The organism is Yoonia sp., from assembly GCF_017854565.1.
GTDB lineage: Bacteria > Pseudomonadota > Alphaproteobacteria > Rhodobacterales > Rhodobacteraceae > Yoonia.
Genome location: NZ_JAFMHJ010000002.1, coordinates 1 through 204,779, shown reverse-complemented (window position 1 = coordinate 204,779; position 204,779 = coordinate 1). Strand labels below are relative to the sequence as shown.

Genomic DNA, 204,779 nt, shown 5'->3' with positions numbered 1-204,779 from the left:
ATCTGGATGTGCTGTTCAACAATGCCGGCATGTTCGGGCCGCAAACGACGATTGATAAAATCGCCGTTGCAGACTGGAAGCAGGTCGTCGATGTGAACCTGACGGGGATGTTTCTGTGTGCCCGCGCGGCGTTTCGGCAAATGCGCCATCAGTCGCCGCGCGGCGGGCGGATTATCAACAACGGATCAATCTCGGCGCATACGCCACGCGAAGGGTCGGTGTGCTATACCACGACAAAACACGCCGTGACCGGGCTGACCAAGACGATCACGCTGGATGGGCGGGCCTTTGATATTGCCTGCGGGCAGATTGATATCGGCAATGCGCGGACCGATCTGGTGCAGGGCCTGGAAAAGACGCGCGCGGCGCAGGGGCTTGACCCGCTGCCGACGATGGCCGTCACGGATGTGGCCAAATCCGTGTATCACATGGCATCATTGCCGCCCGAGGCGAACGTCCAATTCATGATGGTGATGGCGACCAAGATGCCGCATATCGGGCGCGGTTAACGCCGCAGCAGACCAAATGCGGCTGAGGCGCCCCAGCCAGCCGCAATCGCGATTGCCAGCGACATCAGACCATAAAGCAGGGCGTTTTCATGGGCGAGGCTGTAAAGCCACTGTTCCAGGCCGACTTTTTGCACAGGGATGATCGTTACATATTCGTCGATGACTTGACCATCGCGGGTCAAGAAAATGCGCGCGGCATAATCGCCTTCGGTCAGGTTTGAGGGTAGGCTTATCGAGGTTCTGAACAGCGTCTCCTGCTCAAGGTCCACGGCACCTTCGAGAACCTGATACAGACCTTCGCCAGCCCTGATCCGCACCAAAGCCTGACTGAACAAGGGGCTGTCGTCGATCGCGGCACCGACAGAGCGGATCACCCGTGGGATCGTGACGCGGTGACGCAGGTCTTCGACATCGCGCAATACGTCCTTCATCGGGCCAGATGTGGCAACGGCATAGAACGATGGGGCGGCGTCCACCTCTACGGCGTCGGTGTTGATCCAGATACCTAGACGCCGGTCCTTGCGGCGCACGGTGACGGGGGTATCGGGGCCAGCCACGGATATGATCACGCCCAGCGTTTCAGCCTCGGGGATGGGTGTTTCGCGTTTGACTGCGCCAAAAATCAGAATTTCAGAGCCGTTGAATGTTGCCGTGATGGATACCTGATCTTGGCTTAGGCCAAGCACGATCTTTTCGGCCTGCGCGGGCAAAGCCAGCACCAGAAATAAGACGAGCAAGCGGATCATGAGGCACCAATGGAGTAAAGCTCTGTTGGTCTGACCAGCAGATCAATGGCCAGTTTGCCGCAGACCAGCAGCACCAGCAAGGCCAACAGAATACGCAGCTGTTCTGCCTTCATCTTGACCCCCATCCGCGTCCCGAATTGCGCACCGATGACCCCGCCGACCAGCAGCATGACTGCCAGCACGATATCTACGGTTTGGTTCGTCACCGCATGCAGCATCGTGGTGAACGCCGTCACAAAACTGATCTGAAACAGCGATGTGCCGATCACGACCTTGGTCGGCATTCCCAGCAGATAGATCATCGCGGGGACCATGATAAAGCCACCGCCGACGCCCATGATCGCCGCCAGAACACCAACCGCAACGCCGACCATCACTGGTGGAATGACCGATATGTATAGCCCGGACACCCGGAACTTCATCTTGAATGGCAGGTTGTGAACCCAGTGATGCTTGCGCCGCTGCGGACGGGCGCCGCCCGGTCTGCGGGATTTCCGGATCGCGTTCAGGCTTTCGACGAACATCAACGCGCCGATCACCCCCAGAAAGATGACATAGCAAAGCTGCACCAGCAGATCGACCTGGCCCAGCGACCGCAGATAGTTGAATACCACAATGCCAAGCGCCGAGCCGATCAGGCCCCCGATCAGCAGGACAGTGCCCATCACCATATCAACGGTCTTGCGTTTGAGATGCGCAAACAACGCGGAAACGGAAGACGCAACGATTTGGTTTGTGCTGGTGGCGACGGCGACGGCGGGTGGAATGCCGATGAAGAACAACAGGGGCGTGATCAGGAACCCGCCACCGACACCGAACAGGCCCGACAAGATGCCCACAATGCCACCAATGCCCAAAAGCAGAAAGGCGTTCACCGAAACCTCGGCGATGGGAAGGTAAATTTGCATGAACGTGTCCGGGCGTTTGTGCCGCTGGGGCAACAGAAACCTTTTTGTCACCGTTAGTCAAATGCTGTGCCGGAAATAATGCCGTCAATGCACCATATTGATCACTTTGCGCGACCTGAGGCCGCCCAAAAACTGGCGCAGCACCTTTTCAAGCTTGGCCGCGCCGATGGGGGCCGTCGCTTTGGTGTGTTCGTGGCTGATGGCTTCGTCGCTGAGACCGGCAGCCATATTGGTGATCGTTGATATGGCCGCGGCCTTGAGACCGAGAAACCGCGCGAGGATGACTTCGGGGACAGTGGACATGCCCACCGCGTCCGCGCCCAGCATCGCGATTGCGCGAATTTCAGCGGGTGTTTCGAACGACGGGCCAGAATACCACGCATAGATGCCATCGGCCATTACAACCGCTGTCTCGTCCGCCGCTGCGCGCAGCGCGCGGCGCAGGTCGGGGTCATAGGCGTCTTTCATGGGGACGAACCGGGCGTCCGTGGGTTCGCCGATCAGCGGGTTCAGGCCCGAGAAATTGATATGGTCCGACAGGCACATGATCGACCCGGTCGGCATATCGGCCCGCATGGACCCGGCGGCGTTGGTCGCGATCATGGTATCGGCACCCAGCGCGCGCAGCACCTCTAGTGGCAGGCGCATTGCGTCGGCGCGCCCATTTTCATAGTAATGCGCCCGGCCACCAAAGACCGCGACGCGCACGCCTTCCAGATCGCCAATGACAAGGTTCGGGTTATGCCCGGACACGCCTGCATGGGGAAACCCCGGCAGATCGGCATAGGGAATTGCCACGCCATCCACAGCATCCGCGATATGGCCAAGGCCAGAGCCCAATATCATGCCAATGCGCACAGGTGCGTCGCCTGCGATCGCTTTGATCTGCGCTGCGAGGGCGCTAGCGTTCTTTGACATAGGGTTCGCCTCCTGCTTTTGGGGCGGTCGCTTTTCCGACGAAACCGGTCAGCAAAACCACAAGGATAAAGGGCAGCACATCCAGAAACTGGCCATTCAGGCTAAAGCCGAGGACCCGTTCAACGACGTCAGACCGCAGCACCATCGCTTGCAGGAAGCCAAACAGCAGGCAGGCGTAAAGCGCATGCCAAGGGCGCCATTTGGCAAAGATGAGCGCGGCGAGGGCGATGTAGCCACGACCGGCGCTCATGTCTTTGGTGAACCCGGCCTGCAGTGCGGTGGCCAGATATGCGCCCGCGATACCGCATAGCACACCGCAAATTCCAACGGCAGCATAGCGGAGGAAAACGACCGAAACACCTGCCGTATCCACGGCTGCGGGGTTTTCGCCCACAGCACGCAGTCGCAAGCCAAAGCGCGTGCGGTACAGCACCCACCATGTCACCGGGACCATGAAAAACGCAAAATAAACCAATGGCGTGTGACCGGATATCAGTTCGTAGTAGATCGGCCCTAATATAGGCACGTCGCGCAGGGTTTCTGCAAAGGGCAGTGTTACTGACGAAAACCGCCCATCGCCGGACAGCTGCGGTGTCCGCCCACCTTGGGCGAACCAGCTTTGGGCGATGACCACGGTAAGACCTGCGGCTAAAAAGTTGATCGCCACCCCCGAAATCAGCTGATTGCCACGGAACGTGATCGACGCAAGGCCGTGAATGATCGACAGCAGCAGCGACGCGCCGATGCCAGCCATAAGACCCAGCCAGACATTTCCCGTGACCGATGCAATCGCCGCCGACAAGAACGCGGCGGCCAGCATTTTCCCCTCTAGCCCGATATCAAAGATACCGGCCCGCTCTGAATAGAGACCGGCCAGACAAGCCAGCAAAAGCGGGGTCGCCAGACGCACGGTTGCGTCCAGCATTTGCAGAAGGGTCGCAAAGTCCATTAGGCCACTTTTTCCTTGATGAACGGAAACAGCGCGCAAAAACGCTCCACGACTTCTGGATGCTGGCGCAGGGCTGTCTCGGCCTCTGCTTCGGTCATGTCGCCCATGCCGGCGTGTTCGGGACGCACAAGGCGGCTCATCGCCATCATCGCGTCGAACCTGTCATCCGTGATGAACGGATCGTGGGGCAGACGGCGCATCACGGCCTCGTTCGGGCGGAATACGTTGGCCCGGTTTTTGACCGCCAGCAGGGCGACCAAATGCGGTGGTACGTCGCCGCCGGGGGTTTGTTCGATCACGTGATGGATCCACATATGCAGTTCCTCCATCGTGATCATGCCAAGTGCCAAACAGCTGAGCACGAAGCCCAGGTCGGCGCCGGTGTCATCGTCGACACCAATTTTGAAAGGTCCTGCCATCATTTTTTATGCTCTCCTCATTGCCAAGAATAGCCGCTCGAGCGGCATGCGCACCATATTATCTAGTGCACCCGTAAAGAGGATCACCAATGCCTGTATTACGATGATCAACTCACGGGGGATCGACGTCCATAGGGCGAGTTCTGCGCCGCCTTGATATAGAAAGCCGAAAAGAAGGGCCGCCAGAAATACCCCGAAAGGATGACTGCGACCCATGAGTGCGACGGCGATGCCAATAAAACCAGCGCCCTCGACTGCGTTCAGGACCAGCCGTTCGGCCTCGCCCTGGACATTGTTGATGGCCATCATGCCGGCAAGACCGCCTGAGATAAGCATGGAAACCATGATGATTTTGGTCGGGCTGATGCCCGCGTATTTTGCGGCCGATTCCGAATGGCCGAATGATCGGATTTCATAGCCCAGCCGGGTACGCCAGATCAGCGCCCAAACCGCGACGCAGGCCGCAATCGCGACAAAGAAAGTCACATTGGCAGGTGCGCCACGGAACATGGTCGTGTCGCCCCAGTTGAACATATCCTGGAACGATGGCAGATGCGCCGCCTGCGGGAATTTGGCAGTGGCTGGCTCCATCGAGCCGGGCACCTTGAGCGCGCCGATCAGCAGATAATTCAGCAAGGCGGCGGCGATGAAGTTGAACATGATCGTTGTGATCACGATGTGGCTGCCGCGTTTGGCCTGCAAAAATGCAGGGATCGCGGCCCAAGCGGCCCCAAACAGTGCAGCCGCCAGCGTCGCGCCAAGCAGTGCGACCGACCAATGCGGCCACGGCACATAAAGACAGGCCAGCGCGACACCCAAACCGCCCAGCACCGCCTGACCTTCGCCGCCGATGTTGAACATACGGGCGTGAAATGCGACAGAAACCGCAAGGCCGGTGAAGATAAAGTTGGTGGCGTAATAAAGGGTGTAGCCCCAGCCATAGGTCGATCCCAGCGCGCCATCGACCATCAGTTTCAGCGCGGCCCATGGGTTTTCGCCAATTGCCAAGATGACCATGGCAGACAGGATCGCCGCCAGCAGGATCGAAATCAGGGGGATCAGGATGACGTCAGCCCACTTTGGCATGTCAGGTTTCCTTGCTCGGGTCGCCGCTGGCGTGGGCAAGGTTCGCCTCGACAGCTTTGTGCAACGGGCCGCGGGGCGACGTTGTCATACCCGCCATCAGCAGGCCAAGCTCTTTTTCATCAGTGTCCTGTGGCATCCGCTCGCCCATTATTTTTCCGTCAAACATAACAGCGATACGGTCGGACAGCGACAGAATTTCCTCTAACTCTACGGAAACCAACAAGATTGCCTTGCCCTGATCCCTAAGTGCAACAATTTGCTGGTGGATAAATTCGATCGCGCCGATATCCACGCCGCGTGTGGGTTGCCCGATCAGCAACAAGTCTGGGTTGCGTTCGATTTCGCGGGCAAGCACCATTTTCTGCTGATTGCCGCCGGAAAAGTTCTTGGCGGCCAATTTCGGATCAGGCGGACGCACATCGAAACGGGCCATTTTACCTTCGGTATCGTGTTTGATCGCGGCATTATCCATGAGTAACCAGGATTTTTGATACCGCGCATCGTGGTGATAGCCAAAGACGGTGTTTTCCCATGCATGGAAATCCATGATCAGACCTTCGCGTTGCCGGTCCTCGGGCACATGGGAAATGCCGCGCGCGCGACGGCTTTGACCATCAGACTTGGCACCTGTCAGGTCGATCTCTTCACCATTGACCCGCACAGAGCCTGTCGCCTTTTGATAGCCGCCCAGCACCTCGAGCAGTTCTGACTGGCCGTTTCCGGCAACACCCGCGATGCCCAGAATTTCGCCGGCATGGACATCGAAGCTGACGCCCTTAAGGCGATGCACGCCCTTGGTGTCGGTGACGTTCAGGTCGCGGACCTCCAAAATTTTGCGCCCGATTTGCGCAGGCGCTTTGTCGACCCGCAACAATACCTTGCGGCCCACCATCAGTTCGGCCAGTTCCGGCGGGCTGGTTTCAGACGTTTTGACCGTCGCGGTCATTTCGCCCCGGCGCATCACGCTGACGGTATCGGTGATTTCCATGATTTCGCGCAGTTTGTGGGTTATCAGGATGATCGTCTTGCCTTCACGCTTGAGGTTTTCAAGGATGCGGAACAAATGATCGGCCTCGGCGGGGGTCAGCACGCCGGTGGGTTCGTCCAGAATCAGAATGTCGGCTTTGCGATACAGCGCCTTGAGGATTTCGACACGCTGTTGCATCCCCACGCCCACGTCCTGAATAACCGCATCGGGGTCGACGTTCAGCTCGTATTCATCAGCGAGGCTTTTGAGTTCGCGCCGTGCCCGCGCAAGAGATGGGCGCAACAGGGCGCTGTCTTCGGCCCCAAGCACGACGTTTTCAAGCACGGTGAAATTCTCGACCAGTTTGAAGTGCTGGAACACCATTCCGATGCCCGCAGCGATGGCCGCCTGACTGTCCGGAATTGTCGTTTTGCGACCGGAAATCCAGATTTCGCCCGCGTCTGCCTTGTAAAAACCATACAAAATCGACATCAGCGTCGATTTTCCCGCGCCGTTTTCCCCGATGATCCCATGGATCGTGCCGGGCATGACGCGGATCGAAATATCCTTGTTCGCCTGCACCGGGCCAAACGCCTTGGAGATGCCTTTCAGCTCGATGGCGGGGGCTAGATCGGTCATGGGGCACCTGTCTGATATGCAAAGGGCCGCGCGGATAAATCTGCGCGGCCCTGATTTTACGTGGCCTGTCCAGTCTGCCTTAGAAGTCCAACGCAGGGCAGCTTTCGTCGGATGTGTAGTCGTGGACTTCCAGATCTCCTGCTGCGATTTTGTCGGCCGCTGCATAGGCCGCAGCAAGCACGCCGTAATCGACAAGGTTTTCGTTGTTGGCGTCCATGGCGAAACCAACGCCGCGGTTAGCGACGCCCATCACGTTGAACCCGGTTTCCAGTGCTTCACCGGCGGTGAAAGCGTCATAAACAGCAAGGTCGACGCGCTTTAGCATGGATGTCAGAACCTGACCGGGGTGCAGATAGTTTTGATTGGCGTCAACGCCGATGGACAGGATACCCTCGTCGGCTGCGGTTTGCAGTACGCCCACGCCAGTGCCGCCTGCGGCCGCGAATACAACGTCGGACCCTTGGCTGATCTGTGCCAGTGTCAGTTCGGACCCTTTGACAGGGTCATTCCATGCGGCGGGTGTTGTGCCGGTCATGTTGGCAATGACGGTGACGTCGGGATTTGCCGCTTTGGCGCCCTGGGCATAGCCACAGGCGAATTTGCGGATCAGCGGGATGTCCATGCCGCCGATGAACGACACTGTGCCGGTCTCGGATGACAGTGCCGCCATCATACCAACAAGGTACGAGCCTTCGTGTTCGTTGAAGACAACCGAACGGACGTTTGGCGCATCGACGACCATGTCGATGATCGTGAACTTGGTGTCAGGATAGTCTGACGCGACTTCTGCCAGTGGGGTGGCCCAGGAAAAGCCCGCCATGACGATCGGGTTCGCGCCGGATTCGGCGAAGCGGCGGATCGCCTGTTCGCGCTGTGCGTCTGATTGAATCTCGACCTCGGCGTAGGACCCACCGGTTTCGTCCGCCCAACGTTGCGCACCGTTGTAGGCGCTTTCGTTGAAGGATTTGTCGAACTTGCCGCCAAGGTCAAAAAGAATGGCGGGATCAGCGGCAGCAGCGCCAGCCGTCAGGGCCAGGGCAGCAGTGGCGCCGAGAAATTTTTGCATAAGGGTCATTTTAGTCTCCCAGGTCGTTACGCGAGGTTTGCGGGCGATGATACGCCCACCTCCGGTGAAAGCCGAGCCGATCTGCGTCGGTCATCAACAGATAAGGCATTGCCCCGACCGGAAGATCAACAGGTTTTTATGGTATTTTGCAGGAACTTGCGCGCAATGGGGTGGTTATCATGCAGGTGACGCTGGGTTAGGCAAGGTTGAGTTGTTTGCGTAAAACCAGTGCGGCGACGGGTCCGCCGTCTTTGGGCAGGTAGTATCCGGGGCGGCGCCCGACCTGCACATATCCCGCATGGGCATAAAGCGCGCGCGCCGCTGTGTTGTCTTCTGCGACTTCCAGAAACACTTGCGTGGCACCGGCGTGCTTTGCCGCACGCTCGCCCATTGTCAGGGCTGCACGCGCCAAGCCGTGGCGGCGGTGGGCGGGATCGGTGGCCAGTGTCAAGACTTCTGCTTCATCCAATGTGACGCGCATCATGATGAATGCGCGGTCATCACCCATTGCCAGCGTACCGGGTTGGGCCAGAAGCGCGGCCATTTCAACAGCCGTCCATGCGCGGGTTGTGCTGAATGCCTTGGCATGGACAGCGGCAAGGACATCGGGCGTCATGGTAAAATGACGGGCGCCGGATCGCGGGGCGGCGCCGCGTCAGCGCTGCGAATATATAGCGGCGTGGGGCGCGGTGCGGTTTGGCCGATGCGACGCGCGGCAATTTCGGCGATAGCCGTGATCAGCGCATCAGCGGATTTCTCAGCGGGGCGGGCTGCAGGCAATTCCGTTGCGGTCATGAGGCGCGGGTCCCACACCTGCCCGGCTTGGCCAAATTCCTGCACATAGAATTGGTCGCGCGGCGCAGGAATGATCGCGGTGAGGGGGCGCGGTGCACCGTGGGCACGTGTTTCGAACCCGTTTACGCCGATTGCGGGCTTGCCAAGACCCAATGCGAGACCCCGTGCCGCGGCCACCGCAATGCGGATGCCGGTAAAGTTGCCGGGCCCGACACCGACACCAATCGCATCCAGATCGCGCCACCCAAGGCCCTGATCCGCGAGCATTTCTGCCAGCATGGGCATGAGGTGTTCGGCCTGTCCTTTGGCCATTGCGTCAACACGGGTCACAATCCGGTCGCCCAACAGCAAAGCGGCGGCGCAATGCGCCGCCGCTGTGTCAAAGGCAATCAGCGTGGGCTTAGGCGGCAACCGGGCGCACCTCGACCACTTCGGGGATATAGTGGCGCAGCAGGTTTTCGATCCCCATCTTCAGGGTCAACGTCGAGGATGGGCAACCGGCGCAGGCACCTTGCATATGCAGATAGACAATGCCGCGATCGAACCCGTGGAACGTGATGTCGCCGCCGTCTTGGGCGACGGCCGGGCGGACGCGGGTATCAAGCAGTTCTTTGATCTGGCCCACAATCTCAGCATCGTCGCCGGTGTGTTCGGCATGGCCGCCGGTTGGCTTGTGATCGTCGGCCATCACGGGCTGGCCGGATTGATAATGTTCCATGATCGCACCCAGAATGCTGGGTTTGATGTGGTCCCATTCAACGCCGTCCGCCTTGGTCACGGTCACGAAGTCGATGCCAAAGAACACACCCGTCACATCGCCGGATGCAAAAATACGTTTGGCCAGCGGCGAATTTTCAGCGGCGTCGATGGTCGGAAAGTCAGCGGTGCCAACCTCAAGCACATTCTGGCCGGGCAAGAATTTCAGCGTCGCGGGATTTGGCGTGGATTCAGTCTGGATAAACATAGGACCAACCTTTTTTGTCAGGCTTCAGATATGCGCCTTAGGTGGCGTGAAGTCAAGGTTTGGAACGATTCTAAACGCTGCGCGCTAGGTGATCGCCTCAAGCCGTTCCTTGGACAGATCGCCGGGAACGATCGTGATCGGGATGGGCAGGCTGCCGGACTGGCGCGCGAGATGCGACACAAGCGGGCCGGGCCCTTTGCTGTCGGTGCCCGCGCCAAGAACCAAAACGCCGATGTCGGGGTCTTCTTTGATTTGGTTCATAATCTCGATCAGCGGTTCACCTTCGCGGATGATCAGTTCGGGATGCACGTTTTGCTTATCGCGCATCCATTTGGCGAAAACTTCGTAGTGTGCTTCGATCCGCTCGCGGGCTTCGGCGCGCATAATCTCTCCGACACCGATCCAGTGGTTGAATTCATCGGGTGGAATGATTGAAAGGATGGCGACGCCACCGCCGGAATGCGCGGCCCGCATCGCGGCAAACCGCATCGCATTCAGACATTCGCGGCTATCGTCCAGAACGACCAGAAACTTGCGCATGACATTCTCCCTTTTATCGGGGGATATTGGCGTATCGCTGCGATACTGGCAACGGCTGTCAAACGCAGTTGTTTTTTGACCCTGCGGCGGTCATGGGGCCGATGCCGCCCAATCCCAGTACATGTCGCGGACGCGGCGTGTGACCGGACCAACCTGATACTGCTGATCCTCGAATCCGGTGACGGGGGTCACCTTGGACATGTTGCCCGACAAGAACACCTCGTCGGCGCTGCTGAAGTCATCAAAGGTCAGCACGGTTTCGTGGACTTCCATGCTGTCGGCCCGCATGTTGGCAATGTGACGGGCACGCGTGATGCCGGACAGAAATGTGCCGTTGGCGACGGGGGTGAATACCACGCCGTCTTTGACCATAAAGACATTGGCGGTGGCACTTTCTGCGACATTGCCGATGGCATCAGCTACCAGCGCATTGCCAAACCCACGGGCGCGGACCTCGGCCAGCATGCGGGCGTTGTTGGGGTAAAGGCACCCCGCCTTGGCGTTTACGACGCTGTCTTCCATGACGGGGCGGCGAAAACGGGTACGGCCCAGTCTGGTTGATGCGGTGGGTGGTGCCATGGGGATTTCTTCGAGACAAATCGCGAATCCGGTGGCGTCGGGGCTGGGTACAATCGCCGTGAGGTCGCCATCAATCCCCCAATACATCGGACGGATATAGACGGCTGCCGATTTTGGATAGGTGGCCAACCCGTCGCGGATCATGGCGATCATATCGTCGGTGCTGACTGTGGGTGTGATCATCAGCGCAGTTGCTGATCGGTTCACACGGGCGCAATGCAGATCCAGATCAGGGGCACGGCCATCGACATAGCGCGCGCCGTCGAACACGGTCGAGCCGAGCCAGGCGCCATGATCCGCAGCCCGCATGATGGGTGCGTCGCCGTCGTGCCATTGTCCGTCGAAATAAGTGCGGATATTGGTGCCAGTTGCCATGAACGACCCCCCTTTTGGCGGACATTAGGCCGAGGCCGGGGCAAGGTAAAGCAGATGGGCGCCCGGTGCCGGGGAACACCGGGCGCGTCGTCTGGCCCGGGTGGCGGCGGACAGGAACGCGCACCAAGGTCACGCCAGGCAGAGCGAATCATTGCTGTGCGATACCTGATCGTCACGCGGCGGGGTTTCAGTTTTGTGACGGCAGGTCTGCCGCCAGCGCCGCCAATGCAGCCACAACCAGCGGGGCATTGACCATTTGCAGTTGCCCGTTGGCATCGTGGGGCCATGCAGCGACGGGTTTGTCGGTATAAAGGTCGACCCCGTTTTGATCGGGGTCCCGCAGATAGACCGCCTCGCTTACGCCGTGGTCAGCGGCGCCTTCCAGAGGGATATCGGCGGCCTGCGCCTGCGCGATCACGGCCCCAAGCGACGCGCGGTCGGGATATCGGAACGCTGTGTGGTAAAGCCCGGTATGCCCCGCCGGTGGCGGTGTGGCACCAAGGCTCTCCCAGGTGTTCAGGCCGATATGGTGATGGTAATCGCCTGCCGCCAGAAAAGCGGCCCCTTTGCCAAAGCGCTGGGCGACGCGAAATCCGATAATATCGCGGTAAACCGTAATCGCGCGATCAAGATCAGAGACGCGCAGGTGGACATGGCCGATGCGGTTTGTGGCGGGTGCTGACATTTGGTGGCTCTGGTGTGGTGCGATGCCCCAATGATATAGCCGCATCTGCCGCGCCGCAAAAGACTGACTGGCGAACCGGCGGTGTGCATTCTTGCGAGGTGGGGTGGGTCAAGACCCACCTTACGACGGGGCGTCTGACGTGTCCGTTATGACCGCAGCAGACCCACGATCTCGTAGGTTTTTTTCAGGATCGGCTCTGCGATCGCGCGCGCTTTTTCAGAGCCTTTGCCGAGTATCCTGTCAATCTCGGCGGGGTCGTTCATAAGCCGGGCCATTTCATCAGAAATCGGGGCAAGTTTCGCGACCGCCAAATCGGCCAGCGCCGGTTTGAATGTGCCCCAGCCCGCGCCGGGGTATTGTGCGATCACCGCTTCTGGGGTGGTGTCTTCAAGGGCTGCGTAAATCTCGACCAGATTACGCGCTTCGGGGCGTGTGGCCAGCCCTTCGACGGTTTCGGGCAGCGGTGCAGGGTCGGTCTTGGCCTTTTTGAACTTTTTGGCAATTGTCGTGGCATCATCGGTCATGTTGATGCGTTCCATGTCGCTTTCGCCCGATTTTGACATCTTTTTAGTCCCGTCGCGCAAGTTCATCACGCGGGTTGCCGGGCCGTCGATTACGGGTTCTGTGATCGGGAAGAAATCAGTCTTGAAGTCATGATTGAATTTGGCCGCGATATCGCGCGTCAGCTCTACATGCTGCTTTTGGTCTTCGCCCACGGGGACTTGGGTGGCATGATAAAGCAGGATGTCAGCCGCCATCAGCGACGGGTAAGCGTAAAGGCCAAGCGAAACTTTTTCAGCGTTGCTGCCTGCTTTGTCCTTGAATTGGGTCATCCGGTTCATCCAGCCGACGCGCGCCACGCAGTTGAATATCCAACCCAGCTCGGCGTGGCCGGACACCTGGCTTTGGTTGAACAGGATCGACTGTGTCGGATCGAGGCCGGCGGCAAGATAACCTGCGGCCACCTCGCGGGTCATATTGGCCAGTTGGGCGGGGTCCTGCCAGACCGTGATGGCGTGTAGATCAACGACGCAATAGATCGTCTCAACCTTGCCCTGCATACCGACAAAGCGCTTGATCGCCCCCAGATAGTTCCCGAGGGTCAGCCCGCCAGAGGGTTTGATCCCTGAAAAAACGCGGGGAGTGAAGGTGCTTTCAGTCATTGTGCAAATGTCCGGGCTGGATTTCAGGGCAGGCGTCGCATACCCATGCCAGACAGACCCGTCAACTTCAACAGCCTGCAAAGGTCCATGCGATGAAGCCTGAAAGTCCAGTGAATACGATCCCGCCGGTGGTGATTGCCCTGACGTTGCTGATTGTCGGCATCGAATGTGTGTTTCAACTGGCCAATCAAGGCATCATCGGCGGTCCGCGTGGTGTGGGCTGGCGGCTGGTGGCGGTGCAGGATTATGGATTTTCGGCGGCCGTGTTCGACCGGGTGTTGGAACGGCGTGACTATTCCTTTGACATGCTCAAACGCTTTGTCACCTATCCGTTTGTGAATGCCGAACTGACTCAAGTCGCGTTTTGCGCGGCACTGACGTTGGCGCTGGGCAAGTTCACTGCGGAATATTACGGCGGCCTGAAAGTGCTGTTGCTATATGTCTTTTCCAGCGTCATTGGCGCCCTTGCGTTCGGTGTTTTCGTCAGCAGCAATTACCCGCTTTATGGTGGCTTTGCGCCGGTTTACGGCCTGATCGGGGCCTATACCTATGCGCTTTGGTTGCAGCAGGCGCAGGCGGGCGAAAGCCAATTGCTGGCGTTTCGTCTGATCGGGTTCCTGCTGGGTATCCAGCTTGCCTTCGGATTGATCTTTGGCAGCGCGCCCACATGGATCGCCGAGCTTGCGGGATTTTTTGCGGGCTTCGGGCTGTCGCTGCTGCTGGCGCCGGGGGGATGGGCGTCGTTCCTGAGCCGGATGCGGCAGCGGTCCTAGCGGCGCATCGCCCGACGGAATTCCCCCAACCGGAACGCGCCGACCACGTGGCCAATGCCAAAGTAGCTGACGATCCCGATCATTACCAAGACGGCCAGCGCGGCATAGCGTATCGTGGGTACGCCAAAGAATGGCTTCAGGGTCGTCGCCACAATGACAAGGACGACACCCATACCCAGCGCGGCAAGGATGATCCGCCACAGGCGGCGCATGAACCGTGCATCAAATTGCGCGGCATTTCCCATATTGCGCGATCCACGCCACAGCAGCGCCACAGTTGCCCAGCCGGTGAGGGTCGTGCCCACGGCTGCGGCGATAAACCCGATCACCGGCGATAATCCGATGGCCAGTGCGGCATTCAGGGCCAGTGCGACCAGAGCGTAGTAAAAGGGCCGCTTGGTATCTTCGCGCGCGAAAAACAGTGGTTGCAGGGTCTTTTGCAGCACAAATGCAGGCAGGCCGAGGCCATAAATCGCGACTGCCATTGCCGTTGCTGCAGTGTCGTCTCTGGTGAAGGCGCCACGCTCGTACAGGACGCTGACCAAGGGCAATGGGATGATCATCAGCGCCACTGCCGCGGGTATCGTCAATGCGAGGCTGATTTCACACGCGCGGTTAAAGGCGTCTTTGCCGCCTTCGTCATCGCCAGCACGCAGGCGCCGGGACAGATCGGGCAGCAGGACGACGCCGATCGCAATGCCGACAACGCCCAGAGGCAATTGATACAAGCGGTCCGCGTAGTTCAGCCATGCAACCGCCCCGTCAAAGAAGCTGGCGACTTGCCGGCCGACCAGCAGATTGATTTGCACGACGCCACCGGCAAGTGCGGCGGGGGCCGCGATCATGGCGAGACGTTTGAGTTCTGGCGTCATTTTTGGCCAGCCAAGGCGCAACGGATAGCCTGCGCGTTTGGCGGCGACCCAGACCAGCATCATCTGGACCAACCCGGCAACCGGGACAGCATAGGCAAGGCTTGCGCCGATGCCAACCGGTTCTTGCGCGCCGAAAACGGCACCGATCAGCAATGCGGCAATAAACACCACGTTCAACAAAACCGGTGCCGCCGCCGCCGCCGTAAAGCGCCCAATGGCATTCAAAACGCCCGACAGCAGTGCGGATAGCGAAATGAACAGAATATAGGGGAACGCGATACGTCCGTAATAGACGGCCAGATCGAACCGTTCCGATCCCAGAAAACCGCTGGCCATCATCGTCACCAGTGCGGGCATGAAAAGAACGCCGAACACCGTAAAAATTGTCAGTATCCCCGCCAGCCCGACAAACGCGTCCTGCGCAAAGCGCTGGGCGTCTTCGTCGCCTTCCAGCTTTTTTGAGAACATCGGCACGAAGGCCATGTTGAACGCCCCTTCGGCAAAGAAGCGGCGGAAAAGGTTGGGCAGTGAAAACGCGACCAAAAACGCCTCGGCCACGGGGCCTGTGCCGAGATAGGCCGCGATCATGATGTCGCGGACAAACCCCATGATGCGGCTGAGCAATGTCCAGATGCCCACCGTAAAGAAGCCTGACATCAGGCGGATGGGTTTCACGATTGGGCTCTTTCGACGCCTTGGGAAATCGCTTCGCGCAGTTTGCGTTCCAGCGACGCGCGTTTGGCATCCGAATGGTATTTCAGGCCGACCATGTCCTTGACGTAGAAGGTATCGACGACCTGTTCACCGTAGGTCGCGATGACCGCCGATGCGATATAGACGTTGTTATTGGCCAATGTCCGGGTCAAATCGTACAGCAGGCCGGGACGGTCGCGGGTGTCCACCTCGATGATGGTGTAGATTTCCGAGCCGTCGTTGTCGAATGTGATATTCGTCGGCACCCGGAAGGCGCGTTCGCGTTTCTTGATCTTATCTTTATCTTTGAGGGCTTCACGCGCCACGACTTCGCCCCTTAGTATGCGGCTGATCATCTGGCGCAGGCGCGGCAGGCGTGCTTCTTCGTAGGGGTTGCCGTCGTTGTCCTGAACCCAGAACACCGCCGTGGCATAGCCATCCTTTGAGGTATAGGTGCGGGCATCGACCACATTGGCACCGACCAGCGCCAGTGCGCCGGTCATGCGGCTGAAAAGGCCGGGATGATCGACCATTGCGAAACAGGCGCGTGTCGCATCCCGGTCGTCATCCAGCATCAGGTCAATGCGGATTTCGTCCGTGGGCAAATCGCGCAGAAGTCCCGCAAAGATGATATGTGTGGAAAGCGGCAGACCCTGCCAATACGGCCCGTAGTGGCGGCCCATTTCAGTGCGCAGCGCCTTGCCGTCCCAATCGGCAAGGGCTGCACGCAGGGCGCGCTTTGCCTCGGCTTCGCGGGTTTCGCGGTTCAGGTCCTCAAGGCCGGTTTCCAGCGCGTCTTTGGTCGCTTTGTACAGGTTGCGGATCAGCACGGCCTTCCAGTTGTTCCATGTGCCCGGGCCAACGCCGCGGATGTCGCAGACGGTCAGCACGGTCAGTAGGTCAAGCCGTTCGACCGACTTCATCGCCTTGGCAAAGCCCCGCACAGTACGGGGTTCGGAAATATCGCGTTTCTGGGCCGTGTCGGACATCAGAAGGTGATTGCGGATCAGCCATTCGACCGTTTCGCATTCCTTTTTGTTCAGGCCCAGACGCGGTGCAACCTTGCGGGCAATTTGCGCGCCCAGGATCGAGTGGTCTTCGTCGCGCCCTTTGCCGATGTCATGCAGCAGCAGGGCCACATAAAGTACCTTGCGATTGACGCCCCGTTTCAGGATGCCAGAGGCCACGGGCAGTTCTTCGATCAGTTCATTGCGTTCGATTTGGGCAAGATGGCTGATACATTGGATCGTGTGTTCGTCCACGGTATAGTGGTGATACATGTTGAACTGCATCATGGCGACAATCGGCGCAAATTCGGGGATAAATGCGGCCAATACGTCGAGTTCGTTCATCCGCCGCAGGCCCCGTTCGGGGTTGCCGTGTTTCAGCAGTAGATCAAGAAATATGCGCGTCGCCTCGCGGTTTTGGCGCATGTCTTCGTCGATCAGGTCAAGGTTTGCGGCCAGCAGGCGCATGGCATCAGGGTGCAGCAGTGTGCCGGTGCGCAGGGCCTCTTCGAATATCCGCAGCATGTTCAGCTTGTCGGCAAAGAACGCTTTTTCATCCGCCACGGTCAGCCGATTTTGCTTGATCGCGTAGGGCGGTTTGGCCTTTTTACGCCGGGTCAGAAGGCGTGCCAGCATGGGTTCGGATTTGGTATGCGTCGCCTCCAGCGCGGTCAGGAAAATCCGGGTCAGCTCGCCTACGCGGTTGGCCTGACGGAAATAGGCCTGCATGAAGTGTTCGACGCCGCGTCTGCCGCCGTGGTCCGTATAGCCCATCGCAGAGGCCACTTCGACCTGCATGTCAAAGGTCAACTGGTCCACGGCGCGGCCTGAAATCAGGTGCAGGTGGCAGCGCACGGCCCAGAGAAAATCTTCGGCTGTGACAAAGGTTTCGAATTCATCGGCGGTGAACACGCCAAGCCCGACCAGTTCCGCTGCGTCCTTGACGCCGTTGACGTATTTGCTGATCCAGAACAGGGATTGCAGGTCGCGCAGCCCGCCTTTGCCCTCTTTTACATTGGGTTCGACGACATAGCGCTGGCCACCTTGTTTGCGGTGGCGTTCGGCGCGTTCGTCCAGTTTGGCTTCGATGAATTCGCTGGCGGTCGATTTGAAAAGATCATTCCAGAGCCGCTTGCCCAGTTCTTTGGCCAGTGCGGCATCACCCGCAAGATAGCGGTATTCGACCAGCGATGTGCGAATCGTGTAATCTTCGCGCGCCAGACGCACGCAGTCTTTCACGGTGCGGCTGGCATGGCCCACCTTCAGTTTCAGATCCCACAGCATATACAGCATGGATTCAATCACGCTTTCTGCCCAAGGGGTTATTTTATACGGCGTCAGAAACAGCAGGTCGATGTCTGAGTAGGGGGCCATTTCACCACGCCCATAGCCGCCGACGGCAATCAGCGACAGTCTTTCACCCTCGGTCGGGTTGGGCAGCGGATGCAGGGTGTTGATCGCAACATCCAGCACCAGACTGACCACTTGATCGGTCAGCCAGCTATAGGCGTGGGTCGTGGGGCGGGCCGAAAATGGCTGTGCACGAAAGGCGTCGGCAATCGCGGCCATACCCGCACCACGGGCTGCGGCCAAAATGCCGACAGTGGCGCTGCGCACCTCTTTTTCGTTTTCCGCGTCTGCGACGGCGTCCGCGATCCGAGTGGCGACAGCGTGTCTGTTGAAAATAATAGACGCCGGACAGATTAAACCGTCCGGCGCGTCAACGTGGGGTGCAGCGGCAGGTTTAGAACCCGACTGCGCCAAAGCTTCTTGGGGCTTGTTCAAGGACGACCACCTGATTGTTTTGAATTGTTGCGATGGCCAAGGCGCGTTCGTTCAGGCCGTTTGGCAGCAGGCGGAACACACCTGATGTGCCTTTGAACCCCTGCGGAGCTGTCAGGGCCGCCTTGGTCAGTGCGTCATCGTTGCCAGCGGCCAGCAGAGCACCTATTGCGGCAATACCATCATAGGCAAGACCCGCCAACGGGTGCGGTGCCTCGCCATAGGTGGCCGCATAGCGGTTCACGAAAAGCGTTGCGGTCGACTGATCCGGCATCGCAAACAGCCCGCCTTGCAGGCCCGGCAGCGCCATCGCCTGCGGTACGGAATCCCACCGTGTCAGCCCGATCAGACGGGTTGTTTCGGTGTCGATCCCCGCGTCTGGCAGTGCCGTGGCAAGAATAGGAAGGTCCGCATTCACCCCCGCTGTCATAAAGATCGCCTGCGCCGCCGATCCGCGAGCCGTTGATACGATGCGTCTGGTGGCGCTCAGGATGCCTTGCTGCGACAATGGATAGCTTTCAACGCCGACGACCTGTGCGCCATTGCGCTGCACCGCGTTTGAGATCGCAGCGCGCCCGGTCTGGCCGGATATGTCATCGCCGTGCAGGACCATATAGCGGCTGATCCCCTGTCGTGTGGCATATTGCACCAAGCGGTTTGCGGTGCTGTCAAAGGTCGGCCCAAGGATAAACACGTTGCCGCCAGCGATGGCGGGGTTGTTTGAGAACGCCAGCACATTCACGTTGCGGCCTGCCACGGCAACGCCAACGGCATTGGCGGCTTCGGCAAATAAGGGGCCCAGAATGATCTTGGCGCCATCATTCACGGCCGTACGGGCCGCATCTGCTGCTTGGGCCGGGCTGCCGCCGGTGTTGTAGACCCGCAACGCGATTTGTGCGCCATTCAGATCGGCGATGGCCAACCGCGCCGCATTTTCAAAGTTCTGTGCGAGAAACGCATCACTACTCTCGCTCGATCCGCCGGGCACCAAAAGCGCGACCTGCACCGGGGCATCGGCGTTGACCTGCGGTCCGACATTGGCATTCGGCGCCAGAACCGTGGTACAGGCCGTGATCCAGATCAGCGACAGCGATGCAAAAAAGCGTGCTATCGGCTTGCGGGCGGTGGTGAAACGGGCAAACATGGATGATATCCCTCCTGGATGGCGCGACTTTGGCGTGGGCTGGTGCCCGACCCGTAGCCGCCATTTGAGGACCATCATAATACAGGGGGCACGCGGGTCCAGCCATGAATCATATCATCAAGCCACTCTCTGCCGGATTGTACTTTGTCGCGACCCCAATCGGGTCCGCGCGCGATATCACATTGCGCGCCCTTGACGTTTTGGCGTCCGCAGATTTGATTGCCGCCGAGGATACCAGAACAGCGCGTAAACTGATGGAAATTCATGGTGTTGCGTTGAACGGGCGCAAGATTGTCGCGTTCCATGACCACAGCGGAGAAGGGGCCGTGGCGCGCCTTGTCGCCGATATCGCAGGTGGCAAATCGGTGGCTTACGTGTCCGAGGCGGGCACGCCATTGGTCGCCGATCCGGGGTACGAACTGGGCTGTGCCGCGATTGCGGCGGGGCTGCCGGTGACATCGGCGCCGGGGGCGTCCGCAGTGCTGGCGGCGCTGACCGTGTCGGGGCTGCCCACGGACCGCTTTGCATTCGTCGGCTTTTTGTCGGCATCCAAACAGCAGCGCGAGACCGAAATCGCGGCGCTGCGCGATGTGCCGTTCACGCTGGTTTTCTACGAAAGCCCGAAACGTGTTGGTGAAATGTTAGGGAATTTGCGGAACATTCTGGGCGAGGGACGACAGGCGGTTGTCTGTCGTGAACTGACAAAACGATTCGAAGAGATCACGCGCGGTGCGTTGGGCGATGTGGCCGCAGCATTCGCTGATCGCAACGTAAAGGGCGAATTGGTGGTTTTGGTCGGGCGCGCCGGGGCGACGGACGTGGCTGAATTGGATGTGACGGACGCACTGCGCGATGCGATGAAGACGATGCGGATCAAAGATGCGGCGACGCTTGTGGCGGGTGCGTTGGGTCTGCCGCGCCGGCAAGTTTACCAAATCGCCCTGGGCATGGGAGAAGACGAATGATAGGATCAGTCGGGTATCACGCGGGCTTGGTGGCCGAGGATATTGTGGCCGCTGACTATACCCGTAGGGATCATCGCCTTGCGGCGCGTCGCTGGCGCGGGCAGGCTGGTGAAATCGACCTGATCATGCGCGATGGTGACACCGTTGTTTTCATCGAAGTCAAGAAAAGCAAAACATTCGGCGGCGCCGCATTGCGGCTTGGGCGTCGGCAGATGGACCGCATTTGCACCGCTGCAACCGAGTTTTTGGCCAATGAACCACGGGGGCAACTGACCGACGTCCGCTTTGACTTGGCGATGGTTGACGGGCAGGGGGCGGTGTCGGTGATCGAAAATGCCTTTGCCGAAGCCTGACGCGCCCATTGCACAAGGTCGGCAGCTGCGCCATGTAATGCGGCAGCATCGTTGAAAATGAGGTCGCCTTATGTCGCTGAAAATTGCATTCCAGATGGACCCGATCGGTCCCATTAACATTGATGCCGACAGCACCTTTCGCATCGCAGAGGAAGCGCAGGCGCGCGGGCACAGCCTGTTTTATTACACCCCCGACAAATTGGCCTATGATCAGGGCCGCGTCACGGCCCGCGGTTGGCCACTGACGGTGCAGCGCGTAAAGGGCGACCACTTTCGACTGGGGGAAGAAACCGTTGTCGCGCTGGCTGATTTCGATGTGGTTTGGCTGCGTCAGGACCCGCCGTTTGACATGGGGTATATCACCACGACGCATATTCTCGATATGATTCACCCCGGCACATTGGTGGTGAATGATCCGTTTTGGGTACGTAATTATCCGGAAAAGTTGCTGGTTCTGAAATTTCCTGATCTGACGCCGCCGACAATGATCGCCCGTGATCTTGCGACATTGAAGGCGTTCCGCCACGAGCATGGCGATGTGATTCTCAAACCGCTTTATGGCAATGGTGGCGCGGGCGTCTTTAAACTTGCGCATGCCGATAGCAACCTTGCATCGCTGCACGAACTTTTTGTAGGCATCAATCGTGAACCGCTGATCATTCAAAAGTTTTTGCCTGCCGTATCCAAAGGTGACAAGCGCGTTATTTTGATCGACGGAGAAGCTGTTGGTGCGATCAATCGCGTGCCAGCCGAAGGTGAGACCCGGTCGAATATGCATGTAGGCGGCCGCCCTGAAAAAGTTGATCTGACGGACCGCGATCGCGAGATTTGTGCGCGTATCGGTCCGCTTTTGCGTGAGAAAGGCCAGATTTTTGTCGGGATTGATGTCATTGGCGATTGGCTGACCGAAATCAACGTAACGTCACCCACGGGCATTCAGGAATTGGAACGCTTTGACGGTGTGAATATTGGCGCGAAAATCTGGGAAGCAATCGAAGGGCGCCGGGCGGCCTAGGATGCGCTTGCGTATTTTGAATCTTTGGCTGCGCTACTGTGTGCGGCCGATTTTGCAAGTTGGCCATTCGCCCAAATTGGCGGCGGCTGCATTTGATGCGGCGGCACCGTGGCTGTTTCGCGGCCCGCCGCATATCTGCCATCGGACCGAATCTGTCGATGACCTGACGTTGCACTGGATCAGCGTTGGACCGGTCGAACCCCGCCGCGTCATCCTTTATTTCCATGGCGGTGCCTATCTTGCCGGAAGCGGGACGGCCTATCGCGGGCTTTTGGGCCGGATGTCCAAGCTGACAGGCTTGCGGGTTTGTGCGCCTGATTATCGGTTGCTGCAACAGGCCCCATTTCCAGCCGCCTTTGATGATGCGCTGCGTGCCTGGGCATCTTTGATGGCCAAGGGTTATCGCCCTGCGGATGTCGTTTTGGGTGGTGACAGCGCAGGCGCCGGGTTGATGCTGGCGCTGTTATCGCATCTGACGCACGCGGGCCAACGCCCGCGCGCTGCATTCGCAATGTCACCTTGGACCGATCTTACCCTGCAGGGGGCCAGCTTGCAGTCAACGGCTGAGGTCGTGCTGCCCGTCGACCGCATGAACGATGTCGTAGCCCGATATTTGTGCGGTGCCGCACCGGATGATCCGCGCGCGTCGCCGTTGTTTGCGCAGTTTGACGAACCGCCGCCGGTGCTTATTCAGGTCGGCAGTGGCGAGGCGTTGCGCGACGATGCGGTGCGTATGGCGCAGCGTCTGGGGCCGATGGCGCAGCTGCGCATATGGCCGAGTGTGCCGCATGTCTGGCAGATGTTCGATGGTTACGTCCCGCAGGCGCGCGCGGCGCTGTGCGAAATCGCGGATTTCGTTCATACCTCTTTCGCCATGGCGAGCCGATAGCTGACGGCTTCGGCGACGTGCGGTCTGCGCACGTCGTCGCACCCCTCTAAGTCCGCAATGGTCCGCGCGACCCGCAGGACGCGGTGGTAACCTCTTGCCGACAATCCAAAGCGTTCGGCCACTTTGACCAGCAACGCGCGCCCTTCTGTATCTGGCGTCGCGATTTGTTCCAACAGGTGTCCTTCGGCGTCGGCGTTCACGCGGGCTGTCTTATGTCCTTGAAACCGCTGGGTCTGCCGATCCCGTGCCGCAGCGACACGTGCCGCCACAATGGCAGAGCTTTCACCGTTTTGGGGCAGGTCCAGGTCGGTAAAGGCGACGGGCGGCACTTCGATGCGCAGATCAAACCGGTCCATCAGCGGGCCAGAAATACGGCCCATATAATCCTCGCCACACAGGGGCACCCGCGCGCAGGCCCGTGCCGGGTCGGCAAGATAGCCGCATTTGCAGGGGTTGGCGGCGGCGACCAGCATGAACCGACACGGATAGCGGACATGCGCGTTGGCGCGGGCTATCACGACTTCGCCGGTTTCAATGGGCTGGCGCAGGGTCTCCAGCACGGCGCGGGTGAATTCGGGGAATTCGTCCATGAACAAGACCCCATTGTGGGCGAGGCTGATTTCGCCGGGTTTGGCGGTGCGTCCGCCGCCGACGATGGCAGCCATAGAGGCGGTGTGATGCGGTTCGCGGAACGGTCTTTCGCGGTTAATGCCGCCTTCATCCAACAGGCCGAACAGTGAATGGATCATCGAGGTTTCCAGTGCTTCGACCGGCGTCAGCGGCGGTAAAATGCCGGGAATGCGCGCGGCGAGCATTGATTTTCCGGACCCGGGAGAGCCGACGAGCATCAGGTGATGCCGCCCGGCTGCTGCAATTTCAAGGGCGCGTTTGGCGCGCTCCTGGCCTTTGACCTCTGACAGATCGCGGGTTGAAGTGGCGCGGTGCACCTCGCCGGGTTCTGACGGTGACAGGACCGATTGGCCGGTGTAGTGGCGCACGACGTCGGCAAGCGTGCGCGGTGCGATCACATTGGCCGCGCCGACCCACGCGGCCTCGGCACCGCAGGCGTAGGGGCAAAGCAGGGTGCGTTCGTCCTGTGCGGCGGCCATGGCTGCGGGCAGGGCGCCGACCACCGGCACCAATGTCCCGTCCAGCGATAATTCCCCCAAGGCCACTGTGCGTTCGGCGTCTTCCTGCGGGATGATTTCAAGTGCAGCCAGCAGCGCCAAGGCGATTGGCAGGTCGAAATGCGAGCCTTCCTTTGGCAGGTCTGCGGGCGACAGGTTTACCGTGATCCGCTTTGATGGCAGGGCGATCGCCATCGCGCTGAGGGCCGCGCGCACCCGTTCGCGCGCTTCGGAGACTGCCTTGTCCGGCAGTCCCACGATCGCGAACGCGGGTATGCCCGGTGTGATGGCGCATTGTACTTCGACAAGACGTGCCTCGATCCCTTCGAATGCGACTGTATAGGCCAGTGCTACCATGCTCAAACTCCCCGCTCTTGGTTAACGGGTAGTTGGGCGTGGTTTAGGATTGGTTAACGCTTGGCCATGGCAGACGTTTCAGGTCCATTGGATAAGGCCAGGGGGCAACATTTTCCAACTGCGCCGCAGCACGCCATTGCAGAAACGCCGGATCGGCAAGATGCTGATTGACATAGGCCTGTGCGGCGGAGCTGACAGGCAGACCATACGCGGTGATGCGCAGCGCCACGGGCGCATAGAACACATCAGCCAAAGAGTATGCGCCGAACAGCCATGGCCCGTCGTGTCCGTGCCGGGAACGGGCCAGCGCCCAAAGGTCTTGGGCGCGTTGGATGTCCGCGATCACTGTCTGGGACGGGACAAAGCCGTCCCAGACATGGCTGATCATGTTGGGGCAATCATTGCGCAGTGCCATGAAACCGCTATGCATTTCCGCGACCATGGATCGGGCCAGTGCGCGGGCGCCGGGGTCGCGCGGATACAGGTCCACTGCGGGGTGATTTTCGACCAGCGTTTCCGCCATGGCAATGCTGTCTGTCAGCACATGTCCGGCGCCTGTTTGCATCACCGGGACAGAGCGCGCAGGTGCCAGATGGGCAAGGTCCTGCGCCATCGTTCCGGCATAAAGCCCGACCATGTGGGTGTTGTAAGGCAGCCCGAATTTTTCGAGCATGAGCCAGCCGCGCAAGGACCAGCTGCTGAAGGTGCGGTCACCGATGTAGAGTTGATATGTCATGAATGGAAGCCTAGCGGCGCATCGGCCCGCAGCCTAACGATGAAATTTGATGTGACACATCACGCGGTGTGATTGATCTTGCCAACGGTCCATGCACCGTGTGCAAACGCTAGGTCTGTCACCGACAGGTTGTCGATCTTGTGACCGAACGCGGCGTAGGCTTCGATGCCAAGGGCGCGCTGCACCTGCGTCAGGATCATGCCAAAGTGGCCGACGACGATCAGGTTTTCGTGGTCCAAGGCCAGAAGGCCATTGATCGCGGCATCCACGCGCCGACGCACCGCGTTCCAGCATTCACCGTTCGGGGGGGCGACATCGCCGGGGGTTTCCCAATAGGCGCGGATTGTGGCCGGCGCCTCGGCTTCGATCTGGGCAAAGGTGCGCAGTTCCCATGCGCCAAAGTTGATTTCGCGCAGGGCGGGATCATGGGGCAGTCTATCCCGAGGGCGCAGGGCATCTGCCGTGGCGCTGGCACGGATCAGATCGGACGAGACGACAGGGGCGGCGGGCAAATAGGCGCGCAAACGGGCAATGGCGGCGGTATCCGATAGATCTGCCGGCAGATCGGACCAGCCAACCATGGATTTCGCATGGGTGGGGCCGTGGCGTACCAACCATAGCCGGGTCACGGCAGCGTCCCTTTGAGGGCCAGCGGCAAGCCTGCCATCACAGCCACGACCAGACCCGCATCGGCCGCGATGACCTGATTGAGCGTGCCTTGCGCGTTGCGAAAGTTGCGTGACAGGGCGTTGTCGGGCACGATCCCCTGACCTACCTCGTTCGAGACAATGACAACGGGGCACGAACAGCGGCGCAGTGCCGTGCGCAGCCCTGCGGTTTCGCCCGCAAGATCATGTTGGTTGAGCATGATATTGGTCAGCCACAAGGTGGCGCAATCAATCAGGACAGCTTGGTCTGGCTGGCATTTCTCCAGCGCACCTGCGACGTTGATCGGCTCTTCTATTGTGGTCCAGCCATCGCCGCGCAGATCGCGGTGACGTGATACCTTTGCGGCCATTTCATCATCGAAAACCTGCGCCGTCGCAATATAAACGGGGTCAGATGTGCCCTGCAAAACAAGGCGTTCCGCATAGGCGGATTTGCCAGAGGCGGCGCCGCCTAGCACCAATGTCAGGTTTGGCAATGTCATTGAGGCAACTTTGTTTGATCCAACTCATTTGTTGCTGCGTAACAAGTACAAGCAAGAAAGTTAATGCACCGTCTGCAATCAAGGAGAAATTACATGGGTGTTGCCGGTTTTTCTGATCAAACCTTGTCACGGACTGCCATGAAGGCAGAGCTGCTGGACGCGGATACCGAACTTGCATTGGCCTATGCGTGGCGCGATCAGCGCGACGAACAAGCATTGCATCGTTTGATCACGGCCTACATGCGGCTTGCCATTTCGATGGCGTCGAAATTCAAACGCTACGGCGCGCCGATGAATGACCTTATTCAGGAAGCCTCTGTTGGGTTGATGAAGGCCGCAGACAAGTTTGACCCTGACCGCGGTGTGCGCTTTTCCACTTATGCCGTCTGGTGGATCAAGGCGTCCATTCAGGATTATGTGATGCGGAACTGGTCAATGGTGCGTACAGGTTCGACATCATCGCAAAAGTCATTGTTTTTCAATTTGCGCCGTGTGCAGGCCCGGCTTGAGAGGGAAGCGGCGGCAGAAGGCCGGACATTGGACCGTCACGACATGCGCGAAATGATTGCGATTGAAATCGGCGTGCCGCTGCATGACGTCGAGATGATGGAGGGGCGTCTTTCGGGCTCCGACTTTTCGCTGAACGCGACCCAATCGGCCGAGGATGAAGGCCGTGAATGGATTGACGCGCTTGAGGATGGCGGCCCGCAGGCGGCGGAAACAGTGCAGAACAACCACGATAACGACACGTTGCGCCACTGGTTGGTCACGGCGTTGTCCGATCTGAATGATCGCGAACAGTTCATTGTCCGCGAACGTAAACTGCGCGAAGATCCGCGTACGCTGGAAAGCATCGGCACGGAACTTGGTCTGTCCAAGGAACGTGTGCGCCAGTTGGAAGCCGCTGCCTTCGGCAAGATGCGCAAGAGCCTTGAGCAACAAAGTACCGAGGTCCATGCGTTTCTTGCATGACCGCCTGTCATTGTGTTTCCGGTATCATCTGACCTAGTGTCAGCCAAAGTGATACCGGAGACAGCAAATGCTGGCTGACAAACATATTCTTTTGATTGTGGGCGGCGGGATTGCCGCGTTCAAGACGCTCGACCTTGTGCGGCGTTTGCGCGACAGGGGGGCGCGGGTGACGCCGGTTCTGACCCAGGCCGGGGCGGCGTTTGTCACACCGCTGAGCCTGTCTGCTTTGTCGGCTGCAAAGGTTTATCAGGATCTTTTTGATCTCACAGATGAGGCCGAAATGGGCCACATTGAATTGTCGCGCGCCGCAGATTTGATTGTTGTGGCACCCGCCACGGCGGATTTGATGGCCAAGATGGCGGCGGGACTGGCAAATGATTTGGCCACGACGCTGTTGCTGGCCACAGATACACAGGTTCTGGTCGCACCGTCGATGAATGTGCGCATGTGGGATCACCCGGCCACCCAGCGTAATATCGCTGCGTTAAAGGGCGATGGTGTGCTGTTTGTCGGCCCCAACGAGGGCGAGATGGCCTGTGGTGAATACGGGCCGGGCCGGTTGGCCGACGTGTCCGAGATTGTCACGGCGGTCGATGCGGCCCTGTCTGATGGTCCGTTGAAAGGCCGGCATGTGCTGGTCACGTCTGGCCCCACGCACGAGCCGATCGACCCGGTGCGGTACATCGCGAACCGGTCATCGGGCGCGCAGGGCACCGCGATTGCGCGGGCTTTGGCGGCGCTTGGGGCGGATGTGACGTTTATCACGGGCCCCGCCGATGTGCCGCCGCCTCTGGGCGTGCGGGTGGTCAAAATCCAAACCGCGCGCGAGATGTTGGCCGCTGTGCAGGCTGCGCCTTTGGCCGTTGTGGCGGTGTTTGCGGCGGCTGTGGCGGACTGGCATGTGGCTAATGCAGGTCAGAGCAAGATCAAGAAAGACGGCGCGGGCCTGCCGACGCTGGAATTTGCCGAAAACCCCGATATTCTGGCCACGATTTCGCAGCTGGCACAGGGGCGTCCGCAACTGGTCATTGGGTTCGCGGCGGAAACGGATGATGTGATCGCCCATGCCACGGCCAAGCGCAAGCGCAAGGGCTGTGACTGGATTATTGCCAACGATGTGTCGCCTGCCACGGGGATCATGGGCGGGACGGAAAACGCGGTGACGTTGATCACGGACGATGGTGCCGAAGAATGGCCGCGGATGAGCAAGGATGCGGTGGCAGCCGCGCTGGCAAAACGGATTGCAGGGGCGATCGCGTGAGGCCGGAGGTTCTGTTTCAATGGGATGATGCGGCGGATCGTGGCCTTGGCCTGCCGGCGTACGAAACCGCAGGCGCAGCGGGTGCGGACCTGCGCGCCAACCTTGCCGAGCAACGCGCTGTGCGCTTGCTGCCGGGCCATCGGGCATTGATCCCGACGGGATTGCGCATGGCTGCGCCCGAAGGGTTCGAGGTGCAGATCAGGCCTCGCTCGGGGCTGGCCCTGAAACATGGCGTGACTTTGGTGAATGCGCCCGGCACCATCGACAGCGACTATCGTGGGCCTGTCGGGGTGATCATGATCAATCTGGGATCAGATGAATTTACGGTGACGCACGGCATGCGCATTGCACAGATGGTTGTCGCGCCGGTTGCGCAGGCGACATTCGCGCTGGTGGCTGTTCTGGATGCGACCGTGCGCGGACCGGGCGGTTTTGGGTCCACCGGGCTATGATTATGGTCGGCGCCATGGCCGCCGTCCTGTGGGGGATTGGCGTTGCGATGAACACGCCGCGTCAGGCGCGCTGGACGATGATTGCGATCCTGCTGGCGGCGGCGATGCTGGTGCAGTTCACCTTGCCTGCCGGGCATCCGTTGCGGCAGGCCACCGGTGGGGATGCGGGGCTTTGGGGACTGATAATTGCCTTTGGCGCGATTGTCTGGGGCTATCGGCGGTTGCTGCGCGGGTTGCGTGCGCGGGTCGCTGCGAATGAGGTGCCGCGTGTGAAATCAGGTGCCTTTTCCGACACCGAACTTGATCGCTATGCCCGGCATATCATCCTGCGTGAAGTCGGCGGGCCGGGGCAGAAGGCCTTGCGCGATGCCAAGGTGCTGGTTGTGGGCGCGGGGGGGCTTGGGTCTCCGGCGCTACAATATCTGGCGGCGGCGGGCGTCGGCACGATTGGGGTGATTGACGATGATCTGGTTGAAAACGCCAATTTACAGCGACAGATCATTCACCGCGACGCCAACATCGGCATGGCCAAGGTTCATTCCGCAGCCGAGGCGATGGTTGCCCAAAACCCCTTTGTGAGCGTGCGCCCCTATCATCGGCGCCTGACCGACGAGATCGCAGGGGACTTGTTTGCCGACTACGATCTGGTCCTTGACGGGACGGACAATTTCAACACGCGCTATCTGGTGAACCGCACAGCCGTCATGCAGCAGAAACCGTTGATCGCGGCTGCGTTGACGCAATGGGAGGGACAGATCAGCGTTTATGATCCCGCCCGCGGAACACCTTGTTATGAATGCATTTTCCCGGTCGTGCCTGACGCGTCTCTTGTGCCCAGTTGCGCCGAAGCGGGCGTGATTGGTCCGCTGCCCGGGGTCATTGGTGCAATGATGGCGGTTGAGGCGTTGAAGGTGATTACCGGCGCAGGCACCGATTTGGGTGGTCGGTTGCTGATCTATGACGCGCTTTATGCGCAGACGCGCACGATTGGGGTCAAACCACGTGCGGACTGTGCCGTTTGTGGCGGCAAAGGCATGCGTCACGCGGGGCGGTGATGACGCGGGCGCAGGCAGTGAACCTGACAAGAGATTGCGCCCCGTTGATACCCGCCGTGCCCTGTCACGTTGGCCAAGGGCGTTGTTTTGCGCAGTTTTTGGCGCGACTGTCTTGGTATTTTGCGAAACGGAAGCCGCAGCGCTAGCATGTTCGCGGCACGCGCCCTATTTTGACAGGGAAGGAGATATGCCATGACAAACCCGCTGCTTGCCGACTGGAACACGCCCTTTGGGTTGCCCCCGTTTGATCTGATTACGGACGATGATTATGCCCCCGCTGTCAATGCCGCATTGGCCGAGGCGCGTGCAAATATCGCGGATATTACGGATAACCCCGCTGAGCCGACCTTTGCCAATACGGTAGAACCTCTTGAATTGGCAGAAGAAAAACTGGGCAGGATTTTGGGCGCGTTTTACGGCGTTGCCGGTGCTGACAGTAATCCGGCGCGCGAGGCGTTACAGCGTGACTTTGCCCCCAAGCTAAGCGCGTATGGGTCCGAGATATCTGAGAACAAGGCATTGTTCGCGCGGGTCGAGGCGATTTGGGACGCGCGTGAAACGCTTGACCTGACAGATGAACAGCAGCGCGTGCTGATGTTGACCCGGCGTGGATTTGTACGGTCGGGCGCGCGCCTGGAGGGCGACGCCGCCGCGCAGTTGCGTGCGGCAAAATCGCGGCTTTCGGTGCTGGGAACAGAGTTCACCCAGAACCTGTTAGCAGATGAACGTGAATGGATCATGAAGCTGGGGCCCGATGATCTGGATGGCCTGCCGGAGTTCACGATTGTGACCGCAAAAGCCGCAGGTGCAGAGAAGGATGCGGGCGGCCCGGTGGTGACCCTGTCGCGGTCACTGATCGTGCCGTTCTTGCAGTTTTCGGAGCGGCGGGATCTGCGGCAGAAAGCCTATGAGGCGTGGGTTGCGCGGGGCGCGAATGGCGGCAAGACAGACAACCGCGCAATTGCGGCGGAAACGCTGAATCTGCGGGCGCAGCGGGCCGGTTTGTTGGGCTATGGCACCTTTGCGGATTACAAGCTTGAGACCGAAATGGCCGGCTCTCCGGATGCTGTGCGCGACCTGTTGATGCAGGTCTGGAAGCCTGCAAAAGCGGCGGCTGAGGCGGATGCAGAGGTGCTGACGCGGATGCTGCATGCGGATGGCTGGGACGGGCCGTTGGAGCCGTGGGATTGGCGGTTTTATGCGCAGAAACGCCGCAAGGTTCTGCATGATTTGGATGAGGCCGAGCTGAAGCCGTATCTGCAACTGGACCGGATGATCGCAGCGGCGTTTTCCTGTGCCAATCGGCTGTTTGGGCTGACGTTCAAAGAGATCGAGGGGCCAGTCTATCATGCTGATGTGCGGCTTTGGGAAGTGACGCGAAATGGCACGCATACCGCTGTTTTTATTGGTGATTATTTTGCCCGTGGGTCAAAGAGGTCAGGCGCGTGGTGTTCGGCAATGCGGTCCCAGCAGCGATTGTCAGGTGATGTGCGGCCACATGTGGTGAATGTGTGTAATTTCGCCAAACCAGAGACCGGAAAGCCCGCGCTTTTGTCATATGACGATGCCCGCACATTGTTTCACGAATTCGGACATGCGCTGCATCAGATGCTGTCGGACGTGACATATGAAAGCATCTCGGGGACGTCGGTGGCGCGCGATTTCGTGGAGCTTCCGAGCCAGCTTTATGAGCATTGGCTGGAGGTGCCGGAGGTGTTGGCAGAGTTCGCGACGCATGCCGAGACCGGCAAGCCGATGCCCGAGGATTTGCTGAACCGGATGCTGGGTGCGGCGACCTACGATATGGGGTTCCAGACGGTGGAATATGTGGCGTCGGCCCTTGTGGATCTGGCGTTTCATGACGGGCCTGCGCCCGCTGATCCGATGCAGAAACAGGCGGAAATTCTGGAAGGTCTGGGGATGCCGCACGCCATCGGGATGCGCCACGCGACGCCGCATTTTGCGCATGTTTTTGCGGGCGACGGGTATTCCAGCGGCTACTACAGCTACATGTGGTCCGAGGTGATGGATGCCGATGCGTTCGCGGCGTTCGAAGAGGCCGGTGATCCGTTCGACACGGACGTGGCAAAGCGGTTGGAGGAGACGGTTTTGTCGTCGGGTGGGTCTGTCGATGCGGCGGCACTTTATACCGCGTTCCGGGGGCGTTTGCCGGGCGTCGCGGCGTTGCTCAAGGGGCGAGGACTGGACCGCGCGGCGTAAGGTGACGCAACGCGCGGTGGGGGGGTGCGGCCTGTGCATCGGCGGCCCCCCCCAAAGCACCTGTTAACGCTCGTTTTTGCTGGTGAAATCGGCGTAAAGGCGGCGTGCAGAACCCGTAAATACCGCGTGCGTACGTTTTACACGCAACACGTGGGTTAACGTGGCGGTCGGTTCAAATGTGAACGAGATGTTAAGGTTAGGCGGGGAAATCCCCGCCCTACGGTCGGGTGTCGTCGGGGTGGCGTGCGACGCCGACGGGGTCCTTGTGGATCAGCACATCGGCGCGGGGGTAGGCGGCGATGATCGCGCGGCGAAGGGCGGCACCAATCGCATGCGCCTGTTCCAGTGTCTGCGACCCGTCCAGTTCGATATGCAGGTTGACGAAAACCCGGCTGCCGGCGACGCGGGTCTTGAGATCGTGGAAACCATGAACGCCGTCGAAGCTGCCTGCGATCTTGCCGATCTCGGCGATCATCGTGGGGTCGGCCTGTCGGTCCATCAGCGCGTCCCATGCGCCTTTGCCGATGCGCAGGGCACCGACCGCAAGCAGGGCCGCTGCGCCAAGGGCCACGACGCTGTCTATTTGACCAAGCCCAAAGCGGGCCGAAGCCCAAAGTGCGATGAAGGCGCCAACATTCGGGATCAGGTCGCCGAGATAGTGCAGGCTGTCTGCTTTGACTACGCGGTTGCCGGTTTGGCGGGCGACGTGCCGTTGCCACAGCACCAGACCCAGCGTGACGACAATGGAAAAGACCATGACGATCATGCCCTGACCTTCGCGTTCGGGCAGGGTCACGGTGTCATCGAGCAGGCGCAGTATCGCGGCAACCGCGATGACGCAGGCCGAAATCAGGATGAACAGGGATTGCCCCAACGCGGCGAGGTCCTCGGCGGAGGTATGGCCGAAGTTGTGATCATCGTCGGCCGGTTTTGCAGCATAGGCGATGGCGGCCAGCCCGCCCAGCGACATCATCAGATCCATCGCGCTATCGGCCAGTGTGGCGGCCACGGCAAGCGACCCGGTTTGCCCCAGCGCCCAGAGTTTGACCAGCACAAGCACCAGCGCCACCGCGACGGAAAGCACGCCGGCGGACAAGTTCAGGCGGGTGTCGTGGCGGTGGGTCATTCAGGCCTGTCGCAGTTGTTTGGGCCGTTCTAACATTATCGTGGGCGATTGTCAGAGCAAAGGGCACTTTGTGATTGTATTATTGGCTGGGCATTGGGGGTGCGTTATGCCTAAAATTTAGGCGAAATACCATTGGCGCACGGTTTTTGTGCAAAGTCGTTGCGCATTTGCGGGCAGTCTTTAGGGTGGACTGATGAATGAGAGCCCCGCGTACTTTGATGAAATGCTGCAACCCGATGGCGGTCCACGTGGCCCCTATGCGCAGTATTACGACTGGCTCCGCAAGGAAGAGCCGGGCCGATTGTTGGAGAAATCGGCAGAAGCCGAGGCGCTTTTCCGGCTGACCGGCATTACTTTTAACGTCTATGGCGACCCCAGCGAAGCCGAGCGGCTGATCCCGTTCGACGTCATTCCGCGGATCATTGCGGGGCGCGAATGGGTCAAGGTGACAAAGGGGATCGAGCAACGTGTGCGGGCGCTGAATGCGTTCTTGCATGACATTTACCACCGGCAGGAAATTGTCCGCGCGGGCCGTGTCCCGGCGCATATGATTGCGCGCAACGCCGCGTTTTTGCCGCAGATGATCGGGGTGACGCCGCCGGGTGGGATTTATACCCATATCGTCGGCACCGATCTGGTGCGCACCGGACCGGATGAATTTTTCGTCCTTGAGGATAATGCGCGCACGCCGTCGGGGGTTTCCTATATGTTGGAAAACCGCGAGACGATGCTGCACATGTTCCCGGAGCTGTTTTCGAAGGTGAAGGTGCAAAGCGTGTCGCAGTACCCAAGGTCGCTGCGCCGGTCGCTGAGTGCCTGTGCGCCGCAGGCCTGCGAGGGCCGGCCGACGGTGGCCGTCTTGACGCCGGGGATATATAATTCCGCCTATTACGAACATGCATTTTTGGCCGATCAGATGGGTGCGGAACTGGTCGAGGGGCACGATCTGCGGGTGGTCAATGGCCGGGTCGCGATGCGGACCACCGAAGGGTACAAGCCGATTGACGTGCTGTATCGCCGGATTGACGATGATTATATTGATCCGCTGAACTTTAACCCCGATTCCATGTTGGGTGTGCCGGGGATCATGGATGTGTACCGCGCGGGCGGTATCACATTGGCCAATGCGCCGGGCACCGGGATTGCCGACGACAAGGCGATCTATTCCTATATGCCCGAGATTATTGAATTTTATACAGGCGAAAAGGCGATTTTGAACAATGTGCCGACGCATCGTTGTTCCGAACCCGAGGCGCTGAAATATGTGCTGGATAACCTTGCCGATCTGGTCGTCAAGGAGGTCCACGGATCGGGGGGCTATGGTATGTTGGTCGGGCCTGCGGCCAGCAAGGCCGAACTGGCGACGTTCCGCGCCAAGTTAGCGGCGAACCCGGATCATTATATCGCGCAGCCGACGCTGGCCCTGTCGACCGTGCCGATCCTGACGGACGCGGGGCTGGCACCGCGCCATGTGGACTTGCGGCCCTATGTTCTGGTGTCCCCCGACCGGATCGAGATTACCCCCGGTGGGCTGACCCGCGTCGCGCTGACCGAGGGGTCGTTGGTGGTGAATTCGTCCCAAGGGGGCGGCACCAAGGACACTTGGGTGCTGGAGGAGTAGCGGCAATGCTGGGCAAAACCGCAGGGGGCTTGTTTTGGATGTTCCGGTATCTGGAGCGGTCGGAAAATACCGCCCGGATGATTGACGCCGGTCTGCGCATTTCGCTGACCCGGTCGAGTGCGGCGGAATCGGAGTGGACGTCGATCCTGCATGCGACGGGGCTGCAGGCGGGGTATTTGCAGCGCTACAGCACGTATACCGGCGATCAGGTGATTGATTATCTGCTGCGCGACGAAACCAATCCGGGCAGTGTCCGCGCCGTCGTGGAAGCCGCGCGCAATGATGCCCGTTTGGTGCGCACCGCCCTGACCCGCGAGGTCTGGGAGGCGGTCAACGAATGCTACATGGTTCTGAAGGACGCGCTGGCGCACCCGATCAGCGACCGTGACTTGCCGCGTATCTTGCAGATGATCCGGCAGCGCAGCGCCTTTGTGCGCGGCGCCTTGCACGGCACGATGCTGCGCAATGAGATGTATGACTTTGCCCGGATCGGGACGTTTTTTGAACGCGCGGACAACACGGCGCGGATTTTGGATGTGAAATATTACATCCTGCTGCCGTCGGTCATGCATGTGGGCACGCCCACTGACAACGTGCAGTGGGAAACGATCCTGCGGGCGACGTCCGCGGTGCGCGCCTATCAGACGCTGCACGACGGTGAGGTGGACCCAAAGAGCATCGCCAAGTTTTTGATGCTGGACCGGCGCCTGCCGCGCAGCCTTGCGTTTTGCTATGGGAAAATACAGGACAATCTGGGTTATCTGGAAACGGATTATGGTGTCCGTCACCCCTGTCATGATCTGGCCGCGCGGATATGCAAACGGTTTGCGACCTATGATGTGGATGCTATTTTCGACTATGGCCTGCATGAATTTATCAGCGATTTCCTGAAGGACAGCGCCGCGTTGGGGCAGCAGATCGAAATCGACTATCGGTTTATAGAGTGAGCCCATGCGCCTGAAAATCCACCACCAGACCACGTATCATTATGACAGCCCTGTCCCCTACGGTTTGCAGCAACTGCGGTTGCGTCCCAAATCGCGCGAGGGGCAGGAGGTGTTGCATTGGGACATCGCGGTCGCGGGTGGCAAGCTTGAGGTGTGTTACGAGGATGAGCACGCCAATACTGTCGATCTGGTCAGTTTTGATCCCGGCCAGACCGAGATCAGCATCACCTGTTCGGGCGAGGTCGAGGTGACGGATAATCACGGGGTGGTTGGGCGTCAAAAGGGTTTTGTGCCGCTGTGGCTGTACGAGCGCAGTACCGCGCTGACCCAGGCCGGCGATGGCATCAAGGCGTTGGTTGCCGGACTGACGCGGGGAGAAACCGATCTTGCCACGCTGCACGCCCTGTCCGCCCATATTCTGGCGATGGTGCCCTATTCGACGGATCAGGCGGCGTCCGATCTGACGGTCGAGCAGGCAATTGCCGCAGGCCATGCCGTGTGTCAGGATCACGCGCATATCTTTATCAGTGCCGCCCGGCAGATGGGTTTCCCGGCGCGTTACGTGTCGGGGTATCTGATGATGGACGACCGCGTGATGCAGGATGCCAGCCATGCCTGGGCCGAGGCGCATGTCCCCGGACTTGGCTGGGTGGGGTTTGACGTGTCCAACGGTATTTCACCCGACGCCCGCTATGTCCGGGTCGCGACGGCCCTTGATTACCGCGGCGCAGCCCCGATTTCGGGGATGCGGTTTGGCAAGGGGGCGGAAAGCATGAATGTGTCCTTGCAGGTGCAGCAGCAATAGGTACATGATATGTTGCTTGAAACGGCTCTTGTACGGGGTCGCGCTGCATATATCGGGACGGTGTGACAAATGACCTATTGCGTTGGGATGCTGCTGGATCGTGGGCTGATCTTTATGGCGGATACCCGGACGAGTGCCGGTGTCGATAACATCTCGGTTGCGAAAAAGCTGCACAGTTGGGACGTGCCGGGTGAACGTGTGATCACGTTGATGACGGCGGGCAATCTGGCGACGACGCAATCGGTGATCAGTTTGCTGGATGAACGCGCCAAGGCCCCGCAGGATCGCAGCCCGTCCATCCTTGAGGCGCCGTCGATGTTTCAGATCGCACGCGAGGTCGGCACGACCCTCAAGGAAGTCATTCAGGCCAATGCGACGACGGGCCAGACCGCTGATTCTGCCTTTGGTGCGACGATCATTTTGGGCGGTCAGATCAAGGGTGCCCCGCCGCGTCTGTTCATGATCTACCCGGAGGGGAATTTCATCGAAGCGTCGGACGACAACCCGTTTTTCCAGATTGGCGAGGCGAAATACGGCAAGCCGATTTTGGTCCGCGCCTATCATCGGGACATGCAGTTTGAAGCCGCGCTGAAGCTGTTGATGGTCAGCTTTGATTCGACGATCAAGTCGAACCTGTCGGTGGGGCTGCCGCTGGATTACATGACGTATGACACCGATACGTTCACGCCGGGCCATGTGGGCCGGATTGCGCCTGACAACGACTATTATAACGCGGTGTCAAACGGCTGGGGCGAGGCGCTGAATGCCGCGTTTGATCAGTTGCCTGCGTTTACGTTCTAATCCCGGATTTCCGCAGGGTTGACGCCCCAAAGAACCGCCTTTGGCGCCCAGCCCCGGTAGCCGCCCGCAGTCAACTGGCACCAGTCGGCGGTACATTCGCCAAGGCGTGCAATGACGCCCGGTTCCAGTATCGCGTTTTCCAGCGATGTATCGTCAGGCCGTGCGCGCAGCGGTGTGGTTTGCCCGTCGATCAGCACGGTGCGCGCCCCCGACAGCATTGAGTAGTGGACCCAGCCCCCCTGGCCGTCACGGTCGATGACCCGGCGCCAGTGCCCGTATTCGGCGACAACCTGCAGCGGCATATTGCGCCGGGTGAAAACCCAGTCGATCCGGTGCGACAGCGATGGCCCGCGCCGCACATTGGATTCGCCCGCTTTCAACGACACGTAGCGTGGCAGCGGCAGGTTGGTTTCCGGCCCAAGGGTTGGGGCCTGACTGGTGGTTTGCGCCTGCGCCATGCTTGCGCAGACAAGAAGCGCGCAAATTCCCATTTGCACAACACGGAACCAATGCACCCATGCAATCATTGTCTGCCCTTAACTGCCATAATCTGGCGCGCGGTTCTTGTGCTGCGCGTCCCTTTGGCGCAACCTGACACGGCAGGGATGATTTGAAAACCCAGGGAGAGAGCCACATGCCGGGTAAGCATTTAAGTGTTGTCGTTACGCGACGGTTGCCCGAGGTGGTCGAAACCCGGATGAAAGAGCTGTTCGACGTCACCTTGCGCGAGAATGATGCGCCGATGACAGCTGATGAGCTGGTCGCGGCGATGCAGAACGCGGATGTTGTGGTGTCTACGATTACCGATCAGATCGACGCCAAGCTGTTGGGGCGCGCCGGTGACAGGCTGAAGCTGATCGCGAACTATGGCGCCGGTGTGGACAATATCGACGTCGCCACCGCGCGCCAGCGGGGCATCCACGTGTCCAACACGCCCGGCGTTGTGACAGACGATACCGCCGATATGGTCTTGGCGTTGATACTGGCCGTGACCCGGCGAATGGCCGAGGGGATGCTGTTGGCACAGTCGGATAATTGGGCCGGATGGTCGCCCACGGCGATGCTGGGGGGCCGGATCGCGGGCCGCCGTTTGGGTATTCTGGGAATGGGGCGGATTGGGCAGGCCGTTGCGAAACGTGCTGCCGCATTCGGGATGCAGGTGCATTACCATAACCGCAAGCGTCTGCGCCCCGAAGTGGAAGACGCGCTGGACGCGACCTATTGGGAAAGTCTTGATCAGATGGTCGCCCGGATGGATATCTTGTCGATCAACTGTCCACATACGCCATCGACGTTTCATCTGATGAACGCGCGCCGGTTGAAATTGATGAAGCCGACGGCGGTGATCGTGAACACATCGCGCGGCGAGGTGATCGACGAAAATGCCCTGACCCGGATGCTGCGCGCGGGTGAGATCGCGGGTGCCGGTCTGGACGTGTTCGAGCGTGGTCATGAAATTAACCCGCGTCTGAAAGAACTGCCCAATGCGATTCTGCTGCCGCATATGGGATCGGCCACCATCGAAGGCCGGATCGAGATGGGCGAGAAGGTGATTGTGAACATCAAGACCTTTGCCGATGGTCACAGACCGCCTGATCTCGTTGTCCCAAGTATGCTGTAATACGGCAGCGACTGTATTTTATTGATGCGCAGGCAGCGCGGTGCAAAGGGTAGTCTAAATGCGGATATTGCTTCCGGTACTGGGTGTTTTCATTGTCATTTTGGCCGCGGCTGGGCTGTATCTTTTCAAGCTGGGGCTGGATGATTACATGGCATCGCAAAGCATCGCATCGGTTCCCGTTGCGGCACCCGCCGGATGGGCCGCACAGCCATATGACACCGCTCAGGGCGAGGTGATCACCGGCACTGTCCTGATGCCATCAGCCGTTGGTGGCAGCACCACGAATGACATTTTGCTGGCATTTGAAAGCGCTGTTGCGGGTGATGACGATGGCGTCGTCCATGCGTTTGCGCGCGGTGACGAACGGATCGTGTTGCGGATGCGGGTGGCACCCCTGATCAAACAGCGGCTGTCGTTGAAGCAGCGTATGGGGATTGAAGAGGTGACGGAGCAAGAGGCGTTGGGCACGGTTCTTGGGGCGGTTGATGGCGTGTCATTTGTGATCATGCCGCAGGTGTCAGCGGTGATGGGGCAGCCGTTGCCGGTTCCGGTGGATTACCGCCACATCACGGCAAGCATTGGTGATCCCAAGGTTGCAGAGACGATTGAAGTCGCCGTGCTGACCAATAGCAGTGATGCCGCAATTGCCGCTGTGATTGGCGGTCTGGATATTGCGGCGCTGAATGAAAAGCTGCCGACGCCAAGCGATGCGATCACGCCTCAGGCGGGGTTTGTCGCGGCGCGCCAGCAACCGCTTTCCGACGTGCCGCCACCGCCGAGCGCGCCCTACCGGGCGCATCGTATGTTAGAGACCGCGTCGTTCGATACGCTGAATGCGGATATTCTTGGCCTGATCCGCGCCGGGGATATCGTGACGATGGCCGATCTGCAGGTCGTTTATCCCAAGCTGGATGGGATCTTGCTTGAGGTGCTGCAACTGCTTGATGGCGGGGGACCCGAAAACTTTGCACGGTATTATGCGACGGTATTAAGCAAGAGTGGGCGGAGCTGGAACAATTACGAATATTATGTGCTGTCCGAGATTGCCAAGGCGGGCACGTCGCAGGCCAGTCTGGCGGACTATCTGAGCAATGGATACGACATCGCGCCCGAGGTGATGGCGCTGGTACAGCGATTGCCGGAAACGTCGCCCGAGGGGCCGGGGCAGGTGCCGGAGGCCGAGGCCGCCACAACGCCTGTCGTCACGCCAAACGGCCAAAACCGGATTGGGACCGGCGGTTGCACGCTGCAAGCCGGTGTGCGCCGTTGCGTGGTCGGTAGCGACTGAGTTCTTGGCGGGCCTGATGGGGCAAGACCCGGTCGTACGGTGCTGATCTGTTGCGCGCTGTCGCAATCGTGCGCTGAGATGTCGGCTGGTTCTTTCGTTGGCGCGCCGTTTGGCGCAGATTGTGCCGAAGGTATGCCAAGGGAGTCGCCTATATGAAAACGCAAGTCAAAGCATTGGTTGTGGGCGGCGGTGCTGTTGGCACGTCGATCGCCTATCATCTGGCCCGCGCGGGGTGGGATGATGTGATGCTGTTGGAGCGAGATGAGCTGACATCGGGATCGACATGGCATGCGGCGGGGCTGCTGCCGTTGTTCAATATGTCGTTTGCGACGACGCACATCCACAAATACTCGGTCGAGTTCTACAAATCTCTTGAGGCCGAAACCGGTTTGAACGCGGGGTTTGCCGTGGTTGGCAACCTGCGCATGGCCCAGACGCAGGCGCGGATGGACGAGTATATGCTTTATGCCTCGACCGCCGAGACCTGCGAGGTGCCATATGTCTGGATGACCCCCGATGAGATCAAGGCCAAATGGCCGCTGATCCGCACAGAGGATTTGAAGGGCGCACTTTATCACAATACCGACGGGTATATTAACCCCGCCGATGTCACCCAAGCGATGGCCAAAGGTGCGCGTCAGCGCGGCGTCGCGATCGAGCGGAAGTGGCAGGCGGATGCGTTTCACTGGACTGGCACCTCATGGGAGGTGACCTGCACCAAGATGGTCGAGAAAGGCGGCAACCTTGTGCCGTCCGACGAACAGGTCGTGATCACCGCAGAACATGTGGTGACGGCCAGCGGCAACCACGCCCAGACCACGGCCAAGAAGCTGGGCATCAAGATACCCGCGATCCCGGTCGAGCATCAGTTTATCGTCATGGATCAGGACCCCGCGCTGGTAAAGTACCGCGCCGCAGGCAACCCCGAACACCCGGTCGTTCGCGATGCCGATGCCCAGTCGTATGTGCGTGAAGAGCGTGGCGGCTGGATTTTGGGTGTCTACGAAAAGGGCGCACCTGCGGTCTTTGAATACGGTGTGCCGGACAGTTTCCGCGCTGATCTTTTCCCGCTCGATCTGGAGCGGATAGAGGATCAGTATATGGCGATGATCCACCGGATACCTTCGTGCGAGGAAAGCGGTCTGAAGGATGATTTCAACGGGCCGATCTGCTATACACCCGACGGTAACCCGCTGGTCGGACCCGCGCCGGGTCTGCGCAATATGTGGCTGGCGGAAGGGTTTTCGTTCGGGATTACGGCGGCCGGCGGCACCGGGTATTATCTGGCGCAGTTGATGGTTGATGGTGAGGCCGAGATCGACATGGCGTCGCTTGACCCCAAGCGTTACGGCGATTGGATGACGACCGAGTTTGCGGCGCGCAAGAACGAGGAATGTTATGACCATGTTTATGTCTTGCACCATCCCGATGAGGAACGCCCCGCCTGTCGGCCTTTGCGCACGTCACCGGCGTATGACCGCCAAGCGGTACGGGGCGCGCAGTTTGGGTTTGTGAACGGCTGGGAGCGGCCAAATTATTTTGCGCCGATGGGGTTCAACGATCACGATGCGCGGTCGTTCCGCCGGGGTGGCTGGTGGCAATATGCGGTGGCCGAAGCCAAGGCAATCCGCGAGGGCGTGGGCCTGATCGACGCCACGGCATTCACCAAACATATTGTCAAAGGGCCGGGGGCGACGGCGTTTCTGGATTGGTTCACGACCAACAAGTTGCCACGCGTGGGGCGGATTAATCTGACCTATGCGCTGACGGATCATGGCACGACGCGCACGGAATATACGATCGTGCGGTTGTCCGAGGATGAATATTATCTGGTGAGCGCAGGGGCATGGACCGCGTATGACGCGGATTTCCTGCGGAAGGCGGTCGAAGATATGGAGCCGCAGTTCGGCCGGATCGAGGTGCAGAACGTCACCACGCAATGGGGCGTGTTTGCGATTGCCGGACCCAAGGCGCGGGATGTGTTGTGCGCGGTGATCAAGGACGCAGACCCCGCGACGGCGCTGTCCAACAAGCGGTTTCCGTGGCTGAGCGCCCAGCGGATTGAGCTGGGAATGTGTCCGGTGAATGCGATCCGGGTGGCCTATACCGGCGAGCTGGGATGGGAGCTGCATCATCCGATCGAGATGCAGAATTACCTGTTTGATCTGCTGGAAAAGGCGGGCGAGCCGTATGGTATGAAGCTGGTGGGTGCGCGGGCACAGAACTGGTTGCGGCAAGAAAAGAGCTATCGGGCGTTTGGCAATGAATTGGGCCGTGATGCGACCCCGCTCGAGGCGGACTTGCCGCGCTTCGTGGACCTGTCAAAGGATTTCCACGGCAAATCCGCTATGCAGGCCAAAGGCATCCGGTCGAAATGTGTGACCCTGCTGATTGATGGGCCCGCAGATGCAGACCCATGGGGCCGCGAGGCGCTGTATGATCTTGACGGTGTCCGGGTTGGCCGGCTGACATCGGGCGGCTATTCGGTGGCGTTCGAGAAATCAATTGGACTGGGGTATGTGCGCCCTGAACTGGCCGTTGTGGGGACCAAGTTGCAGGTCAAGATGCTGGACCGGTTGTGGGACGCGCAGATTGTCGAAGACAGCCCGTATGATCCCGCCAATGCCACGATCAGGGCTGACGTGTAGGGTGGGTCAAGACCCACCTTACGGTCTTGCGGCGGACATGCTGCGGTGTGGCGACTGCACGTTATTGGCGCAGGTCGTCCAACCGTTGCTTTTGCTGGCCGTTCGCGTCGAAGTTAGCGGGTGATAGCCATGCCTCGAAGCCTTTTTTGAGGCGGGGCCAGTCCTTGTCGAGAACGGAAAACCACGCGGTGTCGCGGTTGCGTGCTTTGTAGATTGTCGCCTGTCGGAATAATCCGTCATAGCTGAAACCCAACCGTCTCGCGGCGTGTTGCGAGGCGGCATTCAGCGCGTCGCATTTCCATTCGTAACGCCGGTATCCCAGATCGTCGCAGGCGTGGCGCATCAGCAGATACATGGATTCCGTTGCCGCCGGGGTGCGTTGCAGGGCCGGGGCGAAGGCGATGAAACCGACTTCGATCACGCCGGAGTTGGGTTGAATCCGCAGGTAGCTGGCGATGCCGGTCGGTTTGCGCGTCGCCTTGTCGATGATGGCAAAGAACAGCGGATCGCGGCTGTCGATTGCGACAGCCAGCCAATTGGAAAAGCCGGTGATGTCATGGAAAGGGCCGATGGGCATATAGGTCCAGAGCGCGCCGGTGGTATCTGCGCTGTAGGCGTCGAAAAGAGCGGGACCATGTGCCATTGCAAGTGGCGTTAGATCGCAGAATTGGCCGTGCAGGGTCGTGCCTTGGGGGGGCCGCGCACCCGTCCAGTCGGGGAGCGGGGCGCCGATGGGCTGACCCTGCGCGTTGGTGTGCCCGGTCATGTGAAGCGCGCAGGTGCGAGGGCTGCGACCATGTCGGCGGGCAAGGGCGAGGGGCGTCCGGCGATGATGTCGCACAAAAGCTGGCTCGCGGCGGGTGCGGATTGCATGCCATAGCCGCCTTGCCCGGCGCACCAGATGAAACGGGCGTCTGCGGCGTCCGGGCCAAGGACCAGCGTGCGGTCGGGGGCAAAGGTGCGCATGCCGGCCCATGATGTCAGCAGCCGGGTGACGGGTTCGGTCACATGGGCCTCATAGCGGGCCAGCCCCTGGGCCAGTGTCATGTCATCGGCAAAGACGTCGTGGGGTGTGACCGGATCTTCGTCGGCGGGCGACACGATCAGCGCGCCTGCATCGGGTTTGGCGTACCAGTTTTCGCCCGGACCGAACAGCATCGGCCAGCGGCTGACGTCGTGCCCGCCGGGGGCGGGTATGCGGGCCATGGAACGGCGCAATGGGGTGAAGCCCAGCGGCGCGATCCCGGCCATCTGTGCGATGACATCCACCCATCCGCCTGCGGCGTTGATCAGGGTTTTCGCCGTATAGGTGGCGTTTGTTGTTGTCACGTCCCAGCCGAATCGGGTGCGGGTGATTGCCGTGACGTCGGACCGTGTCATGATTTGTGCGCCATTTGCGCGGGCCGTGCGGGCGAAGGTCTGTATCAGCTTGTCCGTGTCGATATCCCATGCATCGGCGTGATAGGCGGCGCGGTCGATCGCTTTGGCGTCAAGGATCGGGATCATCGCCTGCGCCTCGGGCAGGGTGATCGGATCGAGCTGCATTTGCTTTTGGTCTGCGGTAAAGGCGTCTGCGGTATCGGCGGTGCCGATCAGCAAAAGCCCGCGCGGGCTAAGGACGTCGGCCTGCACGTGGTCGTCATGGCTGGCGGCATTCAGCGCGATGGTGGCAGGTTCGCCGTAGTTTCCCTCGAACAAGGCGGCGGAGCGGCCCGAGGCGTGATAGGCAAGCGCGCCTTCGCGTTCGAGCAGGGTCACGCTGCCCAAGTGCGACAGCCGCGCGGCGGTTGATATGCCTGCAATGCCGCCGCCGATGATCAAGAAGTCTGTCACGCTTCTTCGAGCCGGTCCGTGGCCGGGGCCGGGCTGAGGCTGAGTGCTGTGATCCTGTCGTAAAGTTCGGGTGTCATGACGAAGGCTTCGGCATCCAGCGAGGGGTGCAATTGCGCGACCGAGCGGGCGGAAATGATGGGGGACGGTCGTGCCCGGTGGGCCGCGACCCACGCGACGGCAAGGGTTGCGGGGGCCACGCCAAGGTCAACGCCCAGCGCGCCCAGCGTCGCGGCGGTGGCGTGCATCCAGTCCAGACCATAGCGCGCTTTGTAGCGGTGATCGTCGGTCAGGCGCCCGGTTGCGCCCTGGGCGTATTTCCCGGTCAGCAACCCACCGCCGAGGGGGGAGTAGGGGGTGATCTGGATGGTCTGATCCTGGGCCATCGGAAAGATTTCGACCTCGGCTTGCCGTTTGACGAGGCTGTACATGGGTTGGATCACGTCGATCCGCGTACCCAGCGATTTCGCGACGCTCTGGGCTTTCATCACTTGCCAGGCGGCGTAGTTGGACACGCCGATGTGGCGGATCGCGCCGGTCGATTGCAGTTCGGCGAGCGTGCTGAAGGTTTCCTCGAGCGGGGTGTCGGGGTCGAACCTGTGCATATAAAGCAGGTCGACGGCGTCCTGATTGAGCTGCTTGCGGCAGGTGTCGAAATGGGTGGTGATATTGGCGCGGCTGGCGCCGCCGCGGTAGCCCACTTTGGTTGCGACATACAGGTCGTCGCGGGCATCGCGGATAAAACCGCCCAGCAGAGTTTCGGACGCGCCATCGGTATAGCCGACGGCGGTGTCAAAATGACTGATCCCGGCGTCGCGGGCAGCGTCAAACATGGCGCGGCTTTCATGCGCATCGGCGGTGCCGCCGAATTGCATGGTGCCGAAGGTGAGGCGGGAAACGGGCGTGCCGTTGCGGGTTGTCAGCTGTGTCATAGGCGGCAGATTGGCACGGCTTTGGCACAATGAAAAGCGGTCTGGTGGCGGTGGGTTAAAACCCACCTTACGGTCTGGTTTCTGCCGGCCCCGCCCTGTCGGCTGGGGTCTTTGGTTGACAAGTGTCAGGCCGCATGGTCGCGTAGGTCACGCCTGTCAACAAGGAGATGTGACATGACCTATGTGCCTGCCGGGGATCGTTATGACCGGATGGTTTACCGCCGTTGCGGTGCGTCAGGTGTCAAGCTGCCGGCGGTGTCATTGGGGCTTTGGCACAACTTTGGCCATGACACCCCCCATGAGACAAAGCGCGCGATTTGCCGGACTGCGTTTGATCATGGGATTACGCATTTCGATCTGGCCAACAACTATGGCCCGCCGCCGGGGGCTGCGGAGCATGCGTTTGGGGCGATACTGGCCGATGATTTCAAGGGCTATCGCGATGAGATGATCATCAGTTCCAAAGCCGGGTATGACATGTGGCCCGGCCCCTATGGCGAATGGGGCAGCCGCAAATACATGGTGGCGTCGTGTGATCAATCGCTCAGGCGGATGGGGCTGGATTATGTCGATATCTTTTATTCGCACCGCTTTGATCCCGAGACCCCGTTGGAGGAAACCATGGGAGCGCTGGATTATATCGTGCGGTCGGGGCGCGCGCTTTATGCTGGGATTTCGTCGTATAATTCCGAGCGGACGCGCGCGGCCGTGGCGATCTTGAAGGATCTGGGCACGCCCTGTCTGATCCATCAGCCAGCGTATAATATGCTGAACCGGTGGGTCGAGCGGGATGGGTTGAAAGACACGTTGACCGAGCTGGGCGTGGGGTCGATTGCGTTTACCCCGCTGGCGCAGGGGATGCTGACCCAGAAGTATTTGGGCGGTGTGCCCGATGGCAGCCGCGCGGCGCAGGGCAAGTCGCTGTTCCCCGCCATGCTGACGGATCGTGCGATCGCCAATATTCGCAAGCTTGATGAGGTCGCGCAGGGCCGTGGCCAGACGCTGGCGCAGATGGCGATTGCGTGGGTGCTGCGCGACGGTGGGATCACCACGGCGCTGATTGGGGCATCCAAGCCGTCGCAGGTCGTTGACTGCGCGGGGGCGGTTGGGAATTTGGCGTTTTCCACCGAAGAGTTGGCGCTGATTGATGCATATGCTGATGAAGAGCAGATCAATTTATGGGCGCAGTCGGCGGAGCAGCAGGAGGGTGCGGCCGCGCGCAAGAAGACCTGAGCGATGCCGCATCGGGTGGGTTGAAACCCACCTTACGGTCGTGCATCCGGCGTGCGCGGTTGGCCTTGCCGTGCTTTGCATCGGGGAGAAAGGGGTTTACATTTGCCCGCCCTCTGGGCCTTTTGCATGAGGGCGAGACAAGGAGTTTGCGTGCGTGGTTTCCCGGTAGCGAAGGCGGGCCAAGTTATTGGCCTTTTGGGCGGGTCGTTTGATCCGCCGCACGAAGGGCATGTGCATATCACCAAGGCCGCGTTGCAGTGGTTCGGGCTGGATCATTTGTGGTGGCTGGTCACACCGGGGAACCCGTTGAAGGCCAATGGCCCGGCGCCGTTGGCCGGGCGGTTGCAGGCGGCGCGGCATTTGATGCGGCACCCACGCGTGACCGTCACGGATATCGAGGCGCGTTTGGGCACAAGGTACACCGCACAGACCCTGCGGGCGTTGCGCCGCCGCTATCCGGGGGTGCGGTTCGTATGGCTGATGGGCGCCGATAATCTGGCGCAGTTTCATCGCTGGCAGGACTGGCGCGGGATCATGGAGGCGGTGCCTGTGGGCGTGATGGCCCGACCGGGTGACCGGATTGCCGCACGTTTATCCAAGGCCGCACGGGTTTATGCCCAAGCCCGGCTGCCGGGGCGTGCAAGCCATGTTTTGGGACATCATGCGGCACCGGCGTGGTGTTTTGTGAATGTCCCGCTGTCGGATCAATCATCGACGGCCATTCGGGCGCGGGGCGGCTGGCGATGACGCTGTCGCGGCGCATGATGTTGGCGGGCATGATTGCATCTGCGGCGACCAGCGATGCCCTGGCCGAAGCGCCGCTGCTATCCAGACGCCCGGTTGCCCGCAGCGTTGGCCCCGACGTTGCCCGGCAGATGATTGTGCGGGCTGGATTGTCGGGCGCCGTGGGGCTTGTGATTGCCGATGTCGCGACGGGCGCGGTCTTGGAGAGTGTCCATGCCGATCTGCCGCAACCCCCGGCCAGCGTCAGCAAGGCGGTGACGGCCTGTTATGCGATAGAAGCCTTGGGCGCGCAGTATCAGTTTGAAACACGCCTATTTGCCGATGGGCCGATCAGGGACGGCATTTTAGATGGCAATTTGATCTTGGCCGGGGGCGGTGATCCGAACTTACTGACCGATGATCTGGCAGATCTGGCGGCCCTGCTGAAGGCTGCGGGCCTGACAGAGGTCAGGGGGGATTTTCTGGTGTGGGGCAATGCGCTGCCCAATGTGGACCAGATTGATGGCACGCAGCTGGCGCATCTGGGCTATAATCCGACGGTGGCCGGGCTGAACCTTAATTTCAATCGGGTGCATTTCGCATGGCAGCGGGCAGGGAATGATTTTACCACGGTACTGGATGCGCGCAGCGACAAATATCGCCCGTCGGTGACATCTGCGCGGATGCAGATTGTGGATCGTGGCGCGCCGGTGTTCACCTACCACGCAGGCGATGGTGTGGATGAATGGACCGTGGCGCGGCAGGCGCTGAATGCCGCGGGGTCGCGGTGGTTGCCGGTGCGCCATCCCGCGCTTTATGCAGGCGAGGTTTTTGCCATTTTTGCCCGCGCGCAGGGCATCGTGCTGAAACCCGCGCGCGCGGTTGCGGCGTTGCCTGCGGGGCGGGTGCTGGCCCGCAATCAAAGCGCGCCATTGGTCGAGATGATGCGCGGGATGCTGCGCTATTCCACCAATATCACGGCTGAGGCGGCGGGTCTTTCGGCGACGATGGCGGTGACGGGCCAGCGGCGGGGATTGCAGACCTCGGCGCTTGGCATGGCGCGGTGGGCGCAGCGGCGGGCAGGTGTCGCGCCGTATTTCGTGGATCATTCAGGGCTGGCGGATACATCGCGGATCACGGCCAGTGATATGGTGCGTCTGCTGACGGCGGATGGGACGCAGGCGCTGCTGCATCCGTTGCTAAAGGAGATACCGCTGGTGGATCGGGGTGGCCGCGCGATTGCCGGGTCTGAGGGCGCTCTGCATGCCAAGACCGGCACATTGAATTTCGTATCATGCCTTGCCGGTTATCTGCGCACCGCAGGAGGCCGCGATCTAGCGTTTGGGTTCTTTGCTGCTGATCTGGAGGCGCGTGCGCAGGGCAAGCTGCTGGGCGATGAAAAGCCGCGCGGTGCCGGGCCGTGGAATGCCAAGGCCAAGCGGTTGCAGCAGCAGATTTTGCAGCATTGGGCGGCCAGCGGCGCGTAGTTGCCGGCCTAAAGCGTCATGTGCCGGGCGCGGGCACCACGTTCGATCGCGGCGGCATGCAGCCGGTCCAGATTCAGCTCATCGCGGATTTCTTCCAGCATCCGGGCCTCGGAGCCAACGATCGTGCCGTCCGCAGCGGCGACATCGCAGGACAGGGCATAGGCGGTTTCATAGAGCCGTTCAGGAAGCGCGTCGCGGATCAGGCCAAAAAGCGCCTCGAGTCCGTCTTCTTGTTCGAGCAGGTCAAAGACCATTTGCGACATCCGTGGCAGGCGTTCTGCGTCGTAATCGGCAAAGATTGGCAGGTGGTTGATGGCCGTGCTCATCTTGACCAGTTCGGGTGTGCTGATCCTTTCGTCCGACGCCGACACGGCGATCATGAGCGCGGCAAGCGCATCCGGGGCGGTCATGGGGGCGTCTTCGAGCATTGCATATCCTTTGGTTACACCACCCGTTTATTGACGCCTTGCCGTTCAAGCAATAGGAAGTGCGCGGTATGGGCGCTATTGGGGCGCTCCATGACGAGCGAGAGACATGATGAGCAATTTGCGCGACGCTGCGATGACGTCCAAGGCCTGGCCTTTTGAAGAGGCGCGCCGATTGCTGAAACGGTATGAAAAAAAGGCACCTGAAAAGGGCTATGTGCTGTTCGAAACGGGCTATGGCCCGTCCGGCCTGCCGCATATCGGTACATTCGGAGAGGTCAGCCGCACAACAATGGTGCGGCGCGCGTTCGAGGTGATTTCGGATATCCCGACCCGTCTACTTTGCTTTTCGGATGATATGGATGGGATGCGCAAGATTCCCGGCAATGTGCCTGACCCTGAAAAGCTGAAACCATTCATGCAGCGCCCGCTGACATCGGTGCCTGATCCGTTTGGCACGCATGGCAGTTTTGGCGACCATATGAATGCGCGGCTGAACAACTTTCTGGATACCTTTGGGTTCGAGTATGAGTTTGCGTCGTCGACGGAATATTATCAGTCCGGCAAAATGGATGCGATTCTGCTGCGGGCGGCGGAAAAATATGATGAGATCATGGCGATCATGCTCAAGTCATTGCGCGAGGAACGTCAGGCGACCTATTCGTGTTTTCTGCCGATCAGCCCCAGCACTGGCCGGGTGCTGTATGTGCCAATGAAGAACGTCAGCAAGGACGGCATGATCACCTTTGATGATGAAGACGGCACCGAAGTCACCGTTTCCGTCACCGGCGGCAATTGCAAGTTGCAGTGGAAGCCGGATTTCGGCGCGCGCTGGGCCGCGCTGGATGTCGATTTTGAGATGTACGGCAAGGACCACGCCACGAACACGCCGATCTATGATGGGATTTGCCGGGTGCTGGGTGGCCGTCCGCCCGAGCATTTCACCTATGAGCTGTTTCTGGATGCCGAAGGGCGCAAGATTTCCAAGACCTCGGGCAACGGTCTGACGATTGACGAATGGCTGACCTATGCCTCGACCGAGAGTCTGACGTATTTCATGTATCTCAAGCCCAAGACGGCCAAGCGGATGCATTTTGATGTGATCCCCAAGGCGGTGGACGAATACCATCAGCAACTGCGCGCGTATCCCGATCAGGATGATGCGGCGCGGCTGAACAACCCGGTGTTCCATATTCATGGCCATAACGTGCCTGCGTCCGATATGGTGGTGCCGTTTGCGATGCTGCTGAATTTGGCGTCCGTGTCGGGGGCCAAGGACAAGCAAACCCTCTGGGGCTTTATTCAGCGGTATGCACCGGATGCATCAGCGATGAACAATCCGCAGATGGATCAGGCGGCGGGTTTTGCCGTGCGGTATTACAATGATTTCGTGAAGCCGACAAAGGTCTATCGTGCGCCCACCGACAAGGAGCGTGCAGCGTTGCTGGATTTGGTGGCGCGGCTGAAGGTCTGGGATGGTGGGCTGGACGCCGAGGCGTTGCAGTCGATGGTATTCGCTGTCGGCAAGGAACATGGCTTCGAGCCGCTGCGCGACTGGTTTACCGCGCTTTACGAAGTGTTGTTGGGCGCGTCGCAGGGGCCACGATTTGGCGGGTTCATCGCCCTTTACGGTGTGGATGAGACGGTTGCATTGATCGAAGGGCAACTGGCCGATTAGGATGATTGTCCACATGAAATGAAACTATTTGGCGGTTTGTCCCGTATCTATTGTAGATAGGTAGAAGCGGAGACAGACATGCCACGTATTTTTGCAGCGGTTTTAGGGCTTTGGATGGCGGCGACAGCGGCCTTTGCGCAGGATGCGGGGGCCATTGCGGATGTGATCGGCAGCCAACTGCAGGCGTTCAACGAACGCGATGTCGATGGCGCGTGGTCCCATGCCAGTCCGATGATCCAAGGACTGTTCGGGAACCCCGAAAACTTTGGCATGATGGTGCAGCGCGGCTATCCCATGGTGTGGGATAATGCGGAAGTGCGGTTTCTAGAGCTGCGCGAGATCGCGGGTGAGCAGTGGCAAAAGATCATGATCCGCGATGCATCCGGTGGGCTGCATATGCTGGATTATCAAATGATCGAAACCGCTGACGGATGGCAGATCAATGGCGTGCAATTACTGCGTGCGCCCGATGTCGGTGCCTGATTATCGGAGTTGATCAGGCCGTTGCGCGGCGCACCGTGACGGTGCTGTCAGGCCGCATTTATCCCGCGAAGGTACTTTTTTGTCAGCGGTCCGGCAATCTGTCGGGCTTTTGCGGGTTTGGCAGGCAAAAAGGGTACATCAATGAACAAAGCGATAACTGACGGGATTGTGTTTATGCCACTGCCCTTTGCGGCGGGGCTTGGGGTTTGGTCAAGCGGGGATGGCACGCCGGGGTCAGATACCTATGCGGTCAGCGGATCGGGCGTGTTTGTGGCGGCTGATCAGGACTTTGCAGGCTGCCTTGAGGTGCTCAAGGTCGATACCTTGGCGCGGGTGCGGTACATGGGCGAAACGCCGATTTTGCCGGGCTGCTATTTGCGGATCACGGCAAGGGTCAAGGCCGTCGCAGGCCCGTTGCCCGCTGTGCGGGTGTCGGGCTGGGCCGGGCTTGCCGGGGGTGGTGCTGCGGCAGGTTTGCCGCAGACCGGGCCGTCGGTGCAGCTGACGACCTATGGCGCGGTTGTCGAGGTCAGCGCGATTGTCGGCACTGGTGATCGCACCGGCGTTGACCTGCTGTGGACCGGGGCCAACTATGGCCACTTCGGCATTGACCTGACCGGGCCGAATGGTGGCTTGGTTCGGGTGGACGACATCTTGATCGAGGACGTGACGTCTGTGTTTACGCGCGATCTGCTGGCGCTGGTCGATGTGCGTGACTTTGGCGCCAAGGGTGATGGTGTCACCAATGACGCCGCCGCGTTCGAGGCGGCCGATGCCGCCGCGAATGGCCGTACGGTGATGGTGTCGGCGGGCACCTATCTGCTGGCTGGCAGTGTGACGATGGAAAATAAGGTAAAGTTCGAGGGCACGGTCGTGCAGGCGCCCGAGTATCGGTTCATCCTGCAACGCGACTATAACTATGAAACCTACCTTGAGGCATTCGAGGACGAAGAGGTTGCCTTTAAAAAGGCATTTCAGGCCCTCATAAATTTTTCGGACCATGAATCGCTGGATCTGATGGGGCGACGAATATCGCTGACGGGTCCGGTGGATATGCAGGCCTGTGATCCGTCCAAAGACCGCTACGAGATCCGGCGCGTCATCCGCAATGGCCAGTTTCAGCCGGTCGACGGCGCCGCTTGGGACACCACCGAGGTGACATCGCAGGCGACCTATAGCGCGTCAGATGAAACCCGGCTGATCAATGTTGTCAATATCGCCAATATTCCGGTGGGGTCGCTGGTGCAGGGCAATGGCGTAGGCCGCGAGATTTACGTGCGTTCGGTCAATGTCGGCAGTCAGACGCTGGAACTGAGCCGCCCGTTGTTCGATGCCGAAGGCACGCAGATATTTACCTTTACCCGGTTCAAGTACCTGCTGGATTTTTCGGGCTATGAAAAGTTCAGCCAGTTCGTGCTGGATGATATTGAATTTCAGGGCAGCGGCATCGCCAGTGGCGTGATGATGGCGCCGGATGGCCTCACGTTTCATATCCGCGATTGTTTCATCAACAAACCCAAGGATCGCGGCATCACATCGCCGGGGAACGGCTGTCAGGGGATGATGATTGACCGCTGTCAGTTGATCTCGGGGGAGCAGGAGGTGCCGGTGTCAGGCCGGGTCAGCATCGGGTTCAACGCCAACGCCAATGACGTGAAAATTCGTGACAATCGCACCAGCAAGTTCAAGCATTTCTGTGTGCTGGCCGGGTCCGGTTCGTTGATTTCGGGCAATCACTGGTTCCATGGCGATGATGAGGTCAACGGCGTACGCAAAGGTGGCATTGTGATCACCCTGCCGAACCCGAAAACCGTGTTTACCGGCAATTACTGCGACAACAATTTCATCGAGTGGACCAATGAACATTCCAGCGAACCCGCGCTGGGCGTGCAGTTTTCGTTTGGTGGCCTGACGATCACCGGGAATATCTTTACCACCAATGACGTCGCCGATTGGTTCAATTTCATTGTGATCAAACCTTATGGGCCGAACCATTATATCAACGGCTTTGCGGTGGTCAGTAATGTGTTCCGGTCGCTGAATGGCAAAATTGACCGGGTCGAGCATGTCGATACGACCTTTGCCGATCTGGATTTCAGCCGGACCCGCGGGCTGAATTTCTCGGGCAATGTGTTCCATAATGTCAGCGAACCAGTGCAGAACCCGGCCAATCTGACCCATATTCAGGCGACTGCGGCGACGACATGGACGATGGATACCGGTACGTATCTGCCGTTTGGTGGCCGCGCCCGGTTTGTGGATGCGGTGATGCCGCAGGGTGCGATAACCGATGCCGGCGACGTCCGAACCCATGATTTTCCGTGGGCCGAGGGCGAGCAGGGTGCGAATTTGCGGTCGGTTCATCTGAATTGGCGGGTGCCGGTCAAGGGGACGGTGCGGTATCAGGTGCGGATGGACGAGACCGCAGACTGATCACACCGGGATTCGTTGGAATGGGGCGCCTACGGGCGCCCTTTTGCTTTTTATAGTGCGTTTGCCTTAAAATTGTGCGCATGCTGGGCTGGTTGGCGAAAGATCGGTGGGAATACGCTGCCGGCACTGGTCAAGCTGTCGGTTTCCTTGGCACGGTTTCAAGAGTTCTTTTGATAGCCGAGCCATTATCATCACCTATGCCGCCCCAATCCCCACCGCCTATGCGGTACCAGCCGCCCCGCGGGCCGAGGGCGCGATGCGTCTGGTGGCCAAGCGCCGGGGCGTGGCGTCTGTGATAGCGGATTTACGGCAGCAAGGATCGCTGAAGGCGCTGTTCCCGCGCGCGCAGGGTGATGCGCTTGACGTGGTGTTTCTGAATACGGCGGGTGGTTTGACGGGCGGCGACCGCATGCGCATTGATCTGGTCGCGAGGGCGGGGGTCAGTGTTCATGTGTCGTCGCAGGCGGCTGAGCGTGCGTATCGGGCGCATCCGGGGCAGGTGGCCCGCGTCGATGTCGGTCTGGAGGTGGCCGCGGGCGCGCGTGTGCATTGGCTGCCGCAAGAGACGATCCTTTTTGAAGGTGCCGCTCTTGACCGGCGTCTGTCGGTGCAGTTGGTCGGCGATGCGACCGCGCTGATTGTCGAGCCAGTGATTTTTGGCCGTGCCGCAATGGGTGAAGTGGTCCGCGATTTGCAGTTTATGGATCATTGGCGGATTTGGCGCGACGGTACGTTGGTTTTTGCCGATACGGTGCGGATCATGGGCAATGCGGATGCGCTGTTGCAGCGCAATGCGGTTGCCGGGGGCGCCGGGGCGATGGCCACCGTCTTGCTGGCGGGGCCAACGGCTGCGGCGCTGGCCGGTCTTGATCTGCCGCAGGATGCGGGTGCCAGTCTGATTGCCGATGATCTGTTGCTGGTCCGCCTGCTGGCGCGGGACGGTTTTGATCTGCGCCGCGCCCTGATACCCGTGATTGAGGCGCTTTCTGCGGCCCCGCTTCCCCGCGTTTGGAGACTTTGAGAAATGCAATTGACCCCCCGTGAAAAAGACAAGCTGCTGATCAGCATGGCCGCCGAGGTCGCGCGCAAGCGGCTGGCCCGCGGTGTCAGGCTGAACTACCCCGAAGCGATCGCGCTGATCACCGATGCGGTTGTCGAAGGCGCGCGCGACGGGCGGTCGGTCGCTGATATGATGCAGGCCGGTGCGCAGGTGATTACCCGTGATCAGGTGATGGATGGCATCGCGGAGATGATCCATCAGGTACAAGTCGAGGCGACGTTTCCCGATGGCACCAAACTGGTGACGGTCCACGATCCGATCCGGTGATTTTTGAGTATTTGGGGACATAAGAAATTGGGAGACATGCAATGAAACCCGGCGAGATCATGGTAGCGGGCGGCGATATTACGTTGAATGCGGGGGCGGCGGTTCTGGTGCTGGAAGTCGCCAACACCGGGGATCGTCCGGTGCAGGTGGGGTCGCATTTTCATTTTGCCGAGGTGAATGCCGCGTTGGATTTTGACCGTGGCGCGGCACATGGAATGCGGCTTGATATTACCGCCGGGACCGCCGTGCGGTTTGAGCCGGGGCAGCGACGCGAGGTCACGCTGATCCCGCTGTCGGGCGCGCGGCGGGTGTTTGGGTTTAATCAGGCTGTGATGGGGGATCTTTGATGTCCTCATTTTTTGGGTCACTTTCGGATCAACCAGTCAATCGCGCGACTGATCGTGGACTTGATGATCTCGTGCGCGGCTCTTGGCAAAAAATCGCTTGGTTCCATCGGTTGGCGCCTTTTCTAGAAACGAATTACCTTCGTTTCCTGGCAACCCCTCTAATAGGGCCAGTTCGCGGTTGCAGTTCAGGAGACTTTCGGATGCCACTGCACCAACACATGAAAGGTTCGTAGCCCATGCCAGCGACAATCAACCGCCGCGACTATGCCGCGATGTTTGGCCCCACGGTGGGTGACAAGGTGCGCCTTGCCGACACCGAACTGTTCATCGAGGTCGAGCAGGATTTTACCATCTACGGCGAAGAGGTGAAATTCGGCGGCGGCAAGGTGATCCGCGACGGGATGGGGCAATCGCAGGTGACGCGGGCGGCGGGGGCTGTCGATACGGTGATCACCAATGCGCTGATCGTGGATTGGACCGGGATCATCAAGGCGGATGTCGGCCTCAGGGGCGGGCGGATCGTCAAGATCGGCAAGGCGGGCAATCCCGACACGCAGCCGGGGGTGAATATCATTGTGGGACCCGGAACCGAGGCGATTGCCGGTGAGGGGCGCATTTTGACGGCGGGTGGCATCGACAGCCATATCCACTTTATCTGCCCACAGCAGATCGAAGATGCGCTGCATTCGGGGCTGACGACGATGATTGGTGGCGGCACCGGGCCGGCGCATGGCACGCTGGCCACGACCTGCACGCCGGGGCCCTGGCATTTGGGCCGGATGTTGCAGGCCGCCGATGCGTTTCCGATGAACCTTGCGTTTGCGGGCAAGGGAAATGCCAGCCTGCCAGCCGCGTTGGAAGAACAGGTTTTGGCGGGCGCGTCGTGCCTGAAGCTGCATGAGGATTGGGGCACTACCCCGGCGACGATTGATTGCTGCTTGGCTGTCGCCGATGCCTGGGATGTGCAGGTGATGATCCACACCGATACGCTGAACGAAAGCGGTTTCGTCGAAAATACGGTTGCGGCCCTGAAGGGGCGCACGATCCATGCCTTTCATACCGAGGGTGCGGGTGGTGGCCATGCGCCGGATATCATCAAGATTTGCGGTCTGCCCAACGTCATCCCGTCGTCCACCAATCCGACCCGGCCTTTCACCGTGAATACGGTGGACGAGCATTTGGACATGCTGATGGTCTGTCATCATCTGGATAAATCCATCCCCGAAGATGTCGCCTTTGCCGAAAGCCGTATCCGCCGCGAAACCATTGCCGCCGAAGATATCCTGCATGATATGGGCGCGTTTTCGATCATCGCGTCTGACAGTCAGGCCATGGGCCGCGTCGGCGAGGTGATTATCCGCACTTGGCAGACCGCGCATAAAATGAAGGTGCAACGCGGTGCCTTGCCCGGTGAAAAGGGCGGCAACGATAACCTGCGGGTGCGGCGGTATATTGCGAAATACACGATCAATCCGGCGATTGCGCATGGGATTTCGGCGCATGTCGGGTCCGTCGAGGAAGGCAAGCGCGCCGATCTGGTGCTGTGGGACCCTGCGTTTTTCGGGGTAAAGCCCGAGATGATCCTGATGGGGGGCACGATTGTGGCAGCACAGATGGGTGACCCGAATGCGTCGATCCCGACACCGCAGCCGGTCTATACGCGACCGATGTTCGGGGCCTATGGCCGGTCGGTGGAAAACTCTGCCGTTATCTTTGTAAGCGGTGCGGCGCAGGATGCGGATATGCGCACGACCCTTGGGTTGGCCAAGCAGACGCTTGCGGTGCAAGACACCCGCAATATCGGCAAAAAGGATCTCAAACTGAACGATGCGATGCCCCATGTGGAGGTGAACCCCGAAACCTACGAAGTCCGCGCGGATGGCGAGCTGCTGACCTGTGAGCCGGCGGAAACCCTGCCGATGGCGCAGCGGTATTTTCTGTTTTGAAGGAAGATACCTGCCACGCCGCTCTGGGTTGGCGCATTTGTCGAGAGAGAGCGAAACCTTGGGCGCTGTGGAAACGTTTGATGTCGGTCAAGAACAGTGGCGACCGCAAGAATACGCCGTCATGCCTGGCGGTACGCCGGGCCGCCCTTAATGCGGTGACCTCATGTTGACCGCCCAAACCTATCACCCCCATAGCCACGGCACGCCTGCGGACCATATTGCGCTGACCTATGCGGATCGCCTGTTGCGTCGCAAGGTGCTGACGCTGGCCTCCGGCACCAAGTTGCTGGTGGATCTGCCGCAGGCGACCTCGCTGGATCATCATGGGGTGCTGGTAACGACGGGGGGGGCTGAAATCCGGATCGTCGCCGCCGATGAACCGCTTATGCGCGTCACGGGCGATTTGGCGCGGCTGGCGTGGCATGTGGGCAATCGGCATGCGCCTTGTGCGGTGGAGCCCGGTGCTTTGGTCGTGCAGCGCGAAAAGGTGATGCGCACGATGTTGGCGCAGTTGGGCGCGACTGTGGTGGATTTTGACGGGCCGTTTACGCCCGAGGGTGGGGCCTATGGTCATGGGCGCACGATGGGCCACGACCATAGCCATGCGCATGAACACTGAGCATCTGATGACGCTGACGCAGTGGCTGTCGCCTGCCTATCCGGTGGGGGCGTTTGCATGGTCGCATGGGTTGGAACGGGCGGTGGGGCGGGGAGACGTGACCGATGCGGATGGGCTGTTGGATTGGCTGACCTGTGTGCTGGAACATGGGGCCGGGCGATCGGACGCGATATTGCTGTGTGCCGCGCATGGGGCCGATGATGTCGCGCCGGTCGCTGCCTTGGCGGCGGCTTTGGCCCCATCGCGCGAACGCCGGATGGAAACCTTGCAACAGGGCGCCGCCTTTGCTGCGACAACGCGCGCGGTTTGGGGGCTGGACCTGCCCGATATGGCCTATCCGGTGGCCGTGGGCCGGGCGGCGGGATTGCTGGGTGTGCCGATGGTGCCGACAGCGCAGGTCTGGCTGCAAAGCTTTGCCAGCAATCTGGTGCAGGCGGCGCAACGGCTGATGCCGTTGGGCCAGACGGCGGGACAGCGCGTGCTGTCTGGGTTGTCGCCGATCTGTGCGCGCATCGGTGTGATGGCCGCCGAGGCAACGCTGGACGACATCGGTGCGGCGACTTTTGCAGTCGACATCGCATCAATGCAGCATCCCGCGCAATATTCGCGTATCTTTCGGTCATGACGATTCTTATCACCATCATATTGCTGTTGATCGCGGCGACACATGCACTGTGGGGCCTTGGCATCTGGTTTCCGGTCCGCACGGAAGAATCGCTTGCCCATGCTGTTGTCGGCGCCAAAGGGGTCAGCCGCATGCCGGGGCCGATCCCTTGTTTTCTGGTGGTGGCGGCGCTTGGCATTGTGATCGCCGCGCTTTGGATGCCGCCATGGGCCATCCGTTCTGCCATCTTGTGGATTGCCGTTGTGATGTTTTTCCTGCGCGGCTTGATCCCCTATCTCAAGATATGGCGGCGGCTGGCATCCGAAGAACCTTTTGCCAGCTATGATCGCAAATACTATGGTCCCTTGTGTCTTGCGCTGGGTGCCGGGCTGGCCTTTGTCACGTTGGGAGTTGCCTGAATGTCACCGCATGGCCCTTTGCGCGTCGGGATCGGCGGCCCGGTGGGCGCGGGCAAGACGACCCTGACGGCGGCGCTGGCGCGTGCGCTGAAGGATCAGATCAGCCTGGGCGTGATCACCAACGACATCTATACTCAGGAAGACGCCGAAGCGCTGATGCGCATGCAAATCCTGCCCGCTGATCGGGTGATGGGGGTTGAAACCGGTGGCTGCCCCCATACAGCGATCCGCGAGGATGCGTCGATCAATCTGGCAGCCATTGCGGAAATGCGCGCCCGGCACGCCGATCTTGAACTGATCTTGATCGAAAGCGGCGGTGACAATCTGTCGGCCACCTTCAGCCCCGAATTGGCGGATGTCACGATTTACGTGATCGACGTGGCCGCAGGCGAAGAAATCCCGCGCAAAGGCGGCCCTGCGATCACGCGGTCAGATATTCTGGTGATCAACAAGACCGATCTGGCGCCCTATGTCGGTGCCTCGCTAGATGTGATGGCCCGCGATGCCGCCCGCATGCGGGGCGATTTGCCGGTGGTTTTTGCCAGCCTGCGGCACGGCAAGGGCGTGGATGACGTGATTGGCCTGCTGCGCGCGATAGGCGGGCTTTAGTAGGTGGTCCAAAGGTCGATTTTCAGCGCCCCGCCTTCGTCGCCGGTCAGCGCCTTGATCGCGCCGACGCTTAGCCGGTAGCGGTCGTTGAAGCCAAAGCTGATCGCAGGGTTGATCTTGGCGTAATAGTCGTTGTCGAACCCCTGACCGGTCTGCAATTGCACGCTGGCGGTCCAGCGGTCGCTGATGTTGTAGCCCCATGTCATATCCACCTTGGGCCGAAAAATCGCGTCGTTCGTGCCGAAGGTGGCAGTCGCATCGACGGCCAGCCAGCCCGTGTTCAGTCCGCGCCCCCATGACAGCCCGCCGCGCAGCAGTTTTTCAGCCGGATGCAGCGGATCGGCCCGCGCCCCAAACGCCAGATTTGCCGCGAAACGGTCGCGCCCCGTGGTGTCGCCCAGCGGAAAGCTGGCAAAGACGAGCCCGGTATTGATCCGGCCCCGGTCGGCGGTGTGATAATCCAGCCCGATCGTCACCAACTGCGTCAGCCCATATTCGGCATAGAACGTGGGGTCGTAGTTCACCGGCAGTTCAGCCCCGTCCGACAGCAGGAAATTGCCGCCCGACGCGACGAACCACTGCCCCTTTTCGCGCGACCACGCCCCACTGACCGCAGGTCCGGCAATGACGAAAAAGCATAAAAACGCAGCGACAATACGCATGACAACACCCAGGAAACCCCGCGCAGCTTGCCCTGCCGATGGTTAACGCGCAGTTAAGACTGATTAATCGACATTGCGCAGGAGAGGTGTAAATAATTTGACGCCTCTACTGCGGCAAAGGTGTTAAGATTGACAAAACGCACGGCGGATTGCGCCAACCGCTTGGATTCCCGGCCAATCTGACCATGATGTGCGGCGGAGGACGCGCGGGCAAAGGTTCGTGCGACAACGACATCACCAAGGGGGGACACGCCATGACCGACCAACCAGCCGGAACCTATCCGCCATCTGCCGAAATGATCGCAGGGGCCCATGCCGACAAGGCCAAATACGAGGCGATGTATCAGGCCTCGATCACGGATCCCGATGCGTTTTGGGCCGAACATGGCAAGCGCGTTGACTGGATCAAGCCGTTTACCAAGGTCAAGAACACCAGCTTTGCCCCCGGCAATGTCGCTATCAAATGGTTCGAGGACGGCACGCTGAACGTCAGCGCCAATTGCATCGACCGGCATCTGGCCGACCGTGCCGATCAAACCGCGATCATCTGGGAACCCGATAGCCCAGACGAGGCGGCGCTGCATATCACCTATGCCCAGCTGCATGAAAATACCTGCCGCATGGCCAACAGCCTCAAGGAACTGGGCGTCGGCAAGGGCGACCGCGTCGTGCTTTATATGCCGATGATCCCCGAAGCCGCCTATGCGATGCTGGCGTGCGCCCGGATCGGTGCGATCCATTCGATTGTCTTTGCAGGATTTTCCGCCGACGCGCTTGCCGCGCGGATCAGCGGATCACAGGCCAAGGTCGTGATCACCGCCGATGGCGCGCCACGCGGTGGCCGTGTCACCAAGCTCAAGGATAGCGTCAATCAGGCGCTGATCAATGTCATGCACGACTGTAAATGCCTGTGCGTGCGCCGCACCGGTCAGCAGATCGCATGGCGTCCAGAGGGCGATTACTGGTTCCACGAAATGGCCGAAAAGGTCAGCGCCGATTGCCCGCCCGAGGAAATGAACGCCGAAGATACGCTGTTCATCCTGTACACCTCCGGCTCGACCGGGATGCCAAAGGGCGTTGTCCATTCCACGGGCGGTTATCTGGTCTATGCCGCGATGACGCATGAATATACGTTCGATTATCATCAGGGCGACGTGTTTTGGTGTACCGCCGATGTGGGCTGGGTCACGGGGCACAGCTATATCGTTTATGGCCCGCTGGCCAATGGCGCCACGACGCTGATGTTCGAAGGTGTGCCGACCTTCCCCGATGCGGGTCGGTTCTGGCAGGTGTGCGAAAAGCACAAGGTGAACCAGTTCTACACCGCCCCCACCGCCATTCGTGCGCTGATGGCCCATGGTACGGCACCCGTCGAAAAATACGACCTGTCTGATCTCAAGGTGCTGGGCACGGTCGGTGAACCGATCAACCCCGAAGCGTGGAATTGGTACAATACCGTCGTCGGCAAAGGCAAGGTGCCGATCGTTGACACATGGTGGCAGACCGAAACCGGTGGCCATCTTCTGACGCCGCTGCCGGGTGCGACGGCAACCAAACCGGGGTCCGCGACGCTGCCGTTCTTTGGTGTGCGACCCGCGATCCTGGAGCCGACAACAGGCGAAGAGATCACAACGACCCAAGCCGAAGGCGTGCTGTGCATCAAAGATAGCTGGCCCGCACAGATGCGCACCGTCTGGGGCGACCACGAGAGGTTCGAAAAGACGTATTTCTCAGACTACAAGAACTACTACTTCACCGGCGATGGCTGCCGCCGTGACGCGGATGGCTATTACTGGATCACGGGCCGTGTCGATGACGTCATCAATGTATCCGGTCACCGGATGGGCACCGCCGAAGTCGAAAGCGCGTTGGTCGCCCACGCCTCTGTCGCCGAGGCCGCGGTCGTCGGCTATCCCCATGATATCAAAGGTCAGGGCATCTATGCTTATGTCACGTTGATGAACGGAGAAGAGCCTTCGGACGCGCTGCGCCAAGAGCTGGAAAAATGGGTCCGCACCGAGATCGGCCCGATTGCCAAGCCGGACCTGATCCAATGGGCGCCGGGCCTGCCCAAAACGCGGTCAGGCAAGATTATGCGCCGCATCCTGCGCAAGATCGCCGAAAATGACTTTGGCGCGCTGGGCGACACATCAACCCTGGCCGACCCGTCGGTGGTGGATGACCTGATCGAAAACCGGATGAACCGCGCCTGAGGCAAGGGTTTGAAGTTATAGTGCTTTAAGGCGAGTTTTTTTTCAGCCTCGCTACTTGGAGTTTTATATTTTGTTCATATCTGTAATTAGGATGTTGTTACGGCGTCCCACTTATTGTTGAATTTTATCAGGAGAAAAATTATGAGCAAAAACACCCCAGAAAATGGACCAAGCAAAACTGGCAAAGAGTCTGGTGTAGGCCGAGGCAATAATCCACCGGGTGGCGGCAAGGGCAAGTAAGCTCACGGTGCAATCTCTCATCATACGATTTTCGTAGCCTTGGCCGATCGACCGCTGGTCGATAGCACTACGAACCGGGGCTGAGGCCGCGTTCTGTGATGAAAAGAAGGGCCGCGCAGTATTATGTGCGGCCCTTTTCTTTGACCCGCTCCGTTATGTCGCGTGACGCCGGATTTATCAAACGACTGCGGTGCAGCGCCTTATTTGGGAATTCGTGCGAATCTCTGGACCTGCGGGGTGATACGGGGCGTAATGCGCGTATGAATGCATTTTTTCAGGATCGTCTCAAGGCCGCGCTGATGGTGATCGCGTTGGTTGGGCTTGTGGTGGGGCTGGGGCTTTGGGGGGCCGGGTTGCCCGATGCGGCAGCGCTGGTTTGGTCTGCTGGCACCCTGCCGGTGCTGGCGTCGCTGATCTTTGACATCATGCGCAGCCTGCGCGCGGGCGAAATCGGGATTGATATCGTGGCGGTGCTGTCGATGTCGGCGGCGCTTTTCTTTGGTGAAACGCTGGCCGCAGCGGTCGTGGCGGTGATGTACGCCAGCGGCACCTTGCTCGAAAGCTTTGCCGAGGGGCGCGCCCGCCGCGAGATGAGCGATCTTTTGTCGCGCGTCCCGCGCACCGCGACGCGCCACCGCGACGGCGCCTTGGATGAGGTGCCGTTGGACGCCATTGAACCCGGTGACCTGCTGCTGATCCGGCAGGGCGATGTGGCGCCCGTGGACGGCACGTTGGTCAGCCAGAGCGCGCTGCTGGATCAGTCCGCCCTGACCGGCGAGGCGATGCCCGTGCGGCTGGACCACGACCAGGACGTGATGAGCGGGGCGACCAACGCAGGCGACGCCTTTGACCTGCGGGTGACCCGGCGCGCGGCGGATAGCACCTATGCCGGGATCGTCCGGCTGGTCGAGGCGGCCGAGAAATCAAAGGCGCCGATGGCCCGGCTGGCGGATCGGTATTCGTTGGTTTTCCTTGGGGTCACGGTGGCGCTGGCCACCGCCGTTTGGTGGTTTACCGGCGATCCGATCCGCGCGGTCGCCGTGCTGGTCATCGCGACGCCGTGCCCGCTGATCCTTGCCGTGCCGGTGGCGCTGGTGGCTGGGTTGTCACGGGCGGCGCATTTCGGGGTGCTGATCAAAGGCGCCAAACCGCTCGAGGCGCTGGCGCGTATTCAGACGCTGATCCTGGATAAAACCGGCACGCTGACCGATGGCCGCCCGCAGATCGTCTTGATCGAGACATGTGGCGCGCAGACCCAGGACGAGGTGCTGTATTTCGCCGCCGCCTTGGATCAGGCCTCCAAACACCCGATTGCGCGGGCGATTGTCGCGGCGGCACAGGCGCGCGACGTGGCCTTGCCGGCCCCGACCCACGTCGTGGAAACGCCGGGTGATGGCGTTGTGGGCATGGTCGATGGCCGCAAGATTGTGGTGGGCGGCGTCGGTTTCGTGACAGCGCAGCTTGCCACGACCCAAGCCCCCGAAATCATGCACGAACCCGGTGCCGTGACGGTGGCCGTCGCGGTAGACGGACAACTGGCGGGGCATCTGGTGATGGCCGATGCGCTGCGGTCGGGCACGGCCGCGCTGCTGTCGGGGCTGCGCGGTGCCGGGATCGGGCGGATATTGCTGGCAACCGGCGACAGGCGCGCGGTGGCAGACGCGGTCACGGATGGGTTGGGGCTTGACGGGGTGCGGGCCGATCTGACGCCAGATCAAAAGGTGCTGCTGGTCCTGACGGAACGCAAGAACGGCCCGGTGATGATGGTTGGCGATGGCGTCAACGACGCCCCCGCGCTGGCTGCTGCCGACATCGGCGTGGCGATGGGCGCGCGTGGCGCTGCCGCCTCGGCAGAGGCCGCCGACGTCGTGTTGCTGGTTGATCAGCTTGACCGCCTGCTGCCGGGATTGCAGATCGCCCGTGGCGCGCGCCGGATCGCGATGCAAAGCGTCGTTGCCGGGATCGGCCTGTCGGTGGCCGGGATGATCGCCGCCGCGTTGGGCCATCTGACGCCGGTAGAGGGCGCCATTCTGCAAGAGGCGATTGATGTCGCCGTGATCTTGAATGCGCTGCGCGCGCTGCGGATCCGCCCGACCACGCTGTCCTAGCTGTCTTTTGCCGGCGCGGCGTCGCCTTTCAGCAGCTTCACCTCGCGCTGGGGGAACGGGATGGATATGCCATTTTCGGCAAAGGCATCCCAAAGCGCCAGAAACACATTGCCGCGGATATTGGTCAACCCGCCGGTGGGGTCCGTGATCCAGAACCGCAGGATATAATCCACCGAGCTGTCGCCAAAGCCGACGATATGGCAAACGGTGGGCCGCGATTTCAGCACGCGGTCCACGCTTTGGGCCGCCGCAATCGCGATGCGCCGCACGTCGTGGGGATTATCGCCGTAGGACGTGCCAAAGTTGATATCAAGCCGCACAAAATCGTTGGAATGCGACCAGTTCACCACTTGGCCGGTGATCAGGTCTTCGTTCGGGATCAGGTATTCTTTGCCGTCGCGCGTCACGACCGAGACATAGCGCGCACCCAGCGAATTGATCCAACCAAAGGTTTCGCCAAGGCTGATGACGTCACCGGGCTTGATTGATTTGTCCAGCAGGATGATCACACCGGACACAAGGTTCGACACGACCTTTTGCAGACCGAAACCAAGGCCGACACCGATGGCACCGGACAGCACCGCAAGCCCCGTCAGGTCAATCCCAAGCGACCGCACCCCAATGAAAAATGCAGCACCGTAAAACGCGATCTGCGCACCTTTGACGATCAGCACCTGCATTGAGGGGCTGATGTCTTCGTTGCTGCGCACACGGGCTGCCGTGGTATTGGTAAAGAACCGTGCCGCCGTGATCAGCACGCCAAGAACGACCAGCGACTGGATCAGCAACAGCAGCGAAAAACGGATATCGCCCATGGTGAAACCGGCACTGTCAAGCAGCCGTTCGGCCGGATCCAGCAGGCCAAGGATGCGCAGGGTCACATAGGTCCAGGCACCGTACCGCACAAATTTGCGCAAGCTGGGGCTTTTGATCAGCCGGGTCAGGAAAACGACGCTGAGCCACGCAAAGGCCAGCGTGCCGATCAGGCTGAGCAGGTAACTGCGGCTGGGCCATGTCACCTCGCGCATGATATAGATTGCGGTCCAGATCAGAATGACGAAAAAGATCGCGCGCAGCCGTTGGTGGACGACCACAAGGATACGCATCCGCCATTTCGGCCAGTTTTCCCGCGACGCCATCCAGCCTCTGATCCGGGGGCCAAGCACCACACGCAGGATATGCGCCAGCCCCAGCAGCCCGATGGCAATCGCAATCTGATAAAGGTTCCACGTTCGGAACATCGTCGAAAGAAAAATCTGCGCCTGATCAATCAGGGCGGTGCCGATGCTGATCACATGATCCAGCTGCGGATCTTGCGCGGTTTGTCCGATGGCATCTTCAGGGACGGTCATAGTCGTATGGCGTGCCATTTGGGTCCTTGCTATACAAGTCTGGCATCTAGTGTTGCATGGGCCGGGTTGCGCAGGCAAGTCCGCCCGCCGGGTCGGTCATCCCGACCCCGCCGCGCCGTGGTATTTGCCGACACCAGTCCGCCCATGCGATGCAGGGCCTTGCGAGACTCGATTGGCGCGTGTATCTGACGCTGCATGAAACAGGTTTTCGACATGGATGATCGCGCGCGGCTGCCTTGGCGGTTCTTTGGCGCGACTTGCACGATACTTGCACGGGGCTGACGCCCCCCCGTTTCCGCACGCCTACCACCCACTGAAATCTGATACGGGAGTGGACCAATGTCCCCCAAAACACTCTATGATAAAATCTGGGATGCGCATGTCGCGCATGAAGCCGAAGACGGTACCTGCCTTTTGTATATCGACCGCCATCTGGTCCACGAAGTGACCAGCCCGCAGGCGTTTGAGGGGCTGCGCATGGCAGGCCGTACCGTCCGCGCGCCTGACAAGACAATCGCCGTGCCCGACCACAATGTGCCCACGACGCTGGACCGCGCGAACGCGGCGACCATGACCGAAGACAGCCGCATTCAGGTCGAAGCGCTGGATACCAACGCCAAGGAATTCGGGCTGCACTACTACCCGGTCTCCGACGTCCGTCAGGGCATCGTGCATATCGTCGGTCCCGAACAGGGCTGGACCCTGCCCGGCATGACCGTCGTGTGCGGTGACAGCCACACCGCGACGCACGGCGCATTCGGCGCATTGGCCCACGGTATCGGCACATCCGAGGTCGAACATGTGCTGGCGACGCAAACGCTGATCCAGAAGAAATCGAAAAACATGAAGGTCGAAATCACGGGCAAACTGCGCCCCGGTGTGACGGCCAAGGATATCACCATGTCCGTGATCGGCACCACCGGCACCGCGGGCGGCACCGGCTATGTCATCGAATATTGCGGCGAAGCGATCCGCGATCTGAGCATGGAAGGCCGTATGACCGTCTGCAACATGGCGATCGAAGGCGGCGCGCGTGCAGGCATCATTGCGCCTGACGAAACGACCTATGAATACTGCTTGGGCCGCCCGCATGCGCCCAAGGGCGCGCAGTGGGAAGCCGCGCTGACATGGTGGAAGACCCTGTTCACCGATGAAAACGCCCATTTCGACAAGGTCATCACCCTGAAAGCCGAAGACATCGCGCCGGTCGTCACATGGGGCACGTCGCCCGAAGACGTGCTGCCGATCACCGCCGTGGTGCCCGCCGCCGACAGCTTTACCGGCGGCAAGGTCGGTGCGGCGCAACGTTCGCTTGACTATATGGCCCTGACGCCGGGCACCCCATTGACCGACATCATAATCGACACGGTCTTTATCGGGTCCTGCACCAATGGCCGGATCGAAGATCTGCGCGCCGCCGCCGCGATCCTGAAGGGCAAAAAGAAAAAGGACGGGCTGCGTGCGATGGTCGTGCCCGGTTCGGGCCTTGTGCGTGCGCAAGCCGAAGAAGAAGGACTGGCGCAGATTTTCATCGACGCCGGTTTCGAATGGCGTCTTGCGGGCTGTTCCATGTGCCTGGCAATGAACCCTGATCAGTTGGCACCGGGCGAACGCTGCGCGGCCACATCCAACCGTAACTTCGAAGGGCGGCAGGGCCGGGGTGGACGCACCCACCTGATGTCACCCGCGATGGCCGCCGCTGCGGCAATCACAGGCAAACTGACCGACGTACGGGAAATGATGTAATGCAAAAATTCAACAAACTCAGCGGCATTGCCGCGCCGATGCCACTGGTCAATATCGACACCGATATGATCATCCCCAAGCAGTTTTTGAAAACCATCAAACGCTCGGGCCTTGGCGTGAACTTGTTTGACGAAATGCGGTACGATGACGACCGCAACGAAATCCCTGATTTCGTCCTGAACAAACCACAGTACCGCGAGGCGCAGATTTTGGTCGCTGGCGAAAACTTTGGCTGTGGATCGTCGCGCGAACACGCCCCTTGGGCGATCGCGGATTTCGGGATCACTTGCGTCATCGCGCCGTCCTATGCCGATATTTTCTATAGCAACTGCTTTAAGAACGGCATCCTGCCGATTGCCCTGCCGCAAGAACAGGTCGATGTGCTGATGATGGACGCCGAAAAAGGCGCCAATGCCCGGATCGAAGTGGATCTTGAGGCGCAGACAATCACGTCATCCGACGGCGAGGTTTTCACCTTTGACATAGATCAGTTCAAAAAGCATTGCCTGATGAACGGCCTTGATGACATCGGGTTGTCGATGGAAAAAGTGAAATCAATCGACAGTTTCGAAGCACAGGCCGGGGCCGAGCGTCCCTGGGTCTAAGCGTCTGAAAATAAATGTATCTGGCGGGTCGGTCGTGTCCTGCCAGACACAAGCTGACAATATTTCCACCTAAACTTGCATTACTCCGGACGGCTTGCAATCATCAAGACGTTCCTTGCCGCTCTGCGGCGAACCTGTTGCGAAAAAGCGCGTATTGGCTGTAGCGATGTGGTGGGCGTCCGATCCGAATATGGTTGCATTCGCGCACCACTCGGGGCGCAAACCATTGGACAAGTTGCACCGGCATCCTACGATAGTTGAATGGTTGCGATAAATTAGGCATTTCTTGCAATCAAGGGCTGCGGGGCAGCTGTTGGGCATTGCACGACGGGGTATCGGGCACACGGCATTCGGCGTGGCCTTGGATGAGGATAAATTCGGGTGTTGTTTCGACTGCCAGGGGCGATCGCGCGCGCGGTGCTTGTCGTGATGTTGATCATCATGCCATCCGTGCTTTTGCCGGGCCAGACGGACGATGGCACACAGGTCGTTGCGCTTGTGTCGATCTTTGCCGCGTTGTTCGCCATTGTCGAATACAGTGCCAACAGCCCCAGTCTGGTCGAATTCCGCGATGCGCCGCCGTTCAACCGGGTGCGATTTTCCGCATTGTTCGCGACTGTTCTCAGCCTTTCCATGATCTTTCGCAGCAGCGTCGCCCCGTCGGACATAACCACCTTTTTCCAGCAAAGCAGCGAACAAATCGGTCGGGCGATTGATTTCCCGTATTCTCCGGTGCGGCTGATGGTCTTGATGCTGCCCGACAATGCCAACCCCCGGATTGTCGAACAATTACGTGACGCCGCAGGGCTAAGTTATCTGATCTCGCTCTTGTCGATCATGTGGTTTGTGATCTTGTTGCGGCTTCAGCAATGGCCACGGCGCGGGGGCGCCTTCAACGTGTGGATCAACCTGCCCACGTTTGACCCGACCGCGGGCGGTGACGTTGTCAAACGCCTCAACCGGGATGGACGTATTAACGTTATATTAGGGGTTCTGCTGCCATTCCTGATCCCGGCGGTCATCAAACTGGCGTCGCTGATCGGTAGCCCGATCCGGCTGGATGACCCACAAACGCTGATCTGGACGGTAACAGCATGGGCCTTCTTGCCAGCAAGTATTCTGATGCGCGGCGTGGCCCTGACCCGCGTCGCCCAGATGATTTTTGTGCAGCGTCAAAAAGCATACGCCAAAGCCGGGGCCGATGGTGCGTATCTGGACTGATCCTGTCCTGCCTGCCGTTATGCGCGGCGGCCGATACCTACCGCATTGCCACTTTCGCAGCCGCGCTCAGCCGTGATGGACCCGGCCTGCTGTTGCGCGATGTGATCAAAGGGGACGATCCGCAAATTGCAGCGGTCGTGGCCATTGTCACGCAGGTGGCCCCGGATGTGCTGCTGCTGACCGAATTCGACTATGATCTCGATGGCTTGGCGCTGGCTGCATTTGCCGATCAGTTCGGTGATCTTTACCCCTATCGTTTCGCGCTGCAACCCAACACGGGGCGCGCCACGGGGCTGGATATGGACCGGAACGGGCGCTTGGGCGAAGCCCGCGATGCGCAGGGCTATGGTCGGTTTGTCGGGGATGGCGGTATGGCGCTGCTGTCACGCTTTCCCGTCGATGGCGGGGCCGTCACCGATCTGTCCGACGTCTTGTGGCGCGATCTGCCGGGGGCCGTCCTGCCGCAGGTGGATGGGCAGCCGTTCTTGCCCGATGATGTCTTGTCAGTGCAAAGGCTGTCCACCACGGGGCATTGGATTGTCCCTATCATCCCGCCGGGCCAGCCACCCTTTGCACTGCTTGCCTTTGCCGCAACCCCGCCGGTTTTTGATGGGCCGGAGGACCGCAACGGCCTGCGCAACCGCGATGAACTCCACCTGTGGGAGGTGGTACTCGATGGTGGCTTTGGCGCGGCCCCCGATCCGTTTGTAATCGTTGGCAACGCCAATCTTGATCCACTGGATGGCGCGGGCGACAGTGCCGCGATGGCCGCATTTCTTGGACGTCCGCAGCTACAAGACCCCTTGCCGGGCCGCGATACCGCAGATTGGCCCCAAGACGGGCCGGGAAACTTGCGGGTCAGCTATGTCCTGCCATCGGCGACATGGCAGATCACCGATGCGGCGGTCGTCCGGCCTCTGCCCGATGTGGCCGCCGGGCCGCATCACCTTGTCTGGGTGGACATCCGTCGCTAGGCGCGCATACCTGCGGTTTCACGCATCGCGCCAGCCGTCGGGTGGGCGGGGGATATCCTTGGTATCTTGAACCTTTTGCCCTGAACCGCTAGGCCGTGGGGAACCAATTCAACCAAGGACGCACAGCATGTCAAACCCCTCCCTTTTGATCCTCGCCGGTGACGGCATCGGCCCCGAAGTCATGGATGAGGTGAAGCGGATCATCACGTGGTTCGGTGACAACCGCGATCTGGCCTTTGACGTCTCCGAGGATCTGGTCGGCGGTGTCGCTTATGACAAGCACGGCACGCCACTGACCGATGAAACGATGGCCAAGGCGCAGGCGGTAGATGCGGTGCTGCTGGGCGCGGTGGGTGGCCCGAAATACGACGCGCTTGATTTCAGCGTCAAACCCGAACGTGGCCTGCTGCGCCTGCGCAAGGAAATGGACCTGTTCGCCAACCTGCGCCCGGCGCAGTGTTTTGACGCGCTTGCCGACTTTTCCAGCCTGAAGAAGGACATCGTTGCCGGTCTCGACATCATGATCGTGCGCGAACTGACATCGGGCGTGTATTTCGGCGAACCGCGCGGCATCCACATGGAAAACAACATGCGCGTGGGGATCAACACCCAGCGCTACACCGAAGCCGAGATCGAACGTGTGGCCCGTGCCGCCTTTGATCTGGCGCGCAAACGCAGCAAGAAACTATGTTCGATGGAAAAGGCCAACGTCATGGAAAGCGGTATCTTGTGGCGCGACGTCGTGACCGAAGTGCACGAGGCCGATTATCAGGACATCGCACTGTCCCATATGTACGCCGACAACGGCGCGATGCAGCTGGTGCGCGCGCCCAAGCAGTTTGACGTCATCCTGACCGACAACCTGTTTGGCGATATCCTGTCGGATTGCGCCGCCATGCTGACCGGATCGCTGGGCATGCTGCCTTCTGCGTCGTTGGGGGTGCCGATGGCCAATGGGCGGCCCAAGGCGATGTACGAACCTGTGCACGGCTCCGCCCCCGATATCGCCGGTCAGGGCAAGGCGAACCCGATCGCGTGCATCCTGTCGTTCGCCATGGCGCTGCGCTATTCCTTTGATCAGGGCGCCGAGGCAGACCGTCTGGAGGCCGCGATTGAAAAAGTGCTGGCCGATGGCGCCCGTACCGCTGACCTGATGGGCCCAGAAGACGGCACGCCGCTGTCTACCGTGCAGATGGGCGACGTGATTTTGGCCGCGCTCGACGCGTCACTTTGATGTATTGACGACAGTGGGCGCGCATGGTGGCGCCCACCGTTTACTGATCTGCGTGACCAGACTACCGCCCGCCGGCTGTCTGGGCCAGCCAAGGACTTGCGAATTGCTGCGTTGCAGCATACATCATTCGACATCACCCCGCAGCGGGTTTTCATCTGGGGGTGTGCCCACCTGAAAGGTCTATTCCTCATGTCACCTAACGTAAAAGGCGCTGTCTTTTCTTTGATTGCTTTTGCGATCTTTGCGACCCATGACGTGGTCGTAAAGGTGTTGGGTGGCATCTACTCTCCGATCCAGATTGTGTTTTTCAGTGTCCTGCTCAGCTTTCCGCTGGCGACTGTCATGTTGATGCGCGACTCCACCCCCGGCACACTGGTCCCGGTGCATCCGTGGTGGATGGCGTTGCGCACGGGTGCGGCGGTGATCGCCGGGGTGTCGGCGTTCTATGCGTTTTCGGCGCTGCCGCTGGCGCAGACCTATGCAATCCTGTTCGCCACGCCGTTGCTGATCACGGTGCTGGCGATCCCGGTGTTGGGGGAAAAGGTGCGCGTGCGGCGCTGGCTGGCCGTTATCGTAGGGTTGATCGGTGTGCTGGTTGTCCTGCGTCCGGGGGAGACGGACCTGTCCTCCGGTCATCTTGCGGCGCTGCTGGCGGCGATCTGCGGGTCGATTGCCTCAATCATCGTCCGCAAGATCGGCACGGATGAACGCCCCGTGGTGCTGTTGCTTTATCCGATGGTGATCAACTTTGTGATCATGGCCTGCCTGCTGCCGTTCGTGTATCAGCCGATGCCGATCGAACATCTGGGCATGCTGGGCTTTATCGCGGTCTTTGCATGGGTTGCCAGCCGTCTGATCATTGCAGCCTACCAGTCAGGCGAGGCGGCAATCATCGCGCCGATGCAATACAGTCAGATCATCTGGGCCACGGGTTTCGGCCTGCTGTTTTTCGATGAAGCGATTGATCGGGGAACCGCGATCGGGGCCGGCATCATCATCGCAAGCGGCTTGTATATCGTACTGCGCGAAAGCCGCACGGGCGCGTCGGAAAATACGCCGGTGCTGCGCAACCGTTCGCGCACCGAAACGGGGACAACGCCCCGTGTCAGCCTGTTCATGCGCATGGCGGGCAAGGTGCCGCCGGATCACTGAATAATCACGTCCGGTCTTCGGGTGGGGCAAAACTATGCGCATTGGCACGTCCCCAGCGTGCCTTGTAGCCATGGTCTGCCGCCATCGGGTCCAGCAAGAACCCCAGCGGCAAATCGGGATAGACATCCGCCGCTTCGGTCATCTGACCGTCCGCCTTGCGTGCCATAAAGTGATAAGGCCGGAAACCACAGGGATCATCCAGACCGGCCGCACCTGCCATTTCACCCAATGCTTTCAGCGTATTGGCATGGAACCGCGCAACCCGCTGGCTTTTGTCGACGACATTCAGCGCGCGCTGGCGCAACGGGTCCTGGGTGGCCACGCCCACCGGGCAATGGTTGGTATGACAGGCCTGCGCCTGAATACAGCCAATCGCGAACATATAACCGCGCGCCGAATTGCACCAATCTGCCCCCAGTGACAGCGCCCGCGCGATATCAAAGGCGCTGACCAGTTTGCCCGCCGCGCCGATCTTGATTTGGTCCCGGATGCCTGCACCGCGCAGGGTGTTGTGCACAAACGTCAACCCTTCGACCATTGGCATGCCGACATGGTTGGCAAATTCCAGCGGAGCCGCACCCGTGCCGCCTTCGGTGCCATCCACCACGATGAAATCGGGAACAATCCCGGTTTCCAGCATCGCCTTGACCATGCACATGAATTCACGCCGGTGCCCGATACAAAGCTTGATACCCACCGGTTTGCCCAGCGACAGATCGCGCAACTGGCCCAGAAACCGCATCATTTCCATCGGCCCCCTGAATGCGGGATGTGCGGCTGGTGACACGCAGTCGATGCCCATCGGGACGCCGCGCGCCTCGGCGATTTCTTTGGAAATCTTGGACGCGGGCAGCATTCCGCCATGGCCCGGCTTGGCGCCCTGGCTGAGTTTCAGTTCGATCATCTTGACCTGATCGCTGGCGGCCTGCTTGGCGAACTTATCGGGCGCGAAACTGCCGTCGTCGTTGCGGCATCCGAAATAGCCCGACCCGACCTCGTAAATCAGATCGCCCCCCGGTTCGCGGTGGTAGCGACTGATCCCGCCTTCGCCGGTGTCATGCGCGAAACCGCCAATCTTGGCACCTGTATTCAACGCCAAAATCGCATTGGCGGACAACGCGCCAAAGCTCATCGCCGAGATGTTGTAAAGCGATGCGTTATAAGGCTGTTTGCAGTCCGGCCCACCGATCATGACCCGGAAATCGGTGTTGTCAAAATGCACCGGCTGCACCGAATGAGTCAGCCAGCTATAGCCCGCCTGATACACGTTTTCCTGCGTGCCAAAGGGCCGCTTGTCCTCGACGCCTTTGGCGCGCTGATACACCAGCGACCGCTGTTCACGGCTGAACGGCTGTTCGTCCTGATCGCTTTCGATCAGATATTGCCGGATCTCGGGGCGGATACCTTCGAACAGGAACCGCATGTGGCCGATCACGGGATAGTTGCGCAGGATCGAATGTTTGTCTTGCCGCAGGTCATGGACGCCAAGCGCGGTAAGCCCGCCAAAGACGACAAAAACGACCAGCAACCACGGCAGCCAAACCGCCGCGATCAGGCTGCCAACCGTCATCACAGCCACAAAAACAAGCGTGCTATAACGCTCCAACGTCCAAATATCCCGCACGATGTCCCTTTCGATTTTCAGCGACATTAGGGTGCCGCCGCGTGAAGCGAAAGGTCAGAAGTTTGGCGTCACGCCGGGCAAATCCAGCGCACGGATCAGATCGCGCAATTCGTGCCGTGCCGCGACGTTGGAAATGTTCATGCCCTTCACGCCGATATCGCGCAGGTCAAGCAGGGTCAGACCACGCGGGAACAGCTCGCGAAAGATCACCCGTTCGTTGAATCCGGGGGCGGTGCGGAACCCGATCCGCTTGGCCAGCTTGTTAATCGCGCGTTCCATCTTTTCTTTGTTCACCATCGCCTGCGCGCCGACCCGGTTGCGCACGACGACCCAGTCAATCGGCTTCAGCCCGGCTTGGGCGCGCAGCTGCCGCGCGTTCCAGACCATTTCCGAATAGACCGACGGCCCGGTGATTTCTTCGCCATCGCTGTCGACATGGGCCAGCAGATCAAAGTCAATAAAACTGTCGTTCAGCGGCGTAATCAGCGTATCGGCAAGGCTATGCGCCACTTGGCTAAGCCGTGTGTGTGATCCGGGGCAGTCGATCAGAATGAAATCGCTGTCCGCTTCCATCCGCGCGACCGCCATCGACAGCCGGTGATCAAAGGCGTTTTCGCCCGGCTTCAGGTCACCCTGCGCAATCTCGGGCAGTTCATGATAGGCAGGGGTCGGCAGATCAAGACCCTTCTGGTCCAGAAACGCCCGCCGGTTGGTCACATAGCGCCCCAGTGTCTTTTGCCGCAAATCAAGGTCAAGGGTGCTAACCTTGTGCCCCATCCGCGACAGCGCAGTGGCCACATGCATGGATACGGTGGATTTTCCGGCTCCACCCTTTTCATTGCCGACTACGATGATATGCGCCACGTGGCCATCCCCAACACTTTATGCTTTGTGATACCATATATTGTGGTCCGGCCAAGGGAAAGCGGCAGGTGCATGACCGCACGCAATTAATCTCGGCACTTGACACAGCGGCAACAAACCATCATGTGCCAGTCAACCGATGCATGCTGCCGCGTGAGCAGAGCGGGACCCTCAGGGTCAATCGCAAGGCATCGTTTAATTTCAGGTTCCCAGATCACGCAGGGGTCCCGCGCCACATCGGCGCCCGGACAATGCGGTCTTGGCTGTCAGCATATGGCGCAACCTTGCACGGGCTCTTCAGCATTCCGCTGGGGGCCAAATCATATGCGCGGGCCGATGGTCCGCAAGAAAGACAGGATATCCTTCATGGATTTTGACATGTTGGGCCTCGCGCCCCGCCTTATCGCAATTTTGAAAGAACAAGGGATCACCGATCCCACCCCGATCCAGACCCAAGCGATCCCGCACGCCATGAATGGCCGCGATGTGATGGGTCTTGCCCAGACCGGCACCGGTAAAACTGCTGCCTTCGGTCTGCCAATGATCAACGCCCTGATGAAGGCCGGCGTAAAGCCGAACCCGAAATCCGTGCGCGGTCTGGTCCTTGCGCCGACACGCGAATTGGCCAAACAGATCGCCGACAACCTGACCGCCTACACCAAAGGCAGCCACCTGAAGGTCGCCTTGGTTGTCGGTGGCGCGGGCATTTCCGCCCAGATGAAACGCCTTGCGGGCGGTGTTGACCTGTTGGTCGCGACACCGGGCCGTTTGATCGACCTGCTGGACCGCCGTGCGGTGCGGTTGGACGAAACGATTTATCTGGTGCTGGATGAAGCCGACCAGATGCTCGACATGGGCTTTATCCATGCGCTGCGCCGGATTGCACCACTCTTGGCCAAAGACCGCCAGACCATGATGTTCTCGGCGACGATGCCGAAACTGATGGCCGAACTGGCCGACACCTATCTGACCGACGCGGTGCGCGTGCAGGTGAACCCTCCGGGGCAGGCCGTCGCCAAGATCGAACAATCGGTGCATTTCGTGGCCCAAGCCGCAAAAACCGACCTGCTGGTCGAACTGCTGGATGCCCACCGCGATGAATTGGCGCTGGTCTTTGGCCGCACCAAACATGGCTGTGAGAAACTGTATAAGACCCTTGAAAACAAGGGGTTTGCCGCAGCATCCATCCACGGCAACAAATCCCAGGGTCAGCGCGAACGCGCGATCGAGGCGTTCAAATCCGGCAAGGTCCGGGTACTGGTCGCGACCGACGTGGCTGCCCGTGGTATCGACATCCCCGGCGTGCGCCACGTCTATAACTACGACCTGCCGAACGTCGCGGAAAACTATGTCCACCGGATTGGCCGGACGGCCCGTGCCGGTGCCGAAGGTGCGGCCATCGCATTGGTTGCCCCTGACGAGATGATCGAACTGCGCGATATCGAAAAAGCGATGAAGGACACCATTCCTGTCGCATCCGGCCGCCCATGGGAAATTCAGCCGGGTCAGAAAAAGCGGCCCAACGGCGGCGGCGGCGGTGGCGGTGGGCGTCGTGGTGCCGGCGGTGGCGGTGGCGGTGGCGGTGGCCAGCGCGCGGGTGGCAAGCCCGGCGGCGGCGCGGGTAAGCCTGCGGGCGGACGTCGCAACAGCGGCGGCGGCGGCGGTGGAAACCGGTCGCGCGGCGCAAACGCTGCGTAAATCAAACTCTTAAGGCGGGCCTCGGTCCGCCTTATCCTTTGAGGGGGTAGCGGTCCGGCTCTTCAAAGATGTCGATCGCCTTTGTCCCGGCGGTGACAGATACCGCATGGATCACACCGGATGGGATCGTATAACTGTCGCCCGGCATGTACTTTGTTTCCACCTCATCAATCGTGATACGTACCTCGCCCGCGATGACGGTGCCCCATTGTGCCTTGTGACTATGGGCGGGCAGGCTGAAATCCTGATGAAATTCGAAAATCACCATCAACCCGCGATCTGACCGGATGGCAGAGGTGGTGACGGTCTCGTCTCTGAACGGGACATCAAGTGATGGAAGCGCTTTGATGAATGCGGGAAGCTGCATGGTGTGACCACTCCTTATGATGGCACGTATGCTAGCAGAATTTCAGGCCACGGCCAGACGCAGAAAAATCGCCCCCCAAACGCAAAACGCCGCCCGGATATGGGCGGCGTTTGGGTTGTCATGGCAGGTTGGTTTAGAAACCAAGACCGGCGTATTTGTTCTTGAACTTCGACACGCGACCACCGGCGTCCATCAGGCGCGACGAACCGCCTGTCCATGCCGGGTGCACTGTGGGGTCGATGTCCAGCGACATGGTGTCGCCTTCTTTGCCCCAAGTGGATTTCATCAGCAGCATCGTGCCGTCGGTCATCTTGACGTTGATCTGGTGATACTGGGGATGGATATCTTTTCTCATGACAGCAATCCTTACGCTTCGGCGCCCTTAGGCGCCTTGTAGTTTGTGACTTCGGAGATACGTGCGGATTTGCCACGACGCTCGCGTAGGTAATACAGCTTGGCGCGGCGGACCTTACCACGACGTATCACTTCGATGGTGTCGATGTTGGTGGAATGCAGGGGGAACACACGTTCCACGCCTTCACCAAAGGAAATCTTGCGAACTGTGAACGACCCGGCGATGCCTTTGCCGTTCTTGCGGGCGATGCAGACGCCTTCGTAGTTCTGCACGCGTGTCCGTGTGCCTTCGGTCACTTTGTAACCGACGCGGATGGTGTCACCCGCTCTGAAATCGGGGATCGTCTTCCCCAGCGCAGCAACTTGCTCCGCTTCGATCTGTGCAATCAGATTCATCTGATGCTCCTTTAATTGCTTACGGTTTTCCGCAATGTTTGTTTCGTGCCGTAGAGCTCTGTATCGTTATCGGGTCCGGTCATGCCGCCCGCCAGAGATGCGTCATCATTCGTTTCTTGTGGCTGTCCGGCCTGTCTGGTGAGTGTTGCACCAACGAAGGTACGCTCAGGCTCCAGTGGTTCCATAAACCAATACCCTGGAATCAGCGAGCCGACCCCTCGGGTTCGCACCGTATAGGCGCAAGGCGGCAGGCGATCAAGGGGCTTGCAAGGCCGCCGCTATCCGGGTTGTTTATAGTCGGCCCACAGATCGGGCCGCCGCTCTTTTGTGATCCGTTCGCCTTCGGCTTTACGCCATTCGGCGATCTTGGCATGGTTGCCCGACAGCAGCACGTCAGGAATGGTATGGCCCTGCCATTCAGCGGGTTTGGTGTACTGCGGATGCTCCAGCAGCCCGGCCGAAAATGATTCCTCAACCGCACTATCTGCGTTGCCCAACACGCCGGGCAACAGCCGCACGGTGGCGTCGATCATGGCTTGCGCGGCAATTTCACCGCCGGTCAGCACGAAATCCCCCAGCGACACCTCTTGAATGCCGAAATGGTCCAGCACCCGTTCATCGACTCCTTCGAAACGGCCACACAGCAACGTCACCCCATCGGTGCCCGCCCATGTCTGCGCCATCTTTTGATCAAACCGGGGTCCGCGCGGCGACAGGTAGATCAGCGGCATGACCCCGCGTGCAGCCCGGCGCGCGTCCACAATCGCCGCCTCAAGCACATCGGCGCGCAACACCATGCCCGCGCCGCCACCGGCGGGGGTATCATCGACGTTGCGATGTTTGCCGATGCCATAGTCGCGCAGGTCATAGGTCTGTAATTGCCAGCGCCCGTCTTGCAGGGCCTTGCCCGTCAGGCTTTCGCCCAACACGCCCGGAAACGCCTGCGGGAACAGCGTGATGATCTGCGCGGTCCATGCCCCCGCCAGATCCGGCGTATCCGTGATCAGTTCGCGTGGTTTCAATGTTGGGCGGGCGCTGATGCGGCCGTGGGATTTGGGGGCGATGGTCATGGGCGGGTCCTGCGATAGTCAGCGATCAAGGCGCGCTTGCGGGTAACAATCGCGCCGGTGTCCAACGCGCTTTGGTTCAATTCGTGCAATGCGTCAAGGATATCATAGGGCAGCGAACGTTTCCCAGGCGCCACAGGCCGCATTGCGGCCCGAACGGTTTGCACTAGTTCCATCAGGTCCAGCAATCGCGGTCGCAAGCGCGCAGTGTGTCACGGGAATGTCGGGCAGTTGGCGGGCGACATCACCAAAGGCGGTCAGATTGGCGGCGCTGCTGGCATGGGCCTAGGTCAGCGCGGCCTGACACATCCGGGGCATGTCGGTCTTGAGGATGATGCGATAATCGCACAAGGTCGGCCTGTTAAGGGACAGCGCCCGTTGCACGTGGTCGTGCCAGTCTTTTGGAACCCGGCGTGGATGATAACCCGCTGGCGGTCAGCCGCTGGCATCGGGGAACAGCCCCTCGGGCGGGTCGGCGATGATGCGGCCACTGGCAAGGTCCACGGTGGGAATGGCGGCATTGGTAAAGGGTAAAAGCACGGTTTCGGCCTGTGTCGGCACAATGATTTCCAGCAGGTCGCCCGCGCCGTGATCCATGACGTTCTTAACCGTGCCCAATGTGGCGCCACCGGTGTCCAGCACCGTCAGACCGATCAGATCGGCGTAATAATACTCGTCATCGGGCAGCGACGGCATGACCGCGCGTTCGGCATACAGGCTGGTATTGCGCAGGGCGTCGGCGTCTTCCTTGGTGACGACCCCATCAAGCCGGGCGGTAAACCCGTTCTTGAGCTGGCCGGTCAGTACGATTTGACCAAAGGCGTGGCCGTCTTCGGTATAAAGCGGGGTGTAGTCGGCAATGGCTGCCGGGTCGGCGCAGAATGATTTCAGGCGCACTTCGCCCTGCACACCAAAAGAGCCGCCAATGGCCCCAACGATCACGCGGTCAGTCATTGGTGATGTCCAATCCTACACATATGTTTGAAATCCAAAGTCCGGTGCCCGTCTCGCAGTTTTCGCGGGCATTGCTGCGCTCAAACATCATACCGGCGACAAAAGCCAGCATCGTCAAGATCATCAGGCGCAATAGGCGGAACATGGTCCCTCATGGAAATGGGGTGGCGTTGCCCGCGGTATCGCGGGCAACGCGCCTTGTCGCTTACTCGGCAGCAGCTTCTTCTGCCGGAGCCGCAGCAGCGGCAGCCGCCGCATCTGCCGCAGCCGTTGCTTTTGCTGCTTTCTCTTCAACGCGGGCTTTCGCCGCTTTGCCCGGCTCGCCTTTTTTCAGGTTTGCACGGTCTTTCTTGGGGATGATGCCTGCCGCTTCGAGCATGCGGGCAACACGGTCCGTTGGCTGCGCGCCCTGGCTCAGCCAGTACTGGACGCGCTCGATGTTCATCTTCACGCGGTCTTCGCTGTCTTTTGGCAGCATGGGTGCATATGTGCCCAGCTTTTCGATGAAGCGGCCGTCACGTGGCATGCGCGCGTCGGACGCGACGATTGCATAATGAGGGCGCTTTTTCGAGCCGCCACGGGCGAGCCGGATTTTCATAGCCATTTGGTATTCTCCTTTAAGATGGCAGGGGTCGGTGGATTGAAATCCACCCTACGATTGGTGTTGTTTGTGGTGTTGGATGACTTCCTGAATGATGAAGTTCAGGAATTTCTTGGCAAATTCCGGGTCAAGATTGGCCTGGTTTGCAAGATCGGTGAGCCGGGCAATCTGCGCCGCTTCGCGGTTCGGATCGGACGGGGGAAGGTCATGTTCGGCCTTGAGCTTGCCGACGGCCTGCGTGTGCTTGAACCGCTCGCCCAGCGTATAGACCAGAATTGCGTCAAGCCGGTCGATGCTTTCGCGGTGGTCACGCAGGATATCTGCGGCGCGGCTGATGGCGTCGGTCATGGTTCAATCCTTTCTGCGGGGCGGGCGGTTGGCAGGCGCATGGTCACATCTCGGGGATTTCTGGGCGCGGGTAACGGTAGGCCAGCGTGCCGTCATGATCCGCAGAAGGGTCAGGTGCCGCACCCAGCCGTTCGGCCAGCCGGATCGCGCGGGTATTGCCCGGCTCGATATAGCTGATCAGCTTTTCCCAGCTCAGCGCGTTCCACGCATTATTGCGCGCCGCACGGGCCGCCTCGAAGGCATAGCCCTGACCTTCGGCCTCGGCGGTGAAGAAAAAGCTGAGTTCCGGTTCGGGATCACCGGTTTCATGACCCAGCAGCACAAAGCCAAGCACAGATTTGTCGATCTGCGCTTCGACCGTCCAAAGGCCCGCGCCGCGCAAAATCCAGCTGGCGGTGAGTTGCAGGAAATCATCCCAAGCACCCGCGCGTGTGCGTTGCCCGCTGACGTGTGCGCCACGGTCTGACATCACGATACCGGCGTAAATATCGAAATCCTCGATATAGGGGCCGCGCATGATCGTGCGGTCCGTCGCGATCCGCGGCAATGATTGCGCGATCCGTTCGATGGCCACAGCGGCCTGACCTGTCGGCTGTGCTTCCCACGGGTGGATGGTCATGATGATCCCTTTGATCTGATGTGTTGCAGCGCACGAAAGCCGACGCGGGGGCGCGTGTGCCCTGTCTCGGTGCGCGCGGTGCGGTGTTGTCCCAGACCCATCATGCGGCTGCGCCCGGATTGGCATGGCGATAGACCAGCGTGTTGGTGGTCGGGGCCTTGGCGGTTTCATCCAGCACGGCGCCCAGCTTGACTGCCAGCCGGATCGACCGGGTGTTGCCCGGCCCGATATAGCTCACCGCTGTGTGCCAGCCCAGCACGTCAAACGCATGGGTCAATGCGGCCTGCGCAGCCTCGGTGGCGATGCCGGACCCTTCGACGTTATCGGCAAGGATCATCCAGCCAATTTCGGTTTCCGGCCAGTCGGGCGGCGTCCAGGGGCCGACAAGGCCCAGAACGATGTGATCTTCGCAGTGCCGGGTGACGGCCCACATGCCGTAGCCGAAAATGGCCCAATGTCCCAGCTCAGACGCAAAGGCGCGCCAGGCCCGGCCCAGATCGCCGTGGCCACCAAACACCGCAGACCGGTCCGACATCATGAAGTCGCGAAACGCGGGCCAGTCGTCAGCGGTGGGGCGACGCAGGGTCAGGCGCGCCGTTGTCAGCATTGTATCAGCGTTCATCATGTCACCTGCCTGCTGCCCTGCGACGACGACGCAACCGGGCTGATCAAATTTCCAGAAATTTGATGCGCGCCGCGCGGGGGATATTTATGCTCGGAAGAATTCATTTCTTCTTCCCAAAACCAGAGAGGCCGGGGGGCAGTTGCAGACCGCCGCCCAGACCGCCGGGCATCTTGCCTTGCAGCGCTTTGGCGGCGTCTTCCATCGCCTTGGGGTCGCCCATGTCAGGCATCCCGCCTGGCATTCCGCCGCTTTTGCCGAACATGCCCTTCATGGCCTGTTTCAGCATCCCGCCCTTGCCCATCTTCTTCATCATGTCGGCCATTTGTCGGTGCTGTTTTATCAGCTTGTTCAACTCGGACACTTCCAGCCCGGCCCCCTTCGCGATCCGCTTCTTGCGGCTGGCGGCAAGCAGGTCAGGGTTGGCGCGCTCTTTTTTGGTCATCGAATTGATCAGGGCGATCTGGCGTTTCAGGATACTGTCGTCCAGCCCCGCCTTGTCCATCTGGCCCTTCATCTTGCCCATGCCGGGCATCATTCCCATCATGCCTTCCATGCCGCCCATCTTCATCATCTGCTCAAGCTGCATCTTCAGGTCGTTCATGTTGAAGCGGCCCTTTTGGAACCGCTTCATCATCCGTTCGGCCTGTGCGGCCTCGATGGTTTCCTGGGCCCTTTCGACAAGCGCTACGATATCGCCCATGCCAAGGATGCGGCCTGCGATACGGGCCGGTTCAAATGTTTCAATCGCGTCGAGCTTTTCGCCGACGCCGACAAACCGGATCGGCTTGCCGGTGATTGCGCGCATCGACAGTGCCGCACCACCGCGCCCGTCGCCGTCCATCCGCGTCAGGACCACGCCGGTCACGCCGATCTTGTCGTCGAATTCCTGCGCGACGTTCACCGCGTCCTGACCGGTCAGACCGTCCACCACCAGCAGCGTTTCACGCGGGTTGGCCACGTCGCGCACGGCGGCGGCCTGCGCGATCAGCTCGGCGTCGATATGCAGACGCCCCGCCGTGTCGAGCATGTAGACGTCATAACCACCAAGGCTGGCCTGGATCTTGGCGCGCTTGGCGATCTGCACCGGGTTTTCGCCGGGCACGATGGGCAGCGTATCAACGCCGATCTGCATGCCCAAGATCGCCAGCTGTTCCATCGCCGCCGGGCGGTTGGTGTCAAGCGAGGCCATCAGCACCCGCTTGCCTTCGCGTTCTTTCAAACGCTTCGCCAGTTTCGCGGTTGTCGTGGTCTTGCCCGACCCCTGCAGACCTACCATCAGGATCGGCGCCGGCGGGTTGTCAATCTTCAGCGCGCCGGGGTCTTCGTCGCCGGTCAGCACATGCTGCAGCTCGTCATGGACGATCTTGATGACCTGCTGGCCGGGTGTGATTGATTTGGTGACGGCCTGCCCGGTGGCTTTGTCCTGCACGGCCTTGATGAAATCGCGCACCACCGGCAACGACACATCCGCCTCGAGCAGGGCAACGCGGACTTCGCGCAGTGCGGTCTTGACGTCATCGTCGCTCAGCGCACCTTGCTTGGTCAGCTTGTCGAAAACACCAGACAGGCGTTCGGATAGATTTTCAAACATCGGCCAAGGCCCTCGTGTCATTTCGGTTGCCCGGCTCATATAGGAAGCCGGACCATAAAGCAGTAGCGCCCCCGTGGGCGCAACGCGCTGACGGGGGGCGATCCCCGGTAAATCGGGGACCGGAAAGCTGGCGCTATCCGGGTGTTGGGAGGCGTTTAGCCCCACGCCACGCCCGAGTCAACGTCTGCGCGGTGATCATCGGTCCATGGCCTGCGTGAAATACCAAAGGTACACTTGCATCCACCCTTGCGGTTGCGCACGAAATGACCGAAATTCATTGGCGTATGTTTGTCAGCGCACAGGGCGGATCATGGATAACTGGGACGAAATCCGCACGGCCTATCAGGTGGCCCGCAACGGCACCGTCAGTGGCGCAGCCGAGGTGCTGGGCGTGCATCATGCCACCGTGATCCGACATATTGATGCGCTTGAGGCGCGGTTGGGCGTGAAACTGTTCCAGCGCCACGCGCGCGGCTATACCGCGACCGAAGCCGGGATGGACCTGCTGCAGGTGGCAAAGGCCACCGACGACCAGTTCACCCAACTGGCCGGTCGGATCAAAGGGCAGGGCGAAGGGGTGTCAGGCGATCTGGTGATCACATCGCTGGGGCAGGTGTCGCACATGCTCACCCCGATCCTTGTTGCGTTTCAGATCGCGCACCCGGAGGTGCGAATCCGCTACCGAACCGGCGACCGGGTGTTTCGGCTGGAATACGGCGAGGCCCATGTCGCGATACGCGCAGGTGCCATGCCCGAGGAACCTGATAATGTCGTGCAGCCCTTTATGCGGCAGGACATGGCGCTGGTCGCCGCTGACAGCTATATCGCGCGGCATGGCATGCCGAACGGGGTTGATGACCTCAAGAACCACTTTTTCGTCGCCCATGACGATGACAGCAACCGCGCGCCGTTCACGCGCTGGCTGCATGGCGTGGTCGGCGATGACCGGCTGACCTATCGCAGCACCGACGACCGCAATATGCTGGATGCGATCCTTGCCGGTGCAGGCATCGGGTTCGTAACGGCGCATGTACTGCCACAGTACCGCCAGTTGCGCCCGGTACTGCCCAGCCGTGATGAATGGTCGGCCCCGTTGTGGCTGGTGACCCATGTGGACCTGCATCGCACCACCAAGGTGCAGACGTTCCTGCGGTTTCTCAAGGATCATGTCAAAAACATGGATTATTAATGGCGCCGACCCGTGCCGGCCATTTGGCGATGCTTGCGTTTTCCGTGCTGGTGGCTGGGTCTTTTGCATTGGGGGCGCTGTCGGCCAATGCAATCGCGCCGATTGCGCTGAATGCTGTGCGGTTCTGGATTGCGGTGCTGATCATCGGCGGGGCCGCATTGGCCACAACCGGCTTGCCGCGCAGCGCCGCAGCGGCACCTTGGCGCTATGTCGTTCTGGCTGTGTTTTTCAGCGTCTACTTTGTGCTGATGTTCGAAGGGTTGAAAACTGCGCCGCCGGTCAGCGCGGCCGCCGTTTTCACCCTGACACCGATTTTAGCTGCGGGATTTGGCTGGTTACTGCTGCGGCAGGTCCTGACCGGGCGCATGGCGCTGGCATTGGGCATCGGGGCGCTGGGCGCGCTTTGGGTGATCTTTCGCGCCGATGTGAAAGCCATCCTGCGGTTTGAAATCGGCACCGGCGAGACGATCTATTTCTGGGGCTGCATGGCGCATGCGGTCTATACGCCTTTGGTGCGCAAACTGAACCGGGGCGAACCGGCGGTCGTGTTCACCTTTGGCACGTTGCTGGCGGGTGCGGTGATGCTGACCCTTTGGGGGTGGTCGGACATCCGCGCCACAGACTGGACCGCACTGCCGGGGATCGTGTGGATCACGATCCTTTATACGGCAATTTTTGCCAGTGCGACGACCTTTACGCTGCTGCAATTCGCGGCCATGCGGCTGCCCAGTTCCAAGGTGATGGCCTATACCTATCTGACACCCAGCTGGGTGATCGTATGGGACGTGGCGCTGGGCGGGACAGCGCCGCCTGCGCTGATCCTCGCGGGGCTGGGGCTGACGGTTGTGGCGCTGGTGATGCTGCTGCGCGACTAATCGGTCCGGCACGGCGTATTCATCATGGGTCTGCGCGCAAAACGTACCGACAGGTTCCGTACAGCCTATGTACGCAATGTTGCACCGAATTTATGCGGTATTATCATGTAATTAAGGACGATTGGGACCTTCACCCAAGGCCTGCTTCAAAAACACCTCGAAGGCATCCAGATCCAGCGGCGCCATCTGGCCAAAGCCGTGCATCCACACTGACGCGCTGTGCAACGCGTCGGGTTCCAGCTTGCACCATTTTACCCGACCGCGTTTTTCCTGACTGATCAACCCGGCTGCAGATAAGATCCCAAGATGCTTGGAAATCGCGGCGAGCGACATTGCAAAGGGTTCGGCCACATCCGTCACGGCCATATCATCCTCCAGCAGCATCGACAGGATCGCGCGGCGGGTGGGGTCGGCAAGGGCCGAAAAGACTTGGTCAAGGGCGGTGCTCATCGGGGCGATTAAGCGGCATCCGTGCGAAACGTCAACCATTTGGTTGAATATGCATCTGCGCGTGTTAGGTCGAAATTATCTAATTCCGGCCAGCCCTTCTTCTACCTTTATTGATAATTATCAGTGTATTAGGACACATCAGGGCCTTGCTTGACTCTGATCCGGCCCCGCCATAGACCATGCGCAACCTTCCGAGGGGACTATACCGATGTCAGAGCCCGATAAGGCTGATCGTCTGAAAGCGCTGGACGCCAAGATTGCGGCGCTCAAACGGACTGACCCGGTCAAGGACCATGCGGAGGAACATTATTCGCAAGCGCAGCTTGCCTGGCGGATGGTGATAGAGTTAGTGGCCGGTCTCGCGATTGGTTTTGGCATTGGATACGGGCTGGATACCTTGTTTGGGACCCTGCCATTATTTTTGGTGCTGTTCATATTCCTGGGCCTCGCGGCGGGTGTTCTCACCATGATGCGATCAGCCAAGGAAGTGCAGAGAAAACAACTGGCTGCTGCCAGTGAAGACGAGGGTGACGCAAGTGGCGACTGAAGCACAATCCGAAGGTGGTCTGGTTTTTCATCCATTGGATCAGTTTATCGTCAAACCGCTGTTTAGCGATGGCGCTGTCCATTGGTACACGCCAACAAACGTGACGCTGTGGATGGCTGTCGGCCTATTGTGCATCATCGGTGTTTTTGTTGTGGGCAGCCGTGGCCGCGCAATCGTCCCAACCCGCATGCAGTCCATCGGCGAACTGATTTACGGCTTTATTTACAAGATGGTAGAAGATGTGACCGGCAAGGACGGGATCAAGTATTTCCCGTACATCATGACCCTGTTCGTGTTCATTTTATTCGCAAACTATCTGGCATTGCTGCCGATGTCCTATAGCCCGACGTCAATGATCGCCGTCACCGCCGTCCTTGGTTTTGGTGTCTTTATCGCGGTCACCATCCTTGGCTTCGTCAAGAACGGCCCGGCGTTTTTGGGTTTGTTCTGGATGAAGGACGCACCCGCGGTCTTGCGGCCCGTCATCGCGATCATCGAAGTGATTTCGTACTTCGTGCGTCCCGTCAGCCATTCAATTCGTCTGGCCGGCAACATCATGGCGGGACACGCCGTGATCAAGGTCTTCGCTGGCTTTGCCGCGCTGACACTGGTGTCGCCCGTCGCGATTTTGGGCATCACCGCTATATATGGTCTTGAGGTCCTGGTGGCCGGTATCCAAGCCTATGTTTTCACGATTTTGACGTGTGTCTACCTGAAAGACGCGCTTCACCCCGCACACTAATCACGGTGCGTGATTTCACGCACCCTACGTCTAACTTCCAATCGTAAGGAGAATACACATGGAAGGCGAACTCGCACACATCGGCGCTGGCCTGGCTGCAATCGGTTCCGGCGCTGCCGCAATCGGTGTTGGTACAGTTGCAGGTAACTACCTGGCTGGCGCACTGCGTAACCCATCCGCTGCTGCGTCGCAGACAGCAACACTGTTCATCGGTCTGGCATTCGCCGAAGCGCTGGGGATCTTTTCGTTCCTCGTGGCGCTTCTGCTGATGTTCGCTGTTTAAGAACACGACCCATATCCTTACGGCTGGCAGGTCGCGCAACGTGACCTGCCAGTAAACTTTCAAGGTATTCGGGGGCCATCATGGCAACAGACAAACACGACGCCGTCGCAGGCGCCTGCGTTGATGCAGGGGGTGGCGCACTTGGCATGCCACAGCTTTGCGCGGATTGGATTCCCAACCAGATTTTCTGGCTCGTGGTCACATTGGCCGCGATCTATTTCGTGATGTCACGCATCGCGCTGCCCCGCATCGGCGCGGTTCTGGCAGAGCGTTCCGGAACAATCACGAACGATATTGCCGCCGCAGAAGAGCTTAAGAACAAAGCTGCCGAAGCCGAAGCTGCCTATGACAAGGCACTTGCTGATGCGCGTGCTGAGGCGCAAAAAATCGTGGCTGCCGCAAAAGCGGATATTCAGGCAGGGCTTGATGTCGAATTGCAAAAGGCCGACGCGCAGATCGCCGTCAAGACTGCCGAAAGCGAAGCAGCGATTGCTGAAATTCGCGATGGCGCGGTGAAAAGCGTGACTCAGGTCGCCAAGGACACGGCCAAGGAATTGGTCACCGCCTTGGGTGGCAAGTCGGATGCAAAAACAATTACCGCTGCGGTGACCGCACGGATGAAAGGGTAAGTCATGAGATTTATGATCACAGCCCTTTTCGCCCTCGGCGCGTCGCCCGCACTGGCGGCAACAGGTCCGTTCGTATCGCTGCAAAACACCAACTTTGTTGTCCTTGTCGCGTTCCTGATCTTTGTCGGCATTCTGGTTTATTACCAAGTGCCGGGTAAAGTGGCGGCGTTGCTGGACACACGCGCGGTCAGCATCAAGTCCGACCTTGATGAGGCACGCGCGCTACGCGAAGAAGCGCAGTCGCTGCTGGCCTCTTACGAGCGTAAGCACAAAGAAGTGCAGGAGCAGGCCGATCGCATCGTGGCTGCGGCCAAGGAAGAGGCGAACACTGCAGCCGCCGTTGCAAAAGACGATATCGCCAAATCAATCACCCGTCGCCTTGCTGCCGCAGAAGAGCAGATTGCAAGCGCGCAGGCTGCCGCTGTCAAGGACGTACGTGATCAGGCGATTATGGTCGCTGTCAGTGTCGCGAAAGATGTCATGGCACAGCAGATGGACGCCAAATCCGCTGGTGCGCTGATCGACGACGCGATCATCACGGTTGGTGAAAAACTGCATTAGGTCCGGCAAGGCCACGCTGCCCTTGGACCAGCCAAAGCCCGTCCGCTGCAAAGCGCACGGGCTTTTTCGTTGACGGCTTTGGTGCGTGTGCCCTAGGTCATGCGTGGGGGCTGTGCAGGGGACGATATCATGCCAAGCCTGTGGGTCGCCGTTCGTGCGACGCTTCTTTACATGGCCGTGGTCGGCCTTGGCATGCTGTATATGTATCGGGTGGCGGACGCGCCCTATGGCACGGTCGCCATGGTCAGTCGGTTCTGGCCCGTCGAACTGATCCTGACCTGCCTGTGTGTGTATTACGTCCGGCGCTACTATGGCTGCTCCGGCGCCGGCTTTGGCACGATGCGCTGGCGCGGGGCCTTTTGGCTGCTGCCATCCTATGTGGTTCTGGCGATGATGGGCGCGGGGGTCGTGCCGTTGTTGCTGCACGGGACGCTCTCGGACGCCGACTGGCACATGCTGCGTTTGCTCACGGTGACGACCTTTCTGATCGGGTTTTCCGAAGAGGTAATGTTTCGTGGCATCCTGTTACGCGGATTGATCGCCCGCTTGCCTGTCACACACGCCATGCTGATCAGTGCGGTCGCGTTTTCACTTTTGCACGCCGTGAACGGGTTTGACGGCCAAAGCGTCACAAATATCGCGCAGCAGTTGGCGTTTACCTTTCTTGTCGGAACTTTTCTGGCACCTGCGGCGCTGAAGATCGGCAACCTTTGGCCTCTGATCGTTTGGCATTGGCTGTGGGATCTAGCGGTGTTTTCCAGCGATATGCTTGGCGTGCTGCATCCCTTTGCGCTGATCGGCATCCTGATCCAGGCCGTTGTCGGCCTCTGGCTTTGGGCCGACCTTCTACGCCAGAGCTAGCGGTCTGCCTCGTGCTCGAACCGCTTTTGCGCAAAGACTTCGTTGCGGTCTGTTTTTTTCTGATCCAGCAGGGCGGTCTCAACAAAACTCAGATGGGCCTCGATTGCGGCGCGCGCCCCGATGGGATCGCGGGCCTGCAGGGCCAGATTGATCGCGCGGTGCTGGCCAAGGAGCGTGTCGCGGGTCGTTCGCTGTTTGAACATGATGGACCGATTGTAAAACACGCCCTCGCGCAGCAGTTCATACATTGACCGCATCATATGCAGCATGATGATATTATGGCTGGCTTCGATAATCGACAGGTGGAAATCGGCGTCCAGATGCGCCTCATCGGCGGGATTGCGTTTTTGGTGGGCCGCTTCCATTTTCTGGAAAATGGTGTCGATCACCTTCAGGTCGGTGCCGCTGGCCAGACGGGCCGCGCGTTCTGCGGCCAACCCTTCCATGTCGCGCCGAAAGCTGATGTAGTCGAACACCGCGTCGTCGTGACTGGCGAATAGTTTCACCAGCGCAGGGGCAAACGCCGATCCCAAAACATCGGCAACATACACACCCGCACCCGCCTTTGTCGTCAGTAGCCCACGGTCCTGCAGGTCTGCCAGAGCCTCGCGGAGGGACGGACGGGACACGCCCATGCGTTCGCTCAGTTCGCGCTCGGACGGCAGGCGTTCGCCGGGGCGCAGGATCCCGCGCAGGATCAGACCTTCGATCTGGCGGACAACACCGTAGGACAGTTTTTCCTGCTGAATGGGTTCGAACGGCATCACATTACCTTTTCCTATTGGTCAAAATATATGACCGGTCCGCGTTATTAACAACAAAAAAGGGGCCGCAGTGATCCGACCCCTTTCTGTCAACGCTGATTTGGGCAGATTAGTTCGGCGTGATGATGATCTCAACCCGGCGATTGGCCTGACGGCCACGTGCGTCAAGATTACTTGCGATGGGTTGATCCTCGCCGCGACCGATGGACCGAATCCGTGCGGGCGACACGCCTGCGCTGATCAGGACCGATGACACCGCCTGTGCGCGCCGCTGTGACAGATCAAAGTTGTACGACGCATCGCCAACGTTATCTGTGTGCCCGATCACGTTTACGGTCGTGTTGGGGTAACGGTTCAGCGACGATGCCACCGTGACCAGATCATTGCGTGACACCCCGGACACTGCGGTGCTGTTGGTCGCAAACAAGATGTCCTGTGACAGGGTCACGACAAGGTTGCTGCCATTATTGACGATGCCGACGTTGTTGCCCAACTGGCGACGCAGCTCTTCTTCTTGCTTGTCGAGGTTGTTCCCGATGGCCGCGCCAGCGCCAGCACCCAGCGCCGCACCGATCAGCAGCGCCTGATTGCGTTCGCGCACGGTGCCATTGTTATTTGTGATCGCACCGGCCAGCGCGCCAACACCCGCGCCGATGAGCGCGCCTTGTTGGGTTTTTTCATAACCGTTGGGGCCGGCAGGGTCGCAGGCCGCAACAAGGGTCAGCGATGCGGCGGCAAGCACGAGTGGGAATTTCGAAATCTTCATTGTCTTGGTTCCATTTGATGTCGGTGCGCAAATCACGCAACTCTATGAACCAGCTTATGCCCGTTCTTGGAATGATATCCAATAACGCAGCTACGACTGGCGGGGTTTTGCCGGTTTTAACGCGCGTCAGGGGCTGCGTCGGCCCGCGCGGATTCCCATGCGAGCATGGCCCGTTTGACTGGCAGGCCCCAGTGATAGCCGCCCAATGCGCCCGATTTGCGCAACGCCCGGTGGCAGGGAATCAGCCAGCTCACCGGATTGCGGCCCACCGCCGTACCTACGGCGCGCACGGCTTTGGGGTTGCCGATCGACTGGGCAATCTCTGAATAGGTCGTGACATGGCCCGATGGTATGGTTAGCAGCGCCTCCCAGACCTTGAGCTGAAACGGTGCGCCGATCATGTGCAGTCTGGTTTCGCCCGTCATCCCCAGCGCCGCAGTGGCCCAAGGTTCCAGCGCGGATGGGTCCTCGACGAATTCGGCGCCGGGCCAGCGCGCCATCAGGTCGTCCATGGCCGCCTGTGCACCGGTTTCCGCAGAAAAGGCAAGGCCGCAGATCCCCCGGTCCGTTCCCATGACAAGCGCGGGGCCAAAGGCGCTATCGCACCAGCCCCACGTAATTGTCAGGCCCGCGCCGCCCCTGCCGTAATCGCCGGGGCTCATCGCTTCCCATCGCACGAAAAGGTCGTGCAGGCGCCCGCTGCCCGACAGGCCGACGCTTTGCGCGGTGTTCAGCGTGGTGAACCTGTCGCGCAGCAATGTCTTGGCGTGTCCCAAGGTAAGGTATTGCTGATAGCGCTTGGGCGATACCCCGACCCACGTAGAAAACAGACGCTGAAAATGCGCCGGGCTCATGTTCATGTCCGCCGCCAGATCGGTCAGTGACAAGGGCCTCTCGCCCGCCGCGTCAATTGCCGCGATTGCGCGGCGCATGACGTTGTAGTGATATGTGTCTGTCTGTTCCATGGGGTTCAAATTAGGGGCAATCGACCCATGTAGCGACCCGAAAAATGCGCAACTGACGCTTGCCCCCTTCGCGTGTGCCGGGCATACCGTCGCCATGGCAAAACAGCTTGATTATCACACGATCCGCGAGATCTTTACACGCTTCCAAAACGCAGAGCCCGAGCCGAAGGGCGAGCTGGAGCATGTGAACGTCTATACCCTTTTGGTTGCGGTGGCGCTTTCGGCGCAAGCCACCGATGCTGGCGTGAACAAGGCGACCCGCGCGTTGTTCAAAATCGCAGACACCCCGCAAAAGATGCTGGACCTTGGGGTCGATGGGCTGACCGAACATATCAAGACGATTGGTCTGTTCCGGCAAAAGGCCAAGAATGTCATCAAAATGAGCCAGATTCTTGTCGAAGACTACGATGGCATCGTCCCCAACTCCCGCGCTGCGCTGCAATCGTTGCCCGGTGTTGGCCGCAAGACGGCCAATGTGGTGCTGAACATGTGGTGGCATCTGCCATCGCAGGCGGTCGACACCCATATTTTCCGCTTTGGCAATCGCAGCGGTGTGGCACCCGGCAAAGATGTCGATGCCGTCGAACGCGCGATCGAGGACAATATCCCAGCCGATTTCCAACTGCATGCACACCACTGGATGATCTTGCACGGGCGCTATACTTGCGTCGCGCGCAAACCAAAATGCGCGGCCTGTCTGATCCGCGATCTTTGTCAATTTGAGGATAAGAACCTATGAAAAAGTATCAGGTTGTCGGTATCGGCAATGCAATGGTCGATGTGCTGGCCCGTGCCGATGACAGCTTTTTGGCTGCGGCTGGGATCGGCAAGGGGATTATGCAGCTGATCGACATGGATCGCGCTGTCAGCCTTTATGCCAGCGTTGGTCCCGCCAAGGAAATCAGCGGCGGGTCAGCGGCCAATACCATTGCCGGTATCGCACATCTGGGGGGGCGCACGGCCTATGTCGGCAAGGTGAAGGATGACCAGCTGGGCGCGATTTTTGCGCATGATCTGCGCGCGCAGGGGGCCGGATATGCCACCGCGATGGCACCCAAGACGGAAACCGCCGAAACCGGTCGTTGCATCGTCATCGTCACCCCCGATGGGGAGCGGTCGATGAACACCTATCTGGGGGTGACAGAATTTCTGTCCCCCGACGACATTGACGATGCCCAAATGGCCGAGGCAGAATGGATCTACCTTGAAGGCTACCGCTTTGACGGCCCGGAAAGCCACGCCGCCTTTGCCAAGGCGATTGCAGCATGTAAAGGCGCGGGGGGCCGCGTGTCGATTACCCTGTCCGATCCGTTCTGCATTGACCGGCACCGCGATGCGTTCCGTCATATTGTGCGCGACCACGTCGATCTGCTGTTCTGCAACCGGGCGGAAATTCTGTCGATGTATCAGACCGATGATTTTGAGGCGGCGCTGTCCAATGCCGCGTCCGAAGTGGCGATTGTCGCCTGCACTGATAGTGAACATGGCGTGCATGTCCTGTCAGCTGGCCAACGCTGGGATGTGCCTGCGGTGCCTACGCAAATCGTTGATGCCACGGGTGCCGGTGATCTGTTTGCCAGCGCATTTCTTTGGGGGCTGACAACCGGGCAGGATTTGGACACATGCGCAAAGATGGGCAACCTCGCCGCATCAGAGGTAATCAGCCATATCGGTGCCCGGCCCGAAGCGGACCTGAAAACGCTGTTTAAATCTCGCGGGCTGCTCTGAGCCAGAGCGCATCAAGCGCGTCAATGGCTGCCACGTCGAACCGCTCTTCTTGCTTCCAGTACTTTCCCGTCGGTACGTAATACCCAAGCCGCGCCTCCTCCGCGAGGGCGGCTGCGACCAGTTGATCGTTTACCGGCGCCAGCTGCGCATCTTTCACCGTGTCGCGCGTGACGCGCTGAAAAATCAACCGGCTATCGTCTTGTGACAGGTTCACCATGGCGCAACCCTGTCGGGCGGCCATGGCCATCAGCCGCGCTGATTTCGCTTCAAGCGACCGCAGGGTCACGTCCCGACGCAGCGGATCGGCTGTGCCGGTGCCGTAAAAATGGGTGGCCGCAATATTGGGATAAACCATGTCGCATCCCAAAACGGCGATGACTTGCGGTTGTAGCGCTGCCAAAGCCCAATAGGACGCAGTAAACGCCATCGTCCCGCCCGCATAAACAAAGCCACCCAACCCATTCTGCAGCGGAACATAGTCGGCGGCCGTCACGATGCGCTGATGTGCGGCATGATCGGCCGGTCGCCGCGCTATGGGAAAATCATCGGGGTAGATCAGCGCATCCCAATCTGGCCGAACGCCCCACGCATTGTTGATCGCAACAATTTGGTCAAAAGGCGCACGCGGCCATTCCCGGCAGCTGACAACATTCGGGCCACTACCCACTATCAATATGATCGACAAAATTGCGCCCTTTTTTACCGTACTAGAAGTACATAAGGCAGCGTTTCGCCGGGTCGAGAGCGCGGGGCAGAGTTTTATGCCTCCGGCGGGGATATTTCTTCTCGGAAGAAGCGGAGAGGAGTGAAGTGCTGCCAAGCCCTTAGTCGCCAAGCGCAGGAGGCAAGGCAGTCACTTCGGCTTCTTCGTCGACGGTCATCGGCATCCCTGCCTGTACCGCAGGAAAATGGTCTTTGGTTTACGCTAATTTTTCGTAAATTTCCGTCTTCCGAGTGTAAATATCCTCTGGGGTGAGGCGCAGTGCGCCGAGGGGGCGGATAGCCCCCTAGCCAGCGCGCCAAAGGCGCAACTACTTGCCTAGTTTGGCATGGACCTCGTCAAGATCAATTTCGCCAACCGGCATCTTGTTGGCGGGGTTTTCGAAGTCGTATTTGAACATATTGAAATCTTTTTTATAAATTTCATATACAAGATGCATCGACAGGTCGTCAAAGTAGTCTTCGACCGGGTGCACGCGCTTTGGGCCGTGCCCTTCGCTTTCGTTGAAACGGGGGATGGCGGACAGGTCAACCGCATTGGGCGTTTCGATTGCGTTGAGGACCTGTTGCATGCCATCGTTGAATTGCTCTGTCCAAAAGATATTGTCGTAGCGGCCACCATTGACGATGAAGGTCGAAATGTGGCCGGACATTGCCGACCAATGGATGTCAGGTTCCATCGGGCGACGCCAGCGAACAGTGTCGCGGGCAAACAGCAAGAAACGGCGAAACGATTTGATCTGATCGAACTCAAAGCCAGTCTCGGGATCGCCGACTTCGATCCCGTATTTCTGGATCAACAGCGGTACAAGGTTGCCGCGGTATCGTTTGCCATTGCGCTGGATGCCGCATATCTTGTCAAAGAACGATGACAATATCCGGGTGTAAGGGTTGCGGACACACGTGAAGGCATAGCTTTGGTGGTCTTGGATATTTTGCGTAATCAGCGGCTGGCTTTCGTTCATGGCCCATTTGTGGATGCCGGATTTGGCGTCGTGGATATCGCCATCGAAGAATGTGCCATGATCAGAGTAATACATGATCTGGCCGATTGTCGAACAGGCGCATTTGGGGACAACGCGGTAGACCACGCTTTGGCTTTCGGTCATCCATGTGCCGGGAAAACTCATCGGTTGTCGTCTCCATAGTCAACTGACGTCCAGGCAGTTGATTGTTGCTATCTCTAAAGAACAAAGAAACCCTGTATGTTCAACGCCTGTTCACGCTATGACGGGTGAAATCGGTTCCAATCGACGAGGTCCATGGCGCAATCATGTCAAAAATAGCGTTTATCCTGCTTTGCCATAAAAACCCGCAAACAATTGTGCAGCAGGCTGTTCAGTTGACGGCGGCGGGCGATTACATCGCTATCCATTTTGATGCCTCTGCCGCGCATGCCGATTTTCAGATCATACAGACGGCTTTGGCCGACAATCCTAATGTCGTTTTCGCAAAGCGCCGAATCAAGTGCGGGTGGGGCGCGTGGAGCCTTGTGCAGGCGACGCTTTGTGCGATTGAAGCTGCTGTTGATGCGTTTCCGCGGGCCAGTCATTTTTACATGGTGTCCGGCGATTGCATGGCGATCAAATCAGCAAGCCATACCCATCAGTTTCTCGATGCGCGGGACTGTGACTACATTGAAAGCTATGACTTTTTTGACAGCGACTGGATCAAGACAGGGTTCAAGAAAGAGCGTTTGATTTACCGACACTTTTTCAATGAACGCAGTCAGAAATGGCTGTTCTACAAGAGCTTTGACGTGCAGCGCAGGTTTGGCATCACCCGGCAGGTGCCAGCGGACATGCAGATTATGATCGGGAGCCAATGGTGGTGTCTGCGCCGGCAGACGATCGAGCGGATTCTTGATTTTGTGCGCACCCGCCGCGATGTCATCCATTTTTTTCGGACCACTTGGATCCCGGATGAGACGTTCTTTCAAACGCTCGTGCGCCATCTGGTGCCGGGAGACGAAATTGAGAATCGCACCCTGACGTTCCTGATGTTTACGGATTATGGAATGCCGGTCACGTTATACAATGATCACTATGATCTGTTGTTGGGGCAGGATGGGCTGTTTGCGCGCAAGATCAGCGCAGAGGCGCATGATTTGCGGGCGCGACTGGGCGCGCTTTATGCCAGTGACCGCATGGACTTCACGATCTCGGACGAGGGGCGTAGCCTGTTTCGGTTTCTGACCGAGCGCGGCCGCATCGGGCGTCGTTTTGCCCCGCGGTTCTGGGAAGATGGTGCATCGCTGGGCCGTGATCGAGAGTTGTTGATCATCGCCTGCAAAAAATGGCACGTCGCCAAGCGGTTGGTCGCTGCTATCCGCCAGCACACCGGCATTCCCGCGCTTGAGTATCTGTTCAACGAAGATGAAACAGCGCTGCCTGATCTTGGGGGGATTCAGACGACATTGGGCAAGCGGAGCCGACACAGACGTGCGTTGATGCGGATGCTTTTCGAGGCTCATCAAAGCGATAGGATGATCATCTGTCTGGATATTGCGAGCCTTGATCTGATGTCGGATTTTTTCGCGGACCGGTCAACGACGCGGCTGCTCGAGATTGAGTGCACTTTTGATGACGCGTATTTGATCGGTCATGCAAAACGTGTGGGGTTGGTGGGGACGCAAGCCAGTGATGCGACCCTGGCGCGGCTTTTGCCGACAATCCGCCAAGATATGATTTACGAACGTGACAGTATCCGTGATGCGGACTTCCATAACGCGCAGCCTATCCGCGAGGCGGCACCGACCGAGGAAAATATTGCCGCGTTGATGCAGTTTCTGAATGTGGATATTGAGGTGGCCCGCACCCTTGCCCAAACCCCCCATCTTTTTGCTGATTGAGGTAAACTATGCAGTATGACTACGATGATCAAAATATCTTTGCCAAGATTTTGCGTGGCGAGATTCCCAATAAGACCGTTTATGAAAACGATCATGCGCTTGCATTTCATGATATATTACCGCAGGCGCCGGTGCATGTTTTGGTGATCCCCAAAGGGCCCTATGTCAGTCTGGATCATTTTGCCCGCGACGCATCCCCTGAAGAACAGGCAGGTTTCATGCGGGCGGTGGCCGAGGTTTGCCGCCTGACCGATGTGGAAAAAGGGTTTCGCGCCATATCGAACACCCGCGCACATGGCGTGCAGGATGTGCCGCATTACCACCTGCATATTATCGGTGGCACCCAGTTGGGCCGTATGATGCCAGCGTGATGGGGGGATCAAATTTCTGGAAATTTGATGCCTCCGGCGGGGATATTTACGCTCAAAAGAAGGTGTTATTTTGTAGATGTCAGTGAGAGAAAGACGTCTTCAAGGTCGGCTTGTTGTGATTTCACGTCTTTGATCGTGATGCCCGCATTCTGCACGATGGAGAGTACCGCACCTGCCGGGGTGGTGCTGCTTTTGTAGGTGAAGGTCAGCGTTCCATCGGCATGTTGCTGGCCGGTTATCGTGTCGGGAAGTGTGGGGAGACTTGCAGGCCCGTCGGGGGTGATCACCAGAGTTTTGCTGTCGAGCCGCCCCAGCAAATTGGCGGTGCTGTCGCGGATGATTACCTCACCATGGTTGATGATGGCGATGTCGTCGCACATTGCTTCGGCTTCTTCGAGGTAATGCGTCGTCAGAATGATCGTCGTGCCGTCATCGTTCAGCTTGCGCACATTTTGCCAAAGCAGGTTGCGCAGTTCGATATCGACGCCAGCTGTCGGCTCGTCCAGCACCAGGATCTGCGGCGAATGGACCAGTGCCTTGCCCAGCAGCAACCGCCGCCGCATCCCCCCCGACAGCGACCGCGCATAGGCGTCGGCCTTGTCTGTCAGCCCAATCATCGCGAGAATTTCGGCCGTTTTGCGTTGTGATTTTGGGACGCCGTATAGCCCGGCCTGAACGTCCAGCGATCCGGCCGGGGTAAAGAATGGATCAAGATGCGGTTCCTGCGGCATGATCCCAATGGCCGCGCGCGACTGTCGTGGGTTCACATCCTGATCAAATCCCCAGATTTTCACCGTGCCCGCAGATTTGATCACAAGCCCGGCCAGAATATTGATCAAGGTGGATTTGCCTGCCCCATTTGGGCCCAGCAAGCCAAAGATGGACCCACGTGGGATGTTCAGGTCGATGCCCTTCAGCGCCTCTTTTGCGGGGCTGCGTCCGGTGGCGGCGTAGGTCTTTTTCAGACCTGAAATTTCTATGGCATTGTCGGTCATGCTGGTCTTTCCCCCGGCGGTGCGCTGCGGTATGTTGCCCTGATCTAAGGCGGGCAGCGCCCCGCGGCAACCAGACAGGTAAATTCATGACCACACCAGCCCCGGAAATCCGTATTGTGCATGACTGGCGCGTGGCCTGTGACGGGGGTGAAGGCGCGCTGGGCCATCCGCGCGTTTGGCTGCAGATCCCGCATGAACATGGTTGGGTCGAATGCCCCTATTGCGATGCCAAGCTGGTGCACGCCGACTTTGAGGGCAAAGTCTGATCTGGCAGATCGGGCCTGATCGTGGCAGAACCTGCGCGAACCCGCGTTTAGGAGGCCTGTCATGACAACCCAATTCGGCAAAGGTTGCCATCTGCATCTGATTGACGGCTCGGCCTTTATTTTTCGTGCCTATCATGCGCTGCCGCCGCTGACGCGCAAATCTGACGGCCTGCCGATCGGTGCTGTCAGTGGCTTTGTGAATATGCTGCAGCGCTATGTCGAGAATAATTCCGGCCCGGATGCAGCGACCCATGTTGCGGTGATTTTCGACAAGGGCAGCCACACGTTTCGCAATGACATGTACGATCTTTACAAGGCCAATCGCGACGCGATGCCCGAGGACTTGCGGCCACAGATGCCGTTAACCCGCACCGCGACGCAGGCATTCAACATCGCCTGCGAAGAGGTTGAGGGGTTCGAGGCGGATGATATCATTGCGACCCTGACCCATCGCGCCCGTGATGCCGGTGGGCGTGTAACCATCGTGTCGTCGGACAAGGACCTGATGCAATTGGTCGGTGATGGTGTCGAAATGCTCGACCCGATGAAAAACAAACGTATTGACCGGGACGGCGTGATCGAGAAATTCGGCGTCGGCCCCGAACGTGTGGTCGATGTGCAGGCGCTTGCGGGCGATTCGGTTGACAATGTGCCGGGTGCGCCTGGCATCGGGATCAAGACCGCGGCGTTGTTGATCAATGAATACGGCGATCTGGAAACGCTGCTTGATCGTGCCGGTGAAATCAAGCAACCCAAACGCCGCGAGAGTCTGATCGAAAACCGCGCCCAGATCGAGCTGTCGAAAAAGCTGGTGCAGTTGGATTGCGATATGGCGCTGGACTTTGGTCTGGATGATCTTGAGGTCCGGGACCCGGACCCTGAGAAACTGCTGGGTTTTCTGGCTGAAATGGAATTCCGCACTGTTATCAAACGGATTGCAGATAAACTGGGTGTGGCGGCGCCAGTGCTCGAGGTGCCAGCGGCTCCCGCGGCAGAGGTATCGGCCCCCGAAGCCGTGGGTTTCGACGCTGCGGCCTATGAATGTGTGCGCGATGCGGGGGCGTTGCAGATATGGATCGACCGGATCCGCGAGCGGGGGTATGTGGCCGTCGATACCGAGACCACCAGTCTCAATGAGATGGTTGCCGATCTGGTGGGTATTTCGCTTTGCGTCGAAGCCGGGCAGGCCTGCTATATACCGTTGATGCACAAGGCGGCGGCGTCGGATGATCTGTTTGGATCCGATGATGTGGCAGAGGGGCAAATGGATTTCGATCTATGCCTCAAGATGCTCAGGCCGGTATTGCAGGACGCCTCGATTCTGAAAATCGGGCAGAATATGAAATATGACGCCAAGATTTTTGCAGGTCTCGATATCACAGTTGATCCAATCGACGATACGATGCTGATGTCCTATGCGATGCATGCCGGGCTGCACAATCACGGGATGGACACGCTTTCGGAACGCTATCTGGGCCATACGCCGATCCCGATCAAGCCGCTGCTGGGCAGTGGAAAATCCGCGATTACGTTTGACCGGGTGCCGATTGACGATGCGGTCAAATATGCTGCGGAGGACGCCGATGTCACGCTGCGACTATGGCAGCATTTTAAGCCGCAGCTGCATGTCAAACAGGTGACCACAGTCTATGAGACGCTGGAACGGCCCTTGGTGCCGGTGCTGGCCCAGATGGAACGGCATGGCATCAAGGTTGATCGAGATGTGTTGTCGCGGATGTCCAACGCTTTTGCCCAGAAAATGGCGGGGCTGGAGGCGGAGATTCAGACGATGGCAGGGCGACCGTTCAACGTCGGTTCGCCCAAGCAGCTTGGCGAGATATTGTTTGATGAGATGTCGTTGCCGGGCGGTAAAAAAGGCAAGACCGGCGCCTATGCGACGGGCGCTGACGTGCTTGAGGATCTGGCGACTGAACATGAATTGCCGGGGCTGGTGCTGGATTGGCGGCAGCTGTCCAAACTGAAATCGACCTACACCGACGCCCTGCAAGAACACATCAACCCAGCGACAGGGCGCGTGCATACATCCTATTCCATCGCCGGGGCAAGCACCGGACGGCTGGCCTCTACCGATCCGAATTTGCAGAACATTCCGGTACGGTCCGAAGAGGGTCGCCGTATCCGAGAGGCGTTTGTGGCAGAGCCGGGCAAGATGATTGTGTCGCTCGATTATTCCCAGATCGAGCTGCGCATTTTGGCCCATGTCGCGGGAATTGATGCGCTCAAGCAGGCATTTTTGGATGGAATCGACATTCACGCGATGACTGCATCTGAAATGTTTGATGTCCCGTTGGATGAAATGACGCCCGATATTCGGCGCAAGGCCAAGGCGATCAACTTTGGCGTGATTTATGGGATTTCCGGGTTCGGGCTGGCGCGTAATCTGCGCATCCCACGCGGCGAGGCGCAGGGGTTTATTGACCGATATTTTGAACGGTTTCCGGGCATTCGGGCTTATATGGACGATACCGTGGCCTTTGCCAAAGATCACGGGTTCGTGCAGACGCTGTTTGGCCGCAAGATCAATACGCCGGAAATCAACGCAAAAGGACCGCATGCAGGCTTTGCCAAGCGTGCCGCGATCAATGCGCCTATCCAGGGAACAGCGGCGGATGTGATCCGGCGCGCGATGATCCGTATGCCTGCCGCGATCACGGGGATGCCTGCGAAAATGTTGCTGCAGGTCCATGATGAACTGATTTTCGAGGTTGAAACCGGCGCAGTGGACGCGCTGATCGACGCCGCACGCGATGTGATGGAAAATGCAAGCGCCCCTGCGGTCAAGCTGGACGTCAAGCTGTCGGTGGATGCCGGTCAAGGTGTCAATTGGGCCGAGGCACATTGATCTTGCGTAAGGTGGGTCAAGACCCACCCTACGACCTTGTGTCTGTTAGTTGACGGATTTCGCCTCGACGAGGTTTGCAGCCGTCTTACCTGCCGATGCGATCTTGATTCTGCGGGGCTTCAGCGCCTCGGGGACTTCGCGCACCAAATCAATGTGCAACATGCCATTTTCATGGCTCGCACCGGTAACCCGGACATGGTCGGCCAGATGGAACCGCCGTTCGAACGCGCGGGTCGCAATACCGCGGTGCAGGAATTTACGCTCAGTGTCATCCTCGGCCTTGCGCGCGGTCACTTGCAGCGACCGATCCTTTACCTCGATCGCGAGGTCATTTTCGGCGAATCCCGCAACGGCAATGGAAATGCGCCACGCATCATCGGCGGTCTTTTCGATGTTATAAGGCGGATAGGTGTTTTGACCCACGTCGCTGGAAAGGGCGCGATCCATCAGATCGGCAATCTGGTCGAAGCCAACAGTGGCACGGTAGAGGGGTGTAAGGTCAAAATTACGCATGTCAGGTCATCCTTTATCAAGCGATAACAGTCTGTTCGCCTTCCCATCGGGACAGGCATTTCGATGTCAGGACCCATCATTGGCGTCCTGATGGATGGTAGGTGGTAGGGATGGTTTGCGGTTTCAAGACCTTGTGTGAAACCCCGGGGCCGTTACTCCGGGCTGACGAATTTCGCGCCGGTATTGTTGCGTTCGCCAATACTGATCAACCGCTGTGTGCCGCCGGGGTTGGCCGGACCAAGCCGCGCGAAATGCCCAAGCAACGCGGTAAGCGGCCCCTCCAACGACGTGCCAAGTGACACTTTGCGGCCGTCCACTTGCGCCATCGCCGATACAACGGAGGCGATGCGGGTTTCCCCGCCGCGCACCATGAACACCGGTGCCCCGCTGGACCCGAACGCGACATCACATGTCATGACGATCACGCCGGTCTGGCGACCCAGCACGCTGCACACCTCTTGCAGGCTGGGTGCTTCTTCGCGCCCACGCCCATAGGACACCACGCCGACCTTATCGCCCGTCAATGGCCGCTGTGCGATGAGATAGGGCCGAATGCGGGTCGAACGGATAGGCCGATCAAGTTCCAGAACCGCGATATCCATTGCCACCGATGCCGGATCAGTGGCATTGCCGCTGTGCGCGTAATCGGGGTGGGCAATCGCGCGTGTCACGGCCCGCGTCGCCTCTGCGCGGCCATCGCGCAGGCCGGCCCGGAATTCAAATCGGTCCGGTGCGATCACGCTGCCGTCGTCGTCATAAAGGCAATGTGCCGCCGTCAGGATCAACCGCTCGCGGATCAGTGCGGCTGTGCAGAAACCTTTGCCCCTGATGTCAAGCCGGCCCACGGCCTCCCAACCCTGACTGGCCTGCCGGGTTTCCAGGCTGACCAGCCCCGTCTCTTGCGCCTGCGCGGCAAGCGCACCAGCCACAAAAAAAAACACAGAAACCAAAAGATACCGCATTAGCATGTCCCGCCTTTGCGTCAGGATGGGCGACAGTTAAGGCAGTATTATGACGTCATCTCAGGATAGGCACCTGCGGTTCGCGCTTTCCCTTTGCTGTCAGCGCCGGTGGCTGGGGCCCGCCTGTCGCCCAGTCCAACAGCTCGACCGTGTGGACAATCGGTACGTCGGTGCCACCCCCGATCTGCATCATGCAGCCGATGTTGCCCGCTGCAATGATATCTGGTGTCAGCGCTTCAAGGGTTTGCACTTTGCGCGCTTTGAGCTGCTTGGAAATTTCCGGCTGCATGAGATTATACGTCCCCGCAGAGCCGCAACAAAGATGGCTGTCAGCGGGTTCCAGCACGGTAAACCCCGCGCGCCTGAGCAGGTCTTTGGGAAAGGTCTTGATCTGCTGGCCGTGTTGCAGTGAACAGGCCGCGTGATACGCGACTTTCGTGCCCTTGTCGGCACCTTCCGGCAGGTCCAGTTTCATCAGGATTTCTGACACATCCATCGTTATCGCTGATACCCGCGCCGCGTCTTGGGCAAGCGGATCATTGCGGAACATATGCCCGTAATCCTTGACCGTAGTGCCGCAGCCGGACGTATTGATCACGATCGCATCAAGGCCACCTGTGTCGATTTCCCTGACCCAGGCGCGGATATTCCTGGCGGCCGTCGCATGGCTTTCGGTTTCTTTGCCCATGTGATGGGTCAGCGCGCCGCAGCAACCTGCGCCTTCGGCCACCACCACCTCGGCGCCCAGCCGTGTCAGCAGGCGGATCGTGGCATCGTTGATGTCGGTGTTCAGCGCCTTTTGCGCACAGCCCGTCATCAAGGCCACGCGCATCTTCTTGTGCACTGCGGGAAATGTTTGCGGGTCATCATTGCGGCTGACGGGCGGGATCGTCTTCGGGGCCATTTCCAGCATCGCGCGCAGACGCGGGTCCGGTATAAAGCGGGCAAACGGGCGCCCGATCTTGGCACCCAGCAAAGCCACACGGAACCGCATTGGATAGGGCAGGATGCGCGCCAACACCCACCGCAAGAAACGGTCGGACAGGGGGCGATCATAGTTCTTTTCGATATATGCCCGCGCATGGTCGATCAAATGCATATAATGCACGCCGGATGGGCAGGTCGTCATGCAGGCCAGACAAGACAGGCACCGGTCAATGTGTTTAACCGTCTTTTCATCCGGCTTGCGCGCATTTTCCAGCATATCCTTGATCAGATAAATGCGACCCCGCGGGCTGTCCAATTCATCCCCCAATACCTGATAGGTGGGGCAGGTCGCGGTACAAAACCCGCAGTGCACGCAAGACCGCAAGATTTCATTGGCACGTTTCGTGCCGGGGTCAGTCAGCTGTTCGGGGGTGAATGTTGTTTGCATTAGCTCATGATCCCGGGATTAAGGATGCCACGTGGGTCGAATTTGGCGCGCAGGCCTGCGGTAATTGCAGCAAGCGGTGCCGATTCTGGCTGGAACGTCGGGACATCTGCGGTACCCCGGATCAATGTGGCGTGGCCCTTGAAATCACCCAAAGCAGCGCGCAAATCGCCGCCCTGTGTCAAGGCCCATATCAACCCGCCGCCCCAGTCGTACTGCACGGCCTTGGCACCGATGCCTGCGACAATGCCCGCAGCGTCGGACGGCTTGACCGACAGCCGCCAGACATCGCCGGGCTGATCGGCAAAAGCGGCGACATCACGGATCGCGGCCCATGTCGCTTTGACTGTCCGGGCATCGTCGACAACGTCAAGCGTACCAAACTTCGCGAGTGCTTTGGCCAGCGCGTCGGCACGGTACGCGACAGAATCGGCGAAACCTTCCAGCCGAAAACAAGTTTTGCCGGTCGCCGGATCATGGGCAACCCCCGTCACCTCGTAAGGGGATGACAGTGATGCAGACATCGCGGCAATCGCGGTCGCATCATCCAAGCCGTCCAATGTCAGCGTGGCCTGCGTTGCCACGGCCGGAAGCACCTTGAGCGAGACTTCGGTCAATACACCCAATGTGCCGTAGGATCCGGTCAGCAATTTCACCAGATCGTACCCGGTGACATTCTTCATCACGCGGCCACCGTTCTTGATGATCGTGCCCGTGCCATCGACAAACCGCACACCCAGCATGAAATCGCGACAGGCACCCACAGAAATGCGGCGCGGGCCTGATACGTTGGCCGCGACTACGCCGCCAATCGTGGGCGTACCCTTCGTACCCAGCAATGCGCGGTGATCCATCGGCTCAAACGCAAGGCGTTGGTTTTCAGCGGCCAGTGCTGTCTCGATCTCGGCCACGGGTGTCCCAGCCTTGGCGACAAGGGTCAGTGCGCCGGGCTCGTAAAGAGTGATCCCGCTGAGCTGCGCAGTGGACAACGCTTCGCCTGCGCATCGGCCAATGGGGCGCGTGCCACCGCCCACAATCCGCAGCGGGCCGGAAGCCCCTGTAATCATCTGTGCAAGGTCGTCTTCATTTTCAGGCGTCATCTTGGGATTCTTCCGAGTAAAAATATCCTGGGGGAGGTCCGGACACCGTCCGGGCCGGGGGCAAAGCCCCTTTTATGCCGCGCGGCGAGGCTCTGACGATGCCAAGGGAAATACCTTGGCGGCGTTCAGCAGCCAAGCTGGGTCAAACACGTCCTTCACGGCCATCTGCGCCTCAATATCCGCAGGTGCAAACTGCACATTCATCAGGTCTCGCTTTTCGATGCCGACACCGTGTTCGCCCGTCAAGCAACCGCCGACTTCGACACATAATTTCAGGATCTCGGCACCGAATTCTTCGCAAAGTTCCAGATCACCGGGTTTATTGGCATCAAACAGGATCAGCGGGTGCATATTGCCGTCGCCTGCATGGAAGACATTACCAACATCAAGGCCAAATTGCTTGGACATCTCGCCAATGCGCCTGAGCACATGGGGCAGCGATGACACCGGGATCGTGCCGTCCAGACACATGTAATCGTTGATCTGGCCCATCGCACCAAAGGCGGATTTGCGGCCCAGCCAGATGCGTCCGGCCTCTTCGGCGTCCTTGGCCTCGCGCAACTCAACCGGATTGTGGCTGGCGGCGATTTTCATGATCAAGGCCAGTTGCGCGTCGATTTCGGCGTCGGAACCTTCGACCTCGACGATCAACAATGCCTCGCACATTGGATAGCCGGCCTTGGCGAAATTTTCGGTCGCTTCGATGCAGGGGCGGTCCATGAATTCGATGGCAACCGGGAGAACGCCGGCTTTGATGATGTCGGTGACAACCTGCCCTGCGACCTCGGAGCTGTCGTAGCCCATCAGCACGGGGCGTGCGCCTTCGGGTTTGTGCAGGATGCGCAGCGTCGCCTCGGTCACAACGCCAAGCTGCCCTTCGGAACCGCAGATCACGCCCAGCAAATCCAGCCCACCCGCATCCAGATGCGCGCCGCCGATTTCCACGACGGTGCCGTCCATCATCACCATTGTGATGCCCAGCAGGTTGTTTGTCGTCACCCCATATTTCAGGCAATGCGCCCCGCCCGAGTTCATGGCGATATTGCCCGCAATGGCGCAGGCCAGTTGGCTTGACGGGTCGGGAGCGTAGAAAAAGCCGTTTTGTTCGACGGCGCCGGTGACCGACAAATTCGTGCGGCCTGACTGGACGCGGATATAGCGGTCATCGTAATTCGTCTCGATTACCGCGTTCATTTTGGCGACGCCAAGGATCACGCAATCGGCTGTGGGCAGCGCCCCTCCGGCCAGCGATGTGCCAGAGCCGCGCGGCACAACGGGCACGCCCATCTCGTGGCAGATTTTCAGAACTGCGACGACTTCGCCTGTGTTTGCGGGCAAAACCGCGCACATTGGCGGGCAACGATAGGCGGTCAATCCGTCGCATTCGTAGGCTTTCGTTTCACGGATATCGGAAATCACCGCGTCGGGCGGCAGCACTTTGGCCAGGCGCGCAACGATCTGGTCCTTGCGCGAAATAACGGCGGCATTGGGGGTGGGCATTTCCATAAGGCGACTCCCTGATCTGTATTATTGGTAATTTTATATTACCAATTTTGCAATATGGCAAGTCTCTGTACAACAGTCTACATAGCTGCGCATGACATTGATAGAACATCTGGGCGTGCTGAGCCTTTTCGACTGGTGCGCTTTGGCGTTGATGGTGGCGTCGTGGCTTGCGATTGGCTGGTGGATTGAACATCCGGGCCGCAAATGGCCATCGGTGACCATGCTGATGGCCGAACGTCGGCGTGAGTGGATGAAGGCCTTTGTGCAACGTGACCCTCGTATCTTTGACAGTCAGATCCTGAGCAGTCTGCGGCAGGGCACGTCATTTTTCGCCTCGAACTGCCTGCTGGCCATCGGTGGTGTGCTGGCGCTGGTGGGCAATACGGAACCGCTGCGCGGCGTTGCGGCAGAGGTGTCGACGTTGCAGGTCCCCGTGCTGGTGTGGCAGATCAAACTGGGGGTTGTGGCGCTGTTTTTGACCAATGCATTCCTGAAATTCGTTTGGGCGAACCGGGTCTTTGGGTATTGCGCCGTGGTGATGGCGTCAGTGCCAAATGATCCTTCTGATCCAAAGGCTTATCCGCGTGCATCCCAAGCGGCAGAACTGAATATCAGGGCTGCCATGAACTTTAACCGCGGCTTGCGGGCGATGTATTTTGCCTTGGGGGGGCTGGCGTGGCTGCTGGGCACGCTGCCATTCGTCATTGCGATTGCAACAGTGGTCTGGACGGTCTGGTCACGCGAATTTGCATCTGTTCCGCGCGATATTCTTCTTACGGAAGACATATGAAATACACTCTTGTTTTCAGCATTTGCACGATGCCTGCGTTTGCGGATGCCCCGCTGGTCGAGGCCGTGCAGGTGACTGGTGCGCGGTTCGATGTGACCGTGACGCATCCTGATACCGGCTGGGATCACTACGCCGACGGGTGGGAGGTGCTGGATGCACAGGGCAACCGCCTTGGCCTGCGCGCATTGGCGCACCCCCACGAGACAGAGCAACCGTTCACCCGGTCGTTGTCCGGCGTGCAGGTGCCTGCGGGTGCAACGCGGGTGTTCGTGCGCACCCGCTGCAGCGTGGATGGCTGGTCGGATGCGCTGTTTGAAGTCACGTTGCCGCAGTGATCACGCAACGCGCGGTGCCCGTTTTGCGCCATGATGCCGCGTCAGCCAGCCAGACCCGTTAACGGCCAGTGTTTCAGCGCAAATTGCCGCGACAGATCGCGTGTGCAATGCGTACAGATCGCGTCCATACGTGGGTACGGCTGTGCCCGGATTAACGCAGCGGGCGGTGAAAAGCGTGAAGAATTGGTAAACGCGGTTGGCGGGGATAGGACAGCCCCACGCGGTTGGGCCGTTCGTCAACATATTCACACGTTAGCTGGTCGGTCCCGACCTTCACGTGCCTGTGTCACCGCGTCGTCGATCGCTGTCGTGCTTTGGATACCCACGACGATCTCTCGCCGATGCCGATGCCGATGCCGATGCCGAAATGCAGTGCGACTACCGTCGCCCTTCGCGCAGCCAGGCCCCGATGATGAGCAGCGCGGCGAGCAGAAGGAAGGTCCATGCGGGCAGGATGGGTTTGATGCTGATGTCGGCGGTGCGATAGGCGCCGCGCGGGGTGATCCCGATCCAGCCACGGCCCGTCGCCGGGCGTCCGGCGCGGACGGTACGGATGTCGATATCACCTGCCGCCACGGGCAGAATACCCCCGCCGGTGCTGTCCACCAGCGGGGCGAGCAGGTCGCCGCTGGCGATGGTCTGTTCGAATTCGCGCGGGGCCGCGGTGCCAAGGGCGATGACGCTGGATTCGATGCCGTCAGTCAGCCGATAAAGCCCGATTTCGGGCGCATCCCAGAGGGTTTCAAACTGGCCGGGCGACACTTCTTGCAGGCTCAGAACGGTTTCGGTGCCATCTGGATGGGTGACGGTAACGTCGTCGGCTTCTTGATCAAGTGTGCGGCGGGTAATCCGCATCGTCTGGCCAGTCGGTGCGACCCAAAGCGCCTCTTCCTCAAGCTGGGGTTCTTTCATCATCCAATGCGCGAGGCGGCGCAGCAGCTCCAATTGCGGGCCGCCGCCTTCATAGCCCCGGTCCCAGAGCCAGGATTGGTCCGACGCCATCAGTGCGACGCGGCCTTCGCCGACCCGGTTCAGGATCAGCAGTGGCCGGTTGTCGATCCCTGACATCACGGTGGTGGCGTCTTGCTGCACCAGCACGTCGATCAGGCGAAACCAGCGGCCCCACCCGGGCCCGTCGCCGTCGGGGCTGAACGCTTCCAGTCCTTCGGTGACCGGGTGGCGCTGGCCGATGTCGGTGATTTGCGGGGTGAACCCTTCTTCGAAGACGCGCGCGGTCGGCGCGCCGGGCAGGATGGCCCCCAGCGGTGAGCGATAGATGCTTTCCGCGCCGCCGTATTCGGGCCCCGACGAAATCAGCACCGCACCGCCCTGTTCGACATAGTTGCGGATATTTTCCAGATAGGCACCCGGCAGGATGCCTCGCCGGCGGTAGCGGTCAAATATGATCAGATCAAAGTCGTTGATCTTTTCCAAGAACAACTCGCGCGTGGGGAAGGCGATCAGCGACAGCTCGTTCACGGGCACGCCGTCTTGCTTTTCTGGGGGGCGCAGGATGGTGAAATGGACCAGATCGACAGAGGCGTCGGATTTGAGCAGATTGCGCCAGGTCCGTTCGCCGGGGTGCGGCTCGCCCGAGACAAGCAGGACACGCAGCCGGTCGCGGACGCCGTTGATCTGCACGACGGCGGCATTGTTGCGGTCGGTCAGTTCGCCGGCCGCTTCGGGGATCGTGAACTGCAACACGTTCATGCCGCCATGGGGCAGGGTGATGGGCAGGTCGATGTCCCGGCCAATGGGCACGGGCAAGGTAAAGGGCGCTTCGCCATCAATCGCGATGGAAAGGGGCACGGTGTCGGCGGCGGGGGCGCGCCCCTGATCTTCGATCCGCAGGGTAAGGTTGACCTGCTCGCCAAGGATGGCAAATGCAGGTGCGTTGGCGACAACCAAACGACGGTCCCAATCATCTGGTTGCCCCGTGAGCAGGGTGTGCAAAGGGGCCGGCAGTGCCGGCGAAAGCGCGATATCATGCAGGCGACCATCGGTCAGCAGGATAATCCCGGCAATCCGACCCTGCGGTTCTTCGGCCAGCGCAGCCGTCAGGGCGGTCATCAGGGCGGTACCGGTGTCACCCTCGCCGTCGCCCAATGTGACGATGCGCAGCTCGGTCCCCGGCCGGCGTGCGATTTCGGACTGGATATTGGCAATGGCTGCTGCCGCCTGCGCAGGGCGGCCGCCGATCCGCTGACTGGCGCTTTCGTCGACCACCAGCATGACGATGTCACTGAGCGGCTCGCGGTCTTCTTGTTGCAGGGCAGGGTTGGCAAGTGCGGCAAGCAGGGCCAGCCCGGCCAGACCGCGCAACCACCAGCCAGCAAGCCTGCGCCAGACGGCAAAACCGAGGCCAAGCGCCATGACAGCCCCGACAACCGCGATAACGGCCAAGGGCACAAGGGGATCAAGGATCAGCGTGTCGGTCATGGTCGGGCCTTCATACTGCTTCTTCCGAGCTTAAATATCCCCGCCGGAGGCATCAAATTTCCAGAAATTTGACCAGCCGTCCCGCGCAGTTGGGTATCTTGCACTGTCATTGCCCAAGCCTGTCCAGAAGATCGGGAATATGGACCTGATCGGATTTATAATTACCCGTCAACACATGCATAATCACGTTCACGCCAAAACGCAGGGCGATTTCGCGTTGCCGTTCGCCTGCCGTGCCCCGGCCCACTGGAAACATGCGGTTGCCGTTCGGCCCGACCGCCCAGGCGCTGGCCCAGTCATTGCCGCCGATGATCACCGGTGTCACGCCATCGTTGAGGTTGCGAAACGGCATCCCTTCGATTTGGGTCACGTCGGTCGGGGCCGCCTCGACCCAGACATCGCGGCTGGCGTAGCGGCCGGGAAAGTCCTGTAATAGATAGAAGCTGCGGGTCAGGACATGATCCGAAGGGACCGGTTCCAGCGCGGGAATGTCCAGCGAACGGGCAATCGCCTGTAGTTTGCGCCCTTCGGGCGATCCGGAGCCGAAGCGCGCGGTATCGGCGTCACGGGTGTCAAACATGATCATCCCGCCAGAGCGCAGATAGCGGTTCAGCTTGGTATACGCATCCCGGCTGGGCAGCGGCTGGTCGGCGGTGACAGGCCAGTAGAGAAACGGAAAGAACGCAAGTTCATCGCGTTCCAGATCGACCCCAAGTGGCGCGCCGGGTTCGATGGATGTGCGTCGGAACAGGGTTTGGGACAGGCCCCGCAGCCCCGCTTGGGCAATGTCATCGGTCTGCGTATCGCCGGTCAGAACATGACCGAGGATGACTTCGGATGTGGCACGCAGCGCGAATGCGTCCGCCTGCTGTGCCTGGGCGTCGGGCGCCCACAAAAACAGCAGCGCAAGTGCGGCGGCGACATCGGCGCGCGGGCCGCGCAGGCGTCCGCCGATCGCAAGGGACGCAATGATATCCACCACCAACAACAAGAGCGCCGCGGTCAGCAGCCCACCTTTTAGTGCTGTCTCACGGGCGGCGGCCATGCCTTCGATGGCGATCCGTGCGGGCCATTCTGCGGCGTTCAGCATTGTATCCTTTCCGATCACGTTGATCGCCAGTTGTCTGTCGCTGCCGGCATACAGGCCGGGTGGCAGCGTCGGGCCGGGGGTGCCTTTGGCCAGCAATGCGCCCGCGACGCCGGGCAACGTGCCACCGTCATCAAGCCGCCCATATGCGTCCAATACCTTGTTCGGGCGCCATGTGGTTCCCGCCAGTTCGGTCGCATCAGGTGTCGCGGGGCGGGTTGAAACCGCAAGCCGTTCCAGCATTTGCACAAACAGCCCCGACAGCGGCAGGCTGGACCATTCGGCGTTCGCCGTCACGTGGACCAGCACGATTTGCCCTGCGCCGGTGAATTTGCGGGTCACCAGCGGCGTGCCGTCGGCCAGCCCTGCGATCACCCGATCGGCCAGTGTCGGATCGGGCTGGGCCATTACCTGCGAGGTGACGGTGACATCAACGGGGGCCGTCAGGCCGAAAAACGGGCTATCGGGGCTGAAGGGGGCCAGCGTCTTGGGTTTTCCCCAGCTCATCGCGCCACCGACGCTGCGCCCACCAGAGCGGAGGCGGACAGGCAGCAGCGGGTCTTCGGTCATGCGGCCAAGGTCACTGGCGGCAAGGCGCGGCCCGGCAAAGCGCAGCAGCATTCCGCCGTTTTCGACCCAGGTCAGCAGCGCATCGGATTCCGCGCCCGCAAGGTTGGCCACATCGGCCAGCACGATCACATCGGGGTTGGCCAGCAGGATGTCTTCGAGGGTGCCGTCGATCAGGTCGGCGGTGGGCGACAGTGCTTCGCGCAGGTAATAAAGCGGTGATAGCAGTTCCAGCCCCTCGCGGTTGTCGGTGCCTGCGATCAGGGCGACTTCGCGGCGTTTCAGGGCATCGTCCGTCAGGCTGACCGCCCCGGCAGAGCGGGTGCCGGTGATTTCGAACCGTGTGATCCGGTTGCGCAATTCCGCAGGCAGGACCATGGCGGTTTCAGCCGCTGCATCGCCTGCCGCGAAGGTCATCGGCACGGTCGCCAGTGGGCGTTCGACCCCGGCGGGGTCAAGGCCGATGGCGGTGATTGTGGTGTCGGTCGCGTTGCCCGCAGGCGTGCGGGTGGCCGAGACGATGATTTGCCCGTCTTCAAAACGTGCAGGTCGCAGGCCGATCGTTTGGCGCGGGGTTTGAAAGACGGTCACCGCGCCTTTGGTTTCCAAGGTCACCAGCAGGTCACTGCGCCCTTCCCAATCAAGACCATCTGCGATCCAGTAGGTTTCAAACGTATCTGTCCGGCCTGCGAACCAATCTGCCGGGGTGCCGGGCTGCCACGGTCTTGGTTGCAGATTGAGCAGGCGGTTCTGCCATTCGTTGGGGGCGGCAAAGGGGATATCGTCGGTGGGCAGGTCGGTCAGGCTCAGGACGGCGACGCGGCGGTTGGCAAGCGCGGCTTCGGAAAGCAGCGTGTCGACCTGATCCAGTTTTGCCTGCCATGTCGGTGCCCCGGCCCATGTGCCATCAAGCACGATCACGAGGTTGCCGGTGCCGCCGCGCGCATTTTGCGGGTTCAGCACGGGACCGGCAAAGCCGACGATCACCGCAGCAACCGCAAGCAAGCGCAGCAACAGCAGCCACCACGGCGTGCGGTCCGATTGGGTTTCGTCATCGCTGAGGCCCAGCAGCAGCGCGACGCCTGGAAAGCGGCGGCGTATCGGGGCGGGGGGCACCGCGCGCAGCAAGATCCACAGGATCGGCAGGGCGGTCAGCCCCAGCAGCAACCATGGCGCGGCAAAACCGACGGGACCCAGTGACCACATCACGTCCGCCGCTCCAGCGCGCCAAAAAGCCACAGCAGGGCATTTGCTGCGCTTTGTCCGGTGTGGTGGGTCTGGAACTGCCAGCCGGTGGTGCGGGCAAGATGGCGCAGGCGGTCTTTGCGTGCGGCCAGCCTTTCAAGGTAGCGGTGTTTCAGGTCGCCTGCCTTGCGCGTTTCGTGCCGCACGGTGCCGGACATCGATTCAAAGATCGTGCGCCCGTCGAAGGGAAACGCCTCTTCTTGCGGGTCGAGGACCTGAAGCAGGGCGCCCCGCACGCCGCGGTCGGCGGCACGCAGCAAGGCGTCTTCGACCGGCTGCAGATCGCCAAGGAAATCGCTGACGAATAGCGCGCGCGAATGGGGCAGCATGCCCTGCGCGTCGGGGGCACCATAGTCGGTTGCGTCGTCCTGGGACAACAGCCCGGCCATTTGCATCAACTGCGCCTCGCCGCGGCGCGGGGGCAGGCGCAGGCCCGTCAGGCCAACACGTTCGCCGCCACGGATCAGCAAGATCGCGCAGGCCAGCGCCAGCGTGCGTGCGCGGGCCGCTTTGGTTGGCAGGTTGTCGTCAGAGGTGAACGTCATTGATGCCGCCTGATCGACCCAAAGGATAATCGACTGCGCGATTTGCCATTCCTTGTCCTGCACGAAACTGGCGTCGGACCGCGCAGAGCGGCGCCAGTCGATGCTGCGCGCCGCGTCGTGCGGCTGTGCCGGGCGGTATTGCCAGAACGTGTCGCCGACACCGGCGCGGCGGCGTCCGTGATCGCCCAAAAGGACGGTTGTTGCCAGATGCTCGGCGTCGGCCAGCAGCGCGGGAAGCGGTGCTGCAAGGGTTTCGGCGTTTGAGCGCAGGGCGAGCGGTTTCATCACGCCGCTGCCTCGACCTTTGTGATCTGGGCGGCGACGTTGTTGATGACGTTGTGAATGCTTTCGCTGCGGGCGCGGGCCGCAAACGACAGTGCCATGCGGTGTTCAAGGACCGGCACGGCCATCGCGCGCACGTCTTCGGCGCAGGGGGCCAGCCGCCCTTCGAGAAGAGCCTGCGCGCGGACCGTCAGCATCAGCGCCTGTGCCGCACGTGGGCCGGGACCCCAGCTGACGCTTTGGCGCACGATGTCTGCCGCGTTTTCATCGGGGCGGCAGGCGCGCACAAGATCAAGGATCATTTCGACGATATTGTCACCCACGGGCATGCGGCGCAGCAGGGTTTGCGCATCAAGCAATTCCTGAGCGGTGAAGACGGGTTTTGATTGCGCTTCTTCAATGCCGGTCGTGGCCAGCAGGATATCCTTTTCAGTGGCGCGGGTCGGGTAGGGCACGTCAATCTGGACCAGAAAGCGGTCAAGCTGCGCCTCGGGCAGGGGGTACGTGCCTTCTTGTTCGATCGGGTTTTGCGTGGCCAGAACGTGAAATGGCACGCCAAGGGGGCGGTGCTGGCCCGCGATCGTCACTTCTTTTTCCTGCATGGCTTGCAGCAGCGCGGATTGCGTCCGCGGCGAGGCCCGGTTGATTTCGTCGGCCATCAGCAACTGGCAGAAAACCGGGCCTTCGATAAAGCGGAATTTGCGGGTGCCGTCGGCGGCGGTTTCCAGCACTTCGGACCCGAGGATATCGGCGGGCATCAGGTCCGGCGTGAACTGGATGCGGTTCCCGCGCAGGCCCATCACGGTTGACAGCGTGTCCACCAGCCGGGTTTTACCAAGGCCGGGCAGGCCGATCAATACGGCGTGGCCGCCGCAGATCAGCGCGGCCAATGTCAGGTCCACCACGCGGGGTTGGCCAATGAAACGGGCCGCGATACTGGTCCGGGCCGCGCCCAGTTTTGTGCCCAGTGCTTCGATTTGGGCGACAAGATCGGCATCGTTTGCCATGACATTCCTCCGGTTGATCGTTATCGTATATACCAACAGATATAACGACAGACCCCAATGGCAAAAACATGACCACACAAAAGATTGTGACCCCGTCAGCAGAAAGCCTCGCGCAAAGCGCACGTGCGGCCCAAAAAGGCGGCTTGCCGCCGGTGCATTTGTGGAACCCGCCGTTTTGCGGGGACATTGATATGCGCATCGCCCGCGACGGGACGTGGTTCTATATGGGAACGCCGATTGGCCGGCCCGCGTTGGTCAAGCTGTTTTCGACGATTCTGCGCCGGGATGGCGATGCGTATTTTCTGGTCACGCCGGTTGAAAAGGTCGGGATCACGGTGGATGACGCGCCGTTTGTGGCGGTGGATTTCAACCGCAAAGGCGATGCGCTGGAATTTGAGACGAATGTCGGGGACAGGGTGACCGCGGGGGCTGACCATCCGATCCGCGTGGTGCGCGATCCCCAGACGGGCGAACCTGCGCCCTATGTGCTGGCGCGCGCTAATCTGGAGGCGCTGATTGATCGCAAGTCGTTTTATCGGCTGGTCGAGATCGGGGAAGAGGCGCCGCATGACGGTGCCACGTGGTTTGGCGTGCGGTCCGGTGGTGTGTTTTTCCCGATGATCCCATCGGCGGACTTGGCGTAGGTCCGCAGCTTGGCATTGCGCGGCTGCGGCGGTAATGCCGGGCAATAACACGGGACACGTGACATGCCGAAATTTTGCGCCAATCTGACGTGGCTTTTCACCGAGATGCCGTTTCTGGAACGGTTTGCCGCAGCCAAGGACGCCGGGTTCGATGCGGTCGAGGTGCTGTTTCCATATGACGTGAACGCGCAGGATATCGTGCATGCGCTGTCGCGGTGTGGTCTGAAAATGGCGCTGATCAATTGCCCGCCGCCCAATTACACCGGGGGCGATCCCGGCAATGCCGCCGTGCCCGGCGCGCAAGAGCGGTTTCGCCACGATTTCATGCGCGCGCTGCGCTATGCCAAGACATTGGGCGCGCAGCATCTGCATGTCATGGCCGGGGCCGCCGAAGGCGACGTGGCGCGGTCGGTGTTCGTTGACAATCTGCGCTGGGCTGCCGCCGAGGCGCCCAAGCAGAGCCTGACGATCGAGCCGATCGACGCGGTGTCCATGCCGGGGTATTTTCTGGATGATTTCGGCTTGGCCCGCGATGTGATTACCGCAGTGGGCGCGCCCAATCTGCATTTGCAATTCGATGCGTTTCACGCCGCGAGGATAACGGGCGATGTGATCGGCACATGGGCCGCGATGCGTGATCTGGTCGTCCATGTGCAGGTCGCCCAGACGCCACACAGGGACGAGCCGGACAGGGACGAACCGGACAGGGGTCAGATTGACTATCCCGCATTTTTTGCTGCCCTTGATGCGCAGGGCTATGCCGGTTGGGTCAGCGGGGAATACAAGCCCAGGGCCGACACGGTTGCGGGGCTGGGGTGGTTGCGGACGGCCCGGGCGCTGACGGATGATGCAGCGTAGGGTGGGTCTTGACCCACCTTGCGACAGAAAGCGCGGTCCACCTCGGACGCTGACTGCCCGAGATTAAATCCGTGGTATATCGGGCGCGATCCGGCGCCCTTAAACTGACGTGCAGATGTATTTCATCTCCATGTAGTCGTCGATGCCGTGGCTTGAGCCTTCGCGGCCAAGGCCGGATTGCTTGACGCCGCCAAACGGTGCCACCTCGGTTGAGATGATACCGGTGTTCACGCCGACGATGCCGTATTCCAGCGCTTCGGCGACTTTGGTGACGCGCGACAGGTCCTTGGCATAGAAGTAGGATGCGAGCCCAAAGATCGTGTCGTTGGCCTGAAAAATCACGTCGTCTTCGTCTTCGAACATGAACAACGGCGCGAAGGGGCCAAAGGTTTCATCGGTGCTGACAATCATGTCTTTGGTCGCATGGGTCACGATCGTGGGTTCAAAGAACTGGCCGCCAAGCGCATGCGCCTTGCCGCCGGTCAGGATCCGGCCGCCCTTTGACAACGCATCATCAAGGTGTTCCTGCACCTTTTTGACGGCAGCCGGTTCGATCAGCGGCCCAAGGGTCACGCCATCCGACAGGCCATCGCCGACCAGCAGGTTTTCCACAGCGACCTTCAGTTTCGCGGCAAATTCATCGTAGACGCCTTTTTGCACGTAAATCCGGTTTGCACAGACGCAGGTCTGCCCGTTGTTGCGGAATTTGCAGGCGATGGCGCCGATCACGGCCTCGTCCAGGTCCGCGTCGTCAAATACGATGAACGGTGCGTTGCCGCCCAGCTCCATCGAGCATTTCATGACCTGATCGGCGGCCTGTTTGAGCAAGATGCGCCCGACTTCGGTAGAGCCGGTAAAGGTCAGTTTGCGCACGATGGGGTTTTCGCAGAATTCCTTGCCGATCTGCGAGGCCGAGGTCGAGGTGACCACCGAGAACAGGCCCTTCGGCACGCCCGCCTCTTGGGCCAGTTTACCCATGGCCAGTGCCGACAGCGGGGTCAGCGACGCGGGGCGCACCACAAAGGCACAGCCGGCGGCCAGCGCGGGCGCGACCTTGCGGGCGATCATCGCGTTGGGGAAATTCCAGGGGGTAATGCCTGCGGCCACACCGATGGGCTGTTTGATCACGGTGATCCGTTTGTCGGCCATATGGCCGGGGATCGTTTCGCCGTAGATACGCTTGGCCTCTTCGCCGAACCATTCGATGAAAGCCGCGCCATAGGCGACTTCGCCACGCGCTTCGGCCAGGGGTTTGCCCTGTTCGGCGGTCATGATGATCGCCAGATCTTCCTGATTTGCCATCATGAGGTCGTACCATTTGCGCAGGACTTTCGCGCGGTCCTTGGCGGCAAGTGCGGCCCATGATTTTTGCGCGACCTGTGCGGTTGCGATGGCGCCGGCGACTTCTTCGCGGCTGAGGTCGGGAACCTTGGCGATCACATCGCCACGCGCGGGGTTGGTCACGTCAAAGGTTTTGCCGCTTGCGGCTTGCACCCATTCGCCGGATACAAACGCCGCTTCGCACAACAGATCCGGGCGCGACAGCATGGATTTGAGGTTGGTGGATTCGTCAAGCATGGTAGCCTCCGTTTACATTTGGGGCTTTGTGGCCTGTCCGGGGCCTGCGCGTAAAGGGGTAAACGATGGATTTAGATGACGCCTATGCCAATGCCGCCCATATTCCGGGGGCAGATGCGTATCCGCCCAAATGGGCCGGGTTAGCGGCGGCATTTCGCCAACAGGCCCGGTGCGAGCTGGATTTGCCCTATGGTATGTCACCGCGCCAACGGTTCGATCTGTTTCACCCCAACCGGTCGGCCAAGGGTCTGGTCGTGTTTGTGCATGGCGGTTATTGGCTGCGGTTCGATAAATCATACTGGTCGCATCTGGCTGCGGGGCCGCTGGCCCATGGTTGGGCGGTGGCGATGCCATCGTATGACCTGTGTCCCGATGTGCGAATCGCGGATATCGGTGATCAGGTGGCCGCAGCGATTGCAGTGATTGCGGCCCGGGTGCCCGGACCGATCCATCTGGTAGGGCATTCTGCGGGGGGGCAGATCGTGGCGCGGATGACGGCGGTGCGGCCCGGCGCATCTTGGCAGCGGCGGGTGGGGCGGGTCGTTCCGGTTTCCCCTGTGGCCGATCTGGCACCGCTGATGCGCACCAGCATGAACGCAGATTTGCGCATTGATCAGGTCGAAGCCATGGCCGAAAGCCCGGTGCATTTGCCAGCCCCCACGATGCCCGTGACGGTTTGGGCCGGGGGTGCCGAACGTCCGGTTTTTCTGGCGCAGGCGCAGGCGCTGACGGATGCATGGGGCTGTGATCGGGTGATCGTGCCGGGGCTGCATCATTTTAATGTCGTGGAGGGATTGGCCGATGCACAAGCCGCGCTGACCTTGGCGGTGGTGCGCCAAGGCGGGACGGCGGCGTAACGCGATGTGACGCAAAAAATACAGAAATTCGCCAATGTTTCTATCATGTGGACGTACACCGATTATAAACATATGTTGGCGCAACGTGCTGGTGATTGTGGAAATTGTTATGAGAGCAGAAATGAATGTTGGTCGGATAGCGCGGTTGCCGGCTGTCGGTTTGATGGCGGTGCTGTTGGCCGGGTGCGAATCCGCATCGGATGGTGCGGGGATCGTTGATGGCGGTTTTGATACCGGTCCGCTGCGCGACGGTGTTGCAAACGTCTGGGTGGACCCGGATGGATGTCAGCATTGGGTGATCGACGATGGCATCGAAGGTTACATGTCCCCGCGTCTTAATCGTGACGGAACACCGCGCTGCAACGACAGCCGGGGTGAAGTTGTGATGAAAGATGGAACCAGTATCGTGACCGAGCCAGAGCCGACGATACCCACCAGCTAACGTGCCTGCGTTTGCTTTCTGACCGTCGCGTTCGGGACCCCGATCGCGGCGTCGGACCTACCGCATGGGGGAAAGTCTGGCGTCCGTCATGGTGCAGTCGCGGATCACGCTATCGCTGCAGGTGCGAAATTGCAGGTCACGGGTAAGGCAGATGCGCGCCTCTTGGATATAGCCCGATGCGCAGGTGATGGTGATCTGATCCGCAACGAGGCCGGGGTTGGCGCGGATAAACGCCGCTTCGACAACGGTTGCGGGCAGGGTAATGTCGCGATGGATGCCGCGGAAAACCGGGGGGCGCACAACCCGGTCAAAGGCGTCGCGCGCCAGATCGAAATAGGCGTCAGAGGCAAGGCCCGAGCAGGCACCATGTTTGCGCCATGCGTGCCATGCAAGCCCAGAAGTACCCATGATATCAGCCATTTGCGCGGTTTCAGCCCGGCTGGGTGGGCGATTTTCGGTTGGACAATGCGCCGGATAGCCCTGTTCATATTGTGGCCAGAGGCCATGCATGACCCAGTCGAAATTCTCGGCGGGATCGCACTGCGGGGACTGTCGCGCATCGCCTTCCAGGGCACACCAGTTCGCCGACCACGACAGCGACAGGACGTAGTAGTCAAAGTCCCCCGGCTGGTCCTGGGCCCAGGCGGGATGGGTCAACAGGGCGAGAACGGCAAAAAGGCGGCGCATTTTGATCTTTCCTAACTGGGCAGGCGTCACTATATAGACTGCAAGTTCCCCGACAATGCGAACCCGGCCCACAGCGGTCAGCCCCTTCAAGGGCGCGGGAGAGGCTTGTCCGACCGATAGGAGACAAAGATGTCTGATAAACCGATTATGGCCAAAGCAACCGCTGTTTGGCTTTGTGATAACACCACGCTGACCTTCAAGCAGATTGCGGAATTCTGTGGTCTGCACGAGCTGGAAGTGCAGGGCATTGCCGATGGCGATGTGGCGGTAGGGGTCAAAGGGTTTGACCCGATTTCGAACAACCAACTGACCCAAGACGAGCTGGACAAGGCCGAAGCCAATCCGCAGCACAAGCTGCAGCTCAAGTTCAACGCCGCTGCCGTGGGTGAGGAAAAGCGCCGTGGTCCGCGGTATACGCCGCTGTCCAAGCGTCAGGACCGGCCTGCGTCGATCTATTGGCTGGTCAAGTTCCACCCCGAACTGACGGACGGTCAGGTTTCCAAGCTTGTGGGCACAACCAAGCCGACGATTCAGGCGATTCGCGAGCGGACGCATTGGAACATCAACAACATTGATCCGATTGACCCGGTCGCGCTTGGCCTGTGCAAACAGTCCGAACTGGATGCCGCCGTGCAAAAGGCCAACGCCAAGAAGGCCCGCGATGGGACTGTGATGTCCGACGATGAGCGCCGCAAGCTGGTCAGCACGGAGCAGTCGCTGGGCATGGCGCCCGAGCCCAAGATGCCGTCCGCAATGGCAGGTCTTGAGACGTTCAGCCTGTCTGATCCGCGCGACGACGAGGAAGAAGAAGACAAGCGCGATGTGTCTGACGCGGAAAGCTTCTTTAACTTGCCCGACGATGACGATGACGGCGACGACAGCGACGCATAAGATGTTCTGCGCGGCGCAGGTCGTTCATCCCTAGAAAAAGTGGATGATCGTCAGCGCCGCGTAGAGCCCCGTCAGGCTGAAAAAGCAAAGAAAGACGTTGAACAGCGCGCTTGACAGGAATTTCCGGGCGTCGTCGTGGCGCGTATTTGGGTCTTCGTTCGCGGTGTCTGTCTGCGCGATATCATATTCAAAGGCGGCGAAATTTTCCGGGGCAATGTGCTTTTCGAAGGTGAGTGGCCGAAAGTTCGGGTTGGAGATGCGGCGCAGGACGCCAAGCAGTTCCACGGGGTAGGGGATGCCGTGACGTCCGGCGATTGTTTCCAGTACCCCATTTTCCTCGGCCAGCAAAAGGTTCTGGTAGAACGTGACGATCTGCCCCCTTTGCCGCGTGATGTTGCGGAAGTAACGACGCGCCCGCCAACCCAGCACGAGTAATGTCACCAACATCAGGTAGATGACCCCATCGGTCGCCGCGCGCAGGCTGTATTTTTCAGGGTCCGCGAGGATGCCGTCAAGTGTGGCCCAATTGGCAGATATATGGCTGATCGCGACAAGGATACCGGCAGATATCAGGCCCATCAATGTGATTGCCATGCCGCGGTATTGCTGCAGCAGGCCCTCTTGGATGGACCACATCTGATAGATGTCATTGCGCATAGGGGCCCCCTTTTGTCACAGCGCCTTGCGGGCGTTCAGTGCGGCCGTGATGGTGCCGTCGTCGAGATAATCAAGCTCTCCTCCGACGGGGACACCCTGCGCCAGCGAGGTGACGGTGACGCCGGGCAGCTGGTCGGCGATGTAGTGCGCGGTTGTCTGGCCGTCGATGGTGGCGCCAAGCGCCAGAATGACCTCGTGGATATTTTCACTGGTGATCCGGTCGAGCAGTCTGGGAATGCGCAGTTCATCCGGGCCGATGGCATCAAGCGCCGAGAGCGTGCCGCCAAGCACGTGGTAGCGGCCTTTGAACACCTGCGCCCGTTCCATGGCCCAGAGGTCTGCGACATCTTCCACGATGCAGATTTGCCCGATCGCCCGTTTTTCAGACTGGCAGATATCGCAGATATCGGCGGTGCAGACGTTGCCGCAGTTGATGCATTCGCGCACGGTTGCGCCGACGCGGTGCATTATCTCGGCCAAGGGGATTAGGACCAGTGACCGTTTCTTGATCAGATGCAGCACCGCACGACGGGCCGAGCGTGGCCCAAGGCCGGGCAGTTTGGCCATCAGTGCGATCAGGTTGTCGAGGTCGTCGTTCCCGTTTGACATGGTGTCCAATCACTGGGGCCGCGAAAAATGCGTTTACGCTTAAAAGGGCAGTTTCGTCCCGGCTGGCAGGCCAAGGCCTTCGGCCATCTTTGCCATTTCTTCTTGTGCCCGCTCGGACGCTTTGCTTTGCGCGTCTTTGATAGCGGCCAGGATCAGGTCTTCGACGACTTCTTTGTCTTCGCCATTGAAGATTGATGGGTCGATATCAAGGCCTTTCAGCTCGCCTTTGGCGGTTGCCGTTGCCTTGACCAGACCGGCGCCGCTGACCCCTTCGACCAACACATTCCCAAGCTCGTCCTGCATCTGGGCCATTTTGCCCTGCATTTCCTGTGCTTGCTTCATCATCTTGGCCATATCGCCAAGCCCGCCTAATCCTTTGAGCATGTCGGTTCTCCTGTTTTGAGGTTGGGCTGAAGATATGGTCTGGCGTGCTGCTGGACAAGGGGATGACGCCGTGTCGGTCTGGAAAACTACCCGTCGCTGTCGAACGGATCCCATTCATCGTCCACTTCGGGCAGGGCGTCTGCCAATGCCTCCTGTGCCATATCGGCCTGGGTGCGGATATCGGTGATCCGCGCATTGGGAAACGCCTTGATCACGGCCTGAACCAAGGGGTGCTGTTCTGCCTGCTGGCGAACCGCGTTTTCGGCAGCGTCGCGGACTTCGGCGATCGTCGGTTCACCGCCGGCATTGACCACCGTGATCGTCCAGCGGTTGCCGGTCCACGCCTGCAGCCGCGATCCAAGGCGCCCGGCCAGATCTGTGGCGGCCTGTGGCGTCGGCTGTACCTCGATGCGGCCGGGTTGATAGGTGACCAGCCGCAGGCCGGTTTCGACTTCGACCAGCAATTTCACATCCCGGTGTGCCCGGATCAGCGCGACGACGTCTTCGAACCTTGCATAGTGATGCAGGGCCTCTGTCGACAGCGCCACCGCAGTCTGCGCCCCGGATGACGCGGTGCCACCCGGCCCGGCGTGGGTTGGCGCGGGGGTCTGCGACATGGCGTTGGTGGTGGTGCCGCCGCCGGTGGGTGCGGGCCGTCCGCCAGAAGGGCCGCCGCTGGTGGCCGGTGGTGTCGCATCCTGCAATTTGCGGATCAGCTCATCCGGCGTGGGCAGATCGGCCACATGGGTCAGCCGGATCACGGCCATTTCGGCCGCCATCATGGCATTGGGCGCCATCGCCACCTCTTCCAGCGCCTTGAGCAGCATTTGCCACATGCGCGACATCACCCGCATCGGCAGCTGTGCGGCCATCGCCTGTCCACGGGTACGCTCATCGGGGCCGATTGTCGGGTCCTCGGCGGCTTCGGGGGTGATCTTGATGACGCTGATCCAATGGCACACCTCGGCGAGATCGCGCAGCACCGCCATCGGATCGGCACCATCGGCATACTGGCCGCCAAGTTCGGTCAGGGCGGCGGCAGCTTCGCCGCGCAGGATCATATCGAACAGGTCCAACACCCTGCCCCTGTCGGCAAGGCCCAGCATTGCGCGGACCTGATCGGCCGTGGTTTCGCCCGCGCCGTGGCTGATGGCCTGATCCAGCAGCGACGTTGCATCGCGGGCAGAGCCTTCGGCGGCGCGGGTGATCAGGGCAAGGGCATCATCGCTGATCTCAGCGCCTTCGCTGGTCGCAATTTTGCGCAACAGGGCGATCTGGACCTCGGGTTCGATGCGGCGCAGGTCAAACCGCTGGCAGCGCGACAGGACGGTGACCGGCACCTTGCGGATTTCGGTCGTGGCAAAGATGAATTTGACGTGGGCGGGGGGTTCTTCGAGCGTTTTCAGAAGGGCGTTGAACGCGCCCGTGGACAGCATGTGTACTTCGTCGATGATGTAGACTTTGTAGCGGGCACTGGCCGCCCGGTAGTGGACAGAATCGATGATCTCGCGGATGTTGGCGACGCCGGTGTTGGACGCTGCGTCCATTTCCATTACATCGACATGCCGCCCTTCCATGATGGCGCGGCACGGTTCGCATTGCCCGCAGGGGTCGGTCGTGGGGCCGCCGGTGCCATCGGGGCCGATGCAGTTCATCCCCTTGGCGATGATCCGCGCGGTCGTGGTTTTGCCGGTCCCGCGGATGCCCGTCATGATGAAGGCCTGCGCGATCCGGTCCGCCGCAAAGGCGTTTTTCAAGGTGCGCACCATCGCATCCTGCCCGACCAGATCGACAAAGGTTTCAGGCCGGTATTTCCGGGCGAGGACTTGATAGGCGGGTTTGTCGGTCATGGTGGCCTTTGGCAGGGATTCGGATGTTGATCGAGACTAAGCGCCAGCGCGCCGCGCGTCCACCGTTCTAGAGCGACCAAAGGACCACGCCCGTGGCCGGCGCGCCAAAAGGCATGCTGCTGAGGATGCTGCAACAGCGGGCTGCGGTCGTTGGCCCATTGGGTGCGTGTCGTGGCAGGGTCGGTGTTTTCGGTCATGGCGCTATTATACCGTCGCCGTTGCGGATTGCGCGGCATTGGATTAGCAAAATACGGTACCAACCCGGGTTCGCAACACGCATGAGAGATCCAATGACACATCTTGCCGATCATCGGCGCAGGCGGGCCGTGATTTGTCGGAAAGCCGCGAAATCAGGGCCCGGTCACGCAACCGCTGATGTGCGGGGCGCGCATGGGACAGCCTGAGTTTGCGATCCATCCCCTGTCGGTGGGCGGCGGGACCCTGGCAATCAGCCCGATGCCGGGCCGGGGCGGCGATTATGCTGCGGATTGGCGCCTCCTGCTGGGCTGGGCACCGGCGCTGGTGATCACGATGACATCGCAGGCAGAGTTGGCGGGCAAGGGCGCGGGGTGCCTTGGGGCGGATCTGGCCGATGCCGGTATCGCATGGGTACATCTGCCGGTGCCGGATTTCGGTGTGCCTCAGGGGGTGGACTGGTGCGCCGTCCGCGATCAGACGCTGGGTGTCCTGGGGCAAGATGGCCGGGTGTTGGTGCATTGCCTGGGCGGCTGTGGCCGGTCGGGGCTGATGGTGCTGCGGCTGATGATTGCCGCAGGCGAAGATGCCGACATCGCTTTGCTCCGGCTGCGTCAGGTGCGGCCCTGTGCCATTGAAACCGACGCGCAGATGGCCTGGGCGCGGTCAGATGTTTCAGCGTGGGGTGGATCATGATCCACCTTACTTGGCGCGCGCAACGCTGCTCCGCGCCAGGGCCTGGTGTATGACGTCGCGTCCGTGGCCCGCCAGTAGGGGCAGAAGACCCTCCTAACGCCGTTTTTTGGCCAGCGCGCCTTTGATCGTCTTGCCCAGTTTGCGCGACCGATCACGCGCTTGGGCAATGGTTTCGGACGCCTGCCGATTTTCACGGGTCAGTTTCTGGAACCGCTTGAGACGTTCGGGGTCGATGGCCCCGCTTTTGATCGCCGCTTGTATCGCGCAGCCCGGTTCGCTGTCGTGTTCGCAATCCCGGAACCGGCACTGATCGGCCAATTCCGAGATCTCGGGGAACGTGGCGTCGATGCCGAAACCGACTTCGGCCACGCCAAGACCACGCATGCCGGGGGTATCAATCAGCCAGCCGCCCGTCGGCAAATGATGCAGCGACCGGCCTGTGGTGGTGTGACGCCCGCGGGCGTCATCTTCGCGGATGGTTTGGGTGGCTGCATTGCCCCCGGTCAGCGCGTTGGCGATCGTCGTCTTGCCGACGCCGGATGACCCGGCCAGCGCGACGGTCTGCCCCTTGCCGCACCACGGGGCCAGATGGGTGATCACCTCGGGTGATTTGGCGTTGATCGCCACCACCTCCAGATCGCGGCCAAGCGCGCGGGCCTTGGTGACATAGCTGTCAGGATCGTCGGTTTGATCCGCTTTGGTCAGCAGAATGACCGGGGTGATCAACGCGTCATGGGCCAGCGCCAGATAGCGTTCCAGCCGCGCCACGTTGAAATCCGCGTTGCAGGACGTGGTGATGAACAGCGTGTCGATGTTGGCCGCGATCAGTTGCTTTTCGCCGCTATGGTATTCGGTGCCGCGCGTCAGCGTCGTTTGCCGGTCCAGCACCCGCACAAGGCGGTGTTCGACCGGGGCGGCCAAGACCCAGTCACCCACCGCGATTTCGCCCGCTGATTTGCCCGGATCAAGCGTGAGTTCAAGCGTGCCAATTTCGGAAAACGCCACAACCCGCGCGCGGTGCACCGTGGCGATTCGCGCGGGCATCAGGGTTTCCAGCTCTTCAATCTCAAGCTGGGACATATAGAAGGGCTTCCAGCCAAGCGCGTCACGGGTGAGATTTGTCAAAGGCGTGTCCTTGTCCGGTGCATGAAGGTGGGTCCAATGCGTGAAGGTGGCTGGTGCGTGCAAGCTACCAGTACAAACCGGACGATGGAACGCAAAGAATGCCAGTAGGCACATACCGGGCAGGGGCATTGGGCGCGCGCCATATTTTGGACTGCAAGGACTGGGGGAAATGCGTCTTGGCAAGGCGACGCTGAAATTCTGCCCCGGAGGGCGGAATGACTGAGGTGAGAGGCTGACAACGACCCAAGCGGGGCTCGTTATGGCTGCTTCCTTCCGGATCTGACCAAGTTGGCGAGGCGCTCGCCCGCGCCAACCTCTCGACCGTCATATAGGGCGGCGCGCGCGCGGGTGCAAGCGGTCAGAACGTGATGAGGTAGCAGTCAAAGCCATCGGTGTCCGGCCCGACGTGGGTGATGCCATGGGGCAGGTGATGTTTGGCCGCCGGGGCAGATTGAAAAACCGCGCCGGTGTTCGGGATCGGGGTAAATTGCCATGTCGGGGTCGCGGGCTGTGCAACCGTATCAAGGGCGCGCAGATACGCGACCAGCACATCACGTGTGGTTTCCACGGATGTATACAGAATGTCGATTTTCGGAACGCCCTGAAAGCCGCCGCCGCCGTTGGTGCGGTAGCCGTTCGTGGCGACGATAAACGCATCGTCACAGGCCACTGGCTTGCCTTGATAGCACAAGTTGCGCAGGCGGCTGGCGTCGGGGTTGTGGATGCTGCCGTCGGGCCCGAAGCGCGCGGGTTGGGTCAGGTCAAATTCATAGGTCAGCCCAAACAGGGTGTCGCAATTATACGCCGGGTGGTGCTGGTCGATCAGCGGCTGGTCGTGGCGGCCCGGTGTGATCTGCCGGAAATGCGAGGCGGCCCGTTCCAACCAATTGCGTATATCCGACCCGCTGCGCCTGATCGCACAGAGTTTGTTTGCAAAAGGATAGATGGCGGCCGCGTCCCGCAGGGCAACGGTGCCGGGGGGGATGTCGATGAAATGCCCCGGACCGGCCCTGCCACCAAAGCGGAATGGCGCGGTGGCGGACAGGATCGGCAGGTCGTGGTGCGCGGTGTCGGCCATGGCCGCGGCGATGCCGTTTTGCTGGGCCTGTGCCAAAAGCTGCTGGGTCAGGTCCGGCGCAATCGTGGCAAAGTAGCTGTGGATCGCGACTTCGGTCCTGGCGATCGGCTGTCTGATATGCGCGAGCGTGGCAAGATGTGCCGCCTGCACCTGATCGGTCAGGGTCTGTTGCAGCGGGCTGCGCGTGTCCATCGCCGCCCCTTCCTGCAGGCGAACAGAGTGCGCCATGACCTGCCAACCGTCGCTGTCATGGGCCAGTTGCAAGTCGATGATGCCAAGGTAATTGCCGTAAAAACCTGCCATGACCGCCGGTTTGCCGTGCAGGGTGCCACGGTCGGGGTCTACCGCATGACAGGGGCTGCGACTGTCACCGGGGAATACTTCGTGGGTGTGGCCGCTCAGGATCACGTCGATCCCGGCAACAGCGGCCAGCGGCACGGCGGCGTTTTCCATGTACACGATGTGGTCGGTCGCCCCGATGCCCGAATGACACAGCGCCACGATGATATCGGCACCGGCCGCCTTGATCAGGGGGATAACCTTTTGGGCCGACGCGATGATGTCGTCGGTTTCCAGCGCGCCGTCCAGGATCGACTGGTCCCAGATCGTGATTTGCGGCGGCACAAAGCCGGTCACGCCAATCTTCAGCCTGCGTGTCATGCCGTCATCACAGGGCAGATCACGTTCCAGAATCACGAAGGGCTGGGCAATCGGCGCGCCGTGGCGTTGCGCGATATTGGCGCAGATGATCGGAAAACACGCGTCTTTCAGCGCGTTTTCAAGAAAGGGCAGGCCATAGTTGAATTCGTGGTTGCCAAGCGCGACCGCATCATATGCCAACGTATTAAGCGCCGCGACCATCGGGTGCGTCTGCCCGCCGGTGCCGTTGGTGGCGATATAGTCAGCCAGCGGATTGCCCTGAATAAAGTCGCCGTTGTCGAACAATAACGCGGTATCGTCCGGCCCGGAACGCAGCGTTTCGATCTGGTCGGCGAGGTGGATCAGCCCGGTATGTGCATCGGCATGGTCGCCGAAATAATCATAGGCCAGAAGCTGCATATGCAGATCCGTCGTCTCTAATATGCGCAGCCGCGCGCGCGGGAGAGCCCTGCGCACATCAACCGTGTTCAATTCGGGGCCTTTCACGTTCATAGCGCAACCATAGGCTGAAATGCGATCCTTACCACCGTCATAGCGCGGAAAAAATTGAACTCCAATCGGGGACGTGGCATTTGCGTCGCATGAAGATTGCAGAAACAGTGACTTTTGGTGGGTCCGGCCTTGACCGCGCGGCGGAATGGCGCGGGCGGGCCGATGAATTGCGTGCGCAGCCCGATGCTCGGGCGATCATGTTGTGGCGCGGCAAGCCGATGATCGTGGACGACGCGCTGGTGCGGGTGCCGCTGGATCATCCGGTCATGGCCGATGCCGACGCTGCGCTGATCTTGCTGGGCCGTGACGCAGATGGGCCGGTGTTTGCGGCCGATTTGTCGGGCTGGGTGCCGCCCGATCTTGACCTGACCCATATAGATACCTTTCTGGACCCGTCGCAGCAGCAGCATCCGGCGATGCCGGACGGTGTGATTTTTGCGGAATTGCGCAGCGTGATGACACGTTTGACGCCGCGCGATGCCGAACTGGCCGCCACTGCCAAAGCTATCATGGTATGGCATATGTCGCATCGTTTTTGCGCCCGATGCGGTGCCGAAAGCGACGTGGCGATGGCCGGCTGGCAGCGCGATTGTGCGGCCTGTGACGCCCACCATTTCCCGCGCACCGACCCGGTTGTAATCATGCTGATCACCCATGGGAATTCCGTCTTGCTGGGCCGTTCGCCGGGCTGGCCCGATGGAATGTATTCCCTGCTGGCCGGTTTTGTCGAACCCGGCGAGACGATAGAGGCCGCCGTGCGCCGCGAGGTGTTCGAAGAGGCAGGCGTGCGGGTGGGGTCGGTCCGCTATCTGGCCAGCCAGCCGTGGCCGTTTCCCGCATCGTTGATGTTGGGCTGTGCGGGCGATGCACTGGGTACGGAACTGACGATTGACCCAACCGAGATCGAAGATGCCATGTGGGTCAGCCGCGAAGACCTTGCGCAGGCGTTTGCCGGGCAGCATCCGCGCATCCTGCCAGCCCGCAAAGGCGCGATTGCCCATTTTCTGCTGCAAAACTGGCTGGCCGACAGGCTTGATTAATCCTGATGATCTAATAACAAGCCCATCAATCAGGTTTGGACGAAAACGATGAAATTCAGCACCCGCGAAGATATTGACGCCCCGATTGACCATGTCTTTGCCAAAGTCAGTGATTTCGCCGGGTTTGAGCGGCGCGCTCTGCGGCAAGGCGCCCAGATCAAGCGGCTGGACGATGGCCCGGCGCAGATCGGCAGCATCTGGGAGGCTGCGCTCAAGTTTCGCGGGCGTGAACGGCGGATACAGGCCACGCTGAGCGCGCTGCAACCGCCCGAGACATACCGGGTTCATACGTTGTCTGATGGGCTGACGGCGGAAACGCAGCTGGAGCTGATCGCATTGTCGCCGACGCGGACGCGCGTGATCTTGATGATTGACCTGCGCGCCAGAACGTTGACCGCCCGGCTGTTGCTGCAATCAATGAAGCTGGCCAAGGGCAAGCTGACCAAACGCTTCAAGGCACGGGTGCTGGAATTCGCCGAGGATATCGAGGACGCGTATCGCAAAGGCGCCCAAGGGTAAAAATCGGCCGGGTCCGATCTGCGGCCACTGATATGGTTCAGGGTTCATTCATTGCGCTTGTCATGGGGAATACGCATGGGCGGGCCATGGATATTACCCTGCTCGAGACCTTTCTCTAGGTGGCCGCAATCGGATCGTTCGTCTCGGCGTCCGAGCGGCTTTTTGTGACGCAATCGGCGGTTCGCTCCGGCGTAAGCGGGTAGAAGGCACATTGGGCAAAGCGGTGTTCACCCGGCCCAAGGCGGGGCGATGCGGACCAGTGCGGGCCGCGCGTTCGAGCGGTACGCACTGTCGATCATCCGCGTTTGGGGTTTCGCGGGATTGACGCGCTTGAGACGGCGGTGCTGGATTTGAATATCCGTGCGGAACTGGGCATGCCCGATCGTCTGACCCCGGTTTCTGACCGAGGGGATCATGACGGTCGGCCTGCCTTAATATGCCGCAGTTGCGGCCCGGATTGGCCGCCGAGATGGTGCTGGTGGCGGAATATATCGTCAACCGGCGCGCGGCGGCGTATCTGCCCGCCCGCCATGTCAAGAAATACCTTGATTCCGGTCACTTGCATCTGGTCCCCGATGCGCCACGGTTCCCCTACCCGGTCTGGGCTACCGTATTTTCAACACCGCCGCCCCGTTTCATTTTGGTCTAATGGGCCGTGCGCGGGGCCGATGCCGGCTTTTCGTGGCGCCGGGCGGCGGCGGGATAGACGCCCATGATCTGCAGATGATCGGTGAAATAGGTCAGTTCCTCCAACGCAAGCTGCACGTTGCGGTCATCGGGATGGCCTTCGATTTCGGCGTAGAACTGTGTCGCCGTGAACGCGCCGCCGACCATGTAGCTTTCCAGTTTGGTCATGTTGACGCTGTTGGTCGCAAAGCCCCCCATCGCCTTGTAAAGCGCGGCAGGGATGTTGCGGACCCGGAACACAAAGCTGGTCATCATCCCGTGATTGCCGCGCATCTTGTAATCCGGCTCGCGGGCCATCACCAAAAAGCGGGTCGTGTTGCGGTCGTGGTCTTCGATGTGCCGTGCGGCCACGTCCAGCCCATAGATATGTGCCGCCAGTTCCGAGGCCAGCGCGCCCAGAGCCGGGTCGCCCAGTTCGGCCACATGCATCGCCGACCCGGCCGTGTCCGCGCCGACAAGCGTAGTGATTCCATGTTCGCGCAAGAAATCCCGGCACTGCCCCAGCAGCACGGTATGGCTCATCGCAGTCTTGACGTCGGCGGTTTTGGCACCCGGCACCGTCAGCAGATTGATATGCACCCGCACAAAGGTTTCATCGACGATATGCAGGCCGCTTTCGGGTAAAAGCGAATGCACATCGGCCACCCGGCCATAGGTCGAGTTTTCTACGGCGATCATGCCAAGGTCCGCGTCGCCCTTGCGCACAGCCTCTATCGCGTCTTCGAAGGTGGCGCAGGGCAGGGGGGCAAATGTGGGCCGGGCCTGTACGCAGGCCTCGTGGCCATAGGCGCCAAGCTCGCCTTGGAATGCGATTTTCTGGGACATGATTTGCGTTTTCCCCCGGTAATAGCCAAAAATGCGCGTTTAGTCGCGGCAGTATACCTTGCAACCCGGTGTTGGAAGCGGATAGATACCCGCAAAACTGTGAACTGAATGGAACGCGACATGTTCGACACAATGACGATGACCAAAGTAGTTGGGGGCCTGTGCGGCACCCTTCTTGTTTATCTGCTTGGCGGCTGGGTCGCTGAAACAATCTACCATGGCGGCGGTGGCCACTCCGAGGCGCAAGCCTATGTGATTGAGGTCGCTGACGGCGGTGGCGAAGCAGAAGTTGTCGAAGAGGTTGATTTCGCCGTTGTGATGGCATCTGCAAGTGCTGCCGACGGTGAAGGTGTCTGGCGCAACTGCCGGTCTTGCCACGCGCTTGAGCCGGGCGTGAACGGCACCGGACCAACGCTTTACGGTGTGGTGGGTCGGCCCGTTGATGCGGTTGCCGGGTTTGCATACTCCGGTGCGCTTGAAGAGGTGGTCGATGTATGGACGCCGGATGCGCTGAACGGCTTTTTGGAAAATCCGAAAGGCTATGCGCCGGGCACGATCATGGGCTTTAACGGTCTGCGCAAGGTCGAAGACCGGGCAAATCTGATCGCGTATCTCGATAGCCTCGACGATTGATCCAACCGGATCGCACGATGACATGGGGCCGCCCGGCTTGGGCGGCCTTTTTTGTGGCAGAACCCTGATGATCACCGCCTGATCACGCAATCTCAACTTGAATGTTTGCCAGACTGTCCCGTAGCCTTGGTTTTGAAGAATGCCGTTTATCCAAACCGGAGAGCCTGATGCAAGAACACCCCAAAGCCCGTGTCGCAGCCATGCAGCATGACAGCGCCGTTCAACTGATCAGACAGTGGGTGTTTGGGTCGATGGTCGGTCTGGGTGCCGTGATTACCGCCGGGCAGCTGTTCGCCGAGGCGCATGAGACCGTGATCGAAACACATGCCTATTCCAATTTTGGCGCGGTGAAATATGGGCCCGACTTTGCCCATCTGGATTATGTAAACCCCGATGCCCCCAAGGGCGGTGAAATCGCGCAATGGGCGCAGGGCACGTTCGACAGCTTTAACCAATATTCCCGCAAGGGCGTGTCGGCGGCCCTGAACACATTGCCGTACGAAAGCATTCTGACATCGACGGCGGACGACCCATACGGGGCCTACTGTTATCTGTGCACCACGATGGAATATCCTGAAAGCCGCGATTGGGTGATCTTTAACCTGCGCGACGATGTGACGTTCGCCGATGGCAGCCCCTTTACCGCCGAGGACGTGAAATTCACGTTCGAGCTGTTCATGGAGCAGGGCATCGCGGAATATCGCGCCGTCGTGGAAGGCTTCATTGCCGATGTCGAGTTGCTTGGCCCCTATGAGATCAAGTTCACCTTTACCGATGAAGCCCCGCGCCGTGACGTGATCGGGATTGCCGGTGGCACCAATGCGTTTTCCAAGGCGTGGTTTGCGCAAACCGGCGTGCGGCTGGATGAAGGCACACTGGAGCCGTTCCTGGGCACCGGCGCCTATATGCTGGACAGTTATGACATCAACCGCCAGATCATTTACAAGCGGAATCCGAATTGGTGGGGGGCCGATCTGCCGATCAATCAGGGCCGCTACAACTTTGACAGTATCCGCGTGGAATATTTTGCCGATGGCTCTGCCGCGCTGGAGGGGTTCAAGTCGGGCGCCTATACGTTCCGCGACGAAAATTCATCCAAGGAATGGGCGACGGGGTATGATTTCCCTGCGATCCAGAATGGGCAGGCCGTCAAGGCCGCGCTGCATGACGGCACGATCGGGTATGCACAGGCGTTTGTATTCAACCTGCGCCGCGACAAATGGCAAGACCCGCAGGTCCGCGAGGCGGTGCGCCTGATGTTCAACTTTGAATGGTCGAATGAAACGCTGTTTTACGGGCTTTATGACCGGGTCAATTCGTTCTGGGAAAACTCCTTGCTGGAAGCGACAGGGACACCGGCGCCGGAAGAAATTGCGATCCTGCAGCCGCTGGTCGACGACGGATTGCTGGACGCCAGCATATTGACCGACCCGGCTGTGATGGCGCCGACATCCAGCACGACCGACCGTCCGCTGGACCGTGTCAATCTGCGCCGGGCCTCCGGTTTGTTGGACGCGGCTGGCTGGATCGCGGGCGATGACGGGATACGCCGCAAGGATGGTGCGCCGCTGTCCATGGTGATCTTGTCGTTCAGTCCGGCGTTTGACCGCATCATCAACCCCTACATCGAAAATCTGGCCCGCCTTGGCGTGCAGGCGGAATTGCAGCGCGTGGACCAGTCGCAATATGTTGATCGTCGCCGCACGGGGGATTATGACATCGTCGGCCACGGTTTCAGCATGGATTTCGAACCCGGGATCGGCCTGCGCCAGTGGTACGGGTCCGAAACCGCCGCGGACAGTTCCCGCAATCTGATGGGTCTGCAAAGCCCCGCGATTGACCGGCTGTTGACGGTCGTGATTGACGCCCAGACGCTGGACGAGCTGACGCCAGCGGTGCATGCGCTGGACCGGGCGCTGCGGGCCGAAGGGTTTTGGGTGCAGCAATGGTTCAAGGATGTGCATACGGTGGCCTATTACGATATGTTCCGGCACCCTGAAAATATGCCCCCCTATGCGCTGGGCGAGCTTGATTTCTGGTGGTACGACGCAGCAGCCGCTGAGGCCCTGCGCGCCGCAGGCGCCTTCCAATAAGGACCGTATCCCTTGGGCGCCTATATTCTACGACGATTGCTATTGGTGATTCCGACACTGATCGGCATCATGATCATCAACTTTGCGCTGATCCAATTTGTCCCCGGCGGGCCGATTGAACAGATCATTGCCCAGCTCGAAGGGCAGGGCGATGTTTTCGAAGGTATCTCCGGGGGTGGCAGCGAAATCGGCGGTGCCAACGACGGCAACGGCTATGTCGGCGGGCAGGGTCTGCCACCGGAATTCATTGCAGAGCTGGAACGCGAGTTTGGTTTCGACAAACCGCCGCTGGAACGCTTTCTGAACATGATGTGGAACTATGTGCGGCTGGATTTCGGCGAAAGCTGGTTCCGCAAGATTTCGGTCTTTGGGCTGGTGATGGAAAAGATGCCGGTGTCGATCACGCTGGGCCTTTGGTCCACGCTGATTGCCTATATGGTGTCGATCCCGCTGGGCATCAAAAAGGCCGTTCGCGATGGCACCCCGTTTGATACCTGGACGTCGGGCGCGATTATCGTGGGCTATGCGATCCCCGGATTTTTGTTTGCGATCCTGCTGATCGTGGTCTTTGCGGGCGGGTCGTATTGGCGGCTGTTCCCGTTGCGCGGCCTGACGTCCGCCAATTTTGAAGACCTCAGCCTTATCGGAAAGGTGCTGGATTATTTATGGCACATCACGCTGCCGGTGCTGGCATCGACGATATCGGCCTTTGCGACGCTGACCTTGCTGACCAAGAACAGCTTTCTTGATGAGATCAAAAAGCAATATGTGATCACAGCCAAGGCCAAGGGGCTGTCGGAAAAGGCGGTGCTTTATGGCCATGTGTTCCGCAATGCGATGCTGATCGTGATTTCGGGTTTTCCGGCGTTGTTTATTGGCGTGTTCTTTGGCGGATCACTGATTATCGAGACGCTGTTTTCACTGGACGGTCTGGGCAGGCTGGGATTCGAGGCGGCGGTCGCGCGCGATTATCCGGTGGTCTTTGGCACGCTGTTCGCGTTTTCGCTGATCGGGCTGGTTGTCGGGATTCTGACCGACCTGACCTATGTTTTCATCGACCCGCGTATTGATTTTGAGGCCCGAGGATGATCCGCCTGTCCCCCCTGAACCAACGCCGCTGGCGCAATTTCAAGCGCAACCGCCGGGCGGTCTGGGCGCTGATCATCTTCGGTGTTCTGTTCGGCATGTCGCTGTTTGCAGAAGTCATCGCCAACGACAAACCGATCATGGTCAGCTACCGCGGAGAACTGCGGATGCCGATTGTGTCGTTTTATTCCGAACAGGATTTCGGCGGCGATTTCCCGACCGAGGCGGGATATAAAGACATCGAGGTCGAATGTCTGATCGTGACCGGGGGCCTTGTCGACTGTTTCGATGAACCCGGCGCGCTGATCGCTGCGGTGGACGCAGGCCAGACGCTGGTAGGTGATTTCTACAAGGGCTGGGTCTTGTGGCCGGTGATCCCGTATTCCTACAACACGATCGTCGATGTGCCCGGCGTGGCACCATCGCCGCCATCATCCGATAACTGGCTGGGCACCGATGATACAAAACGGGACGTGGTCGCGCGCGTCATCTATGGCTTTCGCCTGTCGGTGATATTCGCGTTGATCGTGACGGTTGTGTCATCTGTTGTCGGGATCGTCGCCGGGGCGGTACAGGGGTATTTCGGCGGCTGGACCGACCTTTTGTTCCAGCGGTTCATCGAAATCTGGACCGGCATGCCGTCGCTTTACGTGATCATCATCGTCTTTGCGATTTTGGGGCGAAGTTTCTGGTTGCTGGTTTTCCTGACCGTCCTCTTTGGGTGGCCCGCGCTGGTGGGTGTGGTGCGGGCGGAGTTCCTGCGGGCGCGCAATCTGGAATATGTCCGCGCGGCCAAGGCGCTGGGCGTGCGCGACCGCACGATCATGTTCCGCCACATGCTGCCCAATGCGATGGTCGCGACCGTGACGATGCTGCCGTTTCTGGTGACCGGCGCGATTGCGACGCTGGCATCGCTGGATTTTCTGGGGTTCGGGTTGCCGTCATCGGCCCCGTCATTGGGCGAAATGACGTTACAGGCCAAACAGAACCTACAGGCACCGTGGCTTGGGTTCACTGCGTTTTTCACCTTTGCGATCATGCTGTCGCTGTTGGTGTTTATCTTCGAAGGCGTCCGCGACGCCTTTGATCCGCGCAAGACGTTCATCGCCGACGGAAAGGTCGACAAGATGCAGACCACCTTTGACACCGTCGAGGCAGAAAACCGATGAGCAAGCCAATCCTTGATGTCAAAGACCTGCGGGTGGCGTTCCGGCAGGATGGCGATACCACCCATGCCGTGCGCGGCGTATCGTTTCATGTGCACAAAGGCGAGACGGTCGCGTTGGTCGGCGAAAGCGGATCAGGCAAGTCGGTGACGGCGTTGTCGACGGTGCAGTTGTTGGGCGACAGCGCGGTCATGGCCGGGTCGATCACCTATAACGGCACCCAGATGGTCGGCGCGGATGATGCGGCGCTGCGCCGGGTGCGCGGCAATGACATCAGCTTTATCTTCCAAGAGCCGATGACATCGCTGAACCCGTTGCACACGCTGGAAACGCAATTGGCCGAAAGCATCGAGCTGCATCAGGGCCTGCGCGGCCCTGCTGTGCGCGTGCGTGTGATCGAATTGTTGGAGCGGGTCGGTATCCGCGATGCCGCAAGCCGTCTTGGGTCCTATCCGCATCAGTTGTCCGGCGGGCAGCGGCAGCGGGTGATGATCGCGATGGCGCTGGCCAATGGTCCCGAACTGCTGATCGCGGATGAACCGACGACGGCATTGGATGTGACCATTCAGGCACAGATTCTGGACCTGCTGGCGGATCTCAAGCGGGATGAAGGCATGGCCATGCTGTTCATCACCCATGACCTGACGATCGTGCGCCAGATTGCGGATCGGGTCTGTGTGATGAAGGACGGAGAGATCGTCGAATCCGGCTCCACGGCTGCGGTTTTTGCCAATCCGCAGCATCCCTATACGCAGATGCTGCTGGCTGCCGAATCGACCGGGGTGCCTGTTCCGGTGCCGACGGGCGCACCTGTTGTGTTGGAAACCACAGCGGCGAAAATATGGTTTCCAATCCATGCGGGGTTGCTGAAACGGACGGTGGGGCACATCAAGGCGGTCAATGACGCCACCTTGACGATCCGCGCCGGCGAAACGCTGGGCGTGGTTGGCGAAAGCGGGTCTGGCAAGACGACGCTGGCGCTGGCGGTGATGCGGTTGATCCGGTCCGAAGGGCGGATTGCGTTTCAGGGGGCTGATATTCAGCATCTGAACCAACGCCAGATGCGCCCGCTGCGCAGTGACATGCAGATCGTGTTTCAGGACCCTTACGGATCGCTGAGCCCGCGCATGACCGTCGCCGAGATTATTGCCGAAGGGTTGGGGGTGCATGGTGTCGCGCCGGGCCGCAACCGCCGCGATATGGTGGCCGAGATCATGGCAGAGGTCGGGTTGGACGCCGTGCTGATGGATCGCTACCCGCATGAGTTTTCCGGCGGCCAGCGCCAGCGGATCGCCATAGCCCGTGCAATGATACTGCGCCCCAAGCTGCTGATTTTGGACGAGCCGACATCGGCGCTGGATATGACGGTTCAGGTGCAGATCGTGCAACTACTGCGCGACTTGCAGCAAAAATACGCGCTGGCCTATCTGTTTATCAGTCATGACCTGAAGGTCGTGCGGGCCTTGGCCCACAAGGTGATGGTGATGAAGCAAGGTGACGTGGTCGAGGCGGGTGACGCGGCGGCGATTTTCGATGCGCCGCAGACGGCATATACCCAAGCGCTGATGGCGGCGGCATTCGCGGGTAAAGCGGCCTGAGTCAAGAGGTCCCGGATCAGGTCCGGGACTGTCGCGCTAGCCTTCGGACCCCAGCATAAAGCAAGTGGTGCCGCGTGCCTGCAGGCGGCGGCAGGCCAAATCGGCACCTTCGCGTGTCAGTCCCATGAAATTCGCGTCAAAGCCACCGGACCGCTGCACGACGCGGCGGAGTGATCCGTCCAGCGTACTCATCTCGTTCAGGGCGACGCGCAGCAGGACACGTTCGGCGTCGTAGCGCGTGTCATAGCGGCCCACGTTGACGCCCCAGTGACGCCCGCCAGATGTCGAGATACGGGTCACCACCTCGGGCGTTGCCGCGATTGCGGGCGGCGTTTCAGGCGGCGCTGCGGCGGCCAACATCACGGTGTCGTCCTGTGGCCTGGGCCGTGGGGTGATGGCTGGCGTGGCTGTGTTTGCCGGTTGGGGGGCGACGGCGCCCGATAACGCTTCGGCAAGGGCGATGTCCACGGCCTCTGCGACGGCGCTGTCAATCAAACCGGGGTCGATGGCCGCGACCAGCATTTCGGCTGCGGGCGTCTGGCGATCAGGGCGGGGGATGGGGCGCAGACTGCTGGCGACCTGACCGCTGACGCGGATGGTCCGCCCCGCGCTGCCGCGCACGTTGGCGGATGCTATGTTATCGTTCGCGGGGGTGCCCGTCGGCATGGCCGCAGGCGGATTGGGCTGGCGAATGGTGGCGCGCGAGGGCGCGCGGTTAAAGCCCATATCCATCAACTCGGTGATCTGCGCATTGCGTGACGCGGTCGAAGAGCCGCCAAAAACTGTCGCGATAATCCGCTCCTGCCCGCGCTGCGCCGAGGCCACGAGATTAAAGCCCGCAGCCTGCGTATAGCCGGTTTTGATCCCGTCGCCGCCTTCGTAGCTGTCCAGCCAACGCCGGTTGGTGTGACGGACCGTTGCAATCCCCGCATCGGCGGTGCGCCGCGAGAACAGGTTGTAGTACTGTGGAAAGTCATAGATCACATGCCGCCCCAGGACGGTCATGTCGCGGGCGGTGGACATATGGCCCGATTGGGTCAGCCCGTTGGCATTGCGAAAGGTGGTGCTGCTCATGCCCATCGCGGCGGCTGTCCGGTTCATCCGGGTCGCAAACGCCTCTTCCGAGCCGGACAGCGCGATGCCGATCGCAGTCGCGGCGTCATTGGCGGATTTCACTGCAGCGGCCCGCAACAGATAGCGCAGGCGGATTTTTTGCCCTGCGCGCAGGCCCAGCTTGGACGGCGGTTCATTCGCGGCAAGGCGGGTGATTGTCACTTCGGTGTCAAGGCTGATCTCGCCCCGCTCGATGGCTTGAAACGCAATATAGAGCGTCATCATCTTTGTCAGCGATGCCGGATGCAGGCGGGTGTCGGCGTTGCGTGAATGCAAAACCTCGCCGGTGCGGGCATCCATCACCATCGCCGCATAGGGGGCGGCCGCCGCGCGCAACGGCGCAAACAGCATGGATATCATCAATGCGAATAAAAACAGCCCACTAAGGGCCAACTGTCCCGGACGACTTGCCACGTCGTATGCCTCTTTTTTTAACTGCCTCTGATCCCGGATTTTTCCGGTGACCTATTAATATGTCTGTACGCTAACACAACTTCGATTTTCATAAAATACCTTAAATTCAAAGACTTTGATGGCGGTTGCAATGCTGGCACGACAACATGTAGTGATACGCAAGATGATCGTCGCTACATGGGTGATTTCGGGCGGTTTGCGCGTCTTTTGGCGTTTGTGAAAGACTGGCCTTTTCACTCCCGGCCTGTACCTTATATATAGCAGCGATGAACCAAGGCAGAGTGATGTTGACAGACTTTTTCATGATGGCAGACAAAAAGGACAATGATGACAGCGATGTCGGCGTTGTGCTTGAGACAAAGCCGAAGACAAAGCGCCCGCCGCTTTACAAAGTTTTGATTCTGAATGATGATTTTACGCCGATGGAGTTCGTGGTTCTGGTACTGGAACGCTTCTTTGGCCTGTCCCACGCTCAGGCATTTGAGCTGATGCTGACCGTGCATAAAAAAGGTGTGGCGGTCGTCGGTGTCTTCAGTCACGAGATTGCCGAGACCAAGGTGGCCCAGGTGATGGATTTTGCCCAGCGTCACCAGCACCCGCTGCAATGCACCATGGAGAAAGAATAACGCGCCGTCGTTGTTCGCAATAAAAATGTCCCAATCACGCTTAAGCACCGCAATCCAAGACGGTTTGTTGACCCTGCCCGCAGGCAACATAGCCGTCCTGCGCCCGTCTGCCACCTATGATGTCTCATCGCTGCCGCGTGCGGCGGTTCAGATCGTGCATGGGTTCTACCCTGATTTTAGCGCATGGCAGAACGCGGGGTATAGTGTCGCGCGCGAGGCGTCCGGTGTCGCCGTCGCCATCGTTGTGGTTCCCCGCGCCAAGGCGCTGGCCCGTGCGATGCTGGCCGATGCCTGTGCCAAGGCTGATCTGGTCGTGATCGACGGGCAACGCACCGACGGTGTGGACAGTCTTTTCAAGGATTGCCGCAAGCGGTTGGGTGACTTGCCATCCATCACCAAGGGGCATGGCCGGATATTTTGGTTTGCCGCATCTGATGTTTTCGCCGATTGGGCCGCACCGCCGCCTGAAAAGGGCGCGCATGGGTTCTTTACCGCACCTGGGGTGTTTTCGGATGGGGCGGTTGATGCCGGGTCCGCGCTTCTTGCTGCTGCATTGCCACCCAAGCTGCCGGGCCGCATGGCCGATCTTGGGGCTGGCTGGGGCTATCTTGCCGGGCCGGTGCTGGCGCGTGACGGGGTCAAATCGCTGGACCTGATCGAGGCCGAAGCGGTATCGCTGGACTGTGCAAAGCTGAATGTGAACGACCCTCGGGTCACGTTCCATTGGGCGGATGCGACCGGTTTCACATCAAAAACCGCCTATGACGGGATTGTCATGAACCCGCCGTTTCATGCTGGCCGTGCATCTGATCCGGGTTTGGGCCACACATTCATTCGGGCCGCCGCACGGCTGTTGGCCCCACATGGCAAGCTTTGGATGGTCGCCAACCGGCATTTGCCCTATGAGGCGGTGATGAACGAATGTTTCCGTAATGTGGACATGATTGGCGGTAACGGTGCCTTCAAGATTTTTCACGCGAACCGGCCCATCCGCTAAAGAGGCCGTGCTGCGGCATCAAGGAGAAGACCCATGTCATTTTCAATAGCTGGCAAGACCGCCATCGTCACCGGTGCGGCCAATGGTGTCGGCCTTGCGATCGGACGGCAGTTTGTCGAAATGGGCGCCAATGTGGTGTTCGCTGATATGGATGAAAAGGCACTGTTCCACGAAATGGGCGAGCTGGCCGAGAAAGAGGAAAACGTCCGCATCTTTGCCGGTGACCTGCGCAAGAAGTTGACGATTGCCAACTTGCTGTCTGCCACGATTGATGCGTTCGAGCGGGTGGATATTCTGGTCAACGCCTCGCGGCAGGTGATGACAACGGACCCTCTGGACCCTGATGACAATACGGTCGAGGAACTGTTGCTGCAAAATACCCTGACGGCGATGCGGTTGAGCCAGGCCGTGGCGCGGCGCATGATCAAACAGGCGGGCGAAGGGGGCACTGGTCCGATTGGATCAATCGTGAACATCAGCTCGATTGCGGCACGACGCACGCACCCTGATTTGCTGGCCTATTCGGTCAGCTCTGCGGCGCTGGACCAATTGACACGGTCGATGGCGGTGGCCTTTGCGCCGCATGGTATCCGCGTGAACGCCGTGGCCTTTGGCAGCGTGATGAGCGCGAGCCTGCGGGGTTCCCTGAAGGATCACGATCTGGTGCGGGATGCGATTGTCGAAAATACCCCGCTGCACCGGATCGCCAGCCCCGGTGAGGTGTCAGACGCGGTGCAATATCTGGCGTCCGACGCCGCAGGGTTTGTGACGGGTCAGATCATTACCGTCGACGGTGGCCGTACCTTGATTGATCCGGCAGCCGTTTCGGCGCACTGATCATTCCGGATGGATCGCGATGCACTGCCCCACGGCGGTATCCGCATTGATCCGGTTCTGGCGCTGCCGTTCTTCCAGTGACACCAGCTTTTCACGCTCTGCGTTCAGGTCAATGGCCACGGGCACGGTGGTGGTAAATGTCTCGACCTCGTCACAGCGATAGATAAACGTAGAGCCGTCTTCATTGCGGCCCCGGCAGGTCCGGCGCAGGGTGCGCACGTCCTGCCGTTCCTCAAGAGCATAGCCGCGCGCGAGATTGCCGCGCGTCTGCACAATCAGCGCATCGAGTATCCGCACGTCGCGGATGGCGTCGTTGATGCACGCCTCGCGCGGGGTCGCACAGGCCACGAGTACGAGAAGAGGCAGGATAAAAATGGCGCGGCGCATGGCTTCGTCTCCGGGGTTTGATCTGGATCATCGTTATTGGATCGGTATGGTGCAAAGAAGCTAACACAGAATGTTATTCAATATCAGAGGCAGGGCACAAAGATGTCAAACGGGTTTGAGGCGGAAAAGGCAAAAGCAGCGGCATGGTTCCGTGTCTTGCGCGATGAGATCGTAGCGGCCTTTGAGGGGCTTGAGGACAGTGGCGCAGGCGATCGGCCTGCTGGCCGGTTCGAAGTGACCGAAACCACCCGCCAATCCGATGATGGATCAGAGGCGGGGGGTGGCCTGATGTCCGTGATGCGCACAGGGCGCGTGTTTGAAAAGGTGGGCGTGAACATATCCACTGTCTATGGCCAACTGGGCGACGCCGCCCAAAACGCGATGGCTGCGCGTGGAATCCCCGGCATGGCCGATGATCCGCGTTTCTGGGCGTCGGGTATTTCGCTGGTTGCACATATGCAAAACCCCCATGCGCCGGCCGTGCATATGAACACCCGCATGTTCTGGACCCCGCACGCATGGTGGTTTGGTGGCGGGTCGGACCTGAACCCCTGCATCGAATATGACGAAGATACCGCGCATTTCCATGCCGCCCAAAAGGCCCATCTGGACCCGCATGGGGCCGATCATTACCCCAAGCTCAAGGCATGGGCGGATGAATATTTCTATATCCCGCACCGCAATCGTGCCCGCGGTGTCGGCGGCATCTTTATGGATGATTACTGCACCGGTGATTGGGCGGCTGATTTCGCGTTGACGCAGGATATAGGCCGGGCATTTCTGCCCGCCTACGTGCCGTTGATTGAAACCCGGCGCAACACGCCGTGGAATGAGGCCGACAAGGACACCCAGCTCATTCATCGCGGGCTTTATGCGGAATATAACCTTGTCTACGACCGGGGCACAAAGTTTGGTCTGGCGACCGGTCATGACGCCAACGCCGTATTGATGAGCCTGCCTCCGCTGGCCAAGTGGGTCTGACGGGCACCCGTCACGGCCATCCCTATCGGACCTGAATGAACTTGGCGCCGCCGACAGGGTCGCTTGGGCCGGGCGGGGGTTGCAGGTGCTGTCCTTTGGCGATGTCACGCAGCAGCATCGCGGCAAGCTCTGGCGACAATTCGCCATTGCTGGCGCGCGACAAAAGGCGCGCGGCCCGGTCAGGGGCCAGACGCACCATCGCACGTGCCGTGCGCAGCGGCACCAGACCCGGCGGTCGCGCATCACCGATACGCGCGCCAAGGGCGCTGCGTTCATCTGCGGTTGCAGGGACAAAGGCGATCCAGCCTGCCAGCGTGATAAAGACCGCCAACCACAGGCTACGCAGCCCATGAAATGCGATCCGCAGGGTCAGTGGCAGTTGCACGGCGGTGCCGATCAGCCCGCGCGCACCGTGTCGATCATCAACTGTACATTGGCAGGGTCCGCGTCGGGGGTAATCCCATGGCCCAGATTAAATATATGCGGGCCGTTGCTGAAGGCCTTGCAGATGCGCCGCGTTTCACTGACCAGTGCATCGCCGCCGGTGACCATATGCGATGACTTCAGGTTGCCTTGGACGCAGCCGTCGATCTGGACATGCGCGGCGGCCCATTCCGCGCTGACGCCATCGTCAATCGCGACACAATCGGCGCCGGTGGCGGCGTGCATACCGGTGTATCTGGTGCCAGCCCCGCGCGGAAATGCGATGACCGGGATGCCGGGGTGACGCTCCTTTAGCGCGGCGATGATTTGCTGCATCGGTTTGACGGAAAATGTCGTGAAATCATCGCCTTCCAGCGACCCTGCCCAGCTATCAAACAGCTTTACCACCTCGGCGCCAGCGTCGATCTGTTTGGACAGGTATGCGATCGTACCTTCGGTGATCCGGTTGATGATCTCTTCGAACACGGGCCGGTTTTCGGCCTTCAGCGCATGGGCCGGGCCTTGATCCGGCGTGCCTTGGCCAGCGATCATATAGGTGGCCACGGTCCACGGCGCACCTGCGAAACCGATCAGGGTCGTTTCCTTGGGCAGTTCTTGCGCCAGGATTTTCACCGTCTCATAGACCGGGTTCAGCGTGTCGTGGATGGCATCCACGGGCTTCAGCTTTGCCAGATCGTCGGCGCTGGTAATCGTGGACAGGCGCGGGCCTTCGCCGGTGACAAACCAAAGATCCGCCCCAAGGGCCTGCGGCAACAGCAAGATATCGGCAAAAAGAATCGCGGCATCAAAGCCATAACGCCGGATCGGTTGCAGCGTGACCTCGGCGGCCAGTTCGGGATTGTAGCACAGCGACAGGAAATCACCGGCCTGCGCGCGCGTCGCCTTATATTCCGGCAAATACCGCCCGGCTTGCCGCATCATCCAGATCGGGGGTGTCGGAAGGGTTTCGCCCGCGAGGGCCCGGAGGATGGTTTTGTGCTGCGCCATGGGATGTCCTTTTTCGTGCCCCTTGTGGTCCCAATTGGCTGCGATGTTGTCAAGGGAGTTGTCAGGCCAGATTGACAGGTCTAACAATCCAATCATGATAATTGATTTGCCCACACCCGCCCAAGCCTTCAAAATCGGAACCCGCGGATCGCCGCTTGCCCTTGCGCAGGCCCACGAGACACGCGCGCGGCTTGCACAGGCCTTTGATTTGCCGTTCGAGGCGTTTAGCATCGTCGTGATCAAGGTGACCGGCGATCAGGTTTTGGACCGCCCGCTCAAGGAGATCGGCGGCAAGGGCCTGTTCACCCGCGAGATCGAAGAGGCGCTGCTGGATGGCACGATCGACATCGCGGTCCATTCGATGAAAGACATGCCCGTCGAACAGCCTGCGGGGCTGCTGCTGGACACGTATTTGCCGCGCGAAGATGTGCGTGACGCGTTTGTTTCGCTATCGGTCAGCGGCCTGACCGATTTGGCGCAGGGGGCCACGGTCGGCACTTCGTCGCTTCGCCGCCGGTCGCAATTGCTGGCGCGTCGGCCTGATCTGCACATCGTGGAATTCCGGGGCAATGTGCAGACCCGCCTGAAAAAGTTGGGCGATGGCGTGGCCGAGGCGACGTTCCTGGCCATGGCGGGCCTGAACCGCCTGAATATGGATGACGTGCCGCACACCGCGATTGCGCCAGAAGACATGCTGCCTGCGGTGGCGCAGGGCGCGATTGGCATCGAACGGCGCGCTGACGACAGCCGCGCGGCGGCCATGCTCGCGGCGATACACGATGGCCCAACCGGCCAGCGTCTGGCCGCAGAGCGCGCATTTCTCGCGCATCTGGACGGCTCGTGTGAAACCCCCATCGGTGGGTTGGCGGATATTGATGGTGGTATGTTGCGCCTGCGTGGGGAAATCCTGCGCACGGATGGATCGCAAGTGTTGACCGATGACATGACCGGCGCGATTGCGGATGGACCCCAGATGGGCCGCGCGATGGCGGCGAAACTGTTGGCGCAGGCCGGACCGGGGTTTTTTGATCACTAGGCGGGCGGGATTAGCTTGCCGGGGTTCATAATGCCCTTGGGATCAAGGGCGGCTTTGATCGCCCGCATCGCATCAAGGGCGACGGGGTCTTTGCGCCGCCGCATCGTATCCAGCTTTGACAGGCCAATACCGTGTTCGGCGCTGAACGTGCCGCCCAGCTCTTGCACCACGTCTTCGACGGCTTCGACCGCCGCGTTCATCACATCGGGGTCATTGCGGCTAAGGTAGGTGACGTGGTGGATATTGCCATCGCCCAGATGCGCCACGATCATCTCAGAGGCATTGGCATCCAGTGCCTTGATCCGGGGTGTGATGGCGCGTTCGAATGTGGCGACTTTATCCAATGGGACCGCGACGTCGGTCATCACGGCTGGTCCGCCCTGAAACGATATTTCACCCGCCTCTTCGCGGCGTTTCCACATGGCGGCGCGCTGCGCCTCATTCTGGGCGATCACGGCATCCAGGACACGCCCGTCTTCCAGCATATCGCCAAGGATATGTTCCAACGCGGCGACCACGGGAACCTGCCCATCGGGACCGGGCAGGGCGTCACGCGGGGCGGTGGCGCCCACTTCGATCATGATGTTCACATCATAGGCCTGATCAAACGGCGCCTGTGCGCCCGCGATCAGGGCAATATGCCGGTCGATATAGTTGCGCGGCATGTATTCAAACGCCTCGACCGCGCCGCCAGTGTGGTCCTGCAACGTGTTGAGCAGGGCCAAAGCATCGTCAAGCGACGGCAGCGCGACCATGGCGGTGGCATAGGCACGGGGTTTGGGCTTGAGCTTCATGACGGCGGCGGTGATGACGCCCAGCGTCCCTTCGGCGCCGATCATCAACTGGCGCAGGTTCAGACCCGAATTGTCCTTGTGCAGTGCGCTCATCAAATTCATGATGCGACCATCGGCGATCACGACCTCTAGGCCCAGACACAGATCACGGGTGTTGCCATAGCGCACGACGTTCGATCCGCCTGCGTTGGTGGACAAAACCCCGCCGATCATCGCCGATCCACGCGCCCCAAAGGTCAGTGGAAAGATCAGATCATGGGCGTCGGCGGCAGCATGCAGATTGGACAGGATCACACCCGCGCCGACCGTCGCCGTCCGCCCGGTGGGGTCGATCGTGTGGATGGTGTTCAGCCGGTCCACCGATAAGATCAGCGCGTCTTGCCCCATGGTGCCCCCGGTCAGCCCGGTCCGGCCAGACGCGGGAACCACAGGCGTGCCGGTTTCATTGGCGATCCGCAGGATGCCCGCGACCTCTTGGGTGGTGCCGGGGCGCAAGACGGCAAGCGGGACACCGGTATAGGCGCCGGTCCAGTCGGTGGCGAATGGCGCTGCGGCGTCGCCGGTCAGCACGCGGTCCTGGCCGATAATTGCGGCGATACGATCAAGAATGGACAAGGTGCAGCCTCCCGTAGTTTCGCGGAACGCTAGCGGTAAAATGATACATGCGAAAGGCCGTAGCACATCTGCCTGCGCAGATCTTTCGCCTGATCGCGTCATAGGAATGCTGGTGGTGGTGGCGTGGGGGAGACTTGAACTCCCGACCTATCGATTATGAGTCGATCGCTCTAACCAACTGAGCTACCGCGCCGGACCACAGCGCACCGATTACGCAATGGCTGCGGGGGTGTCAAACCGTTTCTGGTGTTTTCATGCAGTTGCCAGGCCGTAAGGTGGGTTTCAACCCACCCTCCCTTAATCATAACGCAGTTCGGTCGCTTTGCCGCGAAAGATTGCATAGGCCAGCACCGTGTAACCCAAGATCGTCGGCAGCACGAAACAGGTGCCGATCAGGATGATGAACAGACTTTCCGGCGCGCTTGCCGCTTCGTAGATCGTGAGCTTTTCCGGTACGACGTAGGGATAGAAACTATAGGCCATCCCGCCAAATGCCATGACCCAAAGGGCCGTGGCGACGGCAAATGGCTGCCATGACCGACGGTCACCTTCAAACGGCATCCGGCGCAGCATCGCCCATAGCCAGACCACCAGTACCCCCGATGCAATCGGCAGTGGCGCAAGGTAAAACGCCTCCGGAAACGAGAACCATTTGTCGAAGATCCGGGCGCTGACAAACGGCGTGGCCAATGAAATTGCCCCGATGCCCAGCACCAGACCCCATATGCCGCCTTTTGCCCAGCCGACCGCCTTGCGCTGCAAATGTTCGTCTGTCTTGTGAATGACCCAGGTCGCCCCGATAAAGCTGTAGCCGACAGTCAGAAAAACCGCCGTCAGCACGCCAAATACCGCATGAGCCAACGTCCAGTCCAGACCCATGACATAAAGCCCCAGCATGAAACCCTGACTAAGCGATGTCATCAATGACCCGGCGAAGAACGCATTGTTCCACAGCCGTTTGTAGGGCGGTGGGGCCTTGGCGCGAAATTCGAATGCAACGCCGCGCAGGATCAACCCAATCAACATGATCGCCACCGGCAGATACAGCGCGGTCAGGATGGCCCCATGCGCCGCCGGAAAGGCGACCAGCAAAAGGCCGACCGCCAGCACAAGCCATGTTTCATTGGCATCCCAGAACGGCCCGATCGACGCGATCATCCGGTCTTTTTCATCATCTTCGGCAAAGGGAAACAGGACCCCAACGCCAAGGTCAAACCCATCCAGAACGACATAGATCAGGATGGACACACCCATTAGCGCCGCAAAGACAAACGGCAGCCAGACCGTCGGATCACCAAACGTGTTCATATTGCTTACTCCGCTGGCAATGCATGGGTTGATTTGGCGCCGCGTGGTTCGATTCCGGTGCCAAGCGGTTGCCCCTGTGATGCCCGGCGGGCAAGAAAGAAGATCACCGAAATATACACACCCAACAGCAGGACATAGACGACCAGATAGGCAATCAGTGTCGAAAGGACCATGGGCGCGGGCACGTCGGCTACGGCCTGCTTGGTGCTCAGGACGCCCTGCACCAACCATGGCTGCCGCCCGATTTCGGTTGTGTACCACCCGGCGAGCGTGGCCAGCCAGCCGCTAAAGCTCATCCCGACCAGCGCGTACAGCATCACCTTTGGCAACCCGTCCACGCCCCGCCTGCGGCGTAACATCATGGCAGCGGCGCCCCAGCTGACCAGTAACATCAGCATGCCGGTGCCAACCATGACCCGGAACGACCAGAACACCGGTGCGACCCGCGGATGCAGCACCTCGCCGTCCGCAGTGACAAAATCATTCAGGCCGGGCACCACGCCATCCGCACGATGTTTCAGGATGATGGACGCCAGATTGGGTATCCCGATTTCAAAACGATTTTCGCGCGCCGCATCATCGGGGATCGCGAACAGCAGCAGGGGCACGTTTGATTGCGTTTCCCAATTGCCTTCCATCGCGGCAATCTTTTGCGGTTGATGTTCCAGCGTATTCAGCCCGTGCATATCCCCGACAAGGATCTGAACCGGAATAAGGACCGCCGCCGCAAACACCGCCGTTTTCAGCGCAACCCGAACCCCTTCGGTTCGCCCGCCGATGATCCAACGAAACGCGCTGACCCCGGCAATCAGAAAGCTGACGGTCAGGAAGCTGGCCAATACCATATGGAAAAAGCGATAGGGCATGGACGGGTTAAAGATAATCGCGGACCAGTCGGTCGCATGGGCCACACCGTCGATCATCTCGAACCCTTGGGGGGTATGCATCCAGGAGTTCAGAACGATGATCCAAAAGGCCGACATCATCGTGCCAAAGGCCACCAGAAACGTCGCCGTCGTATGCAGCCAATTGGGCACGCGCGACGCACCAAACAGCATGATCCCGAGAAAGACCGCCTCGAGGAAAAAGGCCGTCAGCACCTCATAGGCCAGCAGCGGCCCGGCAATGTTGCCGACCGTTTCCATAAAGCCCGGCCAGTTGGTTCCAAACTGGAATGACATCGTGATGCCGGACACAACACCCATCGCAAAAGACAGCGCAAATATTTTGACCCAGAACCGATAGGCCTCCATCCAGCGTTCATCGCGGGTTCGGCTATAGCGCAGCTTGAAAAACAACAGCGCCCAGCCAAGTGCGATGGTGATCGTCGGAAACAGGATGTGGAACGAAATATTTGCTGCAAATTGCATGCGTGACAGAATGAGCGTGTCCATGTGGCCTCGGTTTTTCTGACGAATGGTGCCGTCGCGTTGTCATATAGCCGTAAATACACGGTGAACAGGGGGGGTGCGACAGCACATCGCGGCTGTCGCACACTGGGCGAAATATTTGAAAACCCCGTGACATTCCGACGTAATTTCCAGATGATTCAGCGCAAACAAAAAGGATGGAAGATGAGTGGATATTTAACGACGCATGTGTTGGATACGGCCAGCGGTCTGCCCGCAGCGGGTATGACCGTTGACCTGTTTCGGTTGGATGGGGCGGCGCGGGTCCATGTGGTCACGATGGTCACCAATGACGATGGTCGCACCGACAGCCCGATCCTGCCAGCCGCCGACTTTGCGATCGGGCGTTACGAATTGCTGTTTCAGGCGGGCGCGTATTTCGGCCGCGACGATACACCTTGTTTTCTGGACGATATCCCGATCCGCTTTGGCATCAATGACCCTGCGTCGCATTATCATGTGCCGCTGCTGGTTTCGCCATTCAGCTTTTCAACCTATCGCGGCAGTTAGCGTGGAAATGACCAGCTGGTCGTTTGGCGGTATGTGTCGTCGGGTGCCAGAATGATCGACGGAAAGTCCCGGTTGTTGGGCGCATCGGGCCAGCATTGTGCCTCGATCGCCACGCCCGCATAGGTCGTGCGCCCGTCATAGATTTGAAGGCCGGGTTCCGTCGTGGCCAGTGTCATCTGCACGCCGCTCTGCCCGGTCAACCACAAGACGTCGCGCAGCGGCTGCCGCGTGTAGGAAAGGCAAAAGTTGTGGTCAAGCGCTGGCGCGCCTGCGATCATTTCCCGCTCTGTCGTGAAATCCATCGCGGTGCCGGCCACCTCTGCGACATCGCCGGTCGGGTAATTGTCCGGGGTGCAGGGCAGAAAGTGATCCGCAGCCATGCGCAGGCGGTGGCCCGCCCATGTCGGTGCGCCGTCAAGGTTCCAATAACTGTGGTTGGCCAAATTCATCAGGGTCTTGGTGTCGGTCCTGCCGGTCACGGTCATCGTCAGCGTCGCAGGTGCCGTGACGGTGAATGTCGCGCTGATCTGCCGGTTGCCGGGCAGCCCGCACATCCCGTCAGGCAGCCGCAGCGTCAGGGTCGCGCTGTCTTGGGTCACCTCTGCCACGTCCCAAACCTGCAAATGTGTCGCCTGTGCGCCCGAATGCAGGTGGATATGGCCTTTTTCATTCCGCTCCAGTTCGTACATCATCCCGTCCAGCCGGACGCGCGCGTTGCTGATCCGGTTGGCGACCGGCCCGATCAGTGCGCCGTGATGACGCATCGCGCCTTCGTAATCGGCCAGATTGTCCGAGCCAAGCGTCAGCGACCGGTCAATCCCGTCCAATCGAATGTCCTGAATAACAGCACCCCACGTCAGCAGCTGCACCGTTAGATCGCCCGCGCGCAGCGTGATTTTGTGAACATCCCGGCCGGTTTTCGTGGTGCCGAACAATACCATCACAGCGGCTCCCAATGGACACCGGCGGCGGGGATCTTGGTGCCATTCCATTTCTGCGCCTTGGGGGCGTAGTTGAACACGAACCGATGCGTTGGCGTTTCGCGTATGCGCAGCCCGTCCGGCAGACGGTACGTCGGCACATCAAGACTGTCACACAGCCCCCCGATGATCATGTCAAACGTCGCATCGTCGGGCCAACCGGCCAGATACCGCAAACTGTCGCCGCCCATGATCGCGGGCTGGCCCGACGTGGTGGTCATATGCACCGGCGCCGTGCCCTCAAGGTGTTCAAACCAATGCCGGAACGCGCCGCCGCCTTGCAGTTTGATCTTGGCATCCGGTGGCATGCTTTCGGTCAGTGCGACGGTGATGTCGGTGTCGGGCAAGTCGGGGCCAAGCGGTACGGGAATGGCCAGCTCGATCGTCTTGGTGTCTGTCCGGGGGCCGATCAATGCGATACCGTCGAACCGGGCCAGTGCGGCGCGCAGCGGGTCAGACAGCGCCATGATCCCCGGTGCAAGAACCAGTTTATAGCCCGCAAGATCCGCCGTATCCGGTGGCAGAATATCAATGTTCAGCCCCGCCCGCCGCAATGCGCGATACGCAGCAAAGGCAAGGCGGAACATGTCGAAATCGGCGCCCTGCGGCTGCACATCCCACGCCCAGGCGCTTTCGTAATCAAAGATCAGCGCGGCCTGCGCGGGTGCGGTGCCGACATCGGGCATCTGGTCAATCTCGGCGGCCACTTGCGCGGCTTCTGCCAATGCAGGTGCCGCTGCGCTATCAGGCCGCAAAAGCCCCGCGTGCATCTGTTCTTGCGCAAACGGCGTCTGCCGCCAGCGGAAATAGCACACGGTTTCGGCACCATGGGCAAACGCCTCCCAAGCCCAAAGGCGGGCCATGCCGGGCAGCGGGGCGGGGTTGTAGGGTGCCCAATTGACCGGGCCGGGTTGCTGTTCCATCACCCACATCCGGCCACGGCCTACGGCGCGGTAAAGATCGTGGTGAAACGCTTGGTTGTCGGCATGGCCCTGACGCAGGAATTTCAGTTTTTCCTTGGGCGTGCCTTCGATCCGGTCCGATAGAAAGCCGATGGGGTAACTGTCCCAGGAGGCAATATCAAGGTCCGCGCCGACCTTCCAATGATCGAAGGTTGTGATCCGGCCCATATAATTGTGGATCAAAGGTGCCTGCGTGTGGCGGCGCAGCTCGTCCGCCTGCACCTTGTTGAAGGCGACGACTTGATCAGAGCTATAGCGCCGGAACGCGAGCTGGTGGGGATGGTTGGGTTCTGTCACGGTCAGGTTGGGCAGGTCGATCTGGTCGAATGAGTCATAGTCCATTGACCAGAACACATTGCCCCATGCCCGGTTCAGGGCATAGGGTGATTGATATTTCTGCGCCAGCCAATCTTGAAACCCGCGCCGGGCTGCCGCTGAATAACTCAGCGTGGTATCGTGGCAATCGTATTCATTGTCGATCTGCCACGCCGCGACATGGGGGTTCGTGCCATAGCGTTCGCCCATCAACCCTGCGATCCGCCGACATTCATCGCGGTAGCCCGGATGGCTGAAATCATAATGCCGCCGTGACCCGAATTTGCGCGGGCGCCCCTGCGCGTCTACCGGCAGCATGTCGGGATATTTGTCCAGCATCCAGCGCGGCGGCGTCGCGGTCGGCGTGCCCAGCACGACCCTGAGGCCCGCGTTGCCCAAGACATCAATCGCCCGGTCCAACCAATCCCATGTCAGGGTGCCCGGCACGGCCTCCATCCGGGTCCATGCAAATTCACCGATGCGCACCCACGTCAGGCCGGTTGTGGCCATGCGGGCGGCGTCATCGGCCCATTGATCCTGAGGCCAGTGTTCGGGGTAGTAGCAGACGCCGAGTGTGCGTTTCATGACAGGCTTCTTTGCGAAAGGCGGCTCAGAGGGTGACGCGGTGCTCTGGTTGGCCGGTGATGTTGGTTTGGGTCTGGAACGTCTTGCCCTGTGTGTCGTCGCGGGGCAAGCCCACGGCGGCAGATGTGCAAAACAGGCTCTGGAAATCCGGGCCACCAAAGGCCGGGCAAGAGGTTTGTCTGGCCGCGAAGTGATACGCTGCGATAAAGCGGCCATCAGGGCCGTAGCCCGCAACGCGCCCAGCCCCCCATTGCGCATTCCACAGATTGCCTGCGGCATCCACGACCGCGCCGTCGGGGCGCAGATCGGTGCCGCGCAGGTCGATATGCAATACCGGATCACCCAAGGGCCAGCCATCCGCATCCAGCCCGACGCGCATGATCTTTTGGGTCGGGGTATCGGTGAAATACGCCGTCTTGCCATCCGGTGCAAAGCAGATCGCGTTGGAAATGGTGATCGGTGCAAAAAGCCGCCGCAGCGCACCTTTGTAGTAACGATAGATCGCCCCCGCGCCGTCTTCTGCATTGATCCCCATGGTCCCGATCCAGAACCCGCCCTGCGGGTCGGCACGCCCGTCGTTTGACCGCGTGGCGGCATTGTCTGCGTCAAGCGCGCAGATTTCCCGGTGGTCGCCGGTCGTGATGTCAAACCGGTGCAGCGCCCGGGCCGAGGCCACGATCAGTGTGGTATCATCGACCCAACCCGCCGCGCTGACGTAGGTGTCAAATTGCCAGTGCTGCGTCCGCGTGTGCAGCCGTTGCCCCAGAATATCGAACCAGAACAGTTGCCCCCGTGTCGGATGCCACAACGGGCCTTCGCCCAATTGGCACTGGGTATCATCATAAATCATCGCGCCGCCTGATCATAGGCGGCGACCATGTCGCGGGCGCGCGCGGCCACATCGGCAACCGACAGGCCGGGTTTGTAAAGCGCGGAACCGATGCCGAAACCATCCGCGCTGGCCGCCATCCACATGGCAAAGTTATCGGCCCCTGCGCCGCCCACCGCATAGACCAATGTGCCGATGGGCAGGACCGCGCGGATCGCCTTGATCCCATCGGGGCCGATCAGGCTGGCCGGAAAGATTTTCAGACCATCCGCACCGGATTTGAGCGCGAGGAAACATTCGGTCGGGGTCATCACGCCGGGCCAGCTTGCCATGCCCGCAGCCTTGGTCGCGACAATCACCCGCTGGTCGCAATTGGGCGACACGATCAGTTTGCCACCTGCCTGCGCCACCCGGCCCACATCGCCGGTGGACAGCACCGTGCCCGCGCCGATCAAGGCTTCATGGCCGTGCGCCGCGACCATCGCCTTGATGCTGTCAAACGGGTCCGGTGAATTCAGCGGCACCTCGATCCGGGTGATCCCTGCGTCAATCAGGGCCGCCGCAACCGGCGCGGCCTCGGTCGGGGTGATTCCGCGCAGGATGGCGATCAGGGGACGGTGCATGGGTTATCCTTTCAACAGGCGAAACGCGGCGGTCAGACCGGCCAGCGTGATGGCGTCGCCCTTTACTTGTGTGGCGGGGGCGGCCTGCGTGGCCAGCGCATCAACATACAGCCGCGACAGCGCGCCCGCGCCAATGACGGCGATTTGCTGACCCAGCCAATACGGTTTGGCCGCGGCAAGTTCGGCACCGATCAACAGCCCCGACAGCCGCGCGCGCGCCGCAGGCCCCGACAGGTCCTGCAACAGCGCCTCCGCGCGCAGCGAAAACAGCCGCGCGGCAATCCGCTCGGGCCGTGCCATCGCATCCGACAGGCCGGTCGCAAAGGCGGCACTGTCCCAGCCCTCTGCGGGGATCGAATGCCGCAAGACGGTGTGGGTCGCGATCGTATCGAACAACTCTCCGGTCATGAATGTCTGAAAGCTGACGACCTCATCGGCGCTGACGTGGACCCATTTGGTGTGGGTGCCGGGCAGGCAAATGACGCCGTCCCAGTTTTTGTTGCGCGCAAGAAAGCCCGCGATTTGGGTTTCTTCGCCCCGCATCACATCCGCCGGATCGGTCTGTTTGATGCCGCCAATGACGTGAACCTGCAAATCGGGATTCTGTGTGGGTGCGCGCACAAATCCGCCGGGCAGCGCGGGGCAGGGCACCGCCGCATATGGCGCCTCGACCCAGCCCTGGCGTGATCCGACCATGCCGCAGGCGATGATGGGCGTGGGGCCATCCAGCCACGGCGCCACAGCGTCCAGCAAGGCGGGTTCGAACCCGTCGCGTGTCAGCTTACCCATGCCCTGATCCGATACCGCCTCGGCCAGTACGGACCCGGATGCCGACATCGCCCAGGCCCGCATATGCGTCGTGCCCCAGTCGACGGCGATCCAATCGGCCTTGATGGTTTGATCTGTCATAGCTTCCGGCCCTCGACCACCCACATGCGTTCCGGGAATGACCACGGCAAGGTGACGCCATAGCGCATCAGATAGGCCCCCGAAAGCGTCAGCGCGTCGGTTTTCAATGCCGGTGTTCCGCGTGACAGGTGATGCAGCGTGTTGCGGTTGGTCAGGTTGATCCGGTACATCGCGTCCGCCTGCAATCCCGTCAGGCGCAGCGGGCGTGGCGCGATCTGCGCGCTGGTTGCGGCCTTGCCGGCGAACACCACGAACCGGGATGTATCGCGCGCCAGTTGCAGCTCGGCCAGCACCGCCGGATCGGCACTGTCCAGCCGCAGAATATCGGCGGTCTGCATCCATGCGCGGTTGTGCTTCCACCAACTTGTGACCTCGGTCAGGACGGCGGCCTCATGGGCGCTCAGTTCGCGGGGGTCCATCTCAAAGCCCATGTGGCGCTGGGCCGCGACCCAAGCGCGAAAACTGATATCCAGCGTGCGGCCGGATGTATGGCAATGGCGCGGGCCGACGTGGCTGCCGGTGACCGACAGCGGCAGAAACAGCGCCGCGTCATGCTGGATGCGCAGCCGTTCCAGCGCGTCGTTACTGTCGGATAACCAAACCCGCTGGGTGCGCTGCAAAATGCCAAAGTCGATGCGCCCGCCACCCGATGCGCAGGTTTCAATCTCGATATGGGGGAACGTCGCGCGCAGCTGGTCGATTAACGCATATGATCCACGGGTTTGCGCCGCATCGGGCATCGGCAACACGCGGTTGTGGTCCCATTTGATATAGTCGATGGCATTGTCGTGCAGGATCGCGGACATCCGGCCATACAGAAAATCACGCACCTCTGGCAGCGCCATGTTCAGCGCCTTTTGCTGGCGGCCCAACGTCTGATCGGCGCTGCCCAGCGCCCAATGCGGATGGGCGCGGTGGATGTCGCTGTCTTCGTTGATCATCTCAGGCTCGAACCAGATGCCAAAGGTCATGCCCAGCCCGTGAACATGTTGGATCAGCGGGGTCAGCCCATCGGGATATTTGCGCGCGTCCACCGTCCAGTCCGACAGGCTGCGGGTGTCATCATCGCGTTGGCCGAACCATCCGTCGTCGAGCACAAAGCGCTCCGCGCCCAGATCGGCGGCGCGGGTGGCGATGTCTTGCAGGACGGGCAGCCGATGATCGAAATATACGGCCTCCCAGCAGTTATAATGCACCGGGCGTGGGGCATCTGGCTTGGGCCAGGTGACGATGTGGTCGCGCAGGTGGCGCTGAAACGCGACGGCACAGCCATTCAGGCCAGTGTCGGAATAGGCGATATAAAGGGGCGCTGTCCGGAACCGGGTTGCCGGTTCCGTCTCCATCCTTGCCGCATGGCCCCATTGGATTTGGCGGCGACCGTCGGGCAGTTCCTCGGCGATCATCTTGTGACCGCCGGACCAGCCATAGTGGAATGCGTAGGCTTCGCCAGCGGTATTGGTCGCGCCACGACAGGGCACATAAAGACCGGGAAAATGTTCGTGCCCGGTGCGGCCCGTCCGGTTTTCGCGGTAGCGCATTCCGGGCGACCATGGCGTGCGCGACAGCTGGAATTCACCACACCAACGGCCTGAAACGTCAATCATCTCGTCGCTGTGTTGCGGGCCGGGCAGCACAGGTGCGGCCAGCCAGTGCAGATGCACGCGGCGGGTCGCGTCCAGCGTCGTGTCGCAGGTGATGACATGCGTTTCGGGGTCGCTGGCAAAGCTGATCGTCAGGGTCAGCCCGTTGGCCTTATCGGCATAGGTCAGCACCAGCGCGCCGTCTTGCGTGACCCCCTCAAAGCAGAATTTCGGCAACAGCGGCGTGCCATCCGTATCACGCACGATCAGGCCGGGCTGGCCGGGAAAGCTGCGCGTCGCCTCCGGGCAGATAGACAGGTCGGGATTTTCATCCAGCATCCCGCCGGTCACATCAATCACATGCGCGGCGTGCAATGTCTCAAGGTTTTCGGCGGCAGGCAGCACGCCGCCCCAATAGACAACCTGCGGCAGGCGGTCGTTGCGGGCCGCCAGAACAAGTGTCTGACGGCCGTCGTCGATACGGTAGGTTCGGTTCATGATTTCTTACTTTACGGCGCCAAGGGTCAAACCCGCGATGAAATGCTTTTGCATCAAAAAGAACATTGCGACAGGGGGCAGGGCTGCGACAATTGATCCCGCGCTCATCAGATGATACGCCGCGCGGTACTGGGCGTTAAAGCTGGTGATGCCAGCGGTGACAGGTTGGCTTTCGGGGCCTTGGGTCAGCACGACCGCCCAGAAATAATCGTTCCAGATAAAGGTAAAGATCAGCACCGCCATGGCGGCAATCGCGGGCTTCATCAACGGCAAGACGACGTACCAGAAAATGCGCCATTCCGCGACACCTTCGACACGGGCGGCCTCGATCAATGGAAACGGCAGGGCGCGGATGAAGTTACGCATGAACAGCGTCGCAAACCCGGTCTGAAACGCGATGTGAAACAGCACGAGGCCGGTTTTGGTGTTATACAGGCCCATTTCGACAGTCAGGTCGCGCACGGGCACCATCAGAATTTGGAAGGGCACAAAATTGCCCGCAATGAACATGAAAAAGATCAGCAGGTTGCCTTTGAATTTATAGACCCCCAGCGCAAACCCGGTCATGCACGCCAGCGCCACGGTGCCGATCACGGTGGGCACGGTGATCAGGACCGAGTTCATCAAATAGCGCGGCATCGCGCTTTCAAAGAACACTTTGCCGTAGTTCGTGAACCCCTCAAACGACGACGGCCAGCCCCAATAGTTGCCATTGGTGAAATCCACGGCAGGGCGGATCGAAAAGATCATGACGGCGATCAGCGGCAGCAGCCAAACGATCAGCGCGAACGGCAGGAACGCCTGATAGCTGATTTGCACGGCGCGGGATGATTTCTCAATCGGTGTCGGGAACATGTTGCCCTCCCGTCCCGGGCTTGACCCGGGACCTCTTGTAAAAGGTGACGTGGAGGTCCCGGGTCAGGCCCGGGACGGGCAGGCGCAAGGATGTCATCAGCGTGCCCCTTTTTCGTCTTGGTACATCGCCCACAGGAAATACGAGATGAAGACCAGCATGATCAGGAACAGGACCACCGCGATGGCCGCCGCATAGCCGTACTGCAGGCCGCGCTCGCTCAGCGATTTTTCAAAGACGTAATAGGACAGCACGCGGGTCGAACCGAACGGCCCGCCCCCCGTCATGATCGACACCAGATCAAAGCTGCGCAGTGCACCGATCACAGTCACCACAAAGGCGATGAATGTCGCAGGTTTCAGTTGGGGAATGATCACATACCACAGCATCTTCCAGCCCTTCGCCCCGTCCAGCCGCGCGGCCTCCACCTGTTCGGGGTCAACCGCGTTCAGACCGGTCAGATACAAGATCATGCAATAGGCCGTCTGCGGCCAAAGACCCGCCGCGATGATCCCATAGGTTGCCCATGTCCTGTCGCCCAGAATATTGGTTGATTCCATGCCGAACCAGCCGATGATCACATTCAGCAGACCGACGTTGGGCAGGTAGAACCACGAAAACACCAGCCCCACGACCACCTGACTGATGACGAACGGAAAAAAGAACAGCGACTTGTACAGCCGAATACCGGGCACCGTCTGGTTGAGAAACAGCGCGATGAACAGCCCGCCGGGGATGGCCAGCAGATACAGCGCCAACCATTTGAAGTTATTGCTCAGCGAGATCCCGAAATTCCGGTCGGCGCGTTCGCCGTTCAGACCAAACAGCTTGTTATAGTTCTCAAGCCCGACATATTCGCCGTTGGTTTGAACATCGCCCAGACCATTCCAATCATAAAGCGACAGACCGAAACTTTGCCAGATCGGGGCAACGACATAGATGAAAAAGAAGATGACGCCGGGGGCCAGAAACAGCCAGGGGGTGATGGCGATCTCGTTGCGCTTGTACCAGCCGCGCTGCGCCGGGGAATGGCTGTCAGAGGATGCTGTCATAATCGTCCCACTTTCCCGGTTTGCGCATGTGAAAGCGCATGGGAAACGCGCTTGCAGATAGGCGGCGGAGGGTGGGGTGCGCGGCGTTCGCGCACCCCTTTGGTTGCTTAGTAAATGTCTTCGCGGGCATTTTCCAAACGCTCGAGAATATCATCGAGCGCGTCCGGGAACACCATGAACTCCTGAAACCCTTCCATGGCCACGGCGGCCATTTCCGCAGGGGCGTCACGGTCAAAGAACTGCGCGATGCCGCCCGGTGCCTTGTTCGACAGCATGTCGAAACCCTGTTGCAGGAACTTGTCGTCATCCACCGATGAATTCGCGTTCACCGGCAACTGGCCCAGATTTTCACCGTTGTTGATCAGCGTCTGGTTCTCCGCTGAGACCACGAATTTCAGGAATTCGCGCGCGTTGTCTTTGTTGGATGCGTTCGCGGGGATGTGAAAGGTATCCGTCGGCGCATCTTCGCCGCGCGGAATGCCGGGGGTGATTTCGACGAACTGATAGAAGTCCAGTTTGCTGTCATCCAGACCTGCTTCGCGCAGCGGGGCCACTGCAAAGTTACCCATCAGATAGGCCGCAGCTTCGCCATTGGCCATGAACGGCAGCGCTTCTTGCCAGCTATAGGTCTGATGGTCGTCGATGAACGCGCCCATGTCGATCAGTTGCTGCCAGTTGGCAAAGGTCGCGCGCACCTCGTCCGAGGTCCAGCTTTCTTGGCCGTTGGTCAGCCGCGCGTGGAAGTCATAGCCGTTGGTGCGCATGTTCAGATAGTCGAACCAACCACCGGCGGTCCAAAGGAATTTGGTCCCGATGGTGTAGCATTTCACGCCATTATCCAGTAGCGTCTGGCAGTTCGCCAGCTCTTCGGCCCATGTTGCCGGCTCTGTCAGGCCATATTGGTCAAAGATATCTTTGCGATAATAAACGCCCCACTGGTAGTAGGTGTACGGCACGCCGTACTGCTTGCCGTCGATGGTCAGTGCGCCTTTGGTCGATGCCAGTTCTTCTGACATCTGACCGTCCCAGATGTCGGACACGTCCTCGAAAAGGCCCGCCTCGACATAGGGCAGCATGCGGTTGGCGGCATACCAGTTGGCCACGTCAGGCGAATTGGCTGTCAGGAAGTTGCGGATCTGCGTCTTGTAGGCTTCGCGGTCAATGACCGTCAGTTCGATGTTCAGATCGGGGTGCAAGTCGCCGAACCGTTCGACCATGCCTTCCATCACCGCGCGGGGCGCGGGGTTTGACATGTCCGAAAAGATGACAAGATCGCCTGACAGCGTATGACCCGCGGCAGATGCGGCAGATGCGCTGATGCCAGCAGCAATAAACGCCGCAAGCGACGTCTTAAGAATGGAATGCATGGTGTCCTCCCTGGTGCTTCCATAGTGTAAACCGCGTCTCATTATATGAAACTTGGTTTTGGATATTGATACTAAACCGCGACTCATCTAGCCTTGTCAACAGTGCAGGGCGGCACCGGCGCGCAAGTCGGTGCAAAAACGCCCAGTTTGGACAGGGGGGAACATGGTAGCGGCGACCCGCGACGGCACAGTCGGCAAAGCACTTAGCGTGCTTGATCAGGTGGCAGCCTTTGGGCGGCCTGTGCGCTTCACCGAGCTTCTTGCTCAGTCGCCATTTCCCAAGCCGACGCTTTACCGTTTTGTGCAAACGCTGACCAATCAACAGATGTTGTCCTATGATCCCGATCGGCAAACCTATGCGCCGGGTATCCGCCTTGTCCGGCTGGCCCATGCCGCGTGGGAACAATCAACGCTGGCGCCGGTCGCGCGTCCGCATATCGACGCGCTCAGCAAGGCGGTGGGGGAAACGGTGCATCTGGCGCAGCTGGATCATGCGCAGGTTCTATATGTCGACAAACGCAACGCCGGAAAGCCTGTTCAGATGTACAGCCAGGCCGGCAAGGTCGGGCCGGCGTATTGCACCGGGGTCGGCAAGGTGATGTTGGCGTTTTCCGATCCGGCGATTGTCGATCTGGTGATTGAACAGCAGTCGTTTCATGCTTTCACGCCGCACACGCTGACCAGTGCGGCTGCGCTGCGCGAAGAACTGGCCGACATCCGCGCCCAAGGCTATGGCTTTGATCGCGAAGAACACGAACCGGGGATCATCTGCGTGGCGATGCCGATCTTGTCGGAAGCCGGGCGCGTGCTGGGCGCCTTGTCCGTGACCAGCACGACGGGACGCACCAATCTTGCCGGGCTCGAAGCCTATGTGCCGATCTTGCAAGATACCGCCCGAAATATCGCAATCGACGCCCAAAACTGGAGCTTTCCAGACCACGATACCAAAGAAACAACGGGGATATAGGCCATGTCAGGTGTGACACTGAACAAAGTGATCAAGCGCTACGGCGAGGTGCAGGTCATTCACGGGATTGATCTGGAAATCGACGACGGCGAATTCTGCGTCTTTGTCGGCCCGTCGGGCTGTGGCAAATCCACCTTGCTGCGCATGGTCGCGGGTCTGGAAGAAACGACCGAAGGGTCGATGCAAATCGGCACCCGCGATGTGACCCGCCTGGACCCATCGCTGCGTGGCGTGGCGATGGTGTTCCAGACCTACGCGCTTTATCCGCATATGACGGTCAAGGAGAACATGGGCTTTGGTCTCAAGATGAATGGCTACCCCAAGGCCGAGATCGCGGCAAAGGTGGCCGAGGCGACGCGCATCCTCAAGCTTGAAGACTACCTGTCACGCAAACCTGCGGCCCTGTCGGGGGGGCAACGCCAGCGCGTCTCGATCGGGCGGGCGATTGTGCGTGGGCCAGAGGTGTTTTTGTTCGACGAACCGCTGTCCAACCTCGATGCGGAACTGCGGGTCGAGATGCGTGTCGAAATCGCACGCCTCCACCGCGAGATTGGCGCTACGATGATCTATGTGACCCATGATCAGGTCGAGGCGATGACGCTGGCCGATAAGATCGTCGTGCTGCGGGCGGGACGGATCGAACAGGTGGGGGCGCCGATGGCGCTGTACCGTGACCCCGACAACAAATTCGTGGCCGGTTTCATCGGCTCGCCTGCGATGAACTTCTTGCGCGCTACGGCCACTGATGGCCGCGTCGATGTGCCGGGCATGAAAGCGTCGTTCGACGGTATCATTGCCCCCGCCTATACCGGCAAGACCGTGACCGTGGGCATGCGCGCCGAACACCTGATGGTCGATCCGGCGGGCGATACCCATACCGTTGACCTGACCGAAAGCCTTGGAGGGGTGTCGTTTGTCTATCTGACATGCGAAACCGGCGAGCGGATCGTCATCGAAGAACGCGGCGATGACCGGTCGGTCGAAGGCGCGCGCGTTGGCGTGACGATCGACAAATCACGGGTCTATCTGTTCGATGGCGACACCGAACAGCGTATCCGCACCTGACGTTTGCGCCCCGGGGTCAGCGTTTGCCGTAATAAAGGCCGACCACATGCTCGGCCTGTGCAAAAAACAGCCAGCGCACCACCAGCACACCTGCGATGTGGCTGAACACGGCAAACACTGCGAAAATGTGGCTGAACGGCAAAAGCAGCAGCACGACCGGCAGGACAAAGCCGAGCCCCAGCGCAATGGCCCGCAATTGCACGGCGTGTCTGCGCCCGACTACATGGATGAATTCACGCATCAGATAATTGGTGCCCGTATGGGGCGGCTCGAACGCGCGGACCTTGCCGATGTGCCCAAGGCCCGTGGCGGTGTCCATATCGGTGCCGGACCGCTGAAACCGCTTGTCGCCCATGGCCCAGGCATAGAGTTGCAAGCCACCCGCCAGCGCCAAAAGTCCAATGGTTTCCGACACTTGCCCGCCCAGCAATGCGCCGCCACCCAGCGATAGGGTCAAAAACAGCGCAGGTGTGGTCCAGTGGTGCCAGCGTGGCACGGTCCTGAGCTGTGCATAGATCATCGCCGTCGTGAAAATCGTCGTCAGCGCCCCGACCGCGCCAAGCCACCCCAAGGCCGCAAACCGCGTGCCGCCAAAGACCAATCCCGCGCCATAGAACGCCATGATCAGCAATGTCGCGACGGCGGCAATGCCTTCGCGGCTAAGCCAGCTTGTCTGCCACTGGCTGAACGCCTTGATCGCGCGTTCGGGGTGACCCAGATGAAAGGTCGATGCCAGCAGCCCACCGACCGCCGCGACATAGGCGATCGTAAACCAAATGAACGCAGACAGCCCCCCCGGTACCAATGCGCCGACCCCAAGCCAGAACAACAGCCCAAAACCCAGGCCTGAAAATGTGGTAAAGATGATAACGGATGGTGCAGGATGCATTATTTGGCACCTCCCGGCAGGGCCGATAGCGCCTTGTCGAGCCAGCCGACAAAGCCTTTGCCGTCTTGGGCAATGGGTTCAAGAAACGGCGCAAGGATATCTATCTGCGGCTCTGCGTCCTTGGGGCGGGGGGGGAGGTATTTGTTGACCGGTTTGGTGCCCTGTTCGGGCATCAGATCAAACCCGCCGCGTTCAGCCACCAGTTTCGACACATCGCTATCGGCGTCTCCCAGATCACCAAAGTGGCGCGCACCGGACGGACATGTGCGCACACAGGCCGGCTCGCGGTCTTCTTCGGGCAGGTTTTCATTGTAAATCCGATCGACGCAAAGCGTGCACTTTTTCATCACGCCTTCTTTGGCGTCCAATTCCCGCGCGCCGTAGGGGCAGGCCCAGGCACATAACCCGCAGCCGATGCAGTCGCTTTCGTTGACCAGCACGATACCGTCCTCGACCCGTTTGTAGCTGGCCCCTGTGGGGCAGACGGTGACGCAAGGTGCGTCCTCGCAATGCAGGCAGGATTTTGGGAAATGGACGAGCTGTGCCGTGCCCTGTGCGGGTTGGACTTCGTAGGAATGGACCCGGTTGAGGAATGTGCCGGACGGGTCAGCGCCGTAAGGTTCCTGATCCGACAACGGCACGCCGTAGTTTTCCGTATTCCAAGCCTTGCATGAAATCACGCACGCGTGGCAGCCCACGCAGGTATCAAGGTCAATCACAAGGCCGAGTTTCTTGGCGGTCGGTCCGGGAAGCTGGGTCATCAGGTGGCGCTTTCGTCTGGGCGGAAAACGAAATTTCCAGAAATTTCGTGGCCTCCGGCGGGGATATTTCGGCTCGGAAGAAGGTAGATCACTTGCCCACCTTCCATGCCAGTACGCGCGGGGCTTTTGGCACCGGTGACGTGATGGCCGGCAACACTGGCTGGGCTTCGTTCGGGATGCCGGATTTTTCGATTTTCACCCGCAGGTCGAACCAGGCCGCCTGGCCGGTGATCGGATCAGAGTTTGCCCAGCGCAGCCCGTCGCCCTTGGGTGGCAGCAATTCGTGGATCAGATGGTTCAGCAAGAACCCTTTGGTCGCTTCGGGTGCATCGCTGTCCAGCGCCCATGCGCCTTTGCGTTTGCCGATGGCGTTCCATGTCCAGACCGTGTTTTCGTTCAGCGACGCCTGATGGGCCACCGGCACGGTGATGGCGCCATGGGCCGAGCTGACCCGCGCCCAGTCGCCTTCTTGAAATCCGTTGGCTTCCCAGATTTTGGTTGGCACATAAAGCGGGTTGTGCCCGTGAATTTGGCGCAGCCATGCGTTTTGCGACCCCCAACTGTGATACATCGCCATTGGCCGCTGCGTCAGCGCGTGGATGGGATATTCCACCGGGTCCACGTGTCCGTCCTCGAACGGTGGATACCAGATTGGCAGCGCGTCCATCGTCACGGCAATTTGGCCGCGCAGATGGTCGGGCGGCTGCCGGGTGCCGATGCCTTGGGCGGCCGCCTGAAACTTGCGCAGTGGTTCGACGTAAAGCTGAAAGATATACGGCTGGACCACATCGTAGAAACCCATCTTCACGGCCCAGTTCTGATAGTCCATCGAGAAGGGTTTGTAATAGGCCGCGCTTTCGGGAACGTGTTCGATCCAGAAACCGCCGTTGTCGATATAGGTCTGCAATTGGTCGGGGTTAACGTCACCGCGCCCGCCCTGAACGCCGTCTGCGCCTTTGCGAAAGCCCGCCAGCGGTCCGATTCCGGGGCGTCTGATGTGATTGGTGATATAATCTGCATAGTCTTGGTATTTCTGGCTGCCGTCCGCGTTCACAAATCCCGGCAGGTCCAGCCGCGCGCCCAATTCGCACAGCACCGATTGAAACCCGCGCACATCGCGGTCGGGTTCCACCACGGGCCAGCGGATCGCGTCGGCGACCGCGTCGGCCTCGCAGATCGGGCGGTCCAGCAGCGAAATGCAGTCGTGCCGCTCCAGATAGGTCGTGTCGGGCAGGATCAGGTCGGCATAGGCCACCATTTCGGATGAATAGGCATCGGAATAGATGATGTGGGGGATGACATAGGACCCATCCGCATTCTGATCGGTCAGCATCTTTGCGACGCCGCCAACATTCATCGACGAATTCCACGCCATATTCGCCATATACATAAACAGCGTGTCGATCTTGTAGGGGTCGCCTGCATGCGCGTTGGAAATCACCATATGCATCAGCCCATGCGCCGACATCGGGTTTTCCCAGCTATAAGCCTTGTCGATGCGGATCGGACGGCCATCGTCATCAAGGCAAAGGTCTTCGGGGCCCTGCACATAGCCCAGATGCGGACCGTCCAGCGCCTGACCGGGTGTGACCTTGCAATGCGGTTTGGGGTGGGCTGTCGCAGGTTTGGGGTAGGGCGGTTTGAACCGCATGCCGCCGGGGGTTTCGACCGCGCCAAGGATGATTTGCAGCATGTGCAGCGCGCGGCAGGTCTGAAACCCGTTGGAATGTGCCGAAATCCCGCGCATGGCGTGGAATGACACCGGGCGGCCGACCATTCTGGTATGTGTCACACCGCGAAAATCTGTCCACGTGCGATCCAGTTCAATCGCTTCATCAAAGGCCACGCGGGCAAGGTCGGCGGCAATCGCGCGGATACGCAGTGCCGAGATGCCGCAGCGGTCTGCGACGGCTTCGGGTGCATAGGCCGGATCAAGATACCGGTCCGCCATCCGATGGAACACCGGGCGATGGGTGATCCCCTTGGCATGGTGGGTGCCCGATAGATCCGGTTCGACACCCATGCCATTCCATGCCGCCAGCATGCCGGTGCGTCGGTCGATCACCTGCGGCTGGCCGGCCGCATCGCGCAGGAACAGGCCGTATTGCTCTGACTTGGGGTCGTCGTTGACCAGCACGGACGCATTGGTAAACCGGGCGAGATAATCCAGATCGACCTTGCCGGCCTTCATCAGGCAATGCACCAGAGCGAGGATGAATAAACCATCGGTGCCGGGCGTGATGCCCACCCAATCGTCCGCCACGGCGTTATATCCGGTGCGGATCGGGTTGACCCCAATCATCCGCGCGCCGCGCGCCTTGATCTTGCCGATGCCCATCTTGATGGGGTTGCTGTCGTGGTCTTCGGCGACACCGAACAGCATGAACAGCTTGGTATGGTCCCAATCGGGCTGCCCGAATTCCCAAAAGGCGCCGCCCATGGTGTAAATGCCCGCTGCGGCCATATTGACCGAACAAAACCCCCCGTGGGCGGCATAGTTGGGGGTGCCGAACCCCTGCGCCCAAAAGCTGGTGAACGACTGCGACTGGTCCCGCCCGGTAAAGAACGCCAGCTTTTCAGGGGCCGTGTCCCGGATCGGCTTGAGCCAGTCGACGGCCAGGCTCAGCGCTTCTTCCCAGCTGATTTCCTCGAATTTGCCGGACCCGCGCGGGCCAACCCGCTTTAACGGCGCGCGCAGCCGCGAGGGCGCGTTGTGCTGCATGATCCCCGCCGACCCCTTCGCGCAAAGCACGCCCTTGTTGACCGGGTGATCCTTGTTGCCTTCGATATACGCGACCTTGCCGCCCTTCATATGCACATTGATCCCGCAGCGGCAGGCACACATGTAGCACGTCGTCTTGCGGACCTCGTCAGACACAAATGGCGATGTATCGAGAGGGGGCTGATCAAGTGACATAGGCGGACCTTTCAAGCGATGGCGTGTGGGCCATCGTGGGGACAGTACGGTGCCGGACAGGGGGTGAACAGGCCGCGCGTGGGCTGTGGTGCATCTATCGCCCCTTTGCGATCAGGCCCAGCGCGTCGCGGGCGATTTGTTTTTCTTCGTCGGCGGCAATCACATGCACGGGGGTATCCCCAAAACAGGCCAGATGCGCCATGATCCGGTCCCGCACCGGGGCTGCGTTTTCACCGATGCCGCCGGTGAACGCGACCGCATCCAGCCCGCCCATGGCCACAATGGCCGATCCGGCATGGCGCGCGGCCCAATAGCAAAAATGCGCCACGGCAAATCGGGCATCGGCATCATCGCGCTCCAGCAGGGCCTTCATGTTGTTGTCGCCTGCGAGCGCCATCAGCCCGCTTTGCTTGTTGAGTAAATGATCGGTGCCATCAATCCCCAGCGCCCGCGCAATCCGCAGTACGGCGGCACCGTCGATGTCACCGCTGCGCGTGCCCATGGTCAGTCCTGACAAGGGCGAGTAACCCATTGATGTCGCAACAGATTGCCCCTCTTTGATGGCACAGAGGCTGGCCCCGTTGCCCAGATGAAACGCCAGCAAACGGGCCGGCAGGGCGGTGCCAAAATCAGCGACCATATTGGCATAGGACAGGCCGTGAAACCCATAGCGTCGGATACCCTGCGCCGCTTGCGCTGCGGGAATGGCATAGCGGGTGGCGACATCGGGGTTGGTCGCATGGAACGCGGTGTCAAAGCTGGCGTATTGCGGCAAGTCCGGTGCGCTGGCCGCAACGGCGTGAATGCCCGACAGGTTGACCGGGTTGTGCAGCGGGGCCAGTGGCACGCAATCGGCAATCGCCCGCAACACCTGCAGCGTGATCCGGGCCGGCGTGGTACATTGCGTCCCGCCATGCACCACGCGGTGCGCGGCAGCCGCAATCTGCGTGCTGTCATGGCCGATATGTTGGAACGCGGCCTGTATCTGCGTCAGCGCATCGGCATGGTCGATTGATGTAACAGGCGTCTTTGCGCCGTTCACCGCCAGCGTCCCCGCCCCGCCAATTTCGGTGATCATGCCATCCGCGACGCAGTGCAGGTCGGTCTGAAACAGGCTGACCTTCAGCGACGATGATCCTGCATTGATGACAAGGATCATGACGCAGCCGCCACAATCGCGCCAAGTGCCGCCGCGCAAATCCGGTCCGGCGCCTGCTGGCTGCGCGAGGTCAGCAGCACCGGCACTTTCAGCCCCATCACCAAACCACCGGCACAGCACCCCATGCCCAGAACCATCAGCTTGAACAGCGCATTGCCGGACGTGATATTGGGCACCAGCATGATATCAGCGTCGCCCGCGACCTCGGATGCGTAATTCTTGGCCTCTGCCGCCGCCTTGCTGAAAATCAGGTCAAGCGCCATCGGGCCCTGTACAATCGCGTTGGGCAGCGCGTCTTTGGCCCATGCTGCGATCTCGGCGGCTTCCATGGTGTTGGGGATCGACGGGATCGGGTCTTCGGTCGGGGCCAGCAGGCCCGCTTTGACGTTCGTATCACCCAGGATCGTGGCAAGCCGGACGGCATGGGCCAGACAGGCCTTGCGGGTCGCCACATCAGGGTCCACGTTCAGCGCCGCATCGGTCAGCAACAAGGGCCGGTCGGAGCCGGGTTTGGTGATGTGAAACACATGCCCGCAACGCACGTCCTTTTCACGCAGCCCCGCGGCTGACGGCAACAGGCCCATCAGGAACGTCGATGTATGGATTTGCCCCTTCATGATGCTGTCCACCTCGCCGTTGCGGGCAAGGGCGGCGGCACGGGCCGCTGCCTGTTCATGCGGGGCATGTTCCAACCGGTAGGGCGTGATATCCCAGCCTATCTGCGCGGCGGTCGCGGTGATCTTGTCGCGGTCGCCAATCAAAACCGGCGTGGCCAACCCCAACGCGGCCGCCTCGCGGATACCTTGCAAGGCGTTGATGCTGCCGGCATTCACCAGGGCCACCCGTGGGGTGGGCAGATCCTGGGCGCGTGCCAGCAACGTGGCCGGGCAGGCGGCTGTCTGTGTCGCAAGGAAGGGGAAATCATCGCTCATTGGGCGGCACCTTTCATGTGATCATCGCCCGAAGTAGGCCAAGCCCTGACAAAATCAGCAAGAGCAAAACCGCAAACCGCCGAAATGTCTCCGGGTTCGCCGCCAAAAATCGCCGCCCTCCCAGCCAGACGCCGATTGCCAGCAGTGGAAACGCAAGCGCTGCGCCAACGGCGGTATCGGGGCCGACCAGCCCACCGTGCCACATCAGCGGCAGCGTGATCAGGTCCAGCCCGGTCAGATATGCAATCATCGTGGCGCGGAACCGCGCCGCGGGGATTGGCTGCGCCGACATGAACGCCGCCACCGGCAAACCGCCCACACCCGCGCTGTTGATCATGCCTGACACCATGCCGACCCCTGCGGTCCCAAACGGCCCGATCACCTTGCGAACCTGCCAACCCGACAGCAACACCAGGGCCATTGTGCCGACGAACAGTGACACCACCAGCCGCACGTTCTGGTCCCCCAGCGATAAAATGACAGTCACCGCAAAGGGCAGCACCACCGCCGCCCCGCCCAGCAATACCAAAACCCGCCGCCAATCGACATGGCCCCGGATGCCGCGCGCCTGAAACAGCGTCATCAGCATTTCGCATGAAAAGACCACCGGGATCAGTGGCAGCGGATTGGTCAGCAAGGCCGCGCAGGCAATGAAAATCGCCGAAAACCCAAACCCCGAATAGCCCCGCACAAACGCGGCCCCCAGCAATGTCATTGCAAGGACCGCCGCCGTGCCGGGGCCAAGGTCGAATGGCACGCTTACTCAGCCGCCATATCCGCGGCAGAAATACCGGCCACCTGCACAGGTTTCTTCATCGCATCCCGGCGGAACGGCTCGCCCAGCTCTTGGTTCAGGATCACCTCGATCAAGGTGATTTCGTTGTTTTCCATCTGATCCTTGATCGCCTGATTCAGCATCGTGGTCAGTTCTTCCATGGTGCGCGCCTGCACGCCCTTCAGCCCGCACGCCTGCGCGATCCCGGCATAGGACACTTTCATGTCCAGTTCGGTCCCGACAAAGTTGTCGTCGAACCACAGGGTCGAATTGCGCTTTTCCGCGCCCCACTGATAGTTGCGGAACACGATCTGCGTGATCGCAGGCCATTCGTCGCGGCCAATCGCGGTCAATTCGTTGACGGAAATCCCAAAAGCGCCATCACCGGCAAACCCGATGACCGGCACGTCGGGCTGGCCGATTTTGGCCCCCACGATGGATGGCAGGCCATAGCCACAGGGGCCGAACAGACCGGGCGCCAGATATTTGCGGCCCTGCGGGAACGATGGATAGGCGTTGCCGATGGCGCAGTTGTTGCCGATGTCGGACGAAATAATCGCGTTTTCCGGCATTGCAGCCTGTATCGCGCGCCACGCCATGCGCGGCGACATCCAGTCAGGGCGCGCCGCACGGGCGCGTTCGTTCCATGACGTGCCGGGATCATCCTGTTCGTGGTCAAGCCCCGTCAACTCCTGTGCCCAAGCCGATTTCGTCTGGCCGATCAATGCCTTGCGGTCGGCGCGGCCTGCATCACCCGCGCTGTCGGTCAGGTTGGCCAGAATGCCTTTTGCGGCCTTTGCGGCGTCTGCAATGATGCCTACCGTCACCGTTTTGGTCAGGCCGATGCGGTCAGGGTTGATATCAACCTGAATAATCTTTGCATCCTTCGGCCAGTAATCAATGCCATAGCCCGGCAGGGTCGAAAACGGGTTCAGCCGCGTTCCCAGCGCCAGCACGACATCGGCCTTGCTGATCAGCTCCATCCCGGCCTTGGATCCGTTATAGCCCAAAGGCCCGGCAAACAGCGGGTGCGATCCGGGAAAGGCATCATTGTGCTGGTAGCCGACGCAAACCGGCGCATCCAGCCGTTCGGCCAGCGCCTTGGATGCCGCGATCCCGCCTTCGGCCAGCACGACACCGGCACCGTTGAGGATCACGGGGAACTTGGCCTCTGACAATAGCTGGGCGGCCTTGGCGATAGCGGCTTCGCCACCCGCCGGGCGCTCAAACTCGACGATCATCGGCAGTTCAATGTCGATCACCTGCGTCCAGAAATCGCGCGGCACGTTGATCTGGGCGGGGGCGCTGGCGCGCTTGGCCTGCATGATCACCCGGTTCAGCGTCTCGGCGATCCGGGTCGGGTCACGGACTTCTTCTTGATAGGCGACCATATCTTCGAACAGTTTCATCTGCTCGACCTCCTGAAAACCGCCCTGACCGATGGTCTTGTTGGCAGCCTGCGGCGTGACCAGCAAAAGCGGCGTATGGTTCCAATAGGCGGTCTTGACAGCCGTGACAAAGTTGGTGATGCCGGGGCCGTTCTGCGCGATCATCATCGACATCTCGCCGGTCACACGGGTATAGCCGTCGGCCATCATGCCCGCGCTACCTTCGTGGGCGCAGTCCCAGAATGTGATACCGGCCTTGGGGAAAATATCTGAAATCGGCATCATGGCCGATCCGATAATGCCAAAGGCATGCCGAATGCCGTGCATTTGCAGGGTTTTGACGAAAGCTTCTTCGGTGGTCATCTTCATGGCTGGGTCTCTCCCGTTGGAATGGTCAATCGCGTGGCCATATGCCCCGGTTTGCTACAGCGACCCTAGGTTTAGCTGATGGATTTCGTTAGGGCCAGTTGCATTGGGACATTAAGGCCAGTTGGCCCCGCCACTCACTGCGATTTCAGCGCGGCTGCGATCAGCCCGACGCCCGCAGTGATCCGCTCTGCCGCGATCGACGAATACGCAAGACGGAAATATTCCGTCGGTGGTGTCGGGCTGGCAAAGAACGGCGCGCCCGGCTCGATCAGCACGCTATCGCGGCGCAGCGTCTGGGCAAGTGCCGTGGTGTCCGTGCCATCGGGCGCGCGCAGCCAGACCGATGACCCGCCATAGGTGCCTTGCCCCGCGATGGTCAGCCCGTGATCGTGCAACGCCGCCCCGATCACCTGCCTGCGCTGATGGTAGGCTTTGCTCATCCGTCGCACCAGCGCGTCGTAATGCCCCAGCGACAGATAATAGGCCACCGTCCGCTGGATATGCCCCGGCGGATGGCGCAGCACGGTTGCCCGCAGCGCGCGGGCCTCGCGGATAAACGGCTCTGGCCCGACCAGATAGCCAAGCCGCAACCCCGGAAACAGCGATTTCGAGAAAGAGCCGACGTAAATCACCCGCCCGTTCTGATCCAGCGATTTGAGCGAGGGCGAGGGCGATTTCAAAAACGACATCTCGAACTCATAGTCGTCTTCGACAATCACAAAATCCTCTTCCTCCGCCTTTTGCAGCAGGGCCTTGCGGCGGCTGACCGGCATGGTGGCCGTGGTCGGGCAGTGGTGGCTCGGTGTGGTGAAAACCACGTCGGTGCCCGCAGGCAAGGCATCGGGGGGCAGGCCATCGGCGTCTACCGGCACCGTACTGAACTGACATCGCGATTGCGTCAAAATGGTGCGCAGCGCGGGGTAACACGGGTCCTCGATGGCGGCGCGCCTGCGGCTGTTCAGCAAGACCTGCGCGGCCAGCCACAGCGCGTTTTGCGCGCCCATCGTGACCAGTATTTCATCGGGATTGGCCAAGATGCCGCGCCGGGGCAGGCTTTGGCGGGCAATGAAATCAATCAACTGCGGATCGTCGCCATCGAAATAGTCCGATGTCAGCGCCGCAAAATCCCGCATCCCCAGCGCCTGCACCGCACAAAGGCGCCAGTTGGCGGTATCGAACAGCGTTCTGTCGGCCTGTCCATAAATAAACGGATAGCGATAACTGGCCCAATCGGCGGGCTTGTCCATGCTCAGACCGGGGGTAAAGCGTTGGCCAATCGCGCGGGTCCAGTCCACCGTGCCCGCACCGGCCCCCGCACGCAGGGCGGGAAAGGCGGGCGGTTCGGGCGCATTTTCCGAGACGAAATACCCTGACCGCCCCCGCGATGTCAGGTAATCATCTGCCACCAACTCGGTATAGGCCAGCGTCACGGTGATCCGGCTGACACCCAGATGCAGGGCCATCCTGCGCGATGACGGCAGGCGTTCGCCGGGGCGAAAACGGCCCGCAAGAATACCCTGCGCAACCATTTGCTGGATGCGCGCCTGCAACGTGCCTTCGGCGGCAGGATCAAGAAGAAAGGTTTCGACGGATATCGACATGAACGCGCCCGGAATGAAGCGTCAGCCTGACCCGAAAGACAAGGTTGTGCAAGCCGTCGCAGGTCCGCGCCGCGTAAACGACCCCGGCCAGCGGGGGGGGTAAATTGCAGGCGGGGGGCATCTGCCACGCCTGCGATGGTCACCTAGCCCAGAACGCGGCTGATCGCGTGATCCACGGCATCGGTGATCTGATCCAGATCGTCCTTTGTGGCGATCAGTGGCGGGGCGAACAGCAAGGTGTTGTTGAAACCGGGTAGCGACCGATTGGTCGCCCCGATGATCACACCCTGCGCCATGCAATCGGCCACAATCGCGGCCACCTGCTTTTCGCCGACCGGCTCTTTTGTGTCGCGGTCCAGCACCAGTTCGGCACCGGCAAACAGGCCCATGCCGCGGACATCGCCGATCCATTTATGCTTTTCCATCAGCCCATACAGGTTGCCCTTCAGGTGCGCGCCCATATCCACTGAATTCCCAAGCAGGTCTTCTTCCATGATGATTTTCATGTTTTCAATCGCCGCCGCCGGGCCTGCCGTGCAGCCGCCAAACGTCGAAATATCGCGGAAATAGCTTAGATGATCGGTGTCGTCCTTGAACATCTCGAACACCGCATTGGTCGTCACACAGCACGAAATCGCCGCATAGCCTGACGCGACCCCCTTGGCCATGGTGACAAAGTCAGGCTGCACGCCGAACTGCTGATAGCCAAACCAGGTGCCGGTCCGGCCCAACCCGCAAACCACTTCGTCGATATGCAGCAAAATCTCGTATTTGCGGCAAATCTCCTGCACCCGCTGCCAATAGCCTGTTGGCGGGACGATAATGCCGCCACCGGCGGTAATCGGCTCCAGACACAGCGCGCCAATCGTATCGGCGCCTTCGCGCAGGATCACGTCCTCGATCGCCTGCGCGGCTTTTGCGCCGTATTCTTCCCCGACCGATCCATCCTGCGACCGATATTCAAGGCAATGCGGCACTTGGATAAATCCGGGGGTAAAGGGGCCATACTGCCCGCTACGCTCTTCCTGTCCGCTCGCTGACAGGGCGCTGATCGTTGTGCCGTGGTAGTCACGCTCGCGGTATAGGATCTTGTTCTTTTTGCCGCCATGATGTTTGTGGCTGATCTGGCGGACCATCTTGAACGCCTTCTCATTGGCCTCGGAACCAGAGTTGGCATAGTAAACGCGGTCCAGTCCGGGCATCTTATCAGTGAGCATTTCGGAAAACGCGGCGGCGGGGATGTTGCCCGCCATGCCGCCGAAAAAGCACATCTTGGTCAACTGATCGGCAACCGCCTTGCTGATGCGTTCACGGCCATAGCCGACATTGACGGTCCAAACGCCGCCCGACACGCCATCCAGATGCTCTTTGCCCTTGATGTCCCAGACGCGCATGCCTTTGCCTTCGACAATAATGCGCGGGTCCATCGTCTCGTAGGGTTTGTGCTGGGACAGGTGATGCCAGACATGGGCGCGGTCGGCTTCGACCACATGACCGGGGTCGTTCGAGAAAGAGTGCAGGTCCATGTCCGGTGCTCCGTGTATCAAAAGGGAATGGGCAGCCGAATCCACTTCGCGTGGTGCTGCTGACATATGCACTGTGCCTATAAGCTGGGCACTGTCGATAGGGCCAGATGGTACGCAAAGATAATGCCAGTTCAAGGCGGGAACCGGATGCCCAGCGGTGCCCGCGTCTTTTTAACACATTGAAAAATATATAAATTGTATTTTTCCAGACCCCGTGCCGCCTCATTTTTCAAATATCTGACTGTGTTCTTTTCATTGACGCAGGCGCGTCAATTCCCTTGGCTCACATGCAACGCACTGCAAACATCGTTTTGTCCGGCAGGCGCGCGCCGACATTTTGCTGCACCGGACGGGGCTAGGCACCTGACGAGAATCATGGTCAGTTAGACGCTACAGAGGCGGGGCGAACCCTGCCCAATTCATGGCCCATATCACGGGTCACAACATGGGAGACGATCAAATGAACCTCAAGAAGACACTAATGAGTGCTGTGGCCGGCGTGGCGATCATGACCGGCACGACACAGGTGATGGCCGCAGGTCACAGCGAACTTACCGTCGCTTATTTTCTGGAATGGCCGATGCCATTTCAATTCGCCAAGGTGAACGGCACCTACGATGAGGCGCTGGGCATGACGGTGAACTGGGTCAGTTTCGACAGCGGCACCGCAATGTCGGCTGCCATGGCATCGGGTGATGTGCAAATCGCAGTCAGCCAAGGCGTGCCACCTTTTGTCGTCGCGGTCTCTGCGGGGCAGGATCTGCAAATCCTTGATGTCGCCGTATCCTACGCGGAAAACGACAACTGCGTCGTGTCGTCCGGGCTTGAGATCGACAAGGACAGCGCCGCTGAACTGGCCGGTAAAAAGGTCGCCGTGCCGCTGGGCACCGCTGCGCACTATGGCTTCCTGCGCCAGATGGACCACTTTGGCGTCGATCTTGCCTCGCTTGATGTCGTGGACATGGCCCCCGCCGATGGTGCTGCGGCGATTGCCCAGGGTCAGGTCGATATGGCCTGCGGTTGGGGCGGTGCGCTGCGCCGCATGAAAGAGCACGGCAATGTCCTGCTGACCGGTGCCGAAAAAGAAGCGCTGGGTATTTTGGTGTTTGACGTCACATCGGCCCCCGCGTCCTTTGTCGCCGAAAACCCCGATGTCGTGGCGAAATTCCTCGCCGTCACAGCGGCGGCAAATGCCGCATGGAATGACGGTTCAGGCGTGGCGGAAATGCTGCCCGTCATCGCCCAGGACGCGGGCATGGACGAAGCCGCAACCGCCGAAACCATGGCGACATTCGTATTCCCCAGCGTTGCAGATCAGCTGTCTCCTACATGGCTGGGCGGCGCGGCCCCTGCCTTCATGAAGGGCGTGGCCGACGTGTTTGTCGATTCCGGTTCGATCCCATCCGCCTTGGGCAGCTACGCCGGGACCATCAACATCGGCCCATTGGCTGCCGCCGAAGCGATGTAATAACGATCGGCGGCTGGCGCGGGTTCGCTGCGCCAGCCGCCCCTTGGTTGTCGTGATGATCCTTGCCTGCGCCGCGCAAGGATTTTCAGGAACAACAATGGGGCGGCATATGTCGGGACTTCAAATAGACAAGCTATCCATGCGGTTCGACCTGCCGAACGGATCATCGGTGCAGGCGCTGCAAGACGTGTCCGTCGACCTGAAAGCAGGCGAGCTACTATCGGTTCTGGGGCCATCGGGCTGCGGAAAAACGACTCTTCTGAATATCGTTGCGGGGTTTTTGGCCCCAACCGCAGGCACCATAATCCTGAATGGCAAAACCGTCAGCGGCCCCGGCCCGGAACGCGGCATGGTGTTTCAGCAGGGCGCCCTGTTCGAATGGATGAGCGTGCGTGAAAACGTCGGTTTCGGCCCGTCGATGAAAGGCATGGCCAAAGCGCCCAAGGCGCAGATCGTCGATCACCTGCTTGATGTGGTCGGCCTGCAGGATTTCAAAGACAAGGCGGTTTATGAACTTTCGGGCGGCATGCAGCAGCGCGTCGCATTGGCCCGCTGCCTTGCCAATGAACCCGACGTGATCTTGATGGATGAACCGCTTGGCGCGCTTGATGCGCTGACGCGTGAAAAGATGCAGGGCCTTGTTCTGAAGCTGTGGAAGGAAACCGGCAAGACGATCATCCTGATCACCCACTCTGTGGAAGAGGCGCTGCTATTGGGCGAGCGCCTGATCGTGATGGCCCCGCGCCCCGGTCGCATTCACACCGAATATCGCCTGCCCTTTGCAGAAATGGGCGTCGGTCAAGACCTGCGCGAGGTCAAGAAGCACCCTAAATTCGCCGAAACCCGCGAAGAAATTCTGGGGATGATCTGGGATATGGAAGAAGAAATCATGGGCCGGACGGAGACTGCATAATGGAATTGCTTGGCAACCTCTGGGGCGAACTCTGGGCCGTCCTCAAAACGCTTTTCGCAGCAGCCCCCTATGTGATTGGCTACATCCTGCTGATCCTGCTGACGATGATGATCTGGACCGGGATCAAACGGCTGTTGACCCCCAAACATGACTATAGCTCTCTCAAGACCGTGACCTTTGGTGACGAAAGCGCGGTAACCTCGAATTCGGTCGCATCGGTGGTGTCCATCGTGCTGATCTTTGTCCTTTGGGCGGCGTTCACCGGGTCCCGATTGCTGCCCGGTTTCATGCATGCGCCGGGGCCATTCGTGGGTGACGGGTCGTTTACTTATACGATCATGACACCGGACGGGCAAACCGACGATGCGACGGTTTCGGTCGTGGTGCATCCCGCCACGGTCGAAACCGCAGCCCCCGAAATCAGTCCCGGTGATGGGATCGCCAAGAATGATGCCATCGCTATCGCCAGCTATCGCAGCGCGCTGCTGCGGGTCGACAACAACGACGAAATGGGTCGCGACGACGGCACGTTCGTCACCGCCGTCAACGGCCAGCCCATCGCGCCTGACGGGTCCGTCAAAGTGGCTTTCGGCAGCGTCACGATGTCCGGCAAAGGGACGTTGAACATCATCCCGGCGTCTGGCGTGCAGATGGAACCAATCTGGCTGCCCGCCCCCGAAGCGGTGTGGAAACGCATGACCGAAATCGCCACCGAGGGCTACCGCAACTCTACCCTTGCCGAACACCTTGGCTATTCGCTGTTCCGGGTCATCGTCGGCTTTACGCTCGGGGCGCTGATCGGCATCCCGCTAGGCTATGCGATGGGGCTGTCCAACTGGTTTCGCGGCTGGTTTGATCCGATCGTCGAATTCATGCGCCCGGTGCCGCCGCTGGCCCTGATCCCGTTGGTGATCATCTGGGCGGGCATCGGCGAAGTGGGCAAGATCATCCTGCTGTTCCTTGCCGCGCTGTGGATCATGGCCATTGCCGCGCGATCCGGCGTGTCCGGCGTGCGGATTTCCAAGGTGCATGCGGCCTACAGCCTTGGCGCATCGAAATGGCAGATCATGCGCCATGTGATCATCCCCAACTCGCTGCCCGAAATCTTCACCGGGGCGCGCGTGGCGATGGGCGTCTGCTGGGGCACCGTGGTCGCCGCCGAATTGGTCGCGGCAGAAAAGGGGGCCGGCATGATGATCATGGTCGCGTCCAAATTCCAAAGCACGGATATCGTGTTGATGGGCATCATCCTGATCGGGATCATCGGGTTCAGCATCGACATGCTGATGCGCTGGGCCGAACGGATATTGGTGCCGTGGAAAGGCAAAGGCTGATCTGATAGGATTACGCCCTTGACCTTCCTGTGACTGGAACCCCTATGTAGTGGCAGAACCATAGGGGAACGGTATCATGGCACAGGCCACAGAGATCAAATTCGGCATCGACGGGATGACCTGCGCATCCTGCGTGGGGCGCGCGGAAAAAGCGATTACAGCCGTCTCGGGCGTTCGTCAGGCGCATGTGAACCTCGCCAATGCCTCCGCGACGGTGCAGCTTGATGGTGCGGGCACCGGGCGGGCCGTCGCGGGCGCGCTCAAAGCAGCGGGATATCCCGCGTTGCCGCAAAAAATGCGTCTCGCCATCACTGGCATGACCTGTGCGTCCTGCGTCAATCGGGTCGAAACCGCCCTGCAAGACGTGCCCGGCGTGCTGTCGGCCACGGTCAATCTGGCCGACGCCACTGCCACCGTGATCACCCTGACCGACCCGGTCCCATTGCAGGACGCGGTGGCCGCTGTCGGCTATGCCGCCGCCCCGCTTGACACCACACAGCCCACCGACAACCGCCAGGCCCAAGAGGCCAAGGTGTATCTGCGTCACTTCTTGATTACGGCGGCCCTGACCCTGCCGGTCTTTGTGATGGAAATGGGCGGCCACATCTTTCCCGACCTGCACCACCTGATCGCACGCACGATCGGCACGCCGACCAGCTGGATGATCCAGTTTATCCTGACGACGCTCGTGCTGGCCGGGCCGGGCCGGGGTTTTTTCACCAAAGGCGTGCCTGCGTTGATCCGTCTGTCCCCTGACATGAATTCGCTTGTGGTGCTGGGCACCTCGGCGGCGTGGGCGTTTTCCACCATCGCGCTTTTCGCGCCCGGCCTGCTGCCCGCCGACACCCGCGCTGTGTACTTCGAGGCGGCAGCCGTCATCGTCACCCTCATCTTGCTGGGCCGCTGGCTCGAGGCGCGGGCCAAGGGCCAGACCGGGGCGGCGATCAAACGCCTGATCGGCCTGCGCCCCGCCACCGCGCGCCTGTTGCGCGACGGTGCCGAGATAGAGGTGCCGATTGCCGATGTGGTGCGCGGCGATGTCCTGATCATCCGGCCGGGCGAACGCATCGCAACCGATGGGGTGGTGCGCGATGGCGCGTCATTCGTGGATGAAAGCATGATTACCGGCGAACCCGTGCCCGTAGAGAAAACCAAAGGCGGCACGCTGGTCGGTGGCACCGTCAACGGCAATGGTGCGCTGAAAATGCGTGCGACGGCAGTCGGCGGCGACACGATGCTGGCGCGCATCATCGCGATGGTCGAAGCGGCCCAGGGCGCGCGCCTGCCGGTGCAGGATCTGGTCAACCGGGTCACGGCGTGGTTCGTGCCGGGGGTTATGGTGATCGCGACGCTGACGGTGCTGATCTGGCTGGTGCTGGGCCCGGCGCCGGTGCTGTCGTATGCTTTGGTCGCGGGCGTGTCCGTCCTGATCATTGCCTGCCCCTGCGCAATGGGGCTGGCGACGCCGACGTCGATCATGGTGGGCACCGGGCGCGCGGCGGAACTGGGTGTGCTGTTTCGTCAGGGGGATGCGCTGCAGGCGTTGCAAGGCGTCGATGTGGTGGCCTTTGACAAGACCGGCACGCTGACCATGGGCAAACCCGCCCTGACCGACGTGATCCCGCTGAACGGCGACGCGGACACCCTGTTGCGCGATGTCGCCGCAGTCGAGGCGCTGTCAGAACATCCGCTGGGTCACGCGATTGTGGCAGCGGCCCAAAAACCGTTCCCGGCAGTGACGGACTTTGCCGCGATCACCGGCCACGGCCTGTCTGCGCTGGTGGACGGGCGCCGGGTGCTGATCGGCGCGGCGCGATTGCTGGAAAAGGAAGGCATCGACCCCGAACCGCTGGTTGCACAGGCCGCCGCATTGTCCTCAGCAGGCAAGACTGCGATCATGGTCGCCATCGACGGGGCCGCGGCCGGTGTCATCGGCGTGGCCGATACGCTGCGCCCCAGCGCCAAGGCGACCATCGCGGGTTTGCAGGCGCGAGGCGTGCGGGTGGTGATGATCACCGGCGACGCCGCACGCACGGGCGCGGCGATTGGCGCAGAGCTGGGCGTGGCGGATGTGATTTCAGATGTGCTGCCCGCTGGCAAGGTTGACGCGATCCGGGCCTTGCAGGCGGATGGGGCCAAGGTGGCCTTTGTCGGGGATGGGATCAACGATGCGCCCGCTCTGGCTGCCGCTGATGTCGGCATTGCCATCGGCACCGGCACCGATGTCGCCGTGGAAAGCGCGGATGTCGTGCTGATGTCGGGCGACCCCGTCGGCGTGCTGAATGGCATCGCGGTCAGCCGGGCCACGATGGCAAATATCCGGCAAAACCTTAGCTGGGCGTTCGGCTATAACGTGTTGCTGGTGCCGGTCGCGGCAGGGGTTCTCTATCCGGTCTGGGGCGTGCTGCTGTCACCGGCGCTTGCTGCTGGGGCGATGGCGCTGTCCAGCGTTCTGGTCGTCACAAATGCCCTGCGTCTGCGCTGGGTCAAAGGGATAGCATCATGAATATCGGTGACGTCGCCACCCAGACCGGACTACCTGCCAAGACGATCCGCTACTACGAAGACATCGGGCTGGTCACGCCGGAGCGGGGCGCGAACGGTTACCGCATCTTTGGTCAAAGCGATGCACATAAACTGGCGTTTCTGGCCCGTGCCCGCGCGCTTGGGTTTTCCATCGAAGACTGTCGCAACCTGCTGGCGCTATGGGGTGACCGCAGCCGCGCCAGCGCCGATGTCCGTGCCATCGCCAAACACCACCTGACCGAGATCGAGACCAAGATCGCCGGTCTGGCCGCCATGCGCGATACGCTGGCGGAATTGGTGCAGGAATGTGCCGGTGACAATCGCCCCGATTGCCCGATCCTGAAAGGTCTCGAAGGGGCCTGACGCGCCCTGCATCGTATGTACGCTGTGCGTACGGCTTGTGTACCCATTCTGCATGCCCCGCTGCAGCCTGCGGTCACGACTTTACATGTTTGATCTGCACATTCGGAAGCCCGATGGGCGTCACGCCAAAATCCCGGCAACTGCGTCCAAAACCTTCGGTTTCCAGCAAATCATCATATGGAATTTCGGGGAACCGCACGCCGGCCCGATGCACCGCCGCGTGCACCAGCAACATGGTGCCCCCGACCGATGACAAGGGCACCCGTTCAAGGCAACGTAACGCATGCAGCGGACGGCGCTGACGGTAGGTGACCGGCGGCATGAACAGGCCGCGTTTTACGTATTTGTAATAGGTATGGTCGCGCGCGCTGCCGTCGTCATGAAATGCGTTCAAATCATAGCTTTTCCCGCCCCACTCAAGAACGCAATCGGGTGTGACGACCTTGGTCCGTTCGGCCAGAAGTCGTTTCAGAACGCTGGAATCATAGTCGCAGACATCTACGTCAATCCAAAGCGCCCAGTGATCGTCATCCGCGATGCCCCGATCAATCAAGTGATTGCGCACCTTTGCCAGATTGGAGCGGCGGGCCAGTTGCAGCGCACGAAGCCACCGCTTGGATCGGTCCAGCGGGGCGCCCGTGACGCAGCGTGTCACGATAATATCGCGGAATTCACTGCGGTGCTTATCTGCCAACTCCGCCAGTTTCTCAGTCGTGTGATCCGTGCTGTCGCCTTCGCAGAAGACGATTTTCAACTGATCCTTTGGGTAATCCAGCGCCAGCAGCAGTGCAAAGCACCGATCCAGAAACGGTTCTGCATCGCGCACCGGGATCAAGATACTGACATTGGTGTCGGTCGGTGCCACGGGGCGATGCAAAACCGACATGTTGATTTGCTTTTTCAGCTGCATCTGGCCCAGAAACGGGCCGCGTGTCAGGTTGTATTGTGCCTTGCGGAGCTTGCGTTTCATGCGCGTCGTGCGATTGGACGTCGGCAGGCGATACCACGACCCACGCCAATAGTGGTTGCAGATATGGTGACCCGCATAATCGCCAAATGGCACAGCCGTGCTGCGCCACCCTTGGTCGGTCAGCGGATTGAACAGATGACAGGACTGGATGGCAAGGGTGTCAGGTTCGTCGAATGTCGCCACCGCGCTTGTCAAAACGACAGGACCGGTAGATTCAAGTACATAGCCGCTGGCATGCCGCGACCGAACCAGCAGCGCGATAAGATGTTCCCAGAATGGATGCCCTTTGGGGCTGGCCATGACGCCGTTGAAAATCACACGGCTAAGGCCAAGCCGGGTGGCGTGATGGTGATGCTCGATCGGCTCTTCGGCCAAGATCACCCGCGTGTCCTGCGCGATGACATCAAGCGGGGAGACGCATTCGGTATCAAGGTCGGCATAGACCCCGCCGCAATGATGCAGGATCAGATAACGCCCCATGTCTGCCCGCTGCACCGGGTTGGGATAGGACAAATAAAGGTCCTCCAACTCGGGATAGTGGTCGTGGACAAGGCCGCGCAAATCACTGTCCGTCCAGAGCCGATAATCCCAGCCGGGATTCAGGCGCTTCCAACTGTCTGGCCATTCCTTGGGGTCTGGAATGTCCTCGGTTTTCCATGTTTGATGGATGCAATGTGAAATTGTCAGGCTGTGCCCATGAACATCGTACATATCGTATATGAACCTCCGCTGGCGCATGGATCTGGTGCTGATTTGCGAAACCTTGCCGTGGGCCTTGGCCTGTCCGGCGTTGCGCGGACCAACACCATAGCAGTACAGGACTGCTATGGCACGCAAAAGCGCTACCCGACGCGCAAGGTATCGTTCATCGAAGCGGACCTGCAGCCTGTGGTCATTGCGGACGTTGCCGGGCAAGTTGCGCGGATAGACCCGGATATGGTGGTGGTTGACGGCGTATTTCTGGGCGACATCGCCAAGCGGCTGATCGCAGATGGGCGTCGCGTGATTATCGACATGCACAATGTCGAAAGCGCACTGCAACAAGAAGTTGACCGGGCAAAATATGGCTGGCTGGCCGCTCTGCGGTTTCGCAAGCGCTGGCGATACGCCCAAGCCGCTGAAAGGCAATTGGCCGAAATTGCTGATCGGATCTGGATGTGTTCGGCACGCGATGTGGCATTGATGCAACGCATTGTCGGGGACCATATATTGATGGACGTTATCCCCAACCCCGCCCCTGCGTGGTGCCGGCACGCTGAACCACATTCACCGCCTGATCCCTGGATCGCGCGGGCGCTGTTTGTCGGCCATCTTGGGTATCGGCCCAATATCGAAGCCGGCAAACGACTGTTGCACTGTATCCAGCCGGCAATCCGCGCGGTGTTCCCCGATGCCACGCTGGACATTTGCGGCAGATCGCCGGGCCGGCTTTTGCGCCGCCATGCCGCTGGCGTGCCCGGTGTCACATTGATTGGCGACCCTGCGGATCTGGCGCCTTTCTATGCGCGTGCGACAGTGGCCCTGATCCCGTTGGCCCAAGGCGGCGGCACCCGTTTGAAAGTGTTGGAGGCGATGGCCATGGGCGTGCCTGTCGTCGCGACCGCCAAGGCCGTCGAGGGGTTGGACGTCGTACCCGATGGTACGTTTTTGTTGGCCGAGACAGATGCCGACTTTGTCACAGCGCTGCAGCGACTGACGGCTGATCCGCAATTGGCGGGCCGATTGATTGATGCCGGTCGGCGCTTTGTATTTGAACATCATGGTCAGCAGACCATTGATCTGGCCGTGCGGCATGCGATTGATCGGCGCGCGGCACTTGATCGCTAATGCACAGATCGGGCAGTCTGCGCGACATCATTTTGGCCTGAACGACGATCGCCACTGATCAATGAAACGCACGCGGCGGTGTTGGTCGATGGCCACCAGCAAGGCTGGCTCGATTGCGATGTCGCGTTGGGCGCTGATTGGCAGGTTGGTGTCCTCGCTGTCGCCACGATCAACCAGATTTCTGTCGGCAAGAACGGATTGACCTTCCGGCGACAGAAGAAAGTCGAGCAGTGCCGCTGACATGACCGGGTTTCTGGCGCCACGCGGAATCATGTACGCGCGCGACAGGAAAAGCGTGTAGTCCTCTGGTTTGATAACGCCAATGTTTTCTGACGCGACCGGGTCTATGTACGACCCCAACACGTTGTAGGCGATCAGATAACGGCCATCGGCCACACCTTTGATGATTTCCGCAGAACAACAGGTTGCGACCGCATTGCTTCGCGCGAAACCCTCCAAAAGCGCACCAAAGGTCGTCGCCTCAAGACTGTCTGCAAAGGCCAGCAGATAGCCAAGCCCCGAAGCTTCAATGTCGTATGTCGCGATTTTACCGTCATAGGTGGTGCCGGGCTGGCGCATCAGATCAAGCAGCGCAAACCGTGTGCGGGGTGCGTCAGTCGCGGGGACCAGTTTTGTGTTGTAGATGATAACCGCAGCTTCATGCGTCACACCCCAAAGCTCGTCACGCCACCGCCGGGTGGGCGCAAGCGCTGCGGTCGCCGCCGACCTGTAAGGGCTGGCGCATGCGTGATTGACCAATGCCACCATCTGGTGAATTGCCGAAGAAAACACCGCGTCTGCCTTGGGCAGATCGCCTTCGCAGGCGGCAAGGCTTTGTGCATAAAGCGCGTTGGACCCCCATTGTTCATAGGTGATCGAGACGGTTGGGTTCTTGGCCACGAAGGCCTCTAGGGCGGGCCGGAAGATCACGTAATCCGTGGTCGAGTGGACAACAAGTTCGGTTGCAGGCGTGCTGCCGTTTGCCGTGATGTGTGCGACCGCCTCTTGTGCTGCGACGGGGATGGGTATGGCGAAAGTCATGGTGAATGCGGCGATGCAAAGGCGGATCATGGGGCGCGCTCCTCGCGTGCAGGCAGTTCAAGTGCAGCGCGAAAGCCGCTGTCGGTCGTTGCAAAACAAAGCCGTCCGCCAAACGCTTCGGCCACCGACCGCACGATGGACAGGCCAAGCCCGGAGCCAGTGCCCCCTGCCAAGGCAGAGGATTCGAACCGTCCACCCAAACGTGACAACACATCCGGTGAAGGCCCTGAACCTGAATCTTCGACCCAAAGCGATGCAACCGCGCCCTGTGCGGAAACACCGATCCGTATCGACGGCTTGCCATGCCGCATCGCGTTGACCAACAGGTTTTTTGCCGCTTCGCGCAGTGAAATCTCATCTGCCATGACAATGATTGGATCAGGTCCGATCACCAACGCGACCGGAACCCCGGGCGCAATCAGTTCATGATCGCGTTCTTCGATCACGGCCAACGCGATGTCGCGCAGATCGACCGGGACGGGGGGCGCATTGTCGGTGCGGTGGATGACCAATGCGCGCGACAAAATCTGGTCCAGCAATTCGCCCAGCGACCGGGTCCGTCGCAACAAGCGTTCAAGCCTTTGTGCCTGTCGCGCGGGCGTGTCCTGTTCTACGGCCAGTTCGGCCTGGGCACGAATCGCCGCGACCGGGGTGCGCAACTGATGCGCCGTGTCCGAGATCAGGTGCCGCAGCGCATCCACCTGACGATCCAGACGCAACATAAAGCGGTTGAGCGCGACAAGCATCACGCCCACCTCCGACGGCACGTTGGTTTCCATCGGGGTCAGATCATAGGGATCGCGCGCCAAAAGATTGTCGGCAATCCTGCCAAGTGGCCGCATCGCAGAGCGCACGACAAGAAACGCGATCACGATCAAAACAGCACCGGCAAAGGCCGCAGCGGTCAGCGCGCCGCGCGCAAGCGTCATCGCCATGGCATTGCGCGCCAGCAGGGTCTGGCCCACTGTGACCGTGACATTGCCCGAAAAATCCCGCTCTGCGAAACGCCGCACGACGGTGACGAAACGCGCCGGTTCGCCCTGCATCTCGGCATCAAAAAATTCGGTATCCCCGGTCCGACGGCGCAGGCCTTCTGGCAAACGCGCTGTTTCGTGTCCGGTCAGCAACCCCCCGTTTGGCCCGCGCACAGCATAGGTGATCCGGTCATCGGCAGCCAACCCCAACAGGCCGAAGGCGGACACCGGAAGATCCGTCAACGGGGCACCGTCGATCACGTCTATTGATTCTGCGATGTCCTGCGCGGCACCAACAAGAAGCCGGTCATAGGCCTGCCGCGCGGCAGACCGCCCGTATGTCCATGACGCAACCGCGACGATGACCCCGCCAACCGCCAGAACCGCCAGGACGGCTGTCATGACCCGCGACAGCAGGGACCATTGGGCGGTGGATGTATCAGCCATCCTCGTGAATCCTATAGCCCAGCCCGCGTTGGGTCTGGATGGCGACGCCCGAACCTGCGATCTTTTTACGCAAGCGTGCGATATAAAGCTCGATGGCGTTCAGCCCGACATTGATTTCGTCAAACGCGAACAACCCATCATAAAGCCGTTCTTTGCTCAATACCTGCCCGGCATGGCGCAAGAGCAAACCCAACAGCGCGGCCTCTCTGCGGGCCAGATCAAGCCGGTTACCCGCGATCTCTGCGGTCATCGACGCTGGCCAATAGGTCAGCGCGCCCAGCGACACGACATCGCTTTTCTGTTCGGTGTCGCGACGTGTCAGCGCACGCAACCGTGCTTCCAATTCGCGTTGATCGAAAGGCTTGACCAGATAATCGTCGGCCCCCAGATCAAGTGCGCTAACCCGATCATCCACCGAAAACAAAGCGGTCAGCATCAGCACGGGTGTCCGATTGCCGCGCATGCGCAACCTACGCAACAGGTCGGTCCCGGTGCCGTCCGGAAGATTGATGTCCAGCACCACCGCATCATAGCGCTGAACCGCCAGAAAATCCTCGGCGGCCGCAATGCTTCCAGCGCGGTCGCACGCCATTCCGACGCGGCTCAACTGTGCTGCAATGGCCTCGGCCAGATCAGCGGCATCCTCTACAATCAGGATTCGCATGCGCGCTCGGACTCCTCCCGATTTCGACAATCTTGCCCGGCAATAGGTCTGTGACAGCTTCGTGACAGGATTGACAGGTACGGTCATCGTAGCCCGCCGCAACGACGCTGCAAACCCCAGCGATGCAGGCGGCGCACAACGGGGCGCGCAGGTCGCGCTTATTTTGCTCTTGGGAGGAGACAAAAATGATATTTAACGTAACTCGGTTCGCCATGGCGGCGGCCATTCTGGGTGCGTCCGCGCTCACCGCGACAGCACAGGAATATACCCCTGAAAATCCAGAGTGCATCGCACCTGCCAATCCCGGCGGCGGCTGGGACTTTACCTGCCGGCAGGTCGGAAAGTCGCTACAGGATCAGGGGCTGCTTGGTTCGACCATGCAGGTCGTCAACCTTGCCGGTGGCGGCGGTGGCGTTGCCTACGCAGAGGTCGTCAACAAGCGTAGCAACGATAACGACCTGATCGTTGCAGCATCGTCGGCGACTGCGACGCGCCTTGCACAGGGTGCTTACCCTGGCAACACAATGGATCAGGTGCGTTGGATCGGGGCTGTGGGCGCGGACTATGGCGTGATTGCCGTGGCCGCTGACAGCGAGATCGGCGATCTTGCCCAGATGTTGGAGACGATGAAGAACGATCCAACGGCGATTTCCGTTGCTGGCGGCTCTGCCGTCGGTGGGTGGGATCACCTGAAGGTTCTGATCGCAGCAAACGCCTATGGCATAGATGACGTCCGCTCGATCAAGTACATCGCCTTCGATGGCGGCGGCGAGGCGGTCACACAACTTTTGGCCGGATCGGTCCAGGCCTTTACGGGCGACCTGTCCGAGGCACGGGGCTTTGTCGAGAGTGGCGACATTCGCGTCATCGCGGTTCTGGCGCCCGAGCGTCTGTCTGGCGATTTTGCCGACATGCCGACCGCGCGGGAACAGGGCGTTGACGCCATCGGCGCAAACTGGCGTGGCTTTTATGCACCCGGCGGGATGTCGGATGCGGCCTATGATGCATGGGTCAGCAAGATCGCCGATCTGTATGCGTCCGATGCGTGGAAAGACGTGATGGAGGCCAACGGCCTTGCGCCGCTTGATCTGCAAGGCGCCGCATTCGAAGAGTTCGTTGTGAATTCAGTCAGCCAAATTGAGAAGATTTCCAAGGAAATCGGCATCATCAAGTAAGCGCTGCGGATTGCGCACAACAGGGGTGCCGCCGATCTGCGCGGCGCCCCTTTCCGCATCCGCCCACCACAGTTTTAGCCAAAGGAGATCCCCATGAGTGATCGCATTTTCGGCGTATTCGGCCTGCTTCTTGCCATCGGCTTTGCCTTTGCGGCCTTTGCGATCGAGGAAAGTTTTCTATCCGATGCCGTCGGCCCCAAGGCCTTTCCGCTGATCGTGGCCGCCGTTCTGGGCGTGTCGAGTCTGGTTATCGCCATGCGCCCCGACGCAGAGCCCGCGTGGCCCGCGCTGGGGCGGCTTGTTGAAATCGGAGCCGCAGTGGTGGTCATGGTGCTTTATGCACTGATGTTGCCGGTTATCGGCTTCGTCTTGGCGACCGCCATTGCTGCGGCTTATCTGTCGTGGCGTCTGGGATCGTCGGTCATCGCGGCGATTGCCACGGGCGTAGGGACCTCAATCGGCATCTACGTTATCTTTCATCTGGTGCTGGGGCTTTCGCTGGCCCGCGGCCCGCTTGGCTTCTGAAGGGCGCTGTTATGGAAACACTTTCAAACCTCGCGGATGGTTTTGCCATCGCGTTGACATGGCAAAACCTGCTGCTTGCCCTGCTGGGCTGCTTTTTGGGTACGGTGATGGGCGCGCTGCCCGGGCTTGGTCCATCGAACGGTGTGGCAATTCTGATTCCTCTGGCATTTACGCTAGGGTTGGGACCGACGCCGTCGATGATCCTTCTGACATCGGTGTATTATGGTGCGATGTACGGCGGACGTATTTCATCAATCTTGCTGAACATACCGGGGGATGAGCCTGCGATGATGACCTGTCTCGACGGGTATCCAATGGCGCAAAAAGGGATGGCGGGTCAGGCGTTGTCGCTGTCCGGCATCGCATCTTTCGTCGGCGCGTTCTTTGCGACATGGGGGTTGATTTTTCTGGCCCCGCAGCTGGTCAAAATCGCGTTGCTGTTTGGCCCCGCCGAATATTTCGCGCTTTTCGCACTGGCCTTCATGACGTTGGGCGGCGTGTCTTCGACCAATCAGGCCAAATCCGCATTTGCCGCAGCGCTTGGCCTTGGTCTTGCAACGATCGGCGTGGATACGCAAACAGGCGTGCCGCGGTTCACATTTGGCGAAGTCCACCTTTATGATGGTCTGGATTTCCTCGTGGCGATCGTCGGTCTTTTTGCACTGTCCGAAGTGTTTATCTTTCTGGAAAACCGCCATGGGGCCGCTGATGCGACCAAGAGCAAATTGGTTATTGGCCGACTGACCCCTCCCTTGTCGATGCTCAAGGAATGCACGCCGACGATGCTGCGCAGTTCTGCGCTTGGTTTTCTTGCGGGTGTTCTGCCGGGTGCGGGGGCGTCATTGGGGTCGTTCATTTCCTACTCGATGGAAAAGCGGCTGGTCGATAAGAAAGGCACATTCGGCACCGGCGATCCGCGTGGCGTCGCGGCGCCCGAAGCTGGTAACAACGCGGCAGCCGGTGGCGCGCTTGTGCCCATGCTGGCGCTGGGGGTGCCGGGATCAGGGACGACAGCGGTGCTGCTGGCAGTGCTTTTGTCGCTTAATATCACACCGGGTCCGCTACTTTTTGCCAATAACCCCGACGTTGTCTGGGGTCTGATTGCGGCGCTTTTCATCGCCAACTTCATGCTGCTGGCATTGAATATCCCAATGGTCGGTCTGTTCACGCGGCTGCTTCTGATCCCGCCGCGCGTTCTCATGCCAATCGTCGCGATGGTATCGTTTGTCGGTATCTATGGCATCTCCGGGTCGTCGTTCGATCTTTTGGTCATGATCGGTTTCGGCATTATGGGGTGGGGGCTGCGCAAGTTCGATGTGCCGCTGGTGCCGATTATCCTGGGCACGTTGTTGGGCAACACGATGGAAAACAACCTGCGCCGCGCGATCACGATTGACGATGGCAACTGGTTTACCCTGATCGACAGCCCGCTTGCGGTGGGACTTTGGATCGTCGCCCTCATCGGCTTTGTTCTGCCACTGATTATCGGCCGCAAGGTCCGCAAGGGCATGCACAAACGCCGGGACGAAGAAGGCTCTATCGCGGACTGATCGGATCAGGCTGTACCCCTCCCCCGGACCGATGATCGGGGGAGGGGTACGTTGGGCAGAACCATCGGCCGTATGGTGGCCGATGCTCCCTTAGGCAGGTGCCTGCGCAAGAGTGTCCCGGAAAACCAGTGTCGCGGCCAGTTCGACGGGCGCTTCGGTGATTCCGCCCTGCACCATCCGAACAAGTGCTTGGGCCGCACGCCTGCCCATCTCTCGATGGGGCACGTGCACCGTGGTGAGGGCAGGGAAGGCGACCCGGGCCAGTTCAATATCGTCAAAGCCCATAATTGACAGGTCGGCCGGGACAGCAATGTGCAACGCCTGCGCCTGCCGCAGCGCACCGACGGCCAACACGTCATTACCGCAGAACACGGCGGTCGGACGCGGCGCTTGCCGCATTAAATCAGTAAAGGCAGCGGCCCCGTTTTCGATGCCGTACGGGGTCTCGATGACGTGCAGTTCATCCCGGTCGATGCCGGCTTCGTCCATCGCCTCGAGTATCCCGATTTTACGTGCTCTTGCGCGATCATTCATCGCCGTCTCTGCCGAGATGAGCGCAAGTCGGCGATGCCCCAACGCAATGACTTTCTGGGCCATCGCATACATCGCCGCACGATTGTCAAAACCAACCGACGGGCACCCCGCGTCAAGGTCAAATGCCCACGTGACCAGCCAAGGAACGCCTTGCGCCTCTAGGAAACGATAGATTTCCGGGTCGCGTTCGTGGCCAATCAACAACAAGGCGTCCGCGCCCCGTGCCACCAGCGTCCGTATTTGTTCTGCTTCGATGTCGGGGCGGTATGACGTGCTTGCGACCAGCATGGTGAACCCATGCAGCCGCAATTCTTCCTGGAACGCCTGCAAGCCGCGCGCAAAGATCGCGTTTTCCATTGTTGGAATGATCGCCCCGATGGTGTTGGTGCGCCGCGCGGCCATGGCTCTGGCGCCAAAGTTCGGGGAATAGCCCATATCGCGCACCGTGTTCATGACTCTTTCGCGCGTGCGCACTGCGACCTGATCGGGAAAGTTCAAACACCGCGATACTGTTGCGGTTGAAACGCCCGCTGCCTTGGCGACATCGTGAAGCGTTGGTGTCGGTCTATGGGCTTTCATTTCGCTCCTTGGCGTGAATTTCGTGCTGCATAGATTTCGGTCCGGTCCGGCCTAACTGGATCAAGCATAAAAAATTAAATGTCAAGGCTTGCATTATGTCGATGTAAAGGCTTGCATAGGGATGGAATCGGCTGTGTGACTGGGAGGAAACGCATCATGTCGCTTATCGGGGCTATCATCTTGCTTTTAATATTCGCGGCGAACGTCGGACTGGGGTCCGCGTCCAACGCTGCGTTTTTGAATGACGTAGGCGAAATGCTGGTCCTTGGTGGCGTGGCCGTTTTGTTCGTGATTGCAATTTTGGAAAAAGAAGCTGCAGCCAAAAAGTAGCGCAGCGTGAACCTGTCCAGGGAGGACGACTATTGGAAAAAGAGAACGCAGAACTGAAGTCGGCAGAACGCCGGAATTTTCTCAAGCTGGCGGGCGCGGGCAGCTTTACGGCGGCTGTCGTGGCGGGTGCCGCAGGAACGCTTTGGTCGACCGAGGCCACGGCCCAGACCGCGAATGAAGAGCGCGATCGTGAACAAGCCGCCGAACATGTCATGACCATTGCGACAGCCTACGTCTTGGGCGCGACACGCAGCTATCCGATCATGCAGCTGGACCTCAAGGAAAACATTCAAAACGCAACCAACGGCAAGATTTACGTCAAGCTTGCGCCCGGCGGTCAACTCGGGGCTGGCGGTGCGCTGGTTCAGAAGGTGCAGACGGGCACCATCCAGGCCGCGCAGCATTCGCTGTCGAACTTCGCGCCGTTCGCATCTGTGGTCGACCTGATCAACATGCCGTACCTGTGTGGGTCAAACCAGCGTTTTACGAACCTTGTACACTCTGACGTCTGGGCACAGGAAGTGAACCCAAAGATTGAGGCCGCAGGCTTCAAGTCGCTGTTCTATGTGAATATCGACCCACGGGTCGTGGCTATTCGGGCTGGCGGCGCTGGCCCGGTTCTGGCGCCCGGCGATCTGTCGGGTATCAAATTCCGCGTGCCCGGCTCTGCGATGTTGCAGCAGTACTACCGCATGGTCGGTGCAAACCCGACGCCGGTTGCCTGGGGCGAAACGCCTTCGGCGATCAAGCAAGGCGTCGCAGATGCGCTGGATCCATCGGTTGGCGCGCTGTACGTCTTTGGCTTCAAGGACATTCTGAGCCACGTCACATTCACACAGGCGGTGCCTGACAGCCAAGTCTACTCATGTAACCTTGAGTGGTTCAATGCGATGCCGTCTGACGTGCAGGATGGTATCATGGAAGCGTCCGAAATCACGCGCCACCAGAACCTTGCAAAGGTGCCGTCATCACGCAACTACGCCATGGCTGAATTGCGCAAGGCTGGTGTGGAGTTCCACTCGCTTTCCGATGATCAACTGGCCGAGTGGCAGGCCGCAGGCGGCTATCAGTTGCCCGAATGGGACAGCTTCAAAATGGAATTGGCAGGGTCGATGGATACCTTTGCCAAGCTTGAAGAGGCAGCTGGCACAATGGGCCGCTATTACGTCAATGATGCCTGAGAGAAACAGGCGGGTGCCGTTTACGGTGCCCGCCGCGCTTTTCACACCATTCATCACGTGTCGGTCACGCCCAGCCGATCCATTCGGCAAAGCCGCAAAAGGGATTCACCATGAATTTACTGCACAGATTGAATCGCGACGCTGAACGCTGGGCGCTTTTGCTGTTTTACGTGATGCTGGTGCTGACAATGGCGGTCGAAGTCTTGCGCCGCGAAATCTTTTCTTATTCGTCGATCTGGGGCGAAGAAATCGTGCGCTATTCATTTATCTATCTGGCATGGATCGGCGCCGCAGCAGCCGTCAAGGACCGTGCCCATATCCGCATTGACGTGATCATGCATTACCTAGGGCCACGACCCAAGGCACTGCTGTATATTTTTGGCGATCTGGTGATGTTCGGCGTCGCGGTCATCGCACTTTATTGGTCGTGGGAAACGGTTTACGTCTCGTGGAAGTTCGGATCGGTCAGCCACGGCCTGCGGGTTTCGATGGTCTGGTTTTTGATGGCTGTACCCATCGGATTTGCGTTGATGATTTTGCGATTGACCCAGTCATTCCTGCATGACCTCCGCAGCTTTCGCGACGGCACCCCCGTCTACGAAGGCGACAAGCTGTTCGATTGAAGGGATAACCGATGCTTTTTAATACGCTCAATCAAGCGGTCGAACTGGGCTGGGATTTTTATCTGCCTGTCATCATCTTTGTCGTTCTTTGTGCGCTGGCCGTGCCGGTCTGGGCATCAATCGGTGTGGCGGCGATTGCCATGTTGCTGATGTCCGGCGACCTGCCATTGGCGCTGGTCGGCGAGAGCCTGTTCGATGGTATCGACGCCTTTGCCTTGACGGCAGTGCCGCTGTTTATCCTGACGGGCGATGTGCTGGTCCGGACCGGGCTGTCGCGAAAGTTTCTTGATGTGGCCGAGGCGCTGACCCAATTTGCCAAAGGCGGCTTTGGTTCCGCGACCGTCTTGGTCTGCGGCATGTTCGCGGCTATCTCGGGGTCTGACGCGGCGGGTGCAGCGGCGGTCGGGCGGATGACGATCGACCGGCTTGTCGAAAGTGGTTATCCACGCCCCTATGCCTGCGCATTGGTCGCGGCTGGCGCATGTACCGGTATCCTGATCCCACCCTCGATTGCCTATATCATCATTGGCCTTGTGCTTGGTATTTCCGCCTCGACGCTGTTCCTGGCGGCTTTGATCCCCGGCATCCTGATCCTTTTGGCGATCCTGACGACCAATATCGTTGTGAACCGAATCTACGGTTACGAAGGCGGTGGCAACCTTTCTGCCGGCGAGTATTTCCGCAATCTGGGTCGGGCTCTGGTCTCTGGCTGGTATGCATTCATCGTTCCCGGCGTCATCTTTTACGGGATATTTTCTGGCCGCCTGACGCCGACAGAAGCGGGTGCGACCGCGGTCATCGTGACCATCACCATCGGATTTATCCTTGGGACGCTGAAGCTGGCCGATTTTCCTGCCATGCTGATCAGCTCGGCCAAGGTGAACGGCATCATCTTGCCCATCATCGCCTTTTCGCTGCCATTGGCGCAGGCGCTTGCAATCATGGGGGTCCCGCAGGGGTTCGTCTATTCGATCACTGCGCTGACGGATGATCCTACCCTTCTTATTCTGATGATGATCGGCATCCTGATCGCTGCGGGCTGTGTCATGGAAACGACGCCCAACATCGTCATTCTCGCACCTATCCTCAAGCCGCTGGCCGATAATATCGGCATGAACGAAATCCAGTTCTGCATCATGATGATTACGGCCCTTGGTGTCGGGTTTATCACGCCGCCGCTTGGCCTGAACCTGTTTGTGGTGTCAGGCATCACGGGCGAATCCATTCTCAAGATTGCATGGCGCGCGGTTCCCTTTGTTTTCTTCATGCTTCTCGTTGTTCTACTGATCGCCTTCGTTCCAGCGGTCTCAACAACGATGCTTCCCGATATCTACAAATAAGGCAGACCCAAAATGGCACGACACTATCTCAAAAAAGCGACGCTCACGTCTCAGTCTGGCGCGTCTGATGTTCATGATATCGTGCGCAAAATATTGTCCGACATCGAAGCGGGCGGCGATGCCGCGGCCAGGGAATACGCCGCAAAGTTCGACAAGTATGACGGTAATATCATTCTGACCGCTGCGGAAATCGAGGCGGCAAGCGCGTTGGTCCCTGCCAAGCTCAAAGCGGATATCCAATTTTCACATGACAACGTGCGTCGGTTTGCCGAAGCTCAGAAATCCACGCTCAGTGACATCGAAGTGGAAATTGTGCCGGGCTTGATCGCGGGTCAAAAGGCGATTCCGGTTGATGCGGCCGGGTGTTACGTGCCCGGCGGGCGCTATAGCCACATCGCCAGCGCGATCATGACTGTGACCACGGCCAAGGTCGCGGGATGCAAACACATCACGGCAACCTCCCCGCCGCGCCCCGGTGTCGGTGTTCATCCCGCCATCGTTTATGCCGCGCATATTTGTGGTGCGGACAAGATCATGGCCTTGGGCGGCGTGCAGGGTGTGGCGGCAATGACCTTTGGTCTGTTCGGGCTACCCAAAGCCAACATCCTTGTCGGTCCGGGCAACCAGTTTGTCGCCGAGGCGAAACGGATTCTGTTTGGTCGCGTGGGCATCGACATGATCGCCGGCCCCACCGATAGCCTTGTCTTGGCCGACAGTTCCGCAGACCCGCACATTGTCGCGACCGACCTCGTCAGTCAGGCCGAGCATGGTTACAATTCTCCGGTTTGGCTGGTCACGGATGATCAGGCGCTGGCCCAAGACGTGATGAACCGCGTGCCCGACCTGATCGCCGACCTGCCAGAGGTTAACCGCGAAAATGCCGCAGCCGCCTGGCGCGACTATGCGGAAGTCATCGTCTGCGCCGACCGCGAGGAGATGGCCGCCACATCTGATGATTACGCGCCCGAACATCTGACCGTGCAGGCCGCTGATCTGGATTGGTGGCGCGGGCGGCTTAGCTGTTACGGTTCGCTGTTTCTGGGAGAAGAGACGACGGTATCCTACGGTGACAAGGCATCTGGCACGAACCATGTGTTGCCGACCTCCGGCGCCGCGTCATATACTGGCGGTCTTTCGGTCCATAAATATATGAAAATCGTCACCTGGCAGCAAGCAACGCGCGAGGGGTCCAAGCAGGTCGCAGAAGCGACGGCCCGGATTTCGCGTCTGGAGGGAATGGAGGGTCACGCGCGCGCTGCCGATGTACGTCTTGCCAAATACTTCCCCGACGAGAGCTTTGATCTGAACGCCGATGTCTGACCCGCGCGCGCTGTTTGACCTGACCGGGCGGGTGGCCTGTGTGACCGGCGCAAGTGCAGGGCTTGGGCACAGGGCTGCAATCGTGTTGGCAGCAGCAGGGGCGCGGGTGGTCGGTGTCGCACGCCGGGCTGATGCGCTGGCACAATGGGCGTCGCAGACCGGGGCAAATGCCGCGACGGTCGCCGCAGACCTGTCGCAGCGTGATCAGATTGGCGATATTGCGGCCCGGGTCGCGGCACCGTTTGGCCCACCCGATATCGTGGTGCACGCAGCTGGCATCAATACAAGAGAAGCCGCCGATGAGGTGTCGGGCGCAGGTTGGGACGTTACCATGAACCTCAACCTCGCCGCGCCATTTTTCCTAAGTCAGGCCTTTGCGCCTGCGATGAAAGCCAAAGGCTGGGGCCGCATCGTCAATTTCGCATCGCTGCAAACAACGCGCGCCTTTCCGGGTGGCGTGAGTTATGGCGCATCCAAGGCTGGTATCGCCCAGCTGACCCGCGCCATGGCCGAGGCGTGGTCACGCAACGGCATCACGGCAAACGCGATCGGCCCGGGTTTCTTTCCGACCGAACTGACCGGTCCCGTCTTTGCCGACCCGGACCGTGCCGCGCGCAATGCGGCACAGACATGTATCGGGCGAAATGGTGCTTTGGACGATATCGACGGGCCGCTGCTTTTTCTGTGCTCGAACGCATCTGCCTATGTCACCGGGCAGGTTCTGATGGTCGACGGGGGGTATACTGCCAAATGAAAGCGCTTGTTTACGATGCCGTTGAAAGGCTTGCGTATCGTGACATGCCGGACCCGCAGCCGGGACCGGGCCAGTGTCTGATCCAGGTGCAAGCCTCTGGGATATGCGGGTCTGACATGCATGCCTATCTTGGCCATGACGAACGCAGACCGGCCCCGCTGATCCTTGGGCACGAGGCTGCGGGTGTTGTCGTGGGCGGTGCGCGTGATGGCGAACGTGTGACGATCAATCCGCTTGTCTCTTGCGGTCGCTGTCGTGCCTGTGTCGCTGGCCGCGACAACCTCTGCCCTGAACGTATGATCATCTCGATGCCGCCGCGCGATGGGGCGTTTGCCGAACAGGTCGTCATGCGCGCGGCGAACCTTGTCACGGTGCCTGATGATGTGCCGCTGCGCATCGCCGCGTTGGCCGAGCCGCTGGCCTGCGGGTGGCACGCCGTGCGTCTTGGTGCTGCGGCGCTTGATCTGCCGCTGTGTGACGCGCGCTGTCTTGTCATCGGCGGCGGCGCAATCGGTGTGGGCGCGGCGCTGTCGCTACGTGCATTCGGGGCCACTGACATTCATGTCGTTGAACCCAATGAAATCCGCCGCGCGGCATTGGATAAGATCGACGGTTTCCACGCCGTTGCCCCCGGCACCGTTCAGGACGCGGATTTGATCATCGACGGCGTCGGCTATGCGGCGACCCGCGCTACCGCGACTGCTATCGCGCGCCCCGGTGGCATCATCATGCACATCGGTCTGGGCGAGGCGTTGGACGGGTTGGATATTCGCCGCATGACGTTGCAGGAAATTACCTTTATCGGCACCTATACCTATACCGCACAGGATTTTCGCGACACGGCTCAGGCCATTTTTGATGGCAGGTTGGGTGCCTTGGATTGGACAGAACAGCGCCCGCTTGCCGCTGGCCAACAGGCCTTTGCGGACATCAGGGCAGGTCGGGTTGCGGCCCCCAAGATCATCCTAGAACCGCAATCATGACGCCGGCATCAGGATCAAAACCCTGCGAGGTACGATATGTATAAGAACATTCTTGTCCCAATGGCCCTTGATCATGGGATCGGGCAATCCGCGCTTGCCGTTGCGCGCGCGCTTCTGTCCGAAGGTGGCGCGATCACCGCGCTGCACGTCTACGAGGCGCCACAGGGATCTGTCAGCGCCTATCTTGACGAAGGTGTTGTGCAGGATGCTTTTGACCGTGCCCAATCCCAGCTCGAGGCGCGGGCCAAAGATGAGCCAGCGCTTTCCGCGAAAATTGTCAAAGGGCACAGCGGGCGCAGCATCATTGATGTCGCCATTGCCATGCAGGCCGATTGCATCGTGATCGGCTCGCACAAGCCGGGCCTGATTGACTACCTTCTTGGATCAACCGCGTCCCGCGTGGTACGACATGCACCCTGTGCTGTGCATGTCTTGCGAGAGCCCAACTGACCCTTATCAATGACACCGCAGCACTCACCGGGATGAGCGCGCATACAGGAGAGCGAAGAACTTGGATATCAGCAAACAGATCGTGGATGACTTTGTCGCAAATGACATTTCATTCGTGACCACGGTGCCCTGCAAACAGCTGGCCGGCGTGATCGAGGAGGTCGATTCCCGACCTGAAATATATCACATCCCATCCAACAAAGAGGACGAGGGAATGGGCCTGTGCGCCGGGGCGTTCATGGGCGGCAAGCGGCCTGCGATCATCATGCAGAACACTGCGATCGGCGTGACCATCAACACGCTGGTGACGCTGACCCAATTTTACCGGATGCCGCTGCCGATGCTGATCTCATATCGCGGAGAGCTGAAAGAGCCGGTCGCGTGTCAGGCGGAAATGGCCGTGCATACCAAGGCGCTGCTGAACCAGCTCAACATCCCCACCTACCATTTCCACCACAGAGAGGACGCACAGGAACTGGATGCGATCCTGAAATACACATTCATGTGCAACAAGCCTGTCGCGATCCTGACCGACGCGACATTCTGGGGAGGCTACTGATGATCCGCTCTGACATTATCCGCGAGATTGCGCCAATTCTGCGGGACCAACTGGTCGTCTGCAACATCGGTCTTCCCAGCCAAGAGATGCATTTGATCGACGACAATGCCGCGAACTTCTACATGCTGGGCACCATGGGCCTGTCATCGTCCATTGGTCTTGGCCTTGCGCTGTCGCAGCCCAAGACGGTCATTTCAATTGATGGCGACGGATCGGTTCTGACGAACTTCGGCACGCTGCCGACGATTGCAAACAACGTGGCGGACAACTTTATCCTGCTGATCGTCGATAACGGGTCCTATGGCTCTACGGGCGATCAACCGACCTACGCTGGCAAGAAAACCTCGCTGACGGCGGTGGCCAAAGCCTGCGGTTGCGAAACCGTCGTCGAGTGTCAGGCCGAGGAAACCGGCAAGGTGCTGCAAGCCGCCATTGATAGCAAGAAAATGACGATCATCGTGGCCAAATGTGAAAGCGGCAATATCAAGGTGCCGGTGATCACCATGGACCCCGTGACCATCCGTGATCGTTTCATGGGCGCGGTCAAGGCCTAGCGCTTTGGCTACGGGCATACACTCCAGCGTTGATGCACGGCGTATCGCGCGTCAACGCTTGCCGTGGATGGTCTTTGACTACATCGACGGTGCCGCAGGGCGGGAAACGGGGGCGGCGCGTAACCGCGCCAGCTTTGACGCCCTTGTTTTGCGGCCCCGCATTCTACGTGATGTCAGCGAAAGATCTTTGGCGGTTTCGTTGTTTGGCAAAACCGCCAAAGCCCCGTTTGGCATCAGTCCGATGGGCATGTGCAATCTGTCTGGCCCCGGCGCTGACTTGATGCTCGCCCGGTTGGCCGCGCGGGAACAGGTGCCGTTGGGGGTGTCCACTGTTGCCTCTACCGCGATGGAGCCATTGATCGAGGCCGCAGAAGGGCATGCATGGTTTCAGCTTTATTTTAGCGGCGACGGCGCAGGCACATTCAAGCTGGTGGAACGGGCCAAGGCGGCGGGTTACGATACGATAATCCTGACCGTTGATGTCCCGGAGGTGGGGCGCCGTCCACGTGAATTGCGACACGGATTCACCATGCCATTTCGCATTGGACCCAAACAATTTCTGGACTTTGCCCTGCATCCGCGCTGGTCCCTTGCCGCGCTTTTCGATGGCCGTCCGCAAATGGCGAACTTTGACATGCCTGGGTATACATTCGACCGCGTGGAAAGTCGGGCGAAAGCGAATTGGGACACGCTCGCCCATCTGCGCGATATTTGGCCCGGTCGGCTTGTCGTAAAAGGCGTTCTTGACGTCGAAGATGCGCTGGCACTGCAGGCTGCGGGCGTCGATGCGATTCAGGTTTCAAGCCATGGCGCACGCCAACTTGAAAGCGCGCCGTCACCAATAATGGCGCTTGCCGAAATCAAGGCGGCTTTGGGCGGTGCATTCCCGTTGTTCTACGATTCTGGTTTACGCAGTGGTGAAGACGTATTGAAAGCCTATGCCCAAGGCGCCAGCTTCACATTCCTTGGTCGTATTCTTCAATTTGCCATAGCGGCGGCTGGCGAAGAGGGGCTACAGGCGCTTTGGGATGTTTTGCGTCAGGAAACAAGTATCTCACTTGCCCAGGTTGGCGCAAATTCACTTGAACCTCATGCCGTCCGGGGCATTATTCGCAACTAGGCAATCTGCCGGCCAGTTTTTAACGACAGACGGATTGGTGATTGATCCGCGGTGAATTGCGCCCGGTATCAGGTTCCCGCTAAATTTGGTATTTTTAATTATTATACTGGGCAAGAAATTCATACATCCTTAACCCTAAATTGGCTCTAGTGGTCGCGTTAAGTTGGTCCATGTGAAAGTAATTTTCACGTCAAAAGGAATGAGTGATGCGGTCTATCATGCTGGGAAGCATTTTTTTGCTGAGTGTTTTCGTGAATGTTTTGCAGGCGCAGGAAATAGTTGACCCTATTGCTATCGTGCAGGCCAGTGGTGTCTGTGCGCCGTTTGGCGTGGCATCTGCCACGGCCGCTCCGGATGGCACGATCCGCGCGGTCTGCAATGATGACGCCACGGCGTTTGTACCGCTGCTGGGCGGGCTGGGGCCGGTCTTGGGTGCTGGGGCTGCGGTTGCTGTGGCATCTGCGGTATCGGGTGGAAACGCGACGCCAGACACGCAATAGCCTAGCACGATGGATATCCCAACGCGATCAGCTGTGCGCCACTGACCCGGTGATAGCCGGTGATCCGGTGGCGGGCTTCGCGCATGAACCAATCCCGCAGCGGCGCGTTGTAATGCATGGCCATAACCCGTGACCAATGTTCGAATTGCGGCACAGAGAGAACCGCGCCGTATCTGCTGGGGCCATGGAACCCAAACGCCGTTGTCGGGCTGATACACAGGTCGCTGACGCCCAGATACATGGTGCAGGACGAATAACAAAACTTGCCGCGCAGTTCGACCCGGCTGCTGTCTGCATTGATCGCTGCGATTTCAACAGCGCGCGCGCCGATCAGGCCACCCCGATCATTTTCGACGATTTTCACAGCGACGCTTTGGCTGGCCGCCATGGCACCCCAAACGCCGATCGCGACGAGGCAGCTAATTTGTTGAAGGCCCGCCCGCCGCAGCAGGCCACCCCACGCGAAACGTGACATCGGCATCTCTCACTTTACCCACCACACGATTGTGTGGTTCCCGACGGCCAGTGAAGGGGTGAAACCGTTAATGCAGCGTTGCAGCGCAGATTTGAGACATGTTTGTAGAAATCTGT

At 60.2% G+C, this 204,779-nt stretch carries 202 protein-coding genes, 1 tRNA gene and 1 other RNA gene; 100 read left to right on the top strand and 104 right to left on the bottom strand.

Annotation, left to right across the window (positions count from 1 at the left end; translation table 11 throughout):
- A partial coding sequence (locus QZ196_RS02235) for an SDR family oxidoreductase (RefSeq protein WP_296423416.1) occupies positions 1-509 on the top strand: 509 nt, incomplete at its 5' end.
- On the opposite strand, the gene QZ196_RS02230 is transcribed toward QZ196_RS02235, so the two are convergent.
- The 15 genes from QZ196_RS02230 to trpS form a co-directional block, all read right to left on the bottom strand.
- Positions 506-1,255: a TIGR02186 family protein gene (locus tag QZ196_RS02230; RefSeq protein WP_296423414.1), complete on the bottom strand. Its 750-nt coding sequence runs from the start codon at positions 1,253-1,255 to the stop codon at positions 506-508. The genes QZ196_RS02235 and QZ196_RS02230 overlap by 4 nt on opposite strands.
- On the bottom strand, positions 1,252-2,163 hold the full coding sequence (locus QZ196_RS02225) for a sulfite exporter TauE/SafE family protein (RefSeq protein WP_296423412.1): 912 nt from the start codon (positions 2,161-2,163) through the stop codon (positions 1,252-1,254). The genes QZ196_RS02230 and QZ196_RS02225 overlap by 4 nt, the downstream gene beginning before the upstream one ends.
- Before the next feature lie 84 nt (positions 2,164-2,247).
- Entirely contained in the window at positions 2,248-3,081 is an 834-nt protein-coding gene (locus QZ196_RS02220; protein WP_296423410.1) for a purine-nucleoside phosphorylase, read from the bottom strand.
- The gene (locus tag QZ196_RS02215; RefSeq protein ID WP_296423407.1) at positions 3,065-4,030 is read right to left on the bottom strand and encodes an ABC transporter permease; all 966 of its coding nucleotides are present in this window, start codon (positions 4,028-4,030) and stop codon (positions 3,065-3,067) included. The genes QZ196_RS02220 and QZ196_RS02215 overlap by 17 nt, the downstream gene beginning before the upstream one ends.
- Complete coding sequence (locus QZ196_RS02210; RefSeq protein ID WP_296423406.1) at positions 4,030-4,449, bottom strand: hypothetical protein; 420 nt, start codon at positions 4,447-4,449, stop codon at positions 4,030-4,032. Before QZ196_RS02210 ends, QZ196_RS02215 begins: the two co-directional genes overlap by 1 nt.
- A gap of 6 nt (positions 4,450-4,455) precedes the next feature.
- On the bottom strand, positions 4,456-5,535 hold the full coding sequence (locus QZ196_RS02205; protein ID WP_296423404.1) for an ABC transporter permease: 1,080 nt from the start codon (positions 5,533-5,535) through the stop codon (positions 4,456-4,458).
- 1 nt (position 5,536) lies between these two features.
- Complete coding sequence (locus tag QZ196_RS02200) at positions 5,537-7,141, bottom strand: ABC transporter ATP-binding protein (protein WP_296423402.1); 1,605 nt, start codon at positions 7,139-7,141, stop codon at positions 5,537-5,539.
- Positions 7,142-7,220: 79 nt separating this feature from the next.
- Positions 7,221-8,216 carry a BMP family ABC transporter substrate-binding protein gene (locus QZ196_RS02195; RefSeq protein WP_296423400.1) on the bottom strand — a complete coding sequence of 332 codons (996 nt, stop codon included), beginning with the start codon at positions 8,214-8,216 and terminating at the stop codon, positions 7,221-7,223.
- A gap of 187 nt (positions 8,217-8,403) precedes the next feature.
- Complete coding sequence (locus QZ196_RS02190) at positions 8,404-8,823, bottom strand: GNAT family N-acetyltransferase (protein WP_296423398.1); 420 nt, start codon at positions 8,821-8,823, stop codon at positions 8,404-8,406.
- Positions 8,820-9,413, bottom strand: a complete 594-nt coding sequence (gene tsaB, locus QZ196_RS02185) for a tRNA (adenosine(37)-N6)-threonylcarbamoyltransferase complex dimerization subunit type 1 TsaB (protein WP_296423396.1) — start codon at positions 9,411-9,413, stop codon at positions 8,820-8,822. Before tsaB ends, QZ196_RS02190 begins: the two co-directional genes overlap by 4 nt.
- Positions 9,403-9,966 (bottom strand): NifU family protein, encoded by a 564-nt coding sequence (locus tag QZ196_RS02180; RefSeq protein ID WP_296423394.1) that lies wholly within the window; start codon positions 9,964-9,966, stop codon positions 9,403-9,405. Before QZ196_RS02180 ends, tsaB begins: the two co-directional genes overlap by 11 nt.
- A gap of 84 nt (positions 9,967-10,050) precedes the next feature.
- The gene (locus QZ196_RS02175) at positions 10,051-10,506 is read right to left on the bottom strand and encodes a universal stress protein (protein ID WP_296423392.1); all 456 of its coding nucleotides are present in this window, start codon (positions 10,504-10,506) and stop codon (positions 10,051-10,053) included.
- Positions 10,507-10,596: 90 nt separating this feature from the next.
- On the bottom strand, positions 10,597-11,460 hold the full coding sequence (locus tag QZ196_RS02170; protein ID WP_296423390.1) for a branched-chain amino acid aminotransferase: 864 nt from the start codon (positions 11,458-11,460) through the stop codon (positions 10,597-10,599).
- Between the two features lie 187 nt (positions 11,461-11,647).
- A complete protein-coding gene (locus QZ196_RS02165) occupies positions 11,648-12,145 on the bottom strand; it encodes a VOC family protein (RefSeq protein WP_296423388.1) in 498 nt (165 codons plus the stop codon).
- A 146-nt stretch (positions 12,146-12,291) separates the two neighbouring features.
- A complete protein-coding gene (gene trpS / locus QZ196_RS02160) occupies positions 12,292-13,308 on the bottom strand; it encodes a tryptophan--tRNA ligase (RefSeq protein WP_296423386.1) in 1,017 nt (338 codons plus the stop codon).
- Positions 13,309-13,400: 92 nt separating this feature from the next.
- Between trpS and QZ196_RS02155 the strand changes: the two genes are divergently transcribed.
- A complete protein-coding gene (locus QZ196_RS02155; protein ID WP_296423384.1) occupies positions 13,401-14,081 on the top strand; it encodes a rhomboid family intramembrane serine protease in 681 nt (226 codons plus the stop codon).
- Here the strand turns inward: QZ196_RS02155 and murJ are convergent.
- Genes murJ through QZ196_RS02140 form a run of 3 tightly spaced genes read right to left on the bottom strand, consistent with a single transcriptional unit; the run spans position 14,078 to position 19,579 of the window.
- Positions 14,078-15,628 (bottom strand): murein biosynthesis integral membrane protein MurJ, encoded by a 1,551-nt coding sequence (gene murJ / locus QZ196_RS02150; protein ID WP_296423382.1) that lies wholly within the window; start codon positions 15,626-15,628, stop codon positions 14,078-14,080. The two genes, QZ196_RS02155 and murJ, sit on opposite strands and share 4 nt — an antisense overlap.
- Complete coding sequence (locus QZ196_RS02145) at positions 15,625-18,417, bottom strand: [protein-PII] uridylyltransferase (RefSeq protein ID WP_296423434.1); 2,793 nt, start codon at positions 18,415-18,417, stop codon at positions 15,625-15,627. Before QZ196_RS02145 ends, murJ begins: the two co-directional genes overlap by 4 nt.
- A complete protein-coding gene (locus QZ196_RS02140; RefSeq protein ID WP_296423380.1) occupies positions 18,398-19,579 on the bottom strand; it encodes a penicillin-binding protein activator in 1,182 nt (393 codons plus the stop codon). Before QZ196_RS02140 ends, QZ196_RS02145 begins: the two co-directional genes overlap by 20 nt.
- 104 nt (positions 19,580-19,683) lie before the next feature.
- On the opposite strand from QZ196_RS02140, the gene rsmI reads away from it, so the two are divergent.
- The 4 genes from rsmI to QZ196_RS02120 all read left to right on the top strand — a co-directional run bounded on the left by rsmI (position 19,684) and on the right by QZ196_RS02120 (position 22,801).
- Positions 19,684-20,544 (top strand): 16S rRNA (cytidine(1402)-2'-O)-methyltransferase, encoded by an 861-nt coding sequence (gene rsmI / locus QZ196_RS02135; protein WP_296423378.1) that lies wholly within the window; start codon positions 19,684-19,686, stop codon positions 20,542-20,544.
- Positions 20,541-20,897: a YraN family protein gene (locus QZ196_RS02130; RefSeq protein WP_296423376.1), complete on the top strand. Its 357-nt coding sequence runs from the start codon at positions 20,541-20,543 to the stop codon at positions 20,895-20,897. Before rsmI ends, QZ196_RS02130 begins: the two co-directional genes overlap by 4 nt.
- A gap of 70 nt (positions 20,898-20,967) precedes the next feature.
- Positions 20,968-21,912 carry a glutathione synthase gene (gene gshB / locus QZ196_RS02125; protein WP_296423374.1) on the top strand — a complete coding sequence of 315 codons (945 nt, stop codon included), beginning with the start codon at positions 20,968-20,970 and terminating at the stop codon, positions 21,910-21,912.
- 1 nt (position 21,913) lies between these two features.
- On the top strand, positions 21,914-22,801 hold the full coding sequence (locus QZ196_RS02120) for an alpha/beta hydrolase (protein ID WP_296423373.1): 888 nt from the start codon (positions 21,914-21,916) through the stop codon (positions 22,799-22,801).
- Here QZ196_RS02120 and QZ196_RS02115 read toward each other — a convergent pair.
- The 4 genes from QZ196_RS02115 to cobU are packed head-to-tail and all read right to left on the bottom strand — an operon-like array spanning position 22,771 to position 26,171.
- Positions 22,771-24,285, bottom strand: coding sequence for a YifB family Mg chelatase-like AAA ATPase (locus tag QZ196_RS02115; protein ID WP_296423371.1), 1,515 nt, complete (start codon positions 24,283-24,285; stop codon positions 22,771-22,773). The two genes, QZ196_RS02120 and QZ196_RS02115, sit on opposite strands and share 31 nt — an antisense overlap.
- 43 nt (positions 24,286-24,328) lie before the next feature.
- Positions 24,329-25,021, bottom strand: coding sequence for a glutathione S-transferase (locus QZ196_RS02110; RefSeq protein WP_296423368.1), 693 nt, complete (start codon positions 25,019-25,021; stop codon positions 24,329-24,331).
- A gap of 59 nt (positions 25,022-25,080) precedes the next feature.
- Positions 25,081-25,650, bottom strand: coding sequence for a histidine phosphatase family protein (locus QZ196_RS02105; protein WP_296423366.1), 570 nt, complete (start codon positions 25,648-25,650; stop codon positions 25,081-25,083).
- On the bottom strand, positions 25,647-26,171 hold the full coding sequence (gene cobU, locus QZ196_RS02100; protein WP_296423364.1) for a bifunctional adenosylcobinamide kinase/adenosylcobinamide-phosphate guanylyltransferase: 525 nt from the start codon (positions 26,169-26,171) through the stop codon (positions 25,647-25,649). Before cobU ends, QZ196_RS02105 begins: the two co-directional genes overlap by 4 nt.
- A gap of 93 nt (positions 26,172-26,264) precedes the next feature.
- Between cobU and QZ196_RS02095 the strand changes: the two genes are divergently transcribed.
- The 5 genes from QZ196_RS02095 (at position 26,265) to QZ196_RS02075 (ending at position 32,131) form a co-directional block, all read left to right on the top strand.
- A complete protein-coding gene (locus QZ196_RS02095; RefSeq protein WP_296423362.1) occupies positions 26,265-27,143 on the top strand; it encodes an RNA polymerase factor sigma-32 in 879 nt (292 codons plus the stop codon).
- Positions 27,144-27,210: 67 nt separating this feature from the next.
- The gene (coaBC, locus tag QZ196_RS02090) at positions 27,211-28,404 is read left to right on the top strand and encodes a bifunctional phosphopantothenoylcysteine decarboxylase/phosphopantothenate--cysteine ligase CoaBC (protein ID WP_296423360.1); all 1,194 of its coding nucleotides are present in this window, start codon (positions 27,211-27,213) and stop codon (positions 28,402-28,404) included.
- Positions 28,401-28,856 carry a dUTP diphosphatase gene (dut, locus tag QZ196_RS02085; RefSeq protein WP_296423359.1) on the top strand — a complete coding sequence of 152 codons (456 nt, stop codon included), beginning with the start codon at positions 28,401-28,403 and terminating at the stop codon, positions 28,854-28,856. The genes coaBC and dut overlap by 4 nt, the downstream gene beginning before the upstream one ends.
- Complete coding sequence (gene moeB / locus QZ196_RS02080) at positions 28,853-29,911, top strand: molybdopterin-synthase adenylyltransferase MoeB (RefSeq protein WP_296423357.1); 1,059 nt, start codon at positions 28,853-28,855, stop codon at positions 29,909-29,911. Before dut ends, moeB begins: the two co-directional genes overlap by 4 nt.
- Before the next feature lie 192 nt (positions 29,912-30,103).
- Positions 30,104-32,131: a M3 family metallopeptidase gene (locus QZ196_RS02075; protein ID WP_296423355.1), complete on the top strand. Its 2,028-nt coding sequence runs from the start codon at positions 30,104-30,106 to the stop codon at positions 32,129-32,131.
- Positions 32,132-32,348: 217 nt separating this feature from the next.
- On the opposite strand, the gene QZ196_RS02070 is transcribed toward QZ196_RS02075, so the two are convergent.
- A complete protein-coding gene (locus QZ196_RS02070) occupies positions 32,349-33,257 on the bottom strand; it encodes a cation diffusion facilitator family transporter (RefSeq protein WP_296423353.1) in 909 nt (302 codons plus the stop codon).
- 193 nt (positions 33,258-33,450) lie between these two features.
- Here QZ196_RS02070 and QZ196_RS02065 point away from each other — a divergent pair, with 193 nt between their 5' ends.
- The 4 genes from QZ196_RS02065 (at position 33,451) to QZ196_RS02050 (ending at position 37,431) form a co-directional block, all read left to right on the top strand.
- Positions 33,451-34,878, top strand: coding sequence for a circularly permuted type 2 ATP-grasp protein (locus QZ196_RS02065; RefSeq protein ID WP_296423351.1), 1,428 nt, complete (start codon positions 33,451-33,453; stop codon positions 34,876-34,878).
- 5 nt (positions 34,879-34,883) lie between these two features.
- Positions 34,884-35,825 (top strand): alpha-E domain-containing protein, encoded by a 942-nt coding sequence (locus tag QZ196_RS02060; RefSeq protein ID WP_296423349.1) that lies wholly within the window; start codon positions 34,884-34,886, stop codon positions 35,823-35,825.
- 4 nt (positions 35,826-35,829) lie between these two features.
- The gene (locus QZ196_RS02055; RefSeq protein ID WP_296423347.1) at positions 35,830-36,630 is read left to right on the top strand and encodes a transglutaminase family protein; all 801 of its coding nucleotides are present in this window, start codon (positions 35,830-35,832) and stop codon (positions 36,628-36,630) included.
- A gap of 69 nt (positions 36,631-36,699) precedes the next feature.
- Positions 36,700-37,431, top strand: a complete 732-nt coding sequence (locus QZ196_RS02050; protein ID WP_296423344.1) for a proteasome-type protease — start codon at positions 36,700-36,702, stop codon at positions 37,429-37,431.
- Here QZ196_RS02050 and QZ196_RS02045 read toward each other — a convergent pair.
- Positions 37,428-37,958, bottom strand: coding sequence for an SH3 domain-containing protein (locus QZ196_RS02045; protein WP_296423341.1), 531 nt, complete (start codon positions 37,956-37,958; stop codon positions 37,428-37,430). The two genes, QZ196_RS02050 and QZ196_RS02045, sit on opposite strands and share 4 nt — an antisense overlap.
- Positions 37,959-38,065: 107 nt before the next feature.
- Between QZ196_RS02045 and QZ196_RS02040 the strand changes: the two genes are divergently transcribed.
- From QZ196_RS02040 to QZ196_RS02030, 3 genes are all read left to right on the top strand, one after another.
- Complete coding sequence (locus QZ196_RS02040) at positions 38,066-39,052, top strand: D-glycerate dehydrogenase (protein ID WP_296423339.1); 987 nt, start codon at positions 38,066-38,068, stop codon at positions 39,050-39,052.
- Between the two features lie 58 nt (positions 39,053-39,110).
- Complete coding sequence (locus tag QZ196_RS02035) at positions 39,111-40,340, top strand: hypothetical protein (RefSeq protein WP_296423336.1); 1,230 nt, start codon at positions 39,111-39,113, stop codon at positions 40,338-40,340.
- A 152-nt stretch (positions 40,341-40,492) separates the two neighbouring features.
- On the top strand, positions 40,493-42,988 hold the full coding sequence (locus QZ196_RS02030) for an FAD-dependent oxidoreductase (RefSeq protein ID WP_296423335.1): 2,496 nt from the start codon (positions 40,493-40,495) through the stop codon (positions 42,986-42,988).
- Positions 42,989-43,049: 61 nt separating this feature from the next.
- Here QZ196_RS02030 and QZ196_RS02025 read toward each other — a convergent pair whose 3' ends face one another.
- The 3 genes from QZ196_RS02025 to QZ196_RS02015 are packed head-to-tail and all read right to left on the bottom strand — an operon-like array spanning position 43,050 to position 45,750.
- A complete protein-coding gene (locus tag QZ196_RS02025) occupies positions 43,050-43,754 on the bottom strand; it encodes a GNAT family protein (RefSeq protein WP_296423334.1) in 705 nt (234 codons plus the stop codon).
- Positions 43,751-44,821 (bottom strand): FAD-dependent oxidoreductase, encoded by a 1,071-nt coding sequence (locus QZ196_RS02020; RefSeq protein WP_296423332.1) that lies wholly within the window; start codon positions 44,819-44,821, stop codon positions 43,751-43,753. The genes QZ196_RS02025 and QZ196_RS02020 overlap by 4 nt, the downstream gene beginning before the upstream one ends.
- Positions 44,818-45,750, bottom strand: a complete 933-nt coding sequence (locus tag QZ196_RS02015) for an aldo/keto reductase (protein WP_296423331.1) — start codon at positions 45,748-45,750, stop codon at positions 44,818-44,820. Before QZ196_RS02015 ends, QZ196_RS02020 begins: the two co-directional genes overlap by 4 nt.
- A gap of 174 nt (positions 45,751-45,924) precedes the next feature.
- Between QZ196_RS02015 and mgrA the strand changes: the two genes are divergently transcribed.
- The 3 genes from mgrA to dacB all read left to right on the top strand — a co-directional run bounded on the left by mgrA (position 45,925) and on the right by dacB (position 49,193).
- Positions 45,925-46,983: an L-glyceraldehyde 3-phosphate reductase gene (gene mgrA, locus QZ196_RS02010; RefSeq protein ID WP_296423328.1), complete on the top strand. Its 1,059-nt coding sequence runs from the start codon at positions 45,925-45,927 to the stop codon at positions 46,981-46,983.
- Positions 46,984-47,109: 126 nt separating this feature from the next.
- On the top strand, positions 47,110-47,730 hold the full coding sequence (locus tag QZ196_RS02005) for a nicotinate-nucleotide adenylyltransferase (protein ID WP_296423324.1): 621 nt from the start codon (positions 47,110-47,112) through the stop codon (positions 47,728-47,730).
- Positions 47,658-49,193 carry a D-alanyl-D-alanine carboxypeptidase/D-alanyl-D-alanine-endopeptidase gene (gene dacB, locus QZ196_RS02000; protein WP_366510938.1) on the top strand — a complete coding sequence of 512 codons (1,536 nt, stop codon included), beginning with the start codon at positions 47,658-47,660 and terminating at the stop codon, positions 49,191-49,193. The genes QZ196_RS02005 and dacB overlap by 73 nt, the downstream gene beginning before the upstream one ends.
- Positions 49,194-49,201: 8 nt before the next feature.
- Here dacB and QZ196_RS01995 read toward each other — a convergent pair whose 3' ends face one another.
- Positions 49,202-49,621, bottom strand: coding sequence for a tellurite resistance TerB family protein (locus tag QZ196_RS01995; protein ID WP_296423321.1), 420 nt, complete (start codon positions 49,619-49,621; stop codon positions 49,202-49,204).
- 109 nt (positions 49,622-49,730) lie between these two features.
- Here QZ196_RS01995 and QZ196_RS01990 point away from each other — a divergent pair, with 109 nt between their 5' ends.
- The 11 genes from QZ196_RS01990 to ureG all read left to right on the top strand — a co-directional run bounded on the left by QZ196_RS01990 (position 49,731) and on the right by ureG (position 60,083).
- Positions 49,731-51,296: a lysine--tRNA ligase gene (locus tag QZ196_RS01990; RefSeq protein WP_296423429.1), complete on the top strand. Its 1,566-nt coding sequence runs from the start codon at positions 49,731-49,733 to the stop codon at positions 51,294-51,296.
- 78 nt (positions 51,297-51,374) lie between these two features.
- Complete coding sequence (locus QZ196_RS01985) at positions 51,375-51,779, top strand: DUF4864 domain-containing protein (RefSeq protein WP_296423320.1); 405 nt, start codon at positions 51,375-51,377, stop codon at positions 51,777-51,779.
- 141 nt (positions 51,780-51,920) lie between these two features.
- Positions 51,921-54,212, top strand: a complete 2,292-nt coding sequence (locus tag QZ196_RS01980) for a glycosyl hydrolase family 28-related protein (protein WP_296423318.1) — start codon at positions 51,921-51,923, stop codon at positions 54,210-54,212.
- A 256-nt stretch (positions 54,213-54,468) separates the two neighbouring features.
- A complete protein-coding gene (locus QZ196_RS01975) occupies positions 54,469-55,233 on the top strand; it encodes an urease accessory protein UreD (RefSeq protein ID WP_296423316.1) in 765 nt (254 codons plus the stop codon).
- Between the two features lie 3 nt (positions 55,234-55,236).
- Positions 55,237-55,539 (top strand): urease subunit gamma, encoded by a 303-nt coding sequence (locus QZ196_RS01970; RefSeq protein WP_296423314.1) that lies wholly within the window; start codon positions 55,237-55,239, stop codon positions 55,537-55,539.
- 41 nt (positions 55,540-55,580) lie between these two features.
- On the top strand, positions 55,581-55,886 hold the full coding sequence (locus QZ196_RS01965; protein WP_296423312.1) for an urease subunit beta: 306 nt from the start codon (positions 55,581-55,583) through the stop codon (positions 55,884-55,886).
- A gap of 236 nt (positions 55,887-56,122) precedes the next feature.
- Complete coding sequence (gene ureC / locus QZ196_RS01960) at positions 56,123-57,832, top strand: urease subunit alpha (protein ID WP_296423310.1); 1,710 nt, start codon at positions 56,123-56,125, stop codon at positions 57,830-57,832.
- A 163-nt stretch (positions 57,833-57,995) separates the two neighbouring features.
- Positions 57,996-58,451 carry an urease accessory protein UreE gene (locus tag QZ196_RS01955; protein WP_296423308.1) on the top strand — a complete coding sequence of 152 codons (456 nt, stop codon included), beginning with the start codon at positions 57,996-57,998 and terminating at the stop codon, positions 58,449-58,451.
- Positions 58,441-59,076 carry an urease accessory protein UreF gene (locus QZ196_RS01950; protein ID WP_296423306.1) on the top strand — a complete coding sequence of 212 codons (636 nt, stop codon included), beginning with the start codon at positions 58,441-58,443 and terminating at the stop codon, positions 59,074-59,076. The genes QZ196_RS01955 and QZ196_RS01950 overlap by 11 nt, the downstream gene beginning before the upstream one ends.
- Complete coding sequence (locus tag QZ196_RS01945) at positions 59,073-59,474, top strand: DUF3995 domain-containing protein (RefSeq protein ID WP_296423304.1); 402 nt, start codon at positions 59,073-59,075, stop codon at positions 59,472-59,474. Before QZ196_RS01950 ends, QZ196_RS01945 begins: the two co-directional genes overlap by 4 nt.
- Positions 59,475-60,083 carry an urease accessory protein UreG gene (gene ureG / locus QZ196_RS01940; protein WP_296423301.1) on the top strand — a complete coding sequence of 203 codons (609 nt, stop codon included), beginning with the start codon at positions 59,475-59,477 and terminating at the stop codon, positions 60,081-60,083.
- Here the strand turns inward: ureG and QZ196_RS01935 are convergent.
- Positions 60,080-60,745: a hypothetical protein gene (locus tag QZ196_RS01935; protein WP_296423296.1), complete on the bottom strand. Its 666-nt coding sequence runs from the start codon at positions 60,743-60,745 to the stop codon at positions 60,080-60,082. The genes ureG and QZ196_RS01935 overlap by 4 nt on opposite strands.
- Positions 60,746-60,999: 254 nt before the next feature.
- Between QZ196_RS01935 and acs the strand changes: the two genes are divergently transcribed.
- Positions 61,000-62,958 (top strand): acetate--CoA ligase, encoded by a 1,959-nt coding sequence (gene acs / locus QZ196_RS01930; RefSeq protein WP_296423293.1) that lies wholly within the window; start codon positions 61,000-61,002, stop codon positions 62,956-62,958.
- Positions 62,959-63,458: 500 nt separating this feature from the next.
- Complete coding sequence (locus tag QZ196_RS01925; RefSeq protein WP_296423291.1) at positions 63,459-65,306, top strand: heavy metal translocating P-type ATPase; 1,848 nt, start codon at positions 63,459-63,461, stop codon at positions 65,304-65,306.
- Here the strand turns inward: QZ196_RS01925 and QZ196_RS01920 are convergent.
- A complete protein-coding gene (locus QZ196_RS01920) occupies positions 65,303-66,658 on the bottom strand; it encodes a mechanosensitive ion channel domain-containing protein (RefSeq protein ID WP_296423289.1) in 1,356 nt (451 codons plus the stop codon). The genes QZ196_RS01925 and QZ196_RS01920 overlap by 4 nt on opposite strands.
- Positions 66,659-66,997: 339 nt before the next feature.
- Here QZ196_RS01920 and leuC point away from each other — a divergent pair, with 339 nt between their 5' ends.
- The 6 genes from leuC (at position 66,998) to QZ196_RS01890 (ending at position 73,590) form a co-directional block, all read left to right on the top strand.
- On the top strand, positions 66,998-68,404 hold the full coding sequence (gene leuC / locus QZ196_RS01915; RefSeq protein ID WP_296423287.1) for a 3-isopropylmalate dehydratase large subunit: 1,407 nt from the start codon (positions 66,998-67,000) through the stop codon (positions 68,402-68,404).
- Complete coding sequence (gene leuD, locus QZ196_RS01910; RefSeq protein ID WP_296423285.1) at positions 68,404-69,009, top strand: 3-isopropylmalate dehydratase small subunit; 606 nt, start codon at positions 68,404-68,406, stop codon at positions 69,007-69,009. Before leuC ends, leuD begins: the two co-directional genes overlap by 1 nt.
- 381 nt (positions 69,010-69,390) lie before the next feature.
- Complete coding sequence (locus tag QZ196_RS01905) at positions 69,391-70,230, top strand: hypothetical protein (RefSeq protein ID WP_296423284.1); 840 nt, start codon at positions 69,391-69,393, stop codon at positions 70,228-70,230.
- Between the two features lie 101 nt (positions 70,231-70,331).
- A complete protein-coding gene (locus QZ196_RS01900) occupies positions 70,332-71,204 on the top strand; it encodes an endonuclease/exonuclease/phosphatase family protein (RefSeq protein WP_366510939.1) in 873 nt (290 codons plus the stop codon).
- Positions 71,205-71,331: 127 nt separating this feature from the next.
- Positions 71,332-72,438: a 3-isopropylmalate dehydrogenase gene (gene leuB, locus QZ196_RS01895; RefSeq protein ID WP_296423283.1), complete on the top strand. Its 1,107-nt coding sequence runs from the start codon at positions 71,332-71,334 to the stop codon at positions 72,436-72,438.
- 189 nt (positions 72,439-72,627) lie between these two features.
- Positions 72,628-73,590: a DMT family transporter gene (locus QZ196_RS01890; RefSeq protein WP_296423282.1), complete on the top strand. Its 963-nt coding sequence runs from the start codon at positions 72,628-72,630 to the stop codon at positions 73,588-73,590.
- Between the two features lie 4 nt (positions 73,591-73,594).
- Here QZ196_RS01890 and QZ196_RS01885 read toward each other — a convergent pair whose 3' ends face one another.
- Both QZ196_RS01885 and QZ196_RS01880 read right to left on the bottom strand, forming a co-directional pair.
- Complete coding sequence (locus QZ196_RS01885; protein WP_296423281.1) at positions 73,595-75,241, bottom strand: FMN-binding glutamate synthase family protein; 1,647 nt, start codon at positions 75,239-75,241, stop codon at positions 73,595-73,597.
- 27 nt (positions 75,242-75,268) lie between these two features.
- On the bottom strand, positions 75,269-76,078 hold the full coding sequence (locus tag QZ196_RS01880; protein WP_296423280.1) for a division plane positioning ATPase MipZ: 810 nt from the start codon (positions 76,076-76,078) through the stop codon (positions 75,269-75,271).
- A gap of 366 nt (positions 76,079-76,444) precedes the next feature.
- Here QZ196_RS01880 and QZ196_RS01875 point away from each other — a divergent pair, with 366 nt between their 5' ends.
- A complete protein-coding gene (locus QZ196_RS01875; protein WP_296423279.1) occupies positions 76,445-77,776 on the top strand; it encodes a DEAD/DEAH box helicase in 1,332 nt (443 codons plus the stop codon).
- Positions 77,777-77,807: 31 nt separating this feature from the next.
- Here QZ196_RS01875 and QZ196_RS01870 read toward each other — a convergent pair whose 3' ends face one another.
- From QZ196_RS01870 to ffh, 13 genes are all read right to left on the bottom strand, one after another.
- Positions 77,808-78,143 (bottom strand): cupin domain-containing protein, encoded by a 336-nt coding sequence (locus QZ196_RS01870; protein WP_296423278.1) that lies wholly within the window; start codon positions 78,141-78,143, stop codon positions 77,808-77,810.
- Positions 78,144-78,276: 133 nt separating this feature from the next.
- Complete coding sequence (rpmE, locus tag QZ196_RS01865) at positions 78,277-78,498, bottom strand: 50S ribosomal protein L31 (protein WP_296423277.1); 222 nt, start codon at positions 78,496-78,498, stop codon at positions 78,277-78,279.
- Between the two features lie 11 nt (positions 78,499-78,509).
- The gene (gene rplS, locus QZ196_RS01860; protein WP_296423276.1) at positions 78,510-78,893 is read right to left on the bottom strand and encodes a 50S ribosomal protein L19; all 384 of its coding nucleotides are present in this window, start codon (positions 78,891-78,893) and stop codon (positions 78,510-78,512) included.
- Between the two features lie 11 nt (positions 78,894-78,904).
- Positions 78,905-79,078 carry a hypothetical protein gene (locus QZ196_RS01855; RefSeq protein WP_296423274.1) on the bottom strand — a complete coding sequence of 58 codons (174 nt, stop codon included), beginning with the start codon at positions 79,076-79,078 and terminating at the stop codon, positions 78,905-78,907.
- Between the two features lie 93 nt (positions 79,079-79,171).
- On the bottom strand, positions 79,172-79,963 hold the full coding sequence (gene trmD, locus QZ196_RS01850) for a tRNA (guanosine(37)-N1)-methyltransferase TrmD (protein WP_296423273.1): 792 nt from the start codon (positions 79,961-79,963) through the stop codon (positions 79,172-79,174).
- Positions 79,960-80,136 carry a hypothetical protein gene (locus QZ196_RS01845; RefSeq protein ID WP_296423272.1) on the bottom strand — a complete coding sequence of 59 codons (177 nt, stop codon included), beginning with the start codon at positions 80,134-80,136 and terminating at the stop codon, positions 79,960-79,962. The genes trmD and QZ196_RS01845 overlap by 4 nt, the downstream gene beginning before the upstream one ends.
- Before the next feature lie 259 nt (positions 80,137-80,395).
- Entirely contained in the window at positions 80,396-80,914 is a 519-nt protein-coding gene (rimM, locus tag QZ196_RS01840; RefSeq protein ID WP_296423271.1) for a ribosome maturation factor RimM, read from the bottom strand.
- On the bottom strand, positions 80,907-81,059 hold the full coding sequence (locus tag QZ196_RS01835) for a hypothetical protein (RefSeq protein ID WP_296423270.1): 153 nt from the start codon (positions 81,057-81,059) through the stop codon (positions 80,907-80,909). The genes rimM and QZ196_RS01835 overlap by 8 nt, the downstream gene beginning before the upstream one ends.
- 60 nt (positions 81,060-81,119) lie before the next feature.
- Positions 81,120-81,518: a 30S ribosomal protein S16 gene (gene rpsP / locus QZ196_RS01830; RefSeq protein WP_296423269.1), complete on the bottom strand. Its 399-nt coding sequence runs from the start codon at positions 81,516-81,518 to the stop codon at positions 81,120-81,122.
- 48 nt (positions 81,519-81,566) lie between these two features.
- Complete coding sequence (locus QZ196_RS01825) at positions 81,567-81,863, bottom strand: chorismate mutase (protein ID WP_296423268.1); 297 nt, start codon at positions 81,861-81,863, stop codon at positions 81,567-81,569.
- 43 nt (positions 81,864-81,906) lie between these two features.
- The gene (locus tag QZ196_RS01820) at positions 81,907-82,482 is read right to left on the bottom strand and encodes a GNAT family N-acetyltransferase (protein WP_296423267.1); all 576 of its coding nucleotides are present in this window, start codon (positions 82,480-82,482) and stop codon (positions 81,907-81,909) included.
- 100 nt (positions 82,483-82,582) lie between these two features.
- A complete protein-coding gene (locus QZ196_RS01815) occupies positions 82,583-83,107 on the bottom strand; it encodes a GNAT family N-acetyltransferase (protein WP_296423266.1) in 525 nt (174 codons plus the stop codon).
- Between the two features lie 100 nt (positions 83,108-83,207).
- Positions 83,208-84,698 carry a signal recognition particle protein gene (gene ffh / locus QZ196_RS01810; RefSeq protein ID WP_296423265.1) on the bottom strand — a complete coding sequence of 497 codons (1,491 nt, stop codon included), beginning with the start codon at positions 84,696-84,698 and terminating at the stop codon, positions 83,208-83,210.
- 310 nt (positions 84,699-85,008) lie between these two features.
- On the opposite strand from ffh, the gene QZ196_RS01805 reads away from it, so the two are divergent.
- Both QZ196_RS01805 and QZ196_RS01800 read left to right on the top strand, forming a co-directional pair.
- Positions 85,009-85,887, top strand: a complete 879-nt coding sequence (locus QZ196_RS01805; protein ID WP_296423263.1) for a LysR family transcriptional regulator — start codon at positions 85,009-85,011, stop codon at positions 85,885-85,887.
- Entirely contained in the window at positions 85,887-86,762 is an 876-nt protein-coding gene (locus QZ196_RS01800; protein ID WP_296423262.1) for a DMT family transporter, read from the top strand. Before QZ196_RS01805 ends, QZ196_RS01800 begins: the two co-directional genes overlap by 1 nt.
- A gap of 111 nt (positions 86,763-86,873) precedes the next feature.
- Here the strand turns inward: QZ196_RS01800 and QZ196_RS01795 are convergent, their stop codons facing one another.
- Positions 86,874-87,212 (bottom strand): metalloregulator ArsR/SmtB family transcription factor, encoded by a 339-nt coding sequence (locus QZ196_RS01795; protein WP_296423259.1) that lies wholly within the window; start codon positions 87,210-87,212, stop codon positions 86,874-86,876.
- 208 nt (positions 87,213-87,420) lie between these two features.
- Here QZ196_RS01795 and QZ196_RS01790 point away from each other — a divergent pair, with 208 nt between their 5' ends.
- The 6 genes from QZ196_RS01790 (at position 87,421) to QZ196_RS01765 (ending at position 90,835) form a co-directional block, all read left to right on the top strand.
- The gene (locus QZ196_RS01790) at positions 87,421-87,759 is read left to right on the top strand and encodes an AtpZ/AtpI family protein (RefSeq protein ID WP_296423257.1); all 339 of its coding nucleotides are present in this window, start codon (positions 87,421-87,423) and stop codon (positions 87,757-87,759) included.
- Positions 87,749-88,501 carry a F0F1 ATP synthase subunit A gene (locus QZ196_RS01785; RefSeq protein WP_296423255.1) on the top strand — a complete coding sequence of 251 codons (753 nt, stop codon included), beginning with the start codon at positions 87,749-87,751 and terminating at the stop codon, positions 88,499-88,501. The genes QZ196_RS01790 and QZ196_RS01785 overlap by 11 nt, the downstream gene beginning before the upstream one ends.
- A 58-nt stretch (positions 88,502-88,559) precedes the next feature.
- The gene (locus QZ196_RS01780) at positions 88,560-88,784 is read left to right on the top strand and encodes a F0F1 ATP synthase subunit C (RefSeq protein WP_296423253.1); all 225 of its coding nucleotides are present in this window, start codon (positions 88,560-88,562) and stop codon (positions 88,782-88,784) included.
- 80 nt (positions 88,785-88,864) lie between these two features.
- Positions 88,865-89,413, top strand: coding sequence for a F0F1 ATP synthase subunit B' (locus QZ196_RS01775; protein WP_296423251.1), 549 nt, complete (start codon positions 88,865-88,867; stop codon positions 89,411-89,413).
- A 3-nt stretch (positions 89,414-89,416) separates the two neighbouring features.
- A complete protein-coding gene (locus tag QZ196_RS01770; RefSeq protein ID WP_296423248.1) occupies positions 89,417-89,974 on the top strand; it encodes a F0F1 ATP synthase subunit B in 558 nt (185 codons plus the stop codon).
- Between the two features lie 129 nt (positions 89,975-90,103).
- Positions 90,104-90,835, top strand: a complete 732-nt coding sequence (locus tag QZ196_RS01765; RefSeq protein ID WP_296423246.1) for a CPBP family intramembrane glutamic endopeptidase — start codon at positions 90,104-90,106, stop codon at positions 90,833-90,835.
- Here QZ196_RS01765 and QZ196_RS01760 read toward each other — a convergent pair.
- The 3 genes from QZ196_RS01760 to QZ196_RS01750 form a co-directional block, all read right to left on the bottom strand.
- Positions 90,832-91,599 carry a FadR/GntR family transcriptional regulator gene (locus tag QZ196_RS01760; RefSeq protein WP_296423244.1) on the bottom strand — a complete coding sequence of 256 codons (768 nt, stop codon included), beginning with the start codon at positions 91,597-91,599 and terminating at the stop codon, positions 90,832-90,834. The genes QZ196_RS01765 and QZ196_RS01760 overlap by 4 nt on opposite strands.
- Positions 91,600-91,708: 109 nt before the next feature.
- Positions 91,709-92,365 (bottom strand): OmpA family protein, encoded by a 657-nt coding sequence (locus QZ196_RS01755; RefSeq protein WP_296423243.1) that lies wholly within the window; start codon positions 92,363-92,365, stop codon positions 91,709-91,711.
- Positions 92,366-92,481: 116 nt separating this feature from the next.
- The gene (locus QZ196_RS01750) at positions 92,482-93,330 is read right to left on the bottom strand and encodes a bifunctional helix-turn-helix domain-containing protein/methylated-DNA--[protein]-cysteine S-methyltransferase (protein WP_296423240.1); all 849 of its coding nucleotides are present in this window, start codon (positions 93,328-93,330) and stop codon (positions 92,482-92,484) included.
- Between the two features lie 94 nt (positions 93,331-93,424).
- On the opposite strand from QZ196_RS01750, the gene nth reads away from it, so the two are divergent.
- Complete coding sequence (nth, locus tag QZ196_RS01745; protein WP_296423239.1) at positions 93,425-94,069, top strand: endonuclease III; 645 nt, start codon at positions 93,425-93,427, stop codon at positions 94,067-94,069.
- Positions 94,066-95,058 (top strand): adenosine kinase, encoded by a 993-nt coding sequence (locus tag QZ196_RS01740; RefSeq protein ID WP_296423237.1) that lies wholly within the window; start codon positions 94,066-94,068, stop codon positions 95,056-95,058. Before nth ends, QZ196_RS01740 begins: the two co-directional genes overlap by 4 nt.
- Here QZ196_RS01740 and QZ196_RS01735 read toward each other — a convergent pair.
- Positions 95,036-95,743, bottom strand: coding sequence for a hypothetical protein (locus tag QZ196_RS01735; RefSeq protein WP_296423234.1), 708 nt, complete (start codon positions 95,741-95,743; stop codon positions 95,036-95,038). The genes QZ196_RS01740 and QZ196_RS01735 overlap by 23 nt on opposite strands.
- 346 nt (positions 95,744-96,089) lie before the next feature.
- Positions 96,090-96,908 (bottom strand): sulfotransferase family protein, encoded by an 819-nt coding sequence (locus QZ196_RS01730; RefSeq protein ID WP_296423233.1) that lies wholly within the window; start codon positions 96,906-96,908, stop codon positions 96,090-96,092.
- Between the two features lie 143 nt (positions 96,909-97,051).
- On the opposite strand from QZ196_RS01730, the gene QZ196_RS01725 reads away from it, so the two are divergent.
- On the top strand, positions 97,052-98,629 hold the full coding sequence (locus QZ196_RS01725; RefSeq protein WP_296423231.1) for a DUF5928 domain-containing protein: 1,578 nt from the start codon (positions 97,052-97,054) through the stop codon (positions 98,627-98,629).
- A gap of 8 nt (positions 98,630-98,637) precedes the next feature.
- On the top strand, positions 98,638-99,000 hold the full coding sequence (locus tag QZ196_RS01720) for a histidine triad nucleotide-binding protein (RefSeq protein ID WP_296423229.1): 363 nt from the start codon (positions 98,638-98,640) through the stop codon (positions 98,998-99,000).
- Positions 99,001-99,065: 65 nt separating this feature from the next.
- Here QZ196_RS01720 and QZ196_RS01715 read toward each other — a convergent pair whose 3' ends face one another.
- The gene (locus QZ196_RS01715; RefSeq protein ID WP_296423227.1) at positions 99,066-99,995 is read right to left on the bottom strand and encodes an ABC transporter ATP-binding protein; all 930 of its coding nucleotides are present in this window, start codon (positions 99,993-99,995) and stop codon (positions 99,066-99,068) included.
- An 86-nt stretch (positions 99,996-100,081) separates the two neighbouring features.
- On the opposite strand from QZ196_RS01715, the gene QZ196_RS01710 reads away from it, so the two are divergent.
- Complete coding sequence (locus tag QZ196_RS01710; protein ID WP_296423225.1) at positions 100,082-100,261, top strand: zinc-finger domain-containing protein; 180 nt, start codon at positions 100,082-100,084, stop codon at positions 100,259-100,261.
- A gap of 61 nt (positions 100,262-100,322) precedes the next feature.
- Positions 100,323-103,124 (top strand): DNA polymerase I, encoded by a 2,802-nt coding sequence (gene polA / locus QZ196_RS01705; protein WP_296423223.1) that lies wholly within the window; start codon positions 100,323-100,325, stop codon positions 103,122-103,124.
- A 45-nt stretch (positions 103,125-103,169) separates the two neighbouring features.
- Here polA and QZ196_RS01700 read toward each other — a convergent pair whose 3' ends face one another.
- The 5 genes from QZ196_RS01700 to QZ196_RS01680 form a co-directional block, all read right to left on the bottom strand.
- Entirely contained in the window at positions 103,170-103,637 is a 468-nt protein-coding gene (locus QZ196_RS01700; RefSeq protein WP_296423220.1) for an Hsp20 family protein, read from the bottom strand.
- Between the two features lie 152 nt (positions 103,638-103,789).
- On the bottom strand, positions 103,790-104,578 hold the full coding sequence (locus QZ196_RS01695) for a trypsin-like serine protease (RefSeq protein WP_366510937.1): 789 nt from the start codon (positions 104,576-104,578) through the stop codon (positions 103,790-103,792).
- A gap of 76 nt (positions 104,579-104,654) precedes the next feature.
- On the bottom strand, positions 104,655-105,974 hold the full coding sequence (gene glcF, locus QZ196_RS01690; RefSeq protein WP_296423215.1) for a glycolate oxidase subunit GlcF: 1,320 nt from the start codon (positions 105,972-105,974) through the stop codon (positions 104,655-104,657).
- Entirely contained in the window at positions 105,974-107,071 is a 1,098-nt protein-coding gene (locus tag QZ196_RS01685) for an FAD-binding protein (RefSeq protein WP_296423212.1), read from the bottom strand. The genes glcF and QZ196_RS01685 overlap by 1 nt, the downstream gene beginning before the upstream one ends.
- A 72-nt stretch (positions 107,072-107,143) precedes the next feature.
- Positions 107,144-108,577 carry an FAD-linked oxidase C-terminal domain-containing protein gene (locus QZ196_RS01680; RefSeq protein WP_296423210.1) on the bottom strand — a complete coding sequence of 478 codons (1,434 nt, stop codon included), beginning with the start codon at positions 108,575-108,577 and terminating at the stop codon, positions 107,144-107,146.
- 91 nt (positions 108,578-108,668) lie between these two features.
- On the opposite strand from QZ196_RS01680, the gene QZ196_RS01675 reads away from it, so the two are divergent.
- Together QZ196_RS01675 and QZ196_RS01670 are read left to right on the top strand one after the other, a co-directional pair.
- Positions 108,669-109,367 carry a DUF599 domain-containing protein gene (locus tag QZ196_RS01675; RefSeq protein WP_296423208.1) on the top strand — a complete coding sequence of 233 codons (699 nt, stop codon included), beginning with the start codon at positions 108,669-108,671 and terminating at the stop codon, positions 109,365-109,367.
- The gene (locus QZ196_RS01670) at positions 109,364-109,702 is read left to right on the top strand and encodes a hypothetical protein (RefSeq protein WP_296423206.1); all 339 of its coding nucleotides are present in this window, start codon (positions 109,364-109,366) and stop codon (positions 109,700-109,702) included. The genes QZ196_RS01675 and QZ196_RS01670 overlap by 4 nt, the downstream gene beginning before the upstream one ends.
- Positions 109,703-110,080: 378 nt before the next feature.
- On the opposite strand, the gene QZ196_RS01665 is transcribed toward QZ196_RS01670, so the two are convergent.
- The 4 genes from QZ196_RS01665 to QZ196_RS01650 all read right to left on the bottom strand — a co-directional run bounded on the left by QZ196_RS01665 (position 110,081) and on the right by QZ196_RS01650 (position 116,874).
- Positions 110,081-112,141: a hypothetical protein gene (locus QZ196_RS01665; protein ID WP_296423205.1), complete on the bottom strand. Its 2,061-nt coding sequence runs from the start codon at positions 112,139-112,141 to the stop codon at positions 110,081-110,083.
- Positions 112,142-112,247: 106 nt separating this feature from the next.
- Positions 112,248-115,001 carry a DUF4159 domain-containing protein gene (locus QZ196_RS01660; protein ID WP_296423425.1) on the bottom strand — a complete coding sequence of 918 codons (2,754 nt, stop codon included), beginning with the start codon at positions 114,999-115,001 and terminating at the stop codon, positions 112,248-112,250.
- A complete protein-coding gene (locus QZ196_RS01655) occupies positions 115,001-115,873 on the bottom strand; it encodes a DUF58 domain-containing protein (RefSeq protein ID WP_296423203.1) in 873 nt (290 codons plus the stop codon). Before QZ196_RS01655 ends, QZ196_RS01660 begins: the two co-directional genes overlap by 1 nt.
- On the bottom strand, positions 115,870-116,874 hold the full coding sequence (locus QZ196_RS01650) for a MoxR family ATPase (RefSeq protein ID WP_296423201.1): 1,005 nt from the start codon (positions 116,872-116,874) through the stop codon (positions 115,870-115,872). The genes QZ196_RS01655 and QZ196_RS01650 overlap by 4 nt, the downstream gene beginning before the upstream one ends.
- A 68-nt stretch (positions 116,875-116,942) precedes the next feature.
- On the opposite strand from QZ196_RS01650, the gene QZ196_RS01645 reads away from it, so the two are divergent.
- Complete coding sequence (locus QZ196_RS01645) at positions 116,943-117,518, top strand: DUF1285 domain-containing protein (RefSeq protein WP_296423200.1); 576 nt, start codon at positions 116,943-116,945, stop codon at positions 117,516-117,518.
- 63 nt (positions 117,519-117,581) lie between these two features.
- Positions 117,582-118,376, top strand: a complete 795-nt coding sequence (locus QZ196_RS01640) for a TIM barrel protein (RefSeq protein ID WP_296423198.1) — start codon at positions 117,582-117,584, stop codon at positions 118,374-118,376.
- A 99-nt stretch (positions 118,377-118,475) separates the two neighbouring features.
- Here QZ196_RS01640 and QZ196_RS01635 read toward each other — a convergent pair whose 3' ends face one another.
- A complete protein-coding gene (locus tag QZ196_RS01635) occupies positions 118,476-119,954 on the bottom strand; it encodes an NAD-dependent succinate-semialdehyde dehydrogenase (protein ID WP_296423196.1) in 1,479 nt (492 codons plus the stop codon).
- 65 nt (positions 119,955-120,019) lie between these two features.
- On the opposite strand from QZ196_RS01635, the gene QZ196_RS01630 reads away from it, so the two are divergent.
- Complete coding sequence (locus tag QZ196_RS01630) at positions 120,020-120,811, top strand: alpha/beta hydrolase (RefSeq protein WP_296423194.1); 792 nt, start codon at positions 120,020-120,022, stop codon at positions 120,809-120,811.
- A gap of 109 nt (positions 120,812-120,920) precedes the next feature.
- Positions 120,921-121,253 carry a hypothetical protein gene (locus QZ196_RS01625; RefSeq protein ID WP_296423191.1) on the top strand — a complete coding sequence of 111 codons (333 nt, stop codon included), beginning with the start codon at positions 120,921-120,923 and terminating at the stop codon, positions 121,251-121,253.
- 57 nt (positions 121,254-121,310) lie between these two features.
- Here the strand turns inward: QZ196_RS01625 and QZ196_RS01620 are convergent, their stop codons facing one another.
- Positions 121,311-121,940 (bottom strand): ribonuclease T2, encoded by a 630-nt coding sequence (locus tag QZ196_RS01620; RefSeq protein ID WP_296423189.1) that lies wholly within the window; start codon positions 121,938-121,940, stop codon positions 121,311-121,313.
- Between the two features lie 129 nt (positions 121,941-122,069).
- On the opposite strand from QZ196_RS01620, the gene QZ196_RS01615 reads away from it, so the two are divergent.
- Positions 122,070-122,831 (top strand): cell cycle transcriptional regulator TrcR, encoded by a 762-nt coding sequence (locus QZ196_RS01615; protein ID WP_296423187.1) that lies wholly within the window; start codon positions 122,070-122,072, stop codon positions 122,829-122,831.
- Positions 122,832-122,861: 30 nt separating this feature from the next.
- Here the strand turns inward: QZ196_RS01615 and QZ196_RS01610 are convergent, their stop codons facing one another.
- The 4 genes from QZ196_RS01610 to QZ196_RS01595 all read right to left on the bottom strand — a co-directional run bounded on the left by QZ196_RS01610 (position 122,862) and on the right by QZ196_RS01595 (position 126,346).
- A complete protein-coding gene (locus tag QZ196_RS01610; protein WP_296423185.1) occupies positions 122,862-123,488 on the bottom strand; it encodes a hypothetical protein in 627 nt (208 codons plus the stop codon).
- Positions 123,489-123,503: 15 nt separating this feature from the next.
- Positions 123,504-124,097 (bottom strand): recombination mediator RecR, encoded by a 594-nt coding sequence (recR, locus tag QZ196_RS01605; protein ID WP_296423183.1) that lies wholly within the window; start codon positions 124,095-124,097, stop codon positions 123,504-123,506.
- Between the two features lie 39 nt (positions 124,098-124,136).
- The gene (locus QZ196_RS01600) at positions 124,137-124,481 is read right to left on the bottom strand and encodes a YbaB/EbfC family nucleoid-associated protein (RefSeq protein WP_296423181.1); all 345 of its coding nucleotides are present in this window, start codon (positions 124,479-124,481) and stop codon (positions 124,137-124,139) included.
- An 86-nt stretch (positions 124,482-124,567) separates the two neighbouring features.
- Positions 124,568-126,346, bottom strand: coding sequence for a DNA polymerase III subunit gamma/tau (locus QZ196_RS01595; protein ID WP_296423423.1), 1,779 nt, complete (start codon positions 126,344-126,346; stop codon positions 124,568-124,570).
- 375 nt (positions 126,347-126,721) lie between these two features.
- On the opposite strand from QZ196_RS01595, the gene QZ196_RS01590 reads away from it, so the two are divergent.
- Positions 126,722-127,222 carry a protein-tyrosine phosphatase family protein gene (locus QZ196_RS01590; RefSeq protein WP_296423178.1) on the top strand — a complete coding sequence of 167 codons (501 nt, stop codon included), beginning with the start codon at positions 126,722-126,724 and terminating at the stop codon, positions 127,220-127,222.
- A gap of 93 nt (positions 127,223-127,315) precedes the next feature.
- Here the strand turns inward: QZ196_RS01590 and rsgA are convergent, their stop codons facing one another.
- The 3 genes from rsgA to QZ196_RS01575 form a co-directional block, all read right to left on the bottom strand.
- Positions 127,316-128,347 carry a ribosome small subunit-dependent GTPase A gene (gene rsgA / locus QZ196_RS01585; protein ID WP_296423176.1) on the bottom strand — a complete coding sequence of 344 codons (1,032 nt, stop codon included), beginning with the start codon at positions 128,345-128,347 and terminating at the stop codon, positions 127,316-127,318.
- 222 nt (positions 128,348-128,569) lie between these two features.
- Positions 128,570-128,667: signal recognition particle sRNA small type (gene ffs, locus QZ196_RS01580), an RNA gene on the bottom strand.
- Positions 128,668-128,705: 38 nt separating this feature from the next.
- Positions 128,706-130,577, bottom strand: coding sequence for a bifunctional 2',3'-cyclic-nucleotide 2'-phosphodiesterase/3'-nucleotidase (locus tag QZ196_RS01575; protein WP_296423174.1), 1,872 nt, complete (start codon positions 130,575-130,577; stop codon positions 128,706-128,708).
- Between the two features lie 89 nt (positions 130,578-130,666).
- On the opposite strand from QZ196_RS01575, the gene nudC reads away from it, so the two are divergent.
- Together nudC and QZ196_RS01565 are read left to right on the top strand one after the other, a co-directional pair.
- Complete coding sequence (gene nudC / locus QZ196_RS01570) at positions 130,667-131,617, top strand: NAD(+) diphosphatase (protein ID WP_296423172.1); 951 nt, start codon at positions 130,667-130,669, stop codon at positions 131,615-131,617.
- A 48-nt stretch (positions 131,618-131,665) separates the two neighbouring features.
- Positions 131,666-132,136, top strand: a complete 471-nt coding sequence (locus QZ196_RS01565) for an SRPBCC family protein (RefSeq protein ID WP_296423170.1) — start codon at positions 131,666-131,668, stop codon at positions 132,134-132,136.
- Between the two features lie 227 nt (positions 132,137-132,363).
- Here the strand turns inward: QZ196_RS01565 and QZ196_RS17540 are convergent, their stop codons facing one another.
- Positions 132,364-132,552, bottom strand: coding sequence for a hypothetical protein (locus QZ196_RS17540; RefSeq protein ID WP_366510936.1), 189 nt, complete (start codon positions 132,550-132,552; stop codon positions 132,364-132,366).
- Between the two features lie 20 nt (positions 132,553-132,572).
- Between QZ196_RS17540 and QZ196_RS17535 the strand changes: the two genes are divergently transcribed.
- Positions 132,573-132,785, top strand: coding sequence for a hypothetical protein (locus QZ196_RS17535; RefSeq protein ID WP_366510935.1), 213 nt, complete (start codon positions 132,573-132,575; stop codon positions 132,783-132,785).
- On the opposite strand, the gene QZ196_RS01555 is transcribed toward QZ196_RS17535, so the two are convergent.
- A complete protein-coding gene (locus QZ196_RS01555) occupies positions 132,782-133,648 on the bottom strand; it encodes a prephenate dehydratase (RefSeq protein ID WP_296423168.1) in 867 nt (288 codons plus the stop codon). The two genes, QZ196_RS17535 and QZ196_RS01555, sit on opposite strands and share 4 nt — an antisense overlap.
- Positions 133,649-133,768: 120 nt before the next feature.
- Between QZ196_RS01555 and QZ196_RS01550 the strand changes: the two genes are divergently transcribed.
- The 5 genes from QZ196_RS01550 (at position 133,769) to QZ196_RS01530 (ending at position 140,224) form a co-directional block, all read left to right on the top strand.
- Complete coding sequence (locus QZ196_RS01550; protein ID WP_296423167.1) at positions 133,769-134,281, top strand: c-type cytochrome; 513 nt, start codon at positions 133,769-133,771, stop codon at positions 134,279-134,281.
- 167 nt (positions 134,282-134,448) lie between these two features.
- Complete coding sequence (locus QZ196_RS01545; RefSeq protein ID WP_296423165.1) at positions 134,449-136,374, top strand: extracellular solute-binding protein; 1,926 nt, start codon at positions 134,449-134,451, stop codon at positions 136,372-136,374.
- Positions 136,375-136,386: 12 nt separating this feature from the next.
- A complete protein-coding gene (locus QZ196_RS01540) occupies positions 136,387-137,463 on the top strand; it encodes a microcin C ABC transporter permease YejB (RefSeq protein WP_296423163.1) in 1,077 nt (358 codons plus the stop codon).
- Positions 137,460-138,629, top strand: a complete 1,170-nt coding sequence (locus QZ196_RS01535) for an ABC transporter permease (RefSeq protein ID WP_296423161.1) — start codon at positions 137,460-137,462, stop codon at positions 138,627-138,629. The genes QZ196_RS01540 and QZ196_RS01535 overlap by 4 nt, the downstream gene beginning before the upstream one ends.
- Entirely contained in the window at positions 138,626-140,224 is a 1,599-nt protein-coding gene (locus tag QZ196_RS01530; protein WP_296423160.1) for an ABC transporter ATP-binding protein, read from the top strand. The genes QZ196_RS01535 and QZ196_RS01530 overlap by 4 nt, the downstream gene beginning before the upstream one ends.
- 36 nt (positions 140,225-140,260) lie before the next feature.
- On the opposite strand, the gene QZ196_RS01525 is transcribed toward QZ196_RS01530, so the two are convergent.
- Entirely contained in the window at positions 140,261-141,697 is a 1,437-nt protein-coding gene (locus QZ196_RS01525; protein ID WP_296423157.1) for a serine hydrolase, read from the bottom strand.
- Positions 141,698-142,035: 338 nt separating this feature from the next.
- On the opposite strand from QZ196_RS01525, the gene clpS reads away from it, so the two are divergent.
- The 3 genes from clpS to QZ196_RS01510 are packed head-to-tail and all read left to right on the top strand — an operon-like array spanning position 142,036 to position 144,211.
- The gene (gene clpS / locus QZ196_RS01520) at positions 142,036-142,377 is read left to right on the top strand and encodes an ATP-dependent Clp protease adapter ClpS (protein WP_296423155.1); all 342 of its coding nucleotides are present in this window, start codon (positions 142,036-142,038) and stop codon (positions 142,375-142,377) included.
- 25 nt (positions 142,378-142,402) lie between these two features.
- Positions 142,403-143,374, top strand: a complete 972-nt coding sequence (locus QZ196_RS01515) for a methyltransferase (protein WP_296423153.1) — start codon at positions 142,403-142,405, stop codon at positions 143,372-143,374.
- Between the two features lie 33 nt (positions 143,375-143,407).
- On the top strand, positions 143,408-144,211 hold the full coding sequence (locus QZ196_RS01510) for an SDR family oxidoreductase (protein ID WP_296423151.1): 804 nt from the start codon (positions 143,408-143,410) through the stop codon (positions 144,209-144,211).
- Here QZ196_RS01510 and QZ196_RS01505 read toward each other — a convergent pair whose 3' ends face one another.
- On the bottom strand, positions 144,212-144,598 hold the full coding sequence (locus tag QZ196_RS01505; RefSeq protein WP_296423150.1) for a hypothetical protein: 387 nt from the start codon (positions 144,596-144,598) through the stop codon (positions 144,212-144,214).
- A 102-nt stretch (positions 144,599-144,700) separates the two neighbouring features.
- Here QZ196_RS01505 and hemF point away from each other — a divergent pair, with 102 nt between their 5' ends.
- Positions 144,701-145,579, top strand: a complete 879-nt coding sequence (gene hemF / locus QZ196_RS01500) for an oxygen-dependent coproporphyrinogen oxidase (RefSeq protein WP_296423148.1) — start codon at positions 144,701-144,703, stop codon at positions 145,577-145,579.
- Between the two features lie 22 nt (positions 145,580-145,601).
- Here hemF and QZ196_RS01495 read toward each other — a convergent pair whose 3' ends face one another.
- On the bottom strand, positions 145,602-145,964 hold the full coding sequence (locus QZ196_RS01495) for a hypothetical protein (protein WP_296423146.1): 363 nt from the start codon (positions 145,962-145,964) through the stop codon (positions 145,602-145,604).
- 11 nt (positions 145,965-145,975) lie between these two features.
- A complete protein-coding gene (gene hemE, locus QZ196_RS01490; protein ID WP_296423421.1) occupies positions 145,976-147,010 on the bottom strand; it encodes a uroporphyrinogen decarboxylase in 1,035 nt (344 codons plus the stop codon).
- 94 nt (positions 147,011-147,104) lie between these two features.
- Here hemE and hemC point away from each other — a divergent pair, with 94 nt between their 5' ends.
- The gene (gene hemC / locus QZ196_RS01485) at positions 147,105-148,046 is read left to right on the top strand and encodes a hydroxymethylbilane synthase (RefSeq protein WP_296423143.1); all 942 of its coding nucleotides are present in this window, start codon (positions 147,105-147,107) and stop codon (positions 148,044-148,046) included.
- On the opposite strand, the gene QZ196_RS01480 is transcribed toward hemC, so the two are convergent.
- From QZ196_RS01480 to QZ196_RS01465, 4 genes are all read right to left on the bottom strand, one after another.
- Entirely contained in the window at positions 148,043-149,455 is a 1,413-nt protein-coding gene (locus tag QZ196_RS01480) for an FAD-binding oxidoreductase (RefSeq protein ID WP_296423141.1), read from the bottom strand. The two genes, hemC and QZ196_RS01480, sit on opposite strands and share 4 nt — an antisense overlap.
- 116 nt (positions 149,456-149,571) lie before the next feature.
- A tRNA-Met gene (locus QZ196_RS01475) sits at positions 149,572-149,648 on the bottom strand.
- A gap of 104 nt (positions 149,649-149,752) precedes the next feature.
- Complete coding sequence (locus QZ196_RS01470) at positions 149,753-150,763, bottom strand: cytochrome d ubiquinol oxidase subunit II (RefSeq protein ID WP_296423140.1); 1,011 nt, start codon at positions 150,761-150,763, stop codon at positions 149,753-149,755.
- Between the two features lie 5 nt (positions 150,764-150,768).
- Positions 150,769-152,157, bottom strand: a complete 1,389-nt coding sequence (locus tag QZ196_RS01465; RefSeq protein ID WP_296423138.1) for a cytochrome ubiquinol oxidase subunit I — start codon at positions 152,155-152,157, stop codon at positions 150,769-150,771.
- Positions 152,158-152,337: 180 nt separating this feature from the next.
- Between QZ196_RS01465 and uraH the strand changes: the two genes are divergently transcribed.
- Complete coding sequence (uraH, locus tag QZ196_RS01460; protein WP_296423136.1) at positions 152,338-152,682, top strand: hydroxyisourate hydrolase; 345 nt, start codon at positions 152,338-152,340, stop codon at positions 152,680-152,682.
- On the opposite strand, the gene QZ196_RS01455 is transcribed toward uraH, so the two are convergent.
- The 9 genes from QZ196_RS01455 to QZ196_RS01415 all read right to left on the bottom strand — a co-directional run bounded on the left by QZ196_RS01455 (position 152,679) and on the right by QZ196_RS01415 (position 163,235).
- Positions 152,679-153,623, bottom strand: a complete 945-nt coding sequence (locus QZ196_RS01455; protein ID WP_296423134.1) for an aldose epimerase family protein — start codon at positions 153,621-153,623, stop codon at positions 152,679-152,681. The genes uraH and QZ196_RS01455 overlap by 4 nt on opposite strands.
- The gene (locus tag QZ196_RS01450; protein WP_296423132.1) at positions 153,623-155,524 is read right to left on the bottom strand and encodes a beta-galactosidase; all 1,902 of its coding nucleotides are present in this window, start codon (positions 155,522-155,524) and stop codon (positions 153,623-153,625) included. Before QZ196_RS01450 ends, QZ196_RS01455 begins: the two co-directional genes overlap by 1 nt.
- Before the next feature lie 25 nt (positions 155,525-155,549).
- Positions 155,550-156,374 carry an SMP-30/gluconolactonase/LRE family protein gene (locus QZ196_RS01445; protein ID WP_296423130.1) on the bottom strand — a complete coding sequence of 275 codons (825 nt, stop codon included), beginning with the start codon at positions 156,372-156,374 and terminating at the stop codon, positions 155,550-155,552.
- Positions 156,371-156,976: a 2-dehydro-3-deoxy-6-phosphogalactonate aldolase gene (locus tag QZ196_RS01440; RefSeq protein WP_296423128.1), complete on the bottom strand. Its 606-nt coding sequence runs from the start codon at positions 156,974-156,976 to the stop codon at positions 156,371-156,373. Before QZ196_RS01440 ends, QZ196_RS01445 begins: the two co-directional genes overlap by 4 nt.
- Before the next feature lie 3 nt (positions 156,977-156,979).
- The gene (locus QZ196_RS01435; protein ID WP_296423127.1) at positions 156,980-157,885 is read right to left on the bottom strand and encodes a 2-dehydro-3-deoxygalactonokinase; all 906 of its coding nucleotides are present in this window, start codon (positions 157,883-157,885) and stop codon (positions 156,980-156,982) included.
- Complete coding sequence (locus QZ196_RS01430; protein WP_296423125.1) at positions 157,882-159,963, bottom strand: alpha-galactosidase; 2,082 nt, start codon at positions 159,961-159,963, stop codon at positions 157,882-157,884. The genes QZ196_RS01435 and QZ196_RS01430 overlap by 4 nt, the downstream gene beginning before the upstream one ends.
- A 6-nt stretch (positions 159,964-159,969) precedes the next feature.
- Complete coding sequence (locus QZ196_RS01425) at positions 159,970-160,818, bottom strand: carbohydrate ABC transporter permease (RefSeq protein ID WP_296423122.1); 849 nt, start codon at positions 160,816-160,818, stop codon at positions 159,970-159,972.
- A 96-nt stretch (positions 160,819-160,914) separates the two neighbouring features.
- Positions 160,915-161,868 (bottom strand): sugar ABC transporter permease, encoded by a 954-nt coding sequence (locus QZ196_RS01420; protein ID WP_296423120.1) that lies wholly within the window; start codon positions 161,866-161,868, stop codon positions 160,915-160,917.
- A 107-nt stretch (positions 161,869-161,975) separates the two neighbouring features.
- Positions 161,976-163,235 (bottom strand): ABC transporter substrate-binding protein, encoded by a 1,260-nt coding sequence (locus tag QZ196_RS01415; RefSeq protein ID WP_296423118.1) that lies wholly within the window; start codon positions 163,233-163,235, stop codon positions 161,976-161,978.
- A gap of 163 nt (positions 163,236-163,398) precedes the next feature.
- Here QZ196_RS01415 and QZ196_RS01410 point away from each other — a divergent pair, with 163 nt between their 5' ends.
- Positions 163,399-164,202, top strand: coding sequence for an IclR family transcriptional regulator (locus QZ196_RS01410; RefSeq protein WP_296423117.1), 804 nt, complete (start codon positions 163,399-163,401; stop codon positions 164,200-164,202).
- Between the two features lie 3 nt (positions 164,203-164,205).
- Positions 164,206-165,267 (top strand): sn-glycerol-3-phosphate ABC transporter ATP-binding protein UgpC, encoded by a 1,062-nt coding sequence (ugpC, locus tag QZ196_RS01405; protein ID WP_296423115.1) that lies wholly within the window; start codon positions 164,206-164,208, stop codon positions 165,265-165,267.
- A 16-nt stretch (positions 165,268-165,283) separates the two neighbouring features.
- Here ugpC and QZ196_RS01400 read toward each other — a convergent pair whose 3' ends face one another.
- The 9 genes from QZ196_RS01400 to QZ196_RS01360 all read right to left on the bottom strand — a co-directional run bounded on the left by QZ196_RS01400 (position 165,284) and on the right by QZ196_RS01360 (position 177,584).
- Complete coding sequence (locus QZ196_RS01400) at positions 165,284-166,156, bottom strand: DmsC/YnfH family molybdoenzyme membrane anchor subunit (protein WP_296423113.1); 873 nt, start codon at positions 166,154-166,156, stop codon at positions 165,284-165,286.
- Positions 166,156-166,917: a 4Fe-4S dicluster domain-containing protein gene (locus tag QZ196_RS01395; RefSeq protein WP_296423111.1), complete on the bottom strand. Its 762-nt coding sequence runs from the start codon at positions 166,915-166,917 to the stop codon at positions 166,156-166,158. Before QZ196_RS01395 ends, QZ196_RS01400 begins: the two co-directional genes overlap by 1 nt.
- A gap of 88 nt (positions 166,918-167,005) precedes the next feature.
- Positions 167,006-169,834: a molybdopterin oxidoreductase family protein gene (locus tag QZ196_RS01390; RefSeq protein ID WP_296423109.1), complete on the bottom strand. Its 2,829-nt coding sequence runs from the start codon at positions 169,832-169,834 to the stop codon at positions 167,006-167,008.
- 94 nt (positions 169,835-169,928) lie between these two features.
- Positions 169,929-170,993 carry an acetate kinase gene (locus tag QZ196_RS01385; RefSeq protein WP_296423107.1) on the bottom strand — a complete coding sequence of 355 codons (1,065 nt, stop codon included), beginning with the start codon at positions 170,991-170,993 and terminating at the stop codon, positions 169,929-169,931.
- A complete protein-coding gene (locus QZ196_RS01380) occupies positions 170,990-171,925 on the bottom strand; it encodes a phosphate acyltransferase (RefSeq protein WP_296423105.1) in 936 nt (311 codons plus the stop codon). Before QZ196_RS01380 ends, QZ196_RS01385 begins: the two co-directional genes overlap by 4 nt.
- Before the next feature lie 13 nt (positions 171,926-171,938).
- A complete protein-coding gene (locus tag QZ196_RS01375) occupies positions 171,939-172,682 on the bottom strand; it encodes a sulfite exporter TauE/SafE family protein (RefSeq protein WP_296423103.1) in 744 nt (247 codons plus the stop codon).
- A 2-nt stretch (positions 172,683-172,684) separates the two neighbouring features.
- Positions 172,685-174,457 carry a sulfoacetaldehyde acetyltransferase gene (gene xsc / locus QZ196_RS01370; protein ID WP_296423101.1) on the bottom strand — a complete coding sequence of 591 codons (1,773 nt, stop codon included), beginning with the start codon at positions 174,455-174,457 and terminating at the stop codon, positions 172,685-172,687.
- Between the two features lie 134 nt (positions 174,458-174,591).
- Entirely contained in the window at positions 174,592-176,058 is a 1,467-nt protein-coding gene (locus tag QZ196_RS01365; protein WP_296423099.1) for a PLP-dependent aminotransferase family protein, read from the bottom strand.
- A gap of 143 nt (positions 176,059-176,201) precedes the next feature.
- Positions 176,202-177,584 (bottom strand): aminotransferase class III-fold pyridoxal phosphate-dependent enzyme, encoded by a 1,383-nt coding sequence (locus QZ196_RS01360; RefSeq protein WP_296423097.1) that lies wholly within the window; start codon positions 177,582-177,584, stop codon positions 176,202-176,204.
- Positions 177,585-178,029: 445 nt separating this feature from the next.
- Between QZ196_RS01360 and QZ196_RS01355 the strand changes: the two genes are divergently transcribed.
- The 5 genes from QZ196_RS01355 to cueR all read left to right on the top strand — a co-directional run bounded on the left by QZ196_RS01355 (position 178,030) and on the right by cueR (position 184,188).
- Complete coding sequence (locus QZ196_RS01355; RefSeq protein WP_296423095.1) at positions 178,030-179,052, top strand: ABC transporter substrate-binding protein; 1,023 nt, start codon at positions 178,030-178,032, stop codon at positions 179,050-179,052.
- A 109-nt stretch (positions 179,053-179,161) separates the two neighbouring features.
- Positions 179,162-179,965, top strand: a complete 804-nt coding sequence (locus QZ196_RS01350) for an ABC transporter ATP-binding protein (protein ID WP_296423093.1) — start codon at positions 179,162-179,164, stop codon at positions 179,963-179,965.
- A 104-nt stretch (positions 179,966-180,069) separates the two neighbouring features.
- Positions 180,070-181,299 carry an ABC transporter permease subunit gene (locus QZ196_RS01345; protein WP_296423418.1) on the top strand — a complete coding sequence of 410 codons (1,230 nt, stop codon included), beginning with the start codon at positions 180,070-180,072 and terminating at the stop codon, positions 181,297-181,299.
- A gap of 76 nt (positions 181,300-181,375) precedes the next feature.
- Positions 181,376-183,805, top strand: coding sequence for a heavy metal translocating P-type ATPase (locus QZ196_RS01340; RefSeq protein ID WP_296423091.1), 2,430 nt, complete (start codon positions 181,376-181,378; stop codon positions 183,803-183,805).
- Positions 183,802-184,188 carry a Cu(I)-responsive transcriptional regulator gene (gene cueR / locus QZ196_RS01335; protein ID WP_296423088.1) on the top strand — a complete coding sequence of 129 codons (387 nt, stop codon included), beginning with the start codon at positions 183,802-183,804 and terminating at the stop codon, positions 184,186-184,188. Before QZ196_RS01340 ends, cueR begins: the two co-directional genes overlap by 4 nt.
- A 73-nt stretch (positions 184,189-184,261) precedes the next feature.
- Here the strand turns inward: cueR and QZ196_RS01330 are convergent, their stop codons facing one another.
- Positions 184,262-185,869, bottom strand: coding sequence for a glycosyltransferase (locus QZ196_RS01330; protein WP_296423086.1), 1,608 nt, complete (start codon positions 185,867-185,869; stop codon positions 184,262-184,264).
- Between QZ196_RS01330 and QZ196_RS01325 the strand changes: the two genes are divergently transcribed.
- On the top strand, positions 185,855-186,985 hold the full coding sequence (locus QZ196_RS01325; protein WP_296423085.1) for a glycosyltransferase family 4 protein: 1,131 nt from the start codon (positions 185,855-185,857) through the stop codon (positions 186,983-186,985). The two genes, QZ196_RS01330 and QZ196_RS01325, sit on opposite strands and share 15 nt — an antisense overlap.
- A 27-nt stretch (positions 186,986-187,012) precedes the next feature.
- Here QZ196_RS01325 and QZ196_RS01320 read toward each other — a convergent pair whose 3' ends face one another.
- Genes QZ196_RS01320 through QZ196_RS01310 form a run of 3 tightly spaced genes read right to left on the bottom strand, consistent with a single transcriptional unit; the run spans position 187,013 to position 190,111 of the window.
- The gene (locus tag QZ196_RS01320) at positions 187,013-188,056 is read right to left on the bottom strand and encodes an extracellular solute-binding protein (RefSeq protein ID WP_296423084.1); all 1,044 of its coding nucleotides are present in this window, start codon (positions 188,054-188,056) and stop codon (positions 187,013-187,015) included.
- A complete protein-coding gene (locus QZ196_RS01315) occupies positions 188,053-189,447 on the bottom strand; it encodes a sensor histidine kinase (RefSeq protein ID WP_296423083.1) in 1,395 nt (464 codons plus the stop codon). The genes QZ196_RS01320 and QZ196_RS01315 overlap by 4 nt, the downstream gene beginning before the upstream one ends.
- Entirely contained in the window at positions 189,440-190,111 is a 672-nt protein-coding gene (locus tag QZ196_RS01310; protein WP_296423082.1) for a response regulator transcription factor, read from the bottom strand. The genes QZ196_RS01315 and QZ196_RS01310 overlap by 8 nt, the downstream gene beginning before the upstream one ends.
- Before the next feature lie 185 nt (positions 190,112-190,296).
- On the opposite strand from QZ196_RS01310, the gene QZ196_RS01305 reads away from it, so the two are divergent.
- From QZ196_RS01305 to QZ196_RS01295, 3 genes are all read left to right on the top strand, one after another.
- The gene (locus QZ196_RS01305; RefSeq protein ID WP_296423081.1) at positions 190,297-191,286 is read left to right on the top strand and encodes a tripartite tricarboxylate transporter substrate-binding protein; all 990 of its coding nucleotides are present in this window, start codon (positions 190,297-190,299) and stop codon (positions 191,284-191,286) included.
- A 93-nt stretch (positions 191,287-191,379) separates the two neighbouring features.
- Positions 191,380-191,811: a tripartite tricarboxylate transporter TctB family protein gene (locus QZ196_RS01300; protein ID WP_296423080.1), complete on the top strand. Its 432-nt coding sequence runs from the start codon at positions 191,380-191,382 to the stop codon at positions 191,809-191,811.
- An 11-nt stretch (positions 191,812-191,822) separates the two neighbouring features.
- Positions 191,823-193,361 (top strand): tripartite tricarboxylate transporter permease, encoded by a 1,539-nt coding sequence (locus QZ196_RS01295; RefSeq protein WP_296423079.1) that lies wholly within the window; start codon positions 191,823-191,825, stop codon positions 193,359-193,361.
- A gap of 90 nt (positions 193,362-193,451) precedes the next feature.
- On the opposite strand, the gene QZ196_RS01290 is transcribed toward QZ196_RS01295, so the two are convergent.
- Positions 193,452-194,474, bottom strand: coding sequence for a LacI family DNA-binding transcriptional regulator (locus QZ196_RS01290; RefSeq protein ID WP_296423078.1), 1,023 nt, complete (start codon positions 194,472-194,474; stop codon positions 193,452-193,454).
- A 156-nt stretch (positions 194,475-194,630) separates the two neighbouring features.
- Here QZ196_RS01290 and QZ196_RS01285 point away from each other — a divergent pair, with 156 nt between their 5' ends.
- From QZ196_RS01285 to QZ196_RS01230, 12 genes are all read left to right on the top strand, one after another.
- On the top strand, positions 194,631-194,804 hold the full coding sequence (locus QZ196_RS01285) for a hypothetical protein (RefSeq protein ID WP_296423077.1): 174 nt from the start codon (positions 194,631-194,633) through the stop codon (positions 194,802-194,804).
- Positions 194,805-194,836: 32 nt separating this feature from the next.
- Positions 194,837-195,985 carry a TRAP transporter substrate-binding protein gene (locus QZ196_RS01280; RefSeq protein WP_296423076.1) on the top strand — a complete coding sequence of 383 codons (1,149 nt, stop codon included), beginning with the start codon at positions 194,837-194,839 and terminating at the stop codon, positions 195,983-195,985.
- A gap of 110 nt (positions 195,986-196,095) precedes the next feature.
- Positions 196,096-196,608 (top strand): TRAP transporter small permease, encoded by a 513-nt coding sequence (locus QZ196_RS01275; protein WP_296423075.1) that lies wholly within the window; start codon positions 196,096-196,098, stop codon positions 196,606-196,608.
- An 11-nt stretch (positions 196,609-196,619) separates the two neighbouring features.
- Positions 196,620-197,948, top strand: coding sequence for a TRAP transporter large permease (locus QZ196_RS01270; RefSeq protein WP_296423073.1), 1,329 nt, complete (start codon positions 196,620-196,622; stop codon positions 197,946-197,948).
- Positions 197,949-197,960: 12 nt separating this feature from the next.
- Positions 197,961-199,268, top strand: coding sequence for a histidinol dehydrogenase (gene hisD, locus QZ196_RS01265; protein WP_296423071.1), 1,308 nt, complete (start codon positions 197,961-197,963; stop codon positions 199,266-199,268).
- Positions 199,261-200,022: an SDR family oxidoreductase gene (locus QZ196_RS01260; RefSeq protein WP_296423070.1), complete on the top strand. Its 762-nt coding sequence runs from the start codon at positions 199,261-199,263 to the stop codon at positions 200,020-200,022. The genes hisD and QZ196_RS01260 overlap by 8 nt, the downstream gene beginning before the upstream one ends.
- Positions 200,019-201,005 (top strand): alcohol dehydrogenase catalytic domain-containing protein, encoded by a 987-nt coding sequence (locus QZ196_RS01255; protein WP_296423066.1) that lies wholly within the window; start codon positions 200,019-200,021, stop codon positions 201,003-201,005. Before QZ196_RS01260 ends, QZ196_RS01255 begins: the two co-directional genes overlap by 4 nt.
- A gap of 36 nt (positions 201,006-201,041) precedes the next feature.
- Positions 201,042-201,455: a universal stress protein gene (locus tag QZ196_RS01250; RefSeq protein WP_296423064.1), complete on the top strand. Its 414-nt coding sequence runs from the start codon at positions 201,042-201,044 to the stop codon at positions 201,453-201,455.
- A gap of 61 nt (positions 201,456-201,516) precedes the next feature.
- Positions 201,517-202,014, top strand: coding sequence for a sulfopyruvate decarboxylase subunit alpha (comD, locus tag QZ196_RS01245; protein WP_296423062.1), 498 nt, complete (start codon positions 201,517-201,519; stop codon positions 202,012-202,014).
- Positions 202,014-202,568 carry a sulfopyruvate decarboxylase subunit beta gene (gene comE, locus QZ196_RS01240; RefSeq protein WP_296423060.1) on the top strand — a complete coding sequence of 185 codons (555 nt, stop codon included), beginning with the start codon at positions 202,014-202,016 and terminating at the stop codon, positions 202,566-202,568. The genes comD and comE overlap by 1 nt, the downstream gene beginning before the upstream one ends.
- A 4-nt stretch (positions 202,569-202,572) precedes the next feature.
- Complete coding sequence (locus QZ196_RS01235; protein ID WP_296423057.1) at positions 202,573-203,688, top strand: alpha-hydroxy acid oxidase; 1,116 nt, start codon at positions 202,573-202,575, stop codon at positions 203,686-203,688.
- A gap of 218 nt (positions 203,689-203,906) precedes the next feature.
- Positions 203,907-204,188 carry a hypothetical protein gene (locus QZ196_RS01230; protein WP_296423055.1) on the top strand — a complete coding sequence of 94 codons (282 nt, stop codon included), beginning with the start codon at positions 203,907-203,909 and terminating at the stop codon, positions 204,186-204,188.
- A gap of 1 nt (position 204,189) precedes the next feature.
- Here QZ196_RS01230 and QZ196_RS01225 read toward each other — a convergent pair whose 3' ends face one another.
- On the bottom strand, positions 204,190-204,663 hold the full coding sequence (locus tag QZ196_RS01225) for a hypothetical protein (protein ID WP_296423053.1): 474 nt from the start codon (positions 204,661-204,663) through the stop codon (positions 204,190-204,192).
- Between the last annotated feature and the right edge of the window lie 116 nt (positions 204,664-204,779).

What these genes read in the sequence shown, in the direction of transcription:
- cobU (WP_296423364.1), bottom strand. Translation starts at nt 26,171, where the DNA reads ATGACATTGCCAAACCTGACATTGGTGCTAGGCGGCGCCGCCTCTGGC.
- QZ196_RS01765 (WP_296423246.1), top strand. Translation starts at nt 90,104, where the DNA reads ATGCCAAGCCTGTGGGTCGCCGTTCGTGCGACGCTTCTTTACATGGCC.
- QZ196_RS01420 (WP_296423120.1), bottom strand. Translation starts at nt 161,868, where the DNA reads ATGACAGCATCCTCTGACAGCCATTCCCCGGCGCAGCGCGGCTGGTAC.
- QZ196_RS01290 (WP_296423078.1), bottom strand. Translation starts at nt 194,474, where the DNA reads ATGAAAGCCCATAGACCGACACCAACGCTTCACGATGTCGCCAAGGCA.
- QZ196_RS01630 (WP_296423194.1), top strand. Translation starts at nt 120,020, where the DNA reads ATGGATTTAGATGACGCCTATGCCAATGCCGCCCATATTCCGGGGGCA.
- QZ196_RS01305 (WP_296423081.1), top strand. Translation starts at nt 190,297, where the DNA reads ATGATATTTAACGTAACTCGGTTCGCCATGGCGGCGGCCATTCTGGGT.
- QZ196_RS01410 (WP_296423117.1), top strand. Translation starts at nt 163,399, where the DNA reads ATGGTAGCGGCGACCCGCGACGGCACAGTCGGCAAAGCACTTAGCGTG.
- acs (WP_296423293.1), top strand. Translation starts at nt 61,000, where the DNA reads ATGACCGACCAACCAGCCGGAACCTATCCGCCATCTGCCGAAATGATC.
- QZ196_RS01510 (WP_296423151.1), top strand. Translation starts at nt 143,408, where the DNA reads ATGTCATTTTCAATAGCTGGCAAGACCGCCATCGTCACCGGTGCGGCC.
- QZ196_RS01650 (WP_296423201.1), bottom strand. Translation starts at nt 116,874, where the DNA reads ATGGCAAACGATGCCGATCTTGTCGCCCAAATCGAAGCACTGGGCACA.
- leuC (WP_296423287.1), top strand. Translation starts at nt 66,998, where the DNA reads ATGTCCCCCAAAACACTCTATGATAAAATCTGGGATGCGCATGTCGCG.
- hisD (WP_296423071.1), top strand. Translation starts at nt 197,961, where the DNA reads ATGGCACGACACTATCTCAAAAAAGCGACGCTCACGTCTCAGTCTGGC.
- QZ196_RS02075 (WP_296423355.1), top strand. Translation starts at nt 30,104, where the DNA reads ATGACAAACCCGCTGCTTGCCGACTGGAACACGCCCTTTGGGTTGCCC.
- QZ196_RS02215 (WP_296423407.1), bottom strand. Translation starts at nt 4,030, where the DNA reads ATGGACTTTGCGACCCTTCTGCAAATGCTGGACGCAACCGTGCGTCTG.
- QZ196_RS01565 (WP_296423170.1), top strand. Translation starts at nt 131,666, where the DNA reads ATGAAATTCAGCACCCGCGAAGATATTGACGCCCCGATTGACCATGTC.
- polA (WP_296423223.1), top strand. Translation starts at nt 100,323, where the DNA reads ATGACAACCCAATTCGGCAAAGGTTGCCATCTGCATCTGATTGACGGC.
- nudC (WP_296423172.1), top strand. Translation starts at nt 130,667, where the DNA reads ATGAAGATTGCAGAAACAGTGACTTTTGGTGGGTCCGGCCTTGACCGC.
- QZ196_RS01250 (WP_296423064.1), top strand. Translation starts at nt 201,042, where the DNA reads ATGTATAAGAACATTCTTGTCCCAATGGCCCTTGATCATGGGATCGGG.
- QZ196_RS01760 (WP_296423244.1), bottom strand. Translation starts at nt 91,599, where the DNA reads ATGCCGTTCGAACCCATTCAGCAGGAAAAACTGTCCTACGGTGTTGTC.
- QZ196_RS02030 (WP_296423335.1), top strand. Translation starts at nt 40,493, where the DNA reads ATGAAAACGCAAGTCAAAGCATTGGTTGTGGGCGGCGGTGCTGTTGGC.
- QZ196_RS02205 (WP_296423404.1), bottom strand. Translation starts at nt 5,535, where the DNA reads ATGCCAAAGTGGGCTGACGTCATCCTGATCCCCCTGATTTCGATCCTG.
- QZ196_RS01555 (WP_296423168.1), bottom strand. Translation starts at nt 133,648, where the DNA reads ATGTCCCAGAAAATCGCATTCCAAGGCGAGCTTGGCGCCTATGGCCAC.
- QZ196_RS01990 (WP_296423429.1), top strand. Translation starts at nt 49,731, where the DNA reads ATGAGCAATTTGCGCGACGCTGCGATGACGTCCAAGGCCTGGCCTTTT.
- QZ196_RS01530 (WP_296423160.1), top strand. Translation starts at nt 138,626, where the DNA reads ATGAGCAAGCCAATCCTTGATGTCAAAGACCTGCGGGTGGCGTTCCGG.
- rplS (WP_296423276.1), bottom strand. Translation starts at nt 78,893, where the DNA reads ATGAATCTGATTGCACAGATCGAAGCGGAGCAAGTTGCTGCGCTGGGG.
- QZ196_RS01385 (WP_296423107.1), bottom strand. Translation starts at nt 170,993, where the DNA reads ATGATCCTTGTCATCAATGCAGGATCATCGTCGCTGAAGGTCAGCCTG.
- QZ196_RS01230 (WP_296423055.1), top strand. Translation starts at nt 203,907, where the DNA reads ATGCTGGGAAGCATTTTTTTGCTGAGTGTTTTCGTGAATGTTTTGCAG.
- QZ196_RS01635 (WP_296423196.1), bottom strand. Translation starts at nt 119,954, where the DNA reads ATGCTTGACGAATCCACCAACCTCAAATCCATGCTGTCGCGCCCGGAT.
- QZ196_RS01315 (WP_296423083.1), bottom strand. Translation starts at nt 189,447, where the DNA reads ATGGCTGATACATCCACCGCCCAATGGTCCCTGCTGTCGCGGGTCATG.
- QZ196_RS01525 (WP_296423157.1), bottom strand. Translation starts at nt 141,697, where the DNA reads ATGATATCCATGCTGTTTGCGCCGTTGCGCGCGGCGGCCGCCCCCTAT.
- QZ196_RS01700 (WP_296423220.1), bottom strand. Translation starts at nt 103,637, where the DNA reads ATGCGTAATTTTGACCTTACACCCCTCTACCGTGCCACTGTTGGCTTC.
- trmD (WP_296423273.1), bottom strand. Translation starts at nt 79,963, where the DNA reads ATGACCATCGCCCCCAAATCCCACGGCCGCATCAGCGCCCGCCCAACA.
- QZ196_RS02170 (WP_296423390.1), bottom strand. Translation starts at nt 11,460, where the DNA reads ATGGCAACTGGCACCAATATCCGCACTTATTTCGACGGACAATGGCAC.
- QZ196_RS02210 (WP_296423406.1), bottom strand. Translation starts at nt 4,449, where the DNA reads ATGGCAGGACCTTTCAAAATTGGTGTCGACGATGACACCGGCGCCGAC.
- QZ196_RS01790 (WP_296423257.1), top strand. Translation starts at nt 87,421, where the DNA reads ATGTCAGAGCCCGATAAGGCTGATCGTCTGAAAGCGCTGGACGCCAAG.
- QZ196_RS02190 (WP_296423398.1), bottom strand. Translation starts at nt 8,823, where the DNA reads ATGACGCCCGATGTCCTTGCCGCTGTCCATGCCAAGGCATTCAGCACA.
- QZ196_RS01310 (WP_296423082.1), bottom strand. Translation starts at nt 190,111, where the DNA reads ATGCGAATCCTGATTGTAGAGGATGCCGCTGATCTGGCCGAGGCCATT.
- QZ196_RS01775 (WP_296423251.1), top strand. Translation starts at nt 88,865, where the DNA reads ATGGCAACAGACAAACACGACGCCGTCGCAGGCGCCTGCGTTGATGCA.
- QZ196_RS02095 (WP_296423362.1), top strand. Translation starts at nt 26,265, where the DNA reads ATGGGTGTTGCCGGTTTTTCTGATCAAACCTTGTCACGGACTGCCATG.
- QZ196_RS01965 (WP_296423312.1), top strand. Translation starts at nt 55,581, where the DNA reads ATGAAACCCGGCGAGATCATGGTAGCGGGCGGCGATATTACGTTGAAT.
- QZ196_RS01505 (WP_296423150.1), bottom strand. Translation starts at nt 144,598, where the DNA reads ATGCGCCGCGCCATTTTTATCCTGCCTCTTCTCGTACTCGTGGCCTGT.
- QZ196_RS01820 (WP_296423267.1), bottom strand. Translation starts at nt 82,482, where the DNA reads ATGACCATCCACCCGTGGGAAGCACAGCCGACAGGTCAGGCCGCTGTG.
- QZ196_RS01360 (WP_296423097.1), bottom strand. Translation starts at nt 177,584, where the DNA reads ATGGACCTGCACTCTTTCTCGAACGACCCCGGTCATGTGGTCGAAGCC.
- hemF (WP_296423148.1), top strand. Translation starts at nt 144,701, where the DNA reads ATGTCAAACGGGTTTGAGGCGGAAAAGGCAAAAGCAGCGGCATGGTTC.
- QZ196_RS01455 (WP_296423134.1), bottom strand. Translation starts at nt 153,623, where the DNA reads ATGGTATTGTTCGGCACCACGAAAACCGGCCGGGATGTTCACAAAATC.
- ffh (WP_296423265.1), bottom strand. Translation starts at nt 84,698, where the DNA reads ATGTTTGAAAATCTATCCGAACGCCTGTCTGGTGTTTTCGACAAGCTG.
- QZ196_RS01825 (WP_296423268.1), bottom strand. Translation starts at nt 81,863, where the DNA reads ATGACCGACGCCATCAGCCGCGCCGCAGATATCCTGCGTGACCACCGC.
- QZ196_RS01710 (WP_296423225.1), top strand. Translation starts at nt 100,082, where the DNA reads ATGACCACACCAGCCCCGGAAATCCGTATTGTGCATGACTGGCGCGTG.
- QZ196_RS01330 (WP_296423086.1), bottom strand. Translation starts at nt 185,869, where the DNA reads ATGTACGATGTTCATGGGCACAGCCTGACAATTTCACATTGCATCCAT.
- QZ196_RS01665 (WP_296423205.1), bottom strand. Translation starts at nt 112,141, where the DNA reads ATGACCGACACGCTGATCCTTGATCCCCTTGTGCCCTTGGCCGTTATC.
- QZ196_RS01620 (WP_296423189.1), bottom strand. Translation starts at nt 121,940, where the DNA reads ATGCGCCGCCTTTTTGCCGTTCTCGCCCTGTTGACCCATCCCGCCTGG.
- QZ196_RS02220 (WP_296423410.1), bottom strand. Translation starts at nt 3,081, where the DNA reads ATGTCAAAGAACGCTAGCGCCCTCGCAGCGCAGATCAAAGCGATCGCA.
- rpmE (WP_296423277.1), bottom strand. Translation starts at nt 78,498, where the DNA reads ATGAGAAAAGATATCCATCCCCAGTATCACCAGATCAACGTCAAGATG.
- QZ196_RS01415 (WP_296423118.1), bottom strand. Translation starts at nt 163,235, where the DNA reads ATGCATTCCATTCTTAAGACGTCGCTTGCGGCGTTTATTGCTGCTGGC.
- QZ196_RS01440 (WP_296423128.1), bottom strand. Translation starts at nt 156,976, where the DNA reads ATGCACCGTCCCCTGATCGCCATCCTGCGCGGAATCACCCCGACCGAG.
- comE (WP_296423060.1), top strand. Translation starts at nt 202,014, where the DNA reads ATGATCCGCTCTGACATTATCCGCGAGATTGCGCCAATTCTGCGGGAC.
- QZ196_RS01270 (WP_296423073.1), top strand. Translation starts at nt 196,620, where the DNA reads ATGCTTTTTAATACGCTCAATCAAGCGGTCGAACTGGGCTGGGATTTT.
- QZ196_RS02025 (WP_296423334.1), bottom strand. Translation starts at nt 43,754, where the DNA reads ATGACCGGGCACACCAACGCGCAGGGTCAGCCCATCGGCGCCCCGCTC.
- QZ196_RS01350 (WP_296423093.1), top strand. Translation starts at nt 179,162, where the DNA reads ATGTCGGGACTTCAAATAGACAAGCTATCCATGCGGTTCGACCTGCCG.
- QZ196_RS01325 (WP_296423085.1), top strand. Translation starts at nt 185,855, where the DNA reads ATGAACATCGTACATATCGTATATGAACCTCCGCTGGCGCATGGATCT.
- QZ196_RS02130 (WP_296423376.1), top strand. Translation starts at nt 20,541, where the DNA reads ATGATAGGATCAGTCGGGTATCACGCGGGCTTGGTGGCCGAGGATATT.
- QZ196_RS01875 (WP_296423279.1), top strand. Translation starts at nt 76,445, where the DNA reads ATGGATTTTGACATGTTGGGCCTCGCGCCCCGCCTTATCGCAATTTTG.
- QZ196_RS01345 (WP_296423418.1), top strand. Translation starts at nt 180,070, where the DNA reads ATGATGATCTGGACCGGGATCAAACGGCTGTTGACCCCCAAACATGAC.
- QZ196_RS02115 (WP_296423371.1), bottom strand. Translation starts at nt 24,285, where the DNA reads ATGGTAGCACTGGCCTATACAGTCGCATTCGAAGGGATCGAGGCACGT.
- QZ196_RS01535 (WP_296423161.1), top strand. Translation starts at nt 137,460, where the DNA reads ATGATCCGCCTGTCCCCCCTGAACCAACGCCGCTGGCGCAATTTCAAG.
- ureG (WP_296423301.1), top strand. Translation starts at nt 59,475, where the DNA reads ATGTCACCGCATGGCCCTTTGCGCGTCGGGATCGGCGGCCCGGTGGGC.
- clpS (WP_296423155.1), top strand. Translation starts at nt 142,036, where the DNA reads ATGTTGACAGACTTTTTCATGATGGCAGACAAAAAGGACAATGATGAC.
- QZ196_RS01445 (WP_296423130.1), bottom strand. Translation starts at nt 156,374, where the DNA reads ATGATTTATGATGATACCCAGTGCCAATTGGGCGAAGGCCCGTTGTGG.
- hemC (WP_296423143.1), top strand. Translation starts at nt 147,105, where the DNA reads ATGATAATTGATTTGCCCACACCCGCCCAAGCCTTCAAAATCGGAACC.
- QZ196_RS02200 (WP_296423402.1), bottom strand. Translation starts at nt 7,141, where the DNA reads ATGACCGATCTAGCCCCCGCCATCGAGCTGAAAGGCATCTCCAAGGCG.
- nth (WP_296423239.1), top strand. Translation starts at nt 93,425, where the DNA reads ATGGCAAAACAGCTTGATTATCACACGATCCGCGAGATCTTTACACGC.
- QZ196_RS02015 (WP_296423331.1), bottom strand. Translation starts at nt 45,750, where the DNA reads ATGACACAGCTGACAACCCGCAACGGCACGCCCGTTTCCCGCCTCACC.
- QZ196_RS01995 (WP_296423321.1), bottom strand. Translation starts at nt 49,621, where the DNA reads ATGCTCGAAGACGCCCCCATGACCGCCCCGGATGCGCTTGCCGCGCTC.
- QZ196_RS01600 (WP_296423181.1), bottom strand. Translation starts at nt 124,481, where the DNA reads ATGCTCAAAGGATTAGGCGGGCTTGGCGATATGGCCAAGATGATGAAG.
- QZ196_RS01955 (WP_296423308.1), top strand. Translation starts at nt 57,996, where the DNA reads ATGTTGACCGCCCAAACCTATCACCCCCATAGCCACGGCACGCCTGCG.
- QZ196_RS01545 (WP_296423165.1), top strand. Translation starts at nt 134,449, where the DNA reads ATGCAAGAACACCCCAAAGCCCGTGTCGCAGCCATGCAGCATGACAGC.
- QZ196_RS01890 (WP_296423282.1), top strand. Translation starts at nt 72,628, where the DNA reads ATGTCACCTAACGTAAAAGGCGCTGTCTTTTCTTTGATTGCTTTTGCG.
- mgrA (WP_296423328.1), top strand. Translation starts at nt 45,925, where the DNA reads ATGACCTATGTGCCTGCCGGGGATCGTTATGACCGGATGGTTTACCGC.
- QZ196_RS01225 (WP_296423053.1), bottom strand. Translation starts at nt 204,663, where the DNA reads ATGTCACGTTTCGCGTGGGGTGGCCTGCTGCGGCGGGCGGGCCTTCAA.
- QZ196_RS01730 (WP_296423233.1), bottom strand. Translation starts at nt 96,908, where the DNA reads ATGAGTTTTCCCGGCACATGGATGACCGAAAGCCAAAGCGTGGTCTAC.
- QZ196_RS02225 (WP_296423412.1), bottom strand. Translation starts at nt 2,163, where the DNA reads ATGCAAATTTACCTTCCCATCGCCGAGGTTTCGGTGAACGCCTTTCTG.
- QZ196_RS02175 (WP_296423392.1), bottom strand. Translation starts at nt 10,506, where the DNA reads ATGCGCAAGTTTCTGGTCGTTCTGGACGATAGCCGCGAATGTCTGAAT.
- QZ196_RS17535 (WP_366510935.1), top strand. Translation starts at nt 132,573, where the DNA reads ATGCCGCAGTTGCGGCCCGGATTGGCCGCCGAGATGGTGCTGGTGGCG.
- QZ196_RS02195 (WP_296423400.1), bottom strand. Translation starts at nt 8,216, where the DNA reads ATGACCCTTATGCAAAAATTTCTCGGCGCCACTGCTGCCCTGGCCCTG.
- QZ196_RS02155 (WP_296423384.1), top strand. Translation starts at nt 13,401, where the DNA reads ATGAAGCCTGAAAGTCCAGTGAATACGATCCCGCCGGTGGTGATTGCC.
- ureC (WP_296423310.1), top strand. Translation starts at nt 56,123, where the DNA reads ATGCCAGCGACAATCAACCGCCGCGACTATGCCGCGATGTTTGGCCCC.
- QZ196_RS17540 (WP_366510936.1), bottom strand. Translation starts at nt 132,552, where the DNA reads ATGATCCCCTCGGTCAGAAACCGGGGTCAGACGATCGGGCATGCCCAG.
- QZ196_RS01320 (WP_296423084.1), bottom strand. Translation starts at nt 188,056, where the DNA reads ATGATCCGCCTTTGCATCGCCGCATTCACCATGACTTTCGCCATACCC.
- QZ196_RS01300 (WP_296423080.1), top strand. Translation starts at nt 191,380, where the DNA reads ATGAGTGATCGCATTTTCGGCGTATTCGGCCTGCTTCTTGCCATCGGC.
- hemE (WP_296423421.1), bottom strand. Translation starts at nt 147,010, where the DNA reads ATGGCGCAGCACAAAACCATCCTCCGGGCCCTCGCGGGCGAAACCCTT.
- QZ196_RS01870 (WP_296423278.1), bottom strand. Translation starts at nt 78,143, where the DNA reads ATGCAGCTTCCCGCATTCATCAAAGCGCTTCCATCACTTGATGTCCCG.
- QZ196_RS01800 (WP_296423262.1), top strand. Translation starts at nt 85,887, where the DNA reads ATGGCGCCGACCCGTGCCGGCCATTTGGCGATGCTTGCGTTTTCCGTG.
- QZ196_RS01365 (WP_296423099.1), bottom strand. Translation starts at nt 176,058, where the DNA reads ATGTCGATATCCGTCGAAACCTTTCTTCTTGATCCTGCCGCCGAAGGC.
- QZ196_RS01340 (WP_296423091.1), top strand. Translation starts at nt 181,376, where the DNA reads ATGGCACAGGCCACAGAGATCAAATTCGGCATCGACGGGATGACCTGC.
- QZ196_RS01740 (WP_296423237.1), top strand. Translation starts at nt 94,066, where the DNA reads ATGAAAAAGTATCAGGTTGTCGGTATCGGCAATGCAATGGTCGATGTG.
- QZ196_RS01750 (WP_296423240.1), bottom strand. Translation starts at nt 93,330, where the DNA reads ATGGAACAGACAGACACATATCACTACAACGTCATGCGCCGCGCAATC.
- QZ196_RS01660 (WP_296423425.1), bottom strand. Translation starts at nt 115,001, where the DNA reads ATGTGGTCACTGGGTCCCGTCGGTTTTGCCGCGCCATGGTTGCTGCTG.
- leuB (WP_296423283.1), top strand. Translation starts at nt 71,332, where the DNA reads ATGTCAAACCCCTCCCTTTTGATCCTCGCCGGTGACGGCATCGGCCCC.
- QZ196_RS02060 (WP_296423349.1), top strand. Translation starts at nt 34,884, where the DNA reads ATGCTGGGCAAAACCGCAGGGGGCTTGTTTTGGATGTTCCGGTATCTG.
- QZ196_RS02070 (WP_296423353.1), bottom strand. Translation starts at nt 33,257, where the DNA reads ATGACCCACCGCCACGACACCCGCCTGAACTTGTCCGCCGGCGTGCTT.
- QZ196_RS01935 (WP_296423296.1), bottom strand. Translation starts at nt 60,745, where the DNA reads ATGCGTATTGTCGCTGCGTTTTTATGCTTTTTCGTCATTGCCGGACCT.
- QZ196_RS01975 (WP_296423316.1), top strand. Translation starts at nt 54,469, where the DNA reads ATGCGTCTGGTGGCCAAGCGCCGGGGCGTGGCGTCTGTGATAGCGGAT.
- QZ196_RS01920 (WP_296423289.1), bottom strand. Translation starts at nt 66,658, where the DNA reads ATGACCGTCCCTGAAGATGCCATCGGACAAACCGCGCAAGATCCGCAG.
- QZ196_RS01980 (WP_296423318.1), top strand. Translation starts at nt 51,921, where the DNA reads ATGAACAAAGCGATAACTGACGGGATTGTGTTTATGCCACTGCCCTTT.
- QZ196_RS02055 (WP_296423347.1), top strand. Translation starts at nt 35,830, where the DNA reads ATGCGCCTGAAAATCCACCACCAGACCACGTATCATTATGACAGCCCT.
- QZ196_RS01575 (WP_296423174.1), bottom strand. Translation starts at nt 130,577, where the DNA reads ATGAACGTGAAAGGCCCCGAATTGAACACGGTTGATGTGCGCAGGGCT.
- coaBC (WP_296423360.1), top strand. Translation starts at nt 27,211, where the DNA reads ATGCTGGCTGACAAACATATTCTTTTGATTGTGGGCGGCGGGATTGCC.
- QZ196_RS01815 (WP_296423266.1), bottom strand. Translation starts at nt 83,107, where the DNA reads ATGATGAACGCTGATACAATGCTGACAACGGCGCGCCTGACCCTGCGT.
- QZ196_RS01675 (WP_296423208.1), top strand. Translation starts at nt 108,669, where the DNA reads ATGACATTGATAGAACATCTGGGCGTGCTGAGCCTTTTCGACTGGTGC.
- cueR (WP_296423088.1), top strand. Translation starts at nt 183,802, where the DNA reads ATGAATATCGGTGACGTCGCCACCCAGACCGGACTACCTGCCAAGACG.
- QZ196_RS01400 (WP_296423113.1), bottom strand. Translation starts at nt 166,156, where the DNA reads ATGCATCCTGCACCATCCGTTATCATCTTTACCACATTTTCAGGCCTG.
- QZ196_RS01430 (WP_296423125.1), bottom strand. Translation starts at nt 159,963, where the DNA reads ATGAACCGAACCTACCGTATCGACGACGGCCGTCAGACACTTGTTCTG.
- QZ196_RS01625 (WP_296423191.1), top strand. Translation starts at nt 120,921, where the DNA reads ATGAGAGCAGAAATGAATGTTGGTCGGATAGCGCGGTTGCCGGCTGTC.
- QZ196_RS01615 (WP_296423187.1), top strand. Translation starts at nt 122,070, where the DNA reads ATGTCTGATAAACCGATTATGGCCAAAGCAACCGCTGTTTGGCTTTGT.
- uraH (WP_296423136.1), top strand. Translation starts at nt 152,338, where the DNA reads ATGAGTGGATATTTAACGACGCATGTGTTGGATACGGCCAGCGGTCTG.
- QZ196_RS01835 (WP_296423270.1), bottom strand. Translation starts at nt 81,059, where the DNA reads ATGTTCCGCCTATTGCGCCTGATGATCTTGACGATGCTGGCTTTTGTC.
- QZ196_RS01925 (WP_296423291.1), top strand. Translation starts at nt 63,459, where the DNA reads ATGAATGCATTTTTTCAGGATCGTCTCAAGGCCGCGCTGATGGTGATC.
- QZ196_RS02065 (WP_296423351.1), top strand. Translation starts at nt 33,451, where the DNA reads ATGAATGAGAGCCCCGCGTACTTTGATGAAATGCTGCAACCCGATGGC.
- rpsP (WP_296423269.1), bottom strand. Translation starts at nt 81,518, where the DNA reads ATGGCTATGAAAATCCGGCTCGCCCGTGGCGGCTCGAAAAAGCGCCCT.
- QZ196_RS01795 (WP_296423259.1), bottom strand. Translation starts at nt 87,212, where the DNA reads ATGAGCACCGCCCTTGACCAAGTCTTTTCGGCCCTTGCCGACCCCACC.
- QZ196_RS02140 (WP_296423380.1), bottom strand. Translation starts at nt 19,579, where the DNA reads ATGTTTGCCCGTTTCACCACCGCCCGCAAGCCGATAGCACGCTTTTTT.
- QZ196_RS01470 (WP_296423140.1), bottom strand. Translation starts at nt 150,763, where the DNA reads ATGAACACGTTTGGTGATCCGACGGTCTGGCTGCCGTTTGTCTTTGCG.
- QZ196_RS02165 (WP_296423388.1), bottom strand. Translation starts at nt 12,145, where the DNA reads ATGTCAGCACCCGCCACAAACCGCATCGGCCATGTCCACCTGCGCGTC.
- rimM (WP_296423271.1), bottom strand. Translation starts at nt 80,914, where the DNA reads ATGACTGACCGCGTGATCGTTGGGGCCATTGGCGGCTCTTTTGGTGTG.
- QZ196_RS01515 (WP_296423153.1), top strand. Translation starts at nt 142,403, where the DNA reads ATGTCCCAATCACGCTTAAGCACCGCAATCCAAGACGGTTTGTTGACC.
- QZ196_RS01720 (WP_296423229.1), top strand. Translation starts at nt 98,638, where the DNA reads ATGCAGTATGACTACGATGATCAAAATATCTTTGCCAAGATTTTGCGT.
- QZ196_RS01395 (WP_296423111.1), bottom strand. Translation starts at nt 166,917, where the DNA reads ATGACCCAGCTTCCCGGACCGACCGCCAAGAAACTCGGCCTTGTGATT.
- moeB (WP_296423357.1), top strand. Translation starts at nt 28,853, where the DNA reads ATGATTATGGTCGGCGCCATGGCCGCCGTCCTGTGGGGGATTGGCGTT.
- QZ196_RS01805 (WP_296423263.1), top strand. Translation starts at nt 85,009, where the DNA reads ATGGATAACTGGGACGAAATCCGCACGGCCTATCAGGTGGCCCGCAAC.
- QZ196_RS01295 (WP_296423079.1), top strand. Translation starts at nt 191,823, where the DNA reads ATGGAAACACTTTCAAACCTCGCGGATGGTTTTGCCATCGCGTTGACA.
- QZ196_RS01685 (WP_296423212.1), bottom strand. Translation starts at nt 107,071, where the DNA reads ATGACGCCTGAAAATGAAGACGACCTTGCACAGATGATTACAGGGGCT.
- QZ196_RS01275 (WP_296423075.1), top strand. Translation starts at nt 196,096, where the DNA reads ATGAATTTACTGCACAGATTGAATCGCGACGCTGAACGCTGGGCGCTT.
- QZ196_RS01855 (WP_296423274.1), bottom strand. Translation starts at nt 79,078, where the DNA reads ATGGAACCACTGGAGCCTGAGCGTACCTTCGTTGGTGCAACACTCACC.
- QZ196_RS01590 (WP_296423178.1), top strand. Translation starts at nt 126,722, where the DNA reads ATGGGACAGCCTGAGTTTGCGATCCATCCCCTGTCGGTGGGCGGCGGG.
- QZ196_RS01670 (WP_296423206.1), top strand. Translation starts at nt 109,364, where the DNA reads ATGAAATACACTCTTGTTTTCAGCATTTGCACGATGCCTGCGTTTGCG.
- QZ196_RS01255 (WP_296423066.1), top strand. Translation starts at nt 200,019, where the DNA reads ATGAAAGCGCTTGTTTACGATGCCGTTGAAAGGCTTGCGTATCGTGAC.
- gshB (WP_296423374.1), top strand. Translation starts at nt 20,968, where the DNA reads ATGTCGCTGAAAATTGCATTCCAGATGGACCCGATCGGTCCCATTAAC.
- QZ196_RS02005 (WP_296423324.1), top strand. Translation starts at nt 47,110, where the DNA reads ATGAGGGCGAGACAAGGAGTTTGCGTGCGTGGTTTCCCGGTAGCGAAG.
- glcF (WP_296423215.1), bottom strand. Translation starts at nt 105,974, where the DNA reads ATGCAAACAACATTCACCCCCGAACAGCTGACTGACCCCGGCACGAAA.
- QZ196_RS01645 (WP_296423200.1), top strand. Translation starts at nt 116,943, where the DNA reads ATGACCACACAAAAGATTGTGACCCCGTCAGCAGAAAGCCTCGCGCAA.
- QZ196_RS01780 (WP_296423253.1), top strand. Translation starts at nt 88,560, where the DNA reads ATGGAAGGCGAACTCGCACACATCGGCGCTGGCCTGGCTGCAATCGGT.
- QZ196_RS02180 (WP_296423394.1), bottom strand. Translation starts at nt 9,966, where the DNA reads ATGTTTATCCAGACTGAATCCACGCCAAATCCCGCGACGCTGAAATTC.
- xsc (WP_296423101.1), bottom strand. Translation starts at nt 174,457, where the DNA reads ATGAAGATGACCACCGAAGAAGCTTTCGTCAAAACCCTGCAAATGCAC.
- trpS (WP_296423386.1), bottom strand. Translation starts at nt 13,308, where the DNA reads ATGACTGAAAGCACCTTCACTCCCCGCGTTTTTTCAGGGATCAAACCC.
- QZ196_RS01380 (WP_296423105.1), bottom strand. Translation starts at nt 171,925, where the DNA reads ATGAGCGATGATTTCCCCTTCCTTGCGACACAGACAGCCGCCTGCCCG.
- QZ196_RS01640 (WP_296423198.1), top strand. Translation starts at nt 117,582, where the DNA reads ATGCCGAAATTTTGCGCCAATCTGACGTGGCTTTTCACCGAGATGCCG.
- QZ196_RS01285 (WP_296423077.1), top strand. Translation starts at nt 194,631, where the DNA reads ATGTCGCTTATCGGGGCTATCATCTTGCTTTTAATATTCGCGGCGAAC.
- QZ196_RS01450 (WP_296423132.1), bottom strand. Translation starts at nt 155,524, where the DNA reads ATGAAACGCACACTCGGCGTCTGCTACTACCCCGAACACTGGCCTCAG.
- rsmI (WP_296423378.1), top strand. Translation starts at nt 19,684, where the DNA reads ATGAATCATATCATCAAGCCACTCTCTGCCGGATTGTACTTTGTCGCG.
- QZ196_RS02045 (WP_296423341.1), bottom strand. Translation starts at nt 37,958, where the DNA reads ATGATTGCATGGGTGCATTGGTTCCGTGTTGTGCAAATGGGAATTTGC.
- QZ196_RS01435 (WP_296423127.1), bottom strand. Translation starts at nt 157,885, where the DNA reads ATGACAGATCAAACCATCAAGGCCGATTGGATCGCCGTCGACTGGGGC.
- QZ196_RS01550 (WP_296423167.1), top strand. Translation starts at nt 133,769, where the DNA reads ATGTTCGACACAATGACGATGACCAAAGTAGTTGGGGGCCTGTGCGGC.
- QZ196_RS01715 (WP_296423227.1), bottom strand. Translation starts at nt 99,995, where the DNA reads ATGACCGACAATGCCATAGAAATTTCAGGTCTGAAAAAGACCTACGCC.
- QZ196_RS01985 (WP_296423320.1), top strand. Translation starts at nt 51,375, where the DNA reads ATGCCACGTATTTTTGCAGCGGTTTTAGGGCTTTGGATGGCGGCGACA.
- QZ196_RS02120 (WP_296423373.1), top strand. Translation starts at nt 21,914, where the DNA reads ATGCGCTTGCGTATTTTGAATCTTTGGCTGCGCTACTGTGTGCGGCCG.
- QZ196_RS01610 (WP_296423185.1), bottom strand. Translation starts at nt 123,488, where the DNA reads ATGCGCAATGACATCTATCAGATGTGGTCCATCCAAGAGGGCCTGCTG.
- QZ196_RS01390 (WP_296423109.1), bottom strand. Translation starts at nt 169,834, where the DNA reads ATGTCACTTGATCAGCCCCCTCTCGATACATCGCCATTTGTGTCTGAC.
- QZ196_RS01355 (WP_296423095.1), top strand. Translation starts at nt 178,030, where the DNA reads ATGGGAGACGATCAAATGAACCTCAAGAAGACACTAATGAGTGCTGTG.
- recR (WP_296423183.1), bottom strand. Translation starts at nt 124,097, where the DNA reads ATGTCAAACGGGAACGACGACCTCGACAACCTGATCGCACTGATGGCC.
- QZ196_RS01680 (WP_296423210.1), bottom strand. Translation starts at nt 108,577, where the DNA reads ATGGAAATGCCCACCCCCAATGCCGCCGTTATTTCGCGCAAGGACCAG.
- QZ196_RS01950 (WP_296423306.1), top strand. Translation starts at nt 58,441, where the DNA reads ATGAACACTGAGCATCTGATGACGCTGACGCAGTGGCTGTCGCCTGCC.
- QZ196_RS01755 (WP_296423243.1), bottom strand. Translation starts at nt 92,365, where the DNA reads ATGAAGATTTCGAAATTCCCACTCGTGCTTGCCGCCGCATCGCTGACC.
- QZ196_RS01425 (WP_296423122.1), bottom strand. Translation starts at nt 160,818, where the DNA reads ATGTTCCCGACACCGATTGAGAAATCATCCCGCGCCGTGCAAATCAGC.
- QZ196_RS02035 (WP_296423336.1), top strand. Translation starts at nt 39,111, where the DNA reads ATGCGGATATTGCTTCCGGTACTGGGTGTTTTCATTGTCATTTTGGCC.
- QZ196_RS01725 (WP_296423231.1), top strand. Translation starts at nt 97,052, where the DNA reads ATGTCAAAAATAGCGTTTATCCTGCTTTGCCATAAAAACCCGCAAACA.
- QZ196_RS01845 (WP_296423272.1), bottom strand. Translation starts at nt 80,136, where the DNA reads ATGGAACTAGTGCAAACCGTTCGGGCCGCAATGCGGCCTGTGGCGCCT.
- QZ196_RS02040 (WP_296423339.1), top strand. Translation starts at nt 38,066, where the DNA reads ATGCCGGGTAAGCATTTAAGTGTTGTCGTTACGCGACGGTTGCCCGAG.
- leuD (WP_296423285.1), top strand. Translation starts at nt 68,404, where the DNA reads ATGCAAAAATTCAACAAACTCAGCGGCATTGCCGCGCCGATGCCACTG.
- QZ196_RS01770 (WP_296423248.1), top strand. Translation starts at nt 89,417, where the DNA reads ATGAGATTTATGATCACAGCCCTTTTCGCCCTCGGCGCGTCGCCCGCA.
- QZ196_RS01945 (WP_296423304.1), top strand. Translation starts at nt 59,073, where the DNA reads ATGACGATTCTTATCACCATCATATTGCTGTTGATCGCGGCGACACAT.
- QZ196_RS01885 (WP_296423281.1), bottom strand. Translation starts at nt 75,241, where the DNA reads ATGTCGCTGAAAATCGAAAGGGACATCGTGCGGGATATTTGGACGTTG.
- QZ196_RS02110 (WP_296423368.1), bottom strand. Translation starts at nt 25,021, where the DNA reads ATGACATATCAACTCTACATCGGTGACCGCACCTTCAGCAGCTGGTCC.
- QZ196_RS01260 (WP_296423070.1), top strand. Translation starts at nt 199,261, where the DNA reads ATGTCTGACCCGCGCGCGCTGTTTGACCTGACCGGGCGGGTGGCCTGT.
- ugpC (WP_296423115.1), top strand. Translation starts at nt 164,206, where the DNA reads ATGTCAGGTGTGACACTGAACAAAGTGATCAAGCGCTACGGCGAGGTG.
- QZ196_RS02050 (WP_296423344.1), top strand. Translation starts at nt 36,700, where the DNA reads ATGACCTATTGCGTTGGGATGCTGCTGGATCGTGGGCTGATCTTTATG.
- QZ196_RS01970 (WP_296423314.1), top strand. Translation starts at nt 55,237, where the DNA reads ATGCAATTGACCCCCCGTGAAAAAGACAAGCTGCTGATCAGCATGGCC.
- QZ196_RS02230 (WP_296423414.1), bottom strand. Translation starts at nt 1,255, where the DNA reads ATGATCCGCTTGCTCGTCTTATTTCTGGTGCTGGCTTTGCCCGCGCAG.
- QZ196_RS01465 (WP_296423138.1), bottom strand. Translation starts at nt 152,157, where the DNA reads ATGGACACGCTCATTCTGTCACGCATGCAATTTGCAGCAAATATTTCG.